General features: G+C 64.2%; 216 protein-coding genes, 2 tRNA genes and 5 pseudogenes (1 of these 223 running past the window's edge). 98 read left to right on the top strand and 125 right to left on the bottom strand.

Annotation, left to right across the window (positions count from 1 at the left end; translation table 11 throughout):
- Nucleotides 1–116: 116 nt before the first annotated feature.
- Nucleotides 117–290 carry a hypothetical protein gene (locus IVB24_RS24265; protein WP_162848645.1) on the top strand — a complete coding sequence of 58 codons (174 nt, stop codon included), beginning with the start codon at nt 117–119 and terminating at the stop codon, nt 288–290.
- A 52-nt stretch (nt 291–342) separates the two neighbouring features.
- Nucleotides 343–2,208, top strand: coding sequence for an ABC-F family ATP-binding cassette domain-containing protein (locus tag IVB24_RS24270; RefSeq protein WP_247769301.1), 1,866 nt, complete (start codon nt 343–345; stop codon nt 2,206–2,208).
- Nucleotides 2,209–2,352: 144 nt separating this feature from the next.
- On the opposite strand, the gene IVB24_RS24275 is transcribed toward IVB24_RS24270, so the two are convergent.
- The 3 genes from IVB24_RS24275 to IVB24_RS24285 all read right to left on the bottom strand — a co-directional run bounded on the left by IVB24_RS24275 (nt 2,353) and on the right by IVB24_RS24285 (nt 4,969).
- Complete coding sequence (locus IVB24_RS24275) at nt 2,353–2,844, bottom strand: hypothetical protein (protein ID WP_247774161.1); 492 nt, start codon at nt 2,842–2,844, stop codon at nt 2,353–2,355.
- 166 nt (nt 2,845–3,010) lie between these two features.
- The gene (locus IVB24_RS24280) at nt 3,011–3,463 is read right to left on the bottom strand and encodes a DNA polymerase III subunit chi (RefSeq protein ID WP_094974501.1); all 453 of its coding nucleotides are present in this window, start codon (nt 3,461–3,463) and stop codon (nt 3,011–3,013) included.
- A gap of 6 nt (nt 3,464–3,469) precedes the next feature.
- Nucleotides 3,470–4,969 carry a leucyl aminopeptidase gene (locus tag IVB24_RS24285; protein ID WP_247769302.1) on the bottom strand — a complete coding sequence of 500 codons (1,500 nt, stop codon included), beginning with the start codon at nt 4,967–4,969 and terminating at the stop codon, nt 3,470–3,472.
- A 340-nt stretch (nt 4,970–5,309) separates the two neighbouring features.
- Here IVB24_RS24285 and lptF point away from each other — a divergent pair, with 340 nt between their 5' ends.
- From lptF to IVB24_RS24330, 9 genes are all read left to right on the top strand, one after another.
- Nucleotides 5,310–6,479, top strand: a complete 1,170-nt coding sequence (gene lptF / locus IVB24_RS24290) for an LPS export ABC transporter permease LptF (RefSeq protein WP_094974503.1) — start codon at nt 5,310–5,312, stop codon at nt 6,477–6,479.
- Nucleotides 6,476–7,573, top strand: a complete 1,098-nt coding sequence (lptG, locus tag IVB24_RS24295) for an LPS export ABC transporter permease LptG (RefSeq protein ID WP_247769303.1) — start codon at nt 6,476–6,478, stop codon at nt 7,571–7,573. Before lptF ends, lptG begins: the two co-directional genes overlap by 4 nt.
- Before the next feature lie 92 nt (nt 7,574–7,665).
- Nucleotides 7,666–10,062 carry an LPS-assembly protein LptD gene (locus tag IVB24_RS24300; RefSeq protein ID WP_247774162.1) on the top strand — a complete coding sequence of 799 codons (2,397 nt, stop codon included), beginning with the start codon at nt 7,666–7,668 and terminating at the stop codon, nt 10,060–10,062.
- Between the two features lie 66 nt (nt 10,063–10,128).
- Complete coding sequence (locus IVB24_RS24305) at nt 10,129–11,067, top strand: peptidylprolyl isomerase (RefSeq protein ID WP_162308512.1); 939 nt, start codon at nt 10,129–10,131, stop codon at nt 11,065–11,067.
- Nucleotides 11,067–12,092, top strand: coding sequence for a 4-hydroxythreonine-4-phosphate dehydrogenase PdxA (gene pdxA, locus IVB24_RS24310; RefSeq protein ID WP_247769304.1), 1,026 nt, complete (start codon nt 11,067–11,069; stop codon nt 12,090–12,092). Before IVB24_RS24305 ends, pdxA begins: the two co-directional genes overlap by 1 nt.
- Nucleotides 12,092–12,946 carry a 16S rRNA (adenine(1518)-N(6)/adenine(1519)-N(6))-dimethyltransferase RsmA gene (rsmA, locus tag IVB24_RS24315; RefSeq protein WP_247769305.1) on the top strand — a complete coding sequence of 285 codons (855 nt, stop codon included), beginning with the start codon at nt 12,092–12,094 and terminating at the stop codon, nt 12,944–12,946. Before pdxA ends, rsmA begins: the two co-directional genes overlap by 1 nt.
- Nucleotides 12,947–12,971: 25 nt before the next feature.
- Entirely contained in the window at nt 12,972–14,030 is a 1,059-nt protein-coding gene (locus IVB24_RS24320) for an alcohol dehydrogenase (protein ID WP_247769306.1), read from the top strand.
- Between the two features lie 74 nt (nt 14,031–14,104).
- On the top strand, nt 14,105–14,341 hold the full coding sequence (locus IVB24_RS24325) for a hypothetical protein (RefSeq protein ID WP_094974510.1): 237 nt from the start codon (nt 14,105–14,107) through the stop codon (nt 14,339–14,341).
- 172 nt (nt 14,342–14,513) lie between these two features.
- Nucleotides 14,514–15,230 (top strand): Crp/Fnr family transcriptional regulator, encoded by a 717-nt coding sequence (locus tag IVB24_RS24330; protein ID WP_247769307.1) that lies wholly within the window; start codon nt 14,514–14,516, stop codon nt 15,228–15,230.
- A gap of 177 nt (nt 15,231–15,407) precedes the next feature.
- Here the strand turns inward: IVB24_RS24330 and IVB24_RS24335 are convergent, their stop codons facing one another.
- The gene (locus tag IVB24_RS24335) at nt 15,408–16,025 is read right to left on the bottom strand and encodes a TetR/AcrR family transcriptional regulator (RefSeq protein ID WP_166469575.1); all 618 of its coding nucleotides are present in this window, start codon (nt 16,023–16,025) and stop codon (nt 15,408–15,410) included.
- Between the two features lie 263 nt (nt 16,026–16,288).
- On the opposite strand from IVB24_RS24335, the gene IVB24_RS24340 reads away from it, so the two are divergent.
- The 4 genes and pseudogenes from IVB24_RS24340 to IVB24_RS24355 all read left to right on the top strand — a co-directional run.
- Nucleotides 16,289–16,765, top strand: a complete 477-nt coding sequence (locus IVB24_RS24340; RefSeq protein WP_346771337.1) for a DUF6790 family protein — start codon at nt 16,289–16,291, stop codon at nt 16,763–16,765.
- Nucleotides 16,766–16,801: 36 nt separating this feature from the next.
- The gene (locus tag IVB24_RS24345; RefSeq protein WP_094974513.1) at nt 16,802–18,304 is read left to right on the top strand and encodes a carotenoid oxygenase family protein; all 1,503 of its coding nucleotides are present in this window, start codon (nt 16,802–16,804) and stop codon (nt 18,302–18,304) included.
- A gap of 74 nt (nt 18,305–18,378) precedes the next feature.
- The gene (locus IVB24_RS24350; RefSeq protein WP_094974514.1) at nt 18,379–18,777 is read left to right on the top strand and encodes a DUF1398 family protein; all 399 of its coding nucleotides are present in this window, start codon (nt 18,379–18,381) and stop codon (nt 18,775–18,777) included.
- A gap of 27 nt (nt 18,778–18,804) precedes the next feature.
- A pseudogene (locus IVB24_RS24355) lies at nt 18,805–18,980 on the top strand (transposase); the annotation flags it as partial.
- A 36-nt stretch (nt 18,981–19,016) separates the two neighbouring features.
- On the opposite strand, the gene IVB24_RS24360 reads toward IVB24_RS24355, so the two are convergent.
- Both IVB24_RS24360 and IVB24_RS24365 read right to left on the bottom strand, forming a co-directional pair.
- Nucleotides 19,017–20,366: an IS701 family transposase gene (locus tag IVB24_RS24360; protein WP_247363696.1), complete on the bottom strand. Its 1,350-nt coding sequence runs from the start codon at nt 20,364–20,366 to the stop codon at nt 19,017–19,019.
- Nucleotides 20,367–20,443: 77 nt separating this feature from the next.
- On the bottom strand, nt 20,444–21,181 hold the full coding sequence (locus IVB24_RS24365; RefSeq protein WP_140479198.1) for a Crp/Fnr family transcriptional regulator: 738 nt from the start codon (nt 21,179–21,181) through the stop codon (nt 20,444–20,446).
- 152 nt (nt 21,182–21,333) lie between these two features.
- Between IVB24_RS24365 and IVB24_RS24370 the strand changes: the two genes are divergently transcribed.
- From IVB24_RS24370 to IVB24_RS24380, 3 genes are all read left to right on the top strand, one after another.
- Nucleotides 21,334–21,573, top strand: coding sequence for a hypothetical protein (locus IVB24_RS24370; protein ID WP_247769308.1), 240 nt, complete (start codon nt 21,334–21,336; stop codon nt 21,571–21,573).
- 17 nt (nt 21,574–21,590) lie between these two features.
- Complete coding sequence (locus IVB24_RS24375; RefSeq protein WP_247769309.1) at nt 21,591–22,292, top strand: Crp/Fnr family transcriptional regulator; 702 nt, start codon at nt 21,591–21,593, stop codon at nt 22,290–22,292.
- 966 nt (nt 22,293–23,258) lie between these two features.
- Nucleotides 23,259–23,687, top strand: a complete 429-nt coding sequence (locus IVB24_RS24380; RefSeq protein ID WP_162308584.1) for an EF-hand domain-containing protein — start codon at nt 23,259–23,261, stop codon at nt 23,685–23,687.
- 95 nt (nt 23,688–23,782) lie between these two features.
- On the opposite strand, the gene IVB24_RS24385 is transcribed toward IVB24_RS24380, so the two are convergent.
- On the bottom strand, nt 23,783–24,556 hold the full coding sequence (locus tag IVB24_RS24385) for a gamma-glutamyl-gamma-aminobutyrate hydrolase family protein (RefSeq protein ID WP_162308585.1): 774 nt from the start codon (nt 24,554–24,556) through the stop codon (nt 23,783–23,785).
- 91 nt (nt 24,557–24,647) lie between these two features.
- Nucleotides 24,648–25,358 (bottom strand): hypothetical protein, encoded by a 711-nt coding sequence (locus IVB24_RS24390; RefSeq protein ID WP_247769310.1) that lies wholly within the window; start codon nt 25,356–25,358, stop codon nt 24,648–24,650.
- A 134-nt stretch (nt 25,359–25,492) separates the two neighbouring features.
- On the opposite strand from IVB24_RS24390, the gene IVB24_RS24395 reads away from it, so the two are divergent.
- Nucleotides 25,493–26,632: an AI-2E family transporter gene (locus IVB24_RS24395; RefSeq protein WP_247769311.1), complete on the top strand. Its 1,140-nt coding sequence runs from the start codon at nt 25,493–25,495 to the stop codon at nt 26,630–26,632.
- A gap of 6 nt (nt 26,633–26,638) precedes the next feature.
- Here IVB24_RS24395 and IVB24_RS24400 read toward each other — a convergent pair whose 3' ends face one another.
- The 6 genes from IVB24_RS24400 to IVB24_RS24425 all read right to left on the bottom strand — a co-directional run bounded on the left by IVB24_RS24400 (nt 26,639) and on the right by IVB24_RS24425 (nt 30,312).
- The gene (locus tag IVB24_RS24400) at nt 26,639–26,935 is read right to left on the bottom strand and encodes an antibiotic biosynthesis monooxygenase family protein (RefSeq protein WP_094977636.1); all 297 of its coding nucleotides are present in this window, start codon (nt 26,933–26,935) and stop codon (nt 26,639–26,641) included.
- A 101-nt stretch (nt 26,936–27,036) separates the two neighbouring features.
- Complete coding sequence (locus IVB24_RS24405; RefSeq protein ID WP_140479992.1) at nt 27,037–27,276, bottom strand: hypothetical protein; 240 nt, start codon at nt 27,274–27,276, stop codon at nt 27,037–27,039.
- Between the two features lie 60 nt (nt 27,277–27,336).
- Nucleotides 27,337–28,551 carry a GGDEF domain-containing protein gene (locus tag IVB24_RS24410; protein ID WP_247769312.1) on the bottom strand — a complete coding sequence of 405 codons (1,215 nt, stop codon included), beginning with the start codon at nt 28,549–28,551 and terminating at the stop codon, nt 27,337–27,339.
- A gap of 228 nt (nt 28,552–28,779) precedes the next feature.
- Complete coding sequence (rpsI, locus tag IVB24_RS24415) at nt 28,780–29,259, bottom strand: 30S ribosomal protein S9 (protein ID WP_008137962.1); 480 nt, start codon at nt 29,257–29,259, stop codon at nt 28,780–28,782.
- Between the two features lies 1 nt (nt 29,260).
- Entirely contained in the window at nt 29,261–29,725 is a 465-nt protein-coding gene (rplM, locus tag IVB24_RS24420; RefSeq protein WP_091965253.1) for a 50S ribosomal protein L13, read from the bottom strand.
- A gap of 158 nt (nt 29,726–29,883) precedes the next feature.
- Nucleotides 29,884–30,312 (bottom strand): PaaI family thioesterase, encoded by a 429-nt coding sequence (locus IVB24_RS24425; RefSeq protein ID WP_140479993.1) that lies wholly within the window; start codon nt 30,310–30,312, stop codon nt 29,884–29,886.
- 85 nt (nt 30,313–30,397) lie between these two features.
- On the opposite strand from IVB24_RS24425, the gene IVB24_RS24430 reads away from it, so the two are divergent.
- The 4 genes from IVB24_RS24430 (at nt 30,398) to IVB24_RS24445 (ending at nt 33,717) form a co-directional block, all read left to right on the top strand.
- A complete protein-coding gene (locus IVB24_RS24430) occupies nt 30,398–31,222 on the top strand; it encodes an enoyl-CoA hydratase (protein ID WP_247769313.1) in 825 nt (274 codons plus the stop codon).
- Between the two features lie 19 nt (nt 31,223–31,241).
- Nucleotides 31,242–31,826 (top strand): CoA-binding protein, encoded by a 585-nt coding sequence (locus IVB24_RS24435; RefSeq protein ID WP_094977631.1) that lies wholly within the window; start codon nt 31,242–31,244, stop codon nt 31,824–31,826.
- A gap of 148 nt (nt 31,827–31,974) precedes the next feature.
- The gene (locus tag IVB24_RS24440) at nt 31,975–33,255 is read left to right on the top strand and encodes an O-acetylhomoserine aminocarboxypropyltransferase (RefSeq protein WP_247769314.1); all 1,281 of its coding nucleotides are present in this window, start codon (nt 31,975–31,977) and stop codon (nt 33,253–33,255) included.
- Nucleotides 33,256–33,372: 117 nt separating this feature from the next.
- Nucleotides 33,373–33,717 (top strand): hypothetical protein, encoded by a 345-nt coding sequence (locus tag IVB24_RS24445; RefSeq protein ID WP_247774163.1) that lies wholly within the window; start codon nt 33,373–33,375, stop codon nt 33,715–33,717.
- Between the two features lie 19 nt (nt 33,718–33,736).
- Here the strand turns inward: IVB24_RS24445 and IVB24_RS24450 are convergent, their stop codons facing one another.
- Nucleotides 33,737–34,819: a COX15/CtaA family protein gene (locus IVB24_RS24450; protein WP_094977629.1), complete on the bottom strand. Its 1,083-nt coding sequence runs from the start codon at nt 34,817–34,819 to the stop codon at nt 33,737–33,739.
- A 104-nt stretch (nt 34,820–34,923) separates the two neighbouring features.
- On the opposite strand from IVB24_RS24450, the gene IVB24_RS24455 reads away from it, so the two are divergent.
- Nucleotides 34,924–35,145 carry a DUF2842 domain-containing protein gene (locus IVB24_RS24455; protein WP_106952597.1) on the top strand — a complete coding sequence of 74 codons (222 nt, stop codon included), beginning with the start codon at nt 34,924–34,926 and terminating at the stop codon, nt 35,143–35,145.
- Here IVB24_RS24455 and IVB24_RS24460 read toward each other — a convergent pair.
- Entirely contained in the window at nt 35,135–36,178 is a 1,044-nt protein-coding gene (locus tag IVB24_RS24460; RefSeq protein WP_247769315.1) for a polysaccharide deacetylase family protein, read from the bottom strand. The genes IVB24_RS24455 and IVB24_RS24460 overlap by 11 nt on opposite strands.
- A 129-nt stretch (nt 36,179–36,307) precedes the next feature.
- Between IVB24_RS24460 and IVB24_RS24465 the strand changes: the two genes are divergently transcribed.
- On the top strand, nt 36,308–37,489 hold the full coding sequence (locus tag IVB24_RS24465; RefSeq protein ID WP_247769316.1) for a GNAT family N-acetyltransferase: 1,182 nt from the start codon (nt 36,308–36,310) through the stop codon (nt 37,487–37,489).
- A gap of 163 nt (nt 37,490–37,652) precedes the next feature.
- Here the strand turns inward: IVB24_RS24465 and IVB24_RS24470 are convergent, their stop codons facing one another.
- Entirely contained in the window at nt 37,653–39,977 is a 2,325-nt protein-coding gene (locus IVB24_RS24470) for an exopolysaccharide transport family protein (protein WP_247769317.1), read from the bottom strand.
- A 204-nt stretch (nt 39,978–40,181) separates the two neighbouring features.
- Here IVB24_RS24470 and IVB24_RS24475 point away from each other — a divergent pair, with 204 nt between their 5' ends.
- The 3 genes from IVB24_RS24475 (at nt 40,182) to IVB24_RS24485 (ending at nt 44,309) form a co-directional block, all read left to right on the top strand.
- Nucleotides 40,182–41,315 carry a glycosyltransferase family 4 protein gene (locus IVB24_RS24475; RefSeq protein WP_247769318.1) on the top strand — a complete coding sequence of 378 codons (1,134 nt, stop codon included), beginning with the start codon at nt 40,182–40,184 and terminating at the stop codon, nt 41,313–41,315.
- Between the two features lie 119 nt (nt 41,316–41,434).
- Nucleotides 41,435–42,982: an undecaprenyl-phosphate glucose phosphotransferase gene (locus IVB24_RS24480; RefSeq protein ID WP_166475267.1), complete on the top strand. Its 1,548-nt coding sequence runs from the start codon at nt 41,435–41,437 to the stop codon at nt 42,980–42,982.
- 73 nt (nt 42,983–43,055) lie between these two features.
- Nucleotides 43,056–44,309 carry an O-antigen ligase family protein gene (locus tag IVB24_RS24485; RefSeq protein WP_247769319.1) on the top strand — a complete coding sequence of 418 codons (1,254 nt, stop codon included), beginning with the start codon at nt 43,056–43,058 and terminating at the stop codon, nt 44,307–44,309.
- 88 nt (nt 44,310–44,397) lie between these two features.
- Here IVB24_RS24485 and IVB24_RS24490 read toward each other — a convergent pair whose 3' ends face one another.
- Nucleotides 44,398–44,712, bottom strand: a complete 315-nt coding sequence (locus IVB24_RS24490; protein WP_247769320.1) for a hypothetical protein — start codon at nt 44,710–44,712, stop codon at nt 44,398–44,400.
- A gap of 530 nt (nt 44,713–45,242) precedes the next feature.
- On the opposite strand from IVB24_RS24490, the gene IVB24_RS24495 reads away from it, so the two are divergent.
- Both IVB24_RS24495 and IVB24_RS24500 read left to right on the top strand, forming a co-directional pair.
- Nucleotides 45,243–45,503: a hypothetical protein gene (locus IVB24_RS24495; RefSeq protein WP_140480004.1), complete on the top strand. Its 261-nt coding sequence runs from the start codon at nt 45,243–45,245 to the stop codon at nt 45,501–45,503.
- A 341-nt stretch (nt 45,504–45,844) separates the two neighbouring features.
- A complete protein-coding gene (locus IVB24_RS24500; RefSeq protein WP_247769321.1) occupies nt 45,845–46,465 on the top strand; it encodes a rhomboid family intramembrane serine protease in 621 nt (206 codons plus the stop codon).
- Here IVB24_RS24500 and IVB24_RS24505 read toward each other — a convergent pair.
- The 4 genes from IVB24_RS24505 to IVB24_RS24520 all read right to left on the bottom strand — a co-directional run bounded on the left by IVB24_RS24505 (nt 46,462) and on the right by IVB24_RS24520 (nt 50,414).
- Nucleotides 46,462–47,637 carry a saccharopine dehydrogenase NADP-binding domain-containing protein gene (locus tag IVB24_RS24505; RefSeq protein WP_247769323.1) on the bottom strand — a complete coding sequence of 392 codons (1,176 nt, stop codon included), beginning with the start codon at nt 47,635–47,637 and terminating at the stop codon, nt 46,462–46,464. The genes IVB24_RS24500 and IVB24_RS24505 overlap by 4 nt on opposite strands.
- Nucleotides 47,638–47,665: 28 nt before the next feature.
- Complete coding sequence (locus IVB24_RS24510; RefSeq protein WP_247769324.1) at nt 47,666–48,844, bottom strand: saccharopine dehydrogenase NADP-binding domain-containing protein; 1,179 nt, start codon at nt 48,842–48,844, stop codon at nt 47,666–47,668.
- A gap of 9 nt (nt 48,845–48,853) precedes the next feature.
- Complete coding sequence (locus IVB24_RS24515; protein WP_247769326.1) at nt 48,854–49,636, bottom strand: DUF169 domain-containing protein; 783 nt, start codon at nt 49,634–49,636, stop codon at nt 48,854–48,856.
- Nucleotides 49,637–49,697: 61 nt separating this feature from the next.
- Entirely contained in the window at nt 49,698–50,414 is a 717-nt protein-coding gene (locus IVB24_RS24520; RefSeq protein ID WP_247769328.1) for a YdcF family protein, read from the bottom strand.
- 218 nt (nt 50,415–50,632) lie between these two features.
- Between IVB24_RS24520 and IVB24_RS24525 the strand changes: the two genes are divergently transcribed.
- The 3 genes from IVB24_RS24525 to IVB24_RS24535 all read left to right on the top strand — a co-directional run bounded on the left by IVB24_RS24525 (nt 50,633) and on the right by IVB24_RS24535 (nt 52,513).
- Complete coding sequence (locus tag IVB24_RS24525; RefSeq protein ID WP_247769330.1) at nt 50,633–51,574, top strand: acetamidase/formamidase family protein; 942 nt, start codon at nt 50,633–50,635, stop codon at nt 51,572–51,574.
- A gap of 199 nt (nt 51,575–51,773) precedes the next feature.
- The gene (locus IVB24_RS24530) at nt 51,774–51,971 is read left to right on the top strand and encodes a hypothetical protein (protein WP_007603456.1); all 198 of its coding nucleotides are present in this window, start codon (nt 51,774–51,776) and stop codon (nt 51,969–51,971) included.
- A 71-nt stretch (nt 51,972–52,042) separates the two neighbouring features.
- Nucleotides 52,043–52,513 (top strand): GcrA family cell cycle regulator, encoded by a 471-nt coding sequence (locus IVB24_RS24535; RefSeq protein WP_094977614.1) that lies wholly within the window; start codon nt 52,043–52,045, stop codon nt 52,511–52,513.
- A gap of 288 nt (nt 52,514–52,801) precedes the next feature.
- On the opposite strand, the gene IVB24_RS24540 is transcribed toward IVB24_RS24535, so the two are convergent.
- On the bottom strand, nt 52,802–54,328 hold the full coding sequence (locus tag IVB24_RS24540) for a porin (protein ID WP_247769332.1): 1,527 nt from the start codon (nt 54,326–54,328) through the stop codon (nt 52,802–52,804).
- A 406-nt stretch (nt 54,329–54,734) separates the two neighbouring features.
- Here IVB24_RS24540 and IVB24_RS24545 point away from each other — a divergent pair, with 406 nt between their 5' ends.
- Nucleotides 54,735–55,241 carry a MarR family transcriptional regulator gene (locus tag IVB24_RS24545; RefSeq protein WP_162308587.1) on the top strand — a complete coding sequence of 169 codons (507 nt, stop codon included), beginning with the start codon at nt 54,735–54,737 and terminating at the stop codon, nt 55,239–55,241.
- Nucleotides 55,242–55,257: 16 nt separating this feature from the next.
- Here the strand turns inward: IVB24_RS24545 and IVB24_RS24550 are convergent, their stop codons facing one another.
- Nucleotides 55,258–56,373 (bottom strand): alpha/beta hydrolase, encoded by a 1,116-nt coding sequence (locus tag IVB24_RS24550; protein ID WP_247769336.1) that lies wholly within the window; start codon nt 56,371–56,373, stop codon nt 55,258–55,260.
- A 251-nt stretch (nt 56,374–56,624) separates the two neighbouring features.
- Nucleotides 56,625–57,596: an SDR family NAD(P)-dependent oxidoreductase gene (locus IVB24_RS24555; protein WP_166475275.1), complete on the bottom strand. Its 972-nt coding sequence runs from the start codon at nt 57,594–57,596 to the stop codon at nt 56,625–56,627.
- A gap of 618 nt (nt 57,597–58,214) precedes the next feature.
- Here IVB24_RS24555 and IVB24_RS24560 point away from each other — a divergent pair.
- From IVB24_RS24560 to IVB24_RS24575, 4 genes are all read left to right on the top strand, one after another.
- Entirely contained in the window at nt 58,215–58,454 is a 240-nt protein-coding gene (locus IVB24_RS24560; RefSeq protein ID WP_094891819.1) for a hypothetical protein, read from the top strand.
- A 391-nt stretch (nt 58,455–58,845) separates the two neighbouring features.
- Nucleotides 58,846–60,087 carry an OpgC domain-containing protein gene (locus tag IVB24_RS24565; RefSeq protein WP_247769337.1) on the top strand — a complete coding sequence of 414 codons (1,242 nt, stop codon included), beginning with the start codon at nt 58,846–58,848 and terminating at the stop codon, nt 60,085–60,087.
- Nucleotides 60,088–60,232: 145 nt separating this feature from the next.
- Nucleotides 60,233–60,694, top strand: coding sequence for a hypothetical protein (locus tag IVB24_RS24570; RefSeq protein WP_247769339.1), 462 nt, complete (start codon nt 60,233–60,235; stop codon nt 60,692–60,694).
- Nucleotides 60,695–60,960: 266 nt separating this feature from the next.
- On the top strand, nt 60,961–61,170 hold the full coding sequence (locus tag IVB24_RS24575) for a hypothetical protein (RefSeq protein ID WP_247774164.1): 210 nt from the start codon (nt 60,961–60,963) through the stop codon (nt 61,168–61,170).
- Nucleotides 61,171–61,305: 135 nt separating this feature from the next.
- On the opposite strand, the gene IVB24_RS24580 is transcribed toward IVB24_RS24575, so the two are convergent.
- From IVB24_RS24580 to IVB24_RS24615, 8 genes are all read right to left on the bottom strand, one after another.
- Nucleotides 61,306–62,796 carry a hypothetical protein gene (locus tag IVB24_RS24580; protein WP_247769340.1) on the bottom strand — a complete coding sequence of 497 codons (1,491 nt, stop codon included), beginning with the start codon at nt 62,794–62,796 and terminating at the stop codon, nt 61,306–61,308.
- A gap of 994 nt (nt 62,797–63,790) precedes the next feature.
- Nucleotides 63,791–63,868, bottom strand: a tRNA-Pro gene (locus IVB24_RS24585).
- Between the two features lie 111 nt (nt 63,869–63,979).
- A complete protein-coding gene (locus tag IVB24_RS24590) occupies nt 63,980–64,564 on the bottom strand; it encodes a MerR family transcriptional regulator (RefSeq protein ID WP_247769341.1) in 585 nt (194 codons plus the stop codon).
- 26 nt (nt 64,565–64,590) lie between these two features.
- Nucleotides 64,591–64,932 (bottom strand): integration host factor subunit alpha, encoded by a 342-nt coding sequence (locus IVB24_RS24595; RefSeq protein WP_026311906.1) that lies wholly within the window; start codon nt 64,930–64,932, stop codon nt 64,591–64,593.
- Between the two features lie 134 nt (nt 64,933–65,066).
- The gene (locus IVB24_RS24600; RefSeq protein WP_094977606.1) at nt 65,067–66,047 is read right to left on the bottom strand and encodes a beta-ketoacyl-ACP synthase III; all 981 of its coding nucleotides are present in this window, start codon (nt 66,045–66,047) and stop codon (nt 65,067–65,069) included.
- Nucleotides 66,044–67,105: a phosphate acyltransferase PlsX gene (gene plsX / locus IVB24_RS24605; protein WP_094977605.1), complete on the bottom strand. Its 1,062-nt coding sequence runs from the start codon at nt 67,103–67,105 to the stop codon at nt 66,044–66,046. Before plsX ends, IVB24_RS24600 begins: the two co-directional genes overlap by 4 nt.
- A 298-nt stretch (nt 67,106–67,403) precedes the next feature.
- The gene (locus tag IVB24_RS24610; RefSeq protein WP_247769342.1) at nt 67,404–67,985 is read right to left on the bottom strand and encodes a DUF177 domain-containing protein; all 582 of its coding nucleotides are present in this window, start codon (nt 67,983–67,985) and stop codon (nt 67,404–67,406) included.
- Nucleotides 67,982–68,548, bottom strand: a complete 567-nt coding sequence (locus IVB24_RS24615) for a ubiquinol-cytochrome C chaperone family protein (protein ID WP_140480017.1) — start codon at nt 68,546–68,548, stop codon at nt 67,982–67,984. The genes IVB24_RS24610 and IVB24_RS24615 overlap by 4 nt, the downstream gene beginning before the upstream one ends.
- A gap of 98 nt (nt 68,549–68,646) precedes the next feature.
- Here IVB24_RS24615 and bamE point away from each other — a divergent pair, with 98 nt between their 5' ends.
- Together bamE and IVB24_RS24625 are read left to right on the top strand one after the other, a co-directional pair.
- Nucleotides 68,647–69,132, top strand: a complete 486-nt coding sequence (gene bamE / locus IVB24_RS24620) for an outer membrane protein assembly factor BamE (protein WP_162308588.1) — start codon at nt 68,647–68,649, stop codon at nt 69,130–69,132.
- A gap of 118 nt (nt 69,133–69,250) precedes the next feature.
- Nucleotides 69,251–70,252: a tripartite tricarboxylate transporter substrate binding protein gene (locus tag IVB24_RS24625; protein ID WP_140480018.1), complete on the top strand. Its 1,002-nt coding sequence runs from the start codon at nt 69,251–69,253 to the stop codon at nt 70,250–70,252.
- A gap of 48 nt (nt 70,253–70,300) precedes the next feature.
- Here the strand turns inward: IVB24_RS24625 and IVB24_RS24630 are convergent, their stop codons facing one another.
- From IVB24_RS24630 to IVB24_RS24690, 13 genes are all read right to left on the bottom strand, one after another.
- On the bottom strand, nt 70,301–71,740 hold the full coding sequence (locus IVB24_RS24630) for a heme peroxidase family protein (protein WP_247769343.1): 1,440 nt from the start codon (nt 71,738–71,740) through the stop codon (nt 70,301–70,303).
- Between the two features lie 284 nt (nt 71,741–72,024).
- Nucleotides 72,025–74,145, bottom strand: coding sequence for a sodium-translocating pyrophosphatase (locus IVB24_RS24635; protein WP_166469153.1), 2,121 nt, complete (start codon nt 74,143–74,145; stop codon nt 72,025–72,027).
- Nucleotides 74,146–74,376: 231 nt separating this feature from the next.
- A complete protein-coding gene (thiL, locus tag IVB24_RS24640) occupies nt 74,377–75,369 on the bottom strand; it encodes a thiamine-phosphate kinase (RefSeq protein ID WP_247774165.1) in 993 nt (330 codons plus the stop codon).
- A gap of 43 nt (nt 75,370–75,412) precedes the next feature.
- Nucleotides 75,413–75,907, bottom strand: a complete 495-nt coding sequence (gene nusB, locus IVB24_RS24645) for a transcription antitermination factor NusB (protein ID WP_094977599.1) — start codon at nt 75,905–75,907, stop codon at nt 75,413–75,415.
- A gap of 2 nt (nt 75,908–75,909) precedes the next feature.
- Nucleotides 75,910–76,401, bottom strand: a complete 492-nt coding sequence (gene ribH, locus IVB24_RS24650; RefSeq protein ID WP_094977598.1) for a 6,7-dimethyl-8-ribityllumazine synthase — start codon at nt 76,399–76,401, stop codon at nt 75,910–75,912.
- A gap of 61 nt (nt 76,402–76,462) precedes the next feature.
- Nucleotides 76,463–77,074: a riboflavin synthase gene (locus tag IVB24_RS24655; RefSeq protein WP_094977597.1), complete on the bottom strand. Its 612-nt coding sequence runs from the start codon at nt 77,072–77,074 to the stop codon at nt 76,463–76,465.
- Nucleotides 77,074–78,222 (bottom strand): bifunctional diaminohydroxyphosphoribosylaminopyrimidine deaminase/5-amino-6-(5-phosphoribosylamino)uracil reductase RibD, encoded by a 1,149-nt coding sequence (gene ribD / locus IVB24_RS24660; RefSeq protein WP_247769344.1) that lies wholly within the window; start codon nt 78,220–78,222, stop codon nt 77,074–77,076. The genes IVB24_RS24655 and ribD overlap by 1 nt, the downstream gene beginning before the upstream one ends.
- Nucleotides 78,219–78,701, bottom strand: coding sequence for a transcriptional regulator NrdR (gene nrdR / locus IVB24_RS24665; protein ID WP_094891832.1), 483 nt, complete (start codon nt 78,699–78,701; stop codon nt 78,219–78,221). The genes ribD and nrdR overlap by 4 nt, the downstream gene beginning before the upstream one ends.
- Before the next feature lie 16 nt (nt 78,702–78,717).
- A complete protein-coding gene (gene glyA / locus IVB24_RS24670) occupies nt 78,718–80,016 on the bottom strand; it encodes a serine hydroxymethyltransferase (protein ID WP_094977595.1) in 1,299 nt (432 codons plus the stop codon).
- 260 nt (nt 80,017–80,276) lie between these two features.
- Nucleotides 80,277–80,498, bottom strand: coding sequence for a hypothetical protein (locus IVB24_RS24675; RefSeq protein ID WP_094977594.1), 222 nt, complete (start codon nt 80,496–80,498; stop codon nt 80,277–80,279).
- 37 nt (nt 80,499–80,535) lie between these two features.
- Nucleotides 80,536–80,772 (bottom strand): hypothetical protein, encoded by a 237-nt coding sequence (locus IVB24_RS24680; protein ID WP_106952564.1) that lies wholly within the window; start codon nt 80,770–80,772, stop codon nt 80,536–80,538.
- Between the two features lie 199 nt (nt 80,773–80,971).
- Nucleotides 80,972–81,490: a MarR family winged helix-turn-helix transcriptional regulator gene (locus IVB24_RS24685; RefSeq protein WP_011087797.1), complete on the bottom strand. Its 519-nt coding sequence runs from the start codon at nt 81,488–81,490 to the stop codon at nt 80,972–80,974.
- A 526-nt stretch (nt 81,491–82,016) separates the two neighbouring features.
- A complete protein-coding gene (locus tag IVB24_RS24690) occupies nt 82,017–82,517 on the bottom strand; it encodes a DUF6163 family protein (protein WP_094977592.1) in 501 nt (166 codons plus the stop codon).
- A gap of 135 nt (nt 82,518–82,652) precedes the next feature.
- On the opposite strand from IVB24_RS24690, the gene hemB reads away from it, so the two are divergent.
- The 3 genes from hemB (at nt 82,653) to IVB24_RS24705 (ending at nt 85,298) form a co-directional block, all read left to right on the top strand.
- Entirely contained in the window at nt 82,653–83,714 is a 1,062-nt protein-coding gene (gene hemB / locus IVB24_RS24695; protein WP_247769346.1) for a porphobilinogen synthase, read from the top strand.
- Nucleotides 83,715–83,840: 126 nt separating this feature from the next.
- The gene (locus tag IVB24_RS24700) at nt 83,841–84,380 is read left to right on the top strand and encodes an RDD family protein (protein WP_162308589.1); all 540 of its coding nucleotides are present in this window, start codon (nt 83,841–83,843) and stop codon (nt 84,378–84,380) included.
- A 141-nt stretch (nt 84,381–84,521) separates the two neighbouring features.
- Nucleotides 84,522–85,298, top strand: a complete 777-nt coding sequence (locus IVB24_RS24705; protein WP_063194860.1) for an arginyltransferase — start codon at nt 84,522–84,524, stop codon at nt 85,296–85,298.
- Nucleotides 85,299–85,323: 25 nt separating this feature from the next.
- On the opposite strand, the gene IVB24_RS24710 is transcribed toward IVB24_RS24705, so the two are convergent.
- The 5 genes from IVB24_RS24710 to IVB24_RS24730 all read right to left on the bottom strand — a co-directional run bounded on the left by IVB24_RS24710 (nt 85,324) and on the right by IVB24_RS24730 (nt 94,953).
- Nucleotides 85,324–86,760, bottom strand: coding sequence for a Dyp-type peroxidase domain-containing protein (locus IVB24_RS24710; protein WP_247769347.1), 1,437 nt, complete (start codon nt 86,758–86,760; stop codon nt 85,324–85,326).
- Nucleotides 86,761–86,801: 41 nt separating this feature from the next.
- Nucleotides 86,802–88,610 (bottom strand): hypothetical protein, encoded by a 1,809-nt coding sequence (locus tag IVB24_RS24715; RefSeq protein WP_247769348.1) that lies wholly within the window; start codon nt 88,608–88,610, stop codon nt 86,802–86,804.
- Between the two features lie 21 nt (nt 88,611–88,631).
- Complete coding sequence (locus IVB24_RS24720; protein WP_247769349.1) at nt 88,632–89,915, bottom strand: cytochrome P450; 1,284 nt, start codon at nt 89,913–89,915, stop codon at nt 88,632–88,634.
- Nucleotides 89,912–92,935, bottom strand: coding sequence for an adenylate/guanylate cyclase domain-containing protein (locus IVB24_RS24725; protein ID WP_247769350.1), 3,024 nt, complete (start codon nt 92,933–92,935; stop codon nt 89,912–89,914). The genes IVB24_RS24720 and IVB24_RS24725 overlap by 4 nt, the downstream gene beginning before the upstream one ends.
- Before the next feature lie 665 nt (nt 92,936–93,600).
- Nucleotides 93,601–94,953 (bottom strand): Nramp family divalent metal transporter, encoded by a 1,353-nt coding sequence (locus tag IVB24_RS24730; protein WP_094977585.1) that lies wholly within the window; start codon nt 94,951–94,953, stop codon nt 93,601–93,603.
- Nucleotides 94,954–95,118: 165 nt separating this feature from the next.
- Between IVB24_RS24730 and IVB24_RS24735 the strand changes: the two are divergent.
- From IVB24_RS24735 to IVB24_RS24745, 3 genes and pseudogenes are all read left to right on the top strand, one after another.
- Nucleotides 95,119–95,676, top strand: a pseudogene (locus tag IVB24_RS24735) (MFS transporter); the annotation flags it as partial.
- Between the two features lie 186 nt (nt 95,677–95,862).
- Entirely contained in the window at nt 95,863–96,861 is a 999-nt protein-coding gene (locus IVB24_RS24740) for an IS110 family transposase (protein WP_247768435.1), read from the top strand.
- Nucleotides 96,862–96,959: 98 nt separating this feature from the next.
- A pseudogene (locus IVB24_RS24745) lies at nt 96,960–97,652 on the top strand (MFS transporter); the annotation flags it as partial.
- Here the strand turns inward: IVB24_RS24745 and IVB24_RS24750 are convergent.
- Nucleotides 97,649–98,908: an adenylate/guanylate cyclase domain-containing protein gene (locus IVB24_RS24750; protein WP_094977581.1), complete on the bottom strand. Its 1,260-nt coding sequence runs from the start codon at nt 98,906–98,908 to the stop codon at nt 97,649–97,651. The pseudogene IVB24_RS24745 and the gene IVB24_RS24750 overlap by 4 nt on opposite strands.
- A 179-nt stretch (nt 98,909–99,087) precedes the next feature.
- Here IVB24_RS24750 and IVB24_RS24755 point away from each other — a divergent pair, with 179 nt between their 5' ends.
- Together IVB24_RS24755 and IVB24_RS24760 are read left to right on the top strand one after the other, a co-directional pair.
- On the top strand, nt 99,088–100,245 hold the full coding sequence (locus tag IVB24_RS24755) for an MFS transporter (protein WP_247769352.1): 1,158 nt from the start codon (nt 99,088–99,090) through the stop codon (nt 100,243–100,245).
- 31 nt (nt 100,246–100,276) lie between these two features.
- On the top strand, nt 100,277–100,468 hold the full coding sequence (locus IVB24_RS24760; RefSeq protein ID WP_094977579.1) for a hypothetical protein: 192 nt from the start codon (nt 100,277–100,279) through the stop codon (nt 100,466–100,468).
- Here IVB24_RS24760 and IVB24_RS24765 read toward each other — a convergent pair.
- The 5 genes from IVB24_RS24765 to dmeF all read right to left on the bottom strand — a co-directional run bounded on the left by IVB24_RS24765 (nt 100,465) and on the right by dmeF (nt 107,815).
- The gene (locus tag IVB24_RS24765; protein WP_247769353.1) at nt 100,465–101,343 is read right to left on the bottom strand and encodes a DMT family transporter; all 879 of its coding nucleotides are present in this window, start codon (nt 101,341–101,343) and stop codon (nt 100,465–100,467) included. The genes IVB24_RS24760 and IVB24_RS24765 overlap by 4 nt on opposite strands.
- A 174-nt stretch (nt 101,344–101,517) precedes the next feature.
- Nucleotides 101,518–103,515: a hypothetical protein gene (locus IVB24_RS24770; RefSeq protein ID WP_247769354.1), complete on the bottom strand. Its 1,998-nt coding sequence runs from the start codon at nt 103,513–103,515 to the stop codon at nt 101,518–101,520.
- A 36-nt stretch (nt 103,516–103,551) separates the two neighbouring features.
- Complete coding sequence (locus IVB24_RS24775; RefSeq protein WP_247769357.1) at nt 103,552–104,541, bottom strand: phosphatase PAP2 family protein; 990 nt, start codon at nt 104,539–104,541, stop codon at nt 103,552–103,554.
- 181 nt (nt 104,542–104,722) lie between these two features.
- Nucleotides 104,723–106,555, bottom strand: coding sequence for an adenylate/guanylate cyclase domain-containing protein (locus IVB24_RS24780; protein WP_247769358.1), 1,833 nt, complete (start codon nt 106,553–106,555; stop codon nt 104,723–104,725).
- Nucleotides 106,556–106,843: 288 nt separating this feature from the next.
- Nucleotides 106,844–107,815, bottom strand: a complete 972-nt coding sequence (gene dmeF / locus IVB24_RS24785; protein ID WP_247769362.1) for a CDF family Co(II)/Ni(II) efflux transporter DmeF — start codon at nt 107,813–107,815, stop codon at nt 106,844–106,846.
- A 200-nt stretch (nt 107,816–108,015) separates the two neighbouring features.
- Between dmeF and IVB24_RS24790 the strand changes: the two genes are divergently transcribed.
- Nucleotides 108,016–108,834, top strand: coding sequence for a chromate resistance protein ChrB domain-containing protein (locus tag IVB24_RS24790; protein ID WP_247769365.1), 819 nt, complete (start codon nt 108,016–108,018; stop codon nt 108,832–108,834).
- A complete protein-coding gene (gene chrA / locus IVB24_RS24795) occupies nt 108,834–110,219 on the top strand; it encodes a chromate efflux transporter (RefSeq protein ID WP_247774166.1) in 1,386 nt (461 codons plus the stop codon). The genes IVB24_RS24790 and chrA overlap by 1 nt, the downstream gene beginning before the upstream one ends.
- A gap of 83 nt (nt 110,220–110,302) precedes the next feature.
- Here the strand turns inward: chrA and IVB24_RS24800 are convergent, their stop codons facing one another.
- The 16 genes from IVB24_RS24800 to rpoZ all read right to left on the bottom strand — a co-directional run bounded on the left by IVB24_RS24800 (nt 110,303) and on the right by rpoZ (nt 128,110).
- Nucleotides 110,303–111,493, bottom strand: coding sequence for an HWE histidine kinase domain-containing protein (locus IVB24_RS24800; protein WP_247769366.1), 1,191 nt, complete (start codon nt 111,491–111,493; stop codon nt 110,303–110,305).
- A 228-nt stretch (nt 111,494–111,721) separates the two neighbouring features.
- Nucleotides 111,722–111,973: a hypothetical protein gene (locus IVB24_RS24805; protein WP_140480038.1), complete on the bottom strand. Its 252-nt coding sequence runs from the start codon at nt 111,971–111,973 to the stop codon at nt 111,722–111,724.
- 149 nt (nt 111,974–112,122) lie between these two features.
- Nucleotides 112,123–112,350 (bottom strand): hypothetical protein, encoded by a 228-nt coding sequence (locus IVB24_RS24810; protein ID WP_247769368.1) that lies wholly within the window; start codon nt 112,348–112,350, stop codon nt 112,123–112,125.
- Between the two features lie 1,504 nt (nt 112,351–113,854).
- A complete protein-coding gene (locus tag IVB24_RS24815; protein WP_247769369.1) occupies nt 113,855–115,399 on the bottom strand; it encodes a GMC family oxidoreductase N-terminal domain-containing protein in 1,545 nt (514 codons plus the stop codon).
- A 4-nt stretch (nt 115,400–115,403) separates the two neighbouring features.
- Nucleotides 115,404–116,954: an ABC transporter substrate-binding protein gene (locus IVB24_RS24820; RefSeq protein ID WP_247769370.1), complete on the bottom strand. Its 1,551-nt coding sequence runs from the start codon at nt 116,952–116,954 to the stop codon at nt 115,404–115,406.
- A 218-nt stretch (nt 116,955–117,172) separates the two neighbouring features.
- Nucleotides 117,173–119,431, bottom strand: coding sequence for a DNA topoisomerase IV subunit A (gene parC, locus IVB24_RS24825; RefSeq protein WP_247769371.1), 2,259 nt, complete (start codon nt 119,429–119,431; stop codon nt 117,173–117,175).
- Nucleotides 119,432–119,492: 61 nt separating this feature from the next.
- Nucleotides 119,493–119,780, bottom strand: a complete 288-nt coding sequence (locus IVB24_RS24830) for a hypothetical protein (RefSeq protein ID WP_166475295.1) — start codon at nt 119,778–119,780, stop codon at nt 119,493–119,495.
- A 101-nt stretch (nt 119,781–119,881) separates the two neighbouring features.
- The gene (gene recO / locus IVB24_RS24835) at nt 119,882–120,634 is read right to left on the bottom strand and encodes a DNA repair protein RecO (RefSeq protein ID WP_140480042.1); all 753 of its coding nucleotides are present in this window, start codon (nt 120,632–120,634) and stop codon (nt 119,882–119,884) included.
- 127 nt (nt 120,635–120,761) lie between these two features.
- Nucleotides 120,762–121,142, bottom strand: coding sequence for a hypothetical protein (locus IVB24_RS24840; RefSeq protein ID WP_094977563.1), 381 nt, complete (start codon nt 121,140–121,142; stop codon nt 120,762–120,764).
- Between the two features lie 21 nt (nt 121,143–121,163).
- A complete protein-coding gene (gene era / locus IVB24_RS24845; RefSeq protein WP_094977562.1) occupies nt 121,164–122,090 on the bottom strand; it encodes a GTPase Era in 927 nt (308 codons plus the stop codon).
- On the bottom strand, nt 122,080–122,934 hold the full coding sequence (gene rnc, locus IVB24_RS24850) for a ribonuclease III (RefSeq protein ID WP_094977561.1): 855 nt from the start codon (nt 122,932–122,934) through the stop codon (nt 122,080–122,082). Before rnc ends, era begins: the two co-directional genes overlap by 11 nt.
- Complete coding sequence (gene lepB / locus IVB24_RS24855; RefSeq protein WP_094891858.1) at nt 122,931–123,695, bottom strand: signal peptidase I; 765 nt, start codon at nt 123,693–123,695, stop codon at nt 122,931–122,933. The genes rnc and lepB overlap by 4 nt, the downstream gene beginning before the upstream one ends.
- 250 nt (nt 123,696–123,945) lie before the next feature.
- On the bottom strand, nt 123,946–124,365 hold the full coding sequence (gene acpS, locus IVB24_RS24860) for a holo-ACP synthase (protein ID WP_247769373.1): 420 nt from the start codon (nt 124,363–124,365) through the stop codon (nt 123,946–123,948).
- Complete coding sequence (locus IVB24_RS24865; protein ID WP_247769374.1) at nt 124,362–125,114, bottom strand: pyridoxine 5'-phosphate synthase; 753 nt, start codon at nt 125,112–125,114, stop codon at nt 124,362–124,364. The genes acpS and IVB24_RS24865 overlap by 4 nt, the downstream gene beginning before the upstream one ends.
- Before the next feature lie 111 nt (nt 125,115–125,225).
- Nucleotides 125,226–127,511, bottom strand: a complete 2,286-nt coding sequence (locus tag IVB24_RS24870; protein ID WP_247769375.1) for a bifunctional (p)ppGpp synthetase/guanosine-3',5'-bis(diphosphate) 3'-pyrophosphohydrolase — start codon at nt 127,509–127,511, stop codon at nt 125,226–125,228.
- Between the two features lie 206 nt (nt 127,512–127,717).
- Complete coding sequence (rpoZ, locus tag IVB24_RS24875; protein WP_008133017.1) at nt 127,718–128,110, bottom strand: DNA-directed RNA polymerase subunit omega; 393 nt, start codon at nt 128,108–128,110, stop codon at nt 127,718–127,720.
- 330 nt (nt 128,111–128,440) lie between these two features.
- On the opposite strand from rpoZ, the gene IVB24_RS24880 reads away from it, so the two are divergent.
- Both IVB24_RS24880 and IVB24_RS24885 read left to right on the top strand, forming a co-directional pair.
- On the top strand, nt 128,441–129,088 hold the full coding sequence (locus tag IVB24_RS24880; protein WP_094977558.1) for an NYN domain-containing protein: 648 nt from the start codon (nt 128,441–128,443) through the stop codon (nt 129,086–129,088).
- Nucleotides 129,069–129,743 carry a uracil-DNA glycosylase gene (locus tag IVB24_RS24885; protein ID WP_247769377.1) on the top strand — a complete coding sequence of 225 codons (675 nt, stop codon included), beginning with the start codon at nt 129,069–129,071 and terminating at the stop codon, nt 129,741–129,743. Before IVB24_RS24880 ends, IVB24_RS24885 begins: the two co-directional genes overlap by 20 nt.
- Here IVB24_RS24885 and IVB24_RS24890 read toward each other — a convergent pair.
- Genes IVB24_RS24890 through dapA form a run of 4 tightly spaced genes read right to left on the bottom strand, consistent with a single transcriptional unit; the run spans nt 129,740 to nt 132,208 of the window.
- Nucleotides 129,740–130,321: a peroxiredoxin gene (locus IVB24_RS24890; protein WP_140480045.1), complete on the bottom strand. Its 582-nt coding sequence runs from the start codon at nt 130,319–130,321 to the stop codon at nt 129,740–129,742. The genes IVB24_RS24885 and IVB24_RS24890 overlap by 4 nt on opposite strands.
- A gap of 4 nt (nt 130,322–130,325) precedes the next feature.
- Nucleotides 130,326–130,799 (bottom strand): SsrA-binding protein SmpB, encoded by a 474-nt coding sequence (smpB, locus tag IVB24_RS24895; protein ID WP_094977555.1) that lies wholly within the window; start codon nt 130,797–130,799, stop codon nt 130,326–130,328.
- Between the two features lie 49 nt (nt 130,800–130,848).
- Entirely contained in the window at nt 130,849–131,289 is a 441-nt protein-coding gene (gene mscL, locus IVB24_RS24900; protein ID WP_094977554.1) for a large conductance mechanosensitive channel protein MscL, read from the bottom strand.
- A 28-nt stretch (nt 131,290–131,317) separates the two neighbouring features.
- Complete coding sequence (gene dapA, locus IVB24_RS24905; protein ID WP_094977553.1) at nt 131,318–132,208, bottom strand: 4-hydroxy-tetrahydrodipicolinate synthase; 891 nt, start codon at nt 132,206–132,208, stop codon at nt 131,318–131,320.
- Nucleotides 132,209–132,502: 294 nt separating this feature from the next.
- Here dapA and IVB24_RS24910 point away from each other — a divergent pair, with 294 nt between their 5' ends.
- Nucleotides 132,503–134,923 (top strand): lytic transglycosylase domain-containing protein, encoded by a 2,421-nt coding sequence (locus IVB24_RS24910; RefSeq protein WP_247774167.1) that lies wholly within the window; start codon nt 132,503–132,505, stop codon nt 134,921–134,923.
- A 579-nt stretch (nt 134,924–135,502) separates the two neighbouring features.
- Here the strand turns inward: IVB24_RS24910 and IVB24_RS24915 are convergent.
- Nucleotides 135,503–137,020, bottom strand: coding sequence for a porin (locus tag IVB24_RS24915; protein WP_247769378.1), 1,518 nt, complete (start codon nt 137,018–137,020; stop codon nt 135,503–135,505).
- Nucleotides 137,021–137,818: 798 nt separating this feature from the next.
- Between IVB24_RS24915 and IVB24_RS24920 the strand changes: the two genes are divergently transcribed.
- Nucleotides 137,819–137,911, top strand: a tRNA-Ser gene (locus IVB24_RS24920).
- 146 nt (nt 137,912–138,057) lie between these two features.
- Here IVB24_RS24920 and IVB24_RS24925 read toward each other — a convergent pair.
- The 9 genes from IVB24_RS24925 to IVB24_RS24965 form a co-directional block, all read right to left on the bottom strand.
- Complete coding sequence (locus IVB24_RS24925; RefSeq protein ID WP_140480049.1) at nt 138,058–138,267, bottom strand: hypothetical protein; 210 nt, start codon at nt 138,265–138,267, stop codon at nt 138,058–138,060.
- Nucleotides 138,268–138,362: 95 nt separating this feature from the next.
- Nucleotides 138,363–138,629, bottom strand: a complete 267-nt coding sequence (locus IVB24_RS24930; RefSeq protein WP_094977549.1) for a hypothetical protein — start codon at nt 138,627–138,629, stop codon at nt 138,363–138,365.
- A 1,579-nt stretch (nt 138,630–140,208) separates the two neighbouring features.
- A complete protein-coding gene (gatB, locus tag IVB24_RS24935) occupies nt 140,209–141,687 on the bottom strand; it encodes an Asp-tRNA(Asn)/Glu-tRNA(Gln) amidotransferase subunit GatB (RefSeq protein ID WP_247769380.1) in 1,479 nt (492 codons plus the stop codon).
- Nucleotides 141,684–141,986: a hypothetical protein gene (locus tag IVB24_RS24940; protein ID WP_247769381.1), complete on the bottom strand. Its 303-nt coding sequence runs from the start codon at nt 141,984–141,986 to the stop codon at nt 141,684–141,686. Before IVB24_RS24940 ends, gatB begins: the two co-directional genes overlap by 4 nt.
- Entirely contained in the window at nt 141,977–143,452 is a 1,476-nt protein-coding gene (gatA, locus tag IVB24_RS24945; protein WP_247769383.1) for an Asp-tRNA(Asn)/Glu-tRNA(Gln) amidotransferase subunit GatA, read from the bottom strand. Before gatA ends, IVB24_RS24940 begins: the two co-directional genes overlap by 10 nt.
- Nucleotides 143,449–143,664, bottom strand: a complete 216-nt coding sequence (locus IVB24_RS24950) for a hypothetical protein (RefSeq protein WP_014494728.1) — start codon at nt 143,662–143,664, stop codon at nt 143,449–143,451. The genes gatA and IVB24_RS24950 overlap by 4 nt, the downstream gene beginning before the upstream one ends.
- A 17-nt stretch (nt 143,665–143,681) precedes the next feature.
- On the bottom strand, nt 143,682–143,969 hold the full coding sequence (gene gatC / locus IVB24_RS24955; RefSeq protein WP_028143922.1) for an Asp-tRNA(Asn)/Glu-tRNA(Gln) amidotransferase subunit GatC: 288 nt from the start codon (nt 143,967–143,969) through the stop codon (nt 143,682–143,684).
- 77 nt (nt 143,970–144,046) lie between these two features.
- Nucleotides 144,047–145,123: a nitronate monooxygenase family protein gene (locus IVB24_RS24960; protein WP_247769384.1), complete on the bottom strand. Its 1,077-nt coding sequence runs from the start codon at nt 145,121–145,123 to the stop codon at nt 144,047–144,049.
- An 11-nt stretch (nt 145,124–145,134) separates the two neighbouring features.
- Nucleotides 145,135–146,118: a nitronate monooxygenase gene (locus IVB24_RS24965; RefSeq protein ID WP_247769385.1), complete on the bottom strand. Its 984-nt coding sequence runs from the start codon at nt 146,116–146,118 to the stop codon at nt 145,135–145,137.
- 97 nt (nt 146,119–146,215) lie between these two features.
- Between IVB24_RS24965 and IVB24_RS24970 the strand changes: the two genes are divergently transcribed.
- Complete coding sequence (locus tag IVB24_RS24970) at nt 146,216–147,106, top strand: LysR family transcriptional regulator (protein WP_247769386.1); 891 nt, start codon at nt 146,216–146,218, stop codon at nt 147,104–147,106.
- Nucleotides 147,107–147,136: 30 nt separating this feature from the next.
- Here the strand turns inward: IVB24_RS24970 and IVB24_RS24975 are convergent, their stop codons facing one another.
- Together IVB24_RS24975 and IVB24_RS24980 are read right to left on the bottom strand one after the other, a co-directional pair.
- Nucleotides 147,137–149,356, bottom strand: a complete 2,220-nt coding sequence (locus tag IVB24_RS24975; protein WP_247769387.1) for a DNA/RNA non-specific endonuclease — start codon at nt 149,354–149,356, stop codon at nt 147,137–147,139.
- Nucleotides 149,357–149,675: 319 nt separating this feature from the next.
- Nucleotides 149,676–149,888, bottom strand: a complete 213-nt coding sequence (locus IVB24_RS24980) for a hypothetical protein (protein WP_247769388.1) — start codon at nt 149,886–149,888, stop codon at nt 149,676–149,678.
- Between the two features lie 45 nt (nt 149,889–149,933).
- Here IVB24_RS24980 and ruvX point away from each other — a divergent pair, with 45 nt between their 5' ends.
- A complete protein-coding gene (gene ruvX / locus IVB24_RS24985; RefSeq protein WP_094977858.1) occupies nt 149,934–150,419 on the top strand; it encodes a Holliday junction resolvase RuvX in 486 nt (161 codons plus the stop codon).
- Between the two features lie 3 nt (nt 150,420–150,422).
- Entirely contained in the window at nt 150,423–151,346 is a 924-nt protein-coding gene (locus IVB24_RS24990; protein WP_247769389.1) for an AEC family transporter, read from the top strand.
- On the opposite strand, the gene IVB24_RS24995 is transcribed toward IVB24_RS24990, so the two are convergent.
- Genes IVB24_RS24995 through IVB24_RS25005 form a run of 3 tightly spaced genes read right to left on the bottom strand, consistent with a single transcriptional unit; the run spans nt 151,343 to nt 154,544 of the window.
- Nucleotides 151,343–152,107 (bottom strand): type II CAAX endopeptidase family protein, encoded by a 765-nt coding sequence (locus IVB24_RS24995; RefSeq protein WP_247774168.1) that lies wholly within the window; start codon nt 152,105–152,107, stop codon nt 151,343–151,345. The two genes, IVB24_RS24990 and IVB24_RS24995, sit on opposite strands and share 4 nt — an antisense overlap.
- Nucleotides 152,108–152,130: 23 nt before the next feature.
- A complete protein-coding gene (locus tag IVB24_RS25000) occupies nt 152,131–153,774 on the bottom strand; it encodes an acyl-CoA dehydrogenase family protein (protein WP_247769391.1) in 1,644 nt (547 codons plus the stop codon).
- A 20-nt stretch (nt 153,775–153,794) separates the two neighbouring features.
- Nucleotides 153,795–154,544 carry a M15 family metallopeptidase gene (locus IVB24_RS25005; protein ID WP_247769392.1) on the bottom strand — a complete coding sequence of 250 codons (750 nt, stop codon included), beginning with the start codon at nt 154,542–154,544 and terminating at the stop codon, nt 153,795–153,797.
- Between the two features lie 239 nt (nt 154,545–154,783).
- Here IVB24_RS25005 and IVB24_RS25010 point away from each other — a divergent pair, with 239 nt between their 5' ends.
- From IVB24_RS25010 to IVB24_RS25025, 4 genes are all read left to right on the top strand, one after another.
- Nucleotides 154,784–155,731, top strand: a complete 948-nt coding sequence (locus IVB24_RS25010) for an aspartate carbamoyltransferase catalytic subunit (protein ID WP_094977536.1) — start codon at nt 154,784–154,786, stop codon at nt 155,729–155,731.
- A complete protein-coding gene (locus IVB24_RS25015) occupies nt 155,731–157,038 on the top strand; it encodes a dihydroorotase (protein WP_247769393.1) in 1,308 nt (435 codons plus the stop codon). The genes IVB24_RS25010 and IVB24_RS25015 overlap by 1 nt, the downstream gene beginning before the upstream one ends.
- A gap of 65 nt (nt 157,039–157,103) precedes the next feature.
- Nucleotides 157,104–157,700: a glycerol-3-phosphate 1-O-acyltransferase PlsY gene (gene plsY / locus IVB24_RS25020; protein WP_094977534.1), complete on the top strand. Its 597-nt coding sequence runs from the start codon at nt 157,104–157,106 to the stop codon at nt 157,698–157,700.
- Between the two features lie 184 nt (nt 157,701–157,884).
- Nucleotides 157,885–159,051: a patatin-like phospholipase family protein gene (locus tag IVB24_RS25025; RefSeq protein WP_247769395.1), complete on the top strand. Its 1,167-nt coding sequence runs from the start codon at nt 157,885–157,887 to the stop codon at nt 159,049–159,051.
- On the opposite strand, the gene IVB24_RS25030 is transcribed toward IVB24_RS25025, so the two are convergent.
- On the bottom strand, nt 159,043–160,287 hold the full coding sequence (locus tag IVB24_RS25030) for an amidase (RefSeq protein WP_247769396.1): 1,245 nt from the start codon (nt 160,285–160,287) through the stop codon (nt 159,043–159,045). The two genes, IVB24_RS25025 and IVB24_RS25030, sit on opposite strands and share 9 nt — an antisense overlap.
- A 91-nt stretch (nt 160,288–160,378) precedes the next feature.
- On the opposite strand from IVB24_RS25030, the gene dprA reads away from it, so the two are divergent.
- Entirely contained in the window at nt 160,379–161,521 is a 1,143-nt protein-coding gene (gene dprA / locus IVB24_RS25035) for a DNA-processing protein DprA (protein ID WP_247769401.1), read from the top strand.
- On the opposite strand, the gene IVB24_RS25040 is transcribed toward dprA, so the two are convergent.
- Nucleotides 161,518–161,928: a helix-turn-helix domain-containing protein gene (locus tag IVB24_RS25040; protein WP_094977531.1), complete on the bottom strand. Its 411-nt coding sequence runs from the start codon at nt 161,926–161,928 to the stop codon at nt 161,518–161,520. The genes dprA and IVB24_RS25040 overlap by 4 nt on opposite strands.
- 83 nt (nt 161,929–162,011) lie before the next feature.
- Here IVB24_RS25040 and IVB24_RS25045 point away from each other — a divergent pair, with 83 nt between their 5' ends.
- Entirely contained in the window at nt 162,012–162,620 is a 609-nt protein-coding gene (locus IVB24_RS25045; protein ID WP_247769402.1) for an NAD(P)H-dependent oxidoreductase, read from the top strand.
- A gap of 97 nt (nt 162,621–162,717) precedes the next feature.
- On the opposite strand, the gene IVB24_RS25050 is transcribed toward IVB24_RS25045, so the two are convergent.
- The gene (locus IVB24_RS25050; protein WP_162406561.1) at nt 162,718–163,491 is read right to left on the bottom strand and encodes an SDR family oxidoreductase; all 774 of its coding nucleotides are present in this window, start codon (nt 163,489–163,491) and stop codon (nt 162,718–162,720) included.
- A gap of 122 nt (nt 163,492–163,613) precedes the next feature.
- On the opposite strand from IVB24_RS25050, the gene IVB24_RS25055 reads away from it, so the two are divergent.
- Nucleotides 163,614–164,081, top strand: coding sequence for a helix-turn-helix domain-containing protein (locus tag IVB24_RS25055; RefSeq protein WP_247769404.1), 468 nt, complete (start codon nt 163,614–163,616; stop codon nt 164,079–164,081).
- 87 nt (nt 164,082–164,168) lie between these two features.
- Here the strand turns inward: IVB24_RS25055 and IVB24_RS25060 are convergent, their stop codons facing one another.
- A complete protein-coding gene (locus tag IVB24_RS25060) occupies nt 164,169–164,408 on the bottom strand; it encodes a hypothetical protein (RefSeq protein ID WP_140480069.1) in 240 nt (79 codons plus the stop codon).
- A 227-nt stretch (nt 164,409–164,635) separates the two neighbouring features.
- Here IVB24_RS25060 and topA point away from each other — a divergent pair, with 227 nt between their 5' ends.
- From topA to IVB24_RS25085, 5 genes are all read left to right on the top strand, one after another.
- Complete coding sequence (topA, locus tag IVB24_RS25065; protein ID WP_247769406.1) at nt 164,636–167,377, top strand: type I DNA topoisomerase; 2,742 nt, start codon at nt 164,636–164,638, stop codon at nt 167,375–167,377.
- A gap of 20 nt (nt 167,378–167,397) precedes the next feature.
- Nucleotides 167,398–169,743 (top strand): ribonuclease R, encoded by a 2,346-nt coding sequence (rnr, locus tag IVB24_RS25070; RefSeq protein WP_247769410.1) that lies wholly within the window; start codon nt 167,398–167,400, stop codon nt 169,741–169,743.
- Nucleotides 169,737–170,177: a DUF983 domain-containing protein gene (locus IVB24_RS25075; RefSeq protein ID WP_247769411.1), complete on the top strand. Its 441-nt coding sequence runs from the start codon at nt 169,737–169,739 to the stop codon at nt 170,175–170,177. The genes rnr and IVB24_RS25075 overlap by 7 nt, the downstream gene beginning before the upstream one ends.
- A gap of 30 nt (nt 170,178–170,207) precedes the next feature.
- On the top strand, nt 170,208–170,957 hold the full coding sequence (locus tag IVB24_RS25080) for an NUDIX hydrolase (RefSeq protein WP_247769412.1): 750 nt from the start codon (nt 170,208–170,210) through the stop codon (nt 170,955–170,957).
- A 283-nt stretch (nt 170,958–171,240) separates the two neighbouring features.
- Complete coding sequence (locus IVB24_RS25085; RefSeq protein ID WP_247769413.1) at nt 171,241–172,569, top strand: LLM class flavin-dependent oxidoreductase; 1,329 nt, start codon at nt 171,241–171,243, stop codon at nt 172,567–172,569.
- Between the two features lie 3 nt (nt 172,570–172,572).
- On the opposite strand, the gene IVB24_RS25090 is transcribed toward IVB24_RS25085, so the two are convergent.
- Both IVB24_RS25090 and IVB24_RS25095 read right to left on the bottom strand, forming a co-directional pair.
- Nucleotides 172,573–172,839 carry a Txe/YoeB family addiction module toxin gene (locus IVB24_RS25090; protein WP_094977521.1) on the bottom strand — a complete coding sequence of 89 codons (267 nt, stop codon included), beginning with the start codon at nt 172,837–172,839 and terminating at the stop codon, nt 172,573–172,575.
- A gap of 5 nt (nt 172,840–172,844) precedes the next feature.
- Nucleotides 172,845–173,111: a type II toxin-antitoxin system prevent-host-death family antitoxin gene (locus IVB24_RS25095; RefSeq protein WP_094977520.1), complete on the bottom strand. Its 267-nt coding sequence runs from the start codon at nt 173,109–173,111 to the stop codon at nt 172,845–172,847.
- 241 nt (nt 173,112–173,352) lie between these two features.
- Here IVB24_RS25095 and rpmG point away from each other — a divergent pair, with 241 nt between their 5' ends.
- From rpmG to IVB24_RS25130, 7 genes are all read left to right on the top strand, one after another.
- On the top strand, nt 173,353–173,520 hold the full coding sequence (gene rpmG / locus IVB24_RS25100) for a 50S ribosomal protein L33 (RefSeq protein WP_008139339.1): 168 nt from the start codon (nt 173,353–173,355) through the stop codon (nt 173,518–173,520).
- 344 nt (nt 173,521–173,864) lie between these two features.
- On the top strand, nt 173,865–174,623 hold the full coding sequence (locus IVB24_RS25105; protein WP_247769414.1) for a DUF6064 family protein: 759 nt from the start codon (nt 173,865–173,867) through the stop codon (nt 174,621–174,623).
- A gap of 42 nt (nt 174,624–174,665) precedes the next feature.
- On the top strand, nt 174,666–175,118 hold the full coding sequence (locus IVB24_RS25110; protein ID WP_247769415.1) for a DUF6789 family protein: 453 nt from the start codon (nt 174,666–174,668) through the stop codon (nt 175,116–175,118).
- 174 nt (nt 175,119–175,292) lie between these two features.
- Nucleotides 175,293–176,480 (top strand): acetyl-CoA C-acyltransferase, encoded by a 1,188-nt coding sequence (locus tag IVB24_RS25115; RefSeq protein ID WP_247769416.1) that lies wholly within the window; start codon nt 175,293–175,295, stop codon nt 176,478–176,480.
- A 163-nt stretch (nt 176,481–176,643) separates the two neighbouring features.
- Nucleotides 176,644–178,398 (top strand): arsenical pump-driving ATPase, encoded by a 1,755-nt coding sequence (gene arsA, locus IVB24_RS25120; protein ID WP_247774169.1) that lies wholly within the window; start codon nt 176,644–176,646, stop codon nt 178,396–178,398.
- A gap of 260 nt (nt 178,399–178,658) precedes the next feature.
- Nucleotides 178,659–179,552, top strand: coding sequence for an acyltransferase (locus IVB24_RS25125; protein ID WP_247769417.1), 894 nt, complete (start codon nt 178,659–178,661; stop codon nt 179,550–179,552).
- On the top strand, nt 179,530–179,880 hold the full coding sequence (locus tag IVB24_RS25130) for a hypothetical protein (protein WP_247769418.1): 351 nt from the start codon (nt 179,530–179,532) through the stop codon (nt 179,878–179,880). The genes IVB24_RS25125 and IVB24_RS25130 overlap by 23 nt, the downstream gene beginning before the upstream one ends.
- A 94-nt stretch (nt 179,881–179,974) precedes the next feature.
- Here the strand turns inward: IVB24_RS25130 and IVB24_RS25135 are convergent, their stop codons facing one another.
- From IVB24_RS25135 to IVB24_RS25145, 3 genes are all read right to left on the bottom strand, one after another.
- A complete protein-coding gene (locus tag IVB24_RS25135) occupies nt 179,975–180,136 on the bottom strand; it encodes a hypothetical protein (RefSeq protein WP_247769419.1) in 162 nt (53 codons plus the stop codon).
- A gap of 201 nt (nt 180,137–180,337) precedes the next feature.
- Nucleotides 180,338–181,289, bottom strand: a protein-coding gene (locus IVB24_RS25140; protein WP_247769420.1) for an IS630 family transposase whose coding sequence is annotated in 2 segments (ribosomal slippage) — nt 180,338–180,950 and nt 180,949–181,289 — 954 coding nt in all. Because the reading frame shifts where the segments join, the coding sequence is not laid out codon by codon here.
- Between the two features lie 111 nt (nt 181,290–181,400).
- A complete protein-coding gene (locus IVB24_RS25145) occupies nt 181,401–182,639 on the bottom strand; it encodes an MFS transporter (protein WP_094977516.1) in 1,239 nt (412 codons plus the stop codon).
- A gap of 129 nt (nt 182,640–182,768) precedes the next feature.
- On the opposite strand from IVB24_RS25145, the gene IVB24_RS25150 reads away from it, so the two are divergent.
- Nucleotides 182,769–183,371, top strand: a complete 603-nt coding sequence (locus IVB24_RS25150) for a TetR/AcrR family transcriptional regulator (protein ID WP_247769421.1) — start codon at nt 182,769–182,771, stop codon at nt 183,369–183,371.
- A 408-nt stretch (nt 183,372–183,779) separates the two neighbouring features.
- Entirely contained in the window at nt 183,780–184,001 is a 222-nt protein-coding gene (locus tag IVB24_RS25155; protein ID WP_166469108.1) for a hypothetical protein, read from the top strand.
- 724 nt (nt 184,002–184,725) lie between these two features.
- Here IVB24_RS25155 and IVB24_RS25160 read toward each other — a convergent pair.
- A complete protein-coding gene (locus IVB24_RS25160) occupies nt 184,726–186,099 on the bottom strand; it encodes a PleD family two-component system response regulator (RefSeq protein ID WP_140480078.1) in 1,374 nt (457 codons plus the stop codon).
- Nucleotides 186,100–186,113: 14 nt separating this feature from the next.
- Entirely contained in the window at nt 186,114–186,479 is a 366-nt protein-coding gene (locus IVB24_RS25165; protein WP_094977510.1) for a response regulator, read from the bottom strand.
- 239 nt (nt 186,480–186,718) lie between these two features.
- Here IVB24_RS25165 and IVB24_RS25170 point away from each other — a divergent pair, with 239 nt between their 5' ends.
- The 4 genes from IVB24_RS25170 to IVB24_RS25185 all read left to right on the top strand — a co-directional run bounded on the left by IVB24_RS25170 (nt 186,719) and on the right by IVB24_RS25185 (nt 190,146).
- Nucleotides 186,719–187,030, top strand: a complete 312-nt coding sequence (locus IVB24_RS25170) for a DUF3572 domain-containing protein (protein WP_094977509.1) — start codon at nt 186,719–186,721, stop codon at nt 187,028–187,030.
- A 203-nt stretch (nt 187,031–187,233) separates the two neighbouring features.
- Nucleotides 187,234–188,601, top strand: coding sequence for an IS30 family transposase (locus IVB24_RS25175; RefSeq protein ID WP_247770902.1), 1,368 nt, complete (start codon nt 187,234–187,236; stop codon nt 188,599–188,601).
- Nucleotides 188,585–189,739, top strand: a complete 1,155-nt coding sequence (locus IVB24_RS25180; RefSeq protein ID WP_247769422.1) for a DNA polymerase IV — start codon at nt 188,585–188,587, stop codon at nt 189,737–189,739. The genes IVB24_RS25175 and IVB24_RS25180 overlap by 17 nt, the downstream gene beginning before the upstream one ends.
- Nucleotides 189,739–190,146, top strand: a complete 408-nt coding sequence (locus IVB24_RS25185; protein ID WP_247774170.1) for an ACT domain-containing protein — start codon at nt 189,739–189,741, stop codon at nt 190,144–190,146. Before IVB24_RS25180 ends, IVB24_RS25185 begins: the two co-directional genes overlap by 1 nt.
- Before the next feature lie 90 nt (nt 190,147–190,236).
- Here IVB24_RS25185 and IVB24_RS25190 read toward each other — a convergent pair whose 3' ends face one another.
- Together IVB24_RS25190 and IVB24_RS25195 are read right to left on the bottom strand one after the other, a co-directional pair.
- Nucleotides 190,237–190,638 carry a RidA family protein gene (locus tag IVB24_RS25190; protein WP_094977506.1) on the bottom strand — a complete coding sequence of 134 codons (402 nt, stop codon included), beginning with the start codon at nt 190,636–190,638 and terminating at the stop codon, nt 190,237–190,239.
- A 73-nt stretch (nt 190,639–190,711) separates the two neighbouring features.
- Complete coding sequence (locus IVB24_RS25195) at nt 190,712–191,572, bottom strand: cell envelope integrity EipB family protein (RefSeq protein ID WP_247769423.1); 861 nt, start codon at nt 191,570–191,572, stop codon at nt 190,712–190,714.
- 260 nt (nt 191,573–191,832) lie between these two features.
- On the opposite strand from IVB24_RS25195, the gene IVB24_RS25200 reads away from it, so the two are divergent.
- The 4 genes from IVB24_RS25200 to IVB24_RS25215 all read left to right on the top strand — a co-directional run bounded on the left by IVB24_RS25200 (nt 191,833) and on the right by IVB24_RS25215 (nt 194,902).
- Entirely contained in the window at nt 191,833–192,300 is a 468-nt protein-coding gene (locus tag IVB24_RS25200; RefSeq protein ID WP_247769424.1) for a RidA family protein, read from the top strand.
- Between the two features lie 5 nt (nt 192,301–192,305).
- A complete protein-coding gene (locus IVB24_RS25205) occupies nt 192,306–193,052 on the top strand; it encodes a glycerophosphodiester phosphodiesterase (protein WP_247769425.1) in 747 nt (248 codons plus the stop codon).
- 120 nt (nt 193,053–193,172) lie between these two features.
- Nucleotides 193,173–194,411: a GNAT family N-acetyltransferase gene (locus IVB24_RS25210; protein ID WP_140480086.1), complete on the top strand. Its 1,239-nt coding sequence runs from the start codon at nt 193,173–193,175 to the stop codon at nt 194,409–194,411.
- A gap of 65 nt (nt 194,412–194,476) precedes the next feature.
- Nucleotides 194,477–194,902: an HIT family protein gene (locus IVB24_RS25215; protein WP_247769426.1), complete on the top strand. Its 426-nt coding sequence runs from the start codon at nt 194,477–194,479 to the stop codon at nt 194,900–194,902.
- Nucleotides 194,903–194,915: 13 nt separating this feature from the next.
- On the opposite strand, the gene tsaA is transcribed toward IVB24_RS25215, so the two are convergent.
- The 4 genes and pseudogenes from tsaA to IVB24_RS25235 form a co-directional block, all read right to left on the bottom strand.
- A complete protein-coding gene (gene tsaA, locus IVB24_RS25220) occupies nt 194,916–195,407 on the bottom strand; it encodes a tRNA (N6-threonylcarbamoyladenosine(37)-N6)-methyltransferase TrmO (protein WP_094891917.1) in 492 nt (163 codons plus the stop codon).
- A 30-nt stretch (nt 195,408–195,437) separates the two neighbouring features.
- A complete protein-coding gene (locus tag IVB24_RS25225) occupies nt 195,438–195,788 on the bottom strand; it encodes an AzlD domain-containing protein (RefSeq protein ID WP_166469101.1) in 351 nt (116 codons plus the stop codon).
- Nucleotides 195,785–196,523, bottom strand: a pseudogene (locus tag IVB24_RS25230) (AzlC family ABC transporter permease). The gene IVB24_RS25225 and the pseudogene IVB24_RS25230 overlap by 4 nt, the downstream one beginning before the upstream one ends.
- A 110-nt stretch (nt 196,524–196,633) precedes the next feature.
- A complete protein-coding gene (locus IVB24_RS25235; RefSeq protein WP_247769427.1) occupies nt 196,634–197,671 on the bottom strand; it encodes a transglycosylase SLT domain-containing protein in 1,038 nt (345 codons plus the stop codon).
- A gap of 15 nt (nt 197,672–197,686) precedes the next feature.
- Here IVB24_RS25235 and IVB24_RS25240 point away from each other — a divergent pair.
- A pseudogene (locus IVB24_RS25240) lies at nt 197,687–198,402 on the top strand (hypothetical protein).
- Between the two features lie 32 nt (nt 198,403–198,434).
- Here IVB24_RS25240 and IVB24_RS25245 read toward each other — a convergent pair.
- The 6 genes from IVB24_RS25245 to IVB24_RS25270 form a co-directional block, all read right to left on the bottom strand.
- On the bottom strand, nt 198,435–198,635 hold the full coding sequence (locus tag IVB24_RS25245; RefSeq protein ID WP_166469099.1) for a hypothetical protein: 201 nt from the start codon (nt 198,633–198,635) through the stop codon (nt 198,435–198,437).
- A 42-nt stretch (nt 198,636–198,677) separates the two neighbouring features.
- The gene (locus IVB24_RS25250) at nt 198,678–198,917 is read right to left on the bottom strand and encodes a hypothetical protein (protein WP_244607411.1); all 240 of its coding nucleotides are present in this window, start codon (nt 198,915–198,917) and stop codon (nt 198,678–198,680) included.
- A gap of 60 nt (nt 198,918–198,977) precedes the next feature.
- Complete coding sequence (locus tag IVB24_RS25255; protein ID WP_247769428.1) at nt 198,978–200,276, bottom strand: glycoside hydrolase family 130 protein; 1,299 nt, start codon at nt 200,274–200,276, stop codon at nt 198,978–198,980.
- 35 nt (nt 200,277–200,311) lie between these two features.
- Nucleotides 200,312–202,597: a glycosyltransferase family 4 protein gene (locus IVB24_RS25260; protein WP_247769429.1), complete on the bottom strand. Its 2,286-nt coding sequence runs from the start codon at nt 202,595–202,597 to the stop codon at nt 200,312–200,314.
- Complete coding sequence (locus IVB24_RS25265) at nt 202,594–203,514, bottom strand: class I mannose-6-phosphate isomerase (RefSeq protein WP_247769430.1); 921 nt, start codon at nt 203,512–203,514, stop codon at nt 202,594–202,596. Before IVB24_RS25265 ends, IVB24_RS25260 begins: the two co-directional genes overlap by 4 nt.
- A 356-nt stretch (nt 203,515–203,870) precedes the next feature.
- Entirely contained in the window at nt 203,871–204,068 is a 198-nt protein-coding gene (locus IVB24_RS25270) for a hypothetical protein (protein WP_244607412.1), read from the bottom strand.
- 448 nt (nt 204,069–204,516) lie between these two features.
- Between IVB24_RS25270 and IVB24_RS25275 the strand changes: the two genes are divergently transcribed.
- Nucleotides 204,517–205,155, top strand: a complete 639-nt coding sequence (locus tag IVB24_RS25275; protein ID WP_247774171.1) for an HAD family hydrolase — start codon at nt 204,517–204,519, stop codon at nt 205,153–205,155.
- Here the strand turns inward: IVB24_RS25275 and IVB24_RS25280 are convergent.
- Nucleotides 205,152–206,192: a phenylacetaldoxime dehydratase family protein gene (locus tag IVB24_RS25280; protein ID WP_247769431.1), complete on the bottom strand. Its 1,041-nt coding sequence runs from the start codon at nt 206,190–206,192 to the stop codon at nt 205,152–205,154. The genes IVB24_RS25275 and IVB24_RS25280 overlap by 4 nt on opposite strands.
- Before the next feature lie 27 nt (nt 206,193–206,219).
- Complete coding sequence (locus tag IVB24_RS25285) at nt 206,220–207,236, bottom strand: carbon-nitrogen hydrolase family protein (RefSeq protein WP_247769432.1); 1,017 nt, start codon at nt 207,234–207,236, stop codon at nt 206,220–206,222.
- Nucleotides 207,237–207,430: 194 nt separating this feature from the next.
- Between IVB24_RS25285 and IVB24_RS25290 the strand changes: the two genes are divergently transcribed.
- From IVB24_RS25290 to IVB24_RS25320, 7 genes are all read left to right on the top strand, one after another.
- Nucleotides 207,431–208,387, top strand: coding sequence for a helix-turn-helix domain-containing protein (locus IVB24_RS25290; protein ID WP_094977489.1), 957 nt, complete (start codon nt 207,431–207,433; stop codon nt 208,385–208,387).
- A 194-nt stretch (nt 208,388–208,581) separates the two neighbouring features.
- A complete protein-coding gene (locus IVB24_RS25295; protein WP_247769433.1) occupies nt 208,582–209,976 on the top strand; it encodes a methyl-accepting chemotaxis protein in 1,395 nt (464 codons plus the stop codon).
- A gap of 174 nt (nt 209,977–210,150) precedes the next feature.
- Entirely contained in the window at nt 210,151–211,176 is a 1,026-nt protein-coding gene (locus IVB24_RS25300; protein ID WP_162308594.1) for an aldo/keto reductase, read from the top strand.
- 71 nt (nt 211,177–211,247) lie between these two features.
- Nucleotides 211,248–211,412: a hypothetical protein gene (locus IVB24_RS25305; protein WP_247769434.1), complete on the top strand. Its 165-nt coding sequence runs from the start codon at nt 211,248–211,250 to the stop codon at nt 211,410–211,412.
- Between the two features lie 13 nt (nt 211,413–211,425).
- Nucleotides 211,426–211,764 carry a c-type cytochrome gene (locus IVB24_RS25310; protein ID WP_094977486.1) on the top strand — a complete coding sequence of 113 codons (339 nt, stop codon included), beginning with the start codon at nt 211,426–211,428 and terminating at the stop codon, nt 211,762–211,764.
- Nucleotides 211,765–211,854: 90 nt separating this feature from the next.
- Nucleotides 211,855–213,276, top strand: coding sequence for an MFS transporter (locus IVB24_RS25315; RefSeq protein WP_247769435.1), 1,422 nt, complete (start codon nt 211,855–211,857; stop codon nt 213,274–213,276).
- Nucleotides 213,277–213,405: 129 nt separating this feature from the next.
- Complete coding sequence (locus IVB24_RS25320) at nt 213,406–213,861, top strand: PEGA domain-containing protein (protein WP_247769436.1); 456 nt, start codon at nt 213,406–213,408, stop codon at nt 213,859–213,861.
- Nucleotides 213,862–213,931: 70 nt separating this feature from the next.
- Here the strand turns inward: IVB24_RS25320 and clpA are convergent, their stop codons facing one another.
- Together clpA and clpS are read right to left on the bottom strand one after the other, a co-directional pair.
- Nucleotides 213,932–216,331 carry an ATP-dependent Clp protease ATP-binding subunit ClpA gene (clpA, locus tag IVB24_RS25325; RefSeq protein WP_094977484.1) on the bottom strand — a complete coding sequence of 800 codons (2,400 nt, stop codon included), beginning with the start codon at nt 216,329–216,331 and terminating at the stop codon, nt 213,932–213,934.
- A 321-nt stretch (nt 216,332–216,652) separates the two neighbouring features.
- Nucleotides 216,653–216,985 carry an ATP-dependent Clp protease adapter ClpS gene (gene clpS, locus IVB24_RS25330; RefSeq protein ID WP_063194953.1) on the bottom strand — a complete coding sequence of 111 codons (333 nt, stop codon included), beginning with the start codon at nt 216,983–216,985 and terminating at the stop codon, nt 216,653–216,655.
- A gap of 481 nt (nt 216,986–217,466) precedes the next feature.
- Here clpS and IVB24_RS25335 point away from each other — a divergent pair, with 481 nt between their 5' ends.
- The gene (locus tag IVB24_RS25335) at nt 217,467–218,822 is read left to right on the top strand and encodes a pilus assembly protein (RefSeq protein WP_247769437.1); all 1,356 of its coding nucleotides are present in this window, start codon (nt 217,467–217,469) and stop codon (nt 218,820–218,822) included.
- A 73-nt stretch (nt 218,823–218,895) separates the two neighbouring features.
- Here the strand turns inward: IVB24_RS25335 and IVB24_RS25340 are convergent, their stop codons facing one another.
- Nucleotides 218,896–219,234: a phasin family protein gene (locus tag IVB24_RS25340; RefSeq protein WP_094977481.1), complete on the bottom strand. Its 339-nt coding sequence runs from the start codon at nt 219,232–219,234 to the stop codon at nt 218,896–218,898.
- A 387-nt stretch (nt 219,235–219,621) separates the two neighbouring features.
- On the opposite strand from IVB24_RS25340, the gene IVB24_RS25345 reads away from it, so the two are divergent.
- Nucleotides 219,622–221,448 carry a D-alanyl-D-alanine carboxypeptidase gene (locus tag IVB24_RS25345; protein WP_247769438.1) on the top strand — a complete coding sequence of 609 codons (1,827 nt, stop codon included), beginning with the start codon at nt 219,622–219,624 and terminating at the stop codon, nt 221,446–221,448.
- 237 nt (nt 221,449–221,685) lie between these two features.
- On the opposite strand, the gene IVB24_RS25350 is transcribed toward IVB24_RS25345, so the two are convergent.
- The 4 genes from IVB24_RS25350 to IVB24_RS25365 all read right to left on the bottom strand — a co-directional run bounded on the left by IVB24_RS25350 (nt 221,686) and on the right by IVB24_RS25365 (nt 225,484).
- Nucleotides 221,686–222,411, bottom strand: coding sequence for a DnaJ domain-containing protein (locus tag IVB24_RS25350; protein ID WP_247769439.1), 726 nt, complete (start codon nt 222,409–222,411; stop codon nt 221,686–221,688).
- Between the two features lie 64 nt (nt 222,412–222,475).
- Nucleotides 222,476–223,225: a VWA domain-containing protein gene (locus tag IVB24_RS25355; RefSeq protein ID WP_247769440.1), complete on the bottom strand. Its 750-nt coding sequence runs from the start codon at nt 223,223–223,225 to the stop codon at nt 222,476–222,478.
- A gap of 132 nt (nt 223,226–223,357) precedes the next feature.
- Nucleotides 223,358–224,218, bottom strand: coding sequence for an alpha/beta fold hydrolase (locus IVB24_RS25360; protein WP_094977477.1), 861 nt, complete (start codon nt 224,216–224,218; stop codon nt 223,358–223,360).
- A gap of 342 nt (nt 224,219–224,560) precedes the next feature.
- Nucleotides 224,561–225,484, bottom strand: a complete 924-nt coding sequence (locus IVB24_RS25365) for a division plane positioning ATPase MipZ (protein WP_094977476.1) — start codon at nt 225,482–225,484, stop codon at nt 224,561–224,563.
- A gap of 282 nt (nt 225,485–225,766) precedes the next feature.
- Here IVB24_RS25365 and panC point away from each other — a divergent pair, with 282 nt between their 5' ends.
- Entirely contained in the window at nt 225,767–226,618 is an 852-nt protein-coding gene (gene panC / locus IVB24_RS25370; protein ID WP_247769441.1) for a pantoate--beta-alanine ligase, read from the top strand.
- Here the strand turns inward: panC and IVB24_RS25375 are convergent.
- Nucleotides 226,615–226,823, bottom strand: the final stretch of a protein-coding gene (locus tag IVB24_RS25375; RefSeq protein ID WP_247769442.1) for a DUF1489 domain-containing protein. It continues 232 nt past the right edge of the window; 209 of the gene's 441 nt are visible here — the last part of the coding sequence; the start codon falls outside the window, past its right edge — the gene reads right to left on this strand; the stop codon is at nt 226,615–226,617. The two genes, panC and IVB24_RS25375, sit on opposite strands and share 4 nt — an antisense overlap.

The following is a 226,823-nucleotide window of genomic DNA, read 5'->3' on the forward strand; positions in this document are numbered from 1 at the left end:
CCGAGATTCATGCAATTTTGACGAGAATGCCGGCATTGCCCAAAAACGGCGAAACCATTTTGGGGGTCAATGACTTGGTACCGTGTCTTTACTTTGAGCACACGGAACCTAACGCGATGGCCGCCCTTTTTGCCAATGACAGCGAACAGATCGACGGCCGCACCAGTCGCTCGATTCGCGATGCCGTGGGCGAACGGCTCCAGCAGCGCCTGCGTCCCGAAACCCAACTCCCGACCCATCTCGAACAGCTCATGAACGAGCTGAGACAGCGCGACCGCGACCAGCATTGAACTGGTGCGAAAAACGGGTTGCGTTCGACGCGCCTTGCGGTGACAAGGCCGCATGCTTGGGATCACCGACCTCTCCATCCGCCTCGCCGGACGCCTTCTGATTGACCAGAGTTCCGTGCAGATCACGCCGGGATCGCGCGTGGGTCTGGTCGGACGCAACGGCACCGGCAAGTCGACGCTGTTCAAGGTGATCCGCGGCGAGCTCGCGGCCGAGCACGGCTCGGTGAGCCTGCCGCCGCGCTGGAGCGTTGGCAGCCTCGCCCAGGAAGCCCCGAACGGACCCGAAAGCCTGATCTCCGTCGTGCTCAAGGCCGACCTCGAACGCGAGGCTCTGCTCACTGAAGCCGAAAGCGCGACCGATCCGCACCGCATCGCCGAGATCCAGACCCGGCTGGTCGACATCGACGCGCATTCGGCGCCGAGCCGTGCCGCTGCGATCCTGTCCGGCCTTGGCTTCTCCGCCACCGACCAGCTCCGTCCCTGCGCTGAATTCTCCGGCGGCTGGCGCATGCGCGTCGCGCTCGCCGCCACGCTATTCGCCGCCCCCGACCTGTTGCTGCTCGACGAGCCCACCAACTATCTCGATCTCGAGGGCACGCTGTGGCTGGAGGATCATCTCGCGCATTATCCGCGCACGGTGATCGTGATCAGCCATGACCGCGATCTGCTCGAAAGCTCGGTCGACCAGATCCTGCATCTGGAGCGCGGCAAGCTCACGCTCTACAAGGGCACTTACTCCTCGTTCGAGGAGCAGCGCGCCATGCGCGAGATGCTCGATGCCAAGGCGGTCAAGCGCCAGGAGGCCGAGCGCGCCCGCCTGCAAGCCTTCGTCGACCGCTTCAAGGCCAAGGCCTCCAAAGCCCGCCAGGCCCAGTCCCGCGTCAAAATGCTGGAGCGGCTGAAGCCGATCACGGCGCTGGTCACCCAGGACGTGCGCGAGATCGGCTTTCCCGCACCGGAGAAGATTTTGTCACCGCCGATCATCGCGGTCGACAACGTTTCGGTCGGCTACGATCCGGCTAACGCCGTGCTCAATCGCGTCACCTTGCGCATCGACAATGACGACCGCATCGCCCTGCTCGGCTCCAACGGCAACGGCAAGTCGACACTCGTCAAACTGCTCGCAGGCCGCCTCGCGCCGTTCTCCGGCAAGGTGACGCGTGCTGACAAGCTGTCGATCGCCTATTTCGCGCAGCATCAGCTCGACGAATTGAACGAAGACGGCTCCGCCTACGACCACGTCCGCAAGCTGATGGGTGGCGATGCGCCCGAGGCCAAGGTCCGGGCCCGCGCTGGTGCGATCGGCTTTTCCGGCAAGGCGGCCGACACCAAGGTCGGCAAATTGTCCGGTGGCGAGAAGGCGCGGCTGCTGCTCGGCCTTGCGACCTTCTTCGGCCCCAACATGATCATCCTGGACGAGCCGACCAACCATCTCGACATCGACAGCCGTGCAGCGCTTGCCGAGGCCATCAACGAATTCCCCGGCGCCGTCATCATGGTCTCGCACGACCGCTATCTGATCGAGGCCTGCGCCGACCAGCTCTGGATCGTCGCCGACCGCACCGTCACGAACTATGACGGCGACCTCGACGAATACCGCCGCCTGGTGCTGTCCGCGCGCAACGGCGAGCCCGCCCCGCGCGAGCGCAGCGTCGCAAGCGAAAAGCCGCAGCGCGCCAGGTCGGACAATCGCGGCTCGCTGAAGAAGCGCATCACCGAAGCCGAAGCCGAGATCGCGCGCGTCGGCGCGATCATCGCCAAGATCGACACCGCGCTGTCGCTACCCGACATCTTTACCCGCGATCCCAAACAAGCCGCGCAATTGTCGAAGGCCCGCGCCAATGCCGCCGACGCACTCGCGCGCGCGGAGGAGCAGTGGCTGGAGGCGAGCACGCAGTTCGATGAAGCGGCTGGGTAGCTCGTGTGCCCCGGCCAAGGGGGCAGCGCGAAGGCGATGCGCCGCAGAGCCCGGACCCAGGAGCAGCTTGCACGCTGAAACATGGGTCCCGGCTAAGCGTCGCGTCATTACATGCCGCGCCGCGTCCGGGACACGGGCATTTTGTTACGCGTGCTTCTTCTTCGGCTTAGCTGCCTTCGGCACCGGCTGCGGATCGGGATTGCCTTCGATCGACGACAGGCGACCCGCCGTGAAGGTGTAGATGCCCGCTCGCGGGCCCGTCGTCCATGTCACCACGGCGACGCGCCGCCCGGCGCCATCATTGGAGAGATTGACGTTCGACGGCGCGCCGATGCCGCGCACCACGTCGCATTCGGTGTGGCCGAGCGCGACCGTGCCGCCGTAAGAGACCGGCGCCGTCGTCGACGCATTGGCATCGGCCGGTCCCGGAGGCGGCGTCATGCCGGGACAGGCGCCGTCGGCGCTGACGAGATCCTCAGCGGCCACCGGCTTGTCGGGGGTCAGCGGCGGCGACTCGATCGAGATGTTCTTGATGAACAGCCGGCTGGGCGTGTTGAACCATTGTGCGTCCTTGGCGGACGCGAGCAGGTCGGTCCCGCCGGAGCAGCCCGCAACCAGAGGCCCGACGGCAGCCAACGCAACGATGAGCGAGCTGGGAAGCTTTTGATGTCGCACGATAAACCAAATTCCCCGCGTGAAGGACCAGCCCTAAGCGATTGTCCCAACATCACTTTGCGGCACGAAGGTGACAAAAGCCAGCATCGCCCGAAAAGTGCAAATTATCATTAATTGCGAAGGCCCCCTAATTCCGACGCTGCCATCGGCCCCGCTCGTCGGCCTGCCAATAGGTGACATCAAATCCCCGCGCCTTGCAATCCGTCCACGCGCTGCGGGCGAGCGCGAGGGCATCCGGATCGTCGCCGTTGAACAGCATCACCATGCGCGCATAGCCCTGCGCGTCCTGCGGCAGGGCGGCGTTGTCGACCAGGAATCGGACATGGGCGCCGTTGGGATTGCCCTCCTCGATTGCCAGCACGACCGGCTGATCGGCAGCATCGTTCACGCGCCATGTCGCATGCGGCAGGAATGAATCGTCGCGATAGGTCCACAGGTGCGCATCGAGCGCGTCGGCGCGCTCTTCCGAGGTCGACTGCACCACGACGCGCCAGCCGCGCTCGAGCGATTTCTCGAGAAGCGGCGGCAACACGTTCTCCACCGTCATGTTTTGCAGATGATAGAACAGGACTTCAGTCATCTCGGGTCATTTGCGTTCGTAATGGTCTGCGACCAGGCGGTCGAGCAGGCGGACGCCATAGCCGCTTGCCCAGCTCTGGTTGATGTCGGTCTTCGGCGCGCCCATGGCGGTACCGGCGATGTCGAGATGGGCCCAGGGCGTGCCGTCGACGAAGCGCTGCAGGAACTGCGCCGCGGTGATCGAGCCGCCATGGCGGCCGCCGGTGTTCTTCATGTCGGCGAACTGGGAATCGATCAGCTTGTCGTATTCGGGACCGAGCGGCATGCGCCAGACCTTGTCCCCGGTCTCGGTGCCGGCCGCCAGCAGGCGTTCGGCGAGTTCGTCATTGTTGGAGAACATGCCGGCATGCTCGGTGCCGAGCGCGACCACGATCGCGCCGGTCAGCGTCGCCAGATCCACCATGAATTTCGGCTTCACCTTCTTGGCGACGTACCAGAGCACGTCGGCCAGAACGAGGCGGCCCTCCGCGTCGGTGTTGATGATCTCGATGGTCTGGCCCGACATCGAGGTGACGATGTCGCCCGGCCGCTGCGCATTGCCGTCGGGCATGTTCTCGACGAGACCGATGGCGCCGACCACGTTGGCCTTGGCCTTGCGCGCGGCAAGCGCGTGCATCAGGCCGACGACGCAGGCCGCGCCCCCCATGTCGCCCTTCATGTCCTCCATGCTGCCGGCCGGCTTGATCGAAATGCCGCCGGTGTCGAAGCAGACGCCCTTGCCGACGAAGCTCACCGGCGCCTCACCCTTCTTGCCGCCGTCCCAGCGCATGATCACGGTGCGGCTCGGCCGCGCCGAGCCCTGGCCGACGCCGAGCAGCGCGCCCATGCCGAGCTTCTGCATCGCCTTGACGTCGAGCACCTCGACCTTGACGCCGAGCTTGCGGAGCTGACTGGCGCGGCGCGCGAATTCCTCGGGGAAGAGCACGTTCGGCGGCTCGTTGACGAGGTCGCGCGCGATGATCACGCCGTCGACGACGTGGCCGGCCGAGGCAAAGGCCTTCTTCGCAGCAGTGGCATCGCCGACCGCAAGCGAGATGTCGGCGCGCGAGCTGCCCTCCTCGCCGTCCTTCTTCTTGGTCTTGTAGCGGTCGAACTTATAGGCGCGCAGGCGCAGGCCCGAGGCGATCGCAACCGCCTGCTCGCTCGTCATGGCACCGCTCGGCAGTTCCGCCATGACGGTCATGGCGGCCGCCCCCGCGGCAAGCTTGCCCGCCGCCACCCCGCCGAACTTGAGGAAATCGTTCGCCTTCAGGCCGGCCGCCTTGCCGGCGCCGATCACGAGCAGACGGGTGGCCTTCACCCCTTCCGGCGCCAGGATGTCGAGCGCAGCCCCGGTCTTGCCCTTGAAGGCGGCAGCGGCGGCCGCGCGCTTCACGAGTTCGACAGCGCCGCCCAGCGCCTTGGCCGTCGCCGGACCGACCTTCAGACTGTCGTCGCAGAACACGACCAGGATGCCACGGGCGGCAGCAGACAATGGGACGAAGCCGACCTTGATGGCATCGGACATGGGTAACTCCTTCAAAAATCTTGGTCTTTTTGCTATTCAGGGTCCCTGGCCGGGGCCGGACCTGAACGGCGATTCATTGAGCCATCCGCACTATGGGCCAGCGCCCCGGCAGATGCCAAGCACCCCCCGTGGCCTCAACGCCACAACGAGGGAAATATTAACCGTATAATGAGGGTGCCACGGGGCAGCCATTTTGTTGACGGATCAAAGGGATGGTAGTGAGAGAGTGAGCTGGCGGAAGAGGCGCTGGCCAACCTTGGGGATCCCCTGATGGGGGATTGGTTGGGCAGCGGGAATTTCGGCCGACATTGGGGACTTGGTGGGATTCGTGCGGTAGCGCATGGGGTCGATCGATAGGTATATCTTCCGCACGACGCTGGCGTCGTTTGCGCTGATCCTGGTCAGCCTCACCGGCGTGATCTGGATTACGCAGGCGTTGCGCGGCATCGACCTGATGACGAGCCAGGGTCAGACCATCCTCACCTTCCTCGGCATCACCAGCCTCGTCGTGCCGGCGCTGGTCCTGATCATCTCGCCGATCGCGCTGATGATCGCGATCTCGCACACGCTGAACAAGCTCGCGACCGATTCCGAGATCATCGTGATGAATGCCGCCGGCCTGTCGCCGATCCGGCTGTTCCTTCCGTTCTTCTATGCCACCTGCGTGGTGGCGCTGCTGGTGGCCTTCATCGCGGCCTATCTCGCTCCCGACGGCATGCGGCGGATCAAGCAGTGGGATGCCGAGATCACCGCGGACGTGCTCACCAACATCCTGCAGCCCGGGCGCTTCGCCCAGCTCGACCAGAATCTCACGATCCGGATTCGCGAACGCCAGCCCGGCGGCGTCCTTGCCGGCATCTTCATCGACGACCGCCGCGATCCCAAAGAGCGCGTCTCGATCGTCGCCGAGCACGGCGAGGTCGTGAAGAATGAGACCGGCTCGTTCCTGGTGCTGGAGACCGGCAATCTCCAGCGCTTCGAGGCGGGCAAGCGCGATCCCGCGCTGGTGGCGTTCGGCCGCTACGGCTTCGACATGTCGAAGTTCTCGGGCCAGGGCCGCGACGTCACCCTCGGCATCCGCGAGCGTTATCTCTGGGAGCTGTTCTCGCCGTCCGAGAACGACCCCGTCTACAAGCAGATTCCCGGCCAGTTCCGCTCGGCGCTGCATGACAGCCTGCTCGCGCCGATCTATCCCTTCGCCTTCGCCGTGCTGACCTTCGCCTTCCTCGGTGCGCCCCGCACCACCCGCCAGAGCCGCAATTTCTCGATCGGCGGTTCGGTCGTCGCGGTGTTCGGCCTGCGCATGGCCGGCTTTGCCTGCTCGGTGATGGCAGTGAAGTCATCGAGCCCGGTCCTGGTCCAATACGCGATGGTCTTTGGCGCCATCGGCGTCGGGCTGTGGATGATCATCGGCGGCGTCGTGGTCGAGCCGCCCCCTGGCCTCATGGAAGCCATCAACAGGTCGAACGCGCGCATCGCGCGGCTGTTCGGACGGCCGGCCACCGCATGAGCATGCTCACCAATACACTCGGACGCTATTTCGCCGGCCGCTTCGTGATCGCGGCGCTCGGCGTGTTCCTGGGCATTTTCCTGCTGCTGGTGCTGGTCGACTACATCGAGATGGTGCGCAAGACCTCGGGGCTGGCGTCCGCCTCGGCGCTGATGGTGGCCGAGACCTCGCTGTTCCGGGTGCCGCAGCTGCTGGAGAAACTGACGCCGTTCTGCATGCTGATCGGCGCCATGACCTGCTATCTCGCCCTCTCCCGCCGACTCGAGCTCGTGGTTGCGCGCGCCGCCGGCATCTCCGCATGGCAGTTCATTTCGCCGGCGCTCGGCAGCGCGCTCCTGATCGGGGTGATCGCGACGATCGCCTACAATCCGATGTCGGCGAATCTGCGCGAGCTCTCCAAGCGCATGGAAGCCGAGCTGTTCGGCTCGGCACCCGGCGGCGGCATCCAGGACGCCTCCGGCTTCTGGCTCAATCAGCTGACCAGCGACGGCCAGACCATTATCAACGCCGCGCGCAGCGAGCAGCAGGGCGTCCGACTCACCGGCCTGACGCTGTTCCGCTTTGACACAGACAGCCATTTCAAGGAGCGGGTCGAGGCGCGCGAGGCGACATTGGAGGCGGGCCATTGGCTGTTCAAGTCCGTTCGCCGCTTCTCGCTGGACTCTCCGCCGATCGACCAGGCCACTCTGGAGATTCCGACGACGCTGACCGAGGCGCAGGTCCGCAACAGTTTTTCCACCCCCGAGACTGTGTCCTTTTGGCAACTACCGAGCTACATCCGCTCCTCCGAAAGCTCGGGCTTCGCGACAGCCGGATACCGACTCCAGTATCAGAAGCTCTTGGCACAGCCGTTTTTGCTGGCCGCCATGGTGATGCTCGCGGCCTCGGTGTCGTTGCGCTTCTTCCGGATGGGCGGCGTGCAAAAGATGGTTTTGAGTGGCGTGGGCGCAGGCTTTCTGCTCTACGTTCTGTCGAAAGTGACTGAAGACTTGAGCAAGGCTGAGTTGATGCATCCGATCGCTGCGGCGTGGTTGCCCGCGGTGGTGGGTGGCCTCACCGGCTTTTTGGCCTTGTTGTACCAGGAGGACGGTTAGTGACTGCCGTCCATCGAGGACCCGTGTCTGGTTTGACGCGCCGCATGGTGATGCGCGCGAAGGGATCAGGCTTGGCTCTTCGCAGGCTGGTGATGGCTGTCGCCGCCGTGGCATCGCTCGGCGCGCTGATCGATGTTGCCGCCGTGGCCCCCGCCTCGGCCCAGAGCTTCACCTACAATCCGCTGCCGCCGCGCCCGAAGCCGCCGAAGGTCGCCAACGACAACCAGATGCTGGTTCAGGCGACCGAGGTCGACTACGACTACAACAATTCGCGCGTTTCCGCGGTCGGTAACGTCCAGCTGTTCTACAACGGCACCAGCGTCGAGGCCGACAAGGTCATCTACGACCAGAAGACCAAGCGGCTGCATGCCGAAGGCAACATCCGCATGACGGATGCCGACGGCAAGATCACCTATGCCGAGATCCTGGATCTCTCCGACGATTACCGCGACGGTTTCGTCGATTCGCTGCGTGTGGATACCGCCGACCAGACCCGCATGGCCGCGAGCCGCTCCGACCGCTCCGACGGCAATTACACGGTGTTCGAGAACGGCGTCTACACGGCCTGCGCGCCGTGTAAGGACGATCCGAAGAAGCCGCCGCTGTGGCAGGTCAAGGGTGCGCGCATCATCCACGACCAGCAGGAGAAGATGCTGTATTTCGAAACAGCGTCGCTCGAATTCTTCGGCGTGCCGATCGCCTACATGCCCTATTTCTCGACGCCCGACCCGACCGTGAAGCGCAAGAGCGGCTTCCTGATGCCCGGCTATTTCCCGGGCACGACGAACACGGGATTCGGCGCCGAGGTTCCGTATTATTGGGCGATCGCGCCCGACATGGACGCAACCATCACCCCCCGCTTCCTGTCGCGGCAGGGCGTGCTGCTGCAGGGTGAATTCCGCCAGCGCCTGATCGACGGCGCCTACCAGATCCGAGCCTATGGCATCAACCAGCTCGATCCCGGCGCGTTTTCCGGCCAGCCCGGCGACAAGCAGTTCCGCGGCGCCGTCGACACCAAGGGTCAGTTCGCGCTGAACGACAAATGGGTCTGGGGTTGGGACGGCGTCCTGATGTCCGACTACTATTTCTTCTCGGACTACCGGCTCTACCAGTACCGCGATCCGCTCGGCTCGTTCCTGCTGCTGCCGACGGAAGCGCTGTCGCAGCTCTATCTGACCGGCGTCGGCAACCGCAGCTTCTTCGACGCGCGCACGATGTACTGGCTGAGCTATTCGGGCAACCAGAGCCAGGTGCCGATCGTCTATCCGGTGATCGACTATTCCAACGTGCTCAACTATCCGGTGTTCGGCGGCGAGTTCAGCTACAAGACCAATTTCGTGAACCTGTCGCGCGACGAGGCGGTGTTCGACCCGATCACCACGGTCGCCAACACCAGCAGCCTGTGCACGACGGCGTCGGCCGATCCGCTGGCCCGCACGCCGTCGCAGTGCCTGCTGCGCGGCTTCCCCGGCACCTATACCCGCCTCACCGCCGAGGCGCAGTGGCGCAAATCCTTCACCGATCCGCTCGGCCAGATCTGGACGCCGTTCGCCAGCCTGCGCGCCGACGCGATCAACTCCTCGGTCTCGAACCAGCCGGGCGTGTCGAACTATCTTCCCGTCGGCGACACCCAGGCGTTCCGCCTGATGCCGACCGTGGGCCTGGAATACCGCTATCCCTTCATCAACATTCAACCCTGGGGTTCGACCACCGTCGAGCCGATCGCGCAGATCATCATCCGGCCGAACGAGACCTATGCCGGCAAGCTCCCGAACGAGGACGCCCAGAGCATGGTGTTCGACGCCTCGAACCTGTTCAGCGTCGACAAGTTCTCCGGCTATGACCGCGTCGAGGGCGGCGGCCGCGCCAATGTCGGCGTGCAATCCACCACGCAGTTCGACAAGGGCGGCGCCGTCAAGGTGCTGTTCGGCCAGTCCTACCAGCTGTTCGGCATGAACTCCTTCGCGGTCCAGGACTCCATCAATACCGGCCTCGATTCCGGCCTGGACAAGCCGCGCTCCGATTACGTCGCGAGCACCAGCTATTCGCCCAACAGCACCTACACGTTCAGCGTCCGCTCCCGCATGGACGAGCAGACCTGGAACGTGCAGCGCTTCGAGGCGGAAGGCCGCGCCAACTTCAACCGCTGGGCGGTCAGCGTGCTGTACGGCAATTACGCGCCGCAGCCGGAACTCGGCTATCTGACCCGCCGCGAGGGCATCCTGACCTCGGGCTCGCTGAAGATCGCGACCAACTGGGTGGTGTCGGGCTCGGCGCGGTGGGACCTCGAGGCCAACAAGATCAACCAGTATGTGCTCGGTGCCGGCTATGTCGACGATTGCTTCGTGCTGGCGGCGAACTACGTAACTTCGTATAGCTATGCGGCGGGCACCGCGCCGCCCGTGCTGAGCCATGCGTTCATGTTCCAGATCGGCCTGCGCACGCTGGCGACCTCGTCGACGAGCAGCAATTCCGCCGGCCTCCAGTGAACGGTTTGAAGTGCCGGCGCGTTGCCCCATCACAGGCTCGACGCGGCTGACATGCGAGCGACAATCATGACGACCTCATTGCCTATCTTCCGCCTCCTCATCATCGCCCTCGCTGCCGGACTGATCCTGACCGGACTGCCATCGCCGTCGCGCGCGCAGAACATCGTCGTCATGGTCAACGGCGACCCGATCACCGATTACGACATCGAGCAGCGCTCCAAGCTCGACCAGCTGACGACGCAGAAGACGCCGCCGCGGCAGGAGGTCATCAACGAGCTGATCGACGACAAGGTGAAGATGAAGGAGGGCAGGAAGTACGGCGTCGATCCCGGTATCTCCGACGTCAACCAATCCTACGAGGGCATGGCGCAGCGCATGCGCATCTCGCCGGAGCAGCTCACCAAGTCGCTCGAAACCAAGGGCGTCCGCCCCGAAACGCTGAAGAGCCGCATGAAGGCCGAGATGGTCTGGACCAGCCTCGTGCGCGGCCGCTTCAAGGAGAAGCTGCTCGTCGGCGAGCGCGACGTCGCCCAGGCCGTGCAGGCCCAGACCGGCGACAAGCTCCAGATCGAAGGCACCGAATACAAGATGCAGCCGATCGTGCTGATCGTGCCGCGCGGCTCCTCCGCGGCGTTCCTGGAGACGCGCAAGAAGGAAGCGGAGACCTACCGCACGCGGGTCGCAAGCTGCGAGGAAGCCAACTCGCTGTTCCGCTCGACGCCGAACGCCACGATCCGCGGTACGATCACCAAGACCACCGCGGAATTGCCCGAGCCGCTGCGCAAGGTGCTCGACGATACCCCGATCGGCCATTTGACCGCGCCCGAGATGACCAAGAACGGCATCGAGATGGTGGCGCTGTGCTCGCGCAAGCCGACCATGATCGACACGCCGAAGAAGCGCGAGGTCCGCGAGAAGATGTATCAGGAGAAGTACGAGAAGACCCAGAAGGCCTATCTCGACGAGCTCCGCAAGGCGGCGATGATCGAATATCGCAACCGCTGATGGCCAACCGCGCAGCCACACCGCATGCCCTTCCCCTTGCCCTGACCCTGGGAGAGCCCGCCGGCATTGGCCCCGACATCACGATCGCAGCCTGGCTCCGGCGCCGTGAACTGAACCTGCCCGCCTTCTATCTGCTCGGCGACGAGGCGTTGATCGCACGGCGCGCCCGAGCGATCGGTGCCGATATCAGGACCGCGGCGGTGCCCCCCGGCGAAGCCGTTTCCGCCTTCGCCGATGCCCTCCCCCTGGTCACCACCGGCGAGCGCGCGACCGCCGAGCCCGGCAAGCCCGACGCATCGAGCGCGCCGGCCGCGCTCGCCTCGATCCGGCAGGCGGTCACCGATGTCCGCGAGGGCCGCGCCGGCGCCGTCGTCACCAATCCGATCGCCAAGAGCGTGCTCTATCGCGCCGGCTTCCGTCATCCCGGCCACACCGAATTCCTCGCCGAGCTCGCCGCGAAAGACGGCCGCGTGCCGCAGCCGGTGATGATGCTGTGGTCGCCGCGGCTCGCCGTGGTGCCCGTGACCATCCACGTCTCGATCCGCGATGCGCTGGCAGAGCTCACCAGCGCGCTGATCGTCTCGACCGTGCGCATCGTCGCAGCCGAGCTGAAATCGCGCTTCGGCATCGCGCAGCCGCGCATCGCGGTCTCCGGCCTCAATCCGCATGCCGGCGAGGACGGCTCGCTCGGTCACGAGGAGCAGACCATCATCGCTCCCGCGCTCAAGATATTGCGCAGCGAAGGCATCGAGACCAGGGGCCCGCTGCCCGCCGACACCATGTTCCACGAGGCCGCGCGCAGCACCTATGACTGCGCAATCTGCATGTATCACGACCAGGCACTGATCCCGATCAAGACCGTCGCCTTCGACGACGCCGTCAACGTCACGCTCGGCCTGCCCTTCATCCGCACCTCGCCCGATCACGGCACCGCCTTCGACATCGCCGGCACCGGCAAAGCCAATCCGGCCAGCCTGATCGCGGCCTTGAGGCTGGCCAGCCGCATGGCGGCTTCGCAAAGCTGATGAGCGCGATCGACGACCTCCCGCCGCTTCGCGAGGTCATTCGCCAGCACGCGCTGTCGGCGCGCAAATCGCTTGGCCAGAATTTCCTGCTCGACCTCAATCTCACCGCCCGCATCGCGCGCGCAGCAGCCCCGCTCGAAGACTCCACGATCGTCGAGATCGGCCCCGGACCGGGCGGGCTGACACGTGCGCTGCTCGCGCTCGGCGCGCGGCGCGTCATCGCCATCGAGCATGACGAGCGCGCGATCCCGGCCTTGCAGGATATTTCCGCGCGCTACCCTGGCAGGCTCGAAATCGTGCATGGCGATGCCATGACTTTCGATCCCCGTCCGCTGCTCGATGGCGAACGCGCGAAGATCGTCGCCAACCTGCCCTACAACATCGCGACCCAGCTCCTGATCGGCTGGCTCACCACAGAGCCCTGGCCGCCCTGGTACGACATGCTGGTGTTGATGTTTCAGCGCGAGGTCGGCGAGCGCATCGTCGCGCGCGAGGACGAAGAGGCCTATGGCCGGCTCGGCGTGCTCGCCAATTGGCGCTGCGAGACCAGGATCCTGTTCGACATTGCGCCGTCCGCCTTCGTGCCGCCGCCGAAGGTCACGTCCTCGGTCGTGCGCCTGGTGCCGCGCGCTGAGCCGCTTGCCTGCGATCGCAAGCTGCTCGAGCAGGTCGCGGCCGCCGCCTTCGGCCAGCGCCGCAAGATGCTGCGCCAGAGCCTGAAATCGCTCGGCGTCGATCCGGCGCGGCTCTCCGCTGCCGCCGGTGTCGATGCGACGCGGCGCGCCGAGACCATTCCCATTTCCGGCTTTGTTGCCATGGCCCGTGAATTGGCGGATATACGAGCCGAAACGTGAAATTGAAATTCCGGAGGAAAGAAATATGGCGTTGATGCGTCGGCAGTCCCTGGTCAAGTTCGATGCGCCCTTGTGTGCGACCATCGTCGACACGCCGAAGCCGAAAGGTGCTGAGGTGCTGGTGCGCATCGAGCGCTGCGGCCTCTGCCATTCCGACCTGCACATCCAGGACGGCTATGCCGATCTCGGCGGCGGCAAGAAGCTCGACACCACGCGCGGCATGACACTGCCCTTCACGCTCGGCCACGAGATCGCCGGCGTTGTCGACGAAGTCGGCCCGGACGTTCCGGCCGGCCTCGTCGGCACCAAGAAAGCCGTCTTCCCCTGGATCGGCTGCGGCCAATGCCGCGACTGCGCCAATGGCGACGAGAATCTCTGCGTCAAGCAGCGCTTCCTCGGCGTCTCCATCGATGGCGGCTTCGCCACCCATGTGCTGGTGCCCGACGCGAAATATCTGCTCGATTACGATCCCCTGCCCGTCAACCAGGCCGCGACCCTGATGTGCTCCGGCGTCACCGCCTACGGCGCGCTCAAGCGCCTGGTCGACCGTCCCCGCCAGCGCAACCTGCTGCTGATCGGCCTCGGCGGCGTCGGCATGATGGGCCTGTCGTTCGCGCAGGCGATGTTTAGGCAACCGATCACGGTCGCCGACCTCTCGCCGGCCGCCCGCGACACGGCGCTGACCAACGGTGCCGCCGTCGCCTACGACCCGTCCGAGCCCGACGTGATCAAGCGCATCCTGAAGGAGACCGAAGGCGGCTTCGACGAGATCGTCGATTTCGCCGGCAACGAGAAGTCGATGGCTTTTGCTGTCGCGGTCGCCGCGCGCGGCGGCAAGATCGTGGTCTCCGGCCTGATGGGCGGCCAGTTCACGCTGCCGATGGTGCAATGGGTCTACAAGCGCATGACCATCGAAGGCTTCATGGTCGGCACGCTCGAGGAGGCCCAGGAGCTGATGGCGCTGGCGCGCGCCGGCAAGATCAAGCCGACGCCGATGCGCGAGGAGCCGATGGGCGACGTCCAGAAATGGATCGACGAGCTTCGCGCCGGCAAGGTGGTCGGCCGCATCGTATTGAAGAACTGACCCATCGCCGCGGCGGGCCCGGCGCAAGTTGCGCCCGCCGCGGAACGCCTGCGGCCTCGCCGCGTTGGCTGCGCATGACCATTCGCTGCACCGTCGAAAGCGCATTCTTCATCGCCTGGAGCTGCCTCGAGCAGAGCGGCGAGCTCGGCCCGCCCGACGAGAGCGCCAACGTCATTCTCGACGCCATAGAAGCTCAGCTCAGGACCGGCGAACGCCGGCAGCTGATGCTCGCCAACAGGGCGATCGACGCCTACCGCGCACACGCGGCGCTGCACCGCTCCTCGTGGGATCGCGCAGCGCGCTTCGGGTGATGATCATCGCCGCCCCTCGGGCCGCCGGCTGAACTGACCGAATCCCCAAGGCCCGCGCGCCAACTTCTCAACCATTGACGCGCCCTTGTGTGCACTTTGGAACCGTCGGTTCCGCCACGGAAACGTAGGGTTCTGGCTGGCGCCGATTCCCGGCCAGCCAAGAGAAGAAACTGTGACCGGTCGGCCCCCGAACGATCTGCTCCGGCAGCTCACCCCTCAGGATTTCGAACTGCTCGCGCCTCACCTCCAGCCGGTCGAACTCGCGGCGAGCCACGTCCTGCATCACGCCGGCGACGAGGTTGCGGCGGTGCATTTTCCCTGCGGTCCCGCGCTGGTATCGTTCGCCGTGCCGGTCGAGGACGACCGCGAGGTCGAAAGCCTGCTGGTGGGCCGTGAGGGTGCGGTGGGCTTTGCCGCAGGCCGCGGCCCTTCGCTCGCTTATTCGCGCGTCGTCGTGAAGCTGGGCGGCACCCTGGTCCGGCTGCCGCTGCGCGGGCTCGAGCAGGCGCAGCAGAGATCGGCGACGCTCCAGGAGGTCTTCGCGCGCTACGCCGACTGTCAATTCGCGCAGTTGTTGCAAACCGCGGCCTGCAACGCCGCACATTCGATCGAGCAGCGCGCCGCCAAGTGGATCATCTCCACGCAGGAACGTACCGGCGGGGCCGAAATCCCCCTCACCCACGAGCAGCTCGCCGGCATGCTGGGCGTCTCCCGCAGCTATGCCAGCCGAGTCATTCAGATGTTCAAGGCCAGGCGCATCCTCGCGACCCGCCGCGGCGCCATCCTGATCCTCGACGGCACCGCGCTCGAAGCCAGAGCCTGCTGCTGCAACGATTGGGTGAGGAAGCATTTCGACGAAGTGCTGGGCGCGGCAACGGCTGGCGGCTAGGCCGCGAACGCATAATCTTCGTCGACGTACGACTCTACCCGACAAAGACGCGCCTTGTGGAATCGCAGGAAATGTCGCGATAATGAGCCGCAAGCGCTGATGAGGGGTAATCAATGCCGCATCACTCGGCGCAATGCCGGGCGTCATGAGGCCGAATAGCAAGCCGCACGCTGAACCTCAATCGCCCGCAGACGCAGCGTCGAGGACCGCTTCGAGAAAGATTTCGACGTCCACGCCCGGCAGAGAGGCCATCGTGTTCTTCAGGCGGCCGTCGAGCAACAACATGGCCAACCCATGCACGAGGGCCCAAGACGCAGTTGCTTTCGCGGCCACTTGTAAAGGCTTCATCGGCCTGTCCTCGGCCATGGAAATGACCGCCATTCGTAACGACTGGCGCGACTCGTCAATTGCCGCCAACAGCGATGGCCTTTTCATATCCAGCCGTTCGCTGTGGAACATGAGCAAGAACAGCTTCGGGTGAGCTCGCGCGAATACGACATATGCCGATCCCATCGCTCTCAAGCGGTCACCGGCGTTGCCAGATGTCGAGTTGACAGCCTCCGCAAGTGCTGCAGCAAATTTTGTGTAGCCGACGGCGGCGAGCTCAGTTAGCAGCCCAGTAAGGTCCCCGAAATGGTTCTTCGGCGCGGTATGCGAAACGCCGACGGTCCGTGCCACTTCGCGCAGCGTCACGGCCTGTAGCCCATCACGCTCAAGAATCTTTTCCGCAGCTAAAAGGACCGCCGATTTGAGATCGCCGTGATGATAGGTGGAACGGCTAACGCGTTTGACCATGCCAATATTTACACTGGAAATATTTCAATTGACAAGCTCCAATGACGGGCCTAGGGATATTTCCACTGTAAATATTGAGCCAGTAGCGTGGAAACGGGGTTCTCGTCGATTGCCCTGGCTCGGCTGTAATGACGTTCAATCGCCAGATCGAGAGTGCCCGTGTAGGCGCTCCATCCATTGCTAAAAGGTGAAGTGTCATGCTGGCTGAATTTATCAAGGCAACGATCACCTTCGTGATGTCGAATTACTCGTTGAGCTTCTTTGTGCTCGGACTGATCGTCTCTCTTATTGCGATTGCGCGAGCAGAGCATCCGATTGACCGGCCTCTTGTCGTCGAAAAACTGCTTGCTTGGTACGTGTTCTTCAGCATCGGTGTCGACAATCTCTATAATTTCGTCATGCACGTCTTCTTCGGCAAGCTGTCCGCCGCTTTCATCGGCTGGGCCGATAGCCCGTTCCAGTTCGAGGTCGGAACCGCAAGCTTGGGCTTCGCGGCAGTTGGATTGCTCGCGGCGTTCCGGAGTTATGATCTTCGCCTCGCCGCCGTGCTCGGCCCCAGCATGTTCACGCTGGGGGCGGCGGTCGGTCATCTCTATCAGATGGTAACCGCGCACAACTTTGCGCCGGGCAACGCCGGGATCATCTTCTGGACTGATATCTTCATTCCGCTGTTTGGATTTGCGCTGCTGCGGTTGAGCTGTCCAAACGCGAGCCCGAGAGCGACGCTGGCCACCGCCTGAGCGAACCCGGAGAGCCCTTGAAGAATAGGAACGACGATGGTCGACGGCATCACGCGGCGACACTTCCACCATTTCCTGGCGGCCGGCGCGGCGACAGCGGCTCTGGCGCCGGGGATAAAGCCGGCAATGGCGCTGGAGACGGCGAACATCATCTGGACCTTCGATAATCCGCATCTCACCGGCAACTTCGCTCCAATCGGTCCTGAGATCGATGCGACCGACCTGCCGGTGATCGCAGGCCGGATCCCGCCCGACCTGAGCGGCGCTTACATGCGGAACGGCCCCAACCCGCTCTATAAGCCCAATGCCTTCACCTATCCCATGGACGGCGATGGTATGGTTCACGCGGTCTATTTCGATAACGGCCGGGCACGCTACCGCAATCGTTTCGTGCAGACGCCCAGCTTAGCGGCCGAGCGTCGGGCGGGGCGCGCCATCTACGGCAGCTTCGCGCATCCGATGCAGATTGATCCGAAACTGCTGCATCCCGGCGATCCTCAGGGGCCGTTCAAGAATGGCGCCTTCATCAACATCATTCAGCATGGCGGTCATCTGCTTGCGCTTAATGAGTCGACGACGGGTTTCGAAATTACCCGGGATCTCGACACCATCGGTGAGTGGAAGGCGGGAACTGACAAACCGCTCAGGCTTGGCGCGCACAATCGCCGTCATCCAAAAACCGGCGCGCTGTTCGCGATCAACTATTCGCACGCAGAACCCACCGTTCAGATCCACCAAATCGACGCGTCGGGTACTTTGGTCAACAGCTTTCCGGTCGCGCTCGCTGCGCCGACCATGATCCACGATTTCGTGCTGACCGAACGCTATATTGTGCTGCTGGTCTGTCCGGCCGTGTTCGACAGCGCAGCTGCACAGCAAGGACAATCGTTCCTGCAATGGCGGCCGGCCATGGGTACGCGCATCGGCCTGATCGCGCTCGACGGCAGCACGACCCGATGGCTCGACGCCGATCCGTTCTTCGTCTTCCATTTCGCCAACGCCTTCGAGCGCGGCGGCAACATCTTCATCGACTACGTGAAGCATGAAAGCCTCGCCCTCGGCTACGCCCAGCAGACCCAGAAATCGCCGACGCTGCACCGGATGATGATCGACCTTGCTACCGGCAAGGTCGGCGATGCTCAGGTGGCAGGCATGGTCACCGAATTCCCGCGCGTCAACGATGCGCTCGATTCGCTGCCGACGCGCTTCGTCTACCTGCCGACGCTGACGGACACATTGCTGCTGTCCAAGCCGCCCTCGGCTACCTTCAATACCATGATGAAGGTGAACGCCGAGACCGGCGATGTCGTCCGCCACGACTTTGGTAACAAGATCGCAGGCGAAGCCGTCTTCATTCCGCGCGGCACGAATGGCGAAGACGACGGCTATCTCGCAGTTTATGCCTTCGATCAGGAGCAACAGACCAGCGATCTCGTGTTGCTCGACGCGGCGCGTGTCGACGCCGACCCGGTTGCAGTGATCCGGCTGCCCCAACGTGTACCACAAGGCCTGCACGGAAACTGGATTCCGAAGAATTAAGGCCTGTTCTGGCTGCAAACTAAGCCGATACGATATTCGGGCCAATATGATATGAATGAACTGAAGGATGACAAATGACACCTGCTCAGGAGAATACAGCGAAGTCCTGCTTGCTCGGTGCTGAAAACAATACCATGACGTTTCCTGAAATCGTTCAGGCGCTTACTCGCGAAGGCTTTGAGAGCTACACGATCGATTTTCGTCGAGGCCGCGCAATCTACTATCTTCCCGACGGTCAAAGCGTCGAATATCCCACTCGCTCTACGCTTTCGGTTGCCAAGGATTTCGACGCGGGCGCCATACAGGCGGCCATCCGAGAGGCTCAGCAATTGGTGGCTGGCTACACTTACGATGGATTCTGCGAGAAAGTAGCAAAGGCTGGCTGTTCAGGGTACGTCGTGTCATTCGCGGGTAGGCGGGCGGTCTATATGGGACGGACGGCGGAAACGCACCTCGAACACTTTCCTTCCTGAGGTCCGCTCCAGATCGTTTTCGGCGGATTGTCGTTCAGCCCCTATCTCTATCGTGCTCGCAACCAGGTCGAGCGGTTCTTCAACACGATCAAACAATGTCGTCGGTGGCAACGCGCTACGATTGGCTCGCCGCCAACTACCTCGCATTCGTTCAACTCGCGTCAATCAGGCCATGGCTGCGCCTTAATGAGTCCGCGTCCTAGCACTACTTTGGCAGAATGTGTTTTCGCCGCTGTTTTTCAAGGATTTGCTTTCGGCAATGTGGGCACTGCTGGGGCGGCGGCCGAAGGATGAGATCGACGATGGCGTGACGTACGGCGGGCATAGTCGGTTGAGGCGGAGGCCCGTTGATTCTTTTTTTTTCGCCCCGCGTTTGCGAGGCGACGATGTTGCAGGAAGGCGTAGGCAATCATTGTCATAAGGGCGTGGCGATGAAGACCTTGCCATGATCGCCCTTCGAAGTGATCAAGTCCAAGTTCCTCCTTCAACTGTTGATGCGCCTGCTCACAAATCCACCGTGCCTTGATGGTGGCGGCCAGCGTGCGCAGATCCGTCGTCGCCGGAAGATTGGCGAGATAGTATTTCTTCTCCCCGGAGGCACGTTGCTCGCCAATGAGCCAGGCTTCGTCGCCTGGGAGATGCTGCTGACCTTTATCCCATATCCGCTGCGGAGGGCCGTCGGCGGTGCGGACACGGAGAGCAGCAAATCGGGCTTTGAGCCGACCTTTCGTCCCGCTGCGCCAACTCACGGTTTTCCATTTGGCGCTGGCCAGCATTTGTTCTGCCGCAATCGATAAGATATCGGGCACGTGGTGCTTTCGTGGTTTGCCACGGGCTTTGGTGATCGGCCAAATGAGCTTCACATCGACCGGATACACTTTCTGGTGCCGAGGGATACCGACCGCCCAGGCCAGCCCGCGCTCTGTTAGCCCTTGTCGAAACGGCGCGCTGAGGCCGTATCCTGCATCCGCCAGCACACATCCAAAGCGTATGTTGGCTGCCATCGCGCGGTCAATCTCGGCCAAAGCGATCTCCGGCTTGGACCGCGGCGTTCGGTGTTCGACTGGCACGCGAGCGCGCTTCAAGCGAGGCATGTCGCTTGTCCAGCTGTCAGGCAGAAAGAGACGTAACGCGACCATCACGGGCACTTCCCCGCGCGCAAGCGTTAAAGACACCAGCGTTTGGCAATTTGCAGTTTTACCGAGAGCCGACGCGTATTGAGCCGCAACACCGACCGATCGCTCACCCTTTTTCGGCAGTGAGGTGTCATCAATAACCAGCACCGCATCCCTGCCGCCGACAAGTCGGTCCGCCTGGTTGAGCAGCTCTGTCTCTAGCGGCGTCGCGTTCCAGACGCCGTCCGCAATGAAATGGTGCAACTGGTCGTAGTTGCTCGTGGCAAGGCGTTCCGCCATCGGCTGAACGCTCTTGCGATCGCCAGGACCGATCAATCCCGCAACATATAGAGGACACATCCGCTGTCGGGTCTTATGACCCAGCCGGTCCAAGAACGGCATCAGCCAGCGTTCGAGTTCGTCTTCCCATCCCGGCATGGTCAGCCCTCCAAGAGCCGACCACCCATGAATCATTGAACAATTGATTCGGGAATCCTATAAATCGCGGCAAAATCAACAATCTGCCAAAGTAGTGCTAGCGCCCGAAGACCTCACGCCTGCGGCGGCGACTGGCGCTTCAGATGCAGATAGACCGGGTTGAAATCGCCGAGCCGCTGCAGCTCGCGCCATTTCAGGACGATGAGCTCCCCGTCGCGCAGATCCATCGCGCCGCTCCGCCTGAGGTCGGCAAGCGTCCGGTTCACCGTCGCGATCGCCATGCCCAGCGTCTCGCCGAGCTGCGCGAGGCTGATCGGCACGCGGAAGCGATTGCCGCGGACGAGCTGCGAGGTGCGGGCGCGATAGAACAGCTCGCAGAACAGATGCGCCATACGCGCCTGCATCGGCCGGGCGCTGTTGTTGGTGATGGCCTCGCGAAAGATCGCGGCATCGCGCAGCGTCTCGCGCCAGACGGAGTGCGCGAATGTGGGGCGGCGCCGGAAAGCCCTGAACAATTCGCGATGCGGGATGAAGGCCACCGTGGCCGGTCCCAGCGCGCTCAATCCGTGATCCATCTGGTCGATGAACAGAGCCTGGGAGTCCGGCAGGTCGCCGGTCAGGTGGAAGGACAGGTATTGCCGCCCCCCGGTGCCGAGCAGATGGTAGCGCGCGACCATGCCTGAAACGACGAGCGCCGAGTGTTCCGGCTCATCGCCCTGACGGATGAAATCCTCATTCGGCTCGAAATCGCGCAGCGTGAAGGTGAGCCCGCGGATCTCGGCAAGATCCTCCGGCTCAAGCGCGGTGTGCTCGGAAAGGTTCCGGATCAGCACGTCGTGAGCTTTGTCCATGGCACCACCAAAAATCGCGCCGACGCTATCAAATGATATGTCGACCCCGGGTTCAGCGCACTAGAACGCGCAACGGAGGCACAGGTTGCTAACCGGCTGACGGCCTGACCGGGTCGCGTTCAACCTGTCGTCCCTACGAACCGAGTCCCGGAATGAGCCCCGCAACGATTTTGGACCGCATCCGCGATCTGTTCGCATCCGATCCGGGCGCGCACCTCGGCTGCATCAGCGATGCCTTCGAGAAGGGCACGCTGACGGAGCCGGCCCGGCCGATGTCCGATCAGGAGCTCGCCCGCGCCATCCGCGAGTTCCGCTCTGCGCCGGTCTCCGATTGGAGCCTTGCAAAGCTCTCGCGGCGCTTCGTCGAAGCATCAACGCCGCGAGACGACTGAAATACACCGCGAGTTTCATGCCGCATCCGAAGTTCATAGCGCGTCTCCAGACCGTCGACGGCCTGTCCGAGGACGAACTTCGGCAGATCGCGGGCCTGCCCTCCACGCTGCGTCAGGTCGCGGACGGCGAGATCGTGCTGCGCCAGGGCGAGGCCGCCTCGCGCAGCGTCTTCGTCGTCAGCGGCTTCCTCTACCAGGCCCGCATCGTCGGCGACCGCAGCCAGATCCTGGCGTTCCACGTTCCCGGCGACATGCCCTGCCTGCACACGCTGCTGGTCTCGCCGATGGATGCGGACCTCGTCGGCCTCGGCCCGACCATCGTGGGCTACGTCGGGCACAGCCAGCTCCGCCAATTGCTCGACGGCTCCCTCCATTTGACCCGCGCTCTCTGGCGCGAGACCCTGATCGATGCGGCTATCTCGCGACAATGGATCGCCCGCCTCGGCGCGCAGACGGCGCTGCCGAAGGTCGCGCACCTCATCTGCGAGCTCGCAGCGCGGCTGGATATCGTCGGCCTTCTCAAGGACGCCTGCTTCCAGATGCCGATGACGCAGCGCCACGTCGCCGATGCCTGCGGCCTGTCGATCGTGCACGTCAACCGCACCATCCAGGAACTGCGGCATCGCCGATTGATCGCATGGGAGGGCAGCGAGATCGAGCTGCTGCAGCCTGAGGAGTTGCGCAGGCTCGCCGATTTCACCCCAGACTATCTGGCCTGAGCGCGACATGCGCTCGCCCGGCCGCCGGGTCATTCGCCTCGATGGGGCGCGCTTATGCCATGCAGATCGCAAACAGAACTGACGGCGGCTCGAAGAGGCGTCGGGCAAAACACCTGGTCAAGCCCTCGCGTCAAAAATATTCCACTTTCCCGAATTTCGGATTTGTGGCATAGAGGTGCCATCCCGGCCCTTCCAAAGGGGCGCTTCGCGATCGTCACGAGATGCGGGCCGGGGTGCGGTGGACGCGGCAGCGCCGGCGCGGATGCGTGATGACAGGGCGGGCAACCGTGAGTCCTCAGGCGACGCGATACGACACGGCGCGGTCATAGCGGTCTTGTCGAGACCTGAGGGCGAGCACACGCAAGCCTTCGGGGATTTCGACGGGGCCGTCCGCGGACGGAGAAGTCGTGTGGTCCTGACGCCCGGGGTTCTGGCGTCAAGGCTTGCGGTGATGCGGCGGCCCGACCGGGCACGTGCATCAGCCATCCGCAAGGCGACGGGGGCAATAGTGCATCGCTCCCCGAGGAGAGCACGAAGGACACCGTTAAAACCAGCCGCGCAGGGAAGGCCGGGCGACCGGCAACACCTGTGGTCCACCCCGTGTGCATTTCTGTTGCGCACGGATCTCGGGTGCCGCCGGCGCCCGGCCTTCCCTGCGCCCTTTGGTCTTTCGAAGAGCGCGAAACGACAGCAAGCCTCGGGCGAAACGAGCCGCGAGAACGAGAAGGCATGTCTGCAAGTAGCGGAGCCCGTCGCATGCGTTGAATGTTGCGAACCCCATCATGGAGCGGCGAAGAACCAGATCGTGATCGCTTTCGCGCAACCATCCCACGATGGCTGGTTCCCGACCGGCACATTCAGGACACATCGAGCGGGGTTTCCTACCTACCATATTGACGTGCCTCAAGCCGATCCTGGTCTGCGTCGGCATCATCGTCATTTCAGATCAACATCGGAGGAACAGCCATGCGACGTCCAACTCTTGCTGCAGCGCTGTTGCTTGCAGCGCTGACCTATCCCGCGTTGGCTCAGACGGCATCTGATCACGAGGGCGGCCATCACCCGGGATCGGATCAGGCACCGGCGCCCGCGCAAACGACGCCGCCCGCAAGCCCGTCCGGCGAGCGACAAGGCATGATGGGTGGTGGAGGCATGATGAGTGGAGGCATGATGGGTCCCGCCATGAAGGGGCGCGGCACGATGGGTGCGGACGCGATGGGGCCTCCGATCATGTTCCGCATGGTGTTTGCGCTGATGGACGCCGACGGCGACGGAGCCCTCTCGTCGGCGGAGTTTCAGGCAGCCCACGAGCGAATTTTCAAGGCCATGGACAGCAATAAGGATGGCAAGCTCACGCCGGAAGAAATGCAGGCGTTCATGCGAGCCGGAAAATAGGTCCTGCAGTTCGCCGAGCGAGCTATCCCCCAGGAGACCTCCGAGCGGCGTAGGACCCGAATCTGCGCTTCGCTTGTCCCGGACCCGACCGTGATCTACGCCGCCGCCCTCTGCCTTGCGACCAGCGCTTCGCCAAAGGCCTCGAACAGCTTGCGATTGATCGGATTGTGCTGCGGATCGTATTCGGCGTGCCATTGCACGCCGAGCGCGAAGGTCGGGGCCTCCGCGATCCGGATCGCCTCGATGGTGCCGTCCTCGGCGACGCCCTCGACCAGCACGCGCCTGCCGGGCTCGAGAATGCCCTGGCCGTGCAGCGAATTGACCCTGATCTTCTCGCAGCCGAGCAGCTTTGCGAACGCGCCGCCCGGCGTCAGCTCGACGTCGTGACGGTCGGCGAACACCACGGTCGGATCGGGGTGGATCTCGCCGTTCTCGAGCCGGGGCATGCGATGGTTCATGCGGCCGGGAATTTCGCGGATCTCCGGATGCAGCGAGCCGCCAAAGGCGACGTTCATCTCCTGGAGGCCGCGGCAGATCCCGAACAGCGGCACGCCGCGAGCGACGCAAGCGACCGAAAGCGCCAGCGCCACCTCGTCGCGGTGGATGTCGTAGGGCTCGTGCGCCTCACACGGATCGACGTTGAAACGGGTCGGGTGCACGTTGGCGCGGGCGCCGGTCAGCACGATGCCGTCGACCGTGTCGAGCAGCGCACCGATGTCGGTAATATCAGGCGCTCCCGCGAACATCATCGGCAGGCCGCCGGAAACCTCGGCCACGGCGCGCAAATTGCGCTCGCCGACCATCTGGACCTGAAATCGATTTTCGACGCGATGGGCATTCCCGATCACGCCGACGACCGGCTTTCTCATCTGTCGTTCCGTGCCTCTCCGTGAAGAAGATTCTCCGAACATGCCCCTCCGATGGCACAAATTCAACAGAAGGGATCGCGGGACGGCAATGCTATTTTCGCGCAAATGCCTCCCGGGCCTCACCCCCGGCGGGCAGGCCGGCGGCCTTCAATGCGGTTGCCGCCGGATCGCCCGGCGCGGCCAGCCAGGGCAGTTTCGCATCAATTCCGCGTGTCACCGGCTCCCCGAGCGCCCCACCGAAATCGATCGGCCAGAACCCGTTCGGCACGACCTCGACCGTGAGGCCGCGGATCGCATAGCCCTCGCCCAGAACCGCCGCCGCATTGTCGCTGGCGACAAGGCGCGCCGTCCCGGGATCCCTGGGGTCTCCGAAGCTCACGAGGACCGGCACGAGGTCTCCCTCCAACGGGACCACGCCGGTCTGCCGCTGGATATCGTTGAACGAGACGCGACTGCCCCGCGCGGCGCCGTAGGCACGCAGCGCGACATAGTTGATGTCGTCGAAGTCCAGCTTGGCGCCCTGCCGGTGCGCCAGCAAGGCCACCAGATTCCTGCCTTTGGCGCCGTCCTGGCCAAGGTCGACGAACACCGCCTCCCCGCGTGTCGTGGTGCGGCCGCCGCGGTTATAGTTGCGGTCGGGCACGACGGCCAGAATGCCGGACCCGGTCTTGATCCCGTCGGGCGTCGTCACCTCGACCGTCAGGCGAAATTTGTGGCCGGGCCGGTTGATCCGGATCTGGTCGCCGATCACGAGCACGGCCAGAAGCCCGAGCAGACCGGCCCATTTGCTGATGAAGCTCAAACCGCCCCCATTGTTCTTTCCTCATCGCTCTGCACGGTCGGCACGCCGGCGTCAAACCGGCGCGTCGACGCGGCCTTGCTCCGAAGCGCGTTTGTCGAGAGAGTACGGCGCGAATTGCGCTGAGAGGACCCGACGTGACCATGCCCAAAGATGAACGCTCCCGGACCCGCGGCGATCTCGCCTGGGCGATCTCGGTCGGGGGCATCGGCGTCGTGCTGTTCACCGCGCTGCTCGCCTTCACCTGGTATTTCGCCGCCACCGTGCTGCTGATCTTCACGGGCACGCTGCTCGGTCTCGGCCTCAACGCACTGACCGGCGCACTTGGCCGCAGGGTGCCCCTGCCGCATCCGGTACGGCTTGCGATCGTCTGCACCGCGCTCGCCCTGATACTCGTCGGCATCGCCTATCTCGGCGGCGCCACCATCGCCGAACAGGCGTCGCTGCTGAGCAAGACCATCAAGTCGCAGATCGGAAACGTGAAGTCCTTTCTGGACAGCCACGGCATCGACACCAGCTTCTTCGATTTCGGCAACGGCGCGACCGACTCCTCGGCCAATATTCCGTCGGAGGCGGCGCCCGCAGCGGCGGCGCCCTCGCGCGGTTCCTTGCCCAGTGCGGGCGCGCTGGCTTCCAGCGGCGGCGCGATCGTGAGCCAGACCTTCAAGCTGCTGCTCGGCACCATCCACGGCGTGGGCAACATCTTCATCGTGCTGTTCCTCGGCCTTGCCTTCGCCGCCCAGCCCGGCGTCTATCACGACGGCCTGCTGTATCTGGCGCCGGCGAGGCACCGCACCCGCGTCGCCCTGATCATCGATCGCATCAGCGAAACCCTGGAGCGCTGGCTGATCGCGCAGATCATCGTCATGCTCGCGGTCGGCGTGGTGACCTGGATCGGGCTTGCCGTCATCGGCATCCCCGGCTCGTTCATCCTGGGAATTCAGGCCGGCCTGCTCGCCTTCATCCCGACCCTCGGAGCCATCATCGCGGGCGTCGTCGTGGTGCTGGCGAGCCTCGCCTCGGGCTGGATCCCAGCGCTATCGGCCTTTCTGCTCTTCATGGGCGTGCACGCCATGGAGAGCTACGTGCTGACGCCGATCCTGCAGCGGCAGGCGCTGGACATCCCGCCGGCCACGCTGTTCGCGTTCCAGATCGTGCTCGGCGTCGTGTTCGGCATCTGGGGCCTGGCGCTGGCGCTGCCGCTGCTTGCCATCGGCAAGGTCATGATTGACCATTTCAAGACCTATGAGGCGCCGCCGCTGGCGCAGGCGACCTGAGCCAGCTCAGGTCGTCAGCACGGTCTCGGTGTGCTCGACCTCCGGGGGCGAGGCGAAATACTGGCCGACGAGGCCGCGCCATTCGGCAAAATTCTCCGAGCCGCGGAAATCGACGGTGTGGTTCTCCAGCGTCGCCCACTTCACCATCAGCCGGTAGCGCTGCGGCTTCTCGATGGATTTGTGCAGTTCGAAGCCGTGAAAGCCCTTGGAGCGGCCGAAAGCGGCCTTGGCCTTGGCGACAGCGGCCTCGAAGTCCTTCTCGCTGCCCGGCTTGACGTCGATTTGCGCGATCTCGGTGATCATCGGTTTCCACCCTTTTTGTTCGATGGGCGTGTCTAGCGCAGCGGGCGAAAAAGAAAAAGGCGCCGAAACGGCGCCCTGCTCGGCCCGGAAATGCAGACCTTTCAAACCAGCAGCAGAACGGTGCCCGCCACGATCAGGGCGCAACCGACGAACAATGCGAGCGGCCAGTAGCTGCGGCGGCCTTGCGTGTAACGCCCCTGCGCACGGCGCTCGGTGATCAGCGCGCTCTCGTACTCGTCCGCGGTCGAGAACAGGCAGGCGAACCCGCTGCGTGCCGAGGCCGCAGCGGCTTCGAGCGACATCAGGGCAGCTTGCGGGTTCTGTCGACGGATCGATTCCATGACCGCAATGGTAGGGATCGAATGGTAAACAGGGAATTACCGCGGCTGCTGCGCTGCGTCTCAGGCGGTGGCCGGCCGCGGCGTACTGATCCGCGCGGCGCTCTGGCGGCGCCAGTTCTCCAGCGACAGCGGCAGCTCCTCCGCCGCCTCGACGCGGTTACGGCCGCCGCGCTTAGCCTGATAGAGCGCGGTGTCGGCGGATGCCAGCAGCACTTCGAGCTCGGTGCCGGCAGGACCGCCGGCGACGCCGATGCTGACGGTGGTGTCGACCGGGCCTTCGTCGACCACGACGCCGGAGGTCTCGAACGCCTCGCGTACGCGCTCGGCGACCAGCACGCCCTCCTCCAGCGAACACGGCAGCAGTGCCGCGAATTCCTCGCCGCCGATCCGCCCCGACATGTCGGTGATGCGCAGATTGTTGACGACGACGGTGGAGAACAGCTTCAGCATCTCATCGCCGGCGGGGTGGCCGAAGCGGTCGTTGATCGACTTGAAATGGTCGATGTCGAAGATCATCACGGTGACGGGACGTCCGGCCTTGGCCTCGCGCTCGATCACGCGGCCGCAGGCTTCCGAGAAGCCGCGGCGGTTGAGCATGCCGGTCAGGGGATCGGTCGACGCGGCGGTGCGGTGCGCGGTCACCGTGCGCTCGGACACCAGCATGAAGATCACGAACACGGTGCCGACGGCGTAGAGGATGAGTTCGACCGCGAACACCTTGACCCAGATGCTCTGGGGGAAGCCGGCATCGTGCGGACGCAGGAAGCCGCCGATCAGAACCGGCAGCATCAACACGCAGCCGTGCATCACCGGCATCACGACGGCCGGCCAGCGTCGTTGCAGGCTCTTGCGCCGTTCGGTCCAGAGCTCGCTGGCGGTCAGAGCCGCGTAGACCGAGACGATGCCGGCGCCGACGATCATCCGCACCATGGATGCCTCGGGGTCGAGCAACGTGACGGCGCCGACCCAGGCGAGCGCACCGAGCACGAGGCCGGGCCAGTTCGGCTTGCGGCCGTGGAAGACGCGCGCCGCGTTCCACACCATGCCGCAGGCGACGAGGCCGACCGCGTTAAGCGCGAGGTAGAGATGCGGGCCCAGCCTGTCGCCGGCCGCGGTCCACAGCGCTACGGAGGCGGCACCGAGGAGATAGGCGGTGCCCCACCATTTCAGTGCAGGGCTGTTCTCCTGCCTGCCGAAGAAAACCATCATGGCGCCGAGCAATGCGGCGACCATGGTGGCGACCAAATAGAGCGTGATGCTATCGAGCGACATCATGTCGGCCCCCTTAAGCCATAGCAGTTACGCGATCGGTACATCCGATTTGCGCGCCCTTCCGAAGGCGACGCTAAATCTGGCGGGTTCCATTCAGGTTTTCGCGGGCGCCCAAGTTTTCTGGAAACACGCCATCAATTTGCAGACAAACGAACAACAAAAAGGGCGCTGAAATCAGCGCCCTTTTGCATCTCATTGAAGCCGCTTTCGCGGCGAATGTGATCGAAGCGATTAACGCTTCGAGAACTGGAAGGACCGGCGGGCCTTGGCCTTGCCGTACTTCTTGCGCTCGACCACGCGCGAGTCGCGGGTCAAGAAGCCGCCCTTCTTGAGCACGGTGCGCAGCTCCGGCTCGAAATAGGTGAGCGCCTTGGAGATGCCGTGACGGACCGCGCCGGCCTGGCCGGACAGGCCGCCGCCGGCAACCGTGCAGACCACATCGTACTGGCCGGAACGGGCGGCCACCGAGAACGGCTGCTCGATCATCATGCGCAGCACGGGACGGGCGAAATAGACCTCGACCTCGCGGGAGTTGACCGTGACCTTGCCGGCGCCCGGCTTGATCCAGACGCGAGCGACCGCGTCCTTGCGCTTGCCGGTGGCATAGGCGCGGTTGAACTTGTCGACCTTCTTCTCGTGCTTGGGCGCATCGGGCGCCGCCGCCGTCTTGAGCTGCGAGAGCTGGTCGAGCGACTGAATGGATTCGGCCATGTTATGCGGCCCTCGTGTTCTTGCGGTTCAACTTGGCGATATCGATCTTCTCGGGCGTCTGAGCCTCGTGCGGATGATCGGCGCCGCCATAGACGCGGAGGTTGCCCATCTGGACGCGACCGAGCGGACCACGCGGGATCATGCGCTCGACGGCCTTCTCCAGCACGCGCTCGGGGTGCTTGCCCTCGAGGATCTGGCGCGCGGTGCGCTCCTTGATGTGGCCGACATAGCCGGTGTGCTTGTAGTAGGTCTTCTGCTCGCGCTTGCGCCCGGTGAGGACCGCATGCTGCGCGTTGATGATGATGACGTTGTCGCCGCAATCAACGTGCGGGGTGTAGGTCGGGAGGTGCTTGCCGCGCAGGCGCATGGCAACGATGGTGGCGAGGCGGCCGACGACCAGACCCTTGGCGTCGATCAGCACCCACTTCTTCGTCACCTCAGCCGGCTTTGCCGAAAAGGTTTTCATGTCAGAGTTTCCGTGGACGGGGAGCATCGGCGCGAACACCGCACCGGACTAGGCGGTTTTCTAAAGAAGGGACGCGCAACGGTCAATGCCCAGCGACGTGAATTAGCGTCGTAATATCAATAGCTTGAAAATATGGTTCTATATTACCTGCGAAAAGTTCAAACAGTTGGAATGGAATAGGTGGAGGTGACATGGGCGATCGGATCGGGCGAGGTGCCGGACAACAGCTTCACCTCCCCGACCGCCAGCCGCTTGCCGAGCTTGAGCAGCCGCGCCTCCGCCAGCACATCCTGGCCGGGCTGGCCCTTGCGCAGGAAATTGATGTTGAGATTGGTGGTCACGGCGAGCCCGACCGGTCCGATCGCGGACAGCAGCACCACGTACATCGCGAAATCGGCCAGCGCCATCAGCGTCGGGCCGGATACGGTTCCGCCGGGACGCAGCATCTTCTCGCTGAAACGCTGCCGCAGGAGGCAGGTCTGGCCGTCCGCGCTTTCGATCATGATGTCGTCGCCGCTGAACGCCTGGGGAAATTCGACGCGAAGGAACTGCTCGACATCCGCCACGCTCATTTTCGCTAACGCCATGCTGTTCCCCACCCTCGCTTCACTTGTCCTGTTACATTAAGTTATCTGCGTCATTCAAATGCAATAATCCAACGGAAACGCTTCGATGTCCGCCCAGGCCGCCCGCGCCCCCTCCCCGCAACCGCCGATCCTGCTGCGCGAGACCAAAGGCTCCATCGCGGTCCTGACGCTGAACCGGCCCGCTGCGCGCAACAGCCTGTCGGCAGCGATGATCGCCAGCCTGCATGCCGAACTCAATGATATCGGCGGCGACAAGGCCGTCCGCGGCGTCGTGATCGCGGCCAACGGCCCGGCTTTCTCCGCCGGCCACGACATGAAGGAACTCACCGCGCGCCGCACCGATCCCGACCGCGGCCGCGCCTTTTTCGCCGAGATGATGACCGCCTGCAGCGCAATGATGCAGGCGATCGTACACCTGCCCAAGCCCGTGGTGGCTGCCGTCCAGGGCATCGCGACCGCGGCCGGCTGCCAGTTCGTGGCAAGCTGCGATCTCGCCATCGCCTCGGAGGACGCCAAGTTCGCCACGCCGGGCGTCGACATCGGCCTGTTCTGCTCAACGCCGATGGTGGCGCTGTCGCGCAACGTCCCGCGCAAGCAGGCCATGGAGATGCTGCTGACGGGCGAGCCTGTCACGGCCGACCGCGCGCGCGAGATCGGGCTCGTCAACCGCGTGGTGCCCGCCGGCACAGAACTCGGCGCTGCGATCGAGCTCGCGCAGCAGGTCGCGCTGAAATCCGCCTACACCGTCAAGCTCGGCAAGGAGGCATTTTATCGCCAGGCCGAGATGAGCCTTGAGGAGGCCTATCGTTATGCCGCAGAGGTGATGACCGAGAACATGATGGCGCGCGACGCCGAGGAAGGCATCGGCGCCTTCATCGAAAAGCGTGCGCCGACATGGCGGGATGAGTGACAACAAGAAAAGACGACAAATGAACCACGACGCCTATCCCGACAATTACATCCGCGCCATCCTCAACTCCGTGAAGTCGATCGCGATGGTCGGCGCCTCGCCGGTCAACGTGCGGCCGAGCTATTTCGCCTTCAAATATCTGGCACAGCGCGGTTACGACATGATCCCGGTCAATCCCGGCCATGTCGGCAAGGAGCTGCTCGGAAAGCCCTTCGTCGCCTCGCTCGCCGACATCGACCGTCCCATCGACATGATCGACATCTTTCGCAATTCCAGTCACATCCTGCCCGTGGTCGAGGAGGCGCTTACCCTCGACCCGCTGCCGAAGGTGATCTGGATGCAGCTCGGCGCGCGTGACGAGGTGGCGGCAGCGAAAGCCGAGTCGGTCGGTATCAAGGTGGTGATGAACCGCTGTCCCAAGATCGAATATGGCCGCCTGTCGTCCGAGATCTCCTGGATGGGCGTGAATTCGCGCACGCTCAGTTCCAAGCGCGCGCCGGCACCGACGCAAGGCATGCGGCTATCCCTCAATCGGATGAGCGTCGGCGGCGGCGACACCGCGGCCTCCGACCGCGCCGCAAAGAACAAGAGCGAGCAAAGCTGACGCATCGCGAAGGATTCCTTTCGCGATCGCGACAATGCGTAGCAAGATCATTCCCAAATGATCCTGATGTGACGCGGCGCCTTGACGGCGGGCGCGGCGCCGATCAGCATGCCGCGCGATTTCAGGTCACAAGAACAGGACGCCCTCAATGAGCGATCGCCTTCCGGGATTTTCAACCCTCGCCGTGCACGCCGGTGCACAGCCCGACCCCACCACCGGCGCGCGCGCGACTCCGATTTATCAAACGACCTCGTTCGTGTTCAACGACGCCGACCACGCCGCCTCGCTGTTCGGCCTGCAGGCATTCGGCAACATCTATACCCGCATCGGCAATCCCACCAATGCGGTGCTGGAAGAGCGCGTCGCAGCCCTCGAAGGCGGCACGGCGGCGCTGGCGGTGGCCTCGGGCCATGCCGCGCAGGTCGTGGTGCTGCAGCAATTGATGCAGCCCGGCGACGAGTTCATCGCGGCACGAAAGCTCTATGGCGGCTCGATCAACCAGTTCACGCATGCGTTCAAGAGCTTCGGCTGGAACGTGGTGTGGGCCGATCCCGATGACATCTCGAGCTTCGAGCGCGCGGTGACGCCGCGCACCAAGGCCATCTTCATCGAGTCCATCGCCAATCCCGCCGGCAGCATCACCGACATCGAGGCGATCTCGACGGTGACGCGCAAGGCGGGCGTGCCGCTGATCGTCGACAACACGCTGGCCTCACCCTACCTCATTCGTCCGATCGACCATGGCGCCGACATCGTGGTGCACTCGCTGACGAAGTTCCTCGGCGGCCACGGCAATTCGCTCGGCGGCATCATCGTCGATGCCGGCACCTTCGACTGGTCGACCGGGGGCAAATATCCGATGCTGTCGGAGCCGCGGCCGGAATATCACGGCATCCGCCTGCAGGAGACCTTCGGCAATTTCGCCTTCGCGATCGCCTGCCGCGTGCTGGGCCTGCGCGACCTCGGCCCCGCGCTGTCGCCTTTCAACGCCTTCATGATCCTGACCGGCATCGAGACCTTGCCGCTGCGCATGCAGAAGCAATGCGACAACGCCAAGGCGGTCGCTGAATTCCTCGCCGGCCATCCGGCGGTGGCCTCGGTCAGCTATGCGGGCCTTGCGAGCGACAAGTACAACCAGCTCGCGCGCAAATACGCGCCGAAGGGCGCGGGCGCCGTGTTCACCTTCAGCCTGAAGGGCGGATACGACGCCGGGGTCAATTTGGTATCGAAGCTGCAGCTGTTCTCGCACCTGGCCAATGTCGGCGACACCCGCTCGCTGGTGATCCATCCGGCCTCGACCACGCACAGCCAGCTCGACGACGCCGCCAAGATCAAGTCCGGCGCCGGCCCCGACGTGGTGCGGCTCTCGATCGGCATCGAGGACAAGGAAGACCTGATCGCGGATCTGGAACAGGCGCTGGGGGCGTAGCTGTTGTCATCCGGGGCGGCAAGCAAAGTCGCCCCGGACGGCGCCGCCAGTTAACAGTCATTAACCATATCTGCCGCATACATCGTCCTTGGATCGCCCTTTGATTCGGAGCCGATGATGCTGCGCTGGATGGTGCCTGCCCTTGCGGTCATGTTGACGGTCTCAGCTGCCGTTGCCGCCGATCTGCCGGCCACGCCGAAGCGGCGCGCCGCTGCTCCGCCACAGGAGCCGCCGCAGGTCTATGTCGATACCGATCCGGATGCGCTGATCTCGCCGGCCTATGGCATCGGCAGCTACATCCGCAACTTGCCGGGCACGCCGCTGCTGCCGGGCTCCCACACGCTGCCCGGCTATTACGGCCGGCCCTGGGACTACGACTATCAGGGCTCGTATTACGGCGGGAAGCAGGTCGACTACTTCTGGCGGCTGCCCTACTCGTGCGGCATCTCCGGGTATTGCTGATCAGACGGGCTGATGGTGATCAGCCGGGCTGGCCAACTGGAACCGCGCGCGACTGCGCCTGCGCAGATTGCCGCGAAGCGAGCCGCTCCACCTGCATAACGGCGAGCATCAGCACGACGATTGCGACCGCCTGGTGCGACAGCGCGAGGTCGATCGGCACCTGGTTGAGCAGCGTGAGAATGCCGAGCACCGCCTGCAGGCTCACCGCCGCGAACAGCGAGAGCGCGCCGCTCGCGGCTGCACCTGCGCGCGACCGCACCGCGTCAATCGCGTGGAGCGCGGCCAGCGCAAACAGCGCATAGGCGGTCATGCGGTGCTCGAACTGCACCGTCAGCACGTTGTCGAACATGTTGCGCCACCACGGCGTCTCGAACCACAGCCGCTCGGCCGAGGGAATGAACGCGCCGTCGATCTGCGGCCAGGTGTTGTAGGCGCGCCCCGCGCGGAGGCCCGCGACCAGCGCGCCGAAATAGATCTGCACGAACGTCACGACGAGCAGCAGCGCGCTCGTGAATCGCAGCCGCGCCGATGCTGCAATCTGCGGCCGCTCCTTGAGCCGTCGCACCGTCCAGACGATGCCGGCGAAGATCAGCAGCGCGAGCACAAGATGCGTCGCCAACCGATATTGCGATACCTCGACCCGCTCGGTGAGGCCCGAGGCGACCATCCACCAGCCGACCGCGCCCTGGAGCCCGCCGAGGGCGAACAGCAGCCACAGCCTGCGCTTCAATTCACCGGAGAGGCCACCGCGCCACAGGAAGAACAGGAACGGCAAGAGATAGGCGACGCCAATGAAACGGCCAAGCAGCCGGTGGCTCCATTCCCACCAGAAAATCTGCTTGAACTCGGACAGGCTCATGCCCGCGTTGAGCTCGCGATATTGCGGGATCCTCTTGTAGGCCTCGAACGCCTCGGTCCACTGCGCCTCCGACAGCGGCGGCAGGCTGCCCGTGACCGGCTTCCATTCGACGATCGAGAGGCCGGATTCCGTCAGCCGCGTCGCGCCGCCGACCAGCACCATCAGCGCGATCAGCGCGGCGACGGAGATCAGCCACCAGCGCACGGCGCGATGGGGGTTGGACGGGGCGGAAATCGGTGTCATTTCGGGAGCAAAACCAAGACTTGAAGGCTTGAACCGGACTGCGCGCCCCTTATAGTCCCCCGCTCCCGCAGCGCAAGTTACGCGAAAGCCGCTCATAGTCCGCCATGACGATCCGCACCCGCAAGTTCCTCGGCGCCATCCTGCTCCTGATGCTTTGCACCGTCTGGGCCCTGCTCGGCATGGCGGCGGCGCAGATGCCGTGGATCGCCGAATCCGGCTGGCGGCAGGCGATCTATTACGTGGTGGTCGGCCTGGGCTGGGTGCTGCCGGCGATGCCGATCGTGAGCTGGATGCAGCGGCCTGATCGCGTCAAATCTAATTCGTAGCGCTGCCCGTCGGCTTCACCGGCGCAAAGGCGAGGCCTGACACCAGCACACGCAGCATGCGCAGCGAGCGCACACGGCCGTCCCAGGAAATCCGCGGCAGCGCGCGCAGATTGGTCCGCCCCTCCGCATCGACGATACCTGATATCGTCGACACCGCGCTGGCAAGGCCGGCTTCCTCTGCCATCACGACGTGACTGCGCCGGAAGGAGGCGCGATCGCCGAACGGAAAGGCGAAATGACCCACCTCGCGGCGGAAGGCGGATTCGGCGACGGCCTTGCCCATCGTCATCTCGCGCAGCGCCGCACTGTCCTTCATGTTGGCGAGCACGGGATAGTTCACGGTCGCGCTGCCGATCGTGACGAGCGGATCGGCGGCGAGCTTCGCGAGATCCTCCCAATCCATCGACGCCTCGCGCGAGAGCGCGGCAAGATCGATCCGGTAGCGCGTACAGAGATCGGCGATCGCCGCCGACAGATCCGCCGGCGACAGCGAGCGCAGCCAGCGCTCGAGATGCGAAAACAGCGCCTGTTTCTCGGCACTGTCGGTGACGACGAAACGCTGCTCCTTCTCGCCCATCATCAGGCTGATGCGGCTCTCGCGCGCAATCACCTGTTCGAGCCCGAGCCACCAGGCCTGTGCGACGCCATCAGGAAAAGCGGTGGGCACGTAGATCGTGAAGGGCACGGCGTGATGCGACAGCACCGGATAGGCGAAGTCGATCAGATCCTTCGGCGCACCGTCGAAGGTGAGCGCCACGAAACGCCGCTGCTCCGGCAGCGTCACGGCGCGGCGGCAGACCTCGTCCATGCCGAGAAACTCATAATTCCAGCGCTTCAATGCGCGAATGGCGCGGTCGAGAAATCGTGGCGTGATCTCGCTCGCGCGCAGCGGCTGAAATCCGCCGCGCCGGCGCGGACGCACACGTTCAAAGCGCAGAATGGCGCCGGCACCGCGACTGCGCAGCGCGGCCTGGCCGGTGAACCAGGCCAGCTCGAGGCGCAGCCGCTCCAGCCAACTGTCGTCGGATGCCAATATCTTGACCCTTCGCGCCCTCGAGCGCCCGTTCCCTCTCCATTGTCCTTACCCTTTGTTGACATTTCTTTGCAAAGGTCGGCCACCGGCCGAATTACGTCTATTTTGATTTCTCGACAGGTTTCGTGAATGACCATGGCTGCGGCGATGCAAAGCCGGACGGCAGAAGCGCCAGCGCGGTCGAAAGCGAGCCGTATCGCGCATGTCGATATCGTCACCGATCTCGGCGCCGCCGAGGCCGTCTGGCGCGCCTTCGAGCAGCCCGGCCATCTCTTCACGCCCTATCAGCGGTTCGATCTGCTGAGCCCCTGGCAGCGACTGGTCGGCGAGCGCGAAGGCGCGCGCCCCTTCGTCGTCATCGCCCGCGATGATGATCACAGGCCGCTGCTGCTGCTGCCGCTCTCGTTGCGCCAAAGCCACGGCGTGCACACGGCCTGCTTCATGGGCGGCAAGCATACGACCTTCAACATGGGCCTGTGGAACGCCGCGTGTGCCGCGCAGACCGTTGCCGCCGATCTCGATACGTTGTTCGCGCCGCTCCGCGAGCACGTCGACGTACTCGTGCTGACGCAGCAGCCGCAGCGCTGGCACGGCCAGCAGAACCCGTTTGCAGCTCTGCCACGACAGAGCCCGATCAACGGCTGTCCGCAACTGGTGATGGAGCCGGGCGGGCCGCCGGCATCGCGTATCAGCAATTCCTTCCGCCGCCGCCTCAAGAGCAAGGAAAAGAAGCTCCAGGCGCTCGCCGGCTATCGCTATCACCTTGCCACGTCGGACGCGGACGTCACCCGCTTGCTTGACTGGTTCTTCCGCGTCAAGCCGGTGCGGATGGCAGAACAGAAGCTCCCGAACGTCTTCGCCGAACCGGGCGTCGAAGAGTTCATCCGCAGCGCCTGCCTTGCGCCGCGCGGCGAAGGCCGCGTCATCGACATCCATGCGCTGGAGTGCGACGACGAGGTGATCGCGATCTTCGCCGGCGTCGCCGACGGCGAGCGCTTCTCGATGATGTTCAACACCTACACGATGTCCGAGCACGCCCGTTACAGCCCCGGCCTGATCCTGATGCGCTATATCATCGATCGCTACGCCGAGCGCGGCTACCGCTCACTCGACCTCGGCATCGGCTCGGACGACTACAAGCGGATGTTCTGCAAGGACGACGAAGAGATCTTCGACAGTTTTGTCCCGCTGACCTCGCGCGGCAGGCTCGCCGCGATGGCGATGTCATCGCTCAGCCGCGGCAAGCGGCTGGTGAAGCAGAACCAGATGCTGTTCGACCTGGCCCGACGGCTGCGGCAGGCGTTCGGGTAAATCTGTCCACGTGCGCCGATATCGTAGGGTGGGCAAAGCGGCTTGTCCGCCGCAGCTCGCAGAGCGAAGGCGGAAGCGTGCCCACCAATTCGAAGTGGTGGGCACGGCGCAAGTGCGCCTTTGCCCACCCTAAGATATCGAGCCTGCGGATAGAGGATAAGAACTAAGCCGCCACCACGCGCGGCGCGTCAACCGCATTCGACGGCTGCACCGGCTTGCTCAGCATCGTCACCTCGCTGAAGCCGACCGCCCTCAGCTGCTCGCACATCAGCGTGCGCGCATCGCTCGCCATCGACGCATCCGGCACTACGACGGCGCGGGCATGCGCTGTCAGCAGTTCGGCCGGGAGGTCGGAGGCGCCGCCAGCGTCGATCAGCACGTGATCATAGGCGCGCAGCAGCGCGTCGATGGCGAGCGTCACCCGCGGCGATTGCAGCACGCTGCGGTCGAAGCCGGGACGGCCGGCCATGACGAGATGCAGCCGCGACAGCTTGTCCTTCGTGATGATTTGCGCGAACGACGCCTCACCCTGCATCAGCTCGGCAAGGCCGGGCGCCGAAGCATCGACGGATACCGCGGCAATCGTCGGCGAGGACGCGGCGAGATCGACCACGACGACGCGGGCCTCGCGCGCCAGATGCCGGGCCAGCGTCAGCGTCGACAGTGTAATGGCTTCGCCGGAAGCGGTGCCGAGCACCGTGACCTTCTTCGCCGCAGCACCCGCGGCGCGCAGGCTGTCGGCCAGATTTTCGATCTCGGTGAATTCGGTGACTTCGGCATCATCGGTCATCTCCGGCTGAAGCGGCGCCAGCTCCGCCGTGACCGGATCTGCGATCGGTTCGATCTCCGGCTGAACGACCGGCTGGGCAACCGGTTGGACAACGGGTTCCTGGCGCAACGGCGCCTGCGCTTGCACCGGCCTGAGCGCGGCCACCGCGCGCGGCGCGGTCTGGCTCAGCAACTCGCCGGTGACGACGACGCCGGACGAAAGCAGCAGCGTTGCGATCGTCGCGATCAGCACGATCGGCAGCTTCTTCGGATAGGCCGGCGTGTTCGAGACGACGGCGCGCGAGATGACGCGGCCGTCGGTCGGCGCGGTGTCGATGGTCTCGCGGGTATTGGCCTCGCGATACTTGGCGAGATAGCTCTCGAGCAGATCGCGCTGCGCCTTTGCCTCGCGCTCCATCGCGCGGAGCTGGACGTCCTGGCCGTTGGTCGAGGTCGCCTGCTTCTTGAGCTGCTCGAGGCTCACGGTCAGGCCGTCGACCCGCCCGCTGGCGATGCGCGCGTCGCTTTCGAGCGACCGGGAAATCTTGGCCGCCTCGTCGCGGATTTGATTGTCGAGGTCGCCAAGCTGGGCCTTCAACTCCTTGATCCGCGGGTGGTTGCCAAGCAGCGTGGACGACTGTTCGGCGAGCTGCGCGCGCAGCGTTACCCTTTGCTCCGACAGCCGCCGCATCAATTCGGAGTTCACGACCTCGGACGCCTCGATCGGCTTGCCGCTCTGGAGCATCTCCTTGATCAGCCGCGCCTTGGATTCCGCATCCGCCTTCATCGAGCGCGCATTGTTGAGCTGGGTGTTCACCTCGCCCATCTGCTGGTTCGACAACGTGGTGTTGTTGGTGCCGATGAACAGGCTCGACTTCGAACGGAAGTCCTCGACCCTCGCCTCGGCGTCGGAGACCTTCTTGCGTAAGCTGTCGATCTCGCCGGAAAGCCACTGGCTGGCGTTCTTGGCCTGCTCCTGGCGCACGCCCTGCTGGAGCACGAGATAACCGTCCGCGATCGAATTGGCGACGCGTGCGGCAAGCTCCGGATCGGCGGACTGAAATTCGACCACGATCACGCGCGACTTGTCGACGGCGTAGGCCTGAAGGCGATCGTAATAGGCGTCGAGCACGCGTTCTTCGGGCGTCATCGAGAACGGATCGCGGCCGATACCGATCATCGCGGCCAGCGACTTCAGCGGCGAGATGCCTTGCAGGACCGGATCGAACTCGGGGCGTTCCGCGAGCTTGTTCTTCTTGATGATCTCCCGCGCCAGATCGCGCGACAGCACGAGCTGCACCTGGCTGGTGACGGCCTCGGCGTCGAGCGCCTGCCGTTCCTCGCTGCGGTCGCTGCTGGGTCGCAAGAACACGTTCTCGCGGCCGTCGATGAGGATGCGCGATTCGGATTTGTAGCGCGGCGTGACGAAATTGACGATTGCGACGGATGCGACGAGCGCCAGCACCGTCGGCACGATGATCCAGCCACGCTTGCGCGCCAATGCCGCGCCGAGCGCGTGCAGGTCGATATCGCCGGATTCGACTTGGGCCTGCTTGGTGACGCGCGGCGCAGGCCTGACTTCGGTCTTCTGCTCGATCTTGGGTTCGATCTTGGGCTCGACCTTGACCTCAGCTTTGGGCGCGACTTCGGTTTTGGACTTTGCAACAGCCCGCGCAACAACGGCCTTATCCTTGCCGGCACGCCAGAACGCTAAACGCATCGAACACTCCCGCAGCGCAACGCCACCAAGCTATCTCAACCGGCGCGATTACACTCCATTAAGGTTGCCGCTGGGTTAATCGCGGCATGCGGCGACTTGCGCAGGCGCACTCGTCACCGTTTGTTAACCACGAGACCCCTTAATCCATCTCGATATTTTCCTGGGAATTGTTCCGCATTTGCCGTCGAGCGCTGGTTTTGATTGATGCCCCCCTCTCCTGACCGGCCGCTTCGTATCCTGCACGCCGTGCGTGCTCCGGTCGGCGGCATCTTCCGCCACATCCTTGACGTCGCCAACGGCCAGGTCGACCGCGGCCATCATGTCGGCATCCTCGCCGACAGCCTCACCGGCGGCGAGCGCGCCGACAAGGCGCTGGCCGAGCTCGCGCCGCGGCTGAAGCTCGGCGCGCACCGGCTTGCGATTCGCCGCGAGCCGTCGCCGGACGATGTCCTGGTCTGGCTTCGCATGCGACGCCTGATCGCCACGCTCAAGCCCGACGTCATGCACGGCCACGGCGCCAAGGCCGGCGCGTTCATCCGGATGCGGCGACGCTCCGACGACACAATCCGCATCTACACGCCGCATGGCGGCTCGCTGCACTACCCACTCAACACCTTCAAGGGCGAGTTTTACGCACGGCTGGAGCGGACGCTGATGGACGCGACCGACCTGTTCCTGTTCGAGAGTGCGTTCGCTCGCGACACCTATCAACGCATCGTCGGCACCCCCAAAGGCGTGGTGCATTGCGTCTTCAACGGCGTCACGCCCGAGGAGTTCGAGCCCGTCGCGACTGCCGAAGACGCCACGGACCTCTGCTACGTCGGCGAGTTCAGGCACATCAAGGGCGCCGATCTGCTGGTCGACGCCGTGGCGCGCCTGCACGAGGGCGGCAAGAAGGTCACGCTGACGCTCGGCGGCGACGGCGAGGAGACAGCGGCGCTGAAGGCGCAGGTCGAGAGACTCGGCCTCACCCATGCGATCCGCTTCCTCGGTCACGTCAAGGCGCGCTACGGCTTCTCCAAGGGACGGCTGCTCGTCGTCCCCTCGCGCGGCGATTCCATGCCCTATGTCGTGATCGAGGCCGGCGCGGCCGGCATTCCCATGATCGCGTCGCGTATCGGCGGCATCCCCGAGATCTTCGGTTCCGACAATCCGGCTCTGTTCGCGCCGAGCAATTCCGAAGCCATGGCGGAGGCCATTGCCGCTGCACTCGACGATCCGCAGACCACCGCACAGCGCGCAGTGCTGTTGCGCGAACGCATCTCGGCGCATTTCTCGCAAGCCGCCATGGTCGACGGCGTGATCGCCGGCTATCGCGACGCATTTGCCAATCATTAACCATCCTTAAAGCCCGCTTTAGAGAATCTTCCGATTTGTTCGATAATCCAAGGACCAGGGGATGCCGCCCGGGGCGCCAACGCCATTGGCCCGCGGATGCTTGAAATGGACGTGGACCCGTGGAACCGCTCAACGCACGCTCGATGCTCGATGCCGCGACCAGCGCCGCGGCGAAACCCGCTGACGAACCCTTCGTGGAGCGTCGCCGCCGGCTCTCGCCCGCAGCCCTCGACGTCGTCAACCAGAAGGTCTCCCGCGCCTATTCGCCGATCGTAATCACCGGATTCGTCCGCCTCGCCGACTTCACGCTGCTCAGCCTCGTCGGCATCGCGCTCTATGTCGGCTATGTCATGCAGCTCTCCGGCTTCAGCTGGGTCTATCCCGCCGAGGTCATCGCCGTATCGATCGCAGCCGTGGTCTGCTTCCAGGCCGCCGACATCTATCAGGTGCAACTGTTCCGGGGGCAGCTCCGGCAGATGACGCGGATGATCTCGTCCTGGTCGTTCGTCTTCCTGCTGTTCATCGGCATCTCCTTCTTCGCCAAATACGGCAGTGAAATCTCGCGGCTGTGGCTAGCCGCCTTCTACTTCCTCGGACTCGCCGCGCTGATCGCCGAGCGTCTGGTGCTGCGCTCGCTGGTGCGCGGCTGGGCGCGCCAGGGCCGGCTCGACCGCCGCACCATCATCGTCGGCTCCGACAGCAATGGCGAGCAGCTGGTCGAAGCACTGAAGGCGCAGGAAGATTCCGACATCCACGTGCTCGGCGTGTTCGACGACCGCAACGACAGTCGCGCGCTCGACACCTGCGCCGGCGCCCGCAAGCTCGGCAAGGTCGACGACATCGTCGAATTCGCCCGCCGCACCCGCGTCGATCTCGTGCTGTTCGCGCTGCCGATCTCGGCGGAGACGCGCATCCTGGAAATGCTGAAGAAGCTCTGGGTGCTGCCGGTCGACATCCGCCTCTCCGCTCACACCAACAAGCTGCGCTTCCGGCCCCGCTCCTATTCCTATCTCGGCGAGGTGCCGACGCTCGACGTGTTCGAGGCGCCGATCACCGATTGGGATCTGGTGATGAAATGGCTGTTCGACCGCGTCGTCGGCAGCCTCGCGCTGCTCGCGGCCCTGCCGGTGATGGGGCTGGTGGCGCTGGCGGTGAGGCTCGACAGCCCCGGCCCGGTGCTGTTCCAACAGAAGCGCTTCGGCTTCAACAATGAGCGCATCGACGTCTACAAGTTCCGCTCGATGTACCACCATCAGGCCGATCCCACCGCCTCCAAGGTCGTGACCAAGAACGATCCGCGCGTCACCCGCGTCGGCCGCTTCATCCGCAAGACCAGCCTTGACGAGCTGCCGCAGCTCTTCAACGTGGTGTTCTCCGGCAATCTCTCTCTGGTCGGGCCGCGCCCGCATGCGGTGCAGGGCAAGCTGCAGAGCCGGCTGTTCGACGAAGCCGTCGACGGCTATTTCGCACGCCATCGCGTCAAGCCCGGCATCACCGGCTGGGCCCAGATCAACGGCTGGCGCGGCGAGATCGACAATCAAGAGAAGATCCAGAAGCGCGTCGAGTTCGACCTCTATTACATCGAGAACTGGTCGGTGCTGTTCGACCTCTACATTCTCCTGAAGACGCCGATCTCGCTGCTGACCAAGAACGAGAACGCGTATTGAGTTTCTCCGTCATGCCCCGGTCAAGCCAGGCGATGACAACGGGTTTGTAGCGTACGAATAGCGTGAGCATGTAATGGCGTATGCGGCGACTGCCGGTGAAGTGAACTTGGCCGTACCGGCTGCGCCCGGCGTGCTGGCTCTGCAGCGCGCGCTGGTGTGGTTGGTCGGCGCCTCCGGCGCGGTCGTCTTCATCGAGCCGAGCCCCTACGAGATCACGACGCTGCTCGCGGCCGTCATTTTCTTCGCCACCGGCCTGCGGCTGCGGCTGGCGCTAATGCCGCTGGTCCTGATGCTGGTGCTGCTCAACGTCGGCTACACCATCAGCGCGATCCCGCTGTACGGACAGTCCGAGGTGGTGAGCTGGATCGCGACCTCCTGGTACATGGCAGTGACCGTGGTGTTCTTCGCGATGGTCACCTCCGAGGACACTGCGGCCCGGCTCGACATGCTCCGCCGCGGCCTCGTGGTCGGCGCGATGATCGCCTCGCTGCTGGCGATTGCCGGCTATTTCCATTTGGTGCCGGGCGGCAACGACCTGCTCACGCTCTACGGCCGCGCACGCGGCACGTTCAAGGACCCGAACGTGCTCGGCGCCTTCCTGATCCTGCCCGCGCTGTTCTCGCTGCAGAGCGTGGTTTCGGACAAGTTGGGGAAGGCCTTCCGCAACGTCTTCGCATTCGGCATCATGTCGCTGGCGATCCTGCTCGCCTTCTCGCGGGCGGCCTGGGGCGGCCTGGTGCTGACTTCCGCCTTCATGCTCGCGCTGATGGTGCTCACCAGCCGCACCAACGCGCAGCGCTCGCGCATCATCGTCATGGCGATCGTCGCCGCCGTGCTCGGCCTTGCGCTGATCGCGGTGCTGCTGTCGTTCGATTCCACCGCCGAGATGTTCAAGCAGCGCGCGAGCTTCGACCAGAGCTATGACGAAGGCCGCTTCGGCCGGTTCGGCCGCCACATCCTGGGTGCGGAAATGGCGCTCGACCTGCCGTTCGGCATCGGCCCCCTGCAATTCCATCGGTTCTTCCCCGAGGACACCCACAACTCCTACCTCAACGCCTTCATGTCCGGCGGCTGGCTGTCCGGCGTGTGCTATCCCGCGCTGGTCTTCACCACCGTCATCATGGGCTTCAAGCACATCTTCGTCCCTGTGCCCTGGCAGCGTGCCTATCTCGCCATCTTCTCCGCCTTCGTCGGCACCGTCGGCGAGAGCTTCGTGATCGACACCGATCACTGGCGGCACTTCTGGATGATGCTGGGCGCGATGTGGGGCATGATCGCGGCCGCGCAGATCTATAAGCAGACTAACGACGAGGCTCGCTCAGCTTGAGGTCGGGCTGCTTCTCGGCGGGGTGTCGAACAGGCCCCTCGCCTCGGTCGCCGCGGGCACGCGCTGGTAGACGGCGGCGACCAGCCGATCATGGCCTATTCTCCGATGGCACCTGAGCTTCCACCTCGAACTTCAGCCCGGCGTGATCGACCAGCCGCTTGATCAGCTCGTGTCTGCTGCGCCCGGCCATCGCCCATATCGGGGCACCGCCACCGACGTAACGCGAGGCGAGATATTCGGTATCTCTGAAGGCTTTGACCTGCTGATTGACGGATAGCGCGACGCAGGATTGCCGGAACGAGGGCTGCGAGCAGCCGATCAGTGACGCGGCACCATCCAGGACGTCCGCGGGCATCACGGCTCGCCCGGTCCAAAGAAGGTCGATGATTGCGGTGTCGTACATGCCGCCGGTAGCGGCCCCGACAAGAAGTTTCCGTCAATCCGAGACACTCCGTTACAGCTTGTTACAAATTCATGAGCGCGAGCGACATCCCCGCAAAGTTCACTTGGCAAGATGTTTCCTATCGGGATGACGTTCCCGTACTTCGCCCGCACTATCGATACTGAGAACCAGGCGGGCAACGAATGTGGCTGGCATGCTTATCGTTAGTCGCTGGCCGCAAAGATAACGTGATCAACAAGGATACGAAGAAATATGCGGAAGCTACCTATCTCGATCGCATCAACTCTGGCAGCTCTGTTGACGGCTTCAGCGGCTGCTGCATTTACAGCTCCGGCTGTAACCACTGAGGCTCGCAGTGAGGTCATCTCTGTAGCGAACGGGTGCGGCCCCGGTTGGCACAGGGGCCCCTATGGATACTGCCGGCGTAATCTCGCACCGTACGTCCATGGGCCATACGCGGTATATAGACCATATTATCCGGAGAATTGTTGGATAGCCGCAACTGCTTACGGCCCGCGGAGGGTCTGCGCATGGTAAAGTTGTCGATGACTGCGCGCGTTTACCGGGCGATGACCGTCACACTTGCAAGTCTTGGGTTGCTTTCTGCGGCCTGTGGCAAAGCTGGCGCGAGCCAGGCGGAATTACGTCAAGCCTGTGCGAAGGACGCTCGCACCGTGTGCGCCGGCGTTCGGCCCGGCGGCGGTCGAATCAAGCAGTGCATGGTTCAAAGATTCGATCAGCTTTCCGACGCTTGCAAAAACGCCATGGAGAGCGCTGGCCTGAAACAGTGAGAGACCGTCCGTCCATCAAGCATGACTTTGGACAGGGCCGACATAATCATATGTCGGCCTCAAATCTACGTACCGGCGGCGATGTCGACCCAGGGGTCCCTCAAACCTGATCCTTCGCTCGACGCAAGCTTCGTTGCCCTGCTCGACCGATGCGGCGGTCCGACCGATCCTGAGATGAGAAGCCTCATTCACGGCTCTACTCGCGCTACAGCAGACGAACACGAAAATTTCCTTCTCAACAGCTCCTCAATGAAAATCGGTTCACTGAATGATGGGGCCAACCGCAAGAGCCGGGCGGGTTTGCCTCCGCAGCACAGCGGGACCCTTGCGAGAGAGGGTACATGAAAAGATTCCAGAATTGGCCCTTGAGCGCATCCTCCGCACTAACCTTCCTGACTATCAGCGTATCCCTCGGAGGAGCATATGCGATAAGCGGGTCGTTCTTTGGGAACGTCAGCGTTTCCGATCTTCGAAGATTCGGGGGAGTAACTATCGATGATCTCAGAGCCTTGGAACTATGGCGGATTCCAGTATCGCAGTTGCTGCACGCAAGAATGCTACATATGTTGTTCAATGCTTTATGGTTGCTTCTGCTGGGTCATCGTCTTGAACGGCGCATCGGATCGCTCAGGCTTCTACTGCTCTGGTTGGTCGCTGGTGGTTTAGCCACTGCGGCAAGCCCGATCGGGGTCGAAGCACCCTGGAATGTTGGGACCGGCGCATCACAAGCGCTCTTTGCTTTTTCAAGTTGCGCGCTCGTGCTGGCCCGTCGGCAGGCGATCGGCCGAGGGTACACTACCGCAGTTGCGTCCACCTATCTGGCGATAGGTCTGATTCTAGATATCGTGACCGCAGGGCATCCGAAGCTTGGCCATCTAGCAGGAGCTCTGCTGGGTTCTCTGCTCGGGGCAGCATTCCTGAACCTGCCTGAGAACCCAACCGAAACGACAAAAGAGACCTAGCCTTCAGCCTCGAACCTCAGCCCGGCGTTCTCGACCAGCCGCTTGATCAGCTTGTGCTGCATCGCCGCGCCCGGTGTCCAGAGACCGGCCGGCACATCGGGCGCATCGCGCAGCAGGCAGACCGCGCATTCGGAGATGATCTTCGCCGTCGACGCATAGCCGGGATCAAGATCACCCTTCACCGCGGCGCGAACCGTACGGCCACCGGGCGCGATCGCCACATAGAGCAGATCATAGTGACCGTTGTCGCGCTCTTGCTTGGACGGCCCCTCGCCGGGCTTGAGCGCTGCGGGGCCGGTCTTGTCGCCATTGGCGGCCATGACGAGCTTGGCGTTGGCCTGCCCTTCGTCCCCCGCTCCCGTCAGCACCATCTCGTCGTAGACGAAATCCCGGCCATAGCGGAATCCCATCAGCATGTTGGAGCGATGGACGTTGCGCGTGTTCAGAAGCGCCATCGCGAACGGAGCGGACCAGGATTGCAGGTCCTCCTCGAAAACAGGCTTGTTGCCGCGCGGCTGCTTGGGTCCCTCGAAGCCCGGCGTGAAGGCAAACGGGTCCTTGAGGATCGACACCAGGCTGAGATCCTGGGCAACCGCTTCGAAGGTGACCCTTGCGCTCGCGGAGGTGCCGCCGGAGAACTTCCAGCTAAGACCGCGGACGCGTCCCTTGACGCGCGGCGCCGGCGCTCCGAACAGGCGCCGGGCCTCCTCCTGCACAAAGAACGTACCGAGCTCGAACGGGATGGAATCGAACCCGCAGGAGAACATGATGCGCGCGCCGCTCGCCTTGGCGGTCGCCTCATGCCTGTCGATCATCTGCTTCAGCCAGATCGGCTCGCCACAGAGATCCATGTAGTCAGTGCCCGACGCGACGCAGGCCGCAAGCAGATCGGAGCCGTAGAGCTGGTAGGGACCGACAGTGGTGACCACCAGCTTTGCCTGATCCACCATCGCCCGCAGCGATGCGGGATCGGCAGCGTCCGCAACGATGAGCGCGGTGTTCGCGGGTGCGCCGATCGCATCGCGAACGGACGCGAGCTTGTCTCTGCTTCGCCCTGCCATCGCCCATGTCGGCGCGCCGTCACCGACATAGTTCGCAGCGAGATATTCGGCGACGAGCTGGCCGGTGTATCCGGTCGCGCCATAGACGACGATGTCGAACTTCGCGGACACGGATGAGGTTTCCTGCAGACCGTCGACCTTACGCTTCCACCGTGAACGTCAGTCCCGCATTGTCCCGCAGCCGCTCGATCAGCTTGTGCTGCATTGCTGCGCCCGGCGTCCAGAATCCGGCGGCGACGTCCGTCGTGTCACGCAGCAGGCAGATCGCGCATTCGGAGATCATCTTCGAGGTCGAGCCGTAGCCGGGATCGCGGTCGCCGGTAACGCCGGCGCGGACCATGCGGCCGTCGGGTGCGATCGCGACATAGAGCAGATTGAAGAGCCCGCTCTCGCGCTCCTCCTTCGACGGCCCCTCGCCCGGCTTCGGCGCGCTCGGGCCGGTCTTCTCGGCATTGGCCGCCATCACGCGTTTGGCGTTGGCCTCACCTTTCTCGCCGGGACCGGTCAGGACCATCTCGTCGTAGACAAACTCCTGGCCGTAGGGAAATCCCATCAGCATGTTGGAGCGATGCACGTTGCGGGTGTTGATCAGCGCCATCATGAACGGGGCGGCCCAGGAATTCAGGTCCTCCTCCATCAGCGGCTTGTTACCCCTCGGCTGCTTCGGGCCGGTGAAACCCGGCGTCAACGCGAACGGATCGTTCAGGATCGCGATCAGGCTGATGTCCCTGGCGACGGCGTCGAAGGTCGCCTTCGCGCTCGCGGCGGTGCCGCCCGAGAGCGTGCCGCGCATGTCGCGCACACGGCCCTTCACGCGCACGGCGGGTGCGCCGAACACGCGTCTGGCCTCCTCCTGGACGAAGAAGGTGCCGAGCTCGAACGGCACGGAATCGAAGCCGCAGGAGAACACGATGCGCGCGCCGCTCTCTTTCGCAGCCGCCTCGTACTTGTCGATCATCTGCCGCATCCAGATCGGCTCGCCGCAGAGATCGAGATAATCCGTGCCGGTGGCGACGCAGGCAGCCAACAGTTCCTCGCCGTAGAGCTGATACGGACCGACCGTCGTGATCACCGACATCGTCCGCTCCGCCATCGCCTTCAGCGAGGCCGCGTCGGACGCATCCGCGACAATCAGCGGTGTGTTGCCGGGCGCGCCGATCGCATCGCGCACGGATTTCAGCTTGCCGAGGCTCCGGCCTGCCATCGCCCATTTGAGCGTCTTGTCGCTCTTGTAATGCCGGGTCAGATATTCGGCGACGAGCTGGCCGGTGAAACCGGTGGCACCGTAGACGACGATGTCGAATTTCGCAGAGCTCATGATCGGCCTTTACTTCTTCGCGTAACTCACGCCCATGCCGGCACGGACGTCACTTTGAATGCCGTAGGGCGGAATCGGGTAGCGCAGGCCGTTCCTGGCCAGCGCCTTCATGCCTTCAACTGCCTTGGCGAGATGGGACGGCTTCAAGGCCATCAGCATCTCCTCGTCCGGCACGCCGCCATAGCGCCGTTCCGCATAGCATGGCAAGGACAGGCTGGGCTCCCCGGTCTTGAGCGCCCGCCCCCAGGAATCCGCGCACGCGGTCTCACCGACCACGCCCCATTCGAACTTCTTGTAGCCGGTATATTGCAGCCCGTTGATCAGGATGATCATCTGCCCCGGCGTCGCATAGACCAGGCAGATGTCGGGCGGATCGAGCCGGCCGCTGGCGAGCGGACTGACGGCGAGCGCCTGATATTGTCCGAACGGAACCACGTCCAGCGCCTCCTGGCGTTTGCGCGCGTCCTCCGCGGTGCCGTGCCAGACCCCGACGTAATTTTCGCCGGCGAGCCATTTCTCGTCCTGCGGCGCAAGCCCGATCACCGCGCGGCATTGTGCGCCGACGAGATCTTCTGAGGTGATGCCGACGGTCCAGCCCAGGCGCGAAGCCATGCTGACGATCTGGTCGGTGGTATGGATCGCGTTCGGCCGCCGGATCTTGGGGATCGCCTCCATGTCCGCGGCGCGCGCGAACAGCTTCATGCCGATCACATTCGTCTTCAGCCGCAGCAGGTTGTTGAGATCGGCGACGAGGCCGCCGAGATCGATACTGTCTGCACTCTGCTGTTGCATTGGCTTCCTCCGGGCCGGCGATCTTGCGCTGGCGCTATGTTCTTGTTGTGCAGTTCTCGTTCTAGTCCTTGCCCGGTCCCGGAAGCAACTCGCCGGTCCTGCCCATCAGACGGTAAGCCACCAGGCCGATCCACTCGCGCACCGCGACTTCGGTTCGGCCCAGTCCGTCCGCGCCCATGTTGGTGAAGGAAAACAGATCGTCACGCCCGCCCATCCGCCAGTCCACCGGATAGGCCTCGACGTCGAATCCGGCCTTGCGGAAGATTCCCATCGAGCGCGGCATGTGGAAGGCCGACGTCACCAGCAGCCAGCGCTCGCCCGGCTTCGGCGTCACCAGCTGTTTCGTGAAGAGCGCGTTCTCCCAGGTGTTGCGCGAATTGCGCTCCAGGATCAGGCGGTCCTTCGATATGCCGAGATTCTCCAGGATCGGCGCGGAATAGTCGGCCTCTTTCGCCTCGGTCGAAACCAGGTTCGCGCTGCCGCCGGTAAAGACGATGCGCGCATTCGGATAGCGGCGCGCGAGCTCGGCCGGCGCAAACAGACGATCGGCGGCGTGCGCGACCACGGGGGTGCGATGCGCCGCCGACAGATCGGTGTCGACCGAGCCGCCGAGCACGATGATGCCGTCGGGCGCGCCGCGCGAGGCGTCCCACGCCGGAAAGCGCGATTCGAGCGGATAGATCAGAAGATTGCCGAGCGGCGAGAACGCCGCCACCGCCAGCAACACCAGCGTGGTCACGGCAAGCTTGCGGCCAAGCGCGGCAAAGCGCGTCGCCATCAGCACCAGCGACAGGATACCGAGCTCGACCAGAAGGTTGATCGGCAGCAGCGCGGTGCCGAGGGTCTTGGACAGAACGAAAAACAGGGGAGCCTCGCTGGAATGATCTTGCCGGTCCGCGCAGGGCTTGACCTACCCGACGATCTTCAGAAAGCTTCTTGAAAGAGGATCGATCGCCGGGTCAAGCCCGGCCTGATGAAAGCGACCGGACCCGGCAAATGACCCATCACCACCTGCATTCCAACCCCAAAACCTGTCATTGGGGCTTCTTCGAAGCCGCGCTCGAGCCTGTCCTCACCGTCAAAAGCGGCGACGAGGTGACGGTCGACACCATCAGCGGCGGCCCGGACATGCTGCCCGACCGCGACAAGTTTCACATTCCCCCCGAGATGTTCGAGGTTCACGCCAATAACGAACGCATGCTGCCGGGGCACATCCTCACCGGGCCGATCGCGGTGGAAGGCGCCGAGCCCGGCGACGTGCTCGCAGTCGAGATCCTCGACGTCCAGCTCCGGCAGGATTGGGGCTGGAACATGATCAAGCCGCTGTCCGGCACCCTGCCCGACGATTTCCACGAGACCCGTATCCTGAACATTCCGCTGGACCGGACGCGGATGGTCGGCCGCATGCCATGGGGCTTCGATCTCGCGCTCAAACCGTTCTTCGGCGTGATGGGCGTGTCGCCGCCGCCGGCCTGGGGCCGCATCTCCTCGCTGATCCCGCGCGCCATGGGCGGCAATCTCGACAACAAGGAGCTCGGCGCCGGCGCGACGCTCTATCTGCCGGTGTTCGTGCCAGGCGCGATGTTCTCCTGCGGCGACGGCCACGGCGTGCAGGGCGACGGCGAGGTCTGCGTCACCGCGATCGAGACCGCGCTGCAGGGGCGCTTCCGCCTGACGCTGCGCAAGGACCTGACCTTCGACTATCCCCGCGCCGAAACGGCCACGCATTACATGACCATGGCGATGGATCCCGACCTCGACCAGTGCGTGGTGCGCGCGCTGCGGGACATGATCGCTCTGCTCGGCGAGACGCGAAACCTGTCGCGCGAGGACGCCTACATGCTGTGCAGCCTGGCCGCCGACCTCAGGGTGACCCAGACCGTCAACGGCGCCAAGGGCATCCATTGCATGATCGAAAAGGCGATCGTGCACGGCTGAGCCGGCCCGCACCTCCCGACCTGTCGACGCCACGCCGCCGCCCGATGTCTCGCGCGGCGCGCCCAACCACGCCAAAAATCTCCAGCGATTTCAACGAGCTGACACACCGGTCTTGCCCGGATTTGACTCTCACCCCTGAACCTAAATAGAGTCTTAATCGTTACTTTTATGTACCCGAGTATGAGGCTAGCGTTCGGCCATGGCCACCGAAAAAGCCGAGACTGACCGTATTCCCGTAACCTTGGCGCTCTCGACCATCACCTATCTGGAGAAGCTGGTGAGACAGGGCACCCACGGCACCAGCGTTCCCGGCGTCGCACGTACTCTGATCGAGGAAGGCATCCGTCTCGCCATCAAGGACGGGCTTCTGTCGATTCGCGACAATGGCAGGACGTGAGCGCGCGCCGGACGTGAACGGACGGATCTCGGAAGGCGGATGGCCACATCTGCAACCTGGGACCGTGACACATGCCTGTTCTTTCGCCCACCTGGACCGACGAACGAATTGAACTTCTGAAGCAGCACTTCGAGGCCGGCCTCTCGTGCCGCGAGATCGCCGCCGACATCGGAGTCAGCCGCAATGCCGTGATCGGCAAGCTGTCCCGCCTCAATCTCACGCGCGGCCGCACCATCGACGACCGCAAGGTTCAGGACCGGCCGGCGCGGGCGCCGAGAACCGTGCCGCGGCTGCAATACGAGATGCTCGCCACGATCTATGGCGACACCGACGCGCCGGTCGTGGCCGGGCCGATCGACGAGGCCAATCGCTGCTCGCTGCTGGAGCTCTCGGAGAACCGCTGCCGCTGGCCGATCTCGACGCCGGGCGCCGAGGATTTCTGCTTCTGCGGCAATTCCGCGCCGGACAGCCAGCCCTATTGCAGCGGCCACAGCCGCCTCGCCTACCGGCCGAACGGACGGGCCCGCGTGATGCGCGGCTGATATTTCGCTCGAGACGCTTTGAAACAGCACCCCAAAAACGAAAAACCTCCGGCGGGGCATCACCGGAGGTTTCTGGAGGCTTAGCATGAAGCTAAGAGCCGCAACTTTCGTATTGGCTGAGCGATATATAGCTGATTAACTCAGGTAAGTAAATAAGTTTGCAGGTGATCGAATCGCATGGCTCGTCTTCGCCGCCCGCAACCGCCACCGCCACCGGATTTTCCGAATGCCACATTGGAAGAAGGCCCCGGCGGTGTCCCGCCGGGGCCTGGTCGTCGTCAGATCACATCACCAGTTGCGCTGGGCGCGCAGCAGCAGGGTGAAGCTGTCCTGATCCTTCAACTCGTAGACGGCTGCAGGCTTGGCAGTGGTCGCGCTTCCAGCGTAAGCAACCGTGCCGGAATACTTCTGGTCGATCCTGGTCCAGTTGAAGTCACCCGAGAACGTCAGGTTCTTGACCGGAGTCCAGCGGGTGATGAAGCCCACCTGAGCGATGTCGAAGTCCGGATTGCAAGTGCCGGTCAGAGCCAGAGCGGCCATGCCTGCGCTGCCGCAGATCAGACCCTTCGCAGTGCCGCTGTAACGGACGGCACCGTACGCACCGTAGAGAGCCGAGTTCCAGTACGCATTCCAATTGTGGGTGAACGCACCGCGCATGCCGAAAGTCTTGGTGAGTTCGAGGCCCGTGCCGGCCCCGAACACGGCGTCGGACACACCAGCGAAGCCGACGCTCTGGTAAGCGCCATTGCCGCTGCCACTGAACATGGAGTAGCTCGTCGTCGCCAGGCTCTGGAAGTTGTAGCGGCTCGCACCCTCGGTGTAGACGCCCTGGATGTTGAGCACGTCACCCGCGCCTGTCGGGATGTTCTTGATCGACAAGGCCAGCGCAGCAGCCCAACCCCACTTGTCCGACGCTGCTCCGGTAGTTTCGCTGGCGCCATAGTAACCGGCGTGGTTGTCGTGCGCCGCAACCGACGCCTGGAACAGGCCCCACGCCTGGTCGACACGCACCATGCCGATGATGTCGGGCGACCGCGTACCGCCGATGTCGTTCAGACCGTAAGCACCACCGACGATGCCGCTAGCGGTCGCGCCCGTGGTGTTCCAGATGTTCGTCTGGCCGTAGGCAACCTGGTCCTGCGCCGAGATAGCCGCCGTGATACCCTGACCGAAGTCAGCGGTATAGGTGAACTGGTTGACACCCGTAACCGTGCCGCCGCCACCGACGAGACCGTCGAAGTTGTTGCCGGGATAGTTGGTCCAAGGTGCGTCGAACTGCGACACCGCCTTACCCATCGTGAATCCGGCGAACTGGATGAAAGCGAAGTAGACGCCAAGCGCACCGCCGGAGACCGAGCCCGAACCGCTCGTTCCTGCCGGGGCCGAATCATAGGCGGTGGCGCCTCCGGTAGCACCCGTGCCTGCACCGGCATAGCTTCCCGACGTCCAGGTGAATGTCGCATCGAAGAAGGTGCGGACCACGCCATACTCGGTCGCGGTGCGCGTATCGATGTTGAGATCTTGACGAGAACGCATGCTGTAGTAGTTGCTCAGACGGTCGTGCGCACCTGCGACACCGCTGAACTGGCCATTGTAGTGACCGCCCGAGTTGAGCGCGACTTCGGCACGCAGATAACCGCCCAGCTTGATGCAGGTGTCGGTGCCCGGGATGTAGTAGAAACCCGCTCCGTACAGCGAGCAGATCTTCACGTACTCGATCGCCTTGGCCTTGACCGGAAGATCGGCCGCCTGGGCTCCACCGACGGCGATCAGACCCGCCGCAGTGCCGAGCAAAAGGCTCTTCACCACTTTCATATAAAACCTCCAAGTTGTCCATTTTGCGGAGACTGGACCGTGAGGCCCCCCAGATCCCCGTCTCTTCAAATCCGCTCGGCCGCTTTGCGCTTTCGGACACTCCCGCTTGAACGCGAGGGACGTGAGCGAACCACCTGCAACGGGACGATCGAGTACCCCCCACCGTCAGAAGCAATATGCCTGCGCCGTTCCGCCGATCAAAATACTTTATTTAGTCAGCTTTCTGTTTCACCTAAACCTGTGCCCCACAGGCAACACCCAGGGTGAGCCAATCTGTTGAGCCGATCATCTTTGTAATCCTACTGACACAATTAGCCTGCTCTGCACTTGCGTCAGAGCAGGCTTGCGTGGACTATGGCCGTCGATGAACAACCGGCCTAAACGATCGGTTCACGGGAGTGACGCTGTGTCCGCGACGAGGAAAGAAGGAGCGCGCCTGCGCTCGATCGGCAACCTGGATATCATCAGGCGCTTCACCTGGGAGATCTCGTCGATCAACATGTATCTGGAAGAGCTGCGTCAGTTCTGGGCGAAGACGCTGGGCATCAGCGGCCCGCAATGGCTGATCCTGATGGCCATCTCCGACCTCGACAAGGACGACGGCATTCCGGTCAACGTCGTCTCCAAGCTGCTCCACGTCGATCCATCCTTCGTCACCACCCAGTCCAAGCTGCTCGAGAAGAAGGGCCTGCTCCGCCGTCGTCCCTCCCCGACCGACGCCCGCGTGGTGCGGCTGTCGCTCGCCGACAAGACCCAGAAGCACATCGCGAGCCTCAACGAGCAGTACAAGACGATCCGCGAATTCGTCTTCCAGGGGTTCGATGAGGACGAATTGACGGAATTCACCGGCAAGCTCGCGACGCTGAAGAATCGCCTGCAGAAAGCCTGCGTCCGGATCTCGATCGACTTCTGAAGGCTTGGTGCGGCGGTCAAATCCGCCGCGTGGCGGCGCCGAGCCGCGATTCGAGCCAGTCGAAGATATATTCGTTGGCAAGGCTCGGATTGTCCGCATGGGCCTGGGCCGCGCCGGTCTCGGCCGAAGTGAACACCTTCAACATGACATCCGAGCTGCCGAGCCGGGAGCTCTCGACGATCTGGCGCGCCCGGTCGGCCTTGAGCCAGCCGTCTTCGCCGAGCGTGATCAGCACCGGACAGTCGGCGCTGGAGGCCATCAGCGGCGCGTGCGGCACCGGCACGATGGTGACGTCGCTCATCGCGAAACGGCTGGCAAAGAACGCCCGCTCGTGCAGGTCCCACAGGCCGCCATCGCAGACGGCGGCGGCAAGCCGCGGCTCCTGCAACACCGCGCGCGCCACGAAGGACGAGCCCCAGCCGTCGGCGATGATCCCGACCCGGGCGAAATCGATGTCGCCGCGCGTCTCCAGATAGTCCATGACGCAGGGAATCGCGCTTTCGAGATCCCCCCGCCGCAACAGCTCGTCGATGATGTCGTCGCGCTGGTCGCCGAGCAGGTCGAGCGCCAGCATCGAGAATCCGCGCTCGCGCGCATGCGGCACGAGCTTGTGCAGGAATTCCTCCTTGCGGTGGCCGGGCTCTCCGATGCAGATCACGGTCGGAGCCCGCCCGCTTCCCGACGGCGCCGGAAGGAAGTAGCCCTGCAGCGCATGTCCGTCGAGCCAGGGGATCGTCACGACCTCGCCCGCCGGGCTGCGCGCCGAAAGGTAGCGGCGCGCGCATTCCTGCATCGCGAGCACCGCAACCCAGCGGCGCTCGTCGTCCGGCTCGAGCGGCATCGCCGCCGCACCATAATAGTTCATGGCGCGCAGCCAGTTGCGCTGCGCGGTCGCCATGTGGCCTTCCGCGAACGCTGCCTCGGCGCGATGCCGATTGGCCTGCGCCAGCTTCTTCCACTCGCGATGCCAGGACCGGTCGTCGCCCCGCTTCAGCTGCCGCGCGATCATCAGGCATTCAGCGATCGTGGCGCCGCCCTCCTGGGCCGCGGTCAGGAGCCGCGTGAATTCAGCGGAAATGTCCTCCCGCTCCGGGCAGAGGATCCAGTCGTCGGAGAGGCATGCGGGTATCATCGGAGCTACGCTCTATCATCGCGTTACCCTTGATTGAGTAAACCAATTCAGTGCACCGACCAAGCAGCCGTGCACTGAATGAGAGCCGTTCGAGATCACCATCGCTTGAACGAACCCGGTCCGCTCGCATGCGTGACATTCCAATTCGTCATGAGGCGATCACAATTGGCAGGAGGTGGCACCTGCAAATACCTGCACGCCTCTTGCCATGATGATGATCATACCTATATCCGCCCGCCTTGGAGGCGATCTCACCCGAGCCGCCAGCCGACCTCCTGGGTAAAGCTTTCGTAAAAGGCGCGGTCGTAAGCCTGCTCCGGCGTGGCGCGGACGCGTTCGTCGAGGCGCCTGGCGTCCTCGCCGACGAGGATGCGCCAGCGCTCCGCCTTGACCCCGTCGAGAATGATCTTCGCGGCCTGTGCAGCCGTGGTCGGCGCATCCTCGAGGAAGCTGCGGGCGCGCTCGGCGAACACCGCCTGGATGTCGTCGTCCGACATCTTGTCGGCATCCGGCACGCCGGCCGCGACCATGCGCTTGCGGGTCAGCGCGACCTCGTCCGCGTTGAGCCGCTCCGAGCCGTCGGCGCTCTGCACCTTGCGCGAATTGGAGACGATCGAGGTGCCGATATGGCCCGGCATCACCACCGAGCATTTGACATGCGGCGCGTGCAGGCGGAGGTCGTTGATCAGCGCTTCGGTAAATCCCTTCACGGCGAACTTGGCCGAGCTGTAGGCGGTGTGTGCCTGCCCCATGCCGATCGAGGCCCAGAAGCCGTTGACGCTCGCGGTGTTGACGATATGGGCCTCGTCGGCGGCCACCAGCATCGGCAGGAAGGTGCGCACGCCGAGATAAACGCCGCCCCAGCAGATGTTGAAGGTGCGCTCCCACTGCTCGCGCGTGTTCGTGAACAGGCTGCCGCCGCCGCCGATGCCGGCATTGTTGAACAGCAAATGGATCCTGTCCGTCTTCTGCTGCTCGGCGAGCTCGTCGCGGAAGCGCTTCAGATGATCCTCGATCGAGACGTCGGCAACATGCGTCGTGACGCGCAGGCCTTGCGGCAGCTTCTCGACCTCGCAGAGCCGCTTGGTCTCGGCCATCGCGGCCTCCGAGACGTCGCACATCGCGACATTGCAGCCCTCGGCGACGAGCTGCCGTGCGAGCTCGCGCCCCATTCCCGTGCCGCCGCCGGTGATGACGGCGATCTTTCCTGCGAAATCCTTCATGGGACTTTCGGCCCCTCCCCTTGTCGGTCTGTTTCTTCGTCGCAGTGCCGCTGACCGGCCGCGCGCGCGAAATGTAGCAGCGCCGCATCGGCAAATGAAAGCGGCGCGGCGAAGCGATCTTCGGCATCAATTATTTCGGCGCGCGGACTATCGGCCGCGCCGGTGCGATCACCACACGGTCCGTGCGTGTGAGGCAGCCCCACCCGCAGCACATCCTTCGAGACGCCCGCCGTTGGCGGGCCCTCAGGATGAGGGCGGAGTATATGGAGGCAGTTGCAACGAGGGCCGTGCCCTTTAGCCTCATCCTGAGGAGACCGCGCAGCGGTCGTCTCGAAGGACGAGGCGCTTGCTCCGTTGTCGCTGGGAAGCACATGCGCTGGCCCACCGTGCGCGAAGCACCAGCCGAAGGCGCTGGCGCCACAACCGGAGCTTTACTGGCCCGATTCCCGTATTTGTCCGGCTTCGGTTTATGGGAAATTTTTTTATAATCCGAATCGCCAAATGGACTCCGGACGCTGGGTCGATTCGGCCAGGCCAGCGTGTGGCTTGCGTGTCACAGGCTCTGGCACTCCGCTTGCATCTTCTTCGTGGTCTGAAACTACCGATGAGGTGACAGGAATGTTCGTGACCGTCGTTGCCGTGCTCTGCCGGCTGAGTGCAGCCAGTTCAGGCAGTTGCATCGAGGAAATCGTGACCGACAGCAACATGACGCCCGAGATATCGATGATGCAGTGTGCGATCGGCGCACAGGCGCCGTTGGCGAAATGGATGGGCGAGCATCCGATCTATCACGCCAATTGGCGCCTGGATCGGTACAAATGCGTGCCCGGCCATTACGAGATCAAGGGCCACGCCTAAGGCCCCGCAAAACTACTGACCAGAACACGACCAACCGAGGAAACGCCCACCGGGCCAGGTCCGATGACACAGCGCGCGCGTTTTGCTCGGAACTGAGATTTCCTACCAGTTACCCTGGAAAACTCCGGACGCCGTTTGGTCTCCGTGCGCTCGAAGTCATGCATGCATGGTACCGCGGCTCACGGCGGGTCGCTTGACTCAGGTCAATATCCTGCTGACCTGAGTGCGCCAACATTGTCGTATTGACCGTATCAAACTGAACTCGCGGCTGGCCATTTGATCCTTCTCAAACGAGGCTCTCGGCCCGGCATCTGGCGTGAGCGACCTCGGCGGCTTCTCCGTGCTGGGGCGCGGACATCGATCGTGAATCGTTTGCACGACGGAAAGCAGAATGAAGCTCGGGCTTGCGCCGCCACCACCTCAACGTGATTTGCGTCTCGACCTGTTTCGCGGCCTCGCCAACTGGGCGATGTTTCTCGGCCATGTCCCCGGCACGGTGCTGGTGTGGTGTTCATTCCGGAATTATGGATTCAGCGACGGGGCCGATCTGTTCGTGTTCATCTCCGGCTACACCTCGGCGCTCGTATATACGCGAAAGATGGAGCGGGGCTTTGTGTTCGGAGCCAGCAGGCTATTGAGGCGCGTTTGGCAAATCTACACGGCGCATATCCTGCTATTCATGATCTACCTGGCTTTCATCCATTTCCTGTCGGAAAGGTTCAACGCGCCTGATCTGGTCGATCTGTTCAACGCCGCACCGGTCACCAGCGCGCCGATCGAGATGATGACGCAGGGGCTTTTGCTGAGATACAAGCCTCTGAATTTGGACGTGCTGCCGCTCTACGTCGTTTTGATGGGCCTGTTTCCTCCGATCCTCTGGTTGATGTTGAGATTTCCCGATGCCGTCATGATCGGGTCGGTGCTGCTTTATCTGGCTGCGCGGCGATTCCATTGGAACCTGCCTTCCTATCCATCGGGAAGCTGGTACTTCAATCCGCTGGCGTGGCAGCTTCTGTTTGTCACGGGCGCATGGCTCGCGTTGACGGGTGCGGGGCGTCTGCATTTCCTGCTGCGGTCCAGGCTCGTGCTGGTTGTTGCGATTGCCTATCTGATCTTTGCGGCGCTCATGACGTTGGCTGCTCACCAGCCTCAGCTCCGGGCCTTGTTTGCGCCTGCCTTGTTCGAGCTTTTCAATCCCAACGACAAGACCAACCTGGCGCCCTACCGCTATCTTCATTTGATGGTGCTGATCATCCTTGGTGCCCGGTTCATACCGATCGATGCGCCCGGGCTGCGAGCCACCATCTGGCGACCCCTGGTAAAGTGCGGCCAGCAGTCTCTGGAAGTGTTTTGTGTGGGCATTCTCCTGGCCTTCATCGGGTACTTCATCCTGCAGTTGGCAGGGAACGGCATCCTCGCCCAACTGCTCGTCGGAGCCGCGGGGATCGCGATCATGACGGCGGTTGCCTACTACAGATCCTGGTCAAAGCGAGTGGAGAAATCTTCACATGAGAGTCCGGTAGACGGAAAGAAGGCGCCGGAAAGCACCGGCGCCCTCGAGCATCTTGTGCTGCGCGGCGCCGGAAGCGCGGCGCAGGTCCCTCGCGGGATGGATGCGCGGCAGCCGCCTTAACAGAGGTTTGACCAACCGCACCGACGTCGACAAAGAGCCTCGACCAGGTCGCCCCCGGTCCGCAGCTCCCAAGAAATTCGGTTCGTGGTCAGAGCCGGCGCCTTTGTCGCCCAGATGAGCGGGGGCGAACCACGAGGGCCATGCGTTGGGACGCACCTATCTCGAAAGCCGCCGCAAGCAGATGCGCAAGATCGACCCCGCGCTCGCCGCGTTCATGAAGGCGCACCTCGACAGGCTCAAAGAAACAAAGGCCGGCGCGCTGGTGATGCTGACGCCGACCGGGAAGGCCTATACGAAGCGCTATTTCAACGAGCCCTGGCGCGAGGACTGCAACAAGCTCGACGCGATTAATGCCGACGCCGAAGCCCATGGCAAAAACGTCGAATATGTCAAAACGGCAGACCTAAATTTTCACGACAACCGGGGCACCGCCGCGACGTTACTCGCCGAAGCTGGCGCGACGGCGCCTGAGATCGCCGAAGCGCTATGTTGGAGCGTTGACAAGGCGCAGAAGGTGATTGACCTGTACCTCGCCCGTCGCGGCGTGCTCGCCGCCAGTGCGATCAGAAAGCTCGAAGACTATCGGGACAGAACGACACCCTCGTAAAACCTGGGTGCGATCGACCTTCAAAGAATTCCAAGAACTTTTGGAAACAGTGGGTACATCTCACGTTGTTGAGCGAACAACCTGAGGAGGAAACCATGCGTCGAATCGCATTTGCAACCGTCGTTCTTGCAGCCAGCTTGATGCCAGCGGTGGCTCAACAGACCTCGCCAAACATGCAGAACGAAGCCGACAAAGGCATTAAGACTCACAACTCCGGTGCATCGGGTTACGTGGGCGAACAGGACCGGCCAGGTTCCGCAGCGCAAGTGCCGGGCAGCAGCTCGGGTCGCGCTGATTCAACGACGACAGCACCTGGCGCTCAAAATTCTGGAACAGGGATTGCCGGAGCACCGGGTGGCAAAAACGGGCCTTCCTCGCAAGGTACCGTCGGTCAGAACACATCGACCCAGCAGCAGGACTCATCGGGTGTCAAAGGACTGCCGGGTAACAAGAGCGGCCCGCCCGCGAAGCGTTGATGTGATGGCTCGCTGCAAGCGTGATCGCCAGGCGTCTAACGCATGCCGGGCGCAAAGCGCAGTCCGGGAAGTCTGGAGTCCGTTAAGGGCTGTTATCGGACTCCAGGAGTGCCGGGCGGAGCTGCCTCGATCGGCCTAACCTGAGCGAACGAACTTTTTGAGGCCTAAGACCTCTTTAAATCCAGAGTGAACTCGGAATTGAGCAGCGTTCTCATTAAAGGCGCTCCTCTGATCCTTATACTTCCAAATATATTCCGCGCCTCCACCTCCGCCGCCAGGAGAGTAAAAGCCTATCAGCGAAAAGTCATATAGCTGCTTCATGGCTAGCTCGGGTCTATCGTCACCCGTCAGCAGAGACTTTCTTCGTTCCCACGCCGTAAGGAAGTCGTCCTTCGTAAATTGCAACGCTTCTAGGTTTTTGAGGACCTCAACGTAGAATTCATAGTTGGGAATCTGTTTGTGGATTTCGTCCTCGAGCTCCCGATACAAATAGTCTGAGTAATGACCCTGTGCTTCCAAAATGTGTGGGTTGTCGAACTTTGCACTCGTTGACGGAAGGGCTTTGAAGGCATCAAGGGCCTCGTTGCAAAACTTGATCATGTCGCGAGGGCGAAGAAAAGTTCGATCCCGCATATAATGATACTTTGATTGTCTACCGGTCATCTGGTGATCTTCATCGAACACCTCGTCCCAACGGATGGGCTCCTCCGATTTTGCCGCCGCTTTGAACCGCTTCTCCATCAAGCTCTTCAGCGTTCGATGGTTGGGGCCATGGTCCCAATGGACAGATGCTGAAAAGTTTTCGGTTATCTTGTTCTTGTCTTCGAAGCGGAGAAATCTATAGATATCGTCACGGAGGAATATGCCTACCGTAAGATTCTTGCCCATCTCCTTTGCGAGGACGTTTAATTCCTTTGCAGCCAGAAGCAATCCGATCAAGCGGAGCGAATATTGTCGTTCGGTGGTCGAAAAACCGAGGTCGAGTTGATCGAACAGTACATAGTAGCGATTGTCCGGGTTCAGACATTCGATTACAGACTTTCGCAGATTCAGGTTCACCTCCTGAGCGATCGACGGCAGGTTGGCCATTTCAACCGTATCGATCTTCGCCGAGGCCTTAAATATTTTCCAGTCGACGCCAACATCTCCCGAAAAGCGCAGTCGGTGTGCTGGAGAAAATATCTGTGTTACGTCCGGGTCTTTCGAACCGTAGGTGTCAAGCACGAAGCGTTCAATCCGCTCCAGGTGAGGAAGTGTCTCGTCGCTGAAGGGCTGCGAGTTATCCTGATTGAGGAGGATTTTCGAAAGCGATATGAGGCACAGGTAATTCCAGCTTTGCACGTAGCATTGCTCTTCGGGAACGCCGACCTTTTTTTGCTTGTCGTGATGATGCCAAGGGTAGTCAGAAAATGTGTGCCCGAATGAAAAGACGTTCGGCACTCGATCTTTGAGAATCTTTTTGAAGATCGCGGTTTTGCCGCTGCCTTTGCGTCCAAGGATACAAAATTTCTCGTGGTTGAGGACCTGCAAATAAGCGGGGTGGTCTTCGAAGGATTGAAGGAGCAGAGAATCTTCGTCGGCATCGGTGCCTCCGAAATTTGATATTTTTCTTAGATCAATCGGCATTTGGCGCCCTCACGAAGTCGTCTGAAAAACGCAGTAAGCAAAATAGCAGTGCGACGGAAAGGCTGGAGTCCGCTAAGGGCTCTTATCGGACTCCAGAGCGTAGCGCGGAGAGAGCGACAGTTGCTCGCTCAGGGCGAAATCCCAATTGACGATCATTGATCATCATCATCACGATCGGACTTGGGCGCCGGACGAGATGGAGCGGGGTCATCGCGCTCGTGCTGACACGTGTAGTCCGCTTGTTTGCAGACTGAGTCTCTAGCTCTTGCTATTGGTCTGCACTTGGCAGGGTTGAACTGACATTGTTCGACCTCGCGTTGAGCGTCCTCGCAAACTGCGATCGCCCGGATACAATCGGCCTGGACCGGGCTGCCCAACACCATGATGATTGCGCCTGGAATGCTAATGCTCTTGATCATTTCAACGCCTCCTGCTGGCTCGATCTTCGAGATCGCGTTCGAGATCATCCCATCTGTAGCAGGACAGAGCTTCCCCCTCACAAGACCGCGTTAGGTTGGAGTAGTGGCTATCGCAGGCTGCCGTACAGGAATTGAAGTCCTCGAGCGAACACTTGTTTAGGCATCGATCGAGATAACTATCGGCACTGGCCCGGCAGATCTGTTCTTGCCTTTCGCACTGCCTCGCCGACACCTGGAACGGAGCGGAAATTGCGCCGCCTGCGAGAATTGCAATGACCATAAAAATTGACGGCTTGGCCATTTGGCCTCCCAAATCTTGAACGTCTACTAATGATCGAGATCAAGAACTTGGCAGCCCGAGATTGTAAAGCCCCCCTAAAGCATATGCGCGGGTCCTCCCCAGGGGGAAAGCAAAACCGGTGGCCCGGCCCAAACCATCGTTAGCCGCGGGCAGCAAATCTGATGCAGCGACCCGACTTGAAACAATCCCAGAACGGAAATTGTAAACCGCATGTAAACAGGCGGCCCGGCGTAAACCGGCCGCACCGAAACCATATTGAAATTATTGGATAAAATGGTCGGAGCGAGAGGATTTGAACCTCCGACCCCTAGTCTCCCAGACTAGTGCGCTAACCGGGCTGCGCCACGCTCCGAACGTCGTTCCATTAGCTAGGATCGGCGCGATGCGCAAGGCGAGGCCGCAGCATTTTGCCGTCCCCGCCCACAGTCGCCGGAACTGCCCGCAAAGCCGAGGAAAAGGCCCCTCACCCGTCCTTCAGCGCCTGGTCCAGCATTTCGCGGCAGGCGACGAGGTCGGCGAGGACGCGCCCTAACCGTTCCCGGTCCAGCGCACTGGGGCCGGCCGGGGCCGCGGCAGTCGTGCCGCCCTTGCGGAAGGTGGTGAGGATGTCCTCGTCGTCGACCTCGCTGAAGCGGAAGTCGATGCCTTCCTCCTCGTCACCCTGGTAGTCGTCCTCGTCGCTGTCGGTGACGCCCTTGATCGGCGCCTCCTCGTCCTCGGGCTCCATCAGGCTGGCGCCGATGGCGTCCTCGATGGCCCCGAACGAGACCGCGGCCGCGCTGTCGGCGAGACCCTGCACCGATTTGACGCCGTGCTCCTTCAGGATCCGCTGCACGCCGCGGATGGTGTAGCCCTCGCCGTAGAGCAGCCGGCGGATGCCCTTGAGCAGGTCGACGTCGTCGGGGCGGTAATAGCGGCGGCCGCCGCTGCGCTTCATCGGCTTGATCTGGGAGAACCGGGTCTCCCAGAACCGCAGCACGTGCTGCGGGATGTCGAGCTCCTGCGCTACTTCGCTGATGGTTCGGAACGCATCCGGCGCCTTGTCCAAATGCCAACTCCTCTGCGCGGGGCGACTTACGCCTCGGGTTGAACCTTGCTGCCGTCGCCGTTGGTACGGTGCTGCGCGTTGATGCGCTGCTTCAGGATCGCCGACGGCTTGAACACCATGACCCGGCGCGGCGAGATCGGCACCTCGGTGCCGGTCTTCGGGTTGCGACCGATGCGCTGGCCCTTCTTGCGGACCATGAAGGACCCGAACGAAGACAGCTTCACCGTCTCGCCCTTTTCCAGGCAGTCGGTGATCTCCTTCAACACGAGTTCCACGAAGGCGGACGATTCCGTGCGCGACAGGCCCACCTTCTGGTAGACGGCCTCGCACAGATCGACACGCGTTACGGTTTTACTTTGATCGGTCATCGCCCTGCCCCACATCACGGCGAACAATTGTTGTCTGAAATTATGAGCTTACGTTACGGCGGTCAACAGCGCTCATCAATGCAGGCGCATCGATAATCGCGGCTGATTCCGGCAAAATTTTATCGACTGTGGCTCTACCAGCGCACCATCGCCGAGCCCCAGGTGAAGCCGCCGCCCATGGCCTCCATGAGAACCATGTCGCCGCGCTTGATGCGACCGTCCTTGCGCGCTGCCGACAACGCCAGCGGAATCGAGGCGGCCGAGGTGTTGCCGTGACGGTCCACCGTCAGCACCACCTTCTCCGGCGCGATATGCAGCTTGTGGGCGGAAGCGTCGATGATTCGCTTGTTGGCCTGGTGCGGCACGAACCAGTCGATGCTGTCGGCATTGAGCCCGGTCGCCTCGAAGGCGTCGACGATGACGTCGGTGATCATGCCGACCGCATGCTTGAAGACCTCGCGGCCTTCCATGCGCAGATGACCAACCGTCTGGGTCGAGGACGGCCCGCCGTCGACGAACAGTTTTGCCTTGTGGCGACCGTCGGAGCGCAGATGGGTGGTGACGATGCCGCGATCGGTTGCAGCCTTGCCCGGCTGCTCCTGCGCCTCCAGCACCACCGCGCCGGCGCCGTCGCCGAACAGCACGCAGGTGCCGCGGTCGGTCCAGTCGAGGATGCGCGAGAAGGTCTCCGCGCCGATCACCAGCGCGCGCTTGAAGGCGCCGGTGCGCAGGAAATTATCGGCGGTGGCGAGCGCGAACACGAAGCCCGAGCACACCGCCTGGAGGTCGAAGGCCGCGCCGTGGTTGATGCCGAGGGCGTGCTGCACGGCAACGGCGGTCGCGGGAAACGTGTTGTCCGGCGTCGAGGTCGCCAGCACGATCAAGTCGATCGACTGCGCATCCAGGCCGGCGTCGGTCAGCGCAGCCTGCGCCGCCTTGATCGCGAGGTGCGAGGTGAACTCGCCCTCGCCCGCGATGTGCCGCTCGCGAATGCCGGTGCGCTGCACGATCCACTCGTCGGAGGTGTCGATACGCGCCGCCAGCTGGGCGTTGGTCACCACCTGCTCCGGCAAATAAGAGCCGCAGCCCAGCACGACCGAACGAATCTGAGTCACGAAACAGCCTCCTGCGCGGCCTGCACGGAATTGAGTGCACCACCTTCGCGGTTGAGCATCTGATTGATCTTGTTCAGGAGATCGAATTTGACCATCTCATAGCCAACATTGATCGCAGAGGCAAAGCCTTCGGCGCTGATTCCGCCATGGCTCTTGACCACCAATCCGTTCAACCCCAGGAACACGCCCCCGTTCGACTTGTTCGGGTCCATCTTGTTGCGCAGCGCCTGAAAGGCGTCGCGCGCCAAGAGATAGCCGAGCTTGGTCATCCAGCTCCGCTGCATCCCTTCGCGAAGCAATTCCGCCATCTGCCGCGCGGTTCCCTCGGCAGCCTTGAGCGCAATATTGCCGCTGTATCCTTCGGTCACGATGACGTCGGCGTGCCCCTTGCCGATGCCGTCGCCCTCGACGAAACCGATATAGTCGAGTTCCGGCAGGTTCCTGGCGCGCAGGATTTCACCGGCCTCGCGGATCTCCTCGTGCCCCTTGATCTCCTCGACCCCGATATTGAGCAGCCCGACCGTGGGGCGCTTCTTGTCGAACAGCACGCTTGCCATCGCAGCCCCCATCACCGCGAGCGACACCAGATGGTGCGCGTCGCCGCCGATGGTTGCACCGAGGTCGAGCACGACGGAATCGCCGCGCTTGGTCGGCCATACCCCGGTGATTGCCGGACGGTCGACCCCCGGCAACGTGCGCAGATGGAAGCGCGACATCGCCATCAGCGCGCCGGTGTTGCCGGCGGAGACCGCAACATCCGCCTCGCCCTTCTTCACCGCGTCGATGGCAAGCCACATCGAGGAGGTCTTGCGGCCGCGCCGCAGCGCCTGGCTCGGCTTGTCCGAGCCGCTGACGGCCACGTCGGTGTGGATGATCCTCGAAGCGGCCCTGAGGTCGGGATGCTTCTCCAGCTCGGGCTCGATCATGGCGCGGTCCCCGACCAGCAGGAATTCGGCCCCCCGATGCCTCTGAAGCGAGATGGCGGCGCCGGGAATGACCACTGCGGCGCCTCCGTCGCCCCCCATGGCGTCCAGCGCGATGCGAACCTTGCTTGGCATAAAAGTCCCGGAAACCTGGTCTGGTGCGGTCTTGAACGAGCGGGGCCGCAGAATGGGTTCGCCACGGACATGGCGATCGGTCGAGCGCCACGCCGCGCTCCGGCCGGGCCGCGACAATAGCGTTTTGTTATCCCGAAACAACCTCTTGCCCCCAGCCTTTTGCTTTCAGGGCGGTCCGGCCGCCAACTGGCAAATACACAGGAAGCACATTGAAATCAAACAGATAAATCAGCCTTTCAAACCACTCACGCAAGCACCTCGCGCCCCGTAGCAAAGCGGTGCTCCCGGGAATGCCCAGCTATTTGCCTTTCTTCTTGTCCTGCAACTCGTCTTGCAGCGCCTTCAGGACCGCGAATGGATGGTCCTCCGGATCGGGGGCGGTGACCTCCACCTCGAACACGACCCCCTCCTTGCGCGGATAGGGATCGATCGCCAGGAACAGGGCGTCGGTGGCGAGGCGGCCGAGGTCGATGATGCCGTTGACGATCGGCTCCGGCGGGTCGGCGACCTCGGACGGATCCTCGTCGTCCCGCCGCTCCGCGATCAGGTCGGCCAGGCGGCGCGCCTCGGCCTCGGGGGCGAACGTCAGGTCCACCTCCTCGTCGACCTCGCTCTCGATCGGATCGAGCGTGACCACGCAGGTCTGGCCGATTCGGGCCCGGACGCTGCCGGTCACCTGGACCCGGCCGCCGCTCCTCGGCACCACATCGAAGTCGGCCTGGGCGGAGAGCACCTCGCGCAGGCCGCCGGTCTCCGCCATGGCCTGCCGCTCGGCGGCCGAGGCCTCGAGCTTGCGGTGCAGGCCGGTGTCGGGGATCTGCGCAACGAGGACGGGGACCCGCCAGGGATCGGGCTCGGATCCGGTATTTGGTCGGCTCATGGCGTGTCACCCTCGGAAAGCGCTGGAGGAAACCTGAAGGCGCCGCGCAGCAGCGCGGCCTCGTCGGCCCGGCCGAGATCGGCCTCGCTGGCCCGCGCATAGGCCGCGAGCCGCTTCGCCCGGTCCAGGCCGGTCCCGTTCAAGATATTCTTGCAGATCGCCTCTGCCAGGGCCTCGCCGCCGCCGGCCTCCACGGCCTGGTCATAGGCCTGGACGCGGCCGTAAAACGCCTCGCCGAAGGCCCGCATCCGCTTCGGTACCGTCTGGTCGCCGACCCCCATCTCGCGCAGATTGTCGTCCATGTCCTCGCAGAAGCGGTCGAACAGCGCCTGCGACAGCTCCGAGGCTCCTCCACTGGCGCCCTTGACCGTGCGCAGGCGCCGCAGCAGCAGCCAGAGATGCAGCAGCAACAGGTCGAAACGCCCGTTAACCGTATCGGGCACGCCCAAGTCGCGGTAAAATATGGGTTCTCGCGCCTGCGTCACGATCATGCCATAGATGGCTTCAATGGTGCCGCGCGGGGTTAGCCGGGGTTTCCTGAAGTGATTGAACGGCCAAAGCATTGTGGTTTCCGCAAGCAGGCGCGCGTGTGTTGCATTGTGGCGCTCAGCCCGGTACTTCAGCGCCTCGCGCGACGCAAGGGGACGGAATCAGTTCCGCTATGACGATAACGAACCAGACCAGCCTGCGCGCGGACAAGCGGCGCGGCCTTCATGCACGCTGGCTCGGCTTGCGCATGTTCGCCGCCGTCGCCCTGGTCGGCGCCGCGCTCACGGGCTGCACCGGCGAGCAATTCCAGAAGGGCTACATCCTGCCGCCCGGCGCGCTGGAGCAGATTCCGATCGGCGCGAGCCAGGACCAGGTACTGATCGTGATGGGCACGCCCTCCACGGTGGCGACCCTCGACGGCGAAGTGTTCTACTACATCTCGCAGCGCTCGGAGCGCGTGGTCGCCTTCATGAACCAGAAGGTGGTCGACCAGCGCGTCATCGCGATCTATTTCGACAAGAGCCGGCGCGTCCGGCGGCTGGCGAATTACGGCCTGCAGGACGGCAAGATATTCGACTTCATCAGCCGCACTACGCCGACGTCGGGCCAGGAGATGAGCTACCTCGCGCCGTTGTTCAAGCTACTTAGCTTTAACTGAGAATCGCACCTGCGGCGTCCTGCCGCTGTCGTTGCGGCCATTGCAGTCGCATGCGACTTGCCGTCGCGTGCCTGGTTCCCTACGCTCCCCTGCAAAACAAGAAGCAGGGAGAGGATTCGTGCCCAGAAATTTGCTATCCCGACGTCGCGTGCTCACCGGTGCGGCCGGCCTTACGGCCGCAGCGATCCTGCCGCGATCAAGCCTTGCCGACTGGAAGCCGACCGAAAACGTCCGTCTCGTCGTGCCGGCCGCAGCCGGCGGCTCGACCGACGTGTTGGGCCGGCTTCTGGCCGCGCATCTGCAAACCGCATGGGGCCAGTCGGCCGTCGTGGAAAACCGCTCCGGCGGCGGCGGCACGATCGGCACGGCCGAGGTGGTTCGCGCCAAGCCTGACGGCCACACCATCCTGGTCGGCAACCCCGGTCCAAACGCGATCGCCTACAGCATCTTCAAGAATCTGACCTACAAGCCGGACCAGCTCCAGCCTGTCTCCAACATGATCCGGATCCCGAACATCGTGTCGGCGCATCCGAAAACCGGCATCAAGTCGGTCGCCGAGTTGATCGCCTATCTCAAGGCCAATCCGGACAAGCTCAGCTACGCCTCCTCCGGCGTCGGCCAGAGCCCTCACCTCACCGGCGCCTGGTTCCTCCAGCTCACCGGCCTCAAGATGACGCACATCCCGTTCCGCGGCGCCGGTCCCGCGCTCCAGGCCGCGCTCGCCGGCGACATCCAGATCCTGTTCGACAATCTCTATCCGAGCCTGCCGCAGGTGCAGAACGGCACGCTCAACGGCCTGTGCGTCACCACGACCGAGCGCAGCGCCCTCGCGCCGAACCTGCCGACCATGCGCGAGAGCGCGCCGGAGCTGGCGAATTTCGACGTCTCGTCGTGGTTCTCGGTGTTCCTGCCGAAGGGCGTCTCGCCCGAGGTGCTGAGCGCGCTCAATCTGCAGGTCAAGGCCATGCTGGAGCGCGACGACATCAAGAAGCAGATCGCCACCATGGGCGCCCGCGCCGACTACGGCACGCCCGAGCAGTTCGCCGCCTTCGTGGATGCCGAGACGAAGAAGTTCGCCGGCATCATCCAGAAGGAAGGGCTGCAGATGGATGTGCAGTAGTTCTCGTGTCCCGGATGCCGTCTGCGGCATCCGGGACTTGAGCAACTGCTATCCGGTCGTGACGCCGTCAATCGGGCTGATATCTCCGACGAAGCGCAACAGATCGCTCATCAGGAAAGTGCCCGGAGTCTTCGCCGGCAGCGTCGGCTTCCAGTTCTGCTGGCTGAGATAGGATTGGTTATCGCCAGCGACGATGCCAATGAACACCTCGGCCACGATGCGCGCGCCGACCGGACCGAGCCGAAGGCCGCCGGTCTTCACCTGGGCCTCTTTGAGGATGTAGTACCAGAGCGGCGTCTTTCGATCGAAGCCCTGGGCGGCCGCAACGGCGCCGTCCGTACCGGTTGCGATCTCCGTTGGCTTGAGCACTGGAATCCCCATCGCACGCGCCACATCCTGCCCCGACGGCAATCCGAGATTGACCCCGCGCTGCAGGTTGCGGAACGGAAGGCTTCCGCCGCCACCTGGAAGATCGTGCAATTTCGGAATCAGGAATGGATCGATCTTGCGCGAATGGTTGAACAGGAAGTTTGGGGTCGGCGGAGGCGCCGGATCGAATGCGTAGAAGCGGCTCCAGTCGATGATCCAATCCGTGGGCAAGGTGCTGACATTGGGTGGGGAATTGGGTGCGTTGGGAGTGGTGCCGGCAATTTCGCCCAGGATGCGGCCGGAGAGCCCGGAGAAGAAGAACTCGAGGCTGAGGCTTGCCGCAGCAAAGCCGCCGGGCTGCGTGAACACACGGTTGTGGCTATATGTCTCGCGAACCATGCTGTGCCCAAGCCGGTAGGCTGCCGCCGAGAACTCGACCGGCATGTAGGGCACCTTCTGGAATCGGTAGAACTTCCGGCCCTCGTGCAGAATCCGGGCGACGATGCCCTTCTCCGTTAAGCGCTCGACGAAATCGTGCAGCACCATCCATTGATAGTGCCAAGTCACAAGCTTCCTTGCTTCGGAGAAGAGCTTGTCGGCCGCCGGTGGGTTGGGACCGGCTGCGAGCATATCGACGACCTTGTTGTGGAATTTCAGGAACGCAAGGTGCGTCTGCGCGACCAGGAGATTTTCGTCATTGCGGTGGTCGCCGATCAGGGCTCGTCCTTCCGAACTCCTCGTCAGATCGTTCGGAAACACGCCGGCCGCGCGCGGCGTGGGCGCCGTCTTGCCGAGCAGGAACTTCGGCCCGGGCTGCGTGATGTTGTTGGGATCCCGAGCGTAGAGCTGCGGGCTGCCGTCCGGTCCCAGACCGTAGATGCTGTCCAGATCGAGCCTTGGGGTTCTGAAGTTCGTGGTGGCGTGGGGGTCCTCCTGCTTCTCGGCAAGCGACGTGAGATCGAGCGTAATGTCGTGATCGACGAATTGGCCGAGATAGGTGAAGCCTGAGGGGACGTTGGCATTGTCGCCGACCTGATCGTCCGGATTGGCGTCCTTCATCGCGGCGGCAAGCGCCTGCAGCGCAGCCTCCGGTGCCGTAAAGGCCGGCAAGTCAAACATCCGGCCGAACATGCCGGGGTCTGCATTGGCGCTGGGGGGTTTCAAACCCGCCCTGGTCGGCTGGCGTCCGGCTTTCCCGTGTCTTGGATTCAGGTTTGCAGCTTGCGTCATTCTTCCCTCCAGTGGGTGAGACAGCACCTGCACGGTAGCCCCCTCAGGGAAGACGCTCTGTAATTGGGCTCACAGTTCCCCTGCGACAAAGGCGGCTGCGAATGAACGTTATCGTGAGCCAAAAACCCCGCGGCTCGCGCCGCGGGGCTTGTCTTGCAAACTGGTGACGCCGTTCAGTGCGCCAGGATCGCCAGCAGCAGCAGGGCCACGATGTTGGTGATCTTGATCATTGGGTTCACCGCGGGACCCGCCGTGTCCTTGTAGGGATCGCCGACGGTGTCGCCGGTCACGGCCGCCTTGTGGGCGTCGGAGCCCTTGCCGCCGAAATGACCGTCCTCGATGTACTTCTTGGCATTGTCCCAGGCGCCGCCGCCCGAGGTCATGGAGATCGCGACGAACAGGCCCGTCACGATCACGCCGAGCAGCATGGCGCCGACCGCCGAGAACGCCGCCGACTTGCCGGCCACGCCGCCACCCGCGATCGCATAGATCGCGAAATAGACGAAGATGGGCGACAGCACCGGGAGCAGCGAGGGGATGATCATCTCCTTGATCGCCGCCTTGGTCAGCAGGTCGACCGCCTTGCCGTAATCAGGCTTGTCGGTGCCCTGCATGATGCCCGGCTTCTCACGGAACTGGCGCCGCACCTCCTCGACGATCGCGCTCGCCGCACGCCCCACAGCGGTCATGCCCATCGCGCCGAACAGATACGGCAGCAAGCCGCCGAACAACAGGCCGACAACCACATAGGGGTTGTTGAGCGAGAAGTCCGGATTGACGCCGGCGAAGTAGGGATGATGCGCGGAGTCCGCAACGAAGAACTTGAGGTCCTGGTTGTAGGCCGCGAACAGCACGAGGGCACCGAGACCGGCGGACCCGATCGCATAGCCCTTGGTGACTGCCTTGGTGGTGTTGCCGACCGCGTCGAGCGCGTCGGTCGATTTGCGCACCTCCTTCGGCAGACCCGCCATCTCGGCGATGCCGCCGGCGTTGTCCGTCACCGGGCCGAACGCGTCGAGCGCGACGACCATGCCGGCCAGCGCCAGCATGGTGGCCGTCGCGATCGCGATGCCGAACAGGCCGGCGAGGCTGTAGGTGACCAGGATGCCGGCGATGATCACGATCGCGGGCAGCGCGGTCGCTTCCATCGAGACGGCAAGCCCCTGGATCACATTGGTGCCGTGGCCGGTCACCGAGGCCTGGGCGATCGACTTCACCGGACGATAGTCGGTGCCGGTGTAGTATTCGGTGATCCAGATGATCAGCGCGGTGACGATGAGGCCGACCACGCCGCATTCGAACAGCGCCATGCCGGTGTAGTCGACGCCATCGAGCTTGCCGAAGCCGATCAGGCTGTAGATCACGCCGGCGATGCCGATCAGCGACAGGACGCCGGTTGCGATCAGGCCCTTGTAGAGCGCGCCCATGATCGACTGGCTCGGCCCGAGCTTGACGAAGAAGGTGCCGATGATCGAGGTGATGATGCAGATGCCGCCGATCGCGAGCGGCAGCGTCATCATGTTGGCGAGGATCGGCGTCTTGGCGAAGAAGATCGCAGCGAGCACCATGGTGGCGACCGCGGTCACCGCATAGGTCTCGAACAAATCGGCGGCCATGCCGGCGCAGTCGCCCACGTTGTCGCCGACGTTGTCGGCGATGGTGGCCGGGTTGCGCGGATCGTCCTCGGGAATGCCGGCCTCGACCTTGCCGACGAGGTCGCCGCCGACGTCCGCACCCTTGGTGAAGATGCCGCCGCCGAGACGGGCGAAGATCGAGATCAGCGAGGCGCCGAAGCCGAGCGCCACCAGAGCGTCGATGACGATGCGGCTGTCAGGCGCAAGCTTCAGCGAATGCACCAGGAAGCCGAAATAGAGCGTCACGCCGAGCAATGCGAGACCCGCCACCAGCATGCCGGTGATCGCGCCTGCCTTGAAGGCGAGTTCGAGGCCGCCGGCGAGCGACGTCGTCGCGGCTTGCGCGGTGCGCACATTGGCGCGGACCGAGACGTTCATGCCGATGAAGCCGGCCGCCCCCGACAGGACGGCGCCGATCAGAAAGCCGATGGCGACGTAGATTCCGAGGAAATAGACGAGCAAGACGAAGATGACCACGCCGACCATGGCGATCGTCGTGTACTGGCGCCGCAGATATGCCTGTGCCCCCTCCGCGACCGCTGCCGCGATCTCCTGCATGCGCGGCGACCCCGCATCCGCGCTCAACACCGAAGACGTCGCCCAAATCGCGTAGACGACGGAAAGCACTCCGCAGAGCACAATCAACCATAATGCTGTCATTTGATTTTTGCCTCAGATCCTTGATGTGTCCCCGGCGCCTTTTGTTGTCCGTCTTGCGGTGCGGCGCCTTGATTTCGAACAAAGCCGCCCCTGCCCAAAAGGGGCGGCCTTAGTCGGTCACAAGCTTGCCAAAATCGAATTGAGGGTGCAACGCCGGATAAGGCCGAAAACGCCGATCTCGGCAGGTATTTAGGCAAGCGCCGAGAACTGGATGCCGGTTTGGAGCAATTCCTAGAAGTGGCTGTAGGACAGCCGCCTCAAGACCAATTCCTGGCCCTGGCCGTCCAGGAAGCGCGGCCCCTGTTGGCCCGCGACGATGGTGCCGATCGCGGTGACGGCAAGGCCGGTCGCCCGGCCCGCGGCAATCAGTGCATCGGCCTGCGCCGGCGAGACGGTGCACAGCACCTCGTAATCGTCGCCACCCGCAAGCAGCGTCTCGACGCAAACGGCGTTGCGGGCAACCAGGTCTGCTGCCGCCGCCGAGAGCGGCACGCGCGCCACGTCGACCGTGGCCGAGACCCCGGACGCCGCGCATAGTTTGGTCAAATCACCGGCGAGGCCGTCGGAGACGTCCATCGCCGCGGTCGCATGATCGCGCACGGCCCGTGCCAGCGGGTTGCGCGGCTGCGGCACTCGATAGCGTGACACCAGGGCTTCCCTTGCAGCGGGATCGGTCGCGAGCGCGGCCGCAGCGGCACCGCCGGTGAGCACCCCGAGGCCGAGCGCTGCGTCACCGATCGTGCCGGTCACCAGGATGCGATCGCCTGGCCTCGCACCGGTACGGCCGACCATCCGCCCCTTCGGCACGCGGCCGAAGGCGGTGATCGAGATCATCTGCGGCCCCGGCGTCGACACCGTGTCGCCGCCGAGCAGCGGACAGGCGAATTCTCTCGCGTCCTCGCCCAGCGCGTCCGCGAAGGGCCGCAGCCAGGCATCCTCCTTGCTGCGCAGCGCCAGCGTCAGCACGAAGCCGGCGGGCACCGCGCCCTTGGCCGCGAGATCGGACAGGTTCACCCGCAGCGCTTTTCGCGCGATGGTGTCAGGCGGATCGGTGGCAAGATAGTGCACGCCTTCGACGACGGCGTCGGTGGTGACGACGATGTCGTCGCCCGACGACGACAGCACCGCCGCGTCATCGACCAGGCCGAACGCGCCGGGATCGGTCGCCAGCGGCTTGAAATAGCGCGCGATGAGGGAGTCTTCGGGGGAAGGATTGTTCGCCATCATCGGCAGCTACACCCACCACTGTCTTCGCCCTCGCGGGAAACTACCCGCGCCCGAACTCGTCGCCGCGAAACTGGCGGCCGATCTGGTCGAGCACGGCGTTGACCATTCCGGTCTCCTCGCGGTCGACGAAAGCGTTGGCGACATCCACATATTCGGAGACGACGACGCGGCCCGGCACGTCCTTGCGATGCTGCAGCTCATAGGCCCCTGCCCGCAGCACCGCGCGCAGGATCGCTTCGATCCGCTTCAAGGGCCAGCCCTTCGACAGCGCCTCGTCGATCAGGGGATCGAGCTTCTTCTGGTCGCGCACGACGCCCGAGACGACGTCTCGGAAGAACGCGGCTTCGGCCGGCAGATACGTGTCGCCTTCGACCTCGTTGCCGAGCCAGTGGCTCTCGAACTCGGCAAAGATGTCGTTGATGCCGGCGCCGGCGATGTCCATCTGGTACAGCGCCTGCACGGCCGCAAGCCGTGCTGCACCACGTCGGTTCGCCTTCTTCTCCGTGGGCCCCGCCGGTTTTTTGTTGTCAGCCATGATCAGGCCCGCGCCAGCCGGCGCTTGATGCGCAGCATCGCGATCGCCGCGCGCGCGGCATCGCCGCCCTTGTTGAGCTCGCTGGCGCGCGCCCGCGCCCAGGCCTGGTCCTCATTATTGACGGTGAGGATCCCGTTGCCGAGCGGCAGCTTGCGCGCCACCGCAAGGTCCATCAGCGCGCGCGAGGATTCCTGCGACACGATCTCGAAATGAATGGTGTCGCCGCGGATCACGCAGCCGAGCGCGATCGCCGCGTCGTAGGGCTTGCCGTTGGCGGCAGCCGCGTCGACGGCGATAGCCACCGCCGCCGGAATCTCCAGCGCGCCAGGAACCGTGATGACGTCATGCGTCACACCGGCCGCCTTCAGCTCGGCCACCGCGCCGTCCAGCAGCGCGTCCTGGAGATCGTCATAGAACCGCGCCTCGACAATCAGCGCGCGCGCGCCGGAAATGTCGGTCTGGTCCTTCAGGGGTGCGCGCCGCGCGTCTGCCATCGTTCGATCCGTTTCACAGGGGTTGGCGCTATGTAGTCGCCGCAGCCGGGTAAGCCAAGTTTTAAACTGTCATTTCCGTCAGCCGCGCCGCGTACCGGGCCATCAAATCGACCTCGATATTGACCTCGTCCCCCGCCTTCCAGCCGCCGATCGTCGTGACCGAGAGAGTGTGCGGGATGATCAGCACCGAAAAAGTCACGTCCCTGACCGTATTGACCGTCAGCGAGACGCCGTCGAGCGTGATCGAGCCCTTGGTGGCGATGAACCGCGCCAGCTCCCGCGTGGTCGAGAGCTCGAACCGCGCCATGTCGGGCAGATCCTCGCGGCTGACGAGTGTGGCAATACCGTCGACGTGGCCGGCGACGATGTGGCCACCGAGTTCATCACCGATCTTCAGCGCGCGCTCGAGATTGAGCCGCGTGCCGAGCTTCCAGTGCTTCGCGGTCGTCAATGCCAGCGTCTCGGCCGCGGCATCGACGTCGAACCAGGTCCTGCTGCCTTCGACGCCCGAGGCGACCACCGTCAGGCAGACACCATTGCAGGCGATCGAGGCGCCGTCCGCAATGGTGGTCTGGTCATAGCGGCAGGCGATGCGCAGCCGGTGCAGCTGCCCCTGCGCCGTCGGCGTGAAGCCGACGATCTCGCCGAGATCGGTGACAATGCCAGTGAACATTACGCGCGCTCGTAGATGGTGAGAGTATCCTTGTCGAATGTTTCGCTAGCATGAACCTTGTAGGCCTGCGACTGCGTGATTTTCGACAGGGGCAATGCATCGAGCGCATCGACTCCACCGGGCCCCACCGCTTCCGCTCCGCGGAACAGCCAAATTTCGTCGACGAGGTCAGCGGCAATGAACGATGCGGCTACCCGGCTGCCGCCCTCGACCATCAGCCGCGTGATGCCCTTCCCGGCCAGAGCATGGAGCACGGACGGAAGATCGAGCCCGGAAGCGCTCCCGGGCGGCACGCGGATGATCTGCGCGCCGGCAGCGCCAAGACGAGTCGCGGCGGCGGCTTCGGCGAGTTCAGAACCGACCACCCAGAGCGGCGTCTCGCGCGCGGAGCGCACCAGCTGGCTTGCGGCCGGAATGCGCAGATTCTGGTCGAGGACAACTCGCACCGGAGAACGCGCTTCCAGGCCCGGCAGGCGGCAGGTGAGAAGCGGATCGTCCGCCAGCACCGTTCCGATACCGACCAGGATGGCATCGCTCTGCGCGCGCAGCAGATGCACGCGATTGCGCGCCGCCTCCCCGGTGATCGCGACCGGCTTGCCGCCGGCGGCGCTGATCTTGCCATCGGGCGAGACTGCGAGCTTCAGGATCACATGCGGGCGCTTGTCCCGGATGCAGCGGAAATGCCCCGCATGGTCGAATGCGGCTTCCGCCGCGCACAGGCCCAATTCGACATTGATGCCGGCAGCGCGCAGCCGCGCATGCCCCTGCCCTGCGACCTCCGGATTGGGATCCTCGATCGCCGCCACCACGCGCTTGATGCCGGCCGCGATCACCGCGTCGGCGCAGGGCGGCGATTTGCCGAAATGGGAGCAAGGTTCGAGCGTGACGTAGAGTGTGGCGCCGCGTGCGGCTTCGCCTGCTCGCCGCAGGGCTTCGGGCTCGGCATGCGGACGCCCGCCCGCCTGGGTCCAGCCGCGGCCGACGATGACGCCGTCCTTGACGACGACGGCACCGACTGCCGGATTCGGCCAGGTGCGCCCCTGCCCGCGGCGTCCGAGCGCCAGCGCCAGTTCCATGAAGCGGCGATCGGAATCCTTGGCCTCGCGGGCCTTCTGCGCGAACTGATCCTCCAGGATACGGAAGATCATTTGCGGATCGCGGCGAGCCGCGCTTCCTCCTCACCGGAGAGCTCGCCGAGCACGTCGGCGAAATCCTTGGCCTCGCGGAAATTGCGGTAGACCGAGGCGAAGCGCACGTAGGCGACGTCGTCGAGCGTGCGCAGATGCTCCATCACGGTCTCGCCGATCACCTCGGACGAGATCTCGGCCTCGCCGCCGGTCTCGAGCTCGCGCACGATGGTGGAGACCATCTTCTCCACCCTTTCAGGCTCGACCTGCCGCTTGCGCAAAGAGATCGAAACCGAGCGCATCAGCTTGTCGCGGTCGAACGGCACGCGGCGGCCGTTGCGCTTGACCACGGTGAGCTCGCGCAGCTGCACGCGCTCGAAGGTGGTGAAGCGGAAATTGCAGGCGACGCACACACGCCGCCTGCGGATCACGGACGAGTCCTCGGTCGGACGCGAGTCCTTTACCTGCGTATCGAGACTGTTGCAGTTCGGACAGCGCATCCGTTTACCCAAGCCTTTACTGGTAGATCGGGAACCGGTCGGTGAGCGCCTTGACCCGCTCCTTGATCGCGGCCTCGACCAGCGGCGCCTTGCCGTCGTCGGACTGCGCGACCGCGTTGAGGACCTCGGCGATCATGCCGCCGACCTGCTGGAATTCGGCAACGCCGAAGCCACGGGTGGTCGCCGCCGGGGTGCCCAGACGAATACCGGAGGTGACGAACGGCGACTCGGGGTCGAACGGAATGCCGTTCTTGTTGCAGGTGATGGCAGCGCGAACCAGCGCCTTCTCCGAGGCGTTGCCCTTCAGGCCCTTCGGCCTGAGATCGACCAGCATCAGATGGTTGTCGGTGCCGCCGGAAACAATATCGAAGCCGTGGCTCTTCATGGCTTCAGCGAGCGCCTTGGCGTTCTCGACGACGTTCTTGGCGTAGACCTTGAAGTCCGGACGCAGCGCCTCACCGAAGGCGACCGCCTTGGCCGCGATCACATGCATCAGCGGCCCGCCCTGCAGTCCGGGGAAGATCGCCGAGTTGAACTTCTTGGTCAGCGTCTCGTCATTCCACAGCATCAGGCCGCCGCGCGGACCGCGCAGCGATTTGTGCGTCGTGGTGGTGGTGATGTGGGCATGCGGCACCGGCGAGGCATGCACGCCGCCGGCGACGAGGCCCGCGAAATGCGCCATGTCGACCAGCAGATAGGCACCGACGCTGTCCGCGATCTCGCGGAAGCGCTTGAAGTCCCAGGCGCGCGAATAGGCCGAGCCGCCCGCGACGATCAGCTTCGGCTTGACCTCTTCGGCCTGCCTGGCGACCGCATCCATGTCGATGATCTGGTCCTCGCGGCGCACGGTGTAGTGCGCGGCCTTGAACCACTTGCCGCTCATGTTGACGGGGGAGCCGTGGGTGAGATGGCCGCCGGCCGCGAGGTCGAGGCCCATGAAGGTGTCGCCGGGCTGCAGCAGCGCCAGGAACACCGCCTGGTTCATCTGGCTGCCGGAGTTCGGCTGCACGTTGGCGAATTTGGCGCCGAACAGCTTCTTGGCGCGGTCGATCGCGAGGTTCTCGGCGACGTCGACCCATTCACAACCGCCATAGTAACGCGCGCCCGGATAGCCTTCCGCGTATTTGTTGGTCATCACCGAACCCTGCGCTTCCAGCACGGCCCGGCTCACGATGTTCTCGGAGGCGATCAGCTCGACCTCGTGGCGCTGGCGACCGAGTTCGCCCTTGATGGCGGCGGCGATTTCCGGGTCGGCCTGCTCGAGCGAGGCGGAGAAAAACGAATCGGGCGCGGAGGCGGTCTTGGCGAAGGTCATCTTGCGAATATCTCCACCGCCGCAGCCTTTTGGCGGGCTACGGGCGGTCTGGTGTGGCGATCGGAAGCGGCGAGCGCGATCTACCACATCGCCCGCAACAGGCCAAGTAGTTGCGGGTCCGGCTGGATATTTGTGCAAGATATGGTGGAGGGTGGAGGTTTGCGGCGATGGGGCCGGCCTTGGGGGAACCGCCCGTCCGCCGCCTCCCGAATGGGCCGCTTTGGCCCTAATTCCTCATCCTTGGAGCCGCCGGCTGCCTGTCACAGGCCGGTATAACCCGCCTTCACCGGGTCCACGCTGCCGTCGAGCTGGCGCAGATAGGTCAGGCCGCACACCGTCAACCTGTGGGTGTCCTTCTCGCCGGCTTCCATCAGGGTGTTGAGATAGTTCGTGACCTTGGCCCGCGCCTCCTCGCTGGCCGCGGCGGTGCGGTTGGCGAGCATGTCGTAGGTCTGCATGATGCGGTCGATGGCGGCTTCCATGGCACCCTCTGGTTGGTCGATGTTTTGGGATTGTCGATCAGGCAACCGCGCGGGCCTCGGCCTGCGCCTGGAACCGGGCGATCGCCTTGTTGGCGAGCCTGATCTTGTTGATTTCGCCGCTGTGCAGCAGCTTGATGATGATCCCGAGCAGGCGTTCATCGGTGACGAGCGTATCGGGGATCGCGCCGGAGCGGCGAAGGTAATTCGCGGCGATGGCGTAGGCCTCGCTCACGAGTTCCACGTTCATCGCCTGAAGCCCGCGCTCGACCAGCATCGCCCTGTCTCCGATCCGAAGGAGATAAGCGCAAAGCCCGGAACTGGTTCCCTGGCGCCGGAAGATTTTCTTCGCATGTGCAAAAATGCAAAGCGCACCGGTCCGGGGCAACTCCGGGCCGGTGCGCTGGGGAAGTTGAGGCACGTTCGGGCGGCTTGCCGGTCTTGTTGCGGGCCGGCTTGGCCTATCCCGTTAAAACTCAGAGCCGATACAGGATCTGGTCGGTCCAGAACCGCTCGAGGCGGTGCAGCGACTTGTTGAGGGTCGAGAATTCCTCGCCCGAGATGCCGCCGACCTGCTCCACCGTCTTGACGTGCTTCTGGTAGAGGGAGTCGACGATGCGGCGGACTTCCTGGCCCTGCGGCGTCAGGCGGATGCGCACCGAGCGGCGATCGACGCGCGAGCGCTGATGATCGAGGAAGCCGAGCTCGACGAGCTTCTTCAGATTGTAGGAGACGTTGGAGCCGAGATAGTAGCCGCGCGTGCGCAGCTCGCCCGCGGTCAGCTCCTTGTCGCCGATGTTGTAGAGCAGGAGAGCCTGCACCGAGTTGATGTCCGCGCGGCCGCGGCGATCGAATTCGTCCTTGATCACGTCGAGCAGCCGGCGATGCAGCCGCTCCACCAGAGTCAAGGCTTCCAGGTAGAGCGACTGCACCGAACCCTGCTGGCCGGAGACGCGCTCCGCGGTATCTGCCGCAGTTGCGACGGCTTTCATCATGACACTTCCCCTGTTGTCGTTTTTATCGACACTTATTCGACGAAACTTGTGTCCCGTCTGATAGGTGCAACTTAAGGGGGGCGTTTGAAGATCGGCTTAAATAAGAGAATAAAGAGATCATGAATTTAAGACAGTGAATTGCGGATTAAGCCTGTGCCACAAGGGCTTTTCGCAACGCTCTGTTGACCTTCGCAAGGTCCTGTTCACCCTCCGTCCGCCCCCCTTGTCGCATTCCAGAACAGCCCCGCTCCGTTTCGAAACGGGCGCGTAACAGCTGTGGCGGGATGCACGAGGTCAACGAAAAGTTACCTCGAATTTTAGGCAACCAGCGGTCAACCAAATCGGCACAACTGCGCCCTCGTGTCCCGGACGAGCGCAGCGAAAGATCAGGGACCCACGGCCACAAACGAGCTCGTGGAGAGATGGGCCCGGGCTCAGCAGCGCATCACTGCGTGCTGCGCTGCGTCCGGGGGCACGAGAGTGAACGCTGAATAAGAGAGTGGTGAACGTTGAAATCGTCTGCGCGCTATGGCGGTCGTTCGCGCGCGGCCATCCAGGCGAGCGCGAGATAGGCCGCGAGCATGAAGGCTTCGACGGCGACGACGATCAGGCTGCCGCCGTAGATTCCCGGGAACATCAGCTCGATCACCGCCATCGAAACCACGGTCGTGAGCCACACCACCGCGCCCCACGGCGTCGCCAGCCACAGGCCGACCGCGGCGACGAGCTCGATCACCGCGAAATAGACGGTGGCAGCCTGCCAGGCCATCGACTGGTTCTCGAACGCCTCGTCCTCGCCGCCGACGAAGCCCGTCACCTGCGCCCAATGATAGAGGCCCTTCAGGATCGAGAGCAGTGCCATCACGCGCAGGAACAGCACGAGGCGGCGCGTCCAGACATTGTCGTCGGACTCCGGACGCTCCGACGAGATCGCAGCCACCGACATCGCGCTGTCTCTGGCGCTGTCTCTGACGGCGTCCCTGGGGCTGCCGTCGCGGGCCGCATCGCGGGTGGTGATCTCGGACATGGCCCCTTCTGGCTGCTTCGGCTCGCAAAATCAATCGGCGGCCCGTCAGGTCAATTCTGCCTTGCGGCAGGTCAAGCCGCGGTGACGGGAACCATGCGAGCTGGTATAAGAATAATTCCAGCCGGAGGAAGAGTGATGGCGATCAAATACGGACGTCCGATCGAATTGCGCGAGGTTTCGCGCCGGGAGGGTGCTGCGGTGCCCCATGCCCTTGATCTGACCGTCCGGCCGCGCCGCAACCGCAAGGCCGAATGGGCCCGGCGGATGGTGCGGGAGAACGTGCTCACCACCGACGACCTGATCTGGCCCCTGTTCCTGATTGACGGCAACAACAAGCGCGAGCATGTCGCCTCGATGCCCGGCGTCGAGCGCCTCAGCGTCGACCAGGCCGTGCGCGAGGCCGAGCGCGCCATGAAGCTCACCATCCCCTGCCTCGCGCTGTTTCCCTACACCGAGCCGTCTTTGCGCGACGAGGAAGGCTCGGAAGCGACCAACCCGAACAATCTGGTCTGCCAGGCCGTGCGGGCGATCAAGAAGGAATTCCCGGACATCGGCATCCTCTGCGACGTCGCGCTCGATCCCTTCACCAGCCACGGTCATGACGGCCTGATCTCGGACGGCAGGATCTTGAACGACGAGACGGTCGCCGTCCTGGTGCGTCAGGCGCTGGTGCAGGCCGAGGCCGGCTGCGACATTATCGCGCCCTCCGACATGATGGACGGCCGCGTTGCCGCGATCCGCGAGGGGCTGGATCACTCCGGCCTGTCCGACGTGCAGATCATGGCCTACGCCGCCAAATACGCTTCCGCCTTCTACGGCCCGTTCCGCGACGCCATCGGCTCGGCCAAGACGCTCACCGGCGACAAGCGCACCTATCAGATGGACAGCGCCAACACCGACGAGGCGTTGCGCGAGGTCGAGCTCGACATCGCCGAGGGCGCCGACATGGTGATGGTGAAGCCCGGCATGCCCTATCTCGACGTGGTGCGTCGCGTGAAGGACACCTTTGCGATGCCGACCTTCGCCTACCAGGTCTCCGGCGAATACGCGATGATCGCGGCTGCCGCCAACAACGGCTGGCTCGACGGCGAGCGCGCGATGATGGAGAGCCTGCTGGCGTTCAAGCGCGCCGGCGCCGATGGTGTGCTGAGCTATTTCGCGCCGAAGGCGGCGGAGAAGCTGCGCAGCCAAGGCTAGGCTGGCACCGCGCATCCCCGCCCCCGAATTGCCGGAATATTTCGGCTTGTTAATGTCCGGGTGCCCTTGGCACGGAGATGGCCTGTTCCCATGTCCTGCCACGGGAGTACTCCTTGGGAGACGGACATGTCGTATTCGGATTCGGGCAATACGTGGCGCAATGACGGCGGAGCGCAGCCGCACGCCTACGACCCCTATCTGCATCCGGAACTGTTCCGCGGCGTTGCGACGCGGCGGGTGTTCGCGTTCCTGATCGACATGGTCGTGATCTCCGTGCCGGTCATCCTCGGCTACATCTTCATCGCCTTGTTCGGCGTGGTCACGCTCGGCATCGGCTGGGCGCTGTTCTGGCTGGCCTGGCCGGCCTCCGTGATCTGGGCCATCGTCTATTACGGCGCCTGCATTGGTGGCCCCTCCTCCGCGACGATCGGGATGCGGGTGATGGATCTGGAGCTGCGCACCTGGTACGGCGCGCCGGGCTATTTCGTGCTCGGCGCCACCCACGCAGTGCTGTTCTGGGTAACGGTCTCGTTTCTGACGCCCTTCGTGGTGCTGCTCGGCCTGTTCAACAGCCGCCGGCGCCTGCTGCAGGATTTCGTGCTGGGAACGGTCGTGATCAACAATTCCGTTCGCGCGCCGGTGGCACAGACGGCAAGAACCTGGTGATCACAGGAGGACTTGGTGATCAACGGCCTGCTAACCGGGATCCGCTAAGCTGACCGCTGACCTGACCTGCCGAGCTGGCCAATTGACCGTGGGCTTCCGTAGCGCGATGCTGATATTCACTTCGGAGGCCCACGACGTCCCTTGACCCAGCACTCGCGCGACACCCCCCAATTTTACCTCACGGCGCCCTCGCCCTGCCCCTATCTGCCGGGCCGGCATGAGCGAAAAGTATTTACGCACCTCGTGGGTGAGCGCGCCGGTGACCTCAACGACCTCCTGACCCATGGCGGCTTCCGCCGCAGCCAGTCGATCGCCTACCGGCCGGCCTGCGACCAGTGCCGCGCCTGCGTCTCGGTCCGGGTCGTCGCCAACGAGTTCCGCCCCTCCCGCAACTTCCGCAAGGTGATGGCGCGCAACGCCGACATCATCGGCGAGCAGCGCAGCGCGGTGCCGACCTCCGAGCAATATTCGGTGTTCCGCGCCTATCTCGACGCCCGCCACCGCCATGGCGGCATGGCCGACATGACCGTGCTCGACTACGCCATGATGGTCGAGGACAGCCATGTCGAGACCCGCATCATCGAATACCGCAAGCGCGGCCCCGACAGCGGCATCACCGGCCGCGGCGAGGAGCTGATCGCGGTCGCACTCACCGACGTGCTCAGCGACGGGCTGTCGATGGTCTATTCGTTCTTCGAACCGGGCCAGGTCAGCCGCTCGATGGGCACCTTCATGATCCTGGACCACATCGCCCGCGCCCGCCGGCAAGGGCTGCCTTACGTCTATCTGGGCTACTGGATCGAAGGCTCCAAGAAGATGGACTACAAGGCCCGCTTCCTGCCGCAGCAGCGCCTCGCGCCTTCGGGCTGGCTGCGCATCGACGCGCAGGGCGATGCGGCGTCCGAGCCGCAGGATTAAAGCCCTTCCGGGATCGTGCCCGCTTTCAGGGCGCCAAAGCTGCGACGGCCTCTGAGCCGACCGCTTTGGAAATGCCCTCGCGCCCAAGGATGAATTTGAGCGCAGAGATTCCGGGAAGGAAGAAGTAGCCTCCCCCCAGCGTTCGCGTAAAAGCAGCCAAGGACACTTCCTCGCCGCTCGCCAATCCCGGCATGGAGAAGCTCTTCGCGGCGGCCGGCTTGCCGACGAGTGGGTCATCCTGGTCGTGCAGACCGACGAACCGGGGATTTCGCAACCAGCGCTGATAGATGAACTCGAACTGCCGCTCGAGATCCGCGTTGCACGCGATGAAGAAGATGCCCTTGCGCGGCTTCTCGTTCGCAACCTCCTCGCGATAGGGTCGACCTCGGCGTAGCAGCCGATGCAACTTGACCGACTTGACGCTCGATTGCACGTCGACGCCCAGCGTATCCCTCGGATTGACCCGGCGGATATGGGCTCCCTTCGGACAGCCAAAGCCGTTCGCGTCGTCGACACGAAACCGAAATGCATCGGCCTGCGAATCCGAAATCGAAACGCCGGCACCGCCTTGCCATGACAACGGCCGCCCGTTCCTTCGACGGCCCATCACCTTCTCGCAGACGGCCTCGCCGTATACCGCTTCAAACTTCTCGAACGCTTCGACATCCTGCTCAATCTGGCGAACCGCGAGATAGGTTCCGTTCAGCGCGAAGCGGCCGCCGGTATGCGTGGCGTCGCCCGGCCATCGCTTGACGTTGGGGCAATAGGTCAGCTCGTCGTATTCGTTGCGATAGCCCAGAATGAATTCGCCCGGGGCGACGACGCGATCCTCATACAGGGGGCCGGCATCGTCTCTGACCCGCCGGAGCCCGTCGCCGCGCTCTTCCCTGAGTTCGCTGACCACGGGCTGCGCGAGCCCGTCGCGAAACCCGAACGACTCGTACAATTTCTCTTCCTTGTCCCCCTCCTTCTGCTGGAAGGCGCAGGGATCGTTGTCGACCTTGATGACATCGAACACGTCCGGATCAGGATCCAGTTCTGCCGTCTTCTCCGGCGCGCTCGCCGTTTCAGCAGCGCTCCGTCGCTTTCTCCATTCGGCCACCAGGACATGCACGGGGCTGCGGACACCGTCATCAACATCGGACCAGCGCCAATCTCGCGGGCTGTCCCTCAACAGCAACGCGCGCAGGTCGCAGCCCATGCCGCTGCTGAACGGGGACGGGAACGGATGCGCAGCGGTCTCCTCGCATCCGAGCTTTGCCAGCCCCAAATAGCTGAAAGCGATTGCGACGGCGTCGTCGACCGGGTGCTTCCTCGATTTTCTGACATCCGCGGCGCTGACGACCAGTTTCTTGTCGACGAGGTTTGCGAGCCACGCTCGCGCATCGTTCTCGCGGCCCGCCTTGATCGTCAGCAGCCAGAAGCGGCTGGTCTTCAACCAGCCATAGCCGCTTCCGAGCATTCCCTGAATGTCCTTGAGCTGTTCGGAGAGATGCGAGGCCTTCATGTTTCGATCGCCCTCATGATGAAGTCGTCGTTGCTGTCGTTGCGCTCACCGAACAGGGCGTTACGCAGCCCGGTTGCGAGGTTGATCTCGTCGATCGTCGCGTTGCACGCGTCGAAGCGATACATGTGCGGAAGCATGCTGTCGCGGGCGTAGGACTTGAATTTCAACTCGCACTTCACGCCGCGAAAAAGCACGAAACGCGTCGGTGGAAAATCGCGCGGCTCCTTGACGTCCGGCTGCCCGACGGCAGCCGATCCCCGCGACCTCAGCGTCGTCCATCGCCAGGCCAACGTGGTCCCGATGGTCGCTCCGTTGATAAAATCGTCGAGGTAGCCGCCGAAATTGCCGTCATAGTTCGAGCAGAATAGAAAGCGCCGACCGCCCTCGATGATGTGCCAATGACCAAAATGGATACCCGGTGCATCACCCAGCCGCCCTTCGGTGAAGAACACCCGCCCAAAGAACGTCACGATACGCAGGGACACGCGGATCCACCAGGCGCCCCAGCCGTTCGGGCTTCGGATATCAGTCAGGCTGACCATGTGCGCAGTCCCGCCGGCCAACAGCGCTTCGCACTGGTCGATTGACGGATGGACCTGCTGGGCCCGGGTGACATCCTCTTCGTAGGGATGAAAGAACCACTTGCTCAAGGCCTCGAACCGGCGATTGATCCAGGAGAAGAAGGTCCCGATGACGAGCAGCGCGACGATCGCAAGCACGCCGAAGACGGCGAGCTCCCACCCCGGAACCCGCGCAGTCAAAGCCGTGATCCCTTCCATGATCGGCTTCGGATAGAAGACGAAGACCACCGCGCACACCAGGATGGCAACGAGCAACGGCACGATCACGATCCAGCCGACTACACAGGTGGAGAATGACGACCAGGTCTCGGTTGGCCGTTCGAGTTCGCGACGGACGCTGTCCACCCAGCGCCGCCACGGCACGGACAGGGCCGGCAACGCGACCAGGAGCAGCCATCCCAGGAACAGGAGCCCGACAAGGGCGAGCAGTGCCCTGACGCTCGCCCACACGATCCACATGCTCACACTGCTTATGACATCCACCACGGACTGCACTTCGGGGTAGGATACGCCGACGAACCAGGTGTAGGCGCCGAACAAGCCTCGCGGCAGCGCGCCCAGGAGCCAGACCAGGGCCAGCCACAGGCCGAAAACCACGAGCCCATAGCCGACTTTTGCCGAGATGCTGGCACCCTTCCCACGCCAATAGGACCGCGGTGAAGGCTGCATCGCCCAGTCGAAGCGTGGGTCCTGGAATGCCCGCTGCGCTAGCGCAAGCGCGAACGACGCACGGTCATCGCCGTACATGGCTCTCAGCTTGCGCCCCTCGTCCCGGGTCCATGTCAGCAGATCGCGCTCCTTCCTGATCTGCCGGGCCGTTCGGTCGCGAGGACCGACGAAGCCGCCATCGGCGAGACTGAGCCACCCGACAAGCTTGTCGAACAATTGTCCGTTGCGCGCGCTCGCCAGCGGAGGCCCGCCGCCGGGCCAGTAGGAGCCGAAGAGCGACCACATCGTGCCGCTGGGATGATGCACGAGCCTGTACAGCATGTCCTTGGGATCGATGCCTTCCTCGATGGCAAGCTCGAGCATCAGCGACGGCGTCTGCTCCTGCGCGTCCGTTCGCGCCGGCAACAGCGCGATGGACGCGAACTGAATGACCGCAACATCCTCAAGGAGCGCATTCAACGCGGGCTGCATGTCTCCCGAATCGGAAAAATCCACCGCGCCGCGCCAGCCTGGCGCAATGATGCAGATCATCTGCTGCCGGACCATTTCGAGCATGGACTGTCCTTCCCCAATCCGTCAGACGAAGTTCACGCGCATGCGAGACATCAGTGCGCCGTCGTAGGCAATAGCCTTGCCCTCGCCTCGCGTTAGCCGCAGCTCTGGCAGGATCAGCAGACCAATCAGCGCACTCGTCAGGATTTCGACCGCGTAGTCCTTGGCGGGACATTGGCGCGTGCCGTATCCGAACATCAGCCAACGCAAATCCTGATGTGGACCCCAATTGCGGGCGGGACAGAACTGACCGCTCTTCTTGACCACCCTGGAATCAAACAGGGCGGCGATCGACCAGATCGCCATCTTGCCGCCAGCGGAACACGGCGCGTTGTGCCGCGCGCCGGTCTCAAATTCCGTATCACGCGGCACGTCGCGCGCGAGCAGCGGAAAGATGGGCCGAAAGCGCATCAGCTCGAGCATGTGCTGGCGCACCAGATCGCGGAACCTGGCGTCGTGCCAAACGCCGGCCGCCCCCAGCCGCTGGGCTTCCGCCCGCAGGGCCCGGTGAACCTTGGTACGCCCGAGCAGTTCCTGCACCGCGAGTGCCCCCGACTGCACCGTGACCGGATGCGAAATCCAGGCAAGACCGGCGGCATTCCGCGTGATCGTGCTGGCAGTACTCTGGACGCCCCAAGCCTGTTCGATGTCGCGGCTCACGGCGGCGATACGTGCACGCAACGCATCCGAGCAGAGCTCTGCCCGTCGCTGAACCCTCAGCGTCGCAGTGCTTCCGGCAAGAAGCTGGCCTGCGACATACCTGATTTCCAGGAGATATTGCCGTTGCAACCCTGGGTCGTTGACGTTGCCATTCGCGCCCGCCACCACCTTGCCCGTTGCCGCCCCGAACAGCGGATCCATCGCTCGGAAAACGATCCACATCAGGTAGTCCTCGATCAGGTCGAAAGACTTATTCGTCCCGAGCTGCCCAAGCTGCTGGACGCGTCGCTGAACCTCCTGATCGGCCGCGGCCGGCAAGCTCGCAGCCAGCAAAGCCAACCGATCATCGAGCAGACGCCTGTCGTCGTGGTAGGTGGGACCGGGATCCATGCCGATCAGATAATCGCCGGCCGACAGGTTCGCCGCGTGCGCGGCGTTCGAGAAACTCTGCGGCCTGGTCAGCACACCCTTGACGGCGCTGGCCCGTGCCGCCATGCCGAGCCAGCCCCCCACGAACGGCAAAAGCCGAAACACGGCACCAAGGGCTCGCAATGCGCCCGGATGGCGATTGGCCCAACAGAAGATCCCATAGGAGAGGCTCCGGAGCCCCGGCGGCATTGCATCGGGAGTGCCAGCCGAGAGCTTCATGCTGCGTACCCGTCCTTGCGCCAATCTGCGAGCGCCGCGGCGGCCCGTCTCTGATAGTGAGGCATGCCCAGACGCTCCGCTGCCTCGGCGGCTCGCTTGAAATGCGCTTCGGCGCCTACCAGATCGCCGGCCTGCCGCATGGTTTCCGCAAGCTCGTACAGGGCTTCGGTCTGGTGTCCGTATTCCTCGGCGGCCTGCTCGACCGCCTTGCGTCCGACAGCCATCGCGTCGTCCAGTCGTCCGAGCTTGCGATAGGCGATCCCCAGGCTCACGCGCATGAATGTCCTGCCATAGGGGCCGGCCGCCTCGTAGATGCGATCGGCGAATCCCTTCTCCAGCATGGGCACCGCTTCGGCGGCCTTGCCGTTTCGCGCCAGCGCGCTGCCGAGAACGCCGGTGCACACGGACAGCATGGTCGGCACGTTGTGCATCAAGCATTGCTGCACACCCTTGCGCATCAAGGACTCGGCACGGTCGAGTTCCTCGCGTTCGACCCAGATCTGCGATTGGACCGTGTCGATCAACAGCCGGGAATACGGATGATCGATGCTGGATAGAATCTCGTAGGCCTTAGCGCAGAAATCGTCCGCAGCGCCGCCATCCCCGAGGCGCCAGAGCGTGCTGGCATGAAAGGCGTACAGGTTGATGATCGGAATCGCGGCCCAGCCGGGCTGGACATAGTGGGCCGACAGTTCCGGTTCGTAATCGGACAGCAGGATTTGGCCTTCGGCCGCCGCTTCAGCGTATCGCCCGAGCGCATGCAGATGCATGAGGCGGGTCTGATGCGCCGCCATCATCATGTGACGACGCTGTGCGAGGCGTGCCGCTTCCAGGCCCTGCGAAGCGTAGCGCAGACCTTGCTCGAAACGTCCGCGCATCCACAGAAATACAGCCGTCTCGGTCGAAACCGCAGCCCTTGCACGCTGATCGTTCAGTTGCACGGCGATGGCTTCTGCCCGCTCCATGTTGTCGAAGATCTCGTCGATCTGCCCGAGAGCCAGCATTGCACCAATGGCCTCCAGCCGAAGCGCGAGCTCCAGGGTCTGGGCGGTCGTCGCTCCCTCGACGCGCTGTGCCGCCTGGATGCCGTTCTCCAGCAATTGGACGGCCTCCCGATTGGCCGAGCGCGAGATGGCACGAGCCATCGACTTGGCGGCGAATTTTGCCGCCTGCTCCCATTCCTCGCCCCCGAAGGCATGATGCGCCAGTGCCGGCGCGGCATCGACATCGGCGGCGCCGGGCTGGGCGTGCAGCGCCAGGAAGGCCTGGCGATGCAGTGCCTTGAGCCTGGCGCGCGTGAGTACCCCGAGCACGACGTCACGGACCAACGCATGACGGAATGCGAAGGCGTGCGACCCGCGCGAGCTCCTCGCCTGGTCCGGCCCCGTCAGCAAGCCGGACGCGACGCAAAGACCCAACAGCTCTTCGGCGCGATCGAGGTCCACGGCCTGCATTGCGGCAACCAGGTCGTGCGTGATGGGATCCCCGAGGATGGCCGCGGCCTCGATCGCCGACTTGGCAGCGTCGGGCAGCCTGTCGACCCGCGCGCCGATCACCGCCGCGATGGAGCCCGGCACGCGCAGTTCGCCGAAAGGCCTCTGCAAGCGGTAGGCGCCAGGGGTTCCCTCCAGCGACCCGTCGTCGATCAGCGTGAAGACCAGTTGTTCCAGGAAGAAGGGATTGCCGTCGGCGCGCGAGACCAGTTCTGTCGTGATGCCGAGCACGGACGGATCATCGCCGAGACAGGCGCGCGCGAGCCGGAGCATTTCTCCATCCCCCAGCGGCTCGATCGTGTGCTCGGCAAACCAGGATGTCCCTCGCCACTGGTGCTCGAAATCCGGACGATAGGTGACGCAAATCAGGACCGGCAGCCCCTGAAGTTTGGGAAGCAGGCCCTCGAACAGCCGCCGGCTCTCGCGATCGGCCAGGAAAACATCCTCGAGCACGAGCACGAAGGCGCCGGACCGCACGCGTCTGCGCACGAGCCAGAGCAACGCCTCGCCGATCCGGCGCCGTCGAAGCGTCGGGTTCAGCGCCAGCCAGGCCTCATCCGGCGCCGCAAGTCCCAGGAGATCATTGACCGCTGCCAAATGCTCGGCGCCGTCTTCGGGCCATTCCGCAATCAACGCCTGCTTGGCCGAATGCCGAATGTCGGCCGCACTCGTTTGCGGAAGCCCGACCAGACTTGCGGTCAGATCGGTGGCGGTGCTGTAGGCACGCGTGCTCGCATATCCTCTCGCCTGCGAAAAGCAGATCTCGATCCCCTCTCGCGCGAGGCTGTCCATCCAGTCGACGATCAGACGCGACTTGCCGATCCCGGCATCGCCACACAACCCGATCGTTCGCATGCCGGACTTCTGAATGGTCTCCAGCGTCCCTTCCAGGATCCTCAGCGTGTGTTCGCGTCCGATCAGAGGCGCCCAGCGCGGCTTCCGCGTCAATGGCGCGGCCGCCGAACTTTCGGTCTCCACCACGACTTCATGCACTTCGATCGGAACATCCAGTCCACGCACGGTCCGCATGCCGGCCGTACGCGTGTCGATCTGCTGCGCGACCAGCCGCTGCGTCGCGGCGCTGATCAAGATGCCGCCGGGCGGCGCCATCTTCTCGAGCCGCGAGGCGAGATGGATCGTCTTTCCGTCCGCGCCGTAATGGGACCACCGGTACTGTCCGACGATCCCGACCAGCACCTCGCCCGAATTGATACCGATGCGCAGCGTCGGGCTGACGAGGCCTCCGACGTCATGGCCTGGGATGGATGCTCTCTGCATCTTGAGAGCGGCAAGGCACGCCCGCAGGGCATGGTCTTCCTGGGCCACGGGCGCGCCGAACAAGGCGACGAGGCCATCGCCGAGCAACTGGCTCACCGTGCCGCCATAGGTCTCGACCGCCTCGGCCAACCGGTCCAGCGCCCTGCCGAGATAGGCGCGGGCTTCCTCGGGGTCGACATGCTGCACCAGGGAGGTCGAATTGCAGACGTCGACGAACAGCACGCTGACCTGCTTGTTTTCAGTCAGCATCTGCGAGCGAACCGGAATAGGATGGTGCAGCTGGACGACGTGCGCATCGCGGTTCGGGGCGCCCGGCTCTTCCGCGTTGCGATTGAGGCTCGCGCCGCATTGAGAGCAGAAGCGATGCTCACGGGAAATATAGGCTGAACAAGCGGGACACCTGGTCACGGCAGCACACACTCATCAATGACTTGAACAAATTACAAATGCGTTCTGCCTTGAACATCGCCCCTTCGAGGCGTGAACCCGCTCAGTAGAAAAACAAGCTGTCGATCAATCCAAACGATCAAACCAAGTATTTCGTGCGGCAACCATATTTGCGCACAACCGATAGATGAATCCGGAGAACTGCAGTGGCCGCTCTGGTCCGGCGCGGGACCCGCCGATCATCCCGCCGGAAGCAAAATCAATGCTGAAACAGGCGTCAGTATTGTACGCCCGGTCAGCAATTGCAACTAGTATGCGCGTGTCGCACAACTTGAAAAGTGACAGTTTGCCAAATCGACCCCGATGTCCTCCGCGGCAAACCTGCGCCCGAAAACGGGGAACAAGCTCGCCAGCCGACACATCTCACTGGGCGGAGGCTCGCGTTCGGGAGGGTCATGCCCGCTGTCTGATCGGGAGGCCCGTCGAGCACGGTCCACTTGAACGGGCCGGGCGGATCGCCGCCGCCCTCACCCGAACAGCGTATCCACCAGCAGCTTCACGTTCAAAACCACGATGACGCCCGCGACGATCCAGGCGATCGCCGCGACATATCCCGGAATCGCGAACTGCCCCATCTTGCGGCGGTCGGAGACGAAGCGGACCAGCGGGATCACCGCGAAGGGCAGCTGCATCGACAGCACGACCTGGCTGAACACCAGCAGGTCGGCCGTGCCGCGCTCGCCGTAGATCGCGGTGACGACGATCACCGGAATGATGGCGATGCCGCGCGTGAGCAGGCGGCGCGCCCAGCTCGGCAGGCGCAGGTCGAGAAAGCCCTCCATCACGATCTGGCCGGCGAGCGTCGCCGTCACCGTCGAGTTCAGGCCGGAGGCGAGCAGCGCAATCGCAAAGAGCGTCGAGGCGATACCGAGACCGAGCAGCGGCGACAGCAGCTCGAAGGCCTGGCCGATCTCGGCGACGTCGGAATGGCCGCTCTTATGGAAGGTCGCCGCCGCCACGATGAGGATCGCTGCGTTGATGAACAGCGCCAGCATCAGGGCGATGGTCGAGTCCGTCGTCGCCCATTTGATCGCCTCGCGGCGGCCCTCGTCGTTGCGTTCATAGGCGCGCGTCTGCACGATCGAGGAGTGCAGATAGAGATTATGCGGCATCACCGTCGCACCGATAATGCCGATCGCGATGTAGAGCATCTCGGGGTTGGTGAAGATCTCGCTCTTCGGCATGAAGCCGTGCAGGACCTCGGCGACCGGCGGCGCCGCGGCCACGATCTGGACCGCGAAGCAGACCGCGATCACCCCCAGCAGCGCGATGACGAAGGCTTCGAGGAAACGGAAGCCGCGGTTCATCAGGAGCAGCAGCAGGAAGGCGTCGAGTGCCGCGAGCAGCGCGCCGCCGATCAGGGGAATGCCGAACAGCAGCTTCAGCGCGATCGCGGTGCCGATGACTTCGGCGAGATCGCAGGCGATGATCGCGGCCTCGCAAGCGATCCAGAGCAGGAAATTCACCGGCGGCGAATAGGTGCCGCGGCAGGCCTGCGCGAGATCGCGGTCGGTGACGATGCCGAGCCGTGCCGCCAGCGACTGCAGCAGGATCGCCATCAAATTCGAGAGCAGGATGACCGAGAGCAGCGTGTAGCCGAACTTCGAACCGCCGGCGAGGTCGGTTGCCCAATTGCCGGGGTCCATGTAGCCGACCGAGACCAGATAGCCGGGACCGACAAAGGCGAGCAGCCGGCGCCACCAGCGGCCACCGAGCGGAACGGCGACCGTGGCGTTGACTTCGGGGAGGCTCTTGGTGACGGGCGCATCAGCGCGCCAGCCGGCGGCGTCGGGGGTCAAATCAGGCGATCGGGCATCCATGCGAGGAGAATACCGAGTTCGAGGCTTATTGCAACTCATTTGCAACTGCATCTAGTCGACATGGGTTCCCGCTCCTGCCGCTTCGCCACCTTGTCGGGAAGCGGGTGGGTCCGGCGGCCCTTGGCGCTGGATACTGGCGCCAACCGACTTAGCAGGAAATGAGCCATGTCAAACCCGCCTCGCCTTCCCGACACCTTTGCCCGCCTCGCCTGGTCCAACCTCGCGGCGCAGTCGGCCGAGCAGATCGCATTGGCCGCGGCCCCCATCGTCGCCGTGCTCACGCTCGGGGTCGCGGAAGGCCAGACCGGGCTGCTGCAGACCGCGCTGACCCTGCCCTTCGTGCTGTTCGCAATTCCGGCCGGCCTGCTCGCCGACCGCATCTCGCGCCGCTCGCTGATGGCCGGCGCCGAGGCGCTGCGGGCCGCAGCCCTCGCCACCATCGTGCTGCTGCTCGCGCTCGGCGCGCTCAATCTTCCGCTGCTGGCGCTGCTCGGCTTCGCAGCCGTCTGTGGCACCGTGGTCTACAGCGTGGCCGCGCCGGCGCTGGTGCCGTCCTTGGTGAGCTCCGACCTCCTGCCGGCGGCGAATGCCCGCATCGAGCTCGCGCGCACCGTCGCCTTTGCCAGCGGCCCTGCGCTTGGCGGCGCACTGGTCGGATGGTGGGGCGCAAGCCCGGCCTTCGGCTTTGCCGCGGCACTCTCCGCCATCGCTGTCGTGCTGCTTGTGTCTGGAAAATCTGCCAGAATGTGCGAACGGGCGGTTCTCGTAAAACCGCCCGTCGCTGGATCTGAGCCCGATCGTGCTCGAAGGCCTTGAGCCTGTCGGGGAGCTAGGGACAGATCCGGTGGTCTTCCTCAACCCGAACAGTTGCATGGGCTTCGAGCCCGGACCGAGCAAGGAAGGGATTGGATGATGGCACAAGACGGTCTGGTTGTCGCTGGCATCGACGTGGCCAAGGACAAGGTGGATGTGTGCATTCGCTCATTGTCACAACGGCAGGCGTTCCCAAGCACGCCGGAGGGGCGGCGAGCGTTGATCCGCTGGCTTCGAAAGCACAAGGTCGGCAAGGCCGCCATGGAGGCTTCCGGCGGCTATGAGCGGGAATGGGCCAAAGCGCTGCGCGAGGCTGGTATCGAAGCCCTGATCGTGGATCCGAAGCGGGTGCGCAACTTCGCTAGATCGGCCGGACGGCTCGCCAAGAACGATCCAATCGATGCGGAAATGATTGCCTGGTTCGCCGAGACCTTCATCGAGGCAAAGGGCCAAACGTACGATGCGGCACGTGAGAAACTGGTGCAGATCGTGAATGCGCGCCAGGCTCTGATCGACATGCGGACCAGCTTGCAAAGCAGGAATGAGCATTCCACACCTGACGTCGTGCAGAAAATGCAGGGCCGCCTGCTGAAGCAGATCACCTTGGAAGTTGCCAAGTTGGAAGCAGCGATCGCAGTTCTAATCAAGGCCACGCCGCGTTTTGCCGAACTCGCCGAGATCATCGAGAGCGTGCCGGGTCTTGGCGGGGGCACGTCGGCCGGATTGATCGGGGCGATGCCGGAACTCGGCCAGATCGGGGACAAAGTTGCTGCGGCACTGCTGGGTGCTGCGCCTTATGACGACGACAGCGGCAAACGTCGGGGCGTCCGTCATATCCAGGGCGGGCGCCGCAAAGTCCGCAACCTGTTCTACATGGCGTGCATGGGAGCCGCGACACGGCACAATCCCGTGCTCAAGGCCTTCTATGATCGCCTGATCGCCAAAGGCAAGAAGCCGAAGGTTGCGCTCACTGCCTGCATGCGTAAGCTGATCGTGATCCTCAACGTCATGATCGCACGCGGCGAGAAATGGGATGCCAAGCGGTACGAAGTCGGCGGCACCGCTCGGCTTCCGCCGAGCGCATGCACAGCCTGAAGATCGGTGAGCGGACGGGGTCAAGGCCGTCAGCCGCCGAAGGCGGTGGCGCGCGAGCGCCAGCCTTGAGGCCGGCCGGTCGCCGAGCTACTTCACAGTTGCTCTCCGGCATCTACGAACCCGCACGCGCGCCCGTCCCGCGGCGCCATCCGTTCCAGGACATCCGCGAAGGCGCGGCGTTCGTGTTTCACCATCCGCTGCTGCGGCCGGTGTTCGTCACCCAGTTCATCTTCAACACCGGCTGGTTCCTGCAGATCGCGGTGTTCGTGCCCTATGCCGTGCGCCATCTCGGCCTGACCGCCGCCGGAATCGGCACCGTGCTGACCATGTACGGCGTTGGCATGGTGATCGGCGCGCTGCTTGCCACCCGCGTGATGCGGCGCATCGCGTTCGGCACCGTGGTCGGCCTCGGCCCGGTCACCGGCTTCGTTGCGGCGGTGGTGATGGCGCTGACGGTGCTGGTCCCCTCGCCCTTTCTCGCCGCGTTGAGCTTCTTCCTGCTTGGCGTCGGACCGATCCTGTGGGTGATCTCGACCACCACGCTGCGCCAGTCGGTGACGCCGCCGCGCCTGCTCGGACGCGTCTCCGCCATCAACATCATGAGCTACGGCGCCCGCCCGCTCGGCTCGGCGCTGGGGGCGGTCGTCGGCGGCCTCTGGAGCGCGGAAGCGTGCCTCTATCTCGCAGCCGCCGTATTCGGCGTGCAGGCGCTGGTGATCTGGCTGTCGCCGGCGGTGTGGCTGGATCGCCAGCCGGACATGGTCGGGGATGAAGTGGCGGTCGGCTGCTAATTCGCCAGATACCGCTCGTAGCTCCCCGTCACCGGCTCGCTGGCGTCGACTTCGGGATCGAGCGTGTAGAGATCCTGCGCGCGGCCGATGCCGCGCAGCGCGTAGCGGCCGGTGGAGACGAGATAGCGTCGCCCGGCGGCATCGAGGCCCTGGTAGAACTCGGATGAGGCCAGCAGCTCGCGGTCGACCGAGCGGCTCATCGAGGCGATGCGGCTGACCTCGTTGACGGTCGGGCCGACCACGGTGAAGTCGAGCCGGTCCTCGCTGCCGATATTGCCGTAGAAAACCTCGCCGACATGCAGGCCGATATAGGCCGACGTGGTGGGACGGCCGTCGGCCTCGCGCCGCTTGTTCAGCGCCGCGATGTTCTTGCGGAACAGATGCTCGGCGCGCAGCGCAGCGCGGCGCGCATCCGCCATGTCCTCACCCCAGAACATCGCGAGCACGCCGTCCCCGATCAGCTTGAGCACGTCGCCGCCGGCCTCGTGGATCGGGTCGATCACGGCCTGCGCATAGTCGTTGAGGAACGGGATGATCTCGTCGGGCGCGATGCTCTCGCTGATCCCGGTCGAGCCGCGCAAATCCGAATACCACAGCACGGCGTTGATGCGCTCGGTGACGCCGCGCGAGATGCGCCCGCGCAAGACCTGCGCGGAGGCGTCGCGGCCGAGATAGACGCGCCCGAGCGTGCGGGCGATATCGACCTGCTGCGCCGATTTGATCGCGAGCCCCAGCACCGGCACGAGATCGCGCAAAGCCTCGAGCTCACCGTCGCTGAAGCCGCTGTCGCGGCGCGTGGTCCAGCAGGAATAGAGGCAGTCCATCAGGCCGAGCGCGCCGTTCTCGCCGAAGCGATGCACGAAGGCGAGATAATGTTTGTGGCCTTTCTCGGCGAGTTCGCCGATCTGCGAGAAATCCAGCGACGGCGCCTCGGCGAGATCGATCACCATCTCGTCGTGGCCATTCTCGAGCATGTGGAAGAACACCGAGCGGCGCCAGCTTGCGGCAGCGTCGCCGTCGGCGGTCGAGCCGTATTCGAACGCGTCGCTCTCGTTGCTGGGACGGTCGCTCCAGCGGAAGCCGCGGCCCTCGTAGATCGGATGCAGCGTGTCGATCACCACCAGCGCGCGCGACAGGTCGAGCCCTTCGGCGCAGCAGCGCTCGCAGAAGCCGCGGAGCAGGTCGATTTCGGGAAGGCCCGTGAGCCCCTGGCCGGTCAGCCAGTTCATCAGCGCAAGGCGCGAGGTCAATTGCATGCGCCATTATGGCGTGCATTCGTGACGAGCGGAAGGCCGCGTGCGAACGTCATGCGACCAAGGCTCCCGTCTCAAGGCTCTCGTCCGCAGCAGGTCCAATATGCCGCAGCCGCGGTTGACGCGCTGTCGTTGCCGCTGCAAATGGAACCGATGACACCGCCGACCAGAAATACGGCAATATGAGCCAGCGCCAGCTTCCGATCATCCTGGCGCTCGGCACCACGCAGACCCTGGCCTGGGCCTCCAGCTATTATCTGCCGGCGCTGATCGCCGATCCCATGGCGCGCGACCTCGGCGTCTCCTCCAACTGGATCTTCGGCGCGTTCTCGGCCTCGCTGGTGATCTCGGCGATGCTCGGGCCGCGCATCGGACGGCAGATCGATCTCGTCGGCGGCCGGCAGGTGCTGTCCGCCTCGAACCTGACGATCGCCGCCGGCCTCGCGCTGCTCGGCTTCGCACATTCCGTCCCGGTGATGGTGTTCGCTTGGCTCGTGCTCGGCATCGGCATGGCGATGGGGCTCTACGACGCCGCCTTCGCCGCGCTGGGGCGCATCTACGGCACCGAGGCGCGCAGGCCCATTACCGGCATCACGCTGATGGCGGGCTTCGCCTCCACCGTCGGCTGGCCGCTCACCGCCTGGGGCCTGTCGCATATCGGCTGGCGCGAGACCTGCTTTGCGTGGGCCGCCGCCAACATCCTGATCGGCCTGCCGCTGAACTTCTTCATGCTGCCGGCGATCAAGGGCGCCAAACAGGCGGCGGCGACGGCCGAGAACCCGCATCTGCCGCTCGACCGCACCATGGTCCTGCTGGCCTTCATCTTCGCGGCGGTCTGGACCGTCACCGGCGCCATGGCCGCGCATTTCCCGCGCATCCTGGAGACGACGGGGGCGACGCCTGCCGAAGCCATCGCGGCCGGTGCACTGATCGGCCCGGCGCAAGTCGGGGCCCGCATGTTGGAGGCCGGCTTCCTCAGCCGCTTCCATCCGCTGTGGTCGACCCGGCTCGCCTGCCTCACCCATCCGATCGGCGCGGTAATCGTGGCGATCTTCGGCGGCGCCGCGGCGAGCGCGTTTGCGCTGTTCCACGGCTCGGGCAACGGCATTCTGACGATCGCGCGCGGCACGCTGCCGCTGTCGATCTTCGGGCCGAAGGATTTCGGCTACCGTCTCGGCATCATCGGCGCCCCCGCACGGATGGCGCAGGCGGTGGCGCCGCTGGCCTTCGGCCTGCTGATCGACGTCATGGGCGCCAAGGTGCTGATCGTCTCCTCCGCGCTCAGCCTCTCGGCGCTGGCGGCCTTGTTCCTGATCCGCACCAAGCCGCGGCCGGATTGACCGGACCGAAGCTTTCGCGCACAAGCGAGCCATGAGCCAAGACAACAGCCCGCCCCGCACATTCAAGGGACTCCTGCGCTGGGCAACCACGCCGCCACAGGCCTGGGGCGTCTATCTCCTCGCCATCATCCTGGTGTGGCTGGTCTCGTTCTACGCCGGCATGTTGAAGCCGAAGAAGACGCCGGACGCGAGCCCGGCGACGGTGACGGCACCGAAGGGCTAGGCTGGCTTCGCCTCGCTGGTTGCGATCCATATTCCGGCGAACACCGCGACCAGCCCGACCAGAAGGCTGGTCGTAATCGGCTCGCCGATCAGCAGCGCGGCGAGCAAGGTGGCAGCGATCGGATTGACCGTCATCGTATTGGCGACGCGGGTCGGCGTCGCCCGCACCAGCGCCGTCACCCAGAGGATGAAGGCGAGCGCACCGCCGCCGACGCCCAGATAAATGCCGGCGATCCACTGCGCCGACGTGAATTGCTCGAGCGCCGCAAAGCTGCCCTTCGCCAGACCTGCCAGCACCAGCACGAGCGCGCCTGCACCCATCCCGACCGTGAGGAAACCGAGCGCGCTGGAGCGCCGCATCAGCGGCCGCGACAGCACGTTGTAGAACGCCATGCAGAACACTGCGCCGGTCATGATCAATTCGCCGCGCCAGGCGCCCGGCGGGCTCTGCGCGAGGCCCACGGCCAGCGCCGCCGCCACGCCGAGCACGGCGATGCCGACGCCGGTGATCTTGCGTGCGGTCAGACGCTCGACGCCGAGAAGCGCGCCGACCACCATGGTGTGGAGCGGCAGCGTCGCCAGCGCGAGGCTCGCGCGCGCGGCCGTCGTGTAGGACAACGCGATGTTGTAGAGGATAAAGAACAGGCCGAAGAAGCAGACGCCGAGCCCCGCCACGGCCGGCCAGTCGGACCTTTGCGGCCAGCGCACGCCGAGCAGAAGCGCACAGGGCAAGAGGCAGAGAAAGCCGATCCCCCAGCGCAGGATCGCCAGCAGGATGGGATCGGCCCCGCCGACGAGATAGCGGGTGATCGCCGCAGCTGTCCCGCCGATGCTGCTCGACAGCAGTGCGATCGCGACCCCGACCCACTCTCCCACGATCAGCTCCTGTTGCGGAGTCTTCGCAGGGCGCTAACACGTGGCTGCTGCCAGCGTCATGGCAGCAGCTTCGCTACCTATCTCAGTCATAGACCTTGGGCGACGTCTTCTGGACGTCGCTGACCTTGCTTGCGCAAAAGGAACGCGAATCCTGTTCGCGCGCCTCGCCACAGGTCACGGCGGATAGAGATCGCCCCAACCTCGCTTCTCGTCCGGAGGACTGGCTGGAGCATCGTGTACCGTTAACGGTCGCAGATCCGCAACCAATCGTGCGAGTTGCGGCGCGGCTGCGCTGGTACCGATGAGACGAAACACGATACCGCTTCGATTGCCCCCGGCGCGTACCCCCTGGAGAGCATCCGACTCGTCGCAGAACAGCGCGTAGTCGGGACCAACTCGCCGCGGGAGGGGCCCGGTTCGTGAGCGGCCCGCCGACGAATAAGGCGACTTGCGTTTTGGCGCCGAAAGAATGTGACCGCCGGCCACGTGCACACCCGCGACGGCGTCCGTACCAATCCCGTTAAGGGTGCCCAGGCGAGAAACAAGCGATCCGGTCTTGTCGAACTCCCCACCGGCATACGTGCAGCCGGCCTCGGCCGCGCGGCCCGCCTCCCATCCGGCATCGACGAAATACGAACGCTTCGCACCGGTGCGCATGTTCATGTTCGGATCGGTACGTGCCACATAGGCATGAACCTCGCTCCCCACCTCGATGCCCTCGACTTTGATCCTCCAGCTCCCATGCTCGGGCACCATGCCGGCACCGGCAACGGTGGGCTCGACCGCAATCAGCCACACCCTGCTGTCACCCCAGTCAACCGGGGCATACGCGCCGGTGTAAGGCGGAAGCGCGGGTCCAGCGGGCGGCGGAGATGGGAGGCCGGGGGGCGCAGGACCGGTAGTCGACGAGGAGCTAAGACCACTGGGCGACGTCAGCGTCACAACGACACCGCCCGTGTGGTTCATCTTCATCCAGACTTCAGCGAAGCAGAGCACGGTGTTGTCGGGAGGAAGCCGCCATGTCCACTCGACATGGTCGGCGTCTGCCACGGTTTGCCTGACGAAACGGACCTGCCCATCGCTCAGATAGTTGTTGCCGGCAGGCAGGAAAATATCAAGCTTTGGACGTCCGGAAGTACCGTCGTAGTAGATGACAAGCTCCCTCAGCTTGCCCTCAAGCGCTGCGGTGCCATCATGAGGTCCGGTGGTCGGCCCATAGCTGACATTAATCACCACGTTCTTTGTGCCGGAATCGACAAATGACATGATGTAGTCGATTGCGTCGGCGACGTAACCCTTCAGCCAGACGCCGGTCGCGTCGCGAAGGCAGCTCTCAGGAAACTGCACGAACACGATATCGGCTTCGCAAGCAGGATCGGTTCGGGGATCTTCGGGCTGCCAACTTGGCGGATCGCCGCGCGCGATGCGTGCCGAGAGCGGAATGCGTCCGGCGAGGACATCCATCACATGTGCACCATGCGAGCCCCGATGCTTGAGCGTCTTGAAACCCGCATCCGCGTAGCAGCCATCCTCGTCGATCACGTTTGCTCTCTTGTGCAACTGGATCCAGTCGTTGAGCCCGACCACGCCGGATACGGAGTCTCGAAGGAACTCGAGGCCGTAATTGAAATCGAACGGCTTCTCGCCAAAGACGTCTGCACCTGCGGGGATCGGGACTCTGTCTGCGTGCTCGTTCTGATCCCAGACACCGCGCACGCGTGTCCCGGTTGCGACACCCGCGATCCGCTTGACAAACTGAGCTGCCGCGAACGGACAGCCATCATCGATCACGCCGATGAGCAGAGACGTTGGTGGTTGTTCGCTCGAGAACCTATCGAGCCGCACGCTCTTTTGTATGGCCGTCGGCTCCGATGGAAGCGACAACTCGACCCTGAATACATTGTCGTTCCATGCCTGGAAGTTTGCCTCGACCGCCTTCTTGTAAGCCCGCATGGTCAGATATCGCGAATTCGGACTGATCCGTCCGAATTCGGCACCGAAGCAGTGAGGACTCATAGCTCTCATAAAGTCAGAAGCCAGATCGGCCCTCTTGAGCTCCACAAACAGGAATAGCTTGGACTTCTGCTCGTCGAAAAACTCGAAGTTCTTGAATTCGCTCGCGATTGCGTACCGAAGGTACGGGTCGAAGCATGTCGGTAATTCTCCGGCCATGGAATGCTCTCCACTTCCGTTTCAGGAACGTGTTTCCTACGGGAATCTCGTCGACACTTCGGAGTAGGCCTTGTCCCACAGCTCCTTCATCAGGAGGGACTGCGTGACGGTCCCGCCGGTGGTTTCCGAATAGAACTTGTTGGCATTGAGCGCCTGGTCAGCATGGAAGGGGTTGAAATCCGTGCTGGGGTTACTGTCGACGTAGCCCGCGTCGAACGTGCGCCTCCTGGTTGCCGTGCTCCCCAGACAACGCCCGACGAAGTACTCGCCAACGGCGATGCCCAACATCCGCCCTGCCATGCTATCGACCGGAAAATGGACGCCGGCCACGACCCGGTTGGTTGCGATCCGTGCCGCCTGGCGATCGAGCTGCTCGATGATCTGGGGGAATCCGGATGTCGCCTTATGCAGGCTCAATAGCCGTTTGAGCACGTAGGCTACCGCGTAGGCCTGCGTCGCATGTCCGCTCGGGAAACTTCCGTGTCCCGGCGTCGTGATCATCGGCTGCACCTCGGCGTTGTATTCGACCGGCCGCCAGCAAGCCAGCGCATGCTTGAAGCGCATTTCCACGTAAACGCAGAACTGCAGGACCATGTTGATGAGCTCGAACGTGCGCCTGGTCCTCTCGGGATGCAGATAGACGATCGAAGACCAGAAGGCATATTGTGGATCGACCTGCGCCATGATTTCCGTGGCGCGTTCGTTGCGCAGCTCGGCCCAACTCAGGACCATCGCAATCTGGTTCTTAAACGTCGACTCGCCCGGACGCCCTATCTCCGCAATCACGTATGCGGGCGACCGAACCAGGAATGAGTTGGGATCGGCGGCCGACACCTGAAAGGTGATGCCCTGCAGCATTTCCCCGACCGCCGTGAAGGCGCGCACCCACGGCTCCCAGCGATCCAGTTGGGCGGGATCGTCGATCGTTGTCGGCAAGACAGGCGCGTGAAAGTAATAGTATGGAGACGTCGAAATTTCGGGAACAACGATTGTCCCTTCGCGGGCGTGGATGAGTGCATCCACCATGATGGGATTGGCCCAGACGTCGCCGAGTGTGCCAAGGACCGCCCCTCCGGCGCCGCCTGCTCCGCCCGCACCGCCTGCTCCCCCTGCGCCACCAGCTCCGCCAGCACCACCTGCGCCGCCTGCTCCTCCCGCTCCGCCTAGTTGAGCCATTGCCTGCCTCCTTATGAAAACAAGTCGTTAGTCAGCCTGTCGTCGGTAAACCCGCGATTTCCAGGCAGCGGGCCCAGTGCCTGCCTGTTTCGAGCTGCGCATTCGGGAGGCGCCCGATGTATCGATCCACGGTCAATTGCGGCTCGAGCTCGCGCATCCTGCCCAACGCTGCGCGCGCCTCCTCAATCCGTCCCTGCGAAACGAGTGCGATGGTAAGGACCCGCCAGGTGGACGGATGCATGCGATTGAGAACGAGGGATGAGCGCGCGAGCTTTTCCGCCTCGCCGCATCGATGTGCCGAAAGGAGAGCCGTGGCTCCAAGGGACTCGAAATAATAACGCTGCGGATCGAGCGGAGAGAGCTCCATCGCACGCTGCGTTGCGGCAACGGCCGCCTCGCCTTCGCCTTTGAAGGCGTTGACGGTGCCGCGGTAGAGCCAGCCCAGCGCGTGGCTGGGGTTGGCATCGACGGCCTGCTCGCACCGCTTTCGAGCGGTGTCCAGGTCCTTCAACATGTGACAATAGACGAAGCCTTCGGTCGCAAGCGCAAGCGCATCGGAGGGGTCGCGGTCGAGCGCTGCGCGAGTGGCGCTCAATGCTTCGACGGCCTCGCGCTTGCGGTCTTCGGACCAGCCGCGCGTCATGCGCAGGATGTACCAGTTGGCGAGCCAGGCGCGTGGGGCAGCTATCCGGCCGTGGCGATTGATCAGTTCGTCCAGAGCCTTGCGCGTCTGGAGAAACTCATCCTTGTTCGACCGGTGCATCAGGCGGATGCTGCCAAGCAGCAGCGAATAGCTCTCCAGCGTCGGCAACGGCTGGGTCAGGATATGCTCGACCTCGGCATCGAAGACCGACAGATGCACTGCAGCGGCGATGCGGTGCGCCAGTTCGCTCTCCGGCTGCAGCAGGTCGCCGATATCCCCGCTCAGGCGGTCGGTCCAGACGACCTGGTTGGTTCGCGCCGCGGACAGCTCCGCTGTCACCAGTATCCGGCCCGCAGCGACCACGTAGCTGCCGCTGAGAATGTAGGTGGCACCGAGATGCGCCGACACTTCCGCGACATCGCTGACTCTGCCGCGAAATGTATTGGTCGACAGACGCGAGATCACCTTGAGGTTCGCCGATTTGGATAGGCGCCAGATCACGCTGTCCGCGATCAGGTTACCGATGTCGAGATGTTCCTCCGCGTCCTTGCGCGCGTCGAAGGGGATGACGGCGATCGTCGGCTCCATGGGAGTTCCATAGTCTCTCCGAACGGCGAGGCTCGGGTGCAGACTGGCCCGACCAACGCGGTAGGCGCGAACCGGCTTGTCAAAGTGCTTGAGGATACAATCGCCCATATCTTCGCATAACGCATCCACACCGTGCGTCAGCTCGTCGCGCGCCGCGGCGCTGCCAATCGTCTCGCCGGGATTGGCAAGGCTGGCAAGAGCTGCCGCCAATTGCTCATGGGCCGCCTCGCTGGCGATCGTTTCACCGGGACCGGCAAGGGTTGCGAGCCGGGCTGCAAGATTGATACCGGTGCCATAGATGTCGATACCGTCGCTCCACGCAGTGGAAGCGTTGATCCCTGCACGAAGCTGGAAGTGTTGATCCTCGGGACGCCCCGTGTTCTGAACAGCTATGCTCCGGTGCATGTCGGCCGCGGCATTGACAGCGTCAGGCACCGACTCGAAGCGGGCCATCAGCCCGTCTCCGAGGCTTTTCACGAGGCCGCCGCGATAACGGGGCAGAATTTGGTCGGTGGCAAATTGGACGAAGTCTGTCCACCGATGCACGGCGGATGCCTCATGCTCCCGCATCAGCCGCACGGACTCGACGAGGTCGACCAAGAGGACCACTGTGTCCTGCTGCACGAGGCCCATGCTCGTCTCTCCGAAGCACGGCCTCCGCTGCCGGGCTCTCAGGTGAATGGCCTCTCGAGGCCGATGCTATTCCACTTACCTGATGTCGACCGGGACCTTGCCCCGGCAATCGCCAATTCGGCGGATGCCCTCATAGAGCGCACGCAAATGCATACTGCGCACGCGGCCGCCCGGTTATGAACCAGATCACGATTGCCAAATGCCTGCGCCGGTTGCCTCCGCGGCGGTTATGCACAACTCAAAATAGAATAGACATCCTCTCTACACGAGAAGTCACGTTCACTCTCGCTAATGCGGACACGTCTCCACCTCGACCGTGACGTGGCTAAGCCCCTTCAGCCCGACCAGCCGCCGCTTGTACACATCCGGTTGCTTCGGCTTGTCCGACACCACCGAGAGCAGCACGGCGCAATGGCCGGGGCCGACTTGCCACAGATGCAGATCGGTGACGCGGTCGTCGCCGACCTCCATGCGTGCGCGGATCACCCGCTCCAGCTTCTCGTCGGCGCGCACGTCGAGCAGCACCGCGCCCGACGTCTTGACCAGGCCGAACGCCCAGCTCGCGATCACCGCGCTGCCGATCAGGCCGACGGCCGGATCGGCCCAGACCCATCCGGAGTACATCGCCACCACCAGAGCCGCGATCGCCAGCACCGAGGTCGCGGCATCGGCCATGACATGGACATAGGCGGCGCGAAGATTGTTGTCGTGATGATGGTGGTGATGGCCGTGATGATCGTGATCGTCACCGTCATCGTGCGCGTGACCGTGGCCATGATCATGGCCGTGATGATGGTGGTCGTGGTTGTCGCGCAGCAGCCACGCGCTGGCGAGGTTGACGCAGAGCCCGAGCACGGCCACCGCGATGGCCTCGCCGTAGACGATCGGCACCGGCGTGAACAGCCGCAGCACGCTCTCATAGGCGATCTCGACCGCGATCAGCCCGAGGATGATCGCACTGGCGAAGGCGGCGAGATCGCCGAACTTGCCGGTGCCGAAGGTGAAATGCGCATTCCCCAGGTGCCGGCGCGCGAAGCGGTAGGCAAACGCAGCAATGCCGAGCGCGGCCGCATGCGTGCCCATGTGCCAGCCGTCGGCGAGCAGCGCCATCGAGCCATACAGCGAGCCGGCGACGATCTCGCCGACCATCATGACCAGCGTCAGCACGACCACGAGCCAGGTGCGCCGCTCGTTCTCGTCGTGCTTCTCGCCGAGGAAAGCGTGGTCGTGGGTCCATTGTTCGATGGAATGGGAATGCATCAGGTCAGGCTCCGGGAACAGATTCCTCCGCCCAATATAGGCCGCGGCAGCCGATCTTTCTAACGCTCACCGCCTCCAAAACCGCCGATTGACAGGCCCGCGCGATTTAGCTGTAATGGCGCCATGGGGATTTGAGCGATCTCCCCACGAGGCGACATGCCCAAGTATCGCGTCCCGTTTCGTTTATGCGAGGACGCATCATGTCAACGTTTACGACCATATCATCTGACAAATTGACACGGTTGATCGGCACGGCGAATGCCCCTGTCCTGATCGACGTGCGCACGGACGAGGATTTTGCCGCTGACCCAAGGCTGATCCCCGGCTCCATCAAGCTCAGCCACGACACTGTCTCCGACTGGGGCTGCGAGCTGTCCGGCCGCGCCGCCATTGTCGCCTGCCTGCGCGGCGCAAAGCTCGCGCAGGGCACGGCGGCGTGGCTGCGGCAACTCGGCGTGCAGGCCGAGACGCTGGAGGGCGGCTTCGAGGGCTGGAAGGACGCCAGGCTGCCACTGATCGACGCGACAAAATTGCCGCCGCGCGATGCCAAAGGACGCACCGTCTGGGTGACGCGGGCGCGGCCGAAGGTGGACCGTATCGCCTGCCCATGGCTGATCCGCCGCTTCGTCGATCCCAACGCGGTGTTCCTGTATGTGGCGCCGTCCGAAGTGGTCGCCGTCGGCGAGCGGTTTGGCGCGGCTCCCTTCGACATCGAGAACGTATTCTGGAGTCACCGCGGCGAGCTCTGCACCTTCGACGTCATGATCGAGGAGTTCGGGATCGCGACCCCGGCCTTGCTCAGGCTCGCAACGCTGGTGCGCGGCGCCGACACCGCGCGACCGGACCTCGCGCCGGAGGCGCCCGGCCTGCTCGCGGCCTCGCTCGGGCTGTCGCGGATGTACGACGACGACATCGAACAGCTCGAGGCCGGCATGCTGCTCTACGACGCCTTCTACCGCTGGTGCCGCGACGCCACTGGTGAGACCCACAATTGGCCGACCAACAAAGTGAAGACGTGATGGATACCCGCGTCAGTCAAACGGGAGCTGATGCCGGTCACGGCATCAGCTTCAACGAGGCGTTTCGCGTCTGGCTTCGCGTCGCCTGCCTGAGCTTCGGCGGGCCCGCGGGCCAGATCGCGGTGATGCACCGCATCCTGGTCGAGGAGAAGAAGTGGATCTCCGAGGGCCGCTTCCTGCACGCGCTGAACTACTGCATGCTGCTGCCGGGACCGGAGGCGCAGCAGCTCGCGACCTATATCGGCTGGCTGATGCACCGCACCGCCGGCGGACTGATGGCCGGCGGCCTGTTCATCCTGCCCGGCATCATCGCCATCATGGGCCTGAGCACCATCTACGCCGCCTTCGGCAATGTCAGCTTCGTCGAGGCGCTGTTCTTCGGGCTGAAGGCCGCCGTGCTCGCCATCGTCGTCGAGGCCGTGGTCCGCGTCGGCAAGCGCGCGCTGAAGAACCGCGTCATGATCGCGCTGGCGGCCATCGCCTTCGTCGCGATCTTCTTCTTCGCGGTCCCCTTCCCGATCATCATCATCGCCGCCGGCCTCATCGGTTACGGCGGCGCACGCAGCGGCCGTCCGGAATTCGCGCCCGCCGGTCACGGCAATGGCGGCGGCAGCGCCGTCATCGACAGCATGCTCGGCGACGCCGTGCCCGATCATGTGCGTCCCGACACCGCGCGGACGATCCGCCTCAGTGCGTTGTGGCTGGCGCTCTGGCTGGTGCCGGTCGCCGTGTTGCTGATCGCGCTCGGCCAAGGCAACGTGTTCAGCCAGATCGCGCTGTTCTTCTCGAAAATGTCGCTGGTGACTTTCGGCGGCGCCTATGCCGTGCTGGCCTATGTCGCCCAGCAGGCGGTCGAGCATTATCACTGGCTGAAGCCGCACGAGATGCTGGACGGCCTCGGCATGGCCGAGACCACGCCGGGCCCGCTGATCATGGTGCTGCAATTCGTGGGCTTCATGGCCGCGTTCCGCGATCCCGGCGGCCTGTCGCCGATGCTCGCGGCCACGCTCGGCGGACTGCTCGCCACCTGGGTCACCTTCACGCCCTGCTTCCTCTGGATCTTCGTCGGTGCGCCCTATATCGAGCGCCTGCGCGGCAACGCGGGTTTGGCCGGCGCGCTCAGCGCAATCACCGCCGCCGTCGTCGGCGTCATCCTCAACCTGTCGATCTGGTTCGCCCTGCACACGCTGTTCCGCGAGACCGTGCCGGTGCACGCGTTTCCGCTGGACTTCGACAGGCCGGTGCTGACGAGCGTCGATATCCCGGCGATGCTGCTGGCGATCGCGGCGGCCACTGCGATCTTCCGGTTCAAGCTGGGGATGCTGACGGTGCTCGCGGGGAGCTGCGCGGCAGGCGTGGCGCTCCGGCTGGCGGGATGGATCTAAAGCAAGATCCGCAAAAGCGCAGTCGAGGCGACGTCGACGTTGCCTATGCCGATCGGCAAATCATCGAGACCGGCAGCGCCAGTTCAGGCGGCTGCAACAACCGAGCTCAGCGGCACATCCAGCGAATAGACGAAGCCGCTTGGTTCGTAGGCAAGGCCCACCTGACCTGCCAATTGCTGTCCGAGAGACCCCATCATCCGGGTGCCGAAGCTCCGCCGCACCGGCGGCTCGACCGTGGGACCTCCCCTTTCCGTCCACACAAGGCGAAGTCTCTGCTTCGCGTCGTCGACTCCCCACGCCACTTCTACGCGGCCTGTGGGGACCGACAGCGCTCCGAATTTGGTCGTGTTCGTGCACAGCTCGTTCATCGTCATCGCAAGCGCGATGACAGCTACGGAGCTGATCTTGATATCTGGTCCATTGAAATGAAAACGTCGGTCGCCATGGCTGTCATAAGGTTCCGTCGCGCTGCTCAGCGTGTGAGTAAGGCTTGCATCCGCCCAACTGACTTGCAGCAGCAGATCGTGGGCTCGCCCCAATGCGAGCAGCCTTCCCTCCATGGCCTTCTGTCCGTGCTCGATACTCAGCGCTCCGCGGAAGCTTTGGGACGCGATGGCACTGACCATGGCAAGCGTATTCTTGACGCGGTGATGAAGCTCGCCCAGGATCAACTTCTGCAGTTTGTCGGCCGCGGTTCGCTGCTCGGCGTCGATTCCGGCTTGGATGATGAGTGCCCTGGCGTCTATCTCGGCTTGTTCGAGCAGCAGGCGGAGACTGTCGTTCTCGGCCGACAGAACAGTCTCGTGTGTTGATCGGGATGAAGGATCGGCCATTTGCGTCGGGTGAGTCGCCTCACCGGTCATCCAATCGGCTGCAGTCGGAATGATCTGCAGCGCACCTGCACCGATCATCCCCTGCAACTCGGTGATCATTTGCTCGACACCAAGCGGTTTGCCGAAGAAGCGGCTGTTGGCTGGCCTCTCTTCCTCGGACGGCTTCACTTGACCGGAAACCAGTATGATCTTGATCGATGGCCAGCGTTCGCACACCGCATGGGCGAGTTTCAGGCCGTCGATGCTGCCAGGCATTTGAATGTCGGTGAGAAGCAACGAAATATCCGAGCGGGATTCGAGGACCGAGATTGCCTCGTCGGCATTGACGGCCTCGACGGGGCAAAAACCGGCGTCCTCCACGATATCGACAGCACGCATGCGCAGGATCATCTCGTCTTCCACGATCAGAACGTTCGGCACCTGAGTAGGATTTGTAGACATGGCAATATCTCCCTATTTCACGGCGACCGATGCGGTCCTGCCAACGGAGAGCCAGACTCTTCCGATTTCCCGCCAACCACTGGCAGCAACCACTTGCCGTTGCTCCACTTTGGAAATGACAGCGGCCCAGTCCGAAGCGCACGAGCGCATCTCGACACGATCACCGTTGTCCTGACGGGCTAGAAGCAGGAAGCGCACTCTCGCTTTGCGGCAAGTGCTGGAAAGAGACTATCGACGGGCAGTTACCAGGCGAGCTTCCTGGAGCCTCGCTCCAGAGCCGGCATGTCGCAAGCAGGAAGTGGCAAAGTCCGGCCAGACCTGGGTCGAGCAATTCGAATCAACGACCCGCAGATCAAGCCGGTCGCCTTTGGCCAGCGCCGCGACTTCATCCGCTTGCACTTTAGGTGCAAACCCCGGCAAAGCGATCACTGAAGCTCCGAGGAGGATAAAGATCGTGAGGGACAGAAGGGATTTGATCATTAGAGACTGCTGACTTTTTGGTCTTCGATCCTCGACGTCCGGGGATCTGCAGAACAACAATCAAAACGAGAGATCGTTCCATATTTTCACTTATTCGTTGAATTCGTGCTGCTTTGCGCTTTGCGTCATAAGCGGCGCAGGATGCAGCTTCAAAGCGCGAGACTGTTCTTACTCATTCGCAAAGCAACAACCACACCCTCGTCTGACCAGTCGAAGGCTATTGTGCCGCCGAGATCCCAAAGCTCATATGCCGCCTCATCCATCGTGATCGCGTCAGTATCGACGTTCCAGGACCACAACGCGACGCCGGCGGCGCGCGGCGCGGCTCGCAGGTGCTTTTCGTTCCATACGGGCATAGTCACGTCGCCAGGAGACATCAGGCTCAGGTCTCCCGTTAGTTCAGCCAACCACTTTCGCCGAGCACATCGACGGGACGTCTGCACCGACCAGGCAGACCAGACATGCTCAGCGCTCCATCGCGGTCGGCCTCGGAGCAAAAGGTGGCGGGGACGGCCCACATGACACCGAGCCAAGCGAGCTTCGGCTACGGCCACAGCGAGTATTGGACGAAAACGCCGTCACGTAAGGCTGCGTTCTCATCGAACGGTAGGCTTCAGGTTGTGGCGGACCCACGAGGGCGCAGCCCTTGCTGGATATGCAAGGCGTTCTCATTCAGTTGCGCGGCCTTTAACAAAGCTTCCCGCTCGGGGCCAGGAGGCGCTGTCTCTGCACGGCTGCGAGCGACACTCGCCATTTGAATGAGGCGCTCCGTCAGGGAAGTGGTTGGCTTGAGCATGAATGGCTCCGCGTACTTGGCGGGAGGATGGGGCTCTCAGTCACCGATAGGCGCCATGATGGGCCGGTGATGAAATCCACTAGGCGCCTATTCGCCCAAAATAGATACAGAATTCAGCAGACCAGGTCGCACGGGCGAGGTTAACTTCAAGGCATTTCCCTGCGCTTGCTGATCCGAGCGCCGATGGCCGAACACCACGAAAACTGCGCGGTTGCCTTGAACCGGAGCACTTAGTGACGGCTTGGAGCGCCGTCGGCATAGCGGCTCATGTCCAGATCGACGCAAAAGTGGGCGATCCAAGCCAGTGCGGCCCTGCGTTCGGGTGACCAGCGACAGCGGACATCACGCGGCTGCGATCTTCGGCTCAGTTCCGTCAGCGGAACTTATCGATGCCTCCAGACAAGGGAATGCTCCCGTCGGGCAAAGCACCCGCCGCGCGCGGGATGACTGCTTGTCAAGCCCTGGCTCATAAAATATTCTACTTTACCGAAATTCGGTTTTGTCGTACACACGAAACACCCTGGCCCGAGACGAGGGGCGGATCGCGATCGTCACGAACCGCGGGCTGGGCAGCGATGGACGCGACGGCGTCGGCCGCAACAGGCATTGCAGGGCGGCTTCGGCCGTGAGCAACTGCCTTTGCGCATACGACACGGCGCCGACAGCGTCTTTGCATGGCTTCGGGGGCGAGCACACGCCACCCCCCGGATTCCCAGCGAGGACGTGCGCGGACGGAGAAGTCGTGTGGTCCCGACGCCCGGGGTTCTGGCGCCAAGTCTTGCGGTGATGTAGCGGCCCGACCGGGCGCACGCATCAGCATTCCCGCAAGGCGACGGGGGCAATAGTGCAACGCTCCCCGAGGAGAGCACGAAGGACATCGTTAAAACCATTCGCGCAGGGAAGGCCGGGCGACCGGCGACACCTGTGATCCACCCCGTGTGCATTTCTATCGCGCACGGATCTCGGGTGCCAGCCGGCGCCCGGCCTTCCCTGCGCCCTCGTCCTTTCGAGGGTGCGCCCTGAAGCAAAACTCGGGCGACACGCGCCGCGAGAAGGCAAACTCTCGCCTGCTGTTTGAAAGGTGGCTACTTCATCATCATCCGCGCGATCGCCTCCCCGATCACCACCGTGGTGAAATGCGTGTTGGCCCGACAATCCGACGGCATGATCGAAGCGTCGGCGACACGCAAGCCGGAGATGCCCTTCACCGTACCGTCCGGATTGACCACTCCGTCGGCATCGCCAACGCTGGTCATGCGGCAGCTGCCGGCGGCGTGCTGAATGTCGCCGGTCTCTCGGCGCAGCACCGCATCGAGCTCGTGATCCGGCAGCGCGGCTGCCTGCGGCAAGGTCAGATCGGTGTCGGCAAGCCTGATCCAGTCGGCAATGCCCGAGAGCGCCGGCTGGGATGTGATCACGGCGAGCCGCCTCACCGCATCGATCATGCGCAGCATGTCGCGCGGATCGGCCAGCATGTTCTCCTCGACAACAGGATCGATCGTGGGGTCTGCCGAGGCGAGCTTGAGCGTGCCTCGCGAATAGGCGTTGAACAAGCCCGCGCCGATCGCGCCCGGCACGCCGATGCCGCGATGGTTGAAAGCGATCAGGATCATGTCGCGCTTGCCGCCGTCCGCAAGGCCCGAGGAATAGGTCACGCAGCAATTGGTGTGGCGGGTGTCCGGATCGGTCGGCCGCAGATTTTCGCGGAGCTGGATCGTGGCGCGAAACAGCGGATGGTCGAAATAGTGGCGGCCGACCGGCAGGTCGCGCGCGACGCTAATTCCCATTGCCTTCAATTCCTCCGCCGGACCGATGCCCGAGCGCAGCAGGATCGCCGGGCTGTGGATGGCGCCGGCGCAGAGCACGATCTGGCGCGCGCTGATCTCCTGGGTGCCCTGCCCTTCGACATGAACACGGACGCCAGTTGCCCGGCCGTCGCTTATCAGGACACGATCGACCAGCGCATGGCCCCGGATCTCCAGATTGGCGCGCCCGCGCGCGGGCTCCAGATAACCCTCATTGGTGCTGATACGGCGCAAGTCGCGGCTGTTGGTGGGATAGCAGGCGACGCCCTCGCCGTCGGGGCCGTTGAGATCGGCGCACCAGGGATAGCCGCTCGCCAGCGCCGCATCGCGCAAGCCGCGATCGATCGGGCCCCACGTCTCCGGCGGCGCGCGATAGACCGGCAGTGGCCCGCCGCGGCCATGGCCCTCGGCGTCGCCGAACTCAAAATCGTTCTCGATCACCGAGAACAGGGGCATCACGTCCTTCGCCGACCAACCGGTGCAGCCATTGGCCGCCCATTCGTCGAACGCGTCGGCAACGCCGCGGATGGCGATCTGACCGTTCATCATCGAGCTTCCGCCGAGCCCCTTGCCGCGCCAGTAGAAGCGCGGCTCCTGCCCGGCCACCCGGCGCGACAAGAGATCGGGCCACTGCCATTTCTCCTGGTACTCGCGCTTGTGGATGATCGGGATCGGATTCGGCGTCCTGACCTCCCACGGCGCTTCATCGGCGCGCCAGTCGAGACCTGCTTCGAGCAGTAGGACACGTCGTGCAGGATCCTCGGAGAGCCGTGCCGCAACAGCGGCGCCGGCAGAGCCGCCGCCGACAACAATGACATCGTACATCGCGTTACTTCTCAACGTTCCAGAACACCGGGATGGCGGACGGTATCAGACCACGCAGGGTGGCGCGATAGGCAGCCGGCTGCGCAAATTGTCCCCACGGGATCGCGGGGGTCTGATCGTACATCACACTCTGGATCTCCCCGGCGATTTTCTTGCGGTCCTCCTCGGCCGGCGCCTTGGCGAAGGCTTCCAGCAGCGGTGTGATGCGCTGATCGCATTGCCAACCGGTGAAGTCGGCACAATTGAAGGCAACCATGACGTTGGTCAGCGGCGAGCCGAGGTCGAAACCGCCGGCGTGAACGCCATAGACGCTCCAGCCCTCTTTCTTGGCGCGGCGCGCCAGCACGCTGGCCCAGTCCATCACCTGGAGATCGACGTTGAAGCCGGCGGCCTTCAGCCGCTCGGCCAGCACCTGCGCCGAGACGCGAGGGGCTTCGAGATCGTTGGCCTCCATCACGACGACGGGCTCGCCGGCATATTTGGTCGCCTTCAGCGCGGCCTTCGCCGCTTCGATCGACGGCTTGGCGGCCGCGTCCGTGCCGGCCTTGCTCTCATAGGTGGTGCCGCAGGTGAAGTATGTCGCGCAAGGCGTCGCGTATTTCGCATCGAGGCCGAGCGCATCCAGCACCTCGCGCTGGTCGACCAGCTTCCACAGCACGCGCCGGATGGCGGGATCGTCGAACGGTTTTGACGCGGCGTTGAGGCGATAGGCGCCTGCGAACATGTTGCCGCCGGTGAAATTCACAAGCTTGACGCGCGAATTCTTCTCCAGCGTCGGCAGCAGGTCGAACGGCGCGTATTGCATGAAGTCGATCTCGCCGGCCTGCAGCGCGGAAGCTGCGGTCGCACCGTCAGGAATGACGCGGATCTCCAGCGTGTCGACGTTGACGCGCTTGCCGCCGGCGAGGAAGTCGGCGGGCTCGGAGCGCGGCACATAGTCGGCGAACTTCTTCAGGATCATGCGATCGCCGGTGCGGTGATCGGCCTTGCTGTAGACGAACGGGCCGGAGCCGACGATCTCGGTGATGCGCTGGTCGCCGGGTGTTTTCGCGATGCGCTCGGGCATCATGAAGGCGACGGGGCTGACGGGATTGCCGAGCGCGTCGATGACGAGGCCGGAGGGCTCCTTCAACGTCAGCACGAAGGTCTTCGCATCGGCCGGCTCGAGCGAGGCCGTGATTGCGAAGATGCGGCGGCCAAGCGCGCTGCGGGTGCCCCAGCGGCGCAACGAGGCCACGCAATCGGCTGCGGTGACCGGCTGACCATCGTGCCATTTCAGGCCGTCACGCAACGTGAAGCTGTAGGTCAATCCATCCGGAGAGACCTTCCAGTCCTGCACCATCTGCGGCTTGACGTCGCCCTTGGAATCCTTCGCGAACAGCGTGTCGAACACCATGTAGCCAAACGTGCGCGTAATGTAGGCGGTAGAGAAGTGCGGATCGAGCGTGACGATCTCCGCCTCGAGCACAGCGACGAGATTGCCTGCGGCATGCGCAGGTGCCGCAACGATCGCGAGCCCAAGCAACGCCGGAATGAAAGCCTTCAATTTGAACATTGGTGTGGTTTCGCCTTTTGACTGAAACGTTCGCAGTCGCCAGGAAAAAGCAATGTTCGTGCCCACGCGGCGGGGCAACGTATGCGCCCACGACTATCTGCCGCGCGTTTGCGGAGATGCGCACTTAGAGTTGGAGAGCGCGGCTCCCGCATCCCGTGGGTCCCGGCTCTGCGCAGCAACGCAAAGAGCGTTGTAGCGCGTCCGGGACAAGAAGGCGCCTACCCGATCACCCGGCCGAACTTGTTCGACTTCGGGAATCCCTTCGGCGGCAGGCGGCCGGCGTCGGCGCGGGTGCCCTTCCACTCCGCGAGCTCCTTCGTGGTCGCGCTGAATTCGCGGCCGGCGGAATCCTTCCAGGTCAGGCCGGCCTTCGCCTCGAACACGGCAATGTCGGAGAGACCGCCATCCTTGTATTTCTGCAAGCGAACGCCGCGGCCGCGCGCCATCTCCGGCACCTGGTCGAGCGGGAAGATCAGCATCTTGCGGTTCTCGCCGATGACCGCGACGGTGTCACCGAGCACTTCGGTAACCACGCGCGCCTCGTTCGGCATGTCGACGTTGAGGACCTGCTTGCCCTTCTTGGTGGTGCCGACGCAATCGTCCTCGTTGACCACGAAACCCTGGCCCTCGTGGCTCGCGACCAGGAATTTGCGTCCGCCCTTGTTGACGAACAGCGCGACGGGCGCCGCCTCCTGTTCGAGGTCGATGAACAGGCGGATCGGCTCGCCGTGGCCGCGGCCGCCGGGAAGCTTGGCGACGTCGAGCGAGTAGAACTTGCCATTGGTGGCGAACAGCAGCAGCTTCGAGGTCGTCTCGGCGAAGAACGCAAAGCCGAGCTTGTCGTCCTGCTTGAAGGCCAGCCCCGAGAGATCCTCGACATGGCCCTTCATGGTGCGGATCCAGCCCTTGTCGGAGACCACGACCGTCACCGGCTCGCGTTCGACGAAGGCCTCCTCGATCGCGGCGAGATCGTGCTCGGGCGCGTCGGCAAAAGTGGTGCGGCGCTTGCCGAGCGGCGTCTTCGGGCCGAACATGTCGCGGACCTTGCCGACCTGCTCGCCGACCTTCTTCCACTGCTCGGGCTCGGAGGCCAGCAGCCCCTCGAGGCCCTTCAGCTCCTTGCGCAGATCCTTTTCCTCGGTGCGGATCTCCATTTCCTCGAGCTTGCGCAAGGAGCGAAGCCGCATGTTGAGGATGGCTTCGGCCTGCACCTCGGTGAGCTTGAACGCCTTGATCAGCGCCGGCTTCGGCTCGTCCTCGTTGCGGATGATCCGGATCACCTCGTCGATGTTGAGATAGGCGATCAACAGGCCGCCGAGAATCTCGAGCCGGCGCTCGATCTCGGCCTTGCGATGATTGCTGCGGCGGATCAGGACGTCGCGCAGATGGTCGAGCCATTCGCGAAGACACTCGGCCAGGCCCACCACCTTGGGGACGCGGCCCTTGATCAGAACGTTGAGGTTCAGCGGAATCTTGTTTTCGAGCTCGGTGAGACGGAACAGCGATTCCATCATCAAGGCGGGATCGACGTTCTTCGATTTCGGCTCGATGACGATGCGGACGTCTTCGGCCGATTCGTCCCTGATGTCGCCGACCAGCGGCAGCTTCTTCTGGTCGAGCAGCTCGGCGACCTTCTCGATCAGCCGCGACTTCTGCACCAGGAAGGGAATCTCGGTGACGACGACGACCCAGGCGCCTCGCCCGCCCTCCTCCTGCTCCCACCGCGCGCGGACGCGGAACGAGCCACGGCCGGTGGTGTAGGCCTCGGCAATGGACTGCTTGGAATCGACGCAGATGCCGCCGGTCGGGAAATCGGGGCCCTTGACCCACCTCATCAGCGCCTTGGACTTGGCGTCGGGCTTCTCGATCAGGTGCAGCGCGGCTTCGCAGAGCTCTGCCGCGTTGTGCGGCGGGATCGAGGTCGCCATGCCGACCGCGATGCCCTGCGCGCCATTGGCGAGCAGGTTCGGGAAGCCGCCGGGCAGCACGATCGGCTCCTTCGACTGGCCGTCGTAATTGGGGCGGAACTCGACGCCGTCCTCGTCGATGCCTTCGAGCAGAAGCCGCGCGACGTCGGTCATGCGCGCTTCGGTGTAGCGGTAGGCGGCGGGATTATCGCCGTCGATATTGCCGAAATTGCCCTGGCCGTCGACCAGCGGATAGCGCGAGGAGAAGTCCTGCGCGAGGCGGACCATGGCATCGTAGATCGCCTGGTCGCCGTGCGGATGGAACGAGCCCATTACGTCGCCGACGATCTTGGCGGATTTTTTGAACGCGGTGCCGGGGTCGAGCCTGAGCAGGCGCATGCCGTAGAGGATGCGGCGGTGAACCGGCTTCAGGCCGTCGCGCGCGTCGGGCAGCGCGCGGTGCATGATGGTGGAGAGCGCATAGGCGAGATAGCGCTCCTCGAGCGCTTCACGCAGCGGCACCTCGTGAATTTCGGCCGGTTCTTCCGGCGGAACGATTCGTTTTCCCATGCCGCCCGGTTAAACCGTGGAAGCGAATCGGGCAAGGATGGATTGGTTCCCTGTGGGCGGCCTAATGGCCTGCCCAGCCGGCTGTCACAGGCTGGGTGGTCTGGGCCTTTTGGGCCTGTGTGGTAGTCGGAGCATTGGTCAGGCAGCGCCGGGCGACCTCGATCTCGGCCTCCGTCGCGCCCTTCGACCGCGCCCATGTCTCTGCGGCCGCAGCGGAATATTTGGCCACATAGTACCGGACGACCGTGCAGGATGCCCGGCGAAACACGCCGGGTTGCGGCTCGCCGGCGATGGCATCAGGCGCAAACGCGAGCAGCGCCGCAGACAAGGCGAATCCCCTGATCAACATTTGGGCTATCCCCGTGGTGGAACCTGAGGGGCCAAGTCCATTGAACCCGATTTCGTTCCGGGGAACTCCATGTCGAGGGACAAGGCAGAGTCCCGCTTGGCTCATGGCGCGGAAATTGCGGCTCTGGCCTGCTGTCGCGTCAGCGCGTTGATGAAGCCGGCCCGCGCGTCGGAATGGACCTGCCCGCGCGGCTCCAGCACATGGCGCAGCAGGAACAGGCCGGTGAGTCGAAAGCCATCCTGGAGATCCTCGTCGGTAAGCTCCCCCTGCACCTCGCCCTGGCGTAGAAAAGGCGGCAGGCGCAACAGGCGGTCGCGCCACGGCTCGCCCGCGCCGCGCGACACCGCGCCGCCGGATTTCGGCGAGACGTAGATCAGGTCCGTGGTCTCGCCGGTCACCGCGCAATTCTCCAGCGCCAGCCCGAAGCCGAGCTCGCCGAGCATCGCCAGCTCGAAATGGATGACGTGCACGGCGGCGCTGCCGATGTCGTCGAAATCATCGAGCGAATGCTGGAGCTGCGTGAATATCTCCTCATGCGGATCGCGCTCTGGCAGGAGGCGCGCAATCGAGGCGAGATGGGTGACGCCGTAGACGCCGTGGGACGATCCCAGCAACGTGGCCGCGCGCAGCTTCAAGCCCTCGATCGCGTAGGTGCCGAGATGCTCGTCGAGCCGCGCCCGCCAGACAACGCTGACGCTGTTCCCCGGCTGCAGCAAGGGCCGCATCCGCGAGCCGGCGCCGCCGCGCACGAGGCCGAGGTGGCGGCCGTGCCCGCGCGTCAAGAGCTCGACGATGGCGCTGGATTCGCCATGCCGCCGCACGCCCAGCACGATGCCTTCGTCGGTCCATTCCATGGAAGGAATCTTATCGCATTTCGAGCTGTCGTAGGGTGGGCAAAGCGAAGCGTGCCCACGCATTTTTTGCGACCATGGTGAGATGGTGGGCACGGCGCGCAAGAGCGCGCCTTTGCCCACCCAAACGTCACGCGTTGAACCAGCCCTGGGCGTCGCCAGTGAAAGAGAAATACAATCCCATCGTCGTCAGCACGCAGGAAACGATCTCGATGGCGCTGTCGAGCTCCATGCCCTTCTCCCCGATGATCTGGCCGAGCGAGATCACCGACAGCACGAGCGCTGCCGCCAGCACCCAGCGCGGCCAGTTCTTGCGCCCATGCGCGGCGAGCCGGACGAAATAGACCAGGAGCAGGATCATGCCGCCGGCAAGCAAGGTCCCCGTCATGATCATCTGCTCGGTCAGCTCGGCGCTGGGCGTGCGGTCCTGCACAGCAACGGACAAGGCGTCCAGCATCAACGATGCATAAAGCAGCGCTTCGAAGCGCCGGACATTGCTGGGCACGCTCATCGGATACCGATCTGTTCTTGGTTATTCTCTCGGAAAGTCCAGGCCCATCTCGCGGTAGCGATCGGGATCGTCGCCCCAGTTCTCGCGCACCTTGACGAACAGGAACAGGTGGACCGGCACGTCCAGGATCTGCATCAATTCCTTGCGCGAGTCCGCTCCGATCGACTTGATGGTGGCGCCGCCCTTGCCGAGCACGATCTTGCGCTGGCTTTCGCGCTCGACGAAGATCGTCTGCTCGATCCGCACCGACTTGTCCTTGCGCTCCTCCCACTTCTCGGTCTCGACCGTGGACTGGTAGGGCAATTCCTGGTGCAGCTTCTGATAGATTTTTTCGCGCGTGATCTCGGCCGCGAGCTGCCGCATTGGCGCGTCCGACATCTGGTCCTCGGGGTAAAGGAACGGACCTGCCGGCACCATCTCGGACAGCGTCTTGCGGAGGTCGTCGACGCCGTCGCCCGAGATCGCCGCGATCATGAAGGTCCGTGCGAACTTCATACGCTCGTTGGCGGCCTGCGCCAGCGCCAGCAGCTTCTCGCGCTGGACCAGATCGACCTTGTTGATGACGAGTATCTTCTCGTGGTTGACGCTGGCCGCCTTGGTGAGGATCGCCTCGGCCTCCTCGTCGATCCCTGTTTTGGCGTCGAGCAGCACGCAGACGAGATCGGCGTCATGCGCCCCGCTCCAGGCGGTCGAGACCATGGCCCGGTCGAGCCTCCGCTTCGGCAGGAAGATACCGGGCGTATCGACCAGAATGATCTGCGCATTGTTCTCGATGACGATGCCGCGGATCAGCGCGCGCGTGGTCTGCACCTTGCGCGAGACGATCGTGACCTTGGCTCCGACCAGCGCATTGACCAGCGTGGACTTGCCGACATTCGGCGCGCCGATCAGCGCAACGAAACCGCAGCGCGTCGCAGGGGGCGTCTCGCCGCTTGCTTCAGCCGTCATTGCTGCCGCCAACACCTTCTCGTTCGATCATCACTGAAGCTGCCACCTTCTCTGCCGCGCGCTTGCTGCCGCCGATGCCTTCGGCCGGCGCGAGCCCCGGCAGGTCCACCGCGACGCGGAATTGCGGATCATGATGCGGGCCGGTGCGCTCGACCTCGCGGTAAACCGGCGTCGGCAGTCCCTTGCCCTGCGCCCATTCCTGCAGCACGGTCTTGGGATCGCGCAAGGGACGGCGCGGCTTGTGCATGCGCTCGGTCCAGTTGCGCTTGACGAATTCGGACGCCGCCGCGTAGCCGCCGTCGAGGAAGACGGCGCCGATCACGGCCTCGCAGATGTCGCCGAGGATGGACTTGCGCAGGCGCGCGTCGGCGCTGGAGCCGACCGAGCCGAGCTTGATGTCGTCGAGCAGACCGAGCGACTTGGCGACGTCGGCGCAGCTTTCCTTGCGCACGAGCTCGGCAAGTCGCTTGGACAGCTCGCCCTCATCGGCGTTCGGGAACGCATGATAGAGCATGTCGGAGACGACGAGCCCGAGCACGTGGTCGCCGAGGAATTCCAGGCGCTGATAGCTGTCGCCGCGCTTGCGCCCGGACTTCAGCGCCGAGACATGCGTGATCGCCTGCATCAGCATGTTGGGGTCGGCGAAGCTGTGGCCGATGCGCGCCTCGAGCGCCGCGTTCGCATCTGTGGCAGCCTTGGCCTTGCTGCTCCGCGTCCGCTTCTTCTTCGCGGGCGCCTTGCCTGCAGCAGCCTTGGTTGCAAGGCTCTTGGTCGCAGCTTCGCCGTCGAGGCCCGCTTGTGCCTCGATCGGTTCGGTTGCGATGTCCTTGGCTTCGTCTTTCATCGGACGATTTTGAAGAAGCGATTCCAGCGCACTGCCCACGGCCAGCGCCAGAACATCCAGGCATGCTCGCCTTCGCCGATGGAGAAGAAGATCATCTGCGCGCGGCCGATCAGATTCTCCTGCGGAACATAGCCGACCTGGCCGAGGAAGCGGCTGTCGGTGGAGTTGTCGCGGTTGTCGCCCATCATGAAGAAATGGCCCGATGGCACGGTGTAGACGTTGGTGTTGTCGACGTAACCGTTGTCGGCGCAGTCGAGCGTCTCGTAGGACACGCCGTTCGGCAGCGTCTCCTTCCAGCGCTTCACCCGAGAGATGCCGCCGCCTTCCGAACCGCAGGGCTCCTCGCCGACATATTCGCTCATCCGCTGCCGCTCGACCGGCGTGTCGTTGATGTAGAGCAGCCCGTCCCGCATCTGGATGCGGTCGCCGGGAAGGCCGATCACGCGCTTGATGTAATCGGTGGAATCGTCTTTCGGCAGCCGAAACACGACGATGTCGCCGCGGGCAGGATCCGAGCCCCAGATCCGCCCGGAGAACAGCGGCGGCGAGAACGGAATCGAATAGTGGCTGTAGCCGTAGGAATATTTCGAGACGAACAGATAGTCGCCGACCAGCAGCGTCGCCTTCATCGAGCCGGACGGGATGTTGAAGGGCTGGAACAGGAAGGTGCGGATCACAAGCGCGATCAGGAGAGCGTGGATCACGACCCGGATCGTTTCGCCGATGCCGCTCTCAGTTTTCGTTCCCGAAGTCACGCTCATTGCTCTCTCAATTCCGGCCGGCGATCACAGAGCGCCCTCCTCCCGCGAACGGCCCATCGGTTCGCGGCCCAAGGAGATTGTCCTGATTCTGATAGTGAGGGCCAATTCCGGCGTAAAGCCGAATTAACCCAAGCTGATTTGCGTCCGCGGACTTTTAGACGGTTGTCGGAGGCCACGCAATCAAGGATCGCATCAAAACTGCATAAGACACTGATTTATAACACAAATCATAAAACCGCCGCGAGCCGTCTCAGAGTTTCCGCAGCGGGACGGCCGAAATGATGACGAAGGCCTGCGCCAGTGGCCAGTCGTCGGTGATCGACAGGTCGATCCGCGCCTCGAACCCCTCCGGGGTCAGGGCCTGGAGCCGGGCCAGCGCCCCGCCGGTCAACTGCATGGTCGGCCGCCCGCCTGGCAGGTTGACCACCCCCATGTCGCGCCACCAGACGCCGCGCCGGATCCCGGTGCCGAGCGCCTTGGAGCAGGCCTCCTTGGCGGCGAAACGCTTGGCATAGGTCGCCACCACCATCTTCTCGTTCTTGGCCCGCCGCTCCGCCTTGGCCCGCTCGGCCGTTGTGAAGATGCGGTCGAGGAAACGCTCGCCATGGCGCTCGATCACCTTCGCCACGCGGGTGATGTCGATCAGGTCGGAGCCGATGCCGATGATCATGCCCGGCTCCGGCCTCGGTCCATTGCCGCGCGCATGCTGCGCACCGTCTCGGCGAGACCGACGAACAGCGCTTCGCCGATCATGTAATAGCCGATGTTGAGCTCCATGATGTCAGGCAGCGCTGCGATCGTCTCTGCCGTCGCGTAGTCGAGCCCGTGGCCGGCATGGACCTCGAGCCCGGCGGCCTTGGCCAGCTTCACACCCGCCACGATCCGCTGCCATTCGGCCGCGGCCTTTTCGGTGTGACCATCGACCACAGCGTCGCACCAGGCGCCGGTGTGGATCTCGATCACCGGCGCGCGCAACTGCGCCGCCATCTCGATCTGGGCGGGATCGGCAGCGATGAATAGCGAGACCCGGATGCCGGCATCGGTCAACCGCGCGATGTAGGGCGCGAGCGGATTGTGCTGACCGACCACATCGAGCCCGCCCTCGGTGGTCACCTCCTGCCGGCGCTCGGGCACCAGGCACACCGCGTGCGGCTTGGTGGCGAGCGAGATGCGCATCATGTCGTCGGTCGCCGCCATCTCGAAATTGAGCGGCTTGGAGATCTCGGCCTTGAGCCGTGCCATGTCCTCGTCGCGGATGTGGCGGCGATCCTCGCGCAGATGCGCGGTGATGCCGTCGGCGCCGGCTTCGATCGCCAGCAGCGCCGCGCGCACCGGATCGGGATGGCGGCCGCCGCGCGCGTTACGCACGGTTGCGACGTGATCGATATTGACGCCGAGGCGAAGCTTCGAAGCGGGCATTTCAGGACTCACGACGGTGACATTTCTCAACTTGTCATGCGCGGGCTCGACCCGCGCATCCATCCTCTTCGAAGAGATGGGTCGCCGGGTCAAGCCCGGCAACGACCAGCATCATCCATTAACACGTTCGACTTTGGCGACGACCGCCTTGGCGCGCAACTGGGCCAGGATCGCGCTCAAATGTTTCAGATCGTAGACTTCGAGATCGATCGTCGTTTCCGTGAAATCCGGCGAGCGGCGCTGCATGCTGATGTTGTCGATGTTGCCGTCGTGCTCGGCGATCACAGTCGCGATCTGGGCCAGCGCGCCGGGCTCGTTGACGTTCTCGACCCGGATGCGGGCGGGGAAGCGCTGCGGCGCGGAGTCCTCGATGTCCCAGCGGACGTCGAGCCAGCGCTCGGGCTCCTCCTCGAAATCCTTCAGCGCCGGCGCCTGGATCGGGTAGATCGTGATGCCCTCGCCCGGCGTGACGATGCCGACGATGCGGTCGCCGGGCACGGCGCCGCCGTTGGGGGCGAACTTCACCGGCAGGTCGGAATTGATGCCGCGAATCGGGATCGCGACCGGACTGCGCGGCGGCTCCGACGACTTCTCCTTGATCTTGGCGGCGAGCCCCTTCTTGACGCCGTAGCGCGCGATGCGCTCCTCCTTGTAGTCGGGATACATCGCCCGCGCGACATGGGAGGCCTTGATCTCGCCGCGCCCCACGGCCGCCATCACGTCCTCGATCGAGGTGCGTGCGAGCCGCGGCAGCGCGCCCTTGAGCTTGTCGTCGGCATATTCGATCTTGGCGCGCTCGAACAGGCGCTCCACGATGCGCCGGCCGAGCCCGGCATATTGATCGCGCACGGCCGTGCGCGTGGCGCGGCGGATCGCGGCGCGCGCCTTGCCGGTGACCGCAAGCGTCTCCCAGGCCGAAGGCGGCGCCGATTGCGCTTCCGAGGTCAGCACCTCGACCTCGTCGCCGTTCTGAAGCTCCGAGGACAGCGGCGCGAACTGGCCGTTGATCTTGCAGCCGACGGCGCTGTTGCCGACGTCGGTGTGAACGGCATAGGCGAAGTCGATCACGTTGGCATGGCGCGGCAGCGCGATCAGCTTGCCCTTGGGAGTGAAGCAGAACACCTGGTCGTGGAACAGCTCGAGCTTGGTGTGCTCGAGGAATTCCTCGGGGTTGGCGCTCTCCGAGAGGATGCCGATAGTGTGGCGCAGCCAGGCGAACGCATTGGACTCGCGCTTGAGGAATTCGGTCGGCGACCCCACGCCCTCCTTGTAGAACACGTGCGCAGCGATGCCGCGCTCGGCGATCTGGTCCATCGCCTCGGTGCGGATCTGCAACTCGACGCGCTGGTTGCCGGGGCCGATCACCGTGGTGTGGATCGAGCGGTAGTCGTTCTGCTTGGGCGTCGAGATATAGTCCTTGAAGCGCCCCGGCACGACGGGCCAAGTGGTGTGGACGATGCCGAGCGCGCGGTAGCAGGCCTCGATATCGTTGACGACGAGACGAAAGCCGAAGATGTCGGACAATTGCTCGAAGCCGACCGACTTGCGCTCCATCTTGGTCCAGATCGAAAACGGCTTCTTGCGGCGGCCATAGACCCGCGCGCCCAAGCCCCGGTGGCGCAGATTGTTGGAGAGCTGGTCCTCGATCTCGCCGATCAGATTGCGGTTGCGTTCGGCCAGCGCGTCGAGGCGCTGCATCACCACCGAATAGGCCTCGGGATCGAGGGTGCGGAAGGACAGATCCTCCAGCTCCTCGCGCATCTCCTGCATGCCCATGCGCCCCGCCAGCGGCGCATAGATGTCGAGCGTCTCCTCGGCAATGCGCCTGCGCGATTCCGGCGGCACGAAATCCAGCGTGCGCATGTTGTGCAGGCGGTCGGCGAGCTTGACCAGAAGCACACGGACATCGTCGGCAATGGCCAGCAACAATTTGCGCAGGTTCTCGGCCTGCTTGGCCTCCCGCGACACCAGCTCGAGCCGCTTCAGCTTGGTCAGGCCCTCGACCAGGGCGCCGATCTCGGGCCCGAAGATCTGGTCGATCTCGGCCCGCGTCGCTTCGGTGTCCTCGATGGTGTCGTGGAGCAGCGCGGCCACGATGGTGGCATCGTCGAGCTTCAGGTCAGTGAGAATCGCCGCCACTTCGAGCGGGTGCGAGAAATACGGATCGCCCGAGGCGCGGGTCTGCGAGCCATGCGCCTTCATGGCGTAGACATAGGCGCGGTTCAGCAGGTCTTCGTCGGTGTTGGGATTGTAGGACCTGACACGCTCGACGAGGTCATATTGACGCATCATTCGCGCGCGGGGCTTGGCCGGGCGAGCGACCGGCGCAGTCGGGGCCGCGGCAACCGATTCGGTTGCGGCCTGCATCTGCGTGAATCTGCGGCGCCGATATACCATCCCCGTCCTGCCTTCAAACGAGCCCCAGCCTGCCCGTCGTATACATCTTAGCTCCGATCGCGCCTGTGTCCGATCAATTCAGTGACAGGACACATCGCCAACCGCAACGTGATGGTAACCACCAAAACGTCAACAAAAGCAAAGGCCCGAACAATGGTTCGGGCCTTTGACGGGATCACAGGACATCGACGATCGCGACGGACGATTTACTCGTCTTCCTCGGGCTGCTCCTCGGGCGGCGCAAGGCCTTCGAGGCCCTTCAGGAGCTCCTCTTCGGTCATGCGCTCGACGGCGACTTCGGTATCGTCCGCATCGACGCTCGCACCTGCGGAACCAATCAGCGGCACCGTATCCGGCTCGGGCTCGTCGACCTCGACGAACTTCTGGAGCGAGTGCACCAACTCCTCGCGGAGGTCCTCGGGCGAAATCGTCGTGTCAGCAATTTCGCGCAAAGACACAACAGGGTTCTTGTCGTTATCGCGGTCAACCGTTAGTTGTGATCCGGACGAAATCATGCGGGCACGGTGGGCGGCCAGCAGGACCAGGTCAAACCGGTTGTCGACCTTGTCGATACAATCTTCTACGGTGACGCGAGCCATGAACTGTCGCTCCGTTGTGGGTGGGACGAAATATGTGGATGATTGGCGCTAGTTATAGGGGCCGGGGCGATTTCGCAAGGCCAATTTGTGATTTGGCCTCGCCAAACGGCTCTGCTACCCCCACATTGGGGCTGGAATGGGTGGTGTCCCGGGCTGCCATCGAGGGCGGCGCCGGGTGTATGCATGTCCGTCATAACTATACCTTGTTTGCCCCGACTTCTCCGGATTTGCGGTTTCGACGGGTCTCGGCGGCACTCTGGAAATGCGCGGCAATGCTGCCGCCGCGCCAACAATAAAACATCAATCACGAACGCTACGCGAGCAAACTGAATGTCACCTTCCTCTACCGACAAGATCGCGCTCTTCATCGACGGAGCCAATCTCTACGCAACGGCGAAAACTCTGGGCTTCGACATCGACTACAAGCGCCTGCTGAAGGAGTTTCAGAGTCGCGGAACGCTGCTTCGGGCGTTCTACTACACCGCGATCATCGAGGATCAGGAGTACTCCTCGATCCGCCCGCTGATCGACTGGCTAGATTACAACGGCTACACCGTCGTGACCAAGGCGACCAAGGAGTTCATCGACGCCTCCGGCCGCCGTAAGGTCAAGGGCAACATGGACATCGAGCTCGCCGTGGACGCCATGGAGCTTGCCGAGCACATCGACCAGATGGTGCTGTTCTCCGGTGACGGCGACTTCCGCTCCCTGGTCGAGGCCGTGCAGCGCCGCGGCGTGCGGGTCACGGTGATCTCCACCATCGCCAGCCAGCCGCCGATGATCGCCGACGAGCTGCGCCGCCAGGCCGACGTCTTCACCGATCTCGTCGAGCTGCAATCCAAGCTCGGCCGCGATCCGTCCGAACGCCCCGCCCCGCGTGACCGCGGCGAGCGTGGTGAGGGACGCCACCACGCCCCGCAATTCCTCCAGCGCGCAACCACGATGGCGCCGAGGGGCGATGACGACTTCGAGGAGTGAGGCGGCCAGGTCAAGCCGCCAGTCTCCCAATGTCGTTCCCGACCGCGATTGTCCGCTCTGTCCGCGCCTGGTCGCCTTTCGCGAGGCGAACCGGGCGCGCGAGCCGTTATGGCACAATGCGCCGGTTGCACCTTTCGGCGACATCGAGGCCCGCCTGTTGATCGTCGGCCTCGCGCCGGGGATGCAGGGCGCCAACCGCACGGGGCGGCCGTTCACCGGCGATTACGCCGGTGACCTGCTCTACGCCACGCTGCTCGAATATGGCTTTGCCAAGGGCACTTATCAGGCGCGTCCCGATGACGGGCTGAAGCTTGTCGACTGCCGGATCGCCAACGCAGTGCATTGCGTTCCGCCGCAGAACAAGCCGCTGCCGGTCGAGATCAACACCTGCCGGCAGTTCCTCGTCGCGAATCTCGCAACGATGCCAAAGCTGCGCGCGATCATCGCGCTCGGGCGGATTGCGCACGACAGCGTGCTCAAGCCGCTGAACCTGAAGGCCTCGCAGGCCCCCTTCAGCCACGGCGCCGTGCATCAGGCCGGCGCGTTCAAGCTTTACGACAGCTATCACTGCTCGCGCTACAACACGAACACCCGCGTGCTGACGCCGGACATGTTCCGCTCGGTGTTCGCGAAGGTGAAGGCGGATCTGGATTAGGCGCGGACCGGATTGGCCTTCAGCCAGTCGAGCACGTCGCCGGCGTTCCGGTCCGGCGGGAACACCGGATACAGAACGTGGGTGATGCGGGCGTCGTCGACGATCAGCGCGAGACGCTTGATCAGCGTGAGATCAGCGACCTCCATGGTCGGCAGCTTCAGGGCGCGCGTCAGCGCCAGCTTCTCGTCCGACAGCACGGGGAACGGCAGATGCAGCCGCGACGCCATCTCGGTCTGGTAGGCGTTGCTCTGCGTCGAAAGACCGAACACCTGCGCCGCGCCGGCAGCCTTCAGCTCGGCGAACAGGTCGCGAAACGCGCAAGTCTGCGGCGTGCAACCGCGCGCGCCCGGGATCATGTCCCAATCGTCGACCAACGCAATCTTGCCGGGTTCGCCGGTGCGGGGATATGCGAACACCACGGTCCGGCCACGCATCGCCGACAGCGTCACCGAGGTGTCGTCGGTCGCGAGCAGGCCGATTGGCGGCAGCGTCATGCCGACCAGATGCGCGGCGGCGCCGTCGTCTTCAGGTGCGGGGATCTGGCTCCAATCGACCTCGAGCAGGTTGCGCTGGTTCATCTCGCTATCCTCTCGCCCGCATCAGGCGGCCCTTCTCCCGGCTCCAGTCGCGCTTCTTCTCGGTCTCGCGCTTGTCGTGCAGCTTCTTGCCCTTTGCAACCGCCAGCTGCAATTTGGCGCGGCCACGCTCGTTGAAGTAGAGCTTGAGCGGGATCAGCGTCATGCCCTCGCGGTCGACGGCGCCCATCAGCTTGTTGATCTGCTTGCGATGCAGCAGCAGCTTTCGCGGCCGCTTGGGCTCGTGATTGAAGCGGTTGCCCTGGAGATATTCGGGAATGGTGGCGTTGATCAGCCAGATCTCGCCGTTCTTCGAGTCGGCGTAGGATTCCGCGATCGTGCTCTTGCCGTTGCGGATCGACTTGATCTCGGTGCCGGTCAGCGCAATCCCCGCTTCGATCGTATCCTCGATCGCATAGTTGAAGCGGGCCTTGCGATTTTCCGCCATGACCTTGATCGGACGTTCGTTCTTATCAGCCATGGCGGTGAGACCTGAGCGCGATGCTAACAGTTTGGATGAAGCGCGCGCGTCACTTCTTGAGGAGATCGCGGATCTCGGTCAGCAGCACGACCTCCGCCGACGGCTTCGGCGGCTCCGCGGACTTGGTCTCTTCCTTCCGCTTCAGAGTGTTCATGGCCCGGATCACCAGAAACAGCACGAAGGCGACGATGATGAAGTTGATCGTCAGCGTCAGGAAGCTGCCGTAAGCAAGTACGGCGCCTTGCTTTTTCGCATCCGCTAAGTTGGTGGCGGTCACCGCCTTCGACAAGGGGGCGAAGTAGTTCGAGAAGTCGAGGCCGCCGGTCGCCGCGCCGATGATCGGCATGATGATGTCACCGACCAGCGAGGTGACGATGGCGCCGAAGGCCGCACCGATGATGACGCCGACCGCGAGATCGACAACGTTGCCCTTCATGGCGAATTCGCGGAACTCCGTGAGCATCCGCCTGCCCTTGTCATCGACGCTCATGAACGGCCTCCCCGGTTTGGTTAACCCATCAGTTGATCAGGCCAGCGTGCACCATGGCACTGCGCACGGCAACGCGGGTCGGCTCGGAGACCGGCACCATCGGCAGGCGCAGCGTCTCGTCGAGCTTGCCGAGCAGCGACATCGCGTACTTGATCGGCGCCGGGTTGCTCTCGATGAAGAGGTTGTTGTGCAGCGGCATCAGCTTGTCGTGGATCGCGAGCGCCGCCTTGGCGTCGCCCTTCGCCCAGGCCGCCTGGAACTCCGAGCACAGGCGCGGCGCGACGTTCGAGGTCACCGAGATGCAGCCATGGCCGCCATGCGCCATGTAGCCGAGGATGGTGGCGTCCTCGCCGGAGAGCTGGTTGAAATCCTCGCCCATCGCCGCACGCTGCTGCGACACGCGCACCATGCTGGCGGTGGCGTCCTTGACGCCGGCGATGTTCTTCAGCTCCCACAGCCGCGTCATGGTGTCGACCGACATGTCGATTACCGATCGCGGCGGGATGTTGTAGATGATGATCGGAATGCCGATCGCGTCGTTGATGGCCTTGAAGTGCTGGTACATGCCTTCCTGGGTCGGCTTGTTGTAGTAGGGCGTCACCACCAGCACGGCATCCGCGCCCGCCTTCTCGGCGTGCTGGGCGAGTTCGATCGCCTCCTTGGTCGAGTTGGAGCCGGCGCCGGCAACGACGGGCACGCGACCCTTGGCTTCAGCGATGCACCATTCGACCACCTTCTTGTGCTCGTCATGGCTGAGCGTCGGGCTCTCGCCGGTGGTGCCGACCGGGACCAGGCCGTTGGTGCCTTCCGAAATCTGCCAGTTGACCAAGGACCGGAAAGCCGCCTCGTCCAGCGAGCCGTTCTTGAACGGCGTGACCAAGGCGGTGAACGACCCCCGGAATTTCGTCTTGGCTGCCATGGACTTCCTCCGTACGCGGCTATCTCTTGAGCAAGCCCTTTCATATCGGGTCTATCCCGCCGGTAAAAGGCCCGCTTCCGTGTGACGCACCGTTTAGGCCGCGATTTTGCCGCGGTGGTGGTGCAAACCGGGCGAAGGTAAGCGGCTGTTGGTATTTTGTCCGCATATTCAATCAAATACAGCTGGATCTTGTACAGGTAGGTCTTGGGCCAGTTGACTGATTCGGGGCAACGAAACGCCGTGACCTCATTCCCTCGTGCCGCTTGGCGATCCACCGGCCTGATCCTGTCCCTGATGGCAGGGCTGACGGTCGGCTGCGCCGCCCTGGCCAAGTCCAATGAGACGACCGCGGAAGCGGGCAAGGACACCGCGAAGCCAGCCGCCAAGAACACCACCAAGAATACCACCAAGAATACTGCCAAGGACGCTGCGAAGGGCGCGTCCAAGGGAACCGGCAAGGAAACTGCGAAAGACGCGGCCAAAGGGGCGAGCAAGGGTGCCGCCGGCGCTCCGGCCAAGGACGCCGCGAAGAAGCCGGCCAAGGAGACTGGCAAGGACGCCGGCAAGAGCGCCGCAAAAGAGCCCGCGAAGGACAAGCCCAAGCCTGCCGCAGCGGCAGCTCGGTCGAAATCGCATCCGGCCGCCAGCGCCTCGCCGCCGAAAACCGCACCCGCGCCGGCCGTGACGGCCACCGTCAGACCTTCCGCCCCCGCCGCCAGGCCGGCCGCAGCGCCCGTGCTGGCTCCGGCGACCCGCCAGCATGCCGCGCCGCGCAAGCCGGTCATCCCGGCCGCTGTCGCGGCGACCTCCTCGACGCCGCAGGGTGACAAGGACGCCCTCGAGAGCGTCATCGAGCTCGTGCGCAAGCGCAAGGCGGGTGACGCCAGCGACGTCGCAGCAGGCATCTCGGATCCGGTCGCGCGAAAACTCGCGGAATGGATCATCCTGCGCAGCGAGGACAATGGCGCGACCGTGGAGCGCTACCGCGCCTTCCTTTCCGCCAATCCGAGCTGGCCGTCGCAGACCTTCCTGCGCCGGCGCCTCGAGGCCGCGATGTGGGACGACAGGCGCGACGAGTCCGTCGCGTGGTCGTGGTTCGAGAACGAATCTCCCGTGTCCGCCAAGGGCCGTTTCGCGCTCGCCAAGGCGATGCTGGCGCGCGGCGACCGCGCCAATGCCGAACGGCTGGTGCGCGAGGCGTGGCGCAGCGATCCGATGTCGGAGGACACCGAGAACAACGTGCTCGACCAGTTCGGCGCACTGCTGACGCCGGGCGACCAGAAGGCGCGGATGGACACCCTGCTCTACGGCAGCGAGAACGAAGCCGCGATGCGCGCCGCAAAGCGCCTGGGCGCCGGCTATGTCGCGCTCGCCAGGGCCCGCATCGCCGCGGTCAAGAAGGCGCCGAACGCGCGCGCGCTGCTCGACGCCGTGCCCCGCGAGCTGCACAACGACCCCGGCTTCATCTTCAGCAAGATCCAGTTGCTGCGCCGCGAGGAGAAATTCGCCGAGGCAGCACAGCTCATGCTTTCGGCGCCGAAGGATCCGGGTCGCCTCCACAATCTCGACGAATGGTGGATCGAGCGGCGTCTCCTGGCGCGCAAGATGATCGACACTGAGGAATTCCGCAGCGCCTATCTGATCGCGCGCGACGCCGCACTGCCCTCGCGCGACATCTACAAGACCGAGCAGGAGTTCACGGCCGGGTGGATCGCGTTGCGCTTCCTCAACGACCCCGCAGCCGCCACCCAGCATTTTGCCCGCATCGGCGTCGGCAGCGTCAATCCGACCGCGCTGGCGCGTGCCGGCTACTGGCAGGGCCGCGCCGCGGAAGCGGCGGGGCGCCAGCAAGAAGCGCGCAACGCCTATGCCCGCGCCGCCGAACAGTCGACCAGCTATTACGGCCAGCTCGCCCGGGCCAAGCTCGGCCTGCCGCAGATCGAGCTCAACAGCCAGCCGCGCGGCCGTGGCGCCGAACGGCTGGAGATCGTGCGCGCCGCGCAACTGCTCTACGAGCTCGACGAGCGCGAGATGGCGATACCGCTGCTGGCCGACATGGGCGAGAACGGCGATCCCGAAGCGCTCGCCGGCCTCGGCGAGCTGGCCCAGCGCTACAACGATGCGCGCGGCATGCTGCTGCTCGGCAAGGCCGCACTCAATCGCGGCCTTCCGTTCGATTTCTACGCCTACCCCGTCAACGGCATTCCGCAGTTCACGCCGATCGGTCCCGAAGTCGAGCGCAGCATCGTCTATGCGATCGCCCGCCAGGAGAGCGCGTTCAACCCCCGTGTGGTCTCACCGGCACAGGCCTACGGCCTGATGCAGGTGACGCCCGACGCTGCGCGCTATGTCTGCAAGCGGCACGGTGCGACTTACGATCTGGGGCGGCTGAAGAACGATTCGGTCTACAACGCCACGCTCGGCTCGGCCGAACTCGGCGGACTGCTCGAGGATTATCGCGGCTCCTACATCATGACCTTCGCCGCCTACAATGCCGGCCGCGGCAGCGTGAGGAAGTGGGTCGAGCGCTACGGCGATCCGCGCGACCCCAAGGTCGACGCGGTCGACTGGGTCGAGCTGATTCCGTTCTCCGAGACGCGCAATTATGTGCAGCGGATCATGGAGAACCTGCAGGTCTACCGGGCCCGCTTCGGCGGCGGCACGCGCCTGCAGATCGAGGCCGATCTGCGCCGCGGCGCCGGCAGCGTGGAATAGCGGCGCCGTCTCTCTCGTTCGAAGGCATGCCCCGCGCGATCGCCAAATATGCCTGGATTAGGTGAGAGGCTCCATGCCCGCCTTGGTCGCGTCCGTCTGGGGAGAGATCTTGGCTATCCCGGGCAACAAGACGACGAGGAAAGCCGGGAAAGACGTTGCCGCCGTCCGCTCTCGCTCTCGTCTTCATGTCGATCGTGCCGTTGAGCGCCCACCACGAAAGTCGAAGCCAAAACAAGCAACGGTCCCAAGCCACGGTCCAGAATTGCCGAAACGCTCTTGGCTTCGCGACCTTCGACGAGTGCCAGAGCAACAGGGGTGGCTCAGCGTTGAGAGCTCCTGCTACCACCGTGCCCTGGACATGAAACCGGACGGTCGCGGTTCAGAATGCGAGAGGCCGCCTCGTTTGGCGGCTTCTTTCGTATCGAACGCCGGCGCAAAGTCCATCGCTGCGACCTTTGGCGAACCTTGGCGAGCCTCGCTTGGCGCCCTTCCCCCGCTCGCCCGCCAGAAGACCATACAAAAATGGAAGAGCCCCGGCGGTTTCCCGCCGGGGCTCTCTGTCAGGTCGTTAGACCGAACTTACCAGTTGCGCTGAGCGCGGAGCAGCAGCGTGAAGCTGTCCTGATCCTTGAGCTCGTACGCAGCGACCGGCTTGGCCAGCGCAGCGCTGGCGCCAGCACCGGTGACCGTCCCTGCAGCGTACTTCAGGTCCAGATGGGTCCAGTTGAAGTCAGCCGAGAAGGTCAGGTTCTTGACGGGGGTCCAGCGGGTGATGAGGCCCAGCTGAGCGATGTTGTAGTCCGGGTTGCAGGCACCCGAAGCAATGCCGAGAGCAACCGACACCGTGCCGCCCACGCCGCACATCGCGGTCTTGGCTGCGCCGCTGTAGCGGACGCCAGCGTAAGCACCGTAGAGCGCCGTGTTCCAGTACGGATCCCAGTTGTGGGTGAACGCACCGCGCATACCCCAGGTCTGGACCAGCTCCAAGCCGCCGCCGGCTACGAAGACCGCATCAGGCGCGAAGGCAATGCCGAGGCTCTGATACGCACCACCGAGGCCCGTGCTGCCGTAGCTCGTCCAAGCACCAGCGCCACCGGCGAGGTCCTGGATGTTGTAGCGGGTCGCACCGTCAGTGTAGACGCCCTGGATGTTGATCGTGTCACCCGCGCCAGTCGGGATGTTCTTGATCGACAGAGCCAGCTGAGCCGCCCAACCCCACTTGTCGCCGGGATGACCGGTGACTTCAGTGGCGCCGTAGTAGCCAGCATGGTTGTCATGAGCCGCAACCGACGCCTGGAAGAGGCCCCAGGCCTGGTCAACACGAACCATCGCAACGAGGTCGGGCGAACGGCTTCCGCCGATGTCGCTGGTGCCGTAGCCGAAGGTACCGGGGGTGCCGAGGTTGTTGATACCCGCCTGATAGTACTGGACCTGATCCTGCGCCGAGAAAGCCGCCGTCACGCCCTGACCGAAGTCAGCGGTGTAGGTGAACTGATTGACACCGGTGACCGTACCACCACCACCGACGAGACCGTCGAAGTTGTTGCCGGGATAGTTGGTCCAGGGAGCGGAGAACTGGGAGACCGCCTTACCCATCGTGAAGCCAGCGAACTGGATGAAGGCGTAGTACACGCCGAGCGCACCACCTGCCACCGAGCCGCTGCCCGACGTGCCGGCAGGAGCCGAGTCGTACGCGGTCGTGCCGCCACCGGTGTAGCCGCCGGTCGTCCACGAGAAGGTCGCATCGAAGAACGTGCGGACCACGCCGTATTCGGTCGCGGTACGGGTATCGATGTTGAGGTCTTGGCGAGACCGCATGGTGTAGTAGTTGCTCAGGCGGTTGTGCGCGCCACCAGCACCGCTGAAATTGCCGTTGTAGACGCTGTTGGTGCCCAGCGCGACTTCAGCGCGCAGGTAACCACCCAGCTTGATGCAAGTGTCGGTGCCCGGGATGTAGTAGAAACCCGCGCCGTACAGCGAGCAGATCTTCACGTATTCGACCGCTTTGGCCTTCACGGGGAGATCGGCTGCCTGCGCTCCGCCCACGGCGATCAGACCCGCCGCTGAGCCGAGCAAAAGGCTCTTAACCAACTTCATGTTAAACCTCCAAGTTGCTCTTCAGGGAAGGTCACTGACCGGACGGCCAATTCCCCAACCCCCTTTAAATCACCGCTTCGGGCTCCTTCGCGTCTTCGGACACACCCGCATGAACGCGAGGGACTTAAGCGAATTGACCTAAACGGGACGACCTCGGGATGCCCCCCTCCGTCGCTCAGTCACAATTACCGAACGCCCTTGCACACACAACAAGAGAACGCTCCGAAACGGGCCTGAGAAGCTGGTTTTCCGACGGGTGTTGCACAAATAACACGCAGATGTGATCAAGCCGCCTCCGCAATGCATTGTTTTTACTAACATTTTCGACGCGGTTCCATCTGTCATCAAAATTCCCCACTTAAGGCGCCGCGGGCGAGATCCTGGCCGGGAGAGGCTTTGACGCACTCGAATCGTGGAATCACAGGGAGACTCAAGCAGCGTCGACCTGCTCTCCGCCTTCCCGGCCTGATGCAGGCACGGCCCTGAGATGCGCGACGCACACCGCCTGCGGATAGCGGAGGTTATGGGGCGGGCTGGCGGAGACGACAAGATTCGAACCTTCGACCGCCCCGCCCGAATCCTTGATTCTTCCAGAAAATTCAGCCTCTTACGCGAGCGCAATGGTTGTCATGGGCGAAACCGTCCCTGGACGCTCGAGCTCGGCGCCCATTCTCGCAGCGTTACGGTCATGCTCCGGGAGCAAATTGCCTTGTTGCGAAAATCGCTGGGAATATTCGAACGAAAACACGCGCTTCCAAATTGACCAGCCCAAGCAATTAGATGCATAAGGCTCGCATCGGAGAGGTGGCCGAGTGGCTGAAGGCAACGCTTTGCTAAAGCGTCATACGGTCTCAAGCTGTATCGAGGGTTCGAATCCCTCCCTCTCCGCCACCAGCAGCAGAATCAATCAAGGCCTGTGCGTTCTTTCACCTGAAGGCAGTCCTGAGGGCTGGTGTGAAAGCCTGCCGCAAGGATCGGCGCCCCGAACTCAGCTCGATTCGCACCTTATATGTGTGGGTATGTGCTTGCGTCTGCGTCTAGCGGTGGAACCGCCAGATCCGCCAATGCGAGGGCGAAATCAGCACCGCCTCGCCGGCCCAGACATTGTACCAGACGCCGGATCTGCGCCGGCACGGAAACGACCAGGGCAGAATCCCCGTTTTGTGCGGACGTCCGAGTTCCAGATCGCACTCATCGGGAGCGATCTGAATCGGCAGCCATCGTTCATCGGTGTCGGGCCCGCTCATGCCGCACGGGTCTTATGTCGCGGCACGACGTAAAAACTTGATTCAGCGCAATCACGCCCACCCGTGCGAACACGGGTGCGGATGCGATGCTCGGTTCAGTGCGTGGAGACCCACGCCCTCGCCTCGCGCTGGGCGGCCGAGATCTCGGCCTCCGACATCTGCCCGGCGACTTCCTGGCGCAGCGTCACGGCGTCCTTGCGGCCCTTCAGGGCGGCGAGGTTGAACCATTTGTGCGCGGCGACGAGATCGACGAGCCCGGACCGGCCGCTCGCCCAATAGATCCCGCGCTCGAACAACACGTCCGACAATGCGGTCGCGTCGATCGGCGTTGCCGTCTCCAGATCGAAAGTACCCTGAAACATAACGCATCCCCTTTTTTCTTGTGCCTTGCTCCCCCGAGCGCGGCTCCCGTCCAACTCTAATGTGCATGACCCTTTCCGGGACCCTGCACTGTTCAACTCATCCCTTAGTCTTCTTGCTCAAGGCCGTTTGCCGGCTTGTTGGAGGTGATGATGGCGGGCAAATTTGAATGGCAGTTTAAGCATCGCGATGAAGCAGACGTAAACGCGACCTCGCGGCGCCGGCGCGCAGAATTCAAGAAGTCCCTGAATTGCAGGCACTTCTGCGATTCATCAGATTTGGTTTACCCTGGAATTTTGGGACATCGATAACCATCGCGCGCGGTGGGACGCATGCTGTGGCGTTCCCGAGCGCTATCGGCACCCGCGCCGGCCACTGTCCAGGCTTTCGCCGGGCCCATCGTCTGGAGCGCCGAAGCTTCAGCGAAGGCGGCAGGCGGATGACGGCATTCAGGAGACAGCCATGTCGCACGAGCAGCCGCGGCGGACTCGATCGCCCGGTCGACGCCTGGCGATGACAGCGCGAATGGCGGAAGCGGCGCGCGAGCAGCGCACAATCGGGCCGCAGCCTTCACCAGCCCAAGGGAGAGCGGCCAGCGCAACGATCACGCCGTGGTCGGATCAGCAATGTGGGGAAAAGGAATGCCGGCAATACCCCGGCCTCAGGAGAACGAGGGCGTCGGCGAACACGTCAGGACCAGATTCCACTTTGACCGCGAGGCTACTCGTGAAATTGCAGAACCGGAGAACCGGCCCCGCACCGAACGAAGAAAACTCGTTTCTTCTGCCGGACCGCAAAACAGAACGGTCCGACCGTTGACCTGATGTCTCGCCGACACCCTCTATCGTCGACCAGAACCTCCAGGAGGCGCTGATGACGTGCCGGCTCTCGAGGAGCCGGCAACTTCAGAAGCGAAGTTACTTCTTCTTGGCGACCTTGCGGGTCTTCTTCGCAGTCTTCTTCACTGCGCTCTTCGCCTTCTTCGCCTTCTTTGCCTTCTTAGCTTTCTTGGCCATGTTGCCCTCCGATGTGTGAGATGGCTTAATCGCTGCATGCATTCGGGGATCGAGTGCACACTCATCCCGAATACACCAACACAACGAAAAAAACAGCGTCTCGCTTAAAGAAGTGTTGACGACGCAAAGCGCGTGCGCTTGGCGAGCGCGATGCAAGCACGCTGCATCATGCGTTTGCACGATCGCGCGGAGTGCCCGCATCGTCGATGTCTGCGAGAGATGCGATTGCAGAAAACTCTATGCAGCAAGTATTTTTCTGCACGCGCGTATCGCGCTCGATCGACCCGTCGGTGCGCATGGTGACGGTCGAGATCACCTTGCAAAGGCGTTTCGCGGACTCTGAGTCGCGATTTTTGGCAACGAAAATATTTTCATGATTAATGGCGCGAGCGCTCGTCGGAGCGTCTGCGAGCCGCCGTTTTGCGCGAATCGCGTGACAGCGATTCGGCCGCGGCGTCGCCATCGATGGGATGAAGTTTACCGCCGAGAATGCGCGCGAGCGTCGCAGCCGAGGAACGAAACCGCGGTGACGAACTTATCCGTCACCTCGTTCGAACGTGCGAGGTCAGACGCCGAGCTTCGACTTCAGCAGGTCGTTGACGCTCTGCGGGTTGGCCTTGCCGCCGGACGCCTTCATCACCTGGCCGACGAACCAGCCGAGCGACTGCGGCTTGTCCTTGACCTGCGCGGCCTTGTCGGGATTGGCCGCGATGATGTCGTCGACAACCTTTCCGATCGCCGAAAGATCGGTGACCTGCTTCATGCCGCGGCTTTCGACCAGCGCGCGGGGATCGCCGCCCTCCTGCCAGACGATCTCGAACAGATCCTTGGCGATCTTGCCCGAGATCGTGCCCTCGCCGATCAGGTCGACGATGCCCGAGAGTTGCTCGGCGCTCACCGGAGAGTCCGTAATATCCCGGCCTTCCTTGTTGAGACGGCCGAACAGCTCGTTGATCACCCAGTTCGCCGCCATCTTGCCGTCGCGCGCGCGGTTGCCGAGCTTGTCGAGCACCGTCTCGTAGAACACCGCGCTCTCGCGCTCGGCGACCAGCACGCTCGCATCATAGGCCGAGAGGCCGAGATCGGCGACGAAACGCGTCTTCTTCTGGTCCGGCAGCTCCGGCAGCTTCGCCTTCAGCTCGTCGACGAATTGCTGGCTGAACTCCAGCGGCAGCAGGTCGGGATCGGGGAAGTAGCGATAATCGTGCGCCTCTTCCTTGGACCGCATTGAACGCGTCTCGCCCTTGTTGGGATCGAACCGGCGCGTCTCCTGCTCGATCTGACCGCCGTCCTCCAGGATCTCGATCTGGCGCCGCGCTTCATACTCGATCGCCTGGCCGATGAAGGTGATCGAGTTCATGTTCTTGATTTCGCAGCGGGTGCCCAGCGGCGCGCCGGGCTTGCGCACGGACACATTGACGTCGGCGCGCAAGGATCCCTTCTCCATGTCGCCGTCGCAGGTGCCGAGGTAGCGCATGATCGAGCGCAGCTTGGTGACATAGGCCTTGGCCTGCTCGGCGTCGCGGATGTCCGGCTTCGAGACGATCTCCATCAGCGCCACGCCACAGCGGTTGAAATCGATGTAGGACAGCGACGGCGATCGGTCGTGCAGCATCTTGCCGGGATCCTGCTCCAGATGCAGCCGCTCGATGCCGATGGAGACACTGCGGCCGCCGTCGAGATCGACGATCACCTCGCCCTCGCCCACCACAGGCGACTTGTACTGGCTGATCTGGTAGCCCTGCGGCAGGTCCGGATAGAAATAGTTCTTGCGGTCGAACACCGAGCGCAGGTTGATCTGCGCGTTGAGACCGAGCCCGGTCCGGACAGCCTGCCTGACGCATTCCTCGTTGATGACGGGCAGCATGCCCGGCATCGCCGCATCGACCAGCGATACCTGCGAGTTCGGCTCGCCGCCGAACGCGGTGGACGCGCCGGAGAACAGTTTCGACTTCGACGTCACCTGGGCATGGATCTCCATGCCGATGACCACCTCCCAGTCACCTGTGGCGCCCTTGAGAAGCTTGTGCGTGGCCGTGCTCATGTCGTGCTCCCGAGCAGCGTGGCAGCGATCCGCTCCCACTCCGCTTCCAATGAATCCTTTGCAGCGGGCTGGCCGGCCTGGCGGTACCAGTAGCCGGCATTACCGAGATCTCCTTCGACGCGGTGCAGGTAGGCATGCACCCAGGCGGCGTCACGGCTGTTGTCGTCCTGGACGATCCTGTGCGCCTGGTCCCAATCGCCCTTGGCGGCCCACCAGAGACCTGCGAGCGGCGCGTTCAGCCCAGGCGCGGGCGCCGCGCCGTCGAGGCTCGCGATGAACGCGGCGGCATTCACCACCACCTCGCGGGCGTGAAGCGGCCGGCGGCCTGCTCGATCACCTCGCCGAGCGAGAACAGCGTCTCCTCCTCGAACGGACGGCCGATCAATTGCAGGCCGAGCGGCAGGCCCTGCGCGTCCTTGCCGGCGGGCACGGCGATGCCGGGCAGGCCCGCCATGTTCACGGTCACCGTGAAGATGTCGTTGAGATACATCTCGACCGGATCCGCGCCGCCCTTCTCGCCGATGCCGAAGGCCGCCGACGGTGTCGCCGGGGTCAGGATCGCGTCGACGCCCCGCGCGAAGCAATCCTCGAAATCCTTCTTGATCAGCGTGCGCACCTTCTGCGCCCGCAGATAATAGGCATCGTAATAGCCGGCCGAGAGCACATAGGTGCCGATCATGACGCGGCGGCGGACCTCCGCACCGAACCCCTCGGCGCGGGTGTTCTCGTAGAGCTCGTTGATGTTCTTGCCCTGCTCGCGCAGGCCATAGCGGACGCCGTCATAGCGCGCGAGGTTCGAGGACGCCTCCGCCGGCGCCACGATGTAATAGGCCGGCAGTGCGTATTTGGTGTGCGGCAGCGAGACGTCGACGAGTTCGGCGCCGGCCGCCTTCAGCCAGGCCGCGCCCTCGCTCCAGAGTTTTTCGATCTCGGCCGGCATGCCGTCGAGACGATATTCCCGGGGGATGCCGATCTTCATGCCCTTCACGGATTTGCCGATCGCGGCCTCGTAATCCGGCACGGGGATGTCGACCGAGGTCGTGTCCTTGGGATCATGACCGGCCATCGAGCGCAGCAGCATCGCGCTGTCGCGGACGCTGCGTGCGATCGGACCCGCCTGGTCGAGCGAGGAGGCAAAGGCGACGATGCCCCAGCGCGAGCAGCGGCCATAGGTCGGCTTGATGCCGACGGTCGCTGTGAATGCCGCCGGCTGACGGATCGAGCCGCCGGTGTCGGTCGCGGTCGCACCCATGCAGAGCAGCGCCGCCACGGCCGAGGCCGAGCCGCCGGACGAACCGCCCGGCACCAGCGTCGTGTTGCTTCCTTCGCGCCGCCAGGGATTGCCGACCGGACCGAAGCACGAGGTCTCGTTGGCCGAGCCCATCGCGAACTCGTCATTGTTGAGCTTGCCGAGCATCACCGCACCGTCGCGCCACAGCTGCGAGGTGATGGTGGACTCGTAGGTCGGCACGAAATTACCGAGGATCTTCGAGCACGCCGTGGTGCGCACGCCCCTGGTCGCGAACAGATCCTTGATGCCGAGCGGGATGCCGGCGAGCGGACCGGCATCGCCCTTGGCGATCTTCCCGTCCACGGCCCGCGCCATGTCGCGCGCCTGCTCCGGCGTCTCCATCACGAAGGCATTGAGCACCCGCGCTGCCTCGATCGCGCTCAGATGCGCATCGGTCAGTTCGAGGGACGTGAAAGTCTTGGCCGCGAGACCCTTGCGGGCCTCGGCGAGCGTCAGCGATGTCAAATCGGTCATTTATTGATCGGGCTGCAGAAGAACGGAGACAGGGTCTTGTCGTTGGCCGGGTCGTCTTTTTTCTTGGCGGCGGCGTTCGCGGCAGCCTCGATCTCGTCGAGCACGGCATTGACGGCGACGTTGGGATCGGCAGCCTTGCCCTGCCGCTCCATCTTGTCGAGATAGTTCATGTAGGCCTGATAGGCCTTCTCGTCGTCGCAAAGCATGCACATGACACGGGTCCTAAAAACTACTCGACGACCTTCGGCACCAGAAAGAAGTGGCCTTCGGTCGCAGGCGCGTTGGCAACGATATCGTCGGCGATCTCGCCGTCATCGACCACGTCCTGCCGCTTCTTCATCTGCATCGGGGTGACCGAGGTCATGGGCTCCACGCCCTCGACATTGACCTCCGAGAGTTGCTCGACAAAGGCGAGCATAGCGTTGAGCTCGCCCTGCAGATGCGGAACCTCGCCCTCGGAAACCGCAATGCGCGCCAGATGCGCGATGCGGCGGACGGTAGCGGCGTCGACGGACATTATATAAGGCCTCTCACGGCAAAACCTATGTGCCGTATAGCAGAGGCCGGTTTTGCGCCGCAACCGGGTGACTGGCCTTAGCCAGCCAGCGCCTTCATCCGGGCCAGAGCGGATTTGGCAAAATCCCGGGTCAATTCGGCCGCGGGGACCTCGCGGCCCAGCGCCACGGCCTGGCCGGCCCAGAGATTGGTGAAATCCACCCTGCCCTGCTTCTCGGCAGCCGCTTTCAGCGGCCCCAGCGCGGTCGCCGCATGGGGGAACGGCGGTGCGTCCGGCGAGATCGGACCGGCCTCGCGCATCAGGCGGTTCTGGACGCCGCGCGCCGGGCGCCCGGTCATGACATTGGTGATCACGGTGGAATCGTCCCGCGCTTCAGCCAGCGCCTTGCGGCCTCCCGGCGAGACCTTGGATTCCGGACAGCGCAAGTAAGCGCTGCCGATCTGCACACCGGAGGCGCCGAGCGCGAAGGCGGCGGCGATGCCGCGTCCATCCGCGATGCCACCGGCCGCGATCACCGGCACCTTCACGGCATCGGCGACCTGCGGCACCAGCGCAAACGTGCCGGGCTGCTCGGAGATCTTGTCGGTCAGGAACATGCCGCGATGGCCGCCCGCCTCGGCGCCTTGCGCAATGACGGCATCGACGCCGTGCTGTTCGAGCCAGACGGCCTCCCTCACCGTTGTCGCCGACGAGATGACGAGGCAGCCGGCCGCCTTGACGCGCGTGAGCAGCGCCTGCTCCGGCAGGCCGAAATGGAAGCTGACGATTTCGGGCTTCAGCTCCTCGACGACCTCGCAGAAGGCAGCGTCGAAAGGCGCGCGGTTCGCCGCAGAGATCGGCGCTGCGGGATCTAGACCATGCTCGGTGTAATAGCCCGTGAGCCGCTGCTTCCAGCGCGCCTCGGCCTCGGTCGAAAGATCAACCGGCGTATGGCAGAAGAAGTTCATGTTCACCGGCGCCTTCACGCGCAGGCGAATGATGTTGACCTGCTCGCGCGCCTTCTCCGGCGACAGCATCGCACTCGGCAGCGAGCCGAGCCCACCGCCCTCCGCCACGGCGATCACCAGTTCCGCATCCATCACGCCGGCCATCGGCGCCAGCACGATCGGAAATTCGGTCTTGAAGAGGTCGATCAGTCGACGGTCAGGCCACATGGTTGTTCTCTCTAGATTCGGGCGACGGACGCGATGGAGTTGCGGCGGCCGGCAAGAAGCTGCTCCGCTTCAACCGCAATCCGACCGACGATCTCGGCTGCCGGTGGAATATCATGGATCAGTCCGACCGCCTCGCCCGCGATGACGGCCGCGACGTCGAAATTTCCGGCGGCTTTTGCCGCCGTATATTCCGCCGCGACTGCGGCGACATTCTGCATCAGCTCGACTTCGCGGCCGATCCAGCGCCGGGCGTGATCATTGACCAGGCATCGGCCGGTAAACGGCGCCGGCCAGACATTGTTACGGGAGAGATCGAAGATGATGCCGCGCAACGTCGAACCGCTGTTCGCCGCGCAGATGCGCCGCTTGGCCTCCTCCGCACCGTCAGCCTCCACGCTCGCATAGAAGCGCGTGCCGAGCAGCACGCCGCTCGCGCCCAGCATCATCATGGCGGCGAGCCCGCGCCCGTCGGCAATGCCGCCGGCAGCGACCACCGGCACGCCCGCGGCAAGATCGACGATCGCAGGCACGAGATCGACCGTGGTGCGGGAGGCGCCGTGACCGCCCGCCTCCGTTCCCTGCGCGATCAGAATATCGGCGCCGGCATCGAGCGCCTGTCGCGCCATCGCTTCGTCCTGAACCTGGCAGATCAGACGCGCGCCGGCTGACTTGATCCTGGCTGCGAACGGCGCGGGATCGCCAAACGACAACATGATCGCCGAAGGCTTTGCCGCCAGCGCGAGGTCGAGAAGCTCGGGCCGCTTGGCAAGGCTCCATGTGATGAAGCCGATCCCGAACGGCGCGGACAGGGAGGCGAGCTTCGCCGTCTCCTGCTCCAGCCAAATCCTCTCGCCATAGCCGCCGCCCAGAATGCCAAAGCCGCCGGCACAGCTCACCGCCGCGACCAGACGGCTGCCCGCGATGACATCCATCGGCGCCAGCAGGACGGGATGGCTGATCTCAAGCAGCGTGGTCAGCGATGTCGCGATCGGCATGGCTCTTTCCTGATCTGGACAGCGAGACTAGGTCCGACTAGCATTCTCGGAAAATGAATTGTAGCGAACGCTGCCATCTGAAAAACGAAACGACATCATGGAACTCGGCGACCTCAAGACCTTTGCCGCAGTTGCCCGCAGCGGTGGCATCACCCGCGCTGCGGAAGAGCTGAACACCGTGCAATCCAACGTCACCCAGCGCGTCAAGGCGCTGGAGGCGGAGATCGGCACGCCGCTGTTCGAACGCCACAGCCGCGGCATGACACTGACCGGCGCCGGCAAGCGCCTTTTGCCTTACGCGCAACGGATGGCCGCGCTCTCGCGCGAGGCCGTGCTGGCCGCGCGCGACGACGGCGAGCCGAAGGGACCGCTTGCGATCGGCTCGATGGAGACGACCGCGGCGGTGCGGCTGCCGCCGCTGCTCGCCGATTTCCACCGCCGCTGTCCCGCCGTGCGCCTTTCCTTGCGTACCGCACCGACCGCCGACCTCGTCGCAAGCGTGCTCGAAGGTGCGCTCGATGGTGCCTTCGTCGCAGGGCCGATCGCCCACGACGACCTCACTGCGACGAGCGCCTTCCGCGAGGAGCTGGTGCTGGTCAGCGCGCGGCGCTGGGCTTCGCTTGCCGAGCTGCGCGCCGGCACGCCGGAGTCCGGCCCGACCGCGCTGGTGTTCCGCACCGGCTGCACCTACCGCCAGCGCCTCGAGCAGATCTTCGTCGAGTTCGGCTGGCCTTCCGCTGCGCGCTTCGAGCTCGGCACGCTCGACGGTATGATCGGCTGCGTCGCCGCCGACATGGGCGTGACGTTGCTGCCGCGCGCAGTCGTCGAACGCAGCGCGATGAATGGCACCGTCTCGATCCACACCCTCAGCGCTTCGCATGCCCGGGTCGAGACACTCTTCATCCAGCGTCGCGCCGGACATCAATCCAGCGCACTGGCCGGCTTTGCCGCTTGCCTGAAAACCGACGCGGACGTCATCGCAGCCTGACGCGGTGACGCCGCGTCAGGCCGCGCCGTTCTAGAGTCGAATGTCTTCATAGGACTCGATCCGCCGCGGACCGACCGAGGTCGCCTCGTGCGAATCCGCATCAGCGAGATTGCCGAAGTCGAGCCTGGTCAATTTCGCGAGGTCCGCGATCGAGACCTGGAAGACGCTGACATCCTCCTCCGACATCTTCTCGCGCAGATCCACCTCCTGGATGCGATCGATGTCCATGATCAGCTTTCGCTGGCTCATCAGGAATGCCGCCGCCTTGAGCGCGTCGTCGTCCTCGTTGCGCCGGATCAGGATCTTCCAGAAATATTTCGGGATTTGAACGCCGCCGAAGCTCGGATCCTTGTGCGGCCGCCCGGCCGGATTGGGCAGATCGGAGCCATCGGCATCCGGCCCGTCGAACACCGGACCGTTCATGACGATGCCCTTCGCCTCGCCTCCGAGCAGGACATCGCGGGTGTAATCCTCCAGTCCCGCCCAGACTTGCTTGCCCTGGTTGAACGAGAAGAACTGGGGTGAGCAATTGGTGAAGTGGAAGGAATCGTCACCATGCTGCTTGGCCGCGGCGACGGTGTCGCCCCAGGTCGCGTCCAGACGGCGCACGAGGTGGCCGCGGTCGAACGGGTTCTTGCTGCGGTCCGCCTCGAGGGTCGCCTGCTTGCGGTAGAACTCGTTGCCGATCTGGGCATCGTCATCGATGCGCGGATCGCGCAGCCAGGAATCGCCCTCGCGCTTGCCGACGTCCTGTTGCTGCCCGCCGTCGATATTGACACAGCTGAAGAAGGCGAGCCGGCGCGCCTTGTTCATGACGACGCTGTAGTTGAAATATTTCAGCTCGGACTGCTTTGAATTCCCCTTGAGCGTCGCGATCTCGGATTTGAGAGCGGTTGGAATCTTCGGCAAGGGCACCGAGAATTTCCCGGTGCCGAGAAAATTCGCCTTGTATCCGGGGCGCGATTTCAGCGTGCTCTGATCGATATGCACGGCCTCCATCGGCAGGCCGTTCGCACTGAGGTTTGACGGGAGGCGGGACGGCGGAACGAGCAACGGCTTGCCGCCGTTCTGCATGCCGCCGTTCGGGCCTCCGCCGTTGCTCCCCGCGGGAACCGGCAGGGGTGCCGGCGGCGCGAACGGAATGTCCTTCCTGAATGTCGGCAACGGCACGCGGATCGGGACCACCAGCGAGGTCCCGTCCAGGGACTGCTCGACCCAGAAATTGGCGCCGAAAGCGGGCGCGGCGACCGGCGGCCGGGCGTTCTCGACCTCGAGCCGGACCGGCGGCTCTTCCTCATCCAGCACCGGCTTGATCAGGGGATGCGAGCCGACGGCGACCTTGAGATCGGCGACGATCGCGCTGATCCGGATGCCTTCATTGGCGATCCAGTCGATCAGCGACTCGTCCATCGACGCTTTCCACACCTTGCCATCCTTGGTCAGGGTGCGGCCCTGCCCATCCTTCCGGGGCACGCCGCTGTGATGCAGCGCGACCACCTGCCAGAAGCGGTTGAATGCCGGCGAGCCCGACGAGCCCGACGTCGTGTCGGTGTTGTACCAGAGGAAGTCGCCGACATATTTGAGCAACTTGTTCTCGCGGACGCAGACCTGCTTCATCTGCCCGCTGGGATGCTGGACGATGGTGAGGTACTCGCCGGGATCTGCCTTGCCGGGCGCGCCGCTGAGCGGCAACCATCCGAAGTCCTCGAGCTTCTCCCCGCCCGACAGTGAGGTCGGTGCCACCGCGACGATCGAGAAATCCAGCCTGTCATTTGTGTAGAAGAATTTGCCCGGCTCGAAGCCGAACCGCACCGGCACACGCTCCTGCCCCGCGATGTCGAGCTCGTAGTTGAAATCGGCGATCGAATTGGCGGCGTCGGCCGGCTTGCCAAAGACATGATGGTTCGTCAGCAGCAGGCCCGGCCCGATCAGAAAGCCCGAGCCGTAGCCGAGCAGGTTCGACTTGAGATCCCTGAGCTGAATGCGGCAGACCGAGCGCGAGGCGCCAGTCCCCTTGGCGAGATAGTTGATGCTGTCGAGATCATTGCCCTGGATGATCCGCTCCAGGCCGATCTCGGCCTTCTCCACGTCCTGCGTCTCGGCCAGCAGCTGGCGCTGGCGCACGCGCATCTTTTCGACGGTCATCTCGATCGGACCGTCGCCCAGTTTCCGGTTCAAGGCTTCAGGTGAGAATTCGGCTTGCTTGAATCGCCGCTCTGAGCCCGCGATCAGGCTTGGCTTGATGAGCATTGTGACCTCTCAAATGACGGGGCGAAAATGATTGGGCGAATATGGGGCGTGGTCGGGGCGCTTAAGAAATTGCGCCAAGGTTGCAGCGCCGGCCTGAATTGCCGTTCGCTGCCGATCGTTCCGGAAATCGGGGCAATCGCCCCGCACTACTTTAGACTTGCAAAACTACCGTGACGCAACCAGAACGTCAATCGACGCGCGCAGCCGGAGCCGCGGCATCATGCCATGGCCTGCGCGTTCACTTGTGTGAGATTTGCCACAAATCGCCCGATGCAAATGTGCGTCACGATTTCGCGCGCGTCCGCTGCCGTCGGACGATCTACCGCTTCAGCCGCCATCGCCGCAGCGCCACGACGGCCCAGATCGCTTCGACCAGACCGAACGGCCAGGCGCCCTGCAGAAAGCCGTAAGCCGAACCGAGCGCGCAGGACGCGGCGAACAGCAGAACGAACCAATGGCTGCGATCTTCCAGGGCGTAGCTGATCAGCATCGCCGTGACGGCGAACAGGCCGAATAATGTCAGTGCATCCATGTTCCGGGTTCACTCCGCGGCGCCACGCGTGATATGCGCTACGTCATGCCCGCTCTTATCCTGCCCCTCGTCGATGCTGCAACCCACTGGCCCGCGCGCGGCGCGCTGGTCGGGCTCGACCTCGGCACCAAGACCATCGGCGTTGCCGTATCCAACGCGGACCGTCGGCTCGCAACCGGAGTCGAGACGATCCAGCGCAAGGCGTTCAAGCACGACGCGGCCCGGTTGCTGGCGATCGCGGCCGAACGCAAGGTGGTCGGCTTCGTGCTCGGCCTGCCCATCAACATGGACGGCAGCGAGGGTCCGCGCGCGCAATCCACCCGCGCCTTCGCCCGCAATTTTGCCGGCCTCACACCCCTCCCCATCGGCCTGTGGGACGAGCGCCTCTCGACTGCGGCGGTCGAGCGCGAGCTGATCGGCATGGATGTCAGCCGCGCCAAGCGCGCCGAGGTGATCGACGAGCACGCCGCGATCTTCATCCTGCAGGGTGCGCTCGACCGCCTCGCCAATCTCCGTCCAGGAGCTGCCTGACCGATGGCCGTCGTGATCGCGGCGCTGCTGCCGGTCTTCATCCTCATCGTGCTCGGCGTGGTCTTGAAGCGCAGCCTGATGCGGCTCGACACGCAATGGCACGGGCTGGAGCGGCTGACCTATTTCGTGCTGTTTCCAATGCTGCTGATCCAGACGCTGGTGAAGGCCGACCTCTCCAGGGTGCCGGTCGCCGGTGTCGGCGGCGCGCTGCTGCTGTCGGCGCTGGCGATGTCGCTGCTCTGCCTCGCGCTGCGCCCGGCCCTGGCGCGGCTCGATATCGACGGCCCCGCCTTCACCTCGATCTTCCAGGGCGCGACGCGCTGGCAGACCTACGTGGCGCTGTCGGTCTCCGCCAACCTGTATGGCGATGTCGGGCTGGCGCTGGCGTCGGTGGCGATGGTCGCGATCATTCCGCTGGTCAACGTCTTCAGCGTCGCGGTGCTCGCACATTACGCAGCGCCGGAGAAGCAGTCAGCACGGACCATCGCCATAACGGTGATCCGCAATCCCCTGATCTGGGCCTGTGTCATCGGCCTCGCCATCAACGTCATGCATCTCCCGTTGCCGAAGATCTGGCACGAGGTGGCCGACGCGCTCGGCCGCTCCTCGCTCGCGATCGGCCTGCTCGTCACCGGCGCGGGCCTGCAGCTCAAGGGACTGCTCCGCCCCAGCCTCGGCGCGACGCTCGGCGTGGCGTTCAAGCTGGTGCTGATGCCATTGCTCGCGTTGGCGCTCGCCTTGTGGTTTGGGCTATCGGGCAACAGTCTTGCGATCGTCGCGATCTGCGCGGCGGTCCCGACCTCTCCCAGCGCCTATGTCCTCGCCCGCCAGATGGGCGGTGACGCACCGCTGCTGGCGCAAATCATCACGCTGCAGACGATCCTGGCGACGATCACCATGCCGATCGCGATCGCGCTGGTGGCCTAGCTCCCCAGCCACATCGTCAGCACCACAGCGGTCAGATTGTTCATCGCGTGCAGCGCGATGGTGAGCCAGAGTGAATTCGCGCGATAGCGCATGTAGCCGAACCACAGTCCGATGGTGAAGACCTCGGCGAGGAAGTAGATGTCGTATTGCAGGTGCACGACCGTCCAGACCAGCGACGACAGCAGGATCGCGCCAGGCACGCGCAAAAAGCTCGCCGACCAACCGCGATAGAGGAAGCCGCGCGCCAGGATCTCCTCCGACATCGGCGCGGCCACGCTGAAGGCGAACAGCAGCAACAGCGCCGCGCCCTTGTCGCGGCCCGATTTCAACAGATCGGTCATGAAGCCCGGCGTCGCCTCGCGGCCGAGCGCGCGCGACATCGTCTCCCAGACCACCACGATCAGGATGAGGCCGACGGCACCGAACAGCAGTTGCTTCCAGGACGGCCAGTGCAGCGCGAGATAATCGACGAAGGAGGCCTTCTTGATGGCAATGGCCAGCCACACCGCCAGAAGCGTTGCCGGCAGTCCCATGATGACCGAGAGCGCGAGCGCCTGCGGCTCGTGGCCGATCGCCTGGACCGAGGCGAGGTCCATGGGAAGACCACGCAGCGCCGCCAGCAGGACGACGGCGCCGATCTGCCCGACGAACATTGCGGCGAAGATGATGAGGCCCCACAACGCCGTGCCCCAGAACAGCCAGACGCGCGGCGGCGCAGGCGTCACGGTCAGCGGCGGATGGTCGGGATTGAGGGAGTCCATCAATGGGCTTTCGTTCGGAACACTCACGGCAGCGCCCGCTCCAGCAGCCCGCGAGCCCCGCCGCTGTCGAGCTCGACCGCGCCGTACATGCTGGCGTGATTGGCCGCAAGGCGCGTGCTCGCGAACAGTTCGGCATTGCGCGGCGACACGCTGTTCAGCGCCGCCGCAGCGGCCAGCAGCGCCAGCTTCTCGACGGCGAGGCGCGCGACGCGCTCGCCATCGGCGCGCCGAAAAGTCTTGTCGATGAAGCTGGCCGCCTCGCCCGCCCCAGGCAAACCCTTCGTCTCGGCCGCTAACGCCTGCAACACGGCCGTCGCCGCCTCCGGCTCGCGCGAGAGCGCGCGCAGCACGTCGAGGCACATCACGTTGCCGGAGCCTTCCCAGATCGCGTTGACCGGCGCCTCCCGGTAATGTCGCGCCAGGATGCCGTCCTCGACATAGCCATTGCCGCCCAGGCACTCCATGGCTTCATAGAGGAACGGCGGCGCACTCTTGCAGGTCCAGTATTTGATCGCGGGCGTCAGCAGCCGCATATAGGCGGCCTCCGCCGCATCGTGCGGCGTGCGGTCGAAGGCGCGGCAGAGCCGCATCACCAGGGCCGTGCTCGCCTCGACATGCAGCGCCATGTCCGACAGTACCGCCTGCATCAGGGGCTGGTCGGCCAGATGCTTCTGGAACACGCTGCGGTGACGGGCGTGATGCAGTGCATGCGCGAGCCCCGAGCGCATCAGACCGACCGAGGCGATCGCGCAATCCTGCCGCGTCAGCTGCACCATCTGAATAATGGTGCGGATGCCCTTGCCCTCCTCGCCGATCCGTTCGGCGTAGGCACCCGTGAATTCGACCTCGGACGAGGCATTGGAGCGATTGCCGAGCTTGTCCTTCAATCGCTGGAACTGGATCGCATTCACGGAACCGTCCGGCGCGAAGCGCGGCATGAAGAAACACGTCAGGCCCTGCTCGGCCTGCGCCAGCACCAGGAACGCATCGCACATCGGCGCCGACATGAACCATTTGTGGCCGGTGATGTGATAGGCTTCGCCGTCACGGACGGCGCGCGTCATGTTGGCGCGCACGTCGGTGCCGCCCTGCTTCTCGGTCATGCCCATGCCGAGCGTCCTGCCGCGCTTGTCCCACCACGGCGCGAACGTGGAATCGTAGCTCTTGGTCGACAGCACCGGCATCACGCGGCCGAGCAGATCCGGCTGCATCGCCAACGCACCGACCGAGGCGCGCGTCATCGTGATCGGACAGAGATGGCCGGTCTCGACCTGAGCTGCCATGTAGAATTTTGCCGCGCGGATCACTTCGGCGGCATCGCCCGCCGGTTTGCCGTTCGCAGTCCACGTCGAATTGTGCACCCCGGCATGGGCGCTGTGCGCCATCAGTTCATGATAGGCCGGATGAAACTCCACCTGGTCGCGGCGATTGCCTTTTGCGTCGAAGCTGCGCAGCTTCGGTGTATTCTCGTTCGCCAAACGCCCGCGATCGGCCATCGCGGCCGAGCCCCATTGCCGGCCGAACTCTGACAGCTCGCGCTCCGCCGCCGCGCCGCCATTGGCCTTCACCGCGTCCACCAGCGGACGATCCACGGCGAACAGATCGACGTCCTCGAACGGCGGCGACTGGTTGAAGACCTCGTGGGTCGCAAAGCTCGGCTGCGTCATCGGGTTTCCTCGGCGCGGACTCAGTTCCGCCGCGGCTGGATCGGAAAATCATAGGGCGCCCCGCCGGCCCCCGGCAGGGAAAAATGCCACCACTCCTTCGCATAGTTCACAAAGCCTTGCCTGGCCATCGCAGCCACCAGCCGCTTGCGCCAGGCGCGCTGCTCCGGCGTGACCGCCGGTGCCGAAGTATGGCCCTTCGTGTCGGTACAGTCGTAGCCGGTGCCCATGTCGACGCTGCCTTCGGGTGCCCGCGCTTCGACCGGCGCGGTGCAATCGGCATAGCTCCTCGACGGGTCGTACTTGCCCGAATTGTCAACTTTGAGATCGACCAGCGTGAGATCGAGCGCAGCGCCCGTCGAATGCTGCGAGCGACTCGCGATGTAACCAAGGCGGAACAGCTCGGTCTTGGGGATTTTGGGATTGTAGCGCCGCTCGGCCGCGGTCTCATGACCGTTCTGCGACCACTTGACCATATCGAGCGAGGCCCGCGCCGGCCGGTAGCAGTCGAACATCTTCAGCGAGAGATTTTGCGCCGTCAGCTCCTGCTGCACCGCCTTCAGCCGCAGAACCACCTCCCGCTTCACCACGCATTCACCGGCATTGTAGCCGGCGAGCGGACGGCCGACGAAATTGTTCGCGGTGGCGTAGCGGATGTCCTGGATGATGCTGGGATCGACGTCGCGCAGGTAGACGAATCCGCCGGGGAGCGATTGGGCGTGGGCGGCGCCAACAAATGCTGCAACCAAGAGCGCTGTCAGAGTTGTCTTCAACGGGAGCCTCCACATCGTCATGGCCGGGCTTGTCCCGGCCATCCACGGCCTTATTTGCGTCAAATGCGATAGAAGAAGGTGGATGCCCGGGACATAGGCAAGCGGAAGCGACGCCGTCCTTCGGACGGCTATGCCCGGGCATGACGATCGACGTCTTACCAGACTCCTCAGGGGATAACTCCCCGCCCCGGCATTGGCCCTTGCCCCCTCAGCCATCCGCGCCTATAGCTCTCGCTTTAATGACATCGAAATCGACCTTCGTCCTCGGCCACCGGCATTTGCTGGGGATCGAGGGCCTTTCCGCGGCCGACATCAGCGGCCTCCTCGACCTGTCCGAAGAATATGTCGAGCTCAACCGCCAGGTTGACAAGAAGCGCACCGTCCTGCGGGGACGGACGCAAATAAACCTCTTCTTTGAGGCCTCGACCCGGACCCAGTCCTCATTCGAGCTCGCGGGAAAGCGACTCGGCGCCGACGTCATGAACATGTCGGTCGCGTCCTCGTCCATCAAGAAGGGCGAGACGCTGATCGACACCGCGATGACGCTGAACGCGATGCACCCGGATATCCTGGTGATGCGCCACCACGCCTCCGGCGCGGTGGAACTGCTGGCGCGCAAGGTTGACGGTTCCGTGATCAATGCCGGCGACGGCGCCCATGAGCATCCCACGCAAGCCCTGCTCGACGCGCTCACGATCCGCCGCAACAAGGGCCGGATCGAAGGCCTCGTGGTCGCGATCTGCGGCGACGTGCTGCATTCGCGTGTCGCCCGCTCTAACATCATTCTGCTCAATACGATGGGCGCCCGCGTCCGCGTGGTCGGCCCCACCACACTGCTGCCGCCGGGCATCGAGCGGATGGGCGTCGAGGTGGCCCGCGACATGCGCGAGGGGCTGAACGGCGCCGACATCGTCATGATGCTGCGGCTGCAGCGCGAGCGCATGAACGGCTCCTTCGTGCCGTCGACCTCGGAATATTTCCACTATTTCGGGCTCGACCAGAAGAAGCTCGCCTACGCCAAGCCCGACGCGCTCGTGATGCATCCCGGACCCATGAACCGCGGCGTCGAGATCGACTCGATCGTGGCCGACGGCGCCCAGTCCCTGATCCGCGAACAGGTGGAGATGGGCGTCGCCGTGCGCATGGCGGTACTGGAAGCGCTCGCCCGTAACCTGCCGAACGCGTGATGCCGATGTTGATTGATCGCCGCCCCATCCTGCTCGCCAATGCCCGCGTAGTCGATCCCTCCAGGGATTTCGACGGTGTCGGCGACGTCCTGATCGCCGATGGCGCCATCCGCGAGACCCGCCGCGGCATTGGAGCTGCCGGCGTCCCCGAAGGCACCGACATCGTCAACTGCGCCGGCAAGATCGTCGCGCCCGGCCTGATCGACATGCGCGCCTTCGTCGGCGAACCCGGCTTCAGCCACCGCGAGACCTTTGCCACCGCAAGTCAGGCGGCCGCGACCGGCGGCATCACCACCATCATCTGCCAGCCCGACACTTCTCCGGTGATCGACAATTCGGCGACCGTCGACTTCGTGATGCGCCGCGCCCGCGACACCGCGATCGTCAACATCCAGCCGATGGCAGCCCTCACCAAGGGTATGCACGGCCACGAGATGACCGAGTTCGGCCTGCTCAAGGTTGCGGGTGCCATCGCCTTCAGCGACGGCGTCCGAAGCGTGACCAACGCGCTGGTGATGCGCCGTGCGCTGACCTACGCCCGCGATTTCGACGCGCTGATCGTGCACTTCACCGAGGACCCCGATCTCGTCGGCGAAGGCGTGATGAACGAGGGCGAGTTCGCATCGCGGCTCGGCCTGATGGGCATCCCGAATGCCGCCGAGGCTGTGATCCTCGAACGCGACATGCGCCTCGTCGCGCTCACTGGGGGCCGCTATCACGCGGCCTCGCTGACCTGCACGGACTCGCTGGAGGTCCTCCAACGTGCCCGCGACGCCGGTCTCGCCGTCAGCGCCTCGGTCTCGATCAACCATCTTGCGCTGAACGAGAACGACATCGGCCCCTATCGTTCCTTCCTGAAACTGTCACCGCCGCTGCGCACCGAGGATGACCGCCGTGCGCTGGTTGCCGCAATCGCCTCCGGCCTCCTCGACGTCATCATGTCCGACCACAATCCGCAGGACGTCGAGGTCAAGCGCCTCCCCTTCGCCGAAGCCGCTCCCGGCGCCGTCGGTCTGGAAACCATGCTGCCCGCCGGCCTCCGCCTCGTGCACAATGGCGAGTTGGACCTGAAGACGCTGATCCGCGCGATGTCGACCCGCCCGGCCGAGTTGCTCGGCCTTCCTGGCGGAACCCTGCGCGTGGGCAGCCCGGCCGACGTCATCGTGATCGACCCCGACGTGCCGTGGGTGGTCGATCCCGCCGAGCTCAAATCGCCCTGCAAGAATACCCCGTTCGACGAGGCCCGCTTTACAGGCCGCGTGGTGCGCACCATTGTCGGCGGTCGAACGGTGTATGAGCATGTCTGACGTGCGCAATCGTTCGGCTTGGAAGTCAGGACTTTGGAGACGCAGCCATGTGGGGAGACGCAGCCATGGGGCTTGAAGCATTTTTGCCGGTGGCCTTCGTCATCGGCTACCTCCTCGGCTCGATCCCGTTCGGACTGGTCCTGACCAGGCTCGCCGGCACCCAGGATATCCGTTCGATCGGCTCCGGCAGCATCGGCGCCACCAACGTGCTGCGCACGGGCAGCAAGGCTCTTGCCGCCGGCACGCTGTTGCTCGATGCGCTTAAGGGCACGGCGGCGGTGGTGATCGCCGGCTACATCGCAGGACCCAATGCCGCCATGGTGGCCGGGCTCGGCGCCTTCCTCGGCCATCTCTTCCCGGTCTGGCTCAAATTCAAAGGCGGCAAGGGCGTGGCCGTCTATATTGGCATCCTGCTCGGCCTGTTCTGGCCCGGCATGGTGGTGTTCTGCCTGATCTGGCTGGCGACCGCCTTCACCACACGCTACTCCTCGCTCTCCGCGCTGGTGGCGGCGTTCGTCACGCCGATGTTCCTGTGGTGGTTCGGGCATCTCGCATTGGCCGCGCTGACGGCGTTGCTGACGCTGCTGACGTTCTACGCGCACCGCGAGAACATAAAGCGCTTGCAGACCGGCAAGGAGAGCCGGATCGGCGAGAAGGCGTAGTCGCGTCCCGAACCGCGTCGAGGTAAAGTCTTCGAAGCCGGGGCATCTACGGATACCGAGGCTCCTCTGCGCATTATATGTCAAATCCTGTTCGCAACTGCCGACCTTCTCGCGGCCGGGAGTAGCGAACAGGCTCCATGCCTGTCATCCTGACAGTGGAAATGACGTTACGCGGTTGCTCGGAATGAGCGAAAAGATCGACGGCATCCATGACGAAGCTGGCTTGCAGGGCACTGCAGCGAGCCGGCTGCTGTCGACGACCTGCATCTGGTCCGATGCCGCCACACCGCCTCCAGCGCCCACAGCCGTTTCGCCGCCCGCGCCCGCCGCAACTGCGCCGGTCGAGGCCGTCACGGCGGCTGCTCCGGTTGAGCAGGCTCGTTTCACCAAATGGCCGCCGCGAAAGCTCTCGCTGGCGCTGCAGGGTGGCGGCACCTTTGCCGCCTTCACCTGGGGCGTGCTGGAACGGCTGCTGGAAGAGCCGATCGAGATCGACACCGTCAGCGGCGCCAGTGCCGGCGCCATCAATGCGCTCCTGCTCGCCTCCGGCCTCGCGGAGGGCGGCCGCGAAGCTGCGCGGGCACGGCTGAGCCGATTCTGGCTCCGCCTGATGCACGAGGCCTCGTTCCGCTCGCTGATGCTGGTCGGCGGCTTCTCGCCGGCGGGAAGCTCGGTCGCGTTCGGCCCGACCTTGCGCTCCGGCCGGTTCGATCCGATCGATCTCGATCCGCTGCGGCAGGCGCTGTCGCGCGACATCGATTTCGCCGCGCTGCTCAATCCGGGCTGCCCGAAGCTTTTGATCGCGGCGACACGGATCCGCGACGGCCAGCAGCAGATCTTCCGCAACGAGGCCATCACCGCCGACGTCGCGCTGGCCTCGACCTGTCCGCCCTTGGTTCACTGCGCCGTCGAGATCGAGGGCGAAGCCTATTGGGACGGCGGCTTCGGCGGCAATCCGCCGTTGCTGCGGCTGGCGCAAGAGACCTCGACGGCCGACGTCCTGCTCGTTCAGGTCACACCGGCGCGCGACAGCTACGTGCCGATCACGCTCGCCGCGATCGACCGCAGGCTCGACCAGATCGCAGCTAACGCCGCGCTCAATGCCGAGATCGCCGCGATCGAATGGGCGCAGGCGCATGCCGCGCCCTCGCTGCGCCTCACCAGGATCGCGGCGGAAGATTCCGTTGACGGCCTGGCGCAACGCTCATCGACCGATCTCGGCCGCGGCTTCATTCGCCTGCTGCACCGGAGCGGTCGTCACGCTGCCGAGCGCTGGCTCGGGCAAGATGCAAAGGCCGGCGCAACGTTCGCCGCGCCCGCCGCTGTCGCCTTCGAACCCGCGCTAGCCTGAATTCGCCAGCGCGTTCTCCAGAAACCATGCCGTCGCGAGTGCGACGGGATCGTTGCCGAAGCGCGCGATCACCTGCACGCCGACAGGCAGGCCACCCACCTTCAGCACCGGCACGTTGACGCAAGGATTGCCCATCAGCGTCCAGAGCCGGTTGTAGCGGGGATCGCCTGTGCTCGCGAGCTCCTTGGCCGGCGGCGTGCCTGGCGCGGAATAGGTCAGGAGCACGTCGACGCCCTCGAATACTTCGCTGAGCTCGCGGCGGCCGCGGCGGCTGATCCGGCGCGCCTCGTCGTATTCCTTCGGCGTCAGATGAGCGGTGGCATCGAGGCTTGCCCGCAGCATCGGCGCGATCTCGTCGTGACGCTCCGAAAACTCCCAGGCCAGCGCGCGATGCGCCTCGAAATCCTGGACGATGGGATGGATGCGCCAGGCCTCCTGCACCGCCTCGGGCAGATCGATGACCTGCACGCGGGCACCGGCGCGCTCCGCCGCCTTGATCGCGGCCTGCAAGCCCTCCTCGGCGGCCGGCTCGACGGCGCCGGCAAACTCCTGCCTGACCACGCCGATGCGCGGCGATTTCGCCGGAACGATGCCGGCAAACTCGGTGCGCCCCGTCATCGCCAACAGTCCGTGCGCAAGATCTTCCGCGCGCGATCCGAACAGGCCGACGGTGTCGAGCGCCCACGAATAGCACTTCACGCCGACCGTCGGCAGCATCCGGAACGACGGCTTGATCGCGGCGGTCCCGCAATAGGCCGCCGGCCGGATCACCGAGCCGCCGGTCTGGGTGCCCAGCGCCAGCGGAATCATGCCGGCACCGACTGCTGCCGCCGAGCCCGAGGACGAGCCGCCCGGCGTATGCCCTGTGTTGTGCGGATTGAGCGTCGGGGTCGGATCGCGCGAGGCGAACGCCGTCGTGGTGGTCTTGCCGATGATGGTGGCGCCCGCCCGCTTCAGCATCATCACGACCGGCGCATCGGCGCGCGGCTGCCAGCCGCGATAGATCTCCGAGCCCATCTCGGTCGGCATATTAGCGGTGTCGATGATGTCCTTGATGCCGACCGCGATGCCGCGCAACGGGCCAGAGGCTTGCGCCTTCGCGGATTTGTCGTGACGGACGAAGGCGTGGACGTCCTTCTCGCGCGCCTCGATCGCCGCATGCGACTGGGCGATGGCGGCTTCAGGCGAAAGCCCGCCCGCTTCGATGCGGCGCTGGAGGTCGGCGAGTGAGATCATGGCAATACCCTTCTTATTGGCATCGCTTTTAGCATCGGAGCGGGGCCACGCAAGCGCACGGAGCTGTTGCGCAACGCCCTCTGGTTGTTCCATGCTGGCGCTGCAAGGAGCCGCCGTGGACGCCATCAATCCGAGCATAGAGCTGACCGAGGCTGAACGGATCGACCGCCTGCGGCTGATCCGCTCCGACAATGTCGGCCCGCGCACCTTCCGTTCGCTGGTCGATCATTTCGGCAGCGCGCGGGCGGCGCTGGAGCGGCTGCCTGATCTGGCGCGCCGCGGCGGTGCGCAGCGCTCGGGGCGCATCTGCAGCGCGGACGAGGCCAAGGCCGAGCTCGCCGCGAGCCGCAAATTCGGCATCGCCTGGCGCGCGCCCGGCGAGGACGGCTATCCGGCCCGGCTGGCGATGATCGACGATGCGCCGCCGCTGCTCGCGGTGCGCGGCGATACTAAGACCTTGATGCGGCCGATGATTGCCATCGTCGGCTCGCGCAACGCCTCCGGCGCCGGGCTGAAATTCGCAGGCCTGCTGGCGCGCGAGCTCGGCGAAGCCGGCTTCATGGTCATCTCCGGGCTCGCGCGCGGCGTCGATCAGGCCGCGCATCGCGCCAGCGTCGCAAGCGGCACCGTCGCGGTGCTGGCCGGCGGCCAGGATTGCATCTATCCGCCCGAGCATGGCGATTTGCTCACAGCGATCCTCGACAACGCGGGCGCTGCGATCTCCGAGATGCCGCTCGGCCACGAGCCGCGCGCCCGCGACTTCCCCCGCCGCAACCGGCTGATCTCGGGCGCCTCGCTCGGCGTCGTCGTGGTGGAAGCCGCGCACCGCTCCGGCTCGCTGATCACCGCGCGCATGGCGGCCGAACAGGGCCGCGAGGTGTTCGCGGTGCCGGGCTCGCCGCTCGATCCGCGCGCCGCCGGCGCCAATGATCTGATCAAGCAGGGCGCGACCCTCGTCACGGAAGCTGCCGATATCGTCAACGCGATCGCGCCGATCATGGAACGGCCGCTGATGCACCCGATAAGCGAGCCCGACAGCGAGCCGTTCGAGACCGATCCGCAAGGCCACGACCGCGACCAGATCACCGGCCTGCTCGGCCCCACGCCCATCTCGATCGACGATCTGGTGCGGATGTCCGGCGCCTCGCCCGCGATCGTGCGCACCGTGCTGCTGGAGCTCGAGCTTGCCGGCAAGCTGGAGCGTCACGGCGGCGGGCTGGTGTCGCTGCTTTAGCTGTCGTTGCGTTGATCGAACTTCGTGCGCGCCGCCTCGATCTGCATCAGATGGTCGATCGCCCACTGCCCGAGCTCTTTCACCGGCTGTTGCAGCCCGCGACCGAGATCGGTCAGCTCGTAATCGACGCGTGGCGGAATGGTCGGAAAGATCGTGCGCGTGACCAGGCCGTCGCGCTCCAGCCCGCGCAGCGTCAAGGTCAGCATCCGCTGCGAGATGCCGTTGATCATGCGCTTGAGCTCGTTGAAGCGTTTCGGCCCATCGCTGAGCATCATGATGACGAACACGCTCCATTTGTCGCCGACGCGCGACAGGACCGAAGCCACGCCGCGGCAGTCGGCGTGGTCCGGATCCGGCAGCCGCGGTGCAGGCAAACCGGTGTTCTCAGGTTTCAAGGATGTGCCCATGGCTCAAAAAAGTGCGTTCTTGCGGGGATTTCGGCAGTCACTCATGTAGCTCTGGTTACAAACTTATACCAGGATGATCCCAAATGAAACTGCTCCATATCGACTCCAGCGTGCTCGGCCCCCATTCCGTCTCCCGACAGGTCTCCGCGGCCATCGTCGACCGGCTCCGGCAGACGACGCCCTCGCTGGAGATCGTCTACCGCGACCTGACCCTGACCCCGCTGGCCCACCTCTCCGGCTCGCACCTCGCGGCTGCGCAAGGCGCTCCTGCCCCGGCAGAACTCGGACCCGACCTTGCCGCAAGTGCGGCCGCGCTGGACGAGTTCCTGGCCGCCGACATCGTCGTGATCGGCGCGCCCATGTACAATTTCACGATCCCGAGCCAGCTCAAGGCCTGGATCGATCGCATCCTGGTGGCAGGCAAGACGTTCAGCTACGGGGCGAATGGGCCGCAGGGCCTTGCCGGCGCCAAGCGTGTGATCGTGGCAATCTCGCGCGGGGGCCATTACGGCGCGGACATGCCGACCGCCGCTGGCGAGCATCTTGAAACCTACCTGCGCTGGGTGTTCGGCTTCATCGGCATCACCAATCCCGAATTCATCTTCGCAGACGGCATCCAGCTCGGCCCGGAGCACCGCGAAAAGGCGATTGCCGGCGCGCTGCAATCGGCAACGACCCTGCGCGCGGCCTGAGGCTTCGGCAAGATCGGCCGCCGCTCGCAAGACGTGGGAACCGGCCGGCGCAACCCGCGAGGATCGCGCCGGCCGATTCAATTTTCACTTCACTCGATCAGCCGCGATAGATCGGCGCGCCGCTCGGCGAGGCCACCGCGCCGCCGTCGACGAAGATCTCCTGGCCCTGCACATGCGCGGAATCATCGGAAGCGAGGAACAGCACCGTCTTCGCAACGTGATCGGTTTCGCCGAGGCGCCCCAGCGGCGTCGACAGCGCGATCCGCTTCTCGAATTCCTTCTCGGCTTCCGGCGTTGCCGTTGCAGGTCCCCAGATCGGCGTGCGGATCGCGCCGGGCGCGACCACGTTGACGCGGATGCCGCGCGGCGACAGCTCCGAGGCCATGATCCGCGCCATCGCCCGTACGCCGGCCTTCGCCGCGCCATAAGCGGAGTAGCCGGGAATCCCGAGCACGGAGATGACCGAACCGTTGAGGATGATCGAAGCGTTGTCGTTGAGGTAAGGCAGCGCCGACTGCACAGTGAAGAACACGCTGGTCAGGTTGGTGCTGATGACTTTCTCGAAGACCTCGAGCGCGGCTGAGCCGAGCGGCGTGCCGCCGGCGATGCCGGCATTGGCGAACACGATGTCGAACTTGCCGAATTTCTCGGCGCCCTGCTTGATGGCGGCTTCGGTCGCGGCGATGTCGGTGGCGTCCGCAGCGAGCGTGAGTGCATTGGGCCCCAGCTCCTTCGCCGCCGCTTCCAGCGTCTGCTTGTTGCGTCCGGTGACCACCACCTTGGCGCCTTCGGCCACGAACAGCTTGGCCGTTGCCAGCCCGATTCCGCTATTGCCCCCGGTGATCAGGGCCGTCTTGTTCTTCAGTCTCACATTCGCCTCCAGTAGTTGCATCATAAAACTATATTGCCATCTAAGGCATATGGTTTTATGATGCAACCACACAAGCGCGTGATCGGCACGCCAATCGTGCGAACGCGACAGGACCGAAAACGATGGTGAAACGAACGAGCTTCGAGGGCGATGCCTGCCCGATCGCGCGGTCGCTCGATGCGCTGGGCGATTGGTGGTCGCTGCTGATCATCCGCGAGGCGCTGTTCGGCCTGCGTCGGTTCGGCGAATTCCAGAGCAAGCTCGGCATGGCCAAGAATATCCTGGCGGCGCGGCTGCGCTCGCTCGTCGACCACGGCATCCTGGCAACCGCCCCCGCCTCTGACGGCAGCGCTTATCAAGAGTATGTGCTGACCGCGAAGGGCCGCGGCACTTTCCCGATCCTGCTAGCGCTACGGCAATGGAGCGAGGCGTTCGACGATCACCCAGAGGAGATCGCGACCATTTTGGTGGATCGTGAAAAAGGCCGCCCGGTGAAGAGGCTCGAAATGCGTGCGGAGGACGGGCGGCTGCTTAGCCCGGCGGATACGATGCTGAAGCCGCGACCGGCGCCGCGACGGCGGTCGGCCTGACCACGCACAACTGCGACCGCATCGTCATTGCGAAGACGGTTGAAGCTGCGCACTCCCATCCATCACCGTCATCCCGAGGCGCAAGCCTCACGACAGCTTGCGCTTGCTCCGCAGCCGCAGGTGCTCGTCGGCCTCCAGCTTGGTCATGCCAAGGAGATAATGCAGCACGTCGAGCTTGTGACGCTCGGCAAGCTTGCGCAACGCGCCGACCTGCTCGGCGATGAAGGTGACAGCCTCGTCCGCGCCGCCCTCCCCCGGTTCGTCGTGACGCGAGCCTCCCGGCGCGCCTGATACGGCGCGCGCCCGTTTCTTTCCCGGCCTAGTCAACAGACCCCACCCGAATCCATGCCCCGTGGAAACATTACGCCGATAGCGATCGCAACTCCAAGGTGGTATTTTGCAACTTTCTCGATATGAAACTTTTCCCATCCGGGGGGCTTTCAACAGCCTCCGATTTGACAGCGGAGGCCTCACCACCCATGTTCGGGTCGAAACGGCCGACCCGAGTCCTTTCGTTTTCGGCCCCCAATTTTCCCATAAGTTACTGGAACTACATGAATATCGTCATTGTGGAGTCGCCGGCGAAAGCCAAGACGATCAACAAGTATTTGGGCTCGTCCTATGAGGTTCTGGCCTCGTTCGGCCATGTCCGCGACCTGCCCGCGAAGAACGGCTCCGTCGATCCCGATGCCAATTTCAAGATGATCTGGGAGGTCGACCCCAAGGCGGCCGGCCGGCTCAACGACATCGCCAAGTCCCTGAAGAACGCCGACCGCCTGATTCTCGCCACCGACCCTGATCGTGAGGGCGAGGCCATCTCCTGGCACGTGCTGGAGGTGCTGAAGGAAAAGCGCGCGCTGAAGGACCAGAAGATCGAGCGCGTGGTGTTCAACGCCATCACCAAGCAGGCGGTCACGGACGCGATGAAGCATCCGCGCCAGATCGACGGTGCGCTGGTCGACGCCTATATGGCGCGCCGTGCGCTGGACTATCTGGTCGGCTTCACCCTCTCCCCTGTGCTGTGGCGCAAGCTGCCGGGCGCCCGCTCGGCCGGCCGGGTGCAGTCGGTCGCGCTGCGCCTAGTCTGCGACCGCGAACTCGAAATCGAAAAATTCGTGGCCCGCGAATATTGGTCGCTGATCGCGACCCTGTTGACGCCGCGCGGCGATGCCTTCGAGGCCCGCCTGGTCGGCGCCGACGGCAAGAAGATCCAGCGCCTCGACATCGGCACCGGCGCGGAAGCCGAAGACTTCAAGAAGGCGCTGGAGACGGCCGCCTACGCCGTGACCTCGGTCGACGCGAAGCCCGCCCGGCGCAATCCGCAGGCGCCCTTCACCACCTCGACGCTGCAGCAGGAAGCCAGCCGCAAATACGGCTTTGCGCCGGCGCACACCATGCGCATCGCCCAGCGCCTCTATGAAGGCATCGACATCGGCGGCGAGACCACCGGACTCATTACTTATATGCGTACCGACGGCGTGCAGATCGATCCGTCCGCGATCACCCAGGCTCGCAAGGTGATCGGCGAGGATTACGGCAACGCCTACGTCCCGGACGCGCCACGCCAGTACCAGGCCAAGGCCAAGAACGCCCAGGAAGCGCACGAAGCGATCCGCCCGACCGACATGTCGCGTCGCCCCGACAGCATGAGCCGCAAGCTCGATTCCGATCAGGCCCGGCTCTACGAGCTGATCTGGAAACGCACCATCGCGAGCCAGATGGAATCGGCCGAGCTCGAGCGCACCACGGTCGACATCACTGCGAAGGCAGGTTCCCGCACGCTGGAGCTCCGCGCCACCGGCCAAGTCGTCAAGTTCGACGGCTTCCTCGCGCTCTACCAGGAAGGCCGCGACGACGAAGAGGACGAGGATTCCCGCCGCCTGCCCGCGATGAGCCCGAACGATGCGCTCAAGCGGCAGTCGCTCGCCGTCACGCAGCATTTCACCGAGCCGCCGCCGCGCTTCTCCGAGGCCTCGCTGGTCAAGCGCATGGAAGAGCTCGGCATCGGCCGGCCCTCGACCTATGCCTCGATCCTCCAGGTGCTGAAGGACCGCGGCTACGTCAAGCTGGAGAAGAAGCGCCTGCACGGCGAGGACAAGGGCCGCGTCGTGGTCGCGTTCCTGGAAAGCTTCTTCGCCCGCTACGTCGAATACGATTTCACCGCCAATCTGGAGGAGCAGCTCGACCGCATCTCCAACAACGAGATCTCCTGGCAGCAGGTGCTGAAGGATTTCTGGACCGGCTTCATCGGCGCCGTCGACGAAATCAAGGATCTGCGCGTAGCCCAGGTGCTGGACGTGCTCGACGACATGCTGGGACAGCACATCTATCCGCCGCGGACGGACGGCGGCGATATCAGGCAGTGCCCGAACTGCGGCACCGGCCGTCTCAATCTCAAGGCCGGCAAGTTCGGCGCCTTCGTGGGCTGTTCGAACTATCCGGAGTGCCGCTACACCCGTCAGCTCGCCGCCGATGGCGAGGCTAGTGCCGATCGTTCGCTCGGCCAGGACCCCGAGACCGGTCGCGATGTCTGGGTCAAGGCCGGCCGGTTCGGTCCCTATATCCAGCTCGGTGAGCAGAAGGATTACGCGGAAGGCGAGAAACCGAAGCGCGCCGGCATCCCGAAGGGCACCTCGCCCGGCGATGTCGAACTCGAACTTGCGCTCAAGCTGCTGTCGCTGCCGCGCGAGATCGGCAAGCATCCCGAGACCGGTGAGCCGATCACCGCAGGCCTCGGCCGCTTCGGGCCGTTCGTCAAGCATGAGAAGACCTATGCCAGCCTGGAAGCTGGCGACGAGGTGTTCGACATCGGCCTCAATCGCGCGGTGACGCTGATCGCGGAAAAGGTCGCCAAGGGCCCGAGCCGACGCTTCGGCGCCGATCCCGGCAAGGCGATCGGCGATCATCCGACGCTCGGCACCGTCACCGTGAAGGGCGGCCGCTACGGCGCCTACGTCACGGCCGGCGGCGTCAACGCGACGATCCCGAGCGACATCGAAAAAGACGCCATCACGCTACCGCAGGCGATCGCGCTGATCGACGAGCGCGCGGCCAAGGGCGGCGGCAAGAAGCCGAAGAAGGCGGCGAAGCCTGCCAAGGCCAAGAAGGCTGCAGAGAAGGCCGCGGACGGCGATGACGCCGCGCCAAAGAAGAAACCGGCCGCGAAAAAGGCGGCCAAAACCAAATCCGGATCCACCAGCAAGGCGCGCGCAGCCGTGTCGTCGACCGCAAAAACGTCGCCGACCAAGGCCGCCGCCACCAAGGCTCCGGCCAAGAAGAGTGCCGGCAAGACTTGAGATCAAGAAGTAGAGGTTAAGTGAAACGCAAGAATGACCATGGCTTTCCCGAGCGGCAAGCCATCGTCGCCTTCATCAAGGCAAATCCCGGAAAGGTCGGGACCCGCGAAATTGCGCGCGAGTTCGGCCTGAAGAACGCCGATCGCGTCGAGCTCAAGCGCATATTGCGCGAACTCGCCGACGACGGAACCGTTAAGAAGAAGCGCCACAAGGTGTCCGAACCGGACGCACTGCCGCCGACCCTGGTCGCCGACATCACCGGCCGCGACGCTGACGGCGAGTTGATCGCCTCCCCCACCGAATGGGACGAGGTCGAAAGCGGCGAGCCCCCCAAAATCCGCATTCTGATGCCGCGCCGGCCAAAGCCGGGCACCGTCGCCGGCGTCCGCGACCGCGTGCTGCTGCGCGTCGAGCCGTCCTCCGAGACCGAAGGCCCGGCCTATCTCGGCCACATCATCAAGGTCTTCGACAAGGCCAAGAGCCGCATCCTCGGCGTGTTCCGCGCACTTCCCGAAGGTGGCGGACGGCTTGTCCCCGTCGACAAGAAATCCGCCGACCGCGAGCTGAACATCGCCTCGGCCGACACGAACGGCGCGCAGGACGGCGATCTCGTCAGCGTCGACATCGTCCGCACCCGCAGCTTTGGCCTCGCCTCCGGCCGCGTGAAAGAGAAGCTCGGCTCCGTCAAGTCGGAGAAGGCGATCAGCCTGATCGCGATCTATGCCCACGACATCCCGCTGCAATTCTCGCCCGCCGCGATGCGCGATGCGGAAGCGGCCGAGCCGGCCAATTTGAAGGGCCGCGAGGATTGGCGCGACGTGCCGCTTCTCACCATCGATCCGCCGGATGCCAAGGATCATGACGACGCGGTGCATGCGCAGCCGGATGACGATCCCAACAACAAGGGCGGCTTCATCGTCAACGTCGCCATTGCTGATGTGAGTTTCTACGTCCGGCCTGGCAGCGCGCTCGACCGCGACGCGCTCGATCGCGGCAACTCGGTCTATTTCCCCGACCGCGTCGTGCCGATGCTGCCCGAGCGGATCTCGAACGATCTCTGCTCGCTGGTGCCGGGCGAGCCGCGCGGCGCGCTCGCGGTGCGCATGGTGCTCGGGCCCGACGGCCGCAAGCGCTCGCACAGTTTCCATCGTATCCTGATGCGGTCGGCGGCAAAGCTCAGCTACGCGCAGGCGCAGGCCGCGATCGACGGCCGGCCGGACGACACCACCGGTCCCCTGCTCGATCCAATCTTGAAACCGCTCTATGCAGCCTATGCCTGCGCCAAGCGCGCGCGCGACGAGCGCGATCCGCTCAATCTCGATCTGCCCGAACGCAAGATCCTCCTGAAGAGCGACGGCACGGTCGACCGCGTCGTGGTGCCCGAACGTCTCGATGCCCACAAGCTGATCGAGGAGTTCATGATCCTCGCCAACGTCGCGGCCGCGGAGATGCTGGAGAAGAAATCCCTCCCGCTGATCTACCGCGTGCACGACGAGCCGACGCTGGAGAAGGTCCACGCGCTCGCGGAATTTCTGGAGACGCTCGACGTTCCCTTCGCCAAATCAGGCGCGCTGCGACCCACGCCGTTCAACCGCGTTCTGGCCCAGCTCGAAGGCCATGATTACTATCCGCTGGTCAGCGAAGTCGTGCTGCGCGCCCAGGCACAGGCCGAATACTCCTCCGAGAATTACGGGCACTTCGGCCTGAATTTGCGCCGCTACGCGCATTTCACCTCGCCGATCCGCCGCTATGCCGATCTCGTCGTGCACCGCGCGCTGGTCCGCGCGCTCGGCCTCGGCGAAGGCGCCCTGCCCGACAGCGAGACGCCGGAAACCCTGAGCGAAGTCGCCGCCCACATCTCGGTGACCGAACGGCGCGCCATGAAAGCGGAGCGCGAGACCGTCGACCGGCTGATCGCCCATCACCTCGCCGACCGCATCGGCGCGAGCTTCCAGGGCCGCGTCTCCGGCGTCACCCGCGCCGGGCTCTTCGTCAAGCTGGCTGAAACCGGCGCCGATGGACTGATCCCGATCAGATCCCTCGGCACGGAATATTTCAACTATGACGAGAGCCGACACGCCCTGGTCGGCACGCGCAGCCGCACCATGTATCAGCTGGGAGACGTGGTCGACGTCTGCCTGATCGAAGCAGCTCCGATCGCAGGCGCGCTGCGCTTCGAGCTGCTGTCGTCCTCCAGTGAGGCCGCGCCGCGCGAACGCAGGACATCCGGTCCGCAACGCCGCCCCTCGCTCAAAGCGCATCCCGGTCGCAGCCCGGACAGAAAACGCAAGCCGCCGAAGCCAAAGCCCGGCAAGAAGGGCAAAGGCAAGAGTAAGGGCAAAGGCAAGAAGGGCAAGGCATGGTGACCATCAGCACGGCCCCGAAAATCTGGACGCGCGAGACAGGTCTCGTCGAGAAGCGCGATCTGTGGACGGCGATGAAGCGCGGCTTTCGCGGCCGCTGCCCGCGCTGTGGCGAGGGCAAACTGTTCCGCGCCTTCCTGAAGACGGCGGACAATTGCTCGGTGTGCGACCTCGATTTCACGCCGCACCGCGCCGACGATCTGCCAGCCTATCTCGTCATCGTCATCGTCGGCCACATCGTGGTGCCCTCGATCCTCTGGATCGAGACCAACTACACGACGCCGGTCTGGCTCAGCTTCGCAGCCTATCTGCCCTTCACCTTCGTCGCCTCGCTCGCGCTGCTGCAGCCCGTCAAGGGAGCTGTGGTCGGCCTGCAATGGGCTCTGCGCATGCACGGGTTTGACGACAACCCTCCGGATGGTATTCCGCCTGTGTAAGCAAGAAGCAAAAAGCGTTTGGGTGAGGACATGACGGATACGACGCAAACCGCTGAAAAGGCCAAGATCCACGAGGGCAAGGAAGCCGACCACCATCCCTATTTTCGCCCGCGGGATGCCGCGACGCTGATCCTGGTCGACCGCAGCAGCACCACGCCAAAAGTCCTGGTCGGCAAGCGCCACGACAAGGTGGTGTTCATGCCCGGCAAGTTCGTCTTCCCCGGCGGGCGCGTCGACAAGGCCGACTATCGCGTGCCCTGTGCCGCGCCCGTCACCGCCGAGCTGGAAGCCAATCTCGCCAAGGGCAGCCCGAAGACGCCGGCTTCGCGCGCAAAGTCGCTCGCCGTCGCCGCGATCCGCGAGGCCTGCGAGGAGACCGGTCTCTGCCTCGGCCGCAAGGCGGAGATCAAGGCGAAGCTGGAAGGTCCGTGGCAGCCGTTCGCGGATGCCGGCCTGCTGCCCGATCCCTCCAGCCTGTTCCTGATCGCGCGCGCGATCACCCCGCCCGGCCGCGTCAAGCGGTTCGACACGCGCTTCTTCACGGCGGACGCCTCCGCGATCACCCACCGCGTCGACGGCGTGATCCATGCCGATGCCGAACTGGTCGAGCTGGTCTGGGTCGAGCTCGGCTCCAAGCCGCTGGCCGACCTGCATCCGATGACGCGCAACGTGCTCAACGAGCTCCACACCCGCCTCGCCACCGGCCCGCTCCGCCACGACGCGCCGGTGCCGTTCTTCCATTTCTACGGCGGCAAGATGCAGAAGGATATTTTGGGCTGAGCGGCGCTCGCCCTCTTTCTCAAGGTAGCCGCATACGAACACTCACCAGAGGCCGTCATGCCCGGGCTTGTCCCGGGCATCCACGTTCTTCGCGCGCCGAGGCGAGCCGTGGATGGCCGGGACAAGCCCGGGCATGACGCTGTGAAAGCATCGGCGCCCCGGAATGACGAGAACGTGCTGAGCACACATCGAAAAACAAAATAATCTTCCCGCCTCCCCCAATGGCGGAGTTCCCACTCATGCCTATGTCTTTCTCAACGTCACCAAGAACGGACACCGGGCGATGGCACAACGGCAACTCAAGCTTGGCGCGTTCATGCGCCCGATCAGCATCCATACCGGCGCCTGGCGCTATCCCGGGGCCTGGCCCGACGCCAATTTCAACTTTTCGCACATCAAGACGCTGATCCGGAAGCTCGAGGCCGGCAAGTTCGACGCCTTCTTCATGGCCGATCATCTGGCCGTGCTGAACATGCCGATCAATGCGCTCAAGCGCAGCCATACCGTGACCTCGTTCGAGCCGTTCACGCTCTTGTCAGCGCTGTCGGCCGTCACCGAGCGGATCGGCTTGATCGCGACGGGCTCGACCACGTTCGACGAGCCCTATCACGTCGCGCGCCGCTTCGCCTCGCTCGATCATCTCAGCGGTGGCCGCGCCGGCTGGAACATCGTCACGACGTCGAACCCGGACGCGGCGCTGAATTTCGGCCTCGACGACCACATGGAGCACGCCGAGCGTTACAAGCGCGCCCGCGAGTTCTACGACGTCGTCACGGGCCTGTGGGATTCCTTCGCCGACGACGCCTTCGTGCGTGATGTCGAGAGCGGCCTGTTCTTCGATCCATCGAAAATGCACACGCTCGACCACAACGGCAAATATCTGAAGGTGCGCGGCCCCCTCAACATCGCCCGTCCCGTGCAGGGCTGGCCCGTGATCGTGCAGGCCGGCGCCTCCGAAGACGGCAAGCAGCTCGCCGCCGAGACCGCGGAAGCCGTGTTCACCGGCGGCGGCAGCCTCGCCGACGGGCAAAAGCTCTACGCCGACATCAAGGGCCGCATGGAGAAGGTTGGCCGCGATCCAGAACATCTCAAGATCCTCCCCGGCGCCTTCGTCGTGGTCGGCGACAGCGTCGACGAAGCCAGGGAGAAGCGCGCGCTGCTCGACCGCCGCGTGCATTACGACAGCGCCATCGCCTCGCTGTCCGTCATCCTCGGCACCGATGCCTCCGGCTTCGATCCCGATGGCCCGCTGCCCGATATCCCCGAAACCAACGCCAGCAAGAGCGGCCGCCAGCGCATGGTCGACCTCGCCAGGCGCGACAAGCTGACCGTGCGCCAGCTCGCCCAGCGCGTCGGCGGCTATGGCGGGCTCTCGTTTGTCGGCACCGCCAAGACCATCGCCGACCAGATGGAGGAATGGCTGGTCGGGCGCGGCTCTGACGGCTTCAACATCATGTTCCCGTTCCTGCCCGCCGGCCTCGACGATTTCGTCGACAAGGTGGTCCCGGAGCTGCAGCAGCGCGGGATTTTCCGGAAGGAGTATGAAGGGCCCACTTTGAGGGAGAATCTCGGCCTGCCCCGGCCGAAAAACCGGTTCTTCGAGGCCTCATAGTTCTCAGTAGTGGTATCGACATTGGGCGATGACGAGTTGTTGCGCGTCATCCTTGCCCTGAAGGCGATACACCAGCCGGTGTTCGCCCGTGATGCGGCGAGACCACCAGCCGCGCAGATCATGTTTGAGGGGCTCCGGCTTTCCGATCCCCTTGAACGGATCTCTCTTAATGTCCTTGATCAGATCGTTGATGGCCGAGAGGATTTTTTCGTCCTCTTGCTGCCATCGCAGGTAGTCTTGCCAGGCGATCTCGGTCCAGGCGATCAGCATGTCGCCTAGCCGGTCGAGCCGGGCTCGATCAATTCATGCGCGACGAGCTTGCCTTCGTCGGCCTCCTTGATGGAGCGCAGAAGGCGTGCGGCATTGGCCGGGCTCTTCAGAAGATGGACCGTCTCCACAAGACCCTCATACTCTTCCTCCGAGAGCATCACCACGCTGCGGGCGTTCTGGCGCGTCACAACGAGAGGCGCGCGATCGTCGCAGACCTGATCCATGTAGGCCGCAAGATTTCCCCGCAGCTCCGTGTACGAAACGTGCGCCATAGCAATTCTTCCTCGTCCGCATTGTACAGATAATCGTACATATCATTGTACATAAGCTTTTACAAGGAGTGACCGGCAGGTCGAGCGGCTCTCTGCGATAGCTCCGTTGATATCTGATGGGACCGAATTGAGTGGTTTTCCGGCCCCAAAACCTTGACATCAGGCGGTTTCTGGCTAGGTTGCCGGCCAACGCGGGCCGTTTGGCCCGCTCCAGATTCCTTTCATTCCTGAGGTTCAGAACATGGCCAAAGCGGTCACCATCAAGGTCAAGCTCGTGTCCTCGGCCGACACCGGCTTCTACTACACCGCCAAGAAGAATTCGCGCACCATGACCGACAAGCTGGTCAAGAAGAAGTACGACCCCGTCGCGCGCAAGCATGTCGAATTCCGCGAAGCCAAGATCAAGTAAGAAGATCAAGTAAGATCGCGGACGTTACCGACTTTGACGGGGCCCTTACGGGCCCCGTTTTCGTTTTCGACTCCGTTCGTGTCCCGGACGCGGTGCAGCATGCAACGCTGCTCTGGGATCCAGAACGCGACACGACACCATGCGGATACATGGGCCCCGGCTCTGCAGCACACCACACCGGACGATGCTTCGCATCGCCGGAAACGCTGCGCGGCGTCCGGGGCACGAGTGCTGAGCCTAGGCGTACCGTCGAAGTGTTGGCTCCGCCATGCGCGCAGAGGACGACGTCGAAGCCGAACGATCCATGTCGACCTCGGGCAGCGAGCGGACCTCGAGTGACGACGTTGACCCTCATCAAGCGGCGAAGCAGCGCAGTCCTCTACGCTCAATCGAAATTGTCCATGAGAAGCGCACCCATGCTTCCTTTTACGCTTGAGCAGTTCCTCAACGTTTTCGCGACCTACAACAAGGCGATCTGGCCCGCGCAAATTTTGGCTTACGTGCTCGGAGCCGTCGCCGTGGCCGCCCTTTTTCGGAAAGGCCGTGCCTCCGACCGCATAGTCTCATCCGTCCTTGGATTGATGTGGCTAAGCACCGGCATTCTCTATCACGGCGTCTTCTTCTCGTCGATAAACAAGGCCGCGTTCGCCTTTGGCGCCTTGTTCGTGGCAGAGGGCGCGGCACTCCTCTACACTGGTATCGTCCGCGATGCTCTTCGCTTCGCGATCAATTACGGCTTTCGAGCGGCGATCGGCGCAGGGTTCATTCTCTACGCATCTCTCGTTTATCCGCTGATCGGGATCGCGACGGGGCATCCCTGGCCGACGTTGCCGATGTTCGGAGTTTCTCCCTGCCCTGTCACGATCTTCACCTTCGGTCTGTTGCTTATGACGACCGACCGCTTCTCGTACTGGCTTCTGGTGATCCCCTTCATATGGTCAGTCATCGGCGGGAGCGCTGCTATCCTCCTGGACGTTCGGCAGGATTGGCTGCTCTTGGTGAGTGGCTTCATTGCCGTTCCGATCCTCGTCGTCGGCAACCGACATGCACGCGCCGCAGCTGACGAGGCCAGATTGACGCCTTCAATCGAATTGCGCCCATGATCGCGACGGGCAGCAGCGACCGCTGAGAACGGGCAACCTGGCATGCCTTCAGGCAATAGGATTTGGAAGGCAGTCGTTGCAGGGTTGTGCGGAAGCATCGCGCATTCGCTGCTGATGTATTTCAAGTCCTGGGCCGGACTACTTCCGTCGTTCGAGCCCTACGAAAGTCTCCAGACGACGCTGAGCCATGTGACCGGCACTGCAATCCATCCCGTGGTGCCTTGGCTACTTTCATTCCTGAACGGCTCAACCTTCGTCAGTCTCGCCTTTGGACATCTCTATCGGTGGCTGCCAGGCAAGATCGGCGCGATCAAAGGAATGGCATACGGCGTGCTCGGATGGGCGATCATGGGGACGGTGTTCTTTCCCATGATCGGGCTTGGGTTATTCGCATTCCAGGCTGGACTGGGCATTTCGCCGGCACTGTTCTCGCTGGCGATGCTCCTGACATACAGCGTGATCCTGGGCATCGTTAACGACGCGCTCAATTCCTGACTTGCTGGAACAGGAGATCAGGCAACTCCGCTTTGGGTCAAACATGGCCGTTACTTTGCCGGCTGATTCCTGCGTCCGTTGATTCAGCTCAACAAAGTCCCGGTCGACCTTGTTACTAAGTTTCAACCAATATCCCATCGCGAAGCGATGCGGCTCCAGAACGGGAGATGACCGATGGCCAACAAGGAAGTCGTGATCTGCTCACCCGTGCGTACCGCGATCGGCACGTATGGCGGCGCGCTGAAGGATCTGCCTGCGGTGGATCTCGGCGCCGTGGCGATCCGTGCAACGCTTGAACGCGCGAAACTGTCGCCCGGCGATGTCGGCACCATCGTCATGGGCAACGTCATTCAGGCCGGCAACAAGATGAACCCGGCCCGGCAAGCGGCCATTCAAGGCGGCGTTCCGGTTGGTGTTCCGGCGCTGACGGTCAACCGTGTCTGTGGCTCGGGTGCGCAGGCGATTGCCAGTGCTGCTCAGGAGGTGATGCTCGGATTCATTGACAGCGCGATTGCCGGCGGCATGGAGAACATGGACCGTGCCCCGTATCTCATGGGCTCCGGGCGCTGGGGCTATCGCATGGGTGATGCGAAGATTTTCGATGCGATGCTGATGGACGGTCTCAATGACGCCTTCTCCGGTCAACATTCCGGATGGCACACGGAAGATCTCGCGGCCTCGCATCAGATCACTCGCGAAGAGCAGGACCGTTGGGCCGAACGCTCGCAACAGCGCTTTTCCGTGGCCCAGGCGGGCGGCAAGTTTGCCGCGGAAATCGCGGCAGTCGAAATTGCCTCCCGCAAGGGTCCGACAAAATTCGACAAGGACGAGCACAACCGGCCCGATACCACGATCGAAAGCCTCGGAAAGCTGAAGCCGGCGTTCCGTAAAGATGGCACCATTACGGCCGGCAACGCGCCCGGGCTCAACACCGGCGCGGCGGCGATGATCGTGGCCGATCGCGCCTGGGCCGAAAAGAAGGGCCTGGTGCCGATTGCGCGCCTGGTCGCCTACGGGATCGGCGCCGTCGAACCAGGCATGTTCGGATTGGGTCCGGTTCCGGCGGTCAAGCAGGCGCTCGACCGGGCCGGCTGGAAAAATTCGGATATCCAGCGCATCGAAATCAACGAGGCCTTCGCGGCGATCGCAATTGCGGTTGCGAAGGACTTGGGTCTCGACGCCGGCATCGTCAATGTGGAGGGCGGCGCGATCGCGCATGGTCATCCGATCGGTGCATCCGGCGCGGTGCTCACCACCCGACTGCTGCATTCGATGAAACGCGATGGTGTCAAAAAGGGTATCGTCACTCTTTGCATCGGGGGCGGCCAGGGAATTGCGCTTGCGCTTGAATCGATGAACTGACCCCGCCTTCGCGAAATGAAGATACGATGCGCCTGGACGCGCCGGTCTTCAGGCGTGACGGAACCGTTGAGCCGATGAGTGATCTTGCGAGCAAAGCTGATCGCGGCGCCCGGACCGGTCGACGCTTCGTCGTATGACCACTACGGCCGCAGGACACCCTATGATGCACCACTTTCTCGCGCTGACCGCCCCAACACCCTATCTGTTCTTCACCGGAAAGGGCGGAGTCGGTAAGACCTCTCTTGCGTGCGCCACGGCCGTTGCCCTCGCCGACCGTGGACTTCGCGTTCTTATCGTAAGCACCGACCCTGCGTCCAACCTCGACGAGATGCTCGAAGCCACTTTGAGCGATCGCCCTACGCCAGTGCCAAACGTGACCGGACTTTCGGCGATGAATATCGATCCCGAGGCAGCTGCCGAGGCCTATCGCAGCCGCGTCCTCGAACAGCTCGGGCCCGAACTTACCACGGACGAACGATCGACCGTGCGCGAGCAGCTCTCCGGCGCCTGCACCACCGAAATAGCCGCCTTTGACGAGTTCGTGGGCCTGCTGGACGGCGATATGACGGGGTTCGATCACATCATATTCGATACCGCTCCGACCGGTCACACGCTGCGACTCCTTAGCCTGCCGAAGGCATGGAGCGGCTTTCTCAAGGACAACGATCGGGGAGCGTCCTGCCTCGGGCCGCATTCCGGCCTGAAGATGCAGGAGGACCGCTTTCGCAAGGCGCTCCAGGCCTTGGGCGATTCCAACCAGACCACCATCATTTTGGTCACCCGCGCCGATCGCGGCGCCGTCCGCGAGGCGGCAAGGACATCGGGCGAACTTGATGGGCTTAATCTCTCGAACCAGCTTCTCGTGGTGAACGGGCGCTTTCACGCCGCGGACCCGACTGACGTCGTTGCAGCTGCCCTTGAGCGGGATCAGGACGAGGCGCTGGCCGCGATGCCGGCGTCGCTCACGAAATTGCCGCGAGACGAAATTCCTTTGCTTGGTATCGACATCGTCGGCGTGACGGCTCTGAGGGCGCTGCTGTCACCCGCCAATCAACCATCAGTCGTATCCACCGTGTCAGACACGGAACCGGTCGACCTACCAGGCCTGGACCGGTTGGTTGATGACATCGCGCAGGGCAAGCGCGGCCTCATCATGGTTATGGGCAAGGGCGGCGTCGGAAAGACGACGCTTGCTGCCGCCATCGCGGTGGGGTTAGCGAAGCGGGGTCATGCCGTCCATCTCAGCACGACCGATCCCGCAGCTCACGTCAGTTTCGTCGTCGATGGCGTCATGCCAGGTCTCACGGTCGACCGGATCGATCCCCGGATCGAGACGGAGCGCTATGTTGCGAAAATATTGTCGAGCCGTGGCCGTGACCTCGATGCGCCGGGTAAGGCCCTTCTGCTGGAGGATCTTGCTTCGCCGTGTACCGAGGAGGTCGCTGTTTTCCATGCCTTCTCGCACGTCGTTGCGGAGGCCCGGAGCGCCTTCGTGGTGCTCGATACGGCGCCGACGGGCCACACGCTGCTCTTGCTGGACGCCACCGGCGCCTATCATCGCCAGATGACGAGCCAACTTGCAACGAGCGGTCCGGGACGTATCGTTACCCCCCTGATGAGACTCCAGGACCCAAACCACACAAAGGTGATTCTGGTGACGCTGCCGGAGACGACGCCGGTTTCCGAGGCCGCCTCCCTTCAGGATGACTTGCGGCGTGCCGAAGTCGAACCATATGGCTGGGTCATCAATAAAAGCCTCACCGTCTCAGGGACCCGCGATCCACTGTTGCGGCTTCGGCTCGCTGCGGAGCGGACGCAGATAGCTCGGGTTCAGAGCGGGCTCGCACGACGTGCCTTCATCGTCGGCTGGCGAAGCAAACCACCTGTCGGCGTGGAAGAGCTTCGAGCGCTGTCATGAACTTGCTCGAGGGGTGATGATGCGCGCGGCCAGAAGCGTCCAATCAAGGTCGAGCCCTGGGACTCGGAGTTGTCGTAACCGCGATGATTTGTCCTGGGCCGCCTAGCACCGGTTGCGTCAAGCCCCCCGCCGCGATCTGAGCAATTTGGATCGCGGCAGCGCAAGTGTGACCCACCTCGCAGAGGGCCATGACCGACTTCTCTATCTCCAGCGGGATCGTTGCATGAATCTGGTCCATTGCCGTGAAGAGCCATTTGCCGTTGCTGGATCCGCTGCGTTTCGCCGCCGCCCTCGGCGTCGCGATTTTTCACCAGATGTTCTGGTCCTGGGCCTGGACCTCGATCGGCGTCCCCGGCTTCGAGCGCACCGTCGCGGCCGATGTTATCTACCCCTCCGCCGCGCCCTTCACGTGGTTCGGCTGGGTCGGCGTCGAGATCTTCTTTGTCATCTCCGGTTTCGTCATTGCCAATTCCGCGAGCCAGTCTTCGCCGGGCGCGTTTCTTCTTGGCCGCGCGCTCAGGCTCTATCCGGCGGTCTGGGTCTGCGCCACCGCGACCTTGCTCGTGCTGCTGCTCTTCGGCAGCGGGCCGGCCTCCGAACTCATCCTGCCCTACATCCACGCCATGCTGATGGTCCCCAAGGGCGTCACGGGTCAGTGGCTCGACGAGGTCTACTGGACGCTGGCCGCCGAGACGGCGTTTTACGGGCTGGTGTTTTGCGCGATGCTGACACGGAAGATCACGCTGCGGCACCTGGCCTTTGGTCTCACCATCTACAGCGCGATGTTCAATGCCGTCGCGCTGCTGGTCGCGTCATGCACGACGCCATCCGACCTGCCCTATCTCGTCATCCTGATGTTCCGGGTGCCGTGCGCGGCATTCCTGCTGAGCCATGGCTGCTTCTTCGCGCTGGGGGATCTGGCTGTTCATCTCCGCCAACAGGCAATTGACGGCGCTCGAACAGGTCGCCGTCGCCGTCACCTGTCTTTCGGGCGCCGTGGAAATCTATTTCTTCGCCGATTTCTTTTTGACGTCGATACCCGCCATCGCGGATCAGTCAGCCCTCGTTCCGATCATGGTCTGGGCGGCCGCGGTGTTCGTCATTGCCCTTGCCGCGAAACGAAGCAGGCGCTTGGCGGGCACCGCTTCTCCTGAAGCACCGGCGTATTTGAGAACGCTCGGGCTGATCACCTATCCGCTCTATCTCACCCACAACGTGATCGGCGCGGCGATCATTCGTGCGCTGGTCGACGCCGGGCTCGACGCCACCTCAGCCTTGTGGATCGCGCTGGGCCTGCTTGTGCTGGTCTGCTGGTTTATCTGCGCGAAAATCGAGCCCGCCGTGCGATGCGCCTTGATGCAAGCCCTCGCGCATTTTGGCAAGCTGCCGAAGAGGCAGCCTGCGTCCAGACGCCCAGCATTGGCTCGGGGGCTGCACCTTCCGCTGCCCGTACCGGTGAAGGTAAACGTCGCGACGTCGTAGCCAATGCTCACAAATGCTCACGTGGGTCTGCTGCCCTGCTACGCCCCCGCAACACCTGTCAAATACAGACTTGCAAATACGGACTTGAGCGCGACTACTTCCAAATCAGTCTTAGTTTTCCGAGGAAAGCTTCAATGATGTGCTCCATCCAACGTTCGTCCTCCGCCCGCTTTGCAATGGCGGCGTCTTGACGGTCGTAATCGTTGAATATTTGCTGACGGGGTGGAGGCGCGATCTTCTCATTGAGAATGAACATGCGGCCCTGCTTTCAACAGAGGCAAGTACCGGCACCCGCTAAAGTTCCCTCACCCAGCTTCATATATGGGAATTAAGAGCGAATTCGGTACGTTTCAGGAGCGCATTGGGCAGATCAGCCCTGGGTCACAAGGTGTCCGTCACGACCAGGCAGAGCGGCGTCCGCCCAGAGCTCGTCAGCAGACGCTAGAGCAGATTCTGATCAGGCGCGATCATAACCTGCCGCGGCGAAGAAGTTCAGGCACTCTTGGGCGGTGAAGGCGGCTGTGGTGAGGGCGATAGCATTGTCCAAAGCCTGGATTGATCTGGCGGCGGCCTTTCGCAGGGCGGCTTTGAGCTTGGCGAAGGCCATTTCGATCGGATTGAGGTCGGGCGAATAAGGCGGGAGATAGAGGAGCTGAGCGCCCGCCGCGTCGATTGCGATGGCGATCTCGGTCCGCTTGTGTGCTGCGAGATTGTCCATCACCACGATGTCACCGGGCTTGAGTGTCGGTACCAGGACTTGCGTCACGTAAGCCTCGAACGCCGGACCATCCATGGGGCCGTCGAGGACCATCGGCGCGGTCATACCGGTCGCTCTAAGCGCGCCGACGAATGTCGTCGTCTTCCAATGACCATGCGGAAGCGCTGCGACACAGCGCTGGCCGTACGGCGAACGGCCGTAGCGCCGCGCCATTTTGGTCGAAGCCCCCGTCTCGTCGATGAACACCAACCGATGGATGCCGATCTCAGGCTGAGACGCCTTCCACGCTGCGCGTTCAGCGGCCACGTCCGGCCGATCCTGCTCGCTGGCGTGCGATGTTTTTTTTGAACGTGATGTTGCGACGATCGAAGAATCGCCAGATCACGCTCGGCACGAAACGCTCGCCGTGGACTTTGAAGAGATGGTCAGCGATCTCGGCCAGCGTCATGTCAGGCGTAACCTTGACCAGGGAGAGGATCTCCGCAGCGTGACCCTCGATCCGAGCTGAACGCCGGTCTCCGCCCTGCGTTCCCGCCTCACAGGCGCCGGTCCTTCGCCACTCGCCAACCAGTTCGATCACTGTCGAGGGCGCCACGCCGAACCGAACAGCGGCGCCCCGACGGCTCATGCCTTCATCTTCCACAGCCCGAATAATACGAATGCGAAGGTCCGGCGACAGCGGTTTAGCCATGGGGGCTGGCCTCCATCACCAGCCCTCAGGGTGAATCACAATTTGCCTCGCAAGGGAATCCCCTACCGATTCCGACAGGTTGGAAAATGCTCTAGCGACCAGACGCCGCCGTTACGCCGTCCCCAACACCGGCGCCGGTGGCTGCGACGGCCTGACGAGCGCAAACGCCACCTGCACGATGCCTCCTGCCAAGCCCAGCGCCACACCGATGCGCCAGGCCATGGTGTAGGAGCCGAGCGCGTCGTAGAGCACCCCTCCTCCGTACGCGCCGAGGAAGCTGCCGATCTGGTGACTCATGAAGGCGAGGCCCTGGATCATCGCCTGCCAGCGCAGGCCGAACATCTCCGCCACGGCGCCGGCGACCAGCGGGCCGACGCCCATCCACAGGAAGCCCATGATGGCGCCGAACAGCAGCGTCGAGAACGGCGTCGCCGGCAGCATGAAATACCAGGCGAGCGCGAGCGAGCGCAGGACGTAGATACCGCCTAGCAGCGCGAGCTTGTTCCAGCGTTGGCCGGCCCAGCCGAAGAACAGCGATCCCAGCACGTTGAAGCCGCCGATCATGCCGAGCGTCTGCGCGCTCAGCATCGGATCGAGGCCGCAGATCGCGAGGTATGACGGCAAATGCGTGGTGAGGAACACCAGTTGCATGCCGCAGACGAGATAGGCGCAGGTCATCACCACGAAGGACGCATTGCCGAAGGCGGTCTTCGCTGCAATCATCGCCGTGGCATCGACGATCTCGTCAGTCGCGGGCTTCGGCAGCGGGACCGCGTCGACGCGCCCGGCATACCAGGCCGCAGGGATCATCAGCACCGACATCACGACGAAGCCGGCCAGGCCGACGCGCCAGCCGAAGCCTTCGTTGAGCATCTGCCCGATCGGCGCCGACAGCAGCGCGCCGAGCGAGCCCGCACCGGAGACGATGCCGAGCACAGTGGAGCGCACCGTCGCAGGCACCGCGCGCGCCGCCACCGACATCGCGATCGCAGCCGCGGTGCAGGCGAGCGAGGTGCCGATCAGCACGCCGGCGCCGATCATGATGGCGACGAGTCCGTTCGCGGTCGCCATCAGAACGAGGCCTGCGATGTACATGAACGAGCCGACGATCATGATCGGGCGAAAGCCGTAGCGCGTGGTCATCGCGCCGGCGAGCGGCTGGAGGAAGCCCCAGGCAAGGTTCTGCACCGCCAGCGCCAGCGTGAAATCCGAGATCGACAGATGGATGTCGTGCGTCAGCGGCTGCATGAAGATGCCGAGGCTCTGCCGCAGCCCCATGCTCAGCGTCAGCATGATCGAGGCGCCGATCAGGATGGGCAATGTCGGACGCAGGACCTGCAGCAGGGGCATTTTCGTCTCCCTCATGGGCACGGCGCAAATGCCGTCGTCTGCAATATCGGTTGATTTTGGTTACACAGACCTGTGTACTTAGGCTATGTTGGGCCCCAACTGTCAAGCCAAGAGGATGCGCTTCGCCGCATGGCTCCCCCGCCCGCCCCACAGACGATGAAAGAGCGGATCCTTCAGACCGCCGACAAGCTGTTCTATCTGCAGGGCATTCGCGCCATCGGCGTCGACACCATTGCGGCCGAGATCGGCATCTCCAAGCGCACGCTCTACAACCACTTCCCGTCCAAGGACGCGCTGATCGCGGCCTATCTCGAGCGCCGCTTCGTAGCTCAGCGCCCGTCCGACAAGCCCCCGGCCGAGCAAATCCTCGCCACCTTCGATTCGCTGGAGCGGCGCTTTGCGGCCAAGGACTTTCGCGGCTGCCCGTTCGTCAACGCCGTCGCAGAACTCGGCCCTGCCGACCGCGCCGTGAAGAAGATCGCGGTCGCCTTCAAGGAAAGCCGCCGCCTCTGGTTTCGCGATCGGCTGATCGAGCTCGGCGTGGCGGAGGCGGAGGCGCTGGCGACCCAGCTGGTACTGCTGGTCGACGGCTCGATCGCGCAGGACCTCGTGCGCGATGATCCCGCGATGGCCCGCGCGGCGAAGGAAGCGGCGAAGGTGTTGCTGCGGAATGCGGGGGTGGATGTGGGGGAGGATGCGACGCCGGCGAAGAGTCTGCGCGCTCGGCGCTAATGGTCGTTGGCGTATCGATCGGTCTATGGCGCGGTCAGTGCGCCCCTGAGGAGTGGACGTCATTGGCCCAGGCAAGCGCGCTGATCCGGTTGGGCAGGTAGCGTCCCCGGCCATGAAAGATGACCTTCGCAAAACTCGAAAACATCGGCGAATGCCGGCCGCGCAAACAACTGAACCTCGGGCCGAAGCTGCCCTTATTCGGATGGCGGAGGAGTGTCGGGCCAGAGCGGAATGGCTTGAACGCCACGGACCTGCACCCAAGCAGTCATGATGGGAGCGAACCGTCACTCCTTTAAATTTCAGTCGGGAACAACAAAGCCGATGCAACGTTCGCGGGATGCCCGCTGAGCCCTTGCACAAAACCTCGGCGGACGACGAAAGTGCTCCGGCCGCTGCCGAGGATTTGTAGTGCCCGCATCACTCAAGGAGAGCCTCGACCGCATCGAGCAATGGATTCGGACCTACGAGGCATTCGATCTGGCCGAAAAGGCCCGGTTCGCGCGCGAATCCTACCTGTGGACGGCCGAAGAGCGCATCGAATGGCAGGAAACTCAAGCTGACAACGGCAAGGTACTTCGTGACCTGCGTATGCAGGCCGATGCCCTGCGTCAAAAGCTGACGCCCTCGTGAAACTTGGCTGCAGCGCCGAGGGAGCGCGCGGTTTAGCGTCAAAACCCTGTCATTGCACTGCAACAAGCCCGCTGCTACCCTGCCATTTTAGGGACATTGGCGATGGGTACGTTGTTTCTAGCGCTGGCTTGCGCCCTTAGTTTTGCTGCCGGTTTTGGGCTGCGCCACTATCAATCGCGGAAGCGCCGGCAGCGGTCGCGCGAGTGGACGCCCCACGCGACGTCACGTGATCGCCGTCTTGGTTCCAAACAGGTGGAAGCCGTCGACCCAACGTCTTAACCAAGGCCGGCTCGTTCCTGATGCACGTCCTTACCCCTCAGGTGATCTCCAGGACTATGGGGCGCTCATTCGAACAAACATCGGTCGGCGATTGGCTTGTGCTTCTCGCATCTGCCGGCGTCGTGGTGGCGCTCGCCGAAGTGTCGTGGCGGTACTTCGCTGCAGGTGACCGCTCCTCAGACACAGCGGAATTGAAGCCGAGGAACGGCCGGCTGCGGATGTCTTTGCCATCGTAGGAAATGACAACGGGGTTGGAGGGAGCAGCCAATGCACTTCGGCACGCCTCGCAGCAGGTCCGGCGTAGTGACCGCATGCTCCTGTTTTGCCCGACACGTCAAATGCGCGCTGGTCGGCGCAGACCTTTTGCGCCCGCCTAACCCATTGATCCGGTTAGCGCCTTCTACTGTGCATGGGGTTGTTTTCGCGAATTTTGCGCGAGCAGCCCTTACGCCGCCTGCGACACCACCCGGTTGCGGCCGTCGTGCTTGGCCCGGTACAGCGCGGTATCGGCGCGCTTGAGAACGTCGGCGACCGCCTCGCCCTTCTGCTCCAGCGTTGTCAGGCCGATCGAGATCGTGACTTCGATGCGCTTGGTGCCCTTGTGCACCGAGAACGGCTCGCCCGCGATCGAGCGGCGCAGGCGCTCGGCGACCATGCCGGCGACGTGGAGATCGGTCTCGGGCATCACGATGACGAACTCCTCGCCGCCATAGCGGCAGGCGAGATCGATGCCTCGGATCGACTTGCGCACCCGCACCGCGAATTCGCGCAGCACGTCGTCGCCGGCGTCGTGGCCGTAATTGTCGTTGATCGACTTGAAGAAGTCGATATCCAGGATCATCAGCGCCAGCGGCTTGCCGCGGGTCGCGGCCTGCTCGGCGAGCGTCGCCAGATGGCTCTCCATGTAGCGGCGATTGTGCAGGCCGGTGAGCGCATCCGTGATCGCCATCTCGATCGAGTTCTGCACGTTGTCGCGCAAATGATCGGTGTAACGGCGGCGGCGGATCTGGGTGCGCGCGCGCGCCAGCAGCTCGGTCTTGTCGATGGGCCGGAGCAGATAGTCGTTGACGCCGATCTCGAGGCCACGCAGCAGCCGCGTCGAGTTCTCGGGGTCGGCGATCGCCAGGATCGGCACGTGGCGCGTGCGCTCCAGCGAGCGCGCCTGGCTGCACAGCCTCAGGCCGTCGAAATTGTTGAGGTCGAGCGACACGATCAGCAGGTCGTAATTGCCCTCGGCGGCGTGGAACAGCGCTTCCGTCGGGTTCGGCTCGACGTCGATGGTGTGCTCGGCGGCGAGAATCGTCGCCAGCCGCTCATAGGAGGACTCGCGGTCGTCGACCAGCAGGATGCGGCCGCCCTTGCCGGTGTCGGACACAGCGCTGCGCTCGGGCGCCTGCATGCCGATCTCGAGCGAGGTGATGGCGCGCATGCGCAGCTCATCGGTCATCATCTTCAGCCGCGTCAGCGAGCGCACCCGCGCGATCAGCACGACGTCGGAGACCGGCTTGGTCAGGAAGTCGTCGGCGCCGGCCTCCAGCCCGCGGTTGCGGTCGGACGGGCTGTCGAGCGCGGTGACCATGACGACGGGAATGTGGTGCGTCGCCGGATCGGTCTTGAGCCGGCGGCAAACTTCGAAGCCGTCCATGTCGGGCATCATCACGTCGAGCAGGATGATGTCGCATTCGGCGCGGCTGGCCATCGCCAGCGCCTCGGTGCCGTTCGAGGCGGTCATCACGTCGAAATATTCGGCGGAGAGGCGAGCCTCCAACAGCTTGACGTTGGCAGGGACGTCGTCGACGACCAGGATACGCGCGGACACTGTGAACTCACTTCCTATCCGATAAAACGCCGGACCGTCTCAATGAATTTGCCGACCGAGATCGGCTTGGACAAATAGGCCTCGCAGCCGCCCTCGCGGATGCGTTCTTCGTCGCCCTTCATCGCGAACGCGGTGACCGCGACGACGGGAATGGAACGCAGCTCCGGATCGTCCTTGATCCAGCGCGTCACCTCCAGGCCGGAGACCTGCGGCAATTGGATGTCCATCAGCACGAGGTCGGGCCGCAGTTTTCGAACGAGATCCAGCGCCTCGTAGCCGTTGCTGGTGCCCGTGGTCTGGTAGCCGTGCGCCTCCAACAGGTCGCGGAAGAGCTTCATGTTGAGCTCGTTGTCTTCCACGATCAGGACGGTCTTAGCCATCCCGCCCTCCTGATTGGTCCGCAGACCGGTACATGTAACGCCTCAGACGCCGCTTTCCGGCGTTTTGAAAACTGGATTCAAACTAGCCTCAGATTCGCTTGAGTTTCGTTAAACCCGAGGGGCGACTTTATGCGATGTGGTTTCCAGCTGCTTGCCGGGTCGGAAGACTTGGGGCCGAGACTCGGGCATGATGACCCTAAAGTAGACACCGAAAGTTAACGGAAAGGCAAACCGTCCCCTTGAAAAAGCCTGTTCACAACCCTCGCGAAGTCGCTGAAATCGTTGCGATTCAGGCGCTGTCCTTCGTTGCAGGCGACCCTGAAAGGCTGGGCCTGTTCCTGGCTGAGACGGGGGTGGGTCCGGAGACCCTGCGTAATGCCGCCGCCGACCCCAATTTCCTCCTCAGCGTGCTCGATTTCGTGATGCGCGACGACGCCACCGTGAAGGCCTTTGCCAGCTCGGCGGAACTGCATCCAACCAACGTCGCAGCGGCGCGGCAGGTCCTTGGCGACGCGCTGGGTGACCGCTCCTGGGAGCACGACGTGCCGTGACCGCTCCTGAGGCGGCCGGGCCCCGCTGCTTCTGCCGGGATTGTCTGGCCGACCTGGATTTTGGCATGCGGCGCTGCTCCGCGTGCGGTTCCCCTCGCATGGTCCGCCACCGCGCACTCGCGGGCCTGACCATCGCCCACATCGACTGCGACGCCCTGGGCGGATTCAACCGTTCGTCGCAACAGTCTAACAAGGAGGTTGCGATGGAGAAGGGTGTGCGGGCAGGTCGTGCTCGAGAGGCGCTTCGAGAGGATTACAGACCGTTCTGGGCTGCGATTGCCTTGGGACGATCGAGCGGGGATGCTGCAGTTGAGGCCGGGGTGTCGCCGTCGGTCGGAGTACGCTGGTTCCGGAGGGCGGGCGGTATGCCGCCAACACATTTGTCGCGATCGTCCAAACCTCCGTCGGCGCGCTATCTGTCGTTTGCCGAACGTGAGGAGATTGCCATCTTGCGTGCGCAGGGGCATGGGGTGCGAGCCATCGCTCGTCAGCTCGGTCGGCCTCCATGCACGATCTCTCGTGAGCTCCGGCGCAATGTGGCGCGCCGCCGCGGCGCTCCAGAGTACCGAGCGACCACGGCCCAATGGCACGCTGATCGGTCCGCCCGACGGCCCAAGTTGGCGAAGTTGGCAATCAACCCGACCCTGCGGGATTATGTGCAGGACAGGCTTGCCGGTATGATCGCCAAGCCAGACGGGTTGCCCCTCGTTGGTCCGAAGGTCGTGTGGAAGGGACGCCGGGCCGTGCATCGGCAAAACCGACGCTGGGCGAGGGCATGGAGCCCGGAACAGATTTCTCGGCGTCTTCGGCTCGACTTTCCCGAGGATGAGACGATGCGCATCAGTCACGAAGCAATTTATCAGGCACTTTATGTGCAGGGTCGAGGAGCTTTGCGCCGCGAACTGACGGCCTGCTTGCGCACCGGGCGGGTCTTGCGGATGCCGAGGGCGCGCGCCTGCAAAGGCAGAAGCTTCATTCCTTCCGAGATCATGATCAGTCAACGTCCGGCGGAAGCCGCCGATCGAGCTGTGCCGGGTCACTGGGAAGGTGACCTCATCATGGGGCTTGGTAGTTCCGCGATCGGCACCTTGGTGGAGCGCACGACCCGTTTTACCATTCTGCTGCATCTGCCGCGCATGACCGGTCAGAAACAGGAAGCTCGCGTGAAGAACGGACCTGCACTCGCCGGACATGGCGCTGAGGCCGTGCGCGACGCCATCACCCGCGCAATCTTCACCATGCCCGAGCAACTGCGGCGGTCTCTAACTTGGGATCAAGGAGCTGAGCTGGCTCAGCACGCGCGTCTGAAGATTGATGCAGGCGTGCAGGTCTACTTCTGCGACCCCCATAGCCCGTGGCAGCGCGGCACCAACGAGAACACGAATGGGTTGTTGCGCCAGTACTTTCCAAAGGGGACGGATCTCAGCATGCATGATGCCGACGATCTCGAGGCCGTGGCTCTTGCACTTAACACCAGGCCCCGGAAAACCCTCGGCTGGAAAACACCGGCAGAAACCCTCGACGAACTGCTCCAAGTGAGCGATACACAGACTGTTGCGACGAACGGTTGAATCCGCCTTCTATGCGACGGTCGAGAAGCGCGACAATCCCGACATTGCCGACAAGCCGGTCATCATCGGCGGGGGAAAACGCGGCGTGGTCTCGGCCGCCTGCTACATCGCGCGCACCTACGGCGTGCGCTCGGCCATGCCGATGTTCAAAGCCTTGGAAGCCTGTCCGCACGCGACCGTGATCCCGCCGGACATCGCAAAGTACGTCCGCGTCGGTCGCGAGGTGCGGCAGGCCATGCAGGCACTGACGCCGCTGGTCGAGCCGCTCTCGATCGACGAGGCCTTTCTCGATCTCTCCGGCACCGAGCGGGTGCACGGAATGATCCCGGCCAAGGTGCTGGCGCGCTTTGCCCGCGAGGTCGAACGCGATATCGGCATCTCCGTCTCGGTCGGCCTGTCCTGCAACAAGTTCCTGGCCAAGATCGCCTCCGACCTCGACAAGCCCCGCGGCTTCGCCGCGCTCGACCAGGAGCAAGCGCGATCGATGCTTGCCGAGAAGCCCGTCGGCTTCATCTTCGGCGTCGGCCCCGCCACCCAGGAGCGCCTGGGGCAGCGCGGCTTCCGCGTCATCGCCGACCTGCAGAAGGCCGACGAGATCGAGATGATGCGGCAATTTCCGAGCGACGGCCGCCGGCTGTGGCGGCTCGCGCGCGGCATCGACGACCGCCGCGTCGAGCCCGACCGGGGCGCCAAGACCATTTCCAGCGAGACCACCTTCGAGACCGACATCCGCGATTTCGCGACGCTGGAGAAGATCCTGTGGCGTCTTTGCGAGAAGACCTCGTCGCGGCTGAAGAGCAGCGAGCTCGGCGGCTCGACCGTCACGCTGAAGCTCAAGACCGCCGATTTCCGCCAGCGCACCCGCTCGCAATCGATTGCGGCGCCGACCCAGCTCGCCGCAAAGATCTTCGCGATCTGCCGCGAGATGCTGGCGAAAGAGATCGACGGCACCGCCTTCCGCCTGATGGGCGCCGGCGTCAGCGCGCTGCACGAGAGCTCCCCCGCCGACGACACCGACATGCTCGACCGCCGCGCCGCCCATGCCGAGCGCGCGGTCGACAGCCTGCGCAAGAAATTCGGCAGTGCCGCAGTGATCCGCGGCATTGCGTATGACGGGCCGGAGAAAGCGCAGGAGTGATGACAGGCGAACGTGACCTCACCGCGCTGCTGAGACACATGAAGCCGGAGCTGCGGCCGGGCACTTTCGTGTTCTGCACGATCGCGGCGAACGAAGGCGTTTCCGCAGCACTCAATCCGCTGCTGATGTTCCGCGAGCAGGAAGGAACGACGCTCGTGATGCCTCGCGAAGAGGCTGAGGCCGCAGGACTACGCTACGCATTCCCTTCACGCCTGATCACCCTGACGGTTCACTCCGCGCTCGATGCGGTCGGCTTCCTGGCGGCCATCACGGCGCGTCTGGCCGAAGCCGGCATCAGCGTGAATGCGGTTTCGGCCTTTCATCATGACCATCTGTTCGTGCCTGCTGACAGAGCCGACGAAGTGATGTTGCTGCTGCAAGAGATGTCGGATGCGAAGCCCTTGTAGCCCGGATGATGGAGCGCAGCGCAATCCGGGGCGGAGCAGCCTCAGTGGCAGGCTTCCCGGATTACGCTACGCTCCATCCGGGCTACGACCTCAATCCGCGACCGCGATCGCCTCGATCTCGATCAGCCATTCCGGGGCGGCGAGCGCGGAGACGCCGACGAGGGTCGAGGCCGGCGGCTCCATGCCCTCAAAGAAGGCCGAGCGGGCCTTGCCGATGATCGGGCGCAGCTCCGGTCTGTAGTTCACGACAAAGGTCGTGATCTTCACGATGTTGGAATAGCTCGCGCCGGCCGCCTTCAGCGCGTGCCCGAGATTCTGCATCACCTGCGTGGTCTGCGCGGCGATATCGCCTTCGCCGACGATCCGCCCCTCCTCGTCCACAGCCACTTGGCCGGAGATGTAAATGGTGCGTGCGCCCGTGGCGGTCACGACGTGGGAATAAGCGGGATTGTTGTGAAGGCCGCTGGGACGGAGATGGTCGAGCTTGGGCATGGGCTTGCTCCCGGAGTTTGTGGTTGGGAGCGAGCGTAGCCGGAGAGTGCCACAAGGGCTAGACGTTTCGCCCTCAATTACAGGGCTTGCTGTCCTTCACGTCGAATTTCCCCATCGCGCCCGAAATCACAAAATCGTTGTAGTCGAGCATGAGCTGGCGCGAGACGCCGTTCTCGTAGAGCTCGAACGACATCGCATAGACCGGCGTCTGCTCGCCCTCTTTCTGCTGGGCCTCGCGGTCGAAATAGCTGACCGTGACGGGCCAGCGCTTCAGTGATTTCATGTGCTCGTCGGAGGTCGACGGATCCGGCGAGGCGGCGCGGTCGGTGGGGATCGGCTGGCCGATCACGGTCAGCGTGTTGTAGACTTTCTGGCCATCGTCGGAGCCGTCATAGACGGAGAGTTCGAGCAGCGACTTGCCGTCCTTGGCGGCGGCGATGATGCGCTGGATCTGCTCGGTCGGGAATACGATCTTGCCGTCGAGGGTGAAGCTCTTGGGCGCCGGCAGCTTCAGCTTGACGTTGATGTGGTCGCCGTCGCGCTCGGCCGAACCATCGACGCGGCCGGCATCCGCCTCGTTCATGCGGGTCTCGATCTTGAAGCGGTAGCTTTTGCCGGCGGCATCTTCCCAGGAGTTGGAGCGGAGGTCGCTGAGCGTGACCTTGCCCTCGCCGCTGTCGAGCTCGGAGACCTGGCGGAATTCGGAAGTGTAGCCCTCGCACGAGCTTCCGGTGAAGTTGTAGAGGATGCGGCCGCGCGCGCTGTTGACCGAGTTGGAGCGCGATTTCACCAAGCTCAGGTCGTAGAGCGCCTGATGCGCCAGGAACGGACCATTGGCGGCCTGTGCGGCGCCGCCAAGGGCTAAATCGCCAAGGCCCAAACTGGCCGCGGCGAGCGCCATGACACAGAGCGAAGTCCGGAAAAGGTGCACCATGTCTGATCCTTGGAGACGCGTCCTTGGGTAATCCTTGGGCATGCGCAGATTCGACATTTTAATGACCGTTCCATTGCGTCGCAACTGAGGCCGTTTCACGTAAAGTTGCGGCCCTGCCGTTGAACCTGCGGCCTCGCCTCGGCAAAAGGCAGCCTCTCGCGGGTTGCTTGCATGTGGCGGCACGATGGGCGAAACAGGGCAAGGCCGGCCTCCGACGGATGCGCCGGGGCGAATGGAATTTCTGGACAACGAGGGCGAACATGGCGAGCACGGTCGAGCAAAAGCTGGCGGAACAGGGCATCAAGCTGCACGAGGCCCCCACCCCCGTGGCCAATTACGTGCCCTTCGTGCGCACCGGCAATTTGCTGTTCGTCTCCGGCCAGGTCTGCTTCGACCCCTCCGGCAAGCTGATCGCCAAGGGCAAGCTGGGCGCCGGCGTCTCCATCGAGGACGGCGCTGCGGCAGCCCGCGGCTGCGCGGTCAATTTGCTGGCCCAGGTCAAGGCGGCGCTGGGCGACCTCGACAAGGTGGTGCGCGTGGTTCGCCTCGGCGGTTTCATCAACTCGGCGCCGGACTTCCTGGACGGACCGAAGGTGCTCAACGGCGCCTCCGACCTGATGGTCGCGGCCTTCGGAGACAAGGGCCGCCACGCCCGCACCACGGTCGGTGTCGCCTCGCTGCCCGCGGACGCGGCGGTCGAGGTCGAGGGCGTGTTCGAGGTCGCCTGACGAGCATGCGCGCTCCGGATTGGCTGACAACCCGGCCGGTCGCCCATCGCGGCCTGCACGACATTTCCCGTGGCATCGTCGAGAACATGCCGGGCGCGGTGCAGGCTGCGATTGCGGGCAATTTCTCGATCGAGGTCGACATTCAGCTCTCCGCCGACGGCGAGGCCATGGTGCATCACGACCATGCGCTCGGCCGACTCACCGAGGCCACCGGCGAGGTGGTGTCGAAGACCGCCGCGGAGCTGAAGGCGGTCAAATTCAAAGACACGGACGAGCGAATGATGTCGCTCTCCGACCTTTGCGCCATGGTCGCCGGCCGCGTGCCGCTGGTGATCGAGGTGAAGAGCCATTTTGACGGCGACCGCAAGCTTGTGAAGCGGATGGCCGAGGTGCTGGCGGCCTATCAGGGGCGCGCCGTCGGCATGTCCTTCGATCCCGACCAGGTGCTGGCGTTGCGCGAGCTGTTGCCCTCCCGCCCGCGCGGCATCGTCGCGCAGCGGACCTATGAGGACGACTATTGGGCCAAGCTCACGCAGCCGCAGCGCGACAGCATGCTGTACCTGCGCCACGGCTTTCAGACCCGGCCCCACTTCGTCGCCTTCAGGGTCGACGACCTCCCGGCCCCCGCCCCCTGGATCGCCCGCAACGTCTTCGGCTGTGCCCTGCTCGGCTGGACCGTTCGCACCACGGAGCAGCGGACGCGGGTCGGGCAATATGCCGATCAGATGATCTTTGAGGGGTTCGTGCCGTAGGCCTCGCTCGCGTCCCGGACAAGCCGCAACGCGCAAGCGTTGCCGCGCTGAGCCGGGGCACGAGAGTACCAGCCCTCGCCCCCTTGAAGTCGCTGCTGCAATGCACGATCTTGGACGACGATGGCATCATCTGAAATCACGCTCGAGGCCGTACCTTCCATTGGCGAGGTGTCTGCCGAAGATTGGGACGCCTGCGCCAATCCCAGCAGCAAATGTGGGCTTGGCGCGGGAACCTCATCCACCCTTCCAGGCGATTCCATTGGGCTCTCAAAACCCGCCTATAACCCGTTCGTCTCACACGCCTTTCTCTCGGCCGTCGAGATATCGGGTTCGGCTACTATCCGCACCGGTTGGGGACCGCGGCACCTCGTGGCCAAGGTCGATGGCCGCGTCGCCGGGGTCGTGCCCTGCTATCTGAAATCGCATTCGCAAGGCGAGTACGTCTTCGACCGCGGCTGGGCCGACGCCTATGAGCGCGCCGGCGGGCGTTACTATCCGAAGCTCCAGGTCTCGGTTCCCTTCACTCCGGCGACGGGCCCGCGCCTGCTGGTCCGCGACGGCGTGGATCGCGAGCGGATCATGGACGCGTTGGCGAGCGGCCTCGTGGCGCTATGCGGCGTCAGCAAGGCCTCCTCCGTTCACGTCACCTTCGCGCGCGAGGACGAATGGAAGCTGCTCGCCGACCACGGCTTCCTGCAGCGCACCGACCAGCAGTTCCACTGGCGCAATGAGGGCTTTGCGAGCTTCGATGACTTCCTCAGCACCCTGAACTCGCGCCACCGCAAATCGATCAAGCGCGAGCGGCGCGATGCGCTCCCCGCTGGAATCACCATCCACTGGCTGACGGGAAAGGACATCACCGAGGATGCCTGGGACGCCTTCTTCGAATTCTACATGGAGACCGGCTCGCGCAAATGGGGCCGGCCTTATCTCACACGCGAATTCTTCTCGCTGATCGGCGAGACCATGAGCGAGGACGTGCTGCTGGTGATGGCCCGCCGCAACGAACGCTGGATCGCGGGCGCGATCAACTTCATCGGCTCGGACACGCTGTTCGGCCGCAACTGGGGCGCCGTCGAGCATCACCCGTTCCTGCATTTCGAGGTCTGCTATTACCAGGCGATCGACTTCGCCATCAAACGCGGCCTCACCCATGTCGAGGCCGGCGCGCAAGGCGAGCACAAGATCGCGCGCGGTTACCTGCCGCGCACAACCCATTCCGCGCACTTCATCGCCGATCCCGGCCTGCGCCGCGCCATCGACGATTACCTCAAGCGGGAGCGCGCCTACGTCGCCGAGGCGGGACGGGAGCTCGCCGAGCTCGGGCCGTTCCGCAAAGGCATCGACGAGGCGCCTTGACGGTTTGCTGCGGCTGGTGACAGTAAGCGCAAAATCCAAGCGCAAGTTTCTCGGGAGCCGCCCACATGACCGCCTACGACACCAACAACATCTTCGCAAAAATCCTGCGCGGCGAGCTGCCCTGCTCCAAGATCTACGAGGACGAGCACGTCTTCGCCTTCCTCGACATCATGCCGCGCGTGCCCGGCCACACGCTGGTGATCCCGAAGGCTCCTGCCCGCAACATCCTCGACATCAAGCCCGACGACTACGCCAACGTCGCCCGCGGCGCGCACAAGATCGCCGCCGCCGCAATGCAGGCTTTCAAGGCCGACGGCATCACCATCCAGCAGTTCAACGAGCCCGCCGGTGGGCAGGTGGTGTTTCACCTGCACATGCATGTGATGCCGCGCCATGACGGCGTGGCCATGCTGCCGCCCGCCAGCCGCAAGGAAGATGCCAAGGTGCTGGAAGAGCATGCGGCGAAGCTGATCGCGGCGTTGAAGGGGTAGCTCTATCCACGCGTCATTCCGTCTCGAAATCGCCCTTCTGCGGCGCCGCCAGCGGCGTGAACTCGCAGCGATCGGGCTTGATGTCGATCAGCGGCGTGTTGTCGAGACAATCGAGCCCGCGTACCAGGATCGCGTTGCCCTCGATGCCGACGAGCTTCACGATCGAAGTGCCGATCGGATTGGGACGCACCGGCGAGCGCAGCGAGAAGGTGCCGCGGGTCTTCTCGTTGTTCTTCGGGCTTTGCAGGATGATGTCGCGGCGCGATTGGTCGAGCCAGTAAAGCACTTCGAGATTGCTGTAGAAATCCACGCCCTTGATCGCCGGCACGAACGGCTCGAAGATCTCGAGCCGGCAAATCGGGCCGTCCTGACGTCCCTGCCGCGGCGTCTCCATCCGCGAGGTCCAGGGCGTGCGGACGCGGCCAATGAAGACCAGGCCGGCATCCTGCGCGGGCGGCAGCTCGATGGCGACCTCGCCCTCGCGGAGCTCGTTCTTGCGAACCATATTTCCGATTCCTTGCTGGTGGGCAGGGTTTTAGCCCAACCACCACTTGCCGGCCAGCATGAAGACTTCGCCGGTCACGACACCCGCGAAGATCGAGCGGCGGGTCAGCAGGAACACGACGAGGCCGGCGCCGACGGCGCCATAGCGCAGGGTATCAGGCACGCTTGCGAGCGCGCCCGGCGGCTCCACCACGATCTGGGCGATGACGCCGGCCAGGATCGCGGTTGCAATCGCCCGCACCCAGACCAGCAGCTCGGAGCCCTCGTCGATGCCGCCGCCGAACCACAGGCCGAGCATGCGCCAGATCTGGTTGGGAACGACGCCGGCGACGAACAGCACGACGAGCGCCTGCCAGTCGCCGATGAGCTGCGCGTAGCTCATGCGCGCACCTCCCGCCACCAGTGCACGCCATAGGCGATCGTACCGGCCGCGAGCCCGCTGACGAGGATGTCGACGCCGGAGTTCATCTTCGCGGCCAGCGGATAGAGCAAGACACCGAGCGCCAGCGCGACCACGTCGGCGGCTTCGCGGCTGTTGCGCGCGGTCGAGAACAGGAAGGACAGAGGCGTCAGCATCAGGATCGCGGCGCCAAGCGTCTGCGTCAGGTTGGCGGCGAGGAAATAGCCCACCGTGTTGGCGGTGAGACACACCGAGACCAGACCAAAGCCAAGTCCGTTGACGAAGGCGATCCGCCGCTCGCGCGGCACAAGCGGCAGGAATCGATGGCATTCGACCCACAGCGTCACGGCCGTGAGATGCGCCGCGAAGAACAACTCACGCCGCCTGGTGGTCGGCGTGCGCATCAAGGGCAGCACCGACCACCATCGGAAACAGCCTGATGGCGCTGACGGTGACCGCGATCGCCGACTGGATGATGGTGGCGCCGGAGCCGAGCGTGGTGATCAGGATGATCTGCGCCGGACCGGCCCAGACGAACAGCGTCGAGCACAGCGCCCAGAGCAGGCTGAAATGGGTGTCGTGAGCGAGCGCGCCGATACCGAGATAGGTCGCGAACAGGACGAGCGTGAGGATCGTCTGCGTGACCGAGCGCAGACCCCAGCCGAAGGCAAGCCAGGAACTATTCCATTGCGGTGAGTCGAGTGGAGGAAGTGCCACGGAGCTTTTTGGATGGGTTGCGGAATCGTGCCCGCATAACGGGCAATACGGCGGCTCGCGTCAAGGAACCGCGTGGCGGGGCTGGCATGCGCGACACCCCCACCGCCGCCCTACCCGCTCACACCCTTGTTCTTGAGCACGAAGCACGCCCCGCCGGCCTTCCTGATCCGGTTGCAGAGATCATCCGCCTCGCTGCGCGTGTCTGCGCCGATGCGGACCTGATAGAACGCACGCGTGCCGCGGCTGCGCATCACCGAACTCAGCAGGCTCGGATCGCGCTCGCCGATCGCGGCGCCGAGCCGCGTGACCGCCCGGGAATACATCGCCAGCGCCCTGTTGCGGTCGAAGCCGGCGGCGAGCTGCACGCCCCAGGCCTTTGCGGCCGCAAGCTCGACGTGCTGCTCGAGCTCGGCCACAAAGGCATTCGGCGCGCGCTTGAGCAGCGCCATCAGGTCTCGGCAGCTCGTCGGCGGCGCGCTCGGCGGTCCCTTGCCGGTGGCACCTGCCTTGGCCCAGGCATCGATGCTCGTGCCGGTGATGGCGAGGACGTAGTTGCGGGTCTGCTCCGGCATTCCGCCGGTGCCGGCGAGCCATTCCTGCACGCGCCGCGGGCCGGCATTGTACGCCGCCGCGGCAAGACCGAGATTGCCGAACTGGTTGCGCAGCTCGTTGAGGAATTCCGCCGATTTCGGCAATGCCTGCACCGGATTGAACGGATTGAGCAGCCCGCGCTCGCTTGCCGTGCCCGGCATGAACTGCGCGATCCCCTGTGCCTGCGCGCCGCTGCGTGTCGTGGGACCGACCGCATCGGCCTGGAAGCGGCTTTCCTGCCAGATCACCCGGGCGAAGAATTCCAGCGGGAGATTGGCATCGCGCGCGGCGGCCTCCACGATCAGGCAGATCGACTCCCGCGTGTCGCTCTCGCGCGCCTCGGATTTCTCCGGCGGTTTCGCGGGCTCCTCGGCGCTCGGCACCGCCGTGTCGGGCTTTGCGGGCGGATCATCCGCCGCCAGTGCCGGAATCGACGAGACGAGCAGCGCAGCGATCACGGGCCATGCAATCCGCCTCAACCATGGGTAGGCGGCGCTGTGGCGCGCCCCGGTGCGGCATGCAACAAGGTGATCTGCCCAGTCGTGGCATCCTGCCATGGTTCGATGAGTTCTATGCTGCCTGACCTGTCTCTCCCAATGCGTTACCCCGCCAAACGGATCCGCGTCATATTCGCCCTTGTCGCACTGGTGCTGAGCCTCGCACCGGCGGTCGCTCAGGTCACCTCTCAGGTCACCTGGCAAATGACCACGGAATACCCCGAGAATAACATCTCCGGGATCGGGCTCACCACCTTTGCCAGCCGGGTTTCCGAGCGCACGAACGGCTTCGTGACCGTGACCAACGCCTTCGACAACCGGCTCAAGATCAATTCCGGCGAGATGCCGCGCTTGCGGGTTTGAAGGAGCATCGGCTGAACGCGTTCCTCACCTCCGGCGACGGCGGCGCGGGGCGCAAGCTCTGGGACTTCCTGCCGCACTTCACCGCCATCAACTATGCGATGCCGGTCTCGATCGCGTTCGTCCGCAGCGACGTCTTTACCGCGCTGCCCGATCCGATGCAGCGCGAGGTGCTGGCCGCGGCCGCAGAAACCGAGCAAAGCCAGTTCGCCCCATGGGCCCATCGCACCTCCGATAATTACGCGCGCATGCGCGACAACGGCGTCGCCATCGCCGAACCGGCGCCGCAATCCCTGCTCGCCGCGCTCCGGGAGGCCGCAACGGCCGCAGTCACCGCCTGGGAAGCGCAGGCCGGTGCGGACGCCGCTGCGAATGGGCCTGGCAGCAATGACGCGAGCACGCCCGCGGTTGGCATGCTCCCGGCTCACTGAGTTGAAGCGACAGCCGGTCTCGCCTTTCGTTGTTAATTTTTGACCGGGACCAGGCTTGCGCCGCTGATGGCGCGGTCAAGGGCGTCAATCAGCGCCTGAAATTCGACGAACTTGTTGCGCGCCCGCTCGGCCGTGTCGCGCTCGAAAGGCGCCGCCAGCACTTTCGCGTGCGCGTCCCTGTCCTCGATCATGCGATCGCGGGCCTTCTTCAGTGTCTCAAGTCGCTCGCTCATGGAGCCTCCTCTGCGCAGATCTGCTCGATCCCGACCAAGTTCTCAGTCGAAGCCCGGCGGCAGCTCGCCCTTCCGGAAGAACACCACGGGTTCATCGTCATAGTCCCCCATTTCCGGATCGCCGCTGGACGAGAACCCAACTACACCGAGCCTGCTCAAGGCCAGCCTCTCCGCGGTTCGCAGAGCGCCACTTTCCGATTTGCAGACGATCGGTGCGTCGGCCTTCAGATTTCCACCCTTGCCGGCATTGAATGCCTGCACCACGTAGGTTGTTGCTCGCATCACGAAGCCTCCTTTGCCGATTGATGGATCCAGGTAACGTCAACGACTGCGAAGCCGCGCTCAGCGCCGCATCGCATCCATGAGCGCCGCAATTCTGATCGTCGCGAAACTGGAGAAGGTGTCGGACACGGCATATGGCAGGATGATCTGGTCATTGTGCCTCATCGCACCGCAGGTGTAGACGACGTTGGGGACATACCCTTCGCGCTCGGACGGCTCAGGCCGCAACAGCGGCTCGCTCGAACGCGCCAGCACCTTCGATGGGTCACGCTTGTCGAGCAGCGCCGCTCCGATCGAGTATTTGCGGATCGGCCCGACCCCGTGCGTCAGCAGCAACCAACCCTCGTCGAGTTCGATCGGCGACCCACAATTGCCGATCTGCACGAACTCCCATGGAAATTGCGGTTGCAGAAGGAGCTGGCCGCTTTCCCACGTGTAGAGGTCATCCGAATAGATCAGATACAGGTTCTCATTGTCTTGTCGCGCGATCATGGCATAGCGGCCGCCGATCTTGCGCGGGAACAACGCCATCCCCTTGTTGTGTGCCGCAGCGCCCCTCAAAGGCGTCAGTCGAAACGACATGAAATCGCTGGTCTCGATCAACTCGGATCGAATCGCCCGACCGCTGTAAGCCGTGTAGGTCGCGTAGTACGCTTCCCGATCGCCGTCGTTGAATTTGACAAACCGCACATCCTCGATGCCGTTCGATTGGGATTCGGTCACGGGAAAGATGACTCGCTCGCTGAGGTCTTGCTCGGGCCTGAACGTCAATTCCACGGACTCGCCGTCCGGACCGGATATGCGACGGTTGATCCGGGGAACCGAGGCAAGGCGCACCGTCGGATCGACGGCCAGGCTTCCGTCGACCGCAATCGTTCCGGTTCGAAACGTCAGCGACGACACGTGGCCTTCGCCGATGGCACGGAGACTCATGATGAAGCGTACCGCCCCGTGCGGCGTCCCCGTTTGGTCGGGGTGTGGCACGATGCTGGGGTTGAACAAGGCAGACGCCTCGAACGAATACTCGCTGAGAAAATAGGCGCCGACCAGCTGGCGCTGGGTCTTTGAGAATGCGCCATGCTTCATGAAAGCATCTTCCATCTCGTTGGCGCGGGCCTCGAAGCTCTCCAGGAGGTTACGATGTCGCCCCTGGAAATTGTCCAGGACGTCCGCCAGCTGCGCGGCGACGGCTTCCGAACTAAGCGCAAGAACCCGGTCGACGATATGGTTTGCGCGCATCTTGTCGGTCGGATTCAAGTCGCGGGGTTCGGTTGCCGGCTTGAACGGCCGCACGATGACCCGCGCTGGATCGGGCCGCAGGTGAAGCGCCTGCCGGTTTAGGAAAGAAGCGTATGGCACGGGTGTCCTCGGCTAGCTGCATGGGAGGGGGAAATTCAGGCGCCCACGGCACGCAAGGGTGCGGGCTTTGTCATCAGACTGTGGGCACGCGCGAGCTGACGCATCTCGGCAAGTCCGAGGAGATAGCAAACGACCGACTCGCCGCCGCGGTTTTCGTTCGCCCGATCGGGGTGCAATCCATCACGGCAACTGCCGGTGATCGGATCAGCCAGCGCCACTGAGAGGTCGTTCCTGCCAAGAAACCAGGCGAAGGCCCGGATGGCCATGGCTTTCCATTCGGCATCGCCGTCGCCACGCCACGCGGCCAGACACGCGGCAATCGTCGCCGTTGCCTCCACCGGCTGCTGATCGAAGGCACGGGGGGACTGCCGCTGCTCTCCGAAGCCAGCGGTGCCGACCGGCCGGAAATAGCCCGCCGCGGTCGTTTGCTGCGTCATGAGCCAGCGCAGAGACCTCAATCCGGCATCGAGATATCGAGGCATCTGTGTCGCCATACCCGTGAGGATCAGGGCCTGCGGCAATCGCGCGTTGTCGTAGGCTAGCCCTTCCTCGAACCATATCCAATCCGGGGTCTCGACCGAAGCCAGGCAGGACATCAACCTGTCGGCCAGGGAATGCCGGACTTCCCTGGCGCGAACGTCGTCCGGCGCTACGGCGCAGTAGGCGTCCAGACCCAGCAGCATGAACGCCCACGCACGGGGCGAGCGGAAGCTCTCCGCGATCGACAATGCCTGGGCGAACAAGGCAGCAGCCCACAGGCGCCGGGCCGGGCTCGCGTCTCCGCGCGCGGCCTCACCCAACGCCCATAGCGTGCGTCCGTGACTGTCTTCGGAGCCCCTGTCCTCGAGCCAGGTTCGATCGAAGCCCATGAAGTTGCGAAACTGCCTGGTGTCGGGATTCCAGGCATGCTGTACGAAGGCTGCAAATCGGGTCGTCAGGACATCCGGCAGCGGCCGTTCGCCCGGACCGTTGAGAGCGCAAGCCAGAAGCAACGCTCGCGCGTTGTCATCGACGCAATAGCCGTGCGCGCGATCGGGCACCGAATGTACCGCATGTTGGAACAGGCCGACGTCGTCGCACATCGATAGAAAATAGCCGATCTGCATGTCGGGCGGCGCGGGACTACGTAGTTCCGGCGCGCCCACGTCGGAGCGCACGAAGACCTTCAACCTATGTCCCTGCCGTGCAGTCTCGAAGACGGCCGCGTAGCGCTCAGCCACCCGCTCCCAGGTCATCATCCGGCTCGCCGCATAGGCACGCCGAGACATCGCCTGCCGGCGGGCGGCGTCGGTCAGCAGGTTGGCGATCTCGCTGCCGATCGCTGCAGCGTCGCCGAACGGCACCAGAACTCCGCACTCGTCGGCAAGCAGCTCGCGTGCGTGCCAATATGGCGTCGAGACAACCGGCTTCCCCATTCCAAAACTGTAGGCCAGGGTGCCCGACGTCATCTGGGCCTCGTTGAGATAAGGCGTGACATAGACGTCGCACATCGAGATGAATTCGAGCAGCGTCGCCAAATCGGCGAACCGGTCGAGGAACACGACGTGATCGTCTATTCCGAGTTCACGGACCCGCGCCATCAGGCCTTCGCGATAGGCTTCGCCCTCGTTCCGAACCAGGTTGGGGTGCGTCGCGCCGAGCACGACGTACACCGCGTTCTCGCAGCGCCTCAGAATCGAAGGCATCGCGTCGATCATCACGTCGATGCCTTTGTTGGGCGAAAGCAGGCCGAATGTCAGGATCACCGATTTTTGCTCGAATCCGAGCCTGGCCTTCGCGGCATCGGGCTCGGCGAAGGCGACATCGGGAATGCCGTGGGGGATGACCTCGATCTTGTCGTCGGGCACCAGATAGACATCGTGCAGCAGTTCGCGGCCCTTGTGGGCCATCACCACGACCTTCGACGACGCATCGACGATGCGCTCCATCACCGTCCGTTGCGCGGGTGACGGTTTGGCCAGCACCGTATGGAACGTCGTCACCACCGGCATGGCAAGGCGAGACAGCAGCACCAGGATGTGGGCCCCGGCTTCACCGCCGAAAATGCCAAACTCGTGCTGCAGGCAGACGGTGTCGAACTGACCGGCATTGAGGAAATCCGCGGCACGCATGTAGTCTTCGATATTGTTATCCCTGATCTGGAAAGCGACCGCCGGAGGATAATCATAGGTCTGGCCGCGATCGGTCATCGCCACGATGCAAGCCTCCAGGTCCGGGCGCGCAATCGATATCGCGTTCTTCAGGTCGGTCGTATAGGTCGCAATTCCGCACCGGCGAGGCAACGAGTTGCCGATGACGGCGATACGGCGGAGCGGCGTCATGTCAGCACCTCGATGATTTCACTGCCGGAGAGAGCGTCGGTGGGTTGTGTCATGCGTTCGCTGCGATCTTGCAGCAAGGATGCAACTGGATCCGGTCCCGGATAGGCGATCAGGATGCTCATCCCGCTTGAGCCAACGTCGATGCCGGCAATATCGGATTCCATGAAGATTGCGTCCCCGACCGTTGCCTTTGCCCGTCCGATGCGCCCCTCCCCCTCGATCACGAGAATCCAGGCTTCCCGATCGGTCTGGAGTCCCCAAAGCGAATTCGCCCGAAGGTCGATCCGCTCGAAAACGAAATGCGAACTCGCGACCAGCACCAGTCGCGCATCGGTGAGGCGTCGCGGAGGCGGTTGTGTCGGAGGTGGCCCGGCTTCGGAGGCAGCCACGACGCTGTCCTCGTGCAATTCGCGATGCCGGCCAAAATCGAACAGGCGAAATGTCGTGTCGCTGCGCTGCTGGATTTCGGCGAGCACGATATTGGCGCCGATCGCGTGGATCGTACCGCCGGGAACGAAGATGACGTCGCCTTGCGCCACAGGACGCCATTGCACGAGGTCCGCAATCGAGCCGTCCCCGATCGCTTCGCGCAACTCTTGCGGCGTGAGATGCCGATTCAATCCCAACGCAATCCGCGCGCCCGGCAGCGCCGAAAGGATGTACCACGCTTCAGTTTTCCCGTTCGGCAAGCCGATGGAGCGCGCGAATGCATCATTCGGATGAACCTGGATCGACAAGGGCTGGCTGGTGAACAGCAGCTTGAGTAGGAGTGCCGGGTTGGGCGCGCTCTTGTCCGTCCGCTCGAGCCACAACTCTCCGACCGGATCAGCCGAAGCGTCGATGCTGCTCCAGGGTCGCAGATCGCGGCGGCCCCAGGGTTTGCGAGCGATCTCTACCGAGGCATGCTCGATGGTCATCTGTTGTCCGACTCAAGCATGGCAGATCCTCCTGTTCATGGCGCCTGTTCGCGCCATCGGCCGTCTGCCAAGCCCGCGCTGCTTGGTTAACAGACCTCAACAACCGCGGCAGATGTTCTTCAGCTTCGCCGCGGTTCGAGCCTCTTCTGCAACGAACGGGTCCTTGTAAGGAGGCCGAGATGGGTCGTTCTCCACGGCACTGGGCTTCTTCAATGTCGGAGGAAACGCGGCGTCGTAACAGGCGAGCCGTCCGCTCGAGCTTTCGATTGCGCGACAATCGGATTCAGCGCCGAGCGCGCCTTGTGCGAACGTACCTTGCGCGAACGTGCCGAGCGCCAATGCGACCAGGAGGGTTCTCATGTCTCGAACCCATCGAACTCGTCAGATAGCAGCAGCCGGCCTTGTGGTGTGCATATCCGCACATCGAGATAGCCTTCCTGCAAAAGTTCCCGCGCCTTCTTCAGGGCAGCACTGGTTGTGTCACGGCTCAAGCTGACATAGCCGCTTTGATCGCGACCGCTAACCAGATATTGCAGTTGCGGCGTCCTATCCATGCAGGAGAGCCGCCGCCGCTACCAGGAGCAGGAGAAATAGCGGCACCATCACCGGCGGCACGATCCAATCGGCCAAGCGAAATAGAGGCATGCACCCTCCTCCTCAGTCGGCGGGAGCGCTCGTGACCCTCAGTCACCGATGGAAGCCGTGGGAAGGGCGGTGATGCAGTTACCCTACGCTTTGGTTCTGCGAATAGCGAGCTTTTAAAGTGCCGTACGACGTCAGCGAGCCCCCGATGTCGGCGTAACGGGCCATTCATTGGAGGTCCAGAGTTGCGCCGCCTGCCCGCCTCGTTTACGTCATGCCACGTTTCGTCGGTCTGGGCGGTACTTCGTCAGACCTGTCGCGATGTTCAAACACGGTGGCAGGAACTCGGAGCCGCCAATTCGCACATATGCGTCACGCCCGCGCAACGGGGGGCGGCGCTTTCAACCTGGGCCTGCCGTGATGGTTACAATCTTCTTTGATCTCGACGGCACGCTCACCAACCCGAAGCCGGGGATCACGCGCTCGATCCAGTACGCGCTGGAGCGGCTGGACGTCGCGGTGCCGAGCGAGGACGAGCTGACCTGGTGCATCGGGCCGCCGCTGCACGCCAGCCTCAAGAAACTCACAGGAACCGACGAACTCGCCGACCGCGCGCTACTGCTCTATCGCGAGCGCTTTTCCGATATCGGCCTGTTCGAGAACGCGGCCTATGCCGGCATCGTGGACACGCTGACGACACTCGCCGCGACGACGCCGCGCATGTTCGTCGCCACCAGCAAGCCAGCGGTCTACGCCACCCGCATCGTCGATCATTTCGGCCTGAAACCCTATTTCGAGCGTGTGTTCGGCTCCGAGCTCGACGGCACGCGCGTCGACAAGCGCGACCTGCTGCGCTACGCGCTCGACGAAGCAAAGGTCGATGCCGGCAGCGCGATCATGATCGGCGACCGCAGCCACGACGTGATCGGCGCCAGGACCAACGGCATGACCGCGATCGGCGTGCTCTATGGTTATGGCAGCGAGGCCGAGCTCAGGGACGCCGGCGCGCATCACATCTGCGCCGCGCATCCCGAGCTGCTCGGCCATTGCATGGCCTAAGCGGCGACCGTCTCGACCCCGGCCAGCATGCCCGTCTTCGGGTGACAATCCCGGTATTCGAAGAACTGCTCGTCCGCGGCTGCCACCGTGACCTCGTGATAGAGCCGCAGCCTGGCTGACGGCCCGAGCGTCGACAGATATTTCATCGCGGCACCGAAAATCCTGACATGGGTCGGATGCGATTCCGCCCAGCGTTCCAGCGCCGCCAGGCTCTTCCACCAGCTCTGGCCGTAGGACTTTTCGCTCACGCTGCCATCGGCCTGAAGCACCTGCATGTAGCGGTTGGCATAGCAGCCGATCGCAAGCCCCTCGTCGCGCAGGAAATCCATGCCTTCGCGCAGCACCGGCTCGACGTCGTCGAGATAGAGCTTTCGCTCCGACGCCTCGGTATCGCTCCAATCCTGTCCGGATCGGATCAGGCAGAGATTGTCATGCGCCGCCACCCGCAGCCGCGCACCGTCGCGTATCAGCTCCCGCCTACCGCCGGGCGCCATCGCGTCGGTTTGCGACAGCGGAATACGGTCGCGCATGCCGCCCCAATAAGCGTGCTCCTGCACCTCCCCGCTCATGCCGCCGGCGATGGCGGCGACACCCTCGGTCCGGTCGGGCGAGGAGAACAGCGTCTCGTGCCGCGCCACAACGGGACGCAGCACCTCGATGAAGGTGCCGACGCCCTCGCGCTGCCGTCCGGTCCATGCCGCGCGTTCCGGTTCGAACCAGGCGTCGAAGCGTGCGATGTCGTCCCAATAGGCGACCGAGACGATGGTCTCATGGCCAGCCTGGTCGACGTAGCGCGCGCGATCCCAATGCGAAGGCCCGCTCTCCGCCGAGAAGCGCTTCGCGATCGCGAGCAGCGCCTCCGTTGCGGCCGCCGGCGCAGTGCCGCGATACTGCACGCCGAAGTAAGCCATCACGACGCGGCTCACGGCCGGTTTGTAGCGCGCCACGAAAGACGGATATGGCGGCTGGTAATCATCCGGCACGCGCTTGTGGCGCGAGCGCTCAGTCTCGAGATGTTGAGGAATTGCAGATTCCATGATCGTACCTCCCCTCGATCCCGGTGATCAGCTCGCCGCCGCGGCAATGTCCGTGGGCTCGACGGCATCCACCGGCAATGCGAACTGCTCGACGCGTTGGTACCGCTTCTTGTTGAGCAGCAGCCGCGTCACGTCGGGGCGCGAATAATGACCGGCCGGATCCGCCGCGTTCTTGGCGACGCCGATGGCACCGAGATCGATCTCGGCGATCAATAGCCCCTCCTGATCCGGCGCCAGCTTGTCGCCGATCTGGCTGCCGTCGGGCCCGTAGATCGCGGCAAAGCCGCCGCCGGCATGCAGCAGCGCGTGCTTGTCCGGCCGGTCGCAGAGTTCGTCGATCATGGCTTGCGACACCGTCGCGCACGGCGCGAGCACGAAGCAGGAGCCCTCCACCGCATAGACGCGCGAGGCGGCGTTGTTGACCTCCGCGCCAAGCGCCGGCGCAAAGGGATCGTAGAGCGAGAAGCTCGGCCAGGCCGCGACATGCACCTGCTCGTTCTGGGCGTACATCGCGTATTTCGACAGCGGCTGAAGATGCTCCCAGCAGCACAGCGCGCCAATGCGGCCGATGTCCGGCCTCGCGTGCACGGCGAGATCGCTGCCGTCGCCCTCACCATAGACGGTGCGCTCGGCATGGGTCGGCCGCAGCTTGCGGCGCTTGGCTATGGTCTCGCCATCGGGCCCGATCAGCCATTGTGCCAGATAGAGGCTGCCGCCGTCGCGTTCGGACAGGCCGATCACGGCGGTGAGCTTTGCTTTCCGCACGGCATCGCGCAGCCGCTCTGCCTGCGGGCTGTCATAGGACAGCGAATTGTCGAAATAGCGCTGCACGAAGCCGCGCCCGATCGCCCAGGCCGGCGAGTCCATCCAGATGTGCCAGGGGTAACCGGGGATGAAAGCCTCCGGAAAGGCGATCAGCCTGGCGCCCTTCTCGGCCGCTTCTTTGATCAGCGCGATCGATTTGTCGATGGAGGCGTCGAGATCGAGCCAGGCCGGCGCCGCCTGCACCACCGCGACCTTGTATTTCGGATGTTCGATGCCCATTGCCGCCTCCATTGCCGGTTGATCGGAAGCCGTCTCCGATGCAGTCTATTGGGCCAAAGCGCGCGACCGGACGCTCGACCGCGGCGGAACAAAAACTCGACCGGCCAGGATTTCGACCCGGTACGGGATTTGCCTCCGGTCATGCCGGATCCGCCACGAGCGGTTTGCTGGAGGGGAAAAGGGAGGCTCGCCAGATGCCAATCCAGTTCACGACGGACGGCAGCCCCGGCTATCGGCGGCTCGCGCTCTGGCAGGACATCGTCTGCGACGTCTTCGTGGGGCTCGACTGCAAGTCCGATCTCGGCAGCGCCTTTCGCGGTTCGGTCACGCAAGTCCCGCTCGGCAAGGCCGTCTGCTCCGAGGTCTGCTCCGACCGCCAGCACGTCTTCCGCACGCCCTCCCGCATCGCGCGTTCGGATCAGGACTTCGTCCTGGTCGCGCTCGGCCATCGCGGCGACGGCGGCGTGGTGCAGGACGGCCGCGAGACCGTGATCCATCCCGGCGAGTTCGCGCTCTACGACACCACACGTCCCTATGAGCTGAAGTTCAACGACGCCTTTACGCAGACCATCTTCAAGGTGCCGCACGAGATGTTGCGGCGACGGCTCGGCGGCAGTGAAACCCTGACGGCGATGTCGTTCGGCGCTGACGCGCCGCTCGAGCGGCTCGCCTATGATTTCATCTTCCGGCTTTGTCAGAGCGCCGACGGCCTCGCCCCTGGCAATGCCGCCGTTCTGTCCGAACAGGCCGTCGACCTGCTCGCGATGGCGCTGAGCGAGCGGCTCGGCAAGACGTCGCTGCCGTCCTCGACCCACCGCTCCGCGCTGGTCTACCGGCTCAAGGCGCACGTCCGCGCCCACCTGGCCGATCCCGACCTTACATTGTCGGACACCGCGGCTGCGCTCGGCATCTCGCCGCGCTACGTGAACGACCTTCTCGCCGACGAGCAGACCTCGTTCCAACGTTACGTCCTCGCCGAGCGTCTTGCGCAATGCCGGCGCGACCTCGCCTCGCCGGCGCTCGTCCATCGCCACATCAGCGAGATCGCCTTTGCCTGGGGTTTCAACGACCTCTCGCATTTCGGCCGCGTCTTCCGCGACCATTTCGGCATGTCGCCGCGCGATTTCAGGCAGAGCCAGCTGCGTCACTGAGATCGGTCAGGGGAGCGTCCTTGGCGACCTCTGGCACGAAGGCGGATGCTGCGATGCAGCGCGCCTCGCACCTAGGGACATCACGCGGCCGAGCGCCCTCCATTTGCAGAATTCCGATAGGAAAGCTTACGAGCCGTTCAGCTTCAGCGCCTAAAATGAAGAGGTTCGTCCACCAAGCTTTGCCGGAAAGCCGCATGTCCCTCTTCGCCAGTGCCGACCGCAAGCGCTCGATCGCCGCACTGAAAGTATCTAATGCCGCGCCGGACCAGCTGACGGCGTTGCAAGCCCGCGACGAGGCTCTGGCGATGTACATCGAGGCCTTGACCGAAGGCAATTTCCTCGCACCCGGCTGCGGCGGAGACGATCGCCTGTCGAAGGCCGTCTCGAAGCTCGCGGCCAGATTGGCCGGCGACGCCTCGAACAATCTCGACGCCATCGTGGATCTCAACGTCCAGAGCAATGAGACCGCGATTTCCGCGGCCCGGATGCTCACAGCCTGCGGCGAGGTCGACCAACGCACGCAAGCCCTTGCCGCTGCCAGCGAAGAGATGGTCGCTTCGGTGGGCCAGATCCGATCCAATGCGGAGGATGCGGCTGCAAGCGCCGCCCAGATGAAGGTCGGCGCCGAACAGGGAATGTCCACCGTCCGGCTTGCATCGAAGGCGATGGAGCGCGTAGAGGCGACTGCGAACGACGCGTCGGACAAGATCCTGGCCCTCAGCGCGGCGTCCGAAGAAATCGGCGCCATCGTGGGCTCGATCGACGCGATCGCGAGGCAAACCAACCTTCTGGCGCTGAACGCGACGATCGAAGCCGCACGCGCCGGCGAAGCTGGACGTGGCTTTGCCGTGGTTGCCTCGGAGGTCAAGGGACTGTCGCAACAGACCGGCAAGGCGACCGAGGACATTCGCGAGCGGATACAACGCCTGAGAGATGAGGTCGAACTCATCGTGACCGCCATGGCCGGTTGCAAGTCAGCGGCCGCCGAGAGCAAGGGCGTCGTTACGCAACTGGGCGAGGAGATGTCCAGCGTCGAAGCTCGGACAGTCACCCTGACGGGCGGCGTGGACGAGATCGCCAACATCCTCAATCAGCAGACCGAGGCCTCTCGCGAAGTGGCCGAAGGCATCGCGGCGATTGCGCGCATGACGCTGGCGAACGTCGATCAGATCAAGAGCATTTCCTCTCAGCTCGACGTCTCCCAAGGGATCGCCGGGAGGCAGCTTCAGGACATTGCAGGCCTGTCCTTCGACAACAAGATTCCGCGGCTCGCCAAGGCGGACCACGTCATCTGGAAGAAGCGCCTCGCAGACATGGCGATCGGCCGCGTGACGCTGAAGGCCGACGAACTCGCAGATCATCATTCCTGCCGATTGGGCAAATGGTACTACGGCGACGGATCTCTGACGATGCGCAGTCATCGGGCGTTCCGACCGCTCGAAAGGCCGCACGCCCTCGTTCACGACCACGGAAAACGGGCTGCGAAGCTCTTCGCGGACGGCGACCTTGCCGGCGCGCTCAGGGAAATCGCGCTCGTCGAAGAGGCGTCCACGGACGTGCTCAGGCTTCTCGACGACCTTAGTCGCTGAGGTCCGGCCGCGCGCGGCGATCACGGCCGCGAGCCTGCAAATCACAACGGCGTAGCGCGTCGACTGAACGCAGGGCCGCCATGTGCGCACGCGATGGTCCGGGCTGAATCCCTGCGCTACCATCGGACAACGCAGATGCGCGCCGCAACCAGCGCTCAGCCAAGGAGCATATCGATGGAATACCGACGCTTGGGCCGGTCAGGCCTCATGGTGCCCGCTCTGAGCCTTGGCACCGGCACCTTCGGCGGCGTCGGCCGCCTCGCGGCGTGGGGCACGACGGATGCGACCGAAGCGAGGCGCCTGCTGGACATCTGCCTCGAGGCCGGCGTGTCGATGTTCGACACCGCCGACGTCTATTCGCTCGGCGAGTCCGAGCGGGTGCTCGGCGAAGCCATCAAGGGCCGCCGCGACAAGGTGCTGGTCTCGACCAAGGCCACCTTCCGCTTCGGCGACGGCCCCAACGATATCGGCTCGTCACGGCAGCATCTGCTCGCAGCCATCGACGCTTCGCTGAGCCGGCTCGGCACCGATTACATCGACCTGTTCCAGCTTCACGGCTTCGATGCCTTCACTCCGCCCGAAGAAGTCCTCTCGACGCTCGACGTGCTCGTGCGCGCCGGCAAGATCCGCTATGTCGGCGTTTCCAATTTTTCCGGCTGGCACCTGATGAAGTCGCTCTCTGTCGCCGACAAGCACGGTTTTCCGCGCTACGTCGCCAACCAGACCTATTATTCGCTGATCGGGCGCGATTACGAATGGGAGTTGATGCCGCTCGGCCTCGACCAGGGGCTGGGTGCCGTGGTCTGGTCGCCGCTCGGTTGGGGACGCCTCACCGGCAAGCTTCGCCGGGGTCAGCCGAAGCCCGAGGTGAGCCGCCTGCCCAAGACCGCCGAGTTCGGCCCGCCCGTGCCGGACGAGCACGTCTATCGCGTCGTCGACGCCATCGACGAAGTCGCCAAGGAAACTGGCAAGAGCGTCACGCAGATCGCTCTGAACTGGCTGCTGCAGCGCCCCACCGTGTCGACGCTGATCATCGGCGCGCGCAACGAGGCGCAGCTGCGCGAAAATCTCGGCGCGGTCGGCTGGTCCCTGACCAAGGACCAGATCGCAAAGCTCGACGCGGCGAGCAAGGTGACGCTGCCCTATCCCTACTGGCACCAGCGCACGACCTTCACCGACCGCAACCCGCCGGCGGTGTAGCGGCCAGCCCTTGAGCTGCATCAAGCCGGCGCATTGCATCCGTGGCACCGTGCCTTCTCGCGAGGCCCCCGATGCACCGATTTGCGATGAAGGCCCTGTTCACGGCCCTCTCTTTAAGTAGAGCGGAGCGGACGCGGATCGATTGGGATCGCCGCATCCTGATCTTATCGACGGGGGTCACGATCGCCTTGATCGCACTCTACGTCTGGGCCAAAGCAACCTCGCGCTGGGAATGACGGAGTGCGCGCGATGAACAGGTTCGCGCCGGCGCTGCTGGCCGTTGGCGTTCTGTGGAGCACCGGGAGTGAGGCCCTGGACCTCGAACAGCGCCGCGCTGAAGCAATGCTGCAGCAGATGTGTGCGCGTTGCCACGCGGTCGGCCGGACGGGCACGAGCCCGAATGAGTTGGCACCGCCGTTCCGGTATCTCGGCGAGAACAAACTCTACGACCCCGACTTCATGCAGCGCCTCCAGGACGGCTACAGCAGCATACACCGCGCCATGCCGACGGCCCGATTCGGCCGCGACGACGCGGAGGCCGTGGTAAGCTACCTCAGGGCGATTCAGGAACCGCGGAAGCCGAGATAGGGCCGAAACGGCTGCAGCTTCGGCTGGAACCATCCCGGGTCGGACCAAGTTGCGGACCAGCAAACGCGCCTCAACCGAATACGCTTCACGATGTCGTCAATCACAATCGAGCCCGCCGACGGCCTGCCGCAGCCACAGCGCAACCAGGCGGTGCTGACCATTGCGCTCGGCATCATCATGGCGGTGGTCGACAGCGCCATCGCCAATGTCGCGCTGCCGACGATCGCGGCCGACTTGAACGCGAGCCCGGCTTTCTCGATCTGGATCGTCAACGGCTACCAGCTCGCCATCACCATCTCGCTGCTGCCGCTGGCTTCGCTCGGCGAGATCATCGGCTATCGCCGCGTCTATCTGGTCGGGCTGGTGCTGTTCACGCTGGCATCCGCCTTCTGCGCGCTGGCGCATACGCTGCCGCTGCTGACGGCCGCGCGCATCATCCAGGGCTTTGGCGCCGCCGGCATCATGAGCGTCAATTCGGCGCTGGTGCGCTTCACCTACCCGCGCAGCCAGCTCGGCCGCGGCATCGGGCTCAACGCGCTCGTCGTCGCCTTCTCGGCCGCCATCGGCCCGACGATCGCCGCAGGCATCCTCGCGGTCGGAAGCTGGCCGTGGCTGTTCGCTATCAACGTGCCGCTCGGGGCGGTGACGCTGCTGCTGGGCCTGCGCAGCCTGCCGCACACCAAGCCCGCCAGCCATTCGTTCGACTGGCAGAGCGCGGGGCTTTCAGCCATCACCTTCGGCGTCGGCATCGCGGCCGTCGACAGCGTCGGTCACGGCGAGGCTGCCATCACCTGCCTGATCCAGTTCGCCATCGCGTTCGTCGCCGGTGCGCTGCTGATCTGGCGCGAAACCCACATGAGCTCACCGCTGCTGCCGGTCGATCTGCTGCGAATCCCGGTGTTCGCGCTGTCGATCGCGACCTCGATCGCCTCGTTCTGCGGGCAGATGCTGGCCTTCGTCGCGATGCCCTTCTACCTCCAGAGCCGCTTCGGCTATTCGGCGGTGCATATGGGCCTGTTGATCACGCCATGGCCGATCGCCGTGGCGTTCGCGGCGCCGCTCGCCGGCCGCCTGGTCGAGCGCTATCCAGCCGGCCTGCTCGGCGGCATCGGCCTTACGCTGTTCGCCTGCGGCCTCGCCGCGCTCGCCTTCGTCCCTGCGGACCCTTCGACGTTCGACGTGATCTGGCGCATGGCATTGGCGGGCGCCGGCTTCGGCCTGTTCCAGACCCCCAACAACCGCACCATGATTGCAGCCGCCCCGCGCGAGCGCGCCGGCGGCGCCAGCGGAATGCTGGGCACGGCGCGCCTGCTCGGCCAGACCACAGGTGCCGCGCTGGTCGCGTTGTTGCTCGGACGGTACCCCGTTGAGGGGACCAGGCTGGCGCTCCTCGTGGGCGTCGGCTTTGCGCTCTGCGGCGCAGTGCTGAGCATGCTGCGACTGTCTCCGGCCGGCGCGCGCGGCGCCGAGCACGTCCGCGTGCAGGACGATCAGCGCCTGCGGGGCGACTGACGGACCCCCACCTTCCGGTGCCTACCATTCCCGTGCACAACCCCTGCGCAGCTTAACTATCCGGACCAATGACCTCTTGCGCTCGCGCTCCGGTTGCGCTTGATTGGCGCGGGGAATAAGGGGCATTTCATGCGTTTCGTGGGAATTGCGGCGCTCGGCGTCATGCTGGGCGGCTGCGCGTCTGTCACGCGCGCTACGACCGAGAACATCAGCATCTCATCGACACCTTCAGGCGTGGAAGCCGTCGTCAGCGGACTGGAAGTTCCGACCACCTGCACGACGCCCTGCTCCGTGGTCGTCAAGCGGAACGCAGACATTTCGATCACCTTCCAGAAGGAAGGCTATGAACCGCAGATCGTGCCGCTCAGCAGGGATATCCCGACGTCGGGCGCCGCCGGCTTTGCCGGCAATCTCCTGCTTGGCGGCGTGGTCGGCATGGGCGTCGACGCCGCGACGGGAGCGGCCACCGATCACAAGCCCAATCCAGTCATCGTGACGATGCAGCCAACGGTCCGCGCCAGGCCCGTCGCTCCGAAGAGGCAGCGAACGCCGGCACCGGCGCCAGCGCCCGAAGCAGGGACGTAACGAGTCACGCACAGCCTCAAAAACAAAAGGCCGGCTTCGCAGCCGGCCTTTTCTATTCATCGCGCGCTGATCAAGCCTTGACCAGCGGGCCCTTGGAGGCCGGCCCCTTCGGGCCGCCCGGCTTGGACTTGCCAGGCGGGCGCTTGCGGGCGCCGGGGAGCTTCTCCTGCTTCGGCGTGACCGGCCCCTCGACGAATTCGAAGCCGATCTTGTCCTTGGTCTCGTCGGCCTCGTCCTTGGCCAGGATGACGCGGACGTGGCCGCCGCCCTTGAGCTTGCCGAACAGCACCTCGTCAGCCAACGGCTTCTTGATGTGCTCCTGGATCACGCGGGCCATGGGACGTGCGCCCATCTGCTCGTCGTAACCGTGCTGGACCAGCCAGGCCTTGGCGGGTTCGGACAGCTCGATGGTGACGTCGCGATCGCCAAGCTGGGCTTCGAGCTGAAGCACGAACTTCTCGACCACGGTGCCGATCACCTCGACGCTGAGATGGCCGAACGAGACGATGGCATCGAGGCGGTTGCGGAATTCCGGCGCGAACTGCCGGTTGATCGCCTCGTGGTCGTCGCCTTCCCGCTTGGAGCGCGTGAAGCCGAACGCCTGCTTGGCGAGATCGGAAGCGCCCGCGTTCGTGGTCATGATCAGGATCACGTTGCGGAAATTGACCTGCTTGCCGTTGTGGTCGGTGAGCCGGCCGTGATCCATGATCTGCAGCAGCACGTTGTAGAGGTCGGGATGCGCCTTCTCGATTTCGTCGAGCAGCACCACGCAATGCGGATGCTGGTCGACGCCGTCGGTCAACAGGCCGCCCTGGTCGAAGCCGACATAGCCGGGAGGCGCGCCAATCAGGCGCGATACCGTGTGACGCTCCATGTATTCGGACATGTCGAAGCGCAACAGCTCGACGCCGAGGCTTGCCGCGAGTTGCTTTGCCACCTCGGTCTTGCCGACGCCGGTCGGACCCGAGAACAAATAGCAGCCGATCGGCTTCTCCGGCTCACGCAAGCCGGCGCGCGCCAGCTTGATCGATGCCGCGAGCGACTCGATCGCCCTGTCCTGGCCGAACACGGTGCGCTTCAGGGTCGTTTCGAGATGCTTGAGCACCTCGGCATCGTCCTTCGACACGCTCTTCGGCGGGATCCGCGCCATCGAGGCGATCGTGGTCTCGATCTCCTTGATGCCGATGGTCTTCTTGCGCTTGTTCTCGGCCACCAGCATCTGCGCCGCACCCGACTCGTCGATCACGTCGATCGCCTTGTCCGGCAGCTTGCGGTCGTGGATGTAGCGCGAGGACAATTGCACCGCAGCCTCGATCGCCTCGTTGGTGTACTTCAGCCGGTGGTAGTCCTCGAAATACGGCTTGAGGCCCTTGAGGATCGCGATCGCGTCCTCGACCGTCGGCTCGTTGACGTCGATCTTCTGGAATCGCCGCACCAGCGCGCGGTCCTTCTCGAAATGCTGCCGGTATTCCTTGTAGGTGGTCGAGCCCATGCAGCGGATCGTGCCCGAGGCCAGCGCGGGCTTGAGCAGGTTCGAGGCATCCATTGCCCCGCCCGAGGTCGCGCCCGCACCGATCACGGTGTGGATCTCGTCGATGAACAGGATGGCGTTGGGATGCGCCTCGAGCTCCTTCAGCACCTGCTTCAGGCGCTCTTCGAAGTCGCCGCGGTAACGCGTGCCCGCGAGCAGAGTGCCCATGTCGAGCGAGAACACGGTAGCGGCCGCCAGTACTTCCGGCACCTCGCTGTCGACGATGCGCTTGGCGAGGCCCTCCGCGATCGCGGTCTTGCCGACGCCGGCTTCGCCGACGAACAACGGGTTGTTCTTCTGTCGGCGGCAAAGCACCTGGATCGCGCGGTTGATCTCGGAATTGCGTCCGATCACCGGATCGATCTTGCCGTCGCGCGCCTTCTTGTTGAGATTGACGCAATAGGTCTCGAGCGCCTCGCCCTTCTTCTTGGTGTCCTCGGCGCCCTTGGCTTCGGTTTCCTCGTCGACGCCGCGCACTGGCCGCGCCTCGGAGACGCCCGGACGCTTGGCGATGCCGTGGCTGATGTAGTTGACCGCGTCATAGCGCGTCATGTCCTGCTCCTGCAGGAAGTACGCGGCGTGGCTCTCGCGTTCGGCGAAGATCGCGATCAGCACGTTGGCACCGGTCACCTCTTCGCGACCGGAGGATTGCACGTGGATCACCGCGCGCTGGATCACGCGCTGGAAGCCGGCGGTCGGCTTGGCGTCGTCGGCGCCATCGGTGACCAGATTCTCGAACTCGGTCTCAAGATAATTGACCAGGCTCGTGCGGAGCTTGTCGAGATCGACGCTGCAGGCGCGCATGACCGCGGCTGCATCGGAATCGTCGATCAGGGAGAGCAACAGATGCTCGAGCGTCGCGTATTGGTGATGACGCTCGTTTGCGATCGCCAGTGCACGATGCAGGGATTGTTCAAGGCTTTGAGAAAAAGTCGGCATTCGCGTCCTCTATGGCCCCCACCATCATGATCGCCATCGCCCGGTCAGGCAACAACAACCTTTGTCACATATAGTTATACAAAACCGCGGCGAAAGACCGGTTCCGCGACTCCGGCAGGCGACAGCCCTGCGGTATTTTCGATGCAAAACCCGTTCCGATCTTGGGCGGCATCGGCGCCGGTGGAGAATCCGTAGTTTTGCCGACTCACGGACGTCGCGAGGCGGCATCACGCGGCAATCACACTGCGGCCGACACGCGCGCCGGCTTCACACTTCAAGGACAGGTGCCACGGACAAGCGCCAAGAATACGCCAGGGCGCCCTACTTCTTTTCCATCACGCATTGCAACGGATGCTGATGCTTGCGGGCGAAATCCATCACCTGCGTCACCTTGGTCTCGGCGATCTCGTAGGTGAATACGCCGCACTCCCCGATGCCATGATGATGGACGTGCAGCATGATCTTGGTCGCCGCCTCGATGTCCTTGTTGAAGAACTTCTCCAGCACGTGGACGACGAACTCCATCGGCGTGTAGTCATCGTTCAGGATCAGCACGCGGTAGAGGTTCGGCCGTTTGGTCTTGGGCTTGACCTTGGTGATGACCGAAGTGTTCGGACCCGAGGGGGTGCCCGAACGGTTCTCGTCATTGCTCATGCGAGGAGCGTAGGCAGCGGCTGGCGCGGACGGGTCGGGTCTGGAAGTCAATTGCGGCATGGCTCAGGCGTTCAAATTCCCCATGGAAGCGAAATGGCGGTCGCCGCGCGACTCCGCCTTCGGAGCCTGGCGCAGGCGCGCCGCCTTGTTGGATCGCCGCTCCCGACAATCCGGTCCAAACCGGATCGTTCGCCAGCAATATGGGCCTGCCCCCGGCTCGCCGCAAGCTTGCAGAGGTCCGGCCGATGCGGCCATAGCGGTCCCGATTCCCGGTTCGGGCGATCGGAGCAAGGTTAAACAATCCGGACCGATTTGACAAAAATTTCGCCACTGCGCCTTTAGAACCTATTGACCAGGAACCGCGGTTGTTAACCCGGATGCGACGGTTTCACGCGGTACCTCCGGCTTTCTACGGTCGAGTTTACCTGCCGTTCAATGGCGTGGCGCGAAATCGGGCAAAACACCGATCTCGGGGATTGTCATGTCTCGCCTACCGCTCGTCAGCCGCCTTGGTCGACAATTCGCCCGCTTCGCAGCGGCCGAGCAAGGCAATATCGCCGTGATCTTCGCCATCGCGCTGGTCCCGGTGCTGAGCTTCGTCGGCGCCGCAATCGACTACAGCCGCGCCGCCCAGGCCCGCTCCTCCATGCAGTCGGCCCTGGACTCCACCGCGCTGATGCTTTCCAGAGATCTGTCGGCCGGCACGATCACGACGTCGCAGATCAGCAGCAAGGCGCAGACCTATTTCAATGCGCTGTTCACCAACACCACGGCCCTGCCATCGGTCAGCGTCGGAGCCACCTATAACGCGAGTACCAACATCGGCTCGACAATCCAGCTGACCGGAACCGGCACTTACACGACCAGCTTCATGAAGATCGCCGGCTTTCCGACACTCGGCATCGACACCAGTTCCACCAGCGCGTGGGGCCTGACGCGCATGCGCGTGGCCCTGGTGCTCGACAACACCGGGTCGATGGCCCAGGACGGCAAGATGGCGGCGATGCAGACGGCCGCGAAAAACCTCGTCGACCAGCTCAGCACGCTCGCCAAGAATACCGGCGACGTCTACATCTCGATCGTCCCCTTCGCGAAGGACGTCAATGTCGGCGCCAGCAACTACAACAAATCGTGGATCGATTTCAGCGATTGGGATGCGGCCAACGGCACTAGTACCTGCACCGCGCGCAACTACCGGGGGCAATGCACCAGTTCCACCTGGACGCCGGCCAACCACAACACCTGGAACGGATGCGTGACCGACCGCGACCAGGATTACGACACCAAGAACACCACGCCGACCAGCGGCAATGTCGGCACGCTGTTCCCGGCGGAGCAGTACTCCTACTGCAACACCGGCAGTTCGGCCTATCTGCAGCCGGTGATGCCGCTGAGCTACGACTGGTCCGCACTCAAGACCCGGATCGACGCCATGAAGCCCACCGGCAACACCAACCAGGGCATCGGCCTGGCCTGGGGCTGGATGACGCTCTCGACCGGCGATCCCATGAACGCGCCGGCCAAGGACACCAACTACACCTACAAGGACGCAATCGTGCTGCTCTCCGACGGTCTCAACACGCAGAACCGCTGGTACAGCAACGCCTCGCAGATCGACGCGCGACAGAAGAAGCTCTGCGACAACGCCAAGGCCCAACCCAGCAACATCACGATCTACTCGGTCCAGGTCAACACCGGCGGCGATCCGACCTCGAGCGTGCTGCAATATTGCGCCAGCACTGCCGACAAGTTCTATCTCGTGACCTCGGCCAGCCAGACCGTTTCGGTGTTCAAGGACATCGGCACATCGCTGTCGAAGCTGCGCGTGGCGCGCTGAGGGATCGACGGCATTCAAATAAAAAGCCCGGCTGGTTCAGCCGGGCTTTTCGATTCCAGGACGTCCTGAAAAATTACTGAGCGGCCGGGGTGAACTTCGACACGATGGTCTCGACCGGCTTGAACGCCTGCTTGGCGAGGTCGCTGTAAAGGCCGGCGATCTTCTGCGATTCCGCAACGAAGGTCTCGTAGGCGGAACGGGCGAAATCGGTCTGCGCTTCCATGGCCTTGTCCAGCGACTTCACGCCGGAAAGCTTCTCGACGAAGGACTTGGTGTCTTCGAACGACTTCTTCGTATAGTCGCCATAGGCGCTGGCGATCGCCTGGAGGCCGTGCTGCACCGAGGTCGCGGAGGCGACGTACTGCTCGAAGTGCTCTTTCCCGTAGCTCTGAAAGTCTTCAACCTTGAACATTTCGGAATCCTTTTCCCTGGCTCGCGTCGGGAAGCCCCGGCTCCCTGACTCTGCCCACAATTAGTGCAACGCACAAAAAAGTCAATAAATTTGTGCGTCGCACAAAATTCGACGCAAATCGCGGAAATTCCCGGGGTTTCCCGCAAGGGTTCTTTAAGCTTTTGGAAACTCCGGGCCCCTACCCTGATTCCTGGACGTGTTCAGCTTCCGCAGACGGTCAAAAGCCGTTTGAGAACATCGCCTTAGCCAGAATAGCGGTTCAGGCCCAACGTCCCCCGCGGCGAACACCAGCGGAGGGACAGCCTGAGCAGGTAATGATCCCGGGTCCATTGGGCACAATTTCGCCTCACGAGCCGGTGATCAGTTGAGAAACGGGGACGGGGTTCCATGCTTCGTAAAAACTTGTCTTCGCGCTTGGCGCGGGTTGGCGTTTTCGGGCTTCTTACGGTCACCACCGCGGTCATCTTCACCACCGATGCCGCCGAGGCGCGGCGTCATCGCCGCCATTACGCGCACCACCGGGTGCAGCGCGATGTGTCCGAGAGTTCCAGCCCGAAATTCGCGTCCATCATCGTCGACGGCAATTCCGGCGCGGTGCTGCAGGCGACCAGCCCGGACGGGATCCGCCACCCCGCCTCGCTCACCAAGATCATGACGCTCTATCTGCTGTTCGAGCGTCTCGAGTCCGGGAAGATGAAGCTCGACACCGAGATGCCGGTGTCCCAGCACGCCGCCGATCAGGATCCGACCAAGCTGAACTTGCGCGCCGGCCAGACCATTCGCGTCGAGGACGCGATCAAGGGTCTCGTCACCCGCTCCGCCAACGACGCAGCCGTCGTGATCGCGGAAGCGATCGGCGGCGACGAGGACGACTTCGCCCAGATGATGACGCGCAAGGCGCGCTCGCTCGGCATGTCCAAGACGGTGTACCGCAACGCCAACGGCCTTCCCAACGACGAGCAGGTGACGACCGCGCGCGACCAGGCCACGCTCGGCCGCGCCATCCAGGAGCGCTTCCCGCGTTACTATCGCTATTTCGCGACCTCGACGTTCAACTGGCGCGGACAGTCGATCCGCAACCACAATCACCTGCTCGGCAGTGTCGAGGGCGTGGACGGCATCAAGACCGGATACACCCGCGCCTCCGGCTTCAATCTCGTGACCTCGATACGCCGCGGCAACCGTCATCTGATCGGTGTCGTGCTCGGCGGCCGCAGCGGCGGCTCGCGTGATGCGATCATGCGCAACCTGCTCGCGGAGAACCTCGAGAAGGGCGCGACCACCCACACCGTCGCCGCGGTCACGGAGCGCAACGGCCCTGACGCCAGCACGGAAATCGCCGACGCTTCGCCTGCGCCGTCCCGTCCCGTCCCGCAGGTTCAGGCCGCTTCTGCCCCTGCTCCTGAATCCGCTCAGTCGCGTCTCGCCGCACGGCTGTCGACGCTCGCGGCTGCGACGGCCGCGGTGCCGCCGGCCCCGACCAAGCCCGAAGTCCGGGCGACGGAATCCAGGATCGAGCCGGCTCCGCTCACCAACGGCGTGATCTCGAGCCAGCCGCTCTCCAACATCCCCGGCTCGTCCGAGCCGATGAAGCCGGTTCGGGTCAAGACGGTTCAGGTCAAGGCCGGCGCCGTGAAGATCGCCTCCGCCGCCTCCGCTCAGGTCGCCCCGCCGATCACCAACGCCATTCCGACCCGGTCCGACGTCGCGGAAACCTCCGGCGCCGTCGTCGCCCGGGCCGATCTCATCAACAAGCCCGAAATCGTCAGCCAGTCGGAAGCGCCGAAGGCCGAGATGGCCCGCACCGAGTTGCCGCGTCAGCCGACGGGCTTCGGCACCGGCAACGGCATCCTCGGGGTGCTGCCGGCCGCAACGGCCGCCGCGCCCGTCCCTTCCGCTCCGAAGCTCGCCTCCGCCGATCCGATGTCGATCCAGATGAGCGCCACCACCAAGCCGGTGGTCACCCACAGCGGCTGGATCGTCCAGGTCGGTGCGCTCGAGAGCGAGAACGAGGCCCAGCAGCGCATCGACGCCGCGCGCAGTTCGGCCCGCGGCCTGCTCAGCAAGGCCGATCCGTTCACCGAGCCTGTCGTCGCCAAGGACAACCGCAAGCTCTACCGCGCCCGCTTCGCCGGGCTCGATCGCGACCAGGCCGAAGCGGTCTGCCGCACCCTGAAGCGCGCCGAGATCTCCTGCATGACCGTCCGCAACTGATCTTTCGCAACCCTCCGATCAAATGCCCGCGCCCTGCGCGGGCATTTTTGTTTTGGGGATGCGGTGATGCCCAGAGCGGTTCGTGAGAACTCAGTTCCGCGACAACCTCTCGTCAAGGATTTACGGTTAAAACTTTACGCAAGAGATCAACCACGCCGACAAGGCGGGTGTCAGGGCGACGGCAGACAGAGCAAGCGGAGCTCACGCGGTACGGGCGTTTGTAGCGTGGTGCCGGAGTTAGCCGTTATGCGTGCGAAGCAGAGTATCCTTGGCCTCGTTTACACGGGCAGCCAGGTAGTTCGACCCCCCCTGGTCGGGATGGAGTTTCTTCATCAGGGACTTGTGGGCCCGGCTGATGTCGTCGCGCCCCGCCCCCGGCTGCAGGCCAAGGATCTGATAGGCCTCCTCCGCCGTCATTTTGCCGCTCGCCGCCGGGCGGCGCTGCCCCCCTGCCGCGTCGCCCTGCGCGTTCTGACGCCAGGCGGGAAACCGGCGGTCCAGATAGCTTTCAAGTAAGGCTACGCTCTCGGCATCGAACGTCGGGACCATGGCCAGCAGGCTGACGAGATCGAACTCGCCGAGATCGCGCCCGGCGTGAGGCCCGGCGACGATCTGCCCGCCGAGCTGGCCGGAGCCGTGGTCGAGCCGCATATCCAGGAATTGCGAGCGCACGCGCGAGGATTGCCCTGACGCGGGCGCAGCGCCGCCGCCGAACAGCCCGCCGACATTGCCGAAACTGGCATTTGCCAGCGGCGTCCAGCCCAGCAGCCCGGCGCCGAAAATCCCGAGCGGGATCGCCACCACCAGTTCGCCCTTCAGCCCCGTGAAGGCTGCGACCGCCAGCGCCACCACGCCGCCGCCGAATTTGACCGCGCGCGCCAGCGCCGCCGGGTTGGCCGAGCGGAACATCTGGAGCAGCAGGTAGAGCGTGATAATTGCGATAGCGCCGGCAATCAGGGTCATGACCGGAATATAGTCGCCCTCGCGGCAAAATGCATGGCATACGCCCGGCCGCGACGCCCGAGCGCTACTTCATCTGGCCGATCAGCCTGGCCGCTCCGCTCGCGGTCTTCGCCAGCTTCAACAGGGCCTCGCGACCGCCGGCGGCATAGGCCGCAGCAGCCCGCAGCAGCTCGCGCAACTGCGCTGCAGCGCCCGGATCGAACCGGCACCAGGCACCGCCGGTCAGGCGCGCGATCTCGCGGAAGGCCTGCTCGGCGACGGCGTCATGCCCCTCCTGAAACACGAACACGGGCACGTTGAGCATGCCGAGCTCGCCGGCCTTGGCGCAGAGCTCGTCGACCTTCTCCTCCATGGCATCGCCGACGAAGACGACGGCGCGCACGCCCGATGCGACCGCCTCGCGCCGCGCTTCGGTCAGCACCTTGCCGATCTGGGTGTCGCCGCCGCGGCAATCGATCTTGCTCATCAACGCCGCAAGCCTGGTGCTGTCGGAGATCCACCCGGTGGCGCGACACTCGCTGAAGCCGCGATAATAGACCAGCCGGATGTCGAGACTGCCAAGCGCGGCGGTCTCACGAAACATGTCGGCCTGCAGCGCGCAGGCCATGTCCCAGGTCGGCTGCCGGCTCATCGTCGCATCCAGCGCGAAGATCAGCCGCCCCTTCGCCCCCGGCGCATGCGGCGACAGCGCATGCGCCTTGGCCACGAAGGCGGTGATGTCTTCCGCAGTCGACGTTCCGGCCTGCGGCACCGCGCGGCCTGCTTGCGCCGAGACGGCATCGCCGCTGCGCGGTTTGATGGGTTCTCCCGACATCCCTTGACCCTGCGTGGGCGGCTAATGTGGTTAGCGCAAACAGCCCGGTCAATGTGCAAAGCCCCCGCCGGCAGAGGCTGGCGGGGGCTTTGCAGATCGTGACTGACGATGAGGGCGCCTCGGGAGAAGGCGTCAGCTCTTGGCAGGCGCCATCAAGGCGACCGGACCGGGCTCGAGGATTTTCGGCGGCGACGAATGCGTATCGACCGGTCCAACCTCGCTGTCGGTCGCGCTCAGGAATTTGTCGAGCATGCCCTGGATCGAGCTCTTGGCGACATCCGGACCGGTGTCGCGCATGTCGTTGTGCTGGAATTCGGTCTTCACGACCTGGATGCCCGCCTTCTCGCATTCCTCGTCGGTCGGGATCACGCCTGCATCGGTCTTGAACTGCGGATCGTGCGAGCGGAACGACAGGATCTTGAACTTGCCGGCGGTGACGAAGGGCACGCGCAGATTGTCGAGCGTGACGACCTTCTTGACCTCATCCGGATACTGCTTGGCGAAATACATCGTGATGTCGCCGCCCATGGAATGGCCAACCATCGTGACCTTGTCGTAGTCGGCGTTGGGCTGAACCTTCTTCATCTCCTGCACGGCGAGATGGATGTTGGCGACGCCGCGCAGGATCTGCGGCAGGCGGCCGACATAGAGCTCGCCGGGCTTGGTCACCATCGGAGGATCGGTCGGCAGATCGTGCTGCGGGCTCAGGACCATGTAGCCGCGCGCAGCGAAGATGTTGGCGAGGAAGCCGTACTCGGTGTTCTTGACGGTGTTGCCGTGATTGATCACTGCGACCGGCAGCGTGATCATGCCGGCATTGGCCTGCATCTCCTTGTCGCGGCGCACCGCGATTTGCACGGGCACCGGGCGATTGTCGCGCGAGGCGTCGTAGAAGGTGATGGTCTCGTGCTTGATGGCCCACTTGCTCGCCGTGAAATAGGCGATGCCGCAGAGAGCACTGACGGAAACCAGAACGGCAATTCCACGCTTCATTTTCGTCCTCAGCCTCAGGCGCTTCGGCCTGAATCCCTGTTGAAAATCGTGTTCTTCCGGAGCTCTTTGGCCCCTTGTCGCCTATCGCTAATATATGTCACAGGCGCGTGACAGGAAGGCTAAATATTGTGAACCTGCAGCCCTTTCGTTGTGCGGCGCACACGTTTTCTGGGCACCCTATCCTCGCCAAGTTATTTCAGGATGCACGTCACCATCCGACGCAACCGGTCTCGATTGGGTTCAATTTCAGGCTCAACGTAAGGTGAAAACGGCCGAACGCAGCCACAGTTCCAGCGAGAACCGGGCCCTCAGGTCGATCGGAAGTAGTGATATACCGCCGTCTCAGGCGCCGAGGATGTCGTGGACTTCGAGCGGCTTGTCGACCTGGTTGAACCACTCGGCCCGATTGGCGGCGCGACGGCGGCCGCGCTCATCCAGCGGCAGCTTGAGCTGGCGGAGCAGGCTCGTCACCTCCTCCCGCGCGGTGAGATGGCCGAGATTGGGCCGCATGCCGAGCGTAGCCTCGTCGATCTCATCGAGGGCGGTCAGGCCGCGCGGGAAAAATTCGCGATAGACGACGCGTTCGGCGAAGCCGTCGACATAGCGGAAGCCGAGCCGCAGCGACAGATCCTTCAACCCCTCGGCGACCAGCTGCTTGTTGCGCGAGCCGAGCATGGACAGCCGATTGCGCACGACGATCCAGTCGGTGGTCGCGCCGTCGAGCTGGCGGCGCTTGCGCCTGACGTCGCGCACCATCTCGGCGTAATGGCTCTCACCCGTCACCGCGTAGGTGGCGGGATCGACGGTGCCGAGCACGTCGAAATCCAGGAAGCTGTCGTTGATCGGCGTGACCAGCGTGTCGGCCATCGAGTGTGCGAGGCGCATGAGGTAGCTGTCGGTGCCCGGCGTATCGATGACGATGAAGTCGAAGCTGCTCTCGACCGCCGAGACCGCCTCCATGAATTGCTGGAACTCGGAGTTCTCGTTCTCGGCGACCTGCATGGTCTCGCCGAGCTTGATGCAGCGGTGCGTCGGCAACTCGAGCCCGAGCCCGGTGCGTCGCGCCCAGGCGGCACGGTTGCCGATGTAGTGCGTGAAGCTCTGCTGACGGCAGTCGAGGTCGATGGTGGCTACGCGCTGGCCGGCCTTGAGGAGCGCAACGGCGATGTGCAGGGCGGTGGTCGACTTGCCGGAGCCGCCCTTCTCGTTGCCGAGCACGACCACATGCGCCGAGCCGGATTGGCCTTGGCTAGCCTGCACAAGCATGGCGATCCTCAACACCTCAAGTGAATATCTTCGAGTTGGCCGCGTCTGCGGTCAAGTGAAATGCGTGACAGGTCATGCAAATCGTGCTGCGCCGTTCTTGATCATGAATAGCAGCGCCAATCTTCGTGTGTAATCCAGTCCACAATGCCGCGAAGCCGTGCGCGACCATGCGGGATGCTGTGCCGCATCGGGATGCATGGCGTCCACGATCGCCGCTTGTTAAGGTTAGTCGCCCTGGCGCCAGGTCATGGCGCGCCGATTCTAAAACCCTGTCGAGTCCTGATGTCAGCAAGCCCCTTGATCGCCCGCACGGTCCCGACCTTGCGCCGCGCTGTCGACAATCTCCGCAAGCGAAAGGCCACCATCGCGCTGGTGCCGACCATGGGGGCCCTCCATGACGGGCATGTGTCTCTCGCCCGCCTCGCCAAGCGGCGCGCCAGCCGAGTCGTGGTCTCGATCTTCGTCAACCCGACCCAGTTCGCCCCGACCGAGGATTTCGGCAACTATCCCCGCACCTGGAAGGCCGACATCGCCAAGCTCGCGGCCGAGGACGTCGATATCGTCTGGCACCCCGGCATCGCGGCGATGTATCCGGAGGGCTTCGCCACGCGAATCGTGCCGGAGGGACCGGCGCTCGCCGGCCTCGAGGACCGCTTCCGCCCACACTTCTTCGGCGGCGTCGCCACCGTCGTCGGCAAGCTGTTCACGCAAGTCCGGCCGGACTTCGCGATCTTCGGCGAAAAGGATTTTCAGCAGCTGCGGGTGGTGACGCAGATGGCGCGGGACCTCGACCTCGGGGTGAAGGTCGTCGGCTCGCGCACCGTGCGCGAGCGCGACGGGCTCGCGATGTCCTCGCGCAACGTCTATCTGTCGCCCGAGGAGCGGCAGACCGCCGCCGTCCTCTACCGTGCCATGAAGGACAGCGCCGGCCGCATCCGTGCCGGCGAAGCGGTCGCGTCGGCCATGAGGCGCGGCGCCGCGACGATCGAGGCAGCCGGCTTTGCGCTAGATTATTACGAGGCGCGCCATGCCGAGACGCTGGCGCCGGTCACCTCGCGCAAGGACGGCCCGCTGCGGATCCTGGTCGCGGCCAAGCTGGGCACAACCCGGCTGATCGACAATATCGCGGTCTAGAGCAGCCCGAGATCGCGCAATTCGCGCCGCATCGGCTCCGGCATCGCCGCGATCGAGCCGGCGGCGGATTTGCCGAGATCGTTCGGCACGGAATCATCAGTGAGATAGCGCCAGCCCTGGAACGGACGCATCGGCCGCGGCGACACCGAGACGACCTTCGGCTGCATCACGATGCGGCAGCGCCCGATGCCGTCCTTGTCGCGGA

The sequence above is a fragment of the Bradyrhizobium sp. 192 genome (assembly GCF_023100965.1).
GTDB lineage: Bacteria > Pseudomonadota > Alphaproteobacteria > Rhizobiales > Xanthobacteraceae > Bradyrhizobium > Bradyrhizobium symbiodeficiens.

Bases quoted from the DNA above. Each gene is read 5' to 3' on its own strand.
- IVB24_RS24615 (WP_140480017.1), bottom strand. From the start codon at position 68,548: ATGCTTTGGCCGTTCAATCACTTCAGGAAACCCCGGCTAACCCCGCGC.
- IVB24_RS24520 (WP_247769328.1), bottom strand. From the start codon at position 50,414: ATGGCGACGCGCTTTGCCGCGCTTGGCCGCAAGCTTGCCGTGACCACG.
- IVB24_RS25340 (WP_094977481.1), bottom strand. From the start codon at position 219,234: ATGTTCAAGGTTGAAGACTTTCAGAGCTACGGGAAAGAGCACTTCGAG.
- IVB24_RS25015 (WP_247769393.1), top strand. From the start codon at position 155,731: ATGCCGATGTTGATTGATCGCCGCCCCATCCTGCTCGCCAATGCCCGC.
- IVB24_RS25285 (WP_247769432.1), bottom strand. From the start codon at position 207,236: ATGGGCATCGAACATCCGAAATACAAGGTCGCGGTGGTGCAGGCGGCG.
- chrA (WP_247774166.1), top strand. From the start codon at position 108,834: ATGGATACCCGCGTCAGTCAAACGGGAGCTGATGCCGGTCACGGCATC.
- rsmA (WP_247769305.1), top strand. From the start codon at position 12,092: ATGAGCGCGATCGACGACCTCCCGCCGCTTCGCGAGGTCATTCGCCAG.
- IVB24_RS24405 (WP_140479992.1), bottom strand. From the start codon at position 27,276: ATGGAATCGATCCGTCGACAGAACCCGCAAGCTGCCCTGATGTCGCTC.
- IVB24_RS24285 (WP_247769302.1), bottom strand. From the start codon at position 4,969: ATGTCCGATGCCATCAAGGTCGGCTTCGTCCCATTGTCTGCTGCCGCC.
- plsX (WP_094977605.1), bottom strand. From the start codon at position 67,105: ATGCCAAGCAAGGTTCGCATCGCGCTGGACGCCATGGGGGGCGACGGA.
- IVB24_RS24510 (WP_247769324.1), bottom strand. From the start codon at position 48,844: ATGAGCTCTGCGAAATTCGACATCGTCGTCTACGGTGCCACCGGTTTC.
- IVB24_RS25205 (WP_247769425.1), top strand. From the start codon at position 192,306: ATGCGCGCTCCGGATTGGCTGACAACCCGGCCGGTCGCCCATCGCGGC.
- acpS (WP_247769373.1), bottom strand. From the start codon at position 124,365: ATGATCATCGGCATCGGCTCCGACCTGATCGACATCACCCGCGTGGCG.
- nusB (WP_094977599.1), bottom strand. From the start codon at position 75,907: ATGGCTGACAACAAAAAACCGGCGGGGCCCACGGAGAAGAAGGCGAAC.
- IVB24_RS25175 (WP_247770902.1), top strand. From the start codon at position 187,234: ATGGAGAAGGGTGTGCGGGCAGGTCGTGCTCGAGAGGCGCTTCGAGAG.
- recO (WP_140480042.1), bottom strand. From the start codon at position 120,634: ATGGAATGGACCGACGAAGGCATCGTGCTGGGCGTGCGGCGGCATGGC.
- IVB24_RS24870 (WP_247769375.1), bottom strand. From the start codon at position 127,511: ATGGTATATCGGCGCCGCAGATTCACGCAGATGCAGGCCGCAACCGAA.
- IVB24_RS25215 (WP_247769426.1), top strand. From the start codon at position 194,477: ATGACCGCCTACGACACCAACAACATCTTCGCAAAAATCCTGCGCGGC.
- IVB24_RS24980 (WP_247769388.1), bottom strand. From the start codon at position 149,888: ATGGATGCACTGACATTATTCGGCCTGTTCGCCGTCACGGCGATGCTG.
- IVB24_RS24885 (WP_247769377.1), top strand. From the start codon at position 129,069: ATGACGACTTCGAGGAGTGAGGCGGCCAGGTCAAGCCGCCAGTCTCCC.
- IVB24_RS25290 (WP_094977489.1), top strand. From the start codon at position 207,431: ATGCCAATCCAGTTCACGACGGACGGCAGCCCCGGCTATCGGCGGCTC.
- IVB24_RS24755 (WP_247769352.1), top strand. From the start codon at position 99,088: ATGAGCCAGCGCCAGCTTCCGATCATCCTGGCGCTCGGCACCACGCAG.
- IVB24_RS24805 (WP_140480038.1), bottom strand. From the start codon at position 111,973: ATGATCAAATCCCTTCTGTCCCTCACGATCTTTATCCTCCTCGGAGCT.
- IVB24_RS24830 (WP_166475295.1), bottom strand. From the start codon at position 119,780: ATGTTGATCAGGGGATTCGCCTTGTCTGCGGCGCTGCTCGCGTTTGCG.
- IVB24_RS25040 (WP_094977531.1), bottom strand. From the start codon at position 161,928: ATGGGCACATCCTTGAAACCTGAGAACACCGGTTTGCCTGCACCGCGG.
- IVB24_RS24865 (WP_247769374.1), bottom strand. From the start codon at position 125,114: ATGCCCGCTTCGAAGCTTCGCCTCGGCGTCAATATCGATCACGTCGCA.
- IVB24_RS24790 (WP_247769365.1), top strand. From the start codon at position 108,016: ATGTCAACGTTTACGACCATATCATCTGACAAATTGACACGGTTGATC.
- IVB24_RS24630 (WP_247769343.1), bottom strand. From the start codon at position 71,740: ATGTTTGACTTGCCGGCCTTTACGGCACCGGAGGCTGCGCTGCAGGCG.
- IVB24_RS24320 (WP_247769306.1), top strand. From the start codon at position 12,972: ATGGCGTTGATGCGTCGGCAGTCCCTGGTCAAGTTCGATGCGCCCTTG.
- pdxA (WP_247769304.1), top strand. From the start codon at position 11,067: ATGGCCAACCGCGCAGCCACACCGCATGCCCTTCCCCTTGCCCTGACC.
- ribD (WP_247769344.1), bottom strand. From the start codon at position 78,222: ATGATCTTCCGTATCCTGGAGGATCAGTTCGCGCAGAAGGCCCGCGAG.
- dapA (WP_094977553.1), bottom strand. From the start codon at position 132,208: ATGGCAGCCAAGACGAAATTCCGGGGGTCGTTCACCGCCTTGGTCACG.
- IVB24_RS24350 (WP_094974514.1), top strand. From the start codon at position 18,379: ATGACACCTGCTCAGGAGAATACAGCGAAGTCCTGCTTGCTCGGTGCT.
- IVB24_RS24610 (WP_247769342.1), bottom strand. From the start codon at position 67,985: ATGAGCCGACCAAATACCGGATCCGAGCCCGATCCCTGGCGGGTCCCC.
- IVB24_RS24800 (WP_247769366.1), bottom strand. From the start codon at position 111,493: ATGTCTACAAATCCTACTCAGGTGCCGAACGTTCTGATCGTGGAAGAC.
- IVB24_RS24305 (WP_162308512.1), top strand. From the start codon at position 10,129: ATGACGACCTCATTGCCTATCTTCCGCCTCCTCATCATCGCCCTCGCT.
- IVB24_RS24300 (WP_247774162.1), top strand. From the start codon at position 7,666: ATGGCTGTCGCCGCCGTGGCATCGCTCGGCGCGCTGATCGATGTTGCC.
- IVB24_RS25280 (WP_247769431.1), bottom strand. From the start codon at position 206,192: ATGGAATCTGCAATTCCTCAACATCTCGAGACTGAGCGCTCGCGCCAC.
- IVB24_RS24595 (WP_026311906.1), bottom strand. From the start codon at position 64,932: ATGACCGATCAAAGTAAAACCGTAACGCGTGTCGATCTGTGCGAGGCC.
- IVB24_RS25210 (WP_140480086.1), top strand. From the start codon at position 193,173: ATGGCATCATCTGAAATCACGCTCGAGGCCGTACCTTCCATTGGCGAG.
- gatB (WP_247769380.1), bottom strand. From the start codon at position 141,687: ATGAGCACGGCCACGCACAAGCTTCTCAAGGGCGCCACAGGTGACTGG.
- dmeF (WP_247769362.1), bottom strand. From the start codon at position 107,815: ATGCATTCCCATTCCATCGAACAATGGACCCACGACCACGCTTTCCTC.
- IVB24_RS25360 (WP_094977477.1), bottom strand. From the start codon at position 224,218: ATGAAGCGTGGAATTGCCGTTCTGGTTTCCGTCAGTGCTCTCTGCGGC.
- IVB24_RS24270 (WP_247769301.1), top strand. From the start codon at position 343: ATGCTTGGGATCACCGACCTCTCCATCCGCCTCGCCGGACGCCTTCTG.
- rplM (WP_091965253.1), bottom strand. From the start codon at position 29,725: ATGAAAACCTTTTCGGCAAAGCCGGCTGAGGTGACGAAGAAGTGGGTG.
- glyA (WP_094977595.1), bottom strand. From the start codon at position 80,016: ATGACCTTCGCCAAGACCGCCTCCGCGCCCGATTCGTTTTTCTCCGCC.
- era (WP_094977562.1), bottom strand. From the start codon at position 122,090: ATGACGGCTGAAGCAAGCGGCGAGACGCCCCCTGCGACGCGCTGCGGT.
- IVB24_RS24400 (WP_094977636.1), bottom strand. From the start codon at position 26,935: ATGATCACCGAGATCGCGCAAATCGACGTCAAGCCGGGCAGCGAGAAG.
- IVB24_RS24335 (WP_166469575.1), bottom strand. From the start codon at position 16,025: ATGGTCAAACGCGTTAGCCGTTCCACCTATCATCACGGCGATCTCAAA.
- IVB24_RS24750 (WP_094977581.1), bottom strand. From the start codon at position 98,908: ATGCAATTGACCTCGCGCCTTGCGCTGATGAACTGGCTGACCGGCCAG.
- clpA (WP_094977484.1), bottom strand. From the start codon at position 216,331: ATGCCGACTTTTTCTCAAAGCCTTGAACAATCCCTGCATCGTGCACTG.
- IVB24_RS25095 (WP_094977520.1), bottom strand. From the start codon at position 173,111: ATGGCGCACGTTTCGTACACGGAGCTGCGGGGAAATCTTGCGGCCTAC.
- IVB24_RS24720 (WP_247769349.1), bottom strand. From the start codon at position 89,915: ATGAAGCTCTCGGCTGGCACTCCCGATGCAATGCCGCCGGGGCTCCGG.
- IVB24_RS24410 (WP_247769312.1), bottom strand. From the start codon at position 28,551: ATGATGTCGCTCGATAGCATCACGCTCTATTTGGTCGCCACCATGGTC.
- IVB24_RS25345 (WP_247769438.1), top strand. From the start codon at position 219,622: ATGCTTCGTAAAAACTTGTCTTCGCGCTTGGCGCGGGTTGGCGTTTTC.
- IVB24_RS25045 (WP_247769402.1), top strand. From the start codon at position 162,012: ATGAAACTGCTCCATATCGACTCCAGCGTGCTCGGCCCCCATTCCGTC.
- IVB24_RS25320 (WP_247769436.1), top strand. From the start codon at position 213,406: ATGCGTTTCGTGGGAATTGCGGCGCTCGGCGTCATGCTGGGCGGCTGC.
- IVB24_RS24500 (WP_247769321.1), top strand. From the start codon at position 45,845: ATGAAAAGATTCCAGAATTGGCCCTTGAGCGCATCCTCCGCACTAACC.
- IVB24_RS24930 (WP_094977549.1), bottom strand. From the start codon at position 138,629: ATGTTTCAGGGTACTTTCGATCTGGAGACGGCAACGCCGATCGACGCG.
- IVB24_RS24965 (WP_247769385.1), bottom strand. From the start codon at position 146,118: ATGCCGATCGCGACATCGCTGACCACGCTGCTTGAGATCAGCCATCCC.
- IVB24_RS24565 (WP_247769337.1), top strand. From the start codon at position 58,846: ATGAAGCTCGGGCTTGCGCCGCCACCACCTCAACGTGATTTGCGTCTC.
- mscL (WP_094977554.1), bottom strand. From the start codon at position 131,289: ATGAGCGTCGATGACAAGGGCAGGCGGATGCTCACGGAGTTCCGCGAA.
- IVB24_RS24535 (WP_094977614.1), top strand. From the start codon at position 52,043: ATGCCTGTTCTTTCGCCCACCTGGACCGACGAACGAATTGAACTTCTG.
- IVB24_RS24635 (WP_166469153.1), bottom strand. From the start codon at position 74,145: ATGACAGCATTATGGTTGATTGTGCTCTGCGGAGTGCTTTCCGTCGTC.
- IVB24_RS25110 (WP_247769415.1), top strand. From the start codon at position 174,666: ATGCCTTCAGGCAATAGGATTTGGAAGGCAGTCGTTGCAGGGTTGTGC.
- IVB24_RS25265 (WP_247769430.1), bottom strand. From the start codon at position 203,514: ATGACCATCGAGCATGCCTCGGTAGAGATCGCTCGCAAACCCTGGGGC.
- IVB24_RS25080 (WP_247769412.1), top strand. From the start codon at position 170,208: ATGACGGATACGACGCAAACCGCTGAAAAGGCCAAGATCCACGAGGGC.
- IVB24_RS24680 (WP_106952564.1), bottom strand. From the start codon at position 80,772: ATGCTGGTCGAGCGCGGGCTTCAGGCGATGAACGTGGAACTCGTGAGC.
- IVB24_RS25150 (WP_247769421.1), top strand. From the start codon at position 182,769: ATGGCTCCCCCGCCCGCCCCACAGACGATGAAAGAGCGGATCCTTCAG.
- IVB24_RS24365 (WP_140479198.1), bottom strand. From the start codon at position 21,181: ATGGACAAAGCTCACGACGTGCTGATCCGGAACCTTTCCGAGCACACC.
- rpmG (WP_008139339.1), top strand. From the start codon at position 173,353: ATGGCCAAAGCGGTCACCATCAAGGTCAAGCTCGTGTCCTCGGCCGAC.
- IVB24_RS24675 (WP_094977594.1), bottom strand. From the start codon at position 80,498: ATGGAAGCCGCCATCGACCGCATCATGCAGACCTACGACATGCTCGCC.
- IVB24_RS24925 (WP_140480049.1), bottom strand. From the start codon at position 138,267: ATGAGCGGGCCCGACACCGATGAACGATGGCTGCCGATTCAGATCGCT.
- IVB24_RS25000 (WP_247769391.1), bottom strand. From the start codon at position 153,774: ATGACGCAGCCGAGCTTTGCGACCCACGAGGTCTTCAACCAGTCGCCG.
- IVB24_RS24280 (WP_094974501.1), bottom strand. From the start codon at position 3,463: ATGACTGAAGTCCTGTTCTATCATCTGCAAAACATGACGGTGGAGAAC.
- IVB24_RS25195 (WP_247769423.1), bottom strand. From the start codon at position 191,572: ATGGTGCACCTTTTCCGGACTTCGCTCTGTGTCATGGCGCTCGCCGCG.
- lptG (WP_247769303.1), top strand. From the start codon at position 6,476: ATGAGCATGCTCACCAATACACTCGGACGCTATTTCGCCGGCCGCTTC.
- IVB24_RS24890 (WP_140480045.1), bottom strand. From the start codon at position 130,321: ATGAACCAGCGCAACCTGCTCGAGGTCGATTGGAGCCAGATCCCCGCA.
- topA (WP_247769406.1), top strand. From the start codon at position 164,636: ATGAATATCGTCATTGTGGAGTCGCCGGCGAAAGCCAAGACGATCAAC.
- IVB24_RS24975 (WP_247769387.1), bottom strand. From the start codon at position 149,356: ATGCTCATCAAGCCAAGCCTGATCGCGGGCTCAGAGCGGCGATTCAAG.
- IVB24_RS24360 (WP_247363696.1), bottom strand. From the start codon at position 20,366: ATGATTCATGGGTGGTCGGCTCTTGGAGGGCTGACCATGCCGGGATGG.
- IVB24_RS24375 (WP_247769309.1), top strand. From the start codon at position 21,591: ATGCCGCATCCGAAGTTCATAGCGCGTCTCCAGACCGTCGACGGCCTG.
- lptF (WP_094974503.1), top strand. From the start codon at position 5,310: ATGGGGTCGATCGATAGGTATATCTTCCGCACGACGCTGGCGTCGTTT.
- arsA (WP_247774169.1), top strand. From the start codon at position 176,644: ATGCACCACTTTCTCGCGCTGACCGCCCCAACACCCTATCTGTTCTTC.
- IVB24_RS25145 (WP_094977516.1), bottom strand. From the start codon at position 182,639: ATGCCCCTGCTGCAGGTCCTGCGTCCGACATTGCCCATCCTGATCGGC.
- IVB24_RS24685 (WP_011087797.1), bottom strand. From the start codon at position 81,490: ATGATGAAAGCCGTCGCAACTGCGGCAGATACCGCGGAGCGCGTCTCC.
- gatC (WP_028143922.1), bottom strand. From the start codon at position 143,969: ATGTCCGTCGACGCCGCTACCGTCCGCCGCATCGCGCATCTGGCGCGC.
- bamE (WP_162308588.1), top strand. From the start codon at position 68,647: ATGACGATAACGAACCAGACCAGCCTGCGCGCGGACAAGCGGCGCGGC.
- IVB24_RS24815 (WP_247769369.1), bottom strand. From the start codon at position 115,399: ATGTACGATGTCATTGTTGTCGGCGGCGGCTCTGCCGGCGCCGCTGTT.
- IVB24_RS24385 (WP_162308585.1), bottom strand. From the start codon at position 24,556: ATGAGAAAGCCGGTCGTCGGCGTGATCGGGAATGCCCATCGCGTCGAA.
- IVB24_RS24425 (WP_140479993.1), bottom strand. From the start codon at position 30,312: ATGGCGTTAGCGAAAATGAGCGTGGCGGATGTCGAGCAGTTCCTTCGC.
- IVB24_RS25085 (WP_247769413.1), top strand. From the start codon at position 171,241: ATGGCACAACGGCAACTCAAGCTTGGCGCGTTCATGCGCCCGATCAGC.
- IVB24_RS25260 (WP_247769429.1), bottom strand. From the start codon at position 202,597: ATGACGCCGCTCCGCCGTATCGCCGTCATCGGCAACTCGTTGCCTCGC.
- IVB24_RS25275 (WP_247774171.1), top strand. From the start codon at position 204,517: ATGGTTACAATCTTCTTTGATCTCGACGGCACGCTCACCAACCCGAAG.
- smpB (WP_094977555.1), bottom strand. From the start codon at position 130,799: ATGGCTGATAAGAACGAACGTCCGATCAAGGTCATGGCGGAAAATCGC.
- IVB24_RS24740 (WP_247768435.1), top strand. From the start codon at position 95,863: ATGATGGCACAAGACGGTCTGGTTGTCGCTGGCATCGACGTGGCCAAG.
- IVB24_RS25190 (WP_094977506.1), bottom strand. From the start codon at position 190,638: ATGCCCAAGCTCGACCATCTCCGTCCCAGCGGCCTTCACAACAATCCC.
- IVB24_RS24550 (WP_247769336.1), bottom strand. From the start codon at position 56,373: ATGATACCCGCATGCCTCTCCGACGACTGGATCCTCTGCCCGGAGCGG.
- IVB24_RS25365 (WP_094977476.1), bottom strand. From the start codon at position 225,484: ATGCTTGTGCAGGCTAGCCAAGGCCAATCCGGCTCGGCGCATGTGGTC.
- IVB24_RS24490 (WP_247769320.1), bottom strand. From the start codon at position 44,712: ATGTACGACACCGCAATCATCGACCTTCTTTGGACCGGGCGAGCCGTG.
- IVB24_RS24465 (WP_247769316.1), top strand. From the start codon at position 36,308: ATGACCATGGCTGCGGCGATGCAAAGCCGGACGGCAGAAGCGCCAGCG.
- gatA (WP_247769383.1), bottom strand. From the start codon at position 143,452: ATGACCGATTTGACATCGCTGACGCTCGCCGAGGCCCGCAAGGGTCTC.
- IVB24_RS24970 (WP_247769386.1), top strand. From the start codon at position 146,216: ATGGAACTCGGCGACCTCAAGACCTTTGCCGCAGTTGCCCGCAGCGGT.
- rpoZ (WP_008133017.1), bottom strand. From the start codon at position 128,110: ATGGCTCGCGTCACCGTAGAAGATTGTATCGACAAGGTCGACAACCGG.
- IVB24_RS24455 (WP_106952597.1), top strand. From the start codon at position 34,924: ATGACGATCCGCACCCGCAAGTTCCTCGGCGCCATCCTGCTCCTGATG.
- IVB24_RS24990 (WP_247769389.1), top strand. From the start codon at position 150,423: ATGGCCGTCGTGATCGCGGCGCTGCTGCCGGTCTTCATCCTCATCGTG.
- IVB24_RS25075 (WP_247769411.1), top strand. From the start codon at position 169,737: ATGGTGACCATCAGCACGGCCCCGAAAATCTGGACGCGCGAGACAGGT.
- IVB24_RS24775 (WP_247769357.1), bottom strand. From the start codon at position 104,541: ATGGTGGATGCACTCATCCACGCCCGCGAAGGGACAATCGTTGTTCCC.
- dprA (WP_247769401.1), top strand. From the start codon at position 160,379: ATGCTGGCGCTGCAAGGAGCCGCCGTGGACGCCATCAATCCGAGCATA.
- IVB24_RS24530 (WP_007603456.1), top strand. From the start codon at position 51,774: ATGGCCACCGAAAAAGCCGAGACTGACCGTATTCCCGTAACCTTGGCG.
- IVB24_RS24780 (WP_247769358.1), bottom strand. From the start codon at position 106,555: ATGGGCCTCGTGCAGCAGGACACAGTGGTCCTCTTGGTCGACCTCGTC.
- IVB24_RS24560 (WP_094891819.1), top strand. From the start codon at position 58,215: ATGTTCGTGACCGTCGTTGCCGTGCTCTGCCGGCTGAGTGCAGCCAGT.
- IVB24_RS25200 (WP_247769424.1), top strand. From the start codon at position 191,833: ATGGCGAGCACGGTCGAGCAAAAGCTGGCGGAACAGGGCATCAAGCTG.
- IVB24_RS25295 (WP_247769433.1), top strand. From the start codon at position 208,582: ATGTCCCTCTTCGCCAGTGCCGACCGCAAGCGCTCGATCGCCGCACTG.
- IVB24_RS25315 (WP_247769435.1), top strand. From the start codon at position 211,855: ATGTCGTCAATCACAATCGAGCCCGCCGACGGCCTGCCGCAGCCACAG.
- IVB24_RS25305 (WP_247769434.1), top strand. From the start codon at position 211,248: ATGCACCGATTTGCGATGAAGGCCCTGTTCACGGCCCTCTCTTTAAGT.
- IVB24_RS24435 (WP_094977631.1), top strand. From the start codon at position 31,242: ATGAACCACGACGCCTATCCCGACAATTACATCCGCGCCATCCTCAAC.
- IVB24_RS25135 (WP_247769419.1), bottom strand. From the start codon at position 180,136: ATGTTCATTCTCAATGAGAAGATCGCGCCTCCACCCCGTCAGCAAATA.
- IVB24_RS25030 (WP_247769396.1), bottom strand. From the start codon at position 160,287: ATGATCTCACTCGCCGACCTCCAGCGCCGCATCGAAGCGGGCGGGCTT.
- IVB24_RS24580 (WP_247769340.1), bottom strand. From the start codon at position 62,796: ATGCCGATTGATCTAAGAAAAATATCAAATTTCGGAGGCACCGATGCC.
- IVB24_RS25245 (WP_166469099.1), bottom strand. From the start codon at position 198,635: ATGAGCGAGCGACTTGAGACACTGAAGAAGGCCCGCGATCGCATGATC.
- IVB24_RS24380 (WP_162308584.1), top strand. From the start codon at position 23,259: ATGCGACGTCCAACTCTTGCTGCAGCGCTGTTGCTTGCAGCGCTGACC.
- IVB24_RS25055 (WP_247769404.1), top strand. From the start codon at position 163,614: ATGGTGAAACGAACGAGCTTCGAGGGCGATGCCTGCCCGATCGCGCGG.
- IVB24_RS24760 (WP_094977579.1), top strand. From the start codon at position 100,277: ATGAGCCAAGACAACAGCCCGCCCCGCACATTCAAGGGACTCCTGCGC.
- IVB24_RS25010 (WP_094977536.1), top strand. From the start codon at position 154,784: ATGACATCGAAATCGACCTTCGTCCTCGGCCACCGGCATTTGCTGGGG.
- IVB24_RS24690 (WP_094977592.1), bottom strand. From the start codon at position 82,517: ATGTCCGAGATCACCACCCGCGATGCGGCCCGCGACGGCAGCCCCAGG.
- IVB24_RS24880 (WP_094977558.1), top strand. From the start codon at position 128,441: ATGTCACCTTCCTCTACCGACAAGATCGCGCTCTTCATCGACGGAGCC.
- ribH (WP_094977598.1), bottom strand. From the start codon at position 76,401: ATGGCAGACGCGCGGCGCGCACCCCTGAAGGACCAGACCGACATTTCC.
- IVB24_RS25165 (WP_094977510.1), bottom strand. From the start codon at position 186,479: ATGGCTAAGACCGTCCTGATCGTGGAAGACAACGAGCTCAACATGAAG.
- IVB24_RS24555 (WP_166475275.1), bottom strand. From the start codon at position 57,596: ATGAAGGATTTCGCAGGAAAGATCGCCGTCATCACCGGCGGCGGCACG.
- rpsI (WP_008137962.1), bottom strand. From the start codon at position 29,259: ATGGCCGAATCCATTCAGTCGCTCGACCAGCTCTCGCAGCTCAAGACG.
- IVB24_RS24540 (WP_247769332.1), bottom strand. From the start codon at position 54,328: ATGAAAGTGGTGAAGAGCCTTTTGCTCGGCACTGCGGCGGGTCTGATC.
- IVB24_RS25335 (WP_247769437.1), top strand. From the start codon at position 217,467: ATGTCTCGCCTACCGCTCGTCAGCCGCCTTGGTCGACAATTCGCCCGC.
- hemB (WP_247769346.1), top strand. From the start codon at position 82,653: ATGGCGATCAAATACGGACGTCCGATCGAATTGCGCGAGGTTTCGCGC.
- panC (WP_247769441.1), top strand. From the start codon at position 225,767: ATGTCAGCAAGCCCCTTGATCGCCCGCACGGTCCCGACCTTGCGCCGC.
- IVB24_RS24525 (WP_247769330.1), top strand. From the start codon at position 50,633: ATGACCCATCACCACCTGCATTCCAACCCCAAAACCTGTCATTGGGGC.
- IVB24_RS24655 (WP_094977597.1), bottom strand. From the start codon at position 77,074: ATGTTCACTGGCATTGTCACCGATCTCGGCGAGATCGTCGGCTTCACG.
- IVB24_RS24370 (WP_247769308.1), top strand. From the start codon at position 21,334: ATGAGCCCCGCAACGATTTTGGACCGCATCCGCGATCTGTTCGCATCC.
- IVB24_RS24470 (WP_247769317.1), bottom strand. From the start codon at position 39,977: ATGCGTTTAGCGTTCTGGCGTGCCGGCAAGGATAAGGCCGTTGTTGCG.
- IVB24_RS25185 (WP_247774170.1), top strand. From the start codon at position 189,739: ATGACAGGCGAACGTGACCTCACCGCGCTGCTGAGACACATGAAGCCG.
- IVB24_RS24715 (WP_247769348.1), bottom strand. From the start codon at position 88,610: ATGCTCGAAATGGTCCGGCAGCAGATGATCTGCATCATTGCGCCAGGC.
- IVB24_RS24770 (WP_247769354.1), bottom strand. From the start codon at position 103,515: ATGGCCGGAGAATTACCGACATGCTTCGACCCGTACCTTCGGTACGCA.
- IVB24_RS24495 (WP_140480004.1), top strand. From the start codon at position 45,243: ATGGTAAAGTTGTCGATGACTGCGCGCGTTTACCGGGCGATGACCGTC.
- IVB24_RS24820 (WP_247769370.1), bottom strand. From the start codon at position 116,954: ATGTTCAAATTGAAGGCTTTCATTCCGGCGTTGCTTGGGCTCGCGATC.
- IVB24_RS24325 (WP_094974510.1), top strand. From the start codon at position 14,105: ATGACCATTCGCTGCACCGTCGAAAGCGCATTCTTCATCGCCTGGAGC.
- IVB24_RS24700 (WP_162308589.1), top strand. From the start codon at position 83,841: ATGTCGTATTCGGATTCGGGCAATACGTGGCGCAATGACGGCGGAGCG.
- IVB24_RS25225 (WP_166469101.1), bottom strand. From the start codon at position 195,788: ATGAGCTACGCGCAGCTCATCGGCGACTGGCAGGCGCTCGTCGTGCTG.
- IVB24_RS25250 (WP_244607411.1), bottom strand. From the start codon at position 198,917: ATGCGAGCAACAACCTACGTGGTGCAGGCATTCAATGCCGGCAAGGGT.
- parC (WP_247769371.1), bottom strand. From the start codon at position 119,431: ATGGGAAAACGAATCGTTCCGCCGGAAGAACCGGCCGAAATTCACGAG.
- IVB24_RS24710 (WP_247769347.1), bottom strand. From the start codon at position 86,760: ATGCTCGGAAGCGGCTATGGCTGGTTGAAGACCAGCCGCTTCTGGCTG.
- IVB24_RS25355 (WP_247769440.1), bottom strand. From the start codon at position 223,225: ATGTCGGGAGAACCCATCAAACCGCGCAGCGGCGATGCCGTCTCGGCG.
- IVB24_RS24730 (WP_094977585.1), bottom strand. From the start codon at position 94,953: ATGGATGCCCGATCGCCTGATTTGACCCCCGACGCCGCCGGCTGGCGC.
- IVB24_RS24475 (WP_247769318.1), top strand. From the start codon at position 40,182: ATGCCCCCCTCTCCTGACCGGCCGCTTCGTATCCTGCACGCCGTGCGT.
- IVB24_RS24840 (WP_094977563.1), bottom strand. From the start codon at position 121,142: ATGAGCGTGCCCAGCAATGTCCGGCGCTTCGAAGCGCTGCTTTATGCA.
- IVB24_RS25310 (WP_094977486.1), top strand. From the start codon at position 211,426: ATGAACAGGTTCGCGCCGGCGCTGCTGGCCGTTGGCGTTCTGTGGAGC.
- lepB (WP_094891858.1), bottom strand. From the start codon at position 123,695: ATGAGCGTGACTTCGGGAACGAAAACTGAGAGCGGCATCGGCGAAACG.
- IVB24_RS25270 (WP_244607412.1), bottom strand. From the start codon at position 204,068: ATGGATAGGACGCCGCAACTGCAATATCTGGTTAGCGGTCGCGATCAA.
- clpS (WP_063194953.1), bottom strand. From the start codon at position 216,985: ATGAGCAATGACGAGAACCGTTCGGGCACCCCCTCGGGTCCGAACACT.
- IVB24_RS24445 (WP_247774163.1), top strand. From the start codon at position 33,373: ATGCTGCGCTGGATGGTGCCTGCCCTTGCGGTCATGTTGACGGTCTCA.
- IVB24_RS24265 (WP_162848645.1), top strand. From the start codon at position 117: ATGGCCGCCCTTTTTGCCAATGACAGCGAACAGATCGACGGCCGCACC.
- ruvX (WP_094977858.1), top strand. From the start codon at position 149,934: ATGCCCGCTCTTATCCTGCCCCTCGTCGATGCTGCAACCCACTGGCCC.
- IVB24_RS25235 (WP_247769427.1), bottom strand. From the start codon at position 197,671: ATGGCAGGATGCCACGACTGGGCAGATCACCTTGTTGCATGCCGCACC.
- plsY (WP_094977534.1), top strand. From the start codon at position 157,104: ATGGGGCTTGAAGCATTTTTGCCGGTGGCCTTCGTCATCGGCTACCTC.
- IVB24_RS25090 (WP_094977521.1), bottom strand. From the start codon at position 172,839: ATGCTGATCGCCTGGACCGAGATCGCCTGGCAAGACTACCTGCGATGG.
- IVB24_RS24725 (WP_247769350.1), bottom strand. From the start codon at position 92,935: ATGCTGACTGAAAACAAGCAGGTCAGCGTGCTGTTCGTCGACGTCTGC.
- IVB24_RS24430 (WP_247769313.1), top strand. From the start codon at position 30,398: ATGTCCGCCCAGGCCGCCCGCGCCCCCTCCCCGCAACCGCCGATCCTG.
- IVB24_RS24485 (WP_247769319.1), top strand. From the start codon at position 43,056: ATGGCGTATGCGGCGACTGCCGGTGAAGTGAACTTGGCCGTACCGGCT.
- IVB24_RS24960 (WP_247769384.1), bottom strand. From the start codon at position 145,123: ATGTGGCCTGACCGTCGACTGATCGACCTCTTCAAGACCGAATTTCCG.
- IVB24_RS24440 (WP_247769314.1), top strand. From the start codon at position 31,975: ATGAGCGATCGCCTTCCGGGATTTTCAACCCTCGCCGTGCACGCCGGT.
- rnc (WP_094977561.1), bottom strand. From the start codon at position 122,934: ATGAAAGACGAAGCCAAGGACATCGCAACCGAACCGATCGAGGCACAA.
- IVB24_RS24450 (WP_094977629.1), bottom strand. From the start codon at position 34,819: ATGACACCGATTTCCGCCCCGTCCAACCCCCATCGCGCCGTGCGCTGG.
- nrdR (WP_094891832.1), bottom strand. From the start codon at position 78,701: ATGCGCTGTCCGAACTGCAACAGTCTCGATACGCAGGTAAAGGACTCG.
- IVB24_RS24915 (WP_247769378.1), bottom strand. From the start codon at position 137,020: ATGAAGTTGGTTAAGAGCCTTTTGCTCGGCTCAGCGGCGGGTCTGATC.
- thiL (WP_247774165.1), bottom strand. From the start codon at position 75,369: ATGGCGAACAATCCTTCCCCCGAAGACTCCCTCATCGCGCGCTATTTC.
- IVB24_RS24910 (WP_247774167.1), top strand. From the start codon at position 132,503: ATGGCAGGGCTGACGGTCGGCTGCGCCGCCCTGGCCAAGTCCAATGAG.
- IVB24_RS25115 (WP_247769416.1), top strand. From the start codon at position 175,293: ATGGCCAACAAGGAAGTCGTGATCTGCTCACCCGTGCGTACCGCGATC.
- IVB24_RS24810 (WP_247769368.1), bottom strand. From the start codon at position 112,350: ATGTCTCCTGGCGACGTGACTATGCCCGTATGGAACGAAAAGCACCTG.
- tsaA (WP_094891917.1), bottom strand. From the start codon at position 195,407: ATGGTTCGCAAGAACGAGCTCCGCGAGGGCGAGGTCGCCATCGAGCTG.
- IVB24_RS25300 (WP_162308594.1), top strand. From the start codon at position 210,151: ATGGAATACCGACGCTTGGGCCGGTCAGGCCTCATGGTGCCCGCTCTG.
- IVB24_RS24950 (WP_014494728.1), bottom strand. From the start codon at position 143,664: ATGTGCATGCTTTGCGACGACGAGAAGGCCTATCAGGCCTACATGAAC.
- IVB24_RS25350 (WP_247769439.1), bottom strand. From the start codon at position 222,411: ATGACCCTGATTGCCGGCGCTATCGCAATTATCACGCTCTACCTGCTG.
- IVB24_RS24345 (WP_094974513.1), top strand. From the start codon at position 16,802: ATGGTCGACGGCATCACGCGGCGACACTTCCACCATTTCCTGGCGGCC.
- IVB24_RS24995 (WP_247774168.1), bottom strand. From the start codon at position 152,107: ATGGACTCCCTCAATCCCGACCATCCGCCGCTGACCGTGACGCCTGCG.
- IVB24_RS25025 (WP_247769395.1), top strand. From the start codon at position 157,885: ATGAGCGAAAAGATCGACGGCATCCATGACGAAGCTGGCTTGCAGGGC.
- IVB24_RS24515 (WP_247769326.1), bottom strand. From the start codon at position 49,636: ATGCAACAGCAGAGTGCAGACAGTATCGATCTCGGCGGCCTCGTCGCC.